Below are 230,686 nucleotides of genomic sequence, written 5' to 3'. Positions count from 1 at the left end.
CGCGAACTGGCTGCTGGCCGAGCTGCTATTATTCTTTATTCCCTCCGCTGTCGGTGTTATGAATTATTGGCCGATGCTGGAACACGATGGTATGAGTATTATGCTGGTAGTATTGCTTGGCACCTTTCTGGTGATGGCCTGCACGGGTATGGTCGCCAGTCTGCTTGGTAAACGAAAGGAGCACAAATCATCATGATCGGTCTTCTATGTATTGTATTGACACTCGCTATTTACTGGATGGCCAAACGTATGTATCGCACCCTGCCCAAGGTGTATATGTCTCCATTGCTTATTACACCCGTTGTTATCATTTTGATTTTGACGCTGACGGGCGTGAACTACCGTTCCTATAATTCGGGTGCGCACTTGCTGTCCACGCTGCTGCAACCAGCTACGATTGCATTTGCTGTTCCTTTGTACCGCAACTTTCCTGTATTGAAGAAGCATGCGTCCCAAATCGTATTTAGTGTGCTGTCAGGCTCCGTTGTAGCTGTATTGTCCTCCATGGCTCTTGCCAAATGGATGCATCTGGACTCGTCGCTGCTCAGCAGCCTGATTCCCCGCTCCATTACGACACCCATTGCCATGAATGTATCACAAACGATTGGCGGCAATCCAACCGTCACGGCTGTATTCGTTATTTTGACCGGCTTGAGTGGTCTCATTATTGGTCCGATGATCGTCAAGCTGTTCCGTATCGAAAATGAAGTCTCGCGCGGGGTACTGCTCGGTACCGGTGCTCATGGCACTGGCACCTCCAAAGCATTTGAATTCAGCTCGCTGACAGGTACAATCTCCAGCATCTCTATGGTGCTCGCCGCTCTCTTTACGTTGGCGGCTGCGCCGTTCCTGTTCCACCTGATGCTGTAAGCCAGTTCTATACAAAAAGCATCAATTCTCTTGTTATTGGAGAATTGATGCTTTTTATTTTCGGTCAAAGCCGTGCCTTCACAACGTCTGACTTCTCTTCTGCCTCTACAGGCGTCACTGCTTCATGCAGATAAGCATCCAGCTCAGCCGCATATTGGCGCTCTTGCGCAGGGCTCCAGCCTGCATGTTCAGACATCAGTGCAATGACGGGCTCCTTCCAGTGCTTCACCTCGCCAATCTGGAAGAACAGCGCTCCGGTTCGACGAATGAAGAAATCAGACGGGGTCACCGTCATTTCCTGCTCCATCGCATACAGGAGCGGGACACGCACTTCCAGAGGCAGCGCCGCTTCCGTCTCCGTTGCCTCCTTCATGCTGCGCGCCGCGATGGCAAACAGCCGCTCTGTATTGGAGCCGTATCGAGTGGCCCATGCTCTGGCCATTTGCGGCGATAGGCCGAGCACAGCACCCGCCGTGGCTTGCTTGCTCACGAAGGCATCCCAGCCTGCCGAGCCGCCTACGCTGCCGCCCGAAATCGGGATATGTCGGGTGCGGCACGCCCGGAAGCTCTGCCCATGCAAGCGCCCCAGCTCGCGTACTGCACGATCCACGACGAGCTCGGACATTTTCCGGTAGCCTGTCAGCTTGCCGCCCGCAATCGTGATCAAGCCTGAACGGGATTCCCAAATTTCATCCTTGCGTGAAATTTCCGAAGGGCTTTTACCATCTTCATAAATAAGCGGCCGTACCCCTGCCCAACTGGATTCCACATCCTGAACGCCCAGCTTCATATCCGGGAACATCCCGTTGATCGCTTGAAGCACATACGCCCGATCTTCGGCAGTCATTCGGGGATGAGCTGTATCCCCCTCATATACCGTGTCGGTCGTACCCGCATAGGTTTTGCCATCACGCGGGATCGCAAATACCATGCGTCCATCCGGTGTATCGAAGTACACAGCCTGTTTGAGCGGAAAACGCCTGGCATCAAATACCAGATGAACGCCTTTCGTCAGGCGAAGCATTTTACCCTCTTTGGAGCGATCCATCTCCCGCAGCGTATCCACCCATGGTCCGGCCGCGTTAATGACCAGCGATGCCCGAATTTCGTAAGGCTTCCCTGTGAGCCGATCCGTTACACTTGCGCCGCTAATTCGTCCGTCATCATACAGCAGCCTGTCAGCCTTGGCATAGTTCACCGCCAACGCCCCTCGCGCAACGGCCTCCTTCATAACCTCAATCGTCAGGCGAGCATCATCTGTACGATACTCTACATAGCTGCCGCTGCCCTTCAATCCTTCCCGCTTCAGCAAAGGCTCACGCTCCAGCGTAGCCTGGATGTCCAGCATTCGGCGGCGCTCACTGCGTTTCACTCCAGCAAGAAAGTCATATACCAGCAGACCAATCGAGGTGGTGAACGCATTAAACGTCCCCCCCTTGTGAAAAGGAAGCAGCATACGCTCCGGTATGGTCACATGCGGACCATTTTCGAATACGATTGCCCGCTCCTTCCCGACCTCGGCTACCATCTTAACCTCAAACTGCTTCAAATAACGAAGACCGCCATGCACCAGCTTGGTAGAGCGACTGGACGTGCCTGCTGCGAAATCCTGCATTTCCACCAGCGCCGTCTTCAAGCCGCGATCCGCGGCATCCAGTGCAATTCCGGCTCCTGTAATGCCGCCGCCAATAATTAATATATCAAAATGCTCCTGCCCCATACGTTCCAAAACAGCCGTTCTCTCCTGCGCAGCAAATCCCTGTTCTCCCATCATCTATCCCTCCTGCTTTGTATATGTTCACGATGCGATCTGCCAACCCAGTCATCAAAAGATGCAAAAAAAGACCACGAACATCGCTGCGGCGCATGCCGAGCGGTTCATGGTCTCTCCAAATCTCCTGACGAGTATTAACTTATCCATATCGTAGCACACACTGTACACGATGAAAAGGGAAATCTAACTACCTGCGAGAACTCCCGCCTGTGCTTGTATACCACTAATCCCTGCCGATCAAACAAAATGGGGTGCGAACTGGTTGATGGTGCCCATTTGATTCAATTACTTCTTATAATGCTCGAACAGCTGTTTATTGGATGTTGTCACTGCTGTAGCTCCTGCAGCGAGAGCCGCTTCTACATCCTCCGGGGTACGAATCAGTCCGCCCGCCAATATGGGAATACCCGTACGTTCACTGACCTCTTTAATCATGGGTGGAACAATGCCTGGCAGCACCTCAATGTAATCGGGCCATGTTTTTTCCAGCAGCGCATAGCTTTTTTCCAGCGCAATCGTATCCAGCAGGAACACCCGCTGAACCGCAAGAATTCCCTTCTTTTTAGCCGTGGCAATCACTCCGGACCGGGTCGAGATAATCCCAAACGGCTTAATCTCCTGACACAAATATTCCGTTGCATATTCATCATTTTTCAAGCCTTGCACCAGATCGGCATGCAAAAGCATCTGCTTGTTGCGACTCCCGGCTAGCTGGTACAGGCTGCGCAGCTGCGCTACATGCGTATCCAGAAAAACCGCATACTCATAGGAGCTGTCCAAAATGCCCTCCAGCTGCTTCATGTGCTTGGCAGCAGGCAAAATACGTTGTCCCTGAAATGGCATGGATATCCCCCCTTAGATCCATAAGCTAAAATATCAGTCAAATCTTTCAAATTTTATATTATCACTCTGTTTAACGAACGTGAAGCGGTTTCATAGCCTAGCGTTTTTTTCATAATGCCCATCAACTCTTTTAGGATATCATTAGGATTATATACGCAAAAATTACAAGGATATTTGGAAAATTAATTAGGTGGGTTTCGGAACTCAATGCGGATTGAGATTTAACGAACCTTTAGAATTTTATGTGGACGTTGAAACAGCTTTTATGGGCTTAGGGAAATACAATAGCGGAATTTCCTGTAAGCTGTTCAATTCGATCCAGGATTTAAGCTATTTCAAAAGCTCTCTTTTATGTAAGCAATGTATACTTAACCTAAAGGGGACCGTAGGTGTTACTTCCATTCCTGTTCCTGCTATTAAGGAGAAACCTGCGTATAAAGAATACAAAGTCCATCAGTCCACATTACAATTGCTTAAAAGTTGACGGGAACTCATGAGTGAACATCCAAAAGCCAAACAGAGCGAATATGCCGAATGGCTTGGCGTGTCACAAGGCCGAATATCTCAAATAAAAAAAATTATAGGTTGGAAGTTTATTCATCAAAAAGACACCATTTAACAGACTACTGCAAATTTTTTTTCCCACTACTTGTTACTATATGGATAAATATAGTATCATGAATTGGTGATTTACATATTGATACCATGGAGGGATTTATTTTGAAAAAGAAAATCGTATCCACTGTCTTATCTACTGCTCTTATTTTGACTGCTCTTCCTGCTTTCGCTAGCAGCAGCCCTATTAAAGAAAATTCTAGCGAAATTTCTAGCGTCTATTCTCAGGATAATACTGTTAAGGAAGTACCTAATATGAAGATCGTTGATGGATTGTATGATCCTGGCGAAATTACTCTGTTCTCTTTACTCCTTAATACCACTTATAATTTTTCTTCTGGTCAAGGAACTGGCAGTTTTGCGTATAAAGCAGGAAGCAGTAGAGAAAAAGTCCGCGTTCACGTGAGTAATAACAAAAATGTAGCTGTGAATTACCGTTTGACATCCCCAACAGGAACTGATTGGGTGTCCCTAACGGTTAAACCAGGTAGCTCTGTTACTACAGAACACTACTTTGACAAAAATCAAGCCGGCACTTGGATATTAAATTTTGACACTAATGACGGTTCGCCTGTTTCCGTCAATGTTTCCGTTCGGGACGGCTTACAATAATATTTTTTCTTCCTAGGATGAGAGCAGATATAAAAGTTTGTTAAAACAACAAACGAAGCAAGAAAAGCTTCAAGCCATTCGGTCTGAAGCTTTTCTTGCTTCGTTTGCAGTATATCCTATTGGATGTCCGCAGAACTTGATTTCATCTATAGTCAATAAATTAGAACAATTTTGTGCATATATCCGGGCTCCCAATCCTCAAATTCCACCGTTTTCGGCCTTCAGCGCCGATTAGCCTACCGTGGAACAACGTAAAAAAGCAGAGAATTGGCCATTCAGCCGATCTCCACTCTCCTCCCGATTACTCCGTTTTTCGCCCCTGTCCATTTCTGGAAAATGCTCCTTATTCGCCTGGATCAGCCACTTGCTGGCTGCTTTATCCCTCAAACCGCTGCGTTTTGTACCACTTGGTTTTTCTCCCCGTCACCTTGTCGACGATCATCGAATAGAAAGCGCGCAGGGAAATCAGCAGGAACAATTGGGCATAAGTGAAATAAGATATACAGGACAAAATAAAGTTTTGCATCGTGCTTTGTCCAATATCGGTCGCCAGCGCCAGATTGATCTGCAGCACGAAAAGGTAATACATTAATCCCCAGGCAATCATGAGGTAGACATACAAATTATTTACAAACTGAAACGGCATCGCCACATCCGGTTTGAACAACGCGATCACCCCGTAGATCAGATTGACGACGAAAATGACGTCCGATACGATAATGGCCAGCATAAACCAGAAGTAACTCGCCACGTAGTACAGCACATGCAGCTTTATGCGCCAGCTTGATCGGTTGAACAAATGATGGATGTTGTCGATCACGACAGAAAAATTTCCTTTGGCCCACCGCTCCCGCTGTTTCAAATAAACGCTGAGCTGCTCCGGCTCCTGCTGATAAGCTTCCGCCTGGGGCGCTAGCGCAATGAGCTGTCCTCTCGTCAGAATCTCGAACGAAATGGCCGTATCCTCTGTAATCGCCTGCGTATCCCATCCGCCGATCTCGCGGATCAAATCCGTTTTTACAATGAAATTCGTCCCCGGAATCGTCCCCAACTTGAACAGCTCCCACAATCCGGTATGATAAATCCGCTGGGACGTAACCAGTTCAAGATTGATGCATTTGGAGAGGAAATTTTGCCCGCGGTTTCTTGCCTTGTTCCGTCCAAAAACGGCCCCGTAAGCATCCGGCTCTTCCATAGCCTTTTCGATCAAAAAGTATAAAGCGTTCCGCTCGGGCGCCGCGTCGGCGTCAAAAATGCAAATCCACTCGTGTTTGGCATACTCCAGCGCATCATTAAGCGCTCCGGATTTACCACCCGATCCTGTCCGTTCAAAAATCATAAAATCCCGGTCCCGAAATGCCTCCTTGTTTTTCAGCTCTTTTAATCTCCCAGCGGTACCGTCACTGCAGTTGTCGGCAACAACGATGAGCTGCACTTTGTCCTTCGGGTAATTCAGCCGCAAAATATTTGCCCCAGTTGCTGCAATGACTAATTCTTCATTATGTGCGGGGACCATGACGGTAACGCTGGGGAAATGCTCCATTTCCTCTGGATCGGGAATGTTCCAATCCTTGCTGCTTTGCCTGAAAATAAACCGAACCGCGCCCCACATAATTAGAATCGACTGGAATACGGCCACCCAAATGCTTATAATCGATAACACTAACAGTAAATCAGCCACTGACTTTCCTCCGGTCATATTTTCGATTTACACGTACCCGGAAGACCAGCGTTGCAATAAACAGCCCCAAAACCGCAAGGACAAAAATGACGCTAACTATCTTGCATAACGGAATAAACCAGACGGTATAAGCCATCTTCTTCTCCTCCTACTGTAAATCATTCTCAATGAATTGCAATGAGTTCAAATGTATTCTCCGATCAAATCCGTCTCTGTATTACGTTCGAGCGCGGAAATGACCGCCTCTGCATTTTCATATTTGCTGAACTGTTCCTTCGTAAAAACCAGTGCCCCGGCACGGATCACCAACTTCAACTCCCGGCCTTTCCGGTCCTGGAAGGAAGTGTCCATCAGCGCGTTCTTGATCCGATCCGTCAGCGCCTTTAAATACTCATGGTTTGTCATGGGAAGCAAAACGATAAACCTTCCCTGATCAAGGCCAAACTTGTAATCCTCGTAGCGGATTTGCTTCTGAATTCCTTCCGATAAGGAAACGAGCAGCCGGGCATACCCTTGCGAACCGAGAGATTCCTGCACCATTGGCAAAAATTCAATTTTAAACATAGCCAGACAGAAGTTGTACGTATCTGAATAACGGTTGGCAAGGTTAGATTGTTTGACCAACGTTTCCGCAAAAGCTTCCTTATTCCCGAGCGAGGTATTCAAATCTACTTCGGGATTCCTGCGCTGCAGCTCCTCAAGCCGCTCCATAAGCCGCTTATTGCGGATCAGCCCGGCTTTGATAAACGCGGCTGCGATCATATTGGCCGGGGGCAGCCACAGCCAGGAAAACGACAACACATCCACCTCAGTGTAAGACGTAAACCAAACCAAATACGCAACCATATAAACAAAAATACATACGGCCGAGACCCCGGCCGGAACCAGAAAGCCCAGTAGCAGAGCCGCAAGGCATCCTGTACTGAAAACCAGCTCGAATATAGTAAAAGATTGATCTCTAAAGACGTTCACATAAACCAGCAGTACCTGGAGGATCGCGAAACCGATCAGCAGGATGTATCCCCAGACCATGCGCTGGATTAATCTTTTATTTCTCATGCCCACCTCTATAATGATTTATGACTTAAACTAGTTTGGATGTCCGACACGCTGCCCGACGCCTCCCCGCGGTCAAAGCGGGAGGCTTTTTACTCGTTTTCAAGGGCATACTCCCCTAGTAGAGGAAGCAGGTTATCGAAAATATGGGTATTGGCTTCAAACACATACCCTCCGGGATAACGGACATCATGTCCCTTGAGGGTTAGCATATGTTCGTACAGTTGTTCTGCCAAGGGCCTGTCCCCTTGTTGAAGAGCAAACATGATGGCGAGGCCGTAAACCGAAGGGGACTCATACTTCACCGCTGCCGTCCGGTCGGTACACATATACTGTCCGAACAATTTCCCCGTTTGGTCAAACTCCTGCTTCAGAAATTGATACAGATGCGCTTGATCCCTATCCGTTTCTCCGGCATGAATAGCTACAAGTAGTTGGTCAATTAAATTTACAGTTGCTTCATACTCATACTCCCCGGTAACCACGTTAAAGGACTTGGGGTAAAATACACCGTCATCCGGCATTTCCTGCAGCAGGGCATGATATCGCCGATACGTTCCCTCGTCCAGTACGCCTTCTTGCATGAGCCCTTTTAGCGTCGACAAATCCACATAGGCGAGGGCCAGCGTATCAGGAGCTCCTTGTTTGGAGAAATCGTAGAAATCCACTAGATATCCGTTTTTTTGCGAGCGGCTTAACAACGTTTTCGCTAAATCTATAGCCCTCGCCCTCCACACGGGATGGTCCTTCCACTTTCGGGACCCTTCCAGCAAAGCTCCAATAATCCGCAAGTCGTCGCCAAGCGCGTTCGTGCTAACTTCCGTCCCCCCTTCGGGGCTTAATTTCCATGCAATGTAGTCTCGATCCGTCACGAAGTAGCGGTTTAACGTTTCATAGCTCTTTTCAAAGGCGGCCTGGTCATCACTTGCTAATGCCGCCTGCATCCAAAGTCCGAGTGACTCGGAGAGCGCCTCTCGCCCTGCTGCCAACTCAGGATTGACCGATTTTGCCTCCTGCAAGTAGGTAGCCAGTGTACCGTTAGGGTTGGTCAAATTCTTCGCAATAAAGCGTTTTGTCGATTCTCCCCTATCGCTATGGGATAAGCATCCCCCGATCCCAATAGCTGCGCTTAACAGTAAGCCAAGCCAAGCCCACAATACTTTACGTCTGCTTCGCCATTCCAAACTATTGACCTCCATTTTGCTGAACCTCTGTATTCGTGGTGTTATAGCGATCTTCTTTAGAGGCCGATATATCGAAGCAAGCCTAATTTTACTATATGTTTCTTTTCTTTCTTAGACTCAGTCGTTAGCAACTCTACTACTTAATCATTTATACTATTAATTCGGCGTTTATAGCCCGAAAGTTTATATGAAAATTTTTGGATTCAATAGATTCCAGCCCGCATTGGCAAGGTGATCCAAGCATACTACAACCGATTCTTAATAGAATTTCCGAAATAAATTTATAACATATGGAAAAAATACTTTTTTCTCCTTACCTGGTTGGAGGGCACACTATACATATTTATTTTCCACAGATTCTTGAACCCGGCCCAAAATAAACTGCCTTGGATCTGGCACAAACAGAAAAGCCAATATTCGGCCTTTGGGCCAAACTCGGTTTTTTGGGGGTATGTAACTATTCAGCATATGAAAATCACCCTTTTACATTACAATGGATGCCGCCCGAGGACTTTAGTTGGCTCAGTAGAAGCGACTTGACTTTCATTTTATATTGTAACTATAATAGTTACATATCCAAGTTCGTGAATGAACAGGATGCACTTACGATTAAACGAATGAACCATCCACATTATATTTATAGGAGGCTTTCTATTATGAAAATTGCAGTTATTGGTGCAGGCGGCAAGGCAGGAAAAAACATTGTAAAAGAAGCATTGGATAGAGGACATGAAGTAACCGCGATCGTTCGCGACCCGGCTAAAGTAACAGAAAATCGTGCCACTGTGGTTCAAAAAGACGTTTTTGATCTGAAAACAGATGATCTGAAAGGTTATGACGTCGTCGTTAACGCTTTTGGCGCCCCAATGGGACAAGAGCATCTGCATGTAGACGCAGGTAACGTACTGATTGAGGCACTGCGTAATGTATCCGGTACACGCCTGATTGTGGTAGGTGGTGCAGGTAGCTTGTTTACTGATGAATCCCACACACTTCTAGTCAAAGATACGCCTAATTTCCCGGATTTCGTATATCCAACAGCAAATAATCAGGGAAAAAACCTGGAAATTCTGCGCGGCACCAGCGACCTGAACTGGACTTTCATTAGCCCTTCCGCTGAATTTGCTCTTGGCAGACGCACAGGCTCTTATCAAGTAGGCAAAGACACGCTGCTGGTCAATTCCAAAGGTGCAAGCTATGTCAGCTATGAAGATTATGCGGTAGCTGTTGTCGACGAAATTGAAAAGCCACAGCATCTGAACCAACGTTTCACGGTGGTATCCGAGTCCTGATTTCCTCATCTTAGCAGTGCATTTAACATAAAAAAGGCCCTTCCGCTCACTTTCTCATGCTGCATAGGAAGTCCGCTTTACTCCAAATCGGACTATCCATGCACGCAATGAGAAGTTGAACCCGAAGGGTCTTTTCGTTATGACTTGTCGATGTTTTCGTTATGATTTGTCAATGCTGACCTTCTTTTTTGGTTCGTGAGCGGAAGGCTTCTTATCGCTAAAACATAGCTTAAGGATCGGAGGCGCAGCCAAAGTCGTTAGAATGACGGCAATGATCACCGATGTAAAATATTGCTGTACCAACAGACCCGTTTGCAGACCAGTAGCTGCAATAATAAGCGCGACTTCACCACGCGATATCATCCCGGAGCCGATCGCAAGCGAAGAACGGTTATCAAAGCCCGTCAGCCGCGCCCCGATGCCTCCTCCGATTAGCTTCGTCACTAGTGCAATCAGTGTCAAAGCAACCACAAATCCGAGCTGCTGCCCCACTCCCTCAAAGGAAACATTTAATCCAATACTAACAAAAAACACAGGAACAAAAATGGAATAAGCAATGGGCTCTACCTTTTCTTCCACGACGTGCTTAAAGTCGGTTTGTGCGATGGCAATCCCGGCAGCAAAGGCTCCGATAATCCCTGCCATCCCCAGCATATCAGCAAAATACGCGAACCCGAAACAGATAATCAATGCAGTTGTGATGACCGATTCAGTCACTTTTAGTGGAGCAAGTATTTTCATCACCCACGGGACAACCAGCCATCCCCCCAGCACAGCTCCGACGAAGAAAATCAGCTTTTTACCGATGAGCAGTCCAAGCGACATTTCCTGCCCGCCCATACCGAACACACTCATCATCACTGCAAGCAACACCACGACGAGCACATCATCCAGCACAGCAGCACCCAAAATGGTCGAGCCTTCCCGGGTATTCAGCTTGTTCATATCCTTGAGCACCTGCACCGTAATGCTGACAGAAGTAGCGCTCAGCACAACTCCGAGAAACCATCCTTCATGCACCGAGAATCCAAAGGCTTCCCCTACACCAAAACCACAGACCAGCGGTAAAATAATACCTCCGACTGCCACCGCTACTGCCGGCTTCCAGTTCCGCCTGAGCTGATCCAGATCCGTCTCCAGTCCGGCAATGAACATCAGCAGCAGCACGCCGATCTCAGACATATCATGAATTAGCGTATCGTTCTGAACCCAGCCCAAGACGGCAGGACCCAGCACGATCCCCGCGATCAGCTTCCCCAGCACCGCTGGCTGCCCGAGCCTGACTGACAGATGACCCGCGACTTTTGTGAACAATAGAATCAGCAGAAGATATAGTATAAATTGCATAGAGTGTCAGCCTCCTTTTGTTTTAGCATTTGGACTCATTGCGTATAACCTAGAATTTAAAGATTTCTCATACTCATAAAATGCAGAATTAACGTGCAAAATATGTGTCTGACCTGGCACATGACCACTCTGACAAAATAAAAGGGGAAACCCGAAGTACAGCACAGGTTCCCCTCCAAAAGACAAAGAGGAGCCTTGGTGACAGGCTCCTCCGGTAATTCATGTTCATTTAATATTGTCGGTCATATTCGCGCAATGAGTAACTTTATTTGTCTATTATACCTCTTCTGCAAACCCGTGTAAATGTGGTTTATCAGCTCTCTGCTTTTTTCACATATCGGTCGCGGTATTCATGGTTCAGCATGCTCATCAGAATCGAATCGTGGTATTCATGATTGTAAAATAAAGCATCCCTTTGTACCCCTTCACGCTGAAAGCCCACCTTTTCATAACAACGAATGGCCCGTTCATTAAAATCAAATACATTCAGCTCAATCCGATGCAGATTGCAAATACCGAATCCGTAATCCAGCATCAGGACAAGCGCTTCGCTGCCGTAGCCTTTCCCTTGATCTCCCTGCTCAGTAATGGCGATACGAATGCCAGCGCTGCGATTCATGGTGTCCATATCCTGCAGGGCAATATCCCCAATGATACGATCATCCTCGCAAAGCGCGATCAGAAGCAGCAGGCTTGAGGTATCCTGACCCTTAGCCTCGATATAACGCGCAATTTGGTCCTTGGTAAAGCTGCGCTGCGTGCCTGTCAGCCTCCGCACATCCTGTTGGAACAACGTATTATAATACAGCTCCGTGTCCTCCACATGAATGGGACGCAGATACACCTGTGATCCTTCAAGCAATCGTGCTACAGGCGCGGCGGTTGTTGAAGTTCGTTGACTCATCATGATTCCTCCTATGCTAAAATTCCGAACTACAAAATTTAAAATAAACGACTATGCAAGGTCAACATGTTGTTCCGTCGTAAGGCTGGAATCAGCGAGGGGCTCGCGCCAGATCACGGATTGAAGCAGTAATCCCGCCAAACCCAGGAGGCCAACAGTCATCCCGATCCAGACAAAGGCAGTCCCTGGCCCGGCTATTCGGATTAATAATCCTCCAGCCAGGGGCGAAACGATCATAATCGCACCAATGACGGTACTTTGAATACCAAAGACCCGTCCCACCATATCAGCCGGGGTTTTGGCTTGTAAAATGTAGTTCTGGGTGATGATGTAGAGACCGTTGCCCACGCCCAGCATAGCCCCAATCATAAGCAGTGCGAGCAAGCCTGTCCCTGGCTGCGCCCAGCCCAAAGCAGCAATAGCTCCGCCAATCAGCACATAGCCTCCACCTAGCCCCCAGCCCGCGCTTATACGGTTCAAGCGATTAAGCACCAGCATGCAGCCGACGGCGCCAGCCCCTATGGCTGAAACCAGCCAGCCGAGCAGCGATTCGTTCCCCGGAGCGAGCACGCGCAGCAGCGTAGGGAACTGGTAGTCAATCATGAGAATGGCAATCAAGCCAAAAAGTCCGAATATGAGCGTATGCAAAAGCATTCGAGTACGCCAGAGGAACGCCCAGCCCTCACGCCATTGGCTGAGAAAACGGGGTGCGTGAGCAGGCTTCTCCTGCATCTTGGCATCATCATCCTCAGTCGCTGTACGCGGCGATTCCGGCTTTCCTGGCAGCTCGTCAGCAACCGCTTGCTGCTCTGTGCTGGCCAGTGCCGGACCGATTCCGCGCAGCGGCCACAGCAGCAGGCCGGAGCAGAGGCGCAGCAATGCATTCAAAATAATGCATGCCTGGGGGGACAGCACAGTCAAGGTCATGGCGCCCAGCAATGGTCCCGCCACTTTGGAGGCCTGATTGACCAGCCCGTTCAGCGAGGTCGCCCGAAACAGGTCGCCGCTGGCGACGACCGTGCGGGTCAAGCCTTGCTGTGACGGCATTTGGAATACGCCAGCCGCCGCGCGCAAGCCCAACAACGGCAGCAGCCACGCCGGGCCCGGGACGGCGAGAATCGCCAGCGTCAATAAGGCGATAGCTGCATCGCAGCCGATCATCAGCCGGGCCTTGTGTACCCGGTCGGCTAAAGTACCGGCGATGGAGCCCAGCAGCAAACCCGGCAGCGCCATCACGACCGGAATCAGCGCAATCAGCATGGGATCAGCTTCCCAGCGATAAGCAACAAGCACCTGAATGGCGATGGCATCAAACCAATCGCCAAAGGAAGCAGCCGTGTGCGCTGCGAACATTCGCGTAAAACGGCTATTGCGCCAAATACTGGGCGTGGATTGCAATTCTTTCTTCTCCTTCATTTCTACTCACCCTGTTCTCAAATTTCTGCTTCTGTAGCAATAAGAACATTCTAACGGGCCTATATCAGAAGAAAATCAGACAGCGAAAAATATCAGACCCCAGAAAGCGTCTGCTCCAGCCAGCGCCTCAGCGCCGAACGATGCAGTGTCAGGCCGTTGTTCCGATCAAGTCGTTCGTACCGAGCCGCATATTTCTCTTCCAACATGGGGGAGATGCCGCAAAGCTTCAAAAAACCGCGGATTTGGCAGACTGCTTTGATTTTTAGCAATTCCTGTTTACCCATATCAAGGGTATCCAGCCCTTCATCTATGAGCCGCTCGGCGTTGTCCACATCTCCAGTACGCAACAGCATTAGTCCGCGCATCATGCGATAACGGCCCAGCTCGCGCAAATATGGAGCTTTCGACAGCATGCCTTCCAGACGATCAGACAGTTCAGCAGCCTTTTCCATATGATTGGCAACCAGATGCATATACATCTCCATCAGTGCAACAGGCATCACAAATTTATCGAGATCATCCCGTTCCATGACCATCAAGGTCAGTGGCAGACCTTCCTGTGCGCGTTCAGGTTGGCCATTCTCCACATAAGCCTCCAGAATGTTGAGAATACGCAATTCCCGCTCCTGATCACTGGACAGCAGCCTGCTGGAAAGCGCACGCTCACACATACTAAGCCCCTCATCCGTCACCCCTGCTGTACCTGTATATAGCAATAACATCCAGTACAATCGATCTTTAAGAGCAAAGTCCTCCCGTTCCAAAAACCACAATATATCCGCCTGCACAAACCGGGTATACATTTGATAAAAAGGAGACAGCTCAAAACCCATCTGCTCCTGCTGGGCAGCCAGCGCTACGATGGAGTTCCCCTGCCCTAGCAGATGGTATTTTCGGAACAATTCATGGACAGCGTCCTGCACCTCCTGATCGTATAAGGACGGATGAATGGGTCGCTGCACGTCAGTCAGAGTCAAGCTGTAGCCATACCCTCTGACTGTATGAATACGGAGCGTATTCCATGACTTGAGTTTCTTGCGCAATCTGTAGATATGATCATCCACCGTACGCTCTACCGGATATTCCAACGGCCATACGTGATCCAACAGCTGTTCCCGGGTGAATACCTGGTTCCGGTTATCATATAGAAAACGCAGGAGCGCAAACTCTTTGGCCAACAGTATGACCTGCTCTGTACCACAGATGACACTGTAGCCCTCTGCATCAAATTGCAGCCTGATCATCCACCTCGCCCCCGACATATCGTTTCTTTGCTGCACCGAGTCCCGTAAACATAAGCACAACACTCAGGCACAAAAGCAGCAGCAGCGGAATCGTCCACCCTTGTGTCGCATCATGCAAATAGCCGAACAGCGTTGGCCCAGTCGCCGCCAGCAAATAACCAAAGGATTGCGCCATACCAGACAGCTCTGCCGCCTGCTGCGGAGTCCGCGTCCGCAAATTAAAAAACATCATCACCAATGGAAAAGCAAAACCGCCTGCTATACCGATACAAATGACCCAAACCACACTCCATTGTGTAGCCCCTAGCAGAAATCCGCCCAGACCGATAAAATACAGCGCAGCCATAATCAGAACCAATATCCGCTGATCCTTCAACCGCGCTGCCCAAATCGGCACAATAAAGGTAAACGGCATTTGTGAAAATTGCAGCACAGACAGCATCCAGCCCGCTGTCTCGGAATCCATTCCCTGTCCGCTCATCATCTCGGGAAACCAGGCGGCAGGGACATAAAACAGGGCAGATTGCAGTCCCATAAATAGCGTCACCTTCCAGGCCAAAGACGATTTATACACATTGACGGTTCGGGCGGATATGGCCGCCTTACTGACCGTTTTACGTGCTTTGAGAAGCTGGGGAATCCAAAGTAAAATACCAATCACACCCATAATGGACCATATTCCCAATGCACCACGCCAGCCCATACCTCCGTTCAAAGCGAGTGGTATACTCAGACCCGATGCTGTTGCAGCCACCACATTCATAGCTACTGAATATACGCCGGTCATGAGCCCACTGTTGCGAGGAAATTCCTCTTTAATCAGACTGGGCAGCAAAACATTGCACACGGCAATAGCCAAGCCCAGCATGGCTGTTCCGATAAATAATGCTGTCACTCCCAACGTGGAACGCACCACAATACCCGCGGTTAACAGCAGCAAGGCTGCAAAAATAACACGGGATGACCCGAAGCGGCGCGACAGATTAGCCACAAAAGGCGATAATAGGGCAAAAGCAAGCAGCGGTAATGTCGTTACTAACCCGCTCAGTGTATTTGAGATATGCAAAGAATCCTTAATCAAGCCGATAAGGGGCCCTACAGAAGTAATCGAAGCGCGCAAATTGGCACCAATCAGAATCACTCCTGCAGCAAGCACCCAAGGACCGGCATACCACAAAGATTTGTATACTAAAGCTCGTTGGTGTTGCTGTGAATTCATCTCTCTATTCTCCTATCCCTCTGTGTTATGCTCAAAGGCTCCAACCTGGTGTACGGCTGGAGCCTGAGCAATTTTTCTCTTATTAAATTATAAGGGCATTGATGCCATATGCATAGGACGGATCAGCATAGCACGCCAATTCTTCCAGTTCAGCATACAGCTCCAACTGAACAAACAAAGGCTGCCTGCAAGGATTTTTTCCTTTGGAGACAGCCTTCAGCTCATGACTCAGATGTGTTTTACGGTACTTTACGGCGCTTAACTTGCTTAACGCACCAGCCAGCCACCATCCACAGCAAGGATATGACCATTCATATAATCGGAACCCTTGCTGGCGAGGAATACGACAACCCCCATCAGGTCGGAAGGATCGCCCCAACGGCCCGCAGGAATACGCGACAAAATTTCCTGATTGCGGCTCTCGTCCGCACGGATTGGAGCTGTGTTCGCAGTCGCAATATAACCAGGAGCAATCGCATTAATCTGCACGTTATGAACTGCCAGCTCATTGGCAAATGCCTTGGTCAAGCCAGCCACTGCGTGCTTACTCGCTGTATACGGCGGAACGAACTTGCCACCCTGAAAAGCAAGCATAGAAGCGACATTGATAATCTTCCCGCTTTTTTGCTCTACCATCACCTTCGCTACTTCCTGACTCAGATGATATACAGCATTCAGGTTGATTTCCATGACAGCGTCCCAATCCTCAGCCTTGTACTCCAGCAAAGGAGCGCGACGAATCGTACCCGCATTGTTGACAAGGATATCAATCTTGCCGAATTCCTTGACGCATTCTTCTACAATTTTCTTAATCGATTCTTTTTTCGTCAGGTCAGCTTTATAAAAGACAACCTTCACACCTGTAGGTTCCAGCAGACGTCTGGTTTCTTCATACTCTTCAATGTTAGCCACAATGAACAAATCAGCGCCCGCTTTGGCTAAAGCTACGGAATAGCCCTGACCCAAACCCGTGTTGCCTCCTGTTACAATGGCTGTTTTGCCTTTCAGATTAAAAAAGTCCAATGAAAAATTGTCCAGGCCCATACTTACGCCTCCATCACAGTTTAGTATAAATCTATTTAGTTAAATAAATCTTCTTACACGTTACAGCGCTGCACGAATTTCTTTATATTTGGCCACATAACGCGCCGCATTTTCTGTAATCAGATCATAGCGGCCTTCCTTGGCCGGAGCCGTCAGATTGCCGCCAATCCCTACTGCGACACATCCGTTGCGCAGCCAGGTCTCCATATTATCCAGATCAACACCACCAGTTGGCATAATCTGCACATGAGGCATTGGCCCTTTGACTGCCTTGACAAAATCGGCTCCCATCGCACTGCCCGGGAACAGCTTTACTACATCACTGCCTAATTTCATGGCTTCCTTGATCTCATTCAGCGTCATACAGCCGGGCATATACGGGATCGCGTACAAATTGCACAGCTTGGCGGTTTCTTCCTCAAAAGAAGGACTCACAACAAACTCCGCTCCAGCCAAAATCGCGATTCTCGCCGTCAGTGACTCCAGTACAGTCCCCGCACCAATCACAGCCTGATCCTTAAATTCGTCTTTCAGTCTACGAATGACCTGGTCTGCATCCGGCGTAGTAAACGTAAGCTCAATATTGTCCAGGCCGCCTTCAATGCAGGCTTTGGACATTTGGTACGCTTCCTCCGCTGTGTTTCCCCGAATAACTGCGACAACACCAACCGAAGTGATATGCTCCAAAACTTTCCTTTTTGTCATGTTCCTGATCCTTTCCACGAATGGGATGACCATGTACCATCAGCCGCTTGCAGGTTTCCGTTTCAAAACGTCAAACGGTTAACGCAACTCGCTCATGGCTACCTGATCCATGTCTTTGTATGTTTTATTTTCACCGGCCATGCCCCAAATAAAGGTATAGCTGCCCGTAGCTGCACCGCAGTGGATCGACCAAGGCGGAGAAATAACCGCTTCATCATTCTTCATCACCAGGTGACGCGTTTCGTTCGGCTCGCCCATCATGTGGAACATTCTCGCGTTCTCTTCCAGTTCAAAGTAGAAATATACTTCCATACGGCGGTCATGCACATGTGTCGGCATGGAGTTCCACACACTGCCGTTTTCCAGCGTCGTCATGCCCATAACCAATTGGCAGCTTTGAATGCCTTCATCATGGATATAGCGGCGCAGCGTACGATTGTTGGCCGTTTCCTGTGAACCCAGACTTTCAGACGGCACATCGGCAAAAGATTGCTTCTTTGTCGGATACGTCGTATGAGCCAAGGCCGAAACGATATAAAATTTTGCAGGCTTTTCGCTGGAATCGCTTTCAAAGATCAACTCCTTGCCACCTTTGCCTACGTAGAGACAGTCTTTCGTGGCCAGCTCGTAGGTTTCACCGTCTACCTTGACCGTACCGCTGCCGCCGACATTGAAAACACCCAGTTCACGGCGCTCCAGGAAGGTGGCCGCTTTGATTTGATCGCTGCCTTCCAGCGCAACAGATTTATTCACGGGATAAATACCCCCGATAATGACACGATCCTCATGCGTATAGACCAACTTTACTTCCTCAGGCACAAACAGATCCTGAATCAGATAGTGCTGACGCAACTCTTCAGTCGTGAAATGCTTGGCATGCTCGGGATGAGTTGAATAACGCATTTCCATAAAAACATTCCTCCTGTTTAGATAAACTTTTTTATCAACGGAATTGTTATAAAAGCGGTTTCTAACTCTACTTCTTAGCTAGAATTGTAATTATTATCTAAGGGGGTGTCAACCCAAAACTTCACTAAACCTTGAAAACTCCTAATTATTCACGGATTTTTAAACGTTTTTTACCTTTTGATAAACAAATTCATATTTTTTTATCTACATTATCCAAAAAGTTTTTAACAAATATATCAACTTCATCATTGTGAAAAACCGATTTATGTGATAATTTCATTTTATTCAGGTGGTGCATACGCTTACAGATTTAGTTTACTAAACATAAGGAGGAATTCAAATGACCGCAACATTGGATGCTGTTACCTTCGGAGAACCGATGGCCATGTTTTATGCCAATGAAGCAGGCTCTCTGGATGAGGTTCGTTCATTCACCAAAGCGCTGGCCGGGGCGGAGACGAATGTTTCGGCCGGTTTGGCGCGTTTGGGACTACGAGCCGGGCTCGTGACCAAACTCGGCGAGGATACGTTCGGCAAGTTTATTGCCGATTCGCTGCGTCAGGAGAAGATTGACACCCAGAACGTCATGTTTACCAAAGATCACTCTACCGGAATGCTGATTAAATCCAAAGTCACCAGCGGTGACCCGGAGGTGGAGTATTTCCGCAAGCATTCCGCCGCTTCCACACTGAGCATCGCTGATTTTAACGAAGCCTACTTTGCCGGGGCTCGTCACCTGCACTTTACAGGGATTTCTGTCGCACTTTCCCCTGAATGCCGCGACTTCGCCCGACATGCGAAGCAGTTTATGAAAAAGGCAGGTAAAACAGTATCCTTCGATCCCAACCTCAGACCCAAGCTATGGCCTGACACACAAACGATGGTGGAAGCCATTAACGAAGCGTCTGAGGGCTGCGACTGGCTCCTGCCAGGCATTCATGAAGGTAAAATATTGACAGGCTACACCTCGCCTGAGGATATCGCCTCGTTCTACCTTGACCGCGGCACCTCGCTGGTCATCATCAAGCTGGGAACAGAAGGCGCATACTACAAATCCGCGGATGCAGAGGGATATGTCAAACGCTTCCGCGTAGATCATGTCGTGGATACCGTCGGAGCCGGTGACGGCTTTGCCGCAGGTGTCATCAGTGCGCTGCTGGAGGGCTTGCCTCTGGCCGAAGCGGTCAAGCGCGGTAATGCCCTTGGCGCGCTGGCTGTCATGTCAGCCGGAGACATGGACGGCTATCCGACGCGAGCCGAGCTGGAGTCCTTTTTGCTCAGCGCCAGCACGAATTAGACCGAGTTCATTCCCCGGATAATCTTCGCCGCTATTAGCGCAAGCTCAACAAGGCCGAATCAGCAAAAGCCGACCTTAACCTTCAATAGCCCGTATTCGCTTTTGTGTGGCCTGAGCAGCATATGCATGCTCAGGCCGTACAAAGGAATACGGGCTATTTTTATAGTGTATGACTTGATGCTCGTCTACAACGTCTTGACGGATTCTCCCCGATTGATATCCGGCACAAAACGGTAAATGATCGGCACCGATTCACCGCCCTCCTCAATGCTGGACAGCAGCGTCTTGGCCGCCTGCTTCCCCATATCCGCAATCGGCTGCGTAATAGTCGTAATCGGCGGATTGTAAATATGGGCAAACTCCGCATCATCAATTCCGATAATGGACAGCTCCGCCGGAATGCGTATACGGCGGGCATTCACATATTTCAGCGCTTCTGCCAGCACGATATCATTCCCGGCCAATAGCGCAGTTGGCGGCTCCGGCAGCTGAAACAGCTCTTCCAGCGTCTGCTGGATTCTTTCTCTTGGTACACTGTGCATATACTCCTCCCGGAAGGGCAAGCCAGCCTCCTCCAGCGCCTTTTTGTAACCGCTCAGCCGCTCTACTCGCGGCGTAATCCGGTTCACTCCAAGCGGCAGGGTAATCAGCGCAATCCGCTCATGCTTATGGGATACCAACTCCTGAATTGCCAGCTTGATCGCCATTTCGTTATCCAGCAGCAGGCTGCGCGTATTCACGCCGTCCACCAAGCGGTCCAGAAATACCAACGGATACTTTTCACGAATGAGCTGGTTGTAAATATCGGCATGCTTGCCTGTCGGGAAGATGATTAAGCCATCCACCTGACGGGCCTTGAGCATCTCAATATATTGGCTCTCCTTGTCTGGATTTTCGTCGGCGTTACAGATGATCACCTGAATGCCAAAGCGCTGCAATTCCTCCTCCATCGCGCGGATGGACTGAATCGACAGCGTATAATCAATGTTGGCTACAATAACACCTACCATAAACGTTCGATTTTGCTTCAAACTGCGGGCCAGCCCGTTAGGCTGATAATTCAGCTCCTGAATCACCTCGGCAATCCGGTCTCTGGTCTGGTCACTCATATATTTATATCGTTTGTTCAGAAATTGCGAGACCGTGCTTTTAGACACTCCCGCCTTCTGGGCAACATCTTCAATCGTCGGCTTCTTCATCGATACACTCCTTGTCCTTCATGTACTGCGTTAGTGCAACAAAAGTATATCTTTTTTTTAGTAAATTTACCATACTTCTATTTATGAATACATGATTATATACGCCGGCCTAAAACTTGCCCGTGGTGCCACTGCGCAGACGGATGGTGCTTCAGACAGCAAAAAGAGGCAGCTCAAGATGTTCTCTTGAACTGCCTCCACGTAATCATAAATGCTGCTAGGCATCAGTGTGCCGGAATCGGGGCTGCAGGCTGATCCGGTGTATCGTGCTCGACCAGCGCATGCTTTTCCCACAAACGGCTTCGCCAGCGGGCATACATAATGACGGCACGAGTCCATTCATCTGCGGCAATAGCCAGCCACACACCCGCGAGTCCCATTTCCAGCTTGAACACAAGCAGATAACCAAGCGGCAAGCTCATGCAGACCATGGAGATCAGTCCCATAAAGACCGGGAACTTGGCATCTCCAGCAGCACGCAACGAGTTAATAATGACGATATTCGTCGTCCGGCCGGTTTCCAGTAGCATGCTAAGTAAAATAACCTGTGCTCCCAAACGGATAATTTCAGGATTTTCGGTGAACAAACTGAGCAGAGGCACACGGAAAAATATAACTACTGCATCAATAATTATGGTCACGAGCAATGCCCATTTCACACTGCTTAATACCCGTTTATAGGCTGTATCCTTCTGTCTGGCTCCCACGAGCCTTCCTACCACGATCGCCGTACCCATACCGACAGCCATACTGAACAAATAAATATAGCTTGAAATATTATTCGCATATTGACGCGTAGCCATCGCCTCTGCACCCAGATAAGTTACATATAGCGTGAATATGAGCTGACACGACTGATACATAATGGACTCCAACGCGGATGGCACACCAATACGCAAAATTTTGGAGATAAATTTTCTGGACAACTGAACATAGTATTTCCACTCAACACGCACCTCGGTGACCCGGTACATGAGCCAGAAGAAGATCAGGAGACAAATAAAGCGGCTGCCTACCGTAGAAATAGCTGCCCCCTCTACGCCGAGCGCAGGCATTCCCCAATGTCCGAAAATCAAAACATAATTGCCGAGAACGTGAATCACGTTCATCAGCACCGATACATACATCGTTTCCCGGGTAAACCCATGTGTACGAATGGTTGCCGCCAGCGCGTTAATCAATGCCTGAAGGAAAATAGCACCCCCGACGATACTTATATAGGAATCTGCATAAGCCAGAATATCTCCCTGGACATTCAGCCATTGCAGCATATGAGTACCAAAGACGAGAAAAATGACGCTAAGCAATAGACCTACCATTAAATTCAACGTAATGGCCGTGCCCGTAACCTGGGCCGCTTCGACAAGTTTTTTAGAACCGATATATTGAGCTACGACGATAGCAGCGCCGTTGCCGATAACCTCCAGTACAAGGATGGCAATTGAAATAATTTGGTTGGACGCGCCCACACCCGACACTGCATTATCAGATACAGAGCTGAGCATGAATGTATCGACGCTTCCCATCAGCATAAACAGGAACAATTCAAGGAATATAGGCCATGTCAAACGGAACAAATTCAGTTCCTTGGCTTCGGACAATACCGAACCATTTTTTGGTATTCTGGTTGTCATTCATTCACCTTTCTTCATAGATTTATTTAACGATCAAAAGGTATGTTAGCACAGTCATTCTGAAAATACATCCCGTTTGCGTAAAATGATTTGCAAAACGTGTAAGAATTCATTTATCACTTTCTTAAACATTGATTATCGAACTTTATTGAAACACAACATGGCACGATTATTTCTGTAATCCCGGCTTTTCCGACAGAATCAGGACATAAGGGTATAATATAGGATAAACCTGTGAGTATTGCCGCTGACAGACTGCATAGATGGTTATAAACTAAATTTTTATAGTATGATTTATGAGGCATACTGAAAATTCGCTTTTCATAGACTCACATTGCAATAATAAAGGAGGCTTTTTACAAATGACTCAAACCTTTCAAGCCCTGGTCGTCGATCAGACGCAGGACGGTGAAGTTCAGGCAGAGGTACGTTCTTTAGAAGCTGGCAGTTTACCTGCTGGAGAAGTATTGATTCGTGTCGCTTATTCCAGCATCAATTATAAAGATGGGCTTGCCGCCCGCAAGGATGGCAATATCGTCAAAGCCTATCCGTTCGTACCCGGTATCGATTGCTCTGGAACGGTCGTATCCTCTGAGGATGACCGCTTTAGCGCAGGACAAGCAGTGCTCGTGACCGGATACGGGCTCGGTGTGTCTCAATTCGGAGGCTTCAGCGAATATGCTCGCGTACCTGCGGATTGGGTCGTTCCACTTCCGGACGGACTAACGCTGAAAGAGGCGATGATTTACGGAACAGCCGGATTCACGGCAGCCCTGTCGTTATATCGGCTGGAGCAAAACGGCGTTGCGCCGGATCAGGGCAAAGTACTCGTCACCGGAGCGACGGGTGGTGTAGGCGGTGCAGCCATTGCCCTGCTGAACAAGCGGGGCTACCATGTCGTAGCCAGCAGTGGCAAGGCTGATGCGCATGATTACCTCAAGGCGCTCGGAGCCGCCGAGGTCATTTCGCGCGAGGAGGTCTACGACGGCGCGGAGAGCATCCGGCCGCTGGGCAAGCAGCTTTGGCAAGCGGCCGTTGATCCTGTAGGCGGAAAGCCGCTCGCTTCGCTGCTCAGCCAGATCGCCTACAACGGCTCCGTTGCCGTGAGCGGCCTGACAGCAGGCACCAAGCTGCCTACGACGGTGCTGCCGTTTATTTTGCGCGGCGTAAGCCTGCTGGGCATAGACTCAGTCTTCTGCCCCTACGACACCCGCGTAGCGATCTGGCAGCGACTCGGCAGCGACTGGAAGCCTGAGCGGCTGGAGCAGCTTGTGGAGCGCGAAATCGGGTTGGCCGATCTGCCAACTGCACTGGAGGATATTCTTGCAGCCCGCTCGCAAGGAAGAACGATTGTGCGGTTGGCTGACTAAGCGGACGTAATGATTTCATTTAACAAAAGAACCTTCATTTCCACTTACATAGTGGTTTTGAAGGTTCTTTTGCATCATTTATGGGATTCGCTCACTTGAGTGTACCCTTTTGGGACAGCCCCGTCTTTTTTTCGTGTGAAGCGAAGGCCAGGTTAAAGTCTGTATTGAACTGCCCCTGAAACACATACTGGACGAGCGGCAGTGTATACTGCTCCAGGTTGCTGATCATAATGAGCGGCAGCAGAAAGTCATTATAGGTGGACAGACAAGTGAGAATGCCCACGGTAGCACTGATCAGCGCCATAAACGGATAATACGCCAGAATGTGCCCCATATCGCCGCACCGTCCACCGTGGCCGCCTCTTCCAATACCACCGGAATGGAGCGAATATAGCCGACATATACGAAGACATTAAACGCCAAGCCATACACCGTATGCAGCATAATAAGACCAAGCAGATTGGTCACATGGAGCCCCGAGGCCAGCTTGACAATCGGCAGCATGATGATCGTGAACGGGATAAACATGGCGCTCACAAAGTAAAAATATAATCCCTTGACGGATTGTCAAGCCAAGTGCGACAATTCCGCTGAAAAGGATTCGTGAGTAGTTTCCCACCCCAAGCATTTTCGTGGACTTTGATTGATTAAATCAAGTGAGTGGGCGAGGTCTTCATCTTCCACCTCAGCGAAAGACACGTTGCGAGAATTGATACAGCCCACTGCTCCAAACTTTCCCTTCATGTCCGCCCACATCCAGATACCACATGTGCGGGATATTCATGGTATTCAAGCTATTATGGAAATTTTGGCTGATCCCAAGCAGATTATCCGAAGATCCGCATGACAGCCACAGCAGTTTCAGTTGGCTGGCAACCTGAGACGGATTGGAGATGAGCTGCGATGCCGACTTCGTATTAGGAGCGGATGAGAACGCGCCAATCCAGGAGAATTTATCCAAATGGGTTAATCCGAAGTTCAGCGATTGTCCACCTCCCATCGACAAGCCGGCCAGCGCGCGATGCTGCCGATCTTTATACACCGGAAAATGGGAATCGATGTAAGGAATAAGGTCATTGATCAGATCAAACTCAAACTTTTCGAAGGCGGCTACCTTGTCCGGAGCAAAAATATCGCCTATTGGACGATCATCTTTCATTGCGCGGCCGTTCGGGAATACCACAATCATCGGCTCCAGTTTATTCTCGGAGTAGAGGTTGTCGAGAATATTCCTCGGATTCATTCCATTGAGCCATTCATTCTGGTCCCCGCCAATACCGTGCAGCAAGTAGAGGACGTTGTAGGTTTTCGAAGGTGTATAGCCCGGAGGCGTATACACCATCGCGTTCCTATACTTGCCTACTGTTGTGGAATAATAGGAAATCTGCTGCACGTTCCCGTGCGGGATATTTTGGCGGTAAGCATCATATCCCCGTGGAGCCGGAATCACGGATCCGCTGGCAGCTGCGACAGCAGAACTGCTCAGATCTTGATCTTGTGTTTCGGACGCAGCATAGGACATTGTCGGCACCAGCAACGTACTCACCAAAGCTACACCTAAAATACGAGTTAAGGCTTTCTTCATTTCACTTTTCCTCCTTGATTTGTGAATTCTATTGACCTTGCTAGTTTGGAGTGAACCCTGATTCACTCTGTTCTGTTACTCTCTCAGAAGCTATTCTCCTTGCTACTATCAATTTGTAAGCAATTTTAAAACTGAGTGTCCTTCCCCTCCCCCTACCTGCAGCACCCATGCTCAAGAATCAAAGCAATGCTCAGCTATTAATGTAAGCGCATCCAAATGTATGGTACCATAATTTTCATAATATGTAAATTGCGTTTTGTGGATTGAATAGCCAGGAAGATCCCCCTCATAATAGTTGTCCCGTTTTCTGTTGATTGGTCAGCAAAGTCAGAATGCGCCATCTGTTCGGGATTTTTAAGCGCAATGGCCACCGTCATATAAAGGGGAAACAGGATAAATATCGTCCCCAGCGCCACCAGAAGCAGTACAAGCCAGCTGGTATGTCTGCTCGCTCTCATCAGTCATCCATCTCCCTTCTCTGGAGGAATCGCAGCTGCAAGATGGAAATCATCGCGATCACAATAAAGTAAATGACAGCGTTAGCCGACTGATAAGCAAATTCTCCGCCTCTAAAACCTCCCGTGTAAATCAGGTGCGAAATGGACTGGGTTGCCCGGCCCGGACCACCGTTTGTCAAAGCCACGATCTGATCGAACACCATCAGGGAATTTTTCATCGCCAGTACCATATTGATGGTGAAAAACGGGGCAATTAACGGAAAGGTAATGCTCCAAAATTCACGCCATTTACCTGCGCCATCCAGATTGGACGCCTCATACAAACTTGTCGGAATGGTTTGCAGCCCGGCCAGATAGAGAATCGTATTAAAGGCAATCCCCTGCCATACGGCTACGATCACCACCCCCACCCAAGCCAACTGCTCATTGCCCAGGATGTTCGTCGATAGTGAAGTAATGCCCAGGTTTTGCCCCCAAATCGTAAACACGTTCGAGAACAAATAATTGAATATGTACCCCACAATTAGCACGCTCAAAATATTAGGCAAAAAATAAATGCCCCGAAAAAAGTTGCGGAACCGTATTTTAGCATTCAGCCCCATGGCAATCAGCAAGCTGAGGACGTTAATCGCAATCGTAACCACAATCGCAAACCTGAAAGTAAACCAGTAAGCGTTGCCCACGTTGTCGTCCTGAAACAAATTCACATAGTTTTTGAACCCGACAAAATGATACTGATGACCAAATCCGTTCCAATTGGTGAGTGAGTAATACAATCCCTGCAAGGCAGGCAAGGTTAAAAATATAAAAAACAGTAGCACCGCCGGCACGGTCATCCAATAAAAAGCCGTTAGTCGCTTATTCATGTCCAATCCTCCTCCCTATCGGCGGTTAGCTACCTTATCCCATTCACGGTCCAGCTTCGCCAGATAGGCGTTGATGTCCCCATTTTGCAGAAAAGCCTGCACAATGGAATTCAACTGCACAGCTTTGGGGATATAGTGATCAGCAAAATCAATGACACGCCCCGCTTTAAAATACGGCAGCAGCTCTGCCACACTCGGATCATCCTGCGTGACCCCCTTCACCGCCGAAAACAGCGTTTGCTCCGTAATGTACTGCTTGCTGTTCTCCGGCTTCAACAGGAAGGCAATAAACTCCTCGGCCTCCTTTTTATGCGGGGTGCTTTCCGAAACGGCCAGCAGTGTATCTATACCGGACACCAGCTTGACCGCCTGCTCGTCGTTTCCTGTTGGTAACGGGAAAAATCCCAGTTCTACCTTCGGGTTTGCCTTACGGATTTCAGATATCGCCCATGTGCCCTGGATGTACATCAATCCCTGTCCGTTAGCAAAAGCCCGGTTGCCATCGGCATAGTTTTTGCCAAAATTATCGCCATGTCCATACTTCAGCAGCTCCAGCTGCTTTTGTGCAACCTCGCGGTACTTATCCTGAAAGGTGACCTTGTTTTCACGCCGTTGCAGGAAGAAATCAATGCCCACCAGATTCGGCCCGAGTGCATTAAAGGGAAGATTTGTCTGCCAATCATCTTTATATGTAAAATAAAACGGGATTTTGCCAGCAGCCTTAATCTTTTGCGCCGTTGCAATCAGTTCGTCCCACGTTTTGGGAACGCTTAATCCCATTTCCCTAAACAGCGTTTTGTTGTACATCACACCATTCGCATTCGCAGCATAAGGGATTCCGTACACAGGGTCTATCCCGGTCACATCCTTGAGCATTTGAAGGTAAATCGGGTCGACGGTACTCGGCAGCTTGGTGTTAGCCAAATCCGTAAAAATACCGCTCTGTGCCAAAATGGAATAGGTATCGGTGGCTCCAAGTCCCACGATGTCAGGCACGTCGTTTTTGACGACTCGGGTCAATAGCACGGTCTCCGCCTCCGGCGGATTCACCTGTGTGACCTCAATGTCCGGATGCTCCTGATTAAATTGAGCAATCAGCTTATCAAAGGAGCCCTTGGCTTCCGGCTTGTTTTGAAAAAACTCCATTTTCACCTTACTTGAAGCATCATCCCTGTTGCATGCGCTTATAAAAACCGACAGCAGCAGGATCGCCGCCAGCACAGACAGCCTTTTCCCCCATTTCCACATGCTCATACCTCCTTTTCCCCTATGTCACTCTATGCGGGACTAGACAATTAATACCCGTCCCTTGCAGAAAAGAAATGATCACCCTATTTCAACATTACAGTCGGTGGAATACGTTTCCATTTCCAACATAAGATTAACTGGACTATAAAGAAGGAGGAGATTGATTCGTGAGAGATTGGCGTCTTTATGGCAAAAAGGCTTTCATCTTTACTATTATTTTTCTGCTTTGTTCCAGTGTAGGGTTATTGAATGCAGGTACATCATTTGCAGCCTCTGGTTTTTATGTAAGCGGAAACAATTTGAAGGATGCCAATGGGAACAACTTTGTGATGCGCGGGGTGAACAACCCTCATATCTGGTTTGACGCACAAGCCTATCAGGCATTGGATGCGATTGCTGCGACGAAGTCCAACACCGTCCGCATTGTGTGGCAAACCAATGGATCGGCGCAAAGACTCGGAGAGATCATCGAACGGGCCAAACAGCTCAAGCTGATTTCCGTGGTTGAGCTGCACGACGTGACTGGCAGCAATGATGCCAACCGTTTGAACGACATGGCCCGTTATTTCGCTGACCCAGCGGTGAAAAAAATACTGACCGATAACCAGAAGTACGTCCTCGTGAATATCGCCAATGAATGGGGCGACCACAACCTCTCGGATGCCGCATGGCGGGACGCTTACAAAACTGCAATTACCACCCTGCGCAACGCAGGTGTGCCAAATACAATTGTGATCGACGGCTCCGGCTGGGGACAATATGCTTCCCCGATCAAGGCCCACGGCGTAGAGCTGCTGCAGCACGATCCCAACCATAACATCTTATTTTCCGTCCATATGTATGCCAACTATAATGATTCCAGTAAAATCGGCTCTGAGCTGCAGGCCATCAAGGACAAGGGGCTGGCGGTCATCGTTGGTGAGTTTGGCTACAACTATAACAATGGCAACAACAACCTGGGCACCACCGTGAATCCTTACGAGGTCATGAAGCAGTCTCAAGCCAAAGGCATCGGCTATCTGGCCTGGTCCTGGACGGGCAACAACAGTGAAAACGCATGGCTTGATCTCGTGAACAGCAGTGACTGGAAAACGCCAACCGCATGGGGAAATACTGTGTTTAATGATGCCAACGGCATCAAAAACACTTCGAAGAAAGCTTCGGTTTACTAAGGCAGAGTTTTGGAAGGAAATTTGTGATAAAAAAAGATCCAGCCGACCCTTCAACGGTCGATTGGATCTTTTTTTACTTTTAAGATATTAGCGCAAAATCTCGTTTTTGCCACCGTGCACGGGGGGGGACCTCGGCAGCCAATTGACGAGATGTTTATCCGAGCCTATGAAGAATGGAAGGCTGATCGAATAACGGCAGCGGTGTATCGGGCCGGGACATCGGTGCTTTCTTTTCGGGAAGACAATTCAGCCAAAAGCGTTCTATAATGCACAGTCCATGCTTCGCTGGTGCTGTGCGAATAGCCCGATCGAGTCATATTCAGAAAAGAGCCGGTCAGTTATGATGATAAAAGAAATACTCAACTGCTGTTCGAGAAAAAAAGTCCTTTACCTGGACCTAAGTCGGGGAAAAATATAGTCTTCGGACGAGTTTATTAGTTCGCCTTCTCCCCTTATCTTTGAAATAAGAAAGTAATTAATACCAACTAGAAAAAAATCAGAGGAGAGAAGGAAATTGAAAAAAGTATGGCGTTTCATCGCGTATGTGTGCGTTTTCATTCTGGTTGTGGGAGGAACCGGCGCGATCGGTTTCATGAGCACGATGCAGGAGGCTATGTCGGTTTACGATAAGCCGGTTCCTGCTTCTTTACAAAGCATCCAAGCTCCTGCCTATGATTCGAAAAAGCCGACGGTGGCCGTTATTTTGGCGAATGAAGTGACCGAGGTGTTCGATTTTCTCGTACCATACGAAATGTTCTCCATGACGGGCTCGTACAATGTTGTTGCGGTAGCTCCCGACAAAAACATCAAATCATTGACGGGCGGCCTTGATGTCGCACCGCATTACACTTTTGACGAGTTGGACGAATTGACGGGGAAAGGTCCGGATATAATCGTGATCCCTTTCATGCCAATTTTGGATGAAGCGAAATACAAGCCTGTCCGCGATTGGATAAGGAAGCACTCCAGCAAGGAAACGACCTTGTTATCTATCTGCAATGGTGCGGAAAATTTGGCGGATACCGGCCTGTTGAACGGGAAATCTGCGGCAACGCATTGGGGAGATATCAGTAGATTGGAAAAGAAGTATACCGAGATTACTTGGAAAAGGGATCAGCGTTACGTGTCTGATGGCAACATAGTCTCCTCGGCCGGCCTGACTTCGGGGATTGATGCCACACTGTACGTCATATCCCGGCAAATGGGAGAGTCGGCAGCGGAGAAAGTGGCGAAAGAAATGAATTACCCTTCCTACGATTTTGTTCAGCATCCGCAAATGGAGCCTTTCACAGCCGGATTAAGCGATATCGTATATGTTTTGAACAACGCGTTTCAATGGAGCAAGAAAAAGAACGGTGTCCTGTTGTATAAGGGTGTCGACGAGTTGATGTTATCCTCGGCTTTTGACACGTACGGGGCTTCCGGTACGACGATAACATTAACGATATCAAGCAAACACGAGCCAATCGTTACCCGGCACGGTCTGAATCTGATCGCCCGATATCAAATAGCTGATGTCCCGAAACTCGACAAAATGATTTTTGTGGGGCCGGACGTTAAGACGCGTGCTGCGGGCGATATCCGAAACTGGAACGAGAACGGCGGGAAGGCTGAGCAGCTTTACCTGCACAGCGATGCGCTGGAGCGGTTCGCAATGGAGCCTGCGTTTGAAGACTTGGCGAAGCAGGAAGATATCTGGACAGCTAAATTCGCCGCCAAGCGGCTCGAGTATCGCGCCACAAACCAGTTTAAGCTTGAAGGAGCGCCGTTTCCATACGAAGCTTTCAGCATACCAATCGGTGTCGGCTTGTTGTCTCTGTTCATCGTTTATTGGATAGATAGACGTTTCGTAAGGAGAAAGACCATTTCCGCATAAAACGGAAAGCCAAAGAAGCATCGCAGACGGCCGGGTCTGAATGCTTCTTTTTCGTGTGCGCTTCGTGAGGCGGAATCTTCGCCAAAAGAACCAGATCCGCCACCTACTCCAGCTCGACCCACTCGCCGAGCAATGTGTCCAGCTCCGCTTGCAGCCCTTCCCGCGCGTCCCACAGCTCCGCCATGCGCGCCGTGTCGCTGCTTGTGCCGAGCAGCTCCAGCTCGGCATCCGTCGCCGCCAATTCCGCTTCCTTGGCGGCAATGGCCCGCTCCAGCCGCTCGCTGGATACGGCGGGCGTGCGGGACGGCTTCGCGGCTTTCGCTCCGCGCGCCCCCGATTCCGCTCCGGCGTCGGACGAGCCCCGGCGGCCTGCCGCCCCGGAGCGTGCGCCGCTCGCATCGGCTCCGGGGGCCGCTCCTGTACGCGCAGCCGTCCCCGCGCCATTGCTGGCTGCACCGGAATGTGCAGCCAGGCCCGAGCCTGAGCCGCCAGCAGCCGCGGCTCTACTTGCAGATGCCGCGCGTGCCCCGGCATCCCCCTCGCACTGCAAGCGGGCGCTTTCCAGCTCCCGCTTCTTCGCCCGGTATTCATCAAAGCTGCCCAGATAAAAGGTCAGCTTACCATTTTCCAGCTCCCACACACGCCCGGCCAGCTTATTCACAAAGTAGCGATCATGTGAAATCGCCAGCACCGTTCCCGTGTAGGTGTCGAGCGCTTCCTCCAGCGCCTCGCGTGAGTCGATGTCCAGATGGTTGGTCGGCTCATCCAGCACCAACAGATTCGGCTTTTTCATCACCAGCAGTGCCAGCCGCAAGCGGGACCACTCCCCACCGGACAGCATGCTCACAGGCTTAAACACATCGGCACCGTAAAATAAATACTTCGCCAGCAGCCCGCGCGCTTCGCCTTCCTCTACGCCAGCTTCTTCCTTGAAATAAGCAAGCACGGTCGCCCGGCTATCCCGTTCTCTCTCTTGCTGTGCCAGATATCCATATTCCACGCGCGCGCCCCATTGTACCGTCCCCGCATCCGCGCTTTCCTGACCAAGCAGCAGCTTGAGCAGTGTCGTTTTGCCTGAGCCGTTATCACCCAGCAGTGCCACCTTTTCACCAAACTCCAGATTGCCTGTGGCCCCTTTCAATATCTGCCGCTCTCCATAGGATTTGACGATTTCCTCAAATGCCAGCACCCTGCGACCCGAGCGATCCTCCAGCTTTAAGTGAAACTCGGCACCTTGAGGGTCCAGCACAGGCCGCTTCACCAGCTCCATACGCTCCAAGGCTTTACGGATCGAGGCCGCTTTTTTAAAAAACTTTTCGTTGTCGCCATTGCGGCCCCACTCTTCAAAACGCCGAATGGCCTCCTTCATCTTTTTGATCCGCTTTTGCTGCTCCTTATAATCCTCGAACTGCAGCAGCAGACGTTCTTCCTTTTCCTTGACGTAGCTGCTGTAATTCGTATAGTACGTAAACGCCTCGCCATCCTCCAGCTCAATCATCTTGACGGCGACCCGATCCAGAAAATAACGATCATGGGATACAACCACACACGCACCTGTATAGCCCTGCAAAAATTGCTCCAGCCATTCCAGCCCCTTCAAATCCAGATGGTTGGTCGGCTCATCCAGCAGCAATAAATCCGGCCGACCGATGAGCTGTGATGCCAGCGCTATTTTTGTTTTCTCTCCACCAGACAATGAGCCAAAGCTGCGCGTATACATAGCTTTGGGAATGCGCAGTCCATCTGCCACCTGATCTATATTGGCATCCATTTCATAGCCGCCGCTGCGCTCAAACCGCTCCTGCAAGGCAGCATACGATTGCAGCAGCTTTTCCAAACGATCCATATCCGCCGCCACAACCGGATCTGACATTTCCCGCTCCAGCCTGCTCATCTGGCTGCGGCAATCCTGCAGCTCACGATAGGCGTAAGCCAGCGTTTCGTATACAGTGAAGTTCTCAAACTCCGCCGGGATTTGCGGCAGGTAGCCGATTTTCGCATCCTTGGCGATGACAAGCTGGCCTTCATCCGGGCGGGACAAACGCGCAATCAGGCGTAGCAGGGTCGTTTTGCCGCTTCCGTTGCGGCCAATGAGACCGACCTTTTCCCCTGTATGGATTTCAAATGAGGCACCATCCAGAATCAGATTTGCAGCGTGATATTTCTTCAATTGTTGACCGTTTACAATATACATGTTCAGGCTCTCCTTTATTTAGGAAGACCCTTACCTGGGTACACAAAAAGAGCCGCAGGAGCAAGCCCCGCGACTCTTCGGAAGGTACAGCAATCCGTTCGAGTTAAGGTAGGCGTCTTCTCGCGATGTTTACAACCGTATGCTTAAAATTGGACAGACTTCTCCCGCTGTATGGAAAAGCATGAACAATGCCAGCCATAGCAATCGGCAGCTGGCTAATACGGTTGTTCAGCATCTCGTGATTCACCTACCTCACCCCCTTCTTCATAGTTGTGTGTAGTATAACATGGTTTATCGCATTATGAAAGAGGGGGATGGCCTATCGAACTATAAAACGGATTGGTGTTCGTGCCCTCTGACAGTATGCGATATTCCGGTTCTGGTAATTGAAAATACGCCGCATACAAAGGCAACCATCACAAACGCCCCGCCTACCCAGGCATTCGTAGCAACAGATTCGCTATGCTCAATCACTACCCCGCCCAAGGCCGAGCCAAGAGCGATCCCGACCTGAAGGGCAGAGAAATTAAAGCTTTGCTGAATGCTACCCGATTCGGGCGCATGTTCAATAAGATAGCTCTGCATCGGCGGCGACAAGGCCCAGCTCAGTATCCCCCAGATGATCAGGAGCGGTGCAAACACATAAATCGAATGAATGGAGAACGGCAGCAGGAACATTACAGCGATAAACACACCAACAACGATAAGAATACTTTTCGCTGTGCCGAACCGGTCAGCCAACGAGCCGCCAATAAAGCCGCCGCTCACTGCCGCCAGTCCAAAAACGAAATAGGCCACACTAACCCACGAGGCGTTTAAGCCCATAAGATTCTCCAAAAACGGAGTAAAATACGCATACAACGTGTAGTGTCCCGCCAGTGTCAGCGTCGTCACCAGATGGGCACTGATCACTTTGGCATTTTTCAAGGATTTTAATTGCTCGCGCATAGGCACAACATGCTCCGTCGGAATTCGCTCCATAAACAAGTTCATAACGACCATAGAGACTACCGTCAACAAGGCAATGATGAGGAACAGCACGCGCCAGCCCAATGCATTGCCAATCAGCACCCCGGCTGGAATGCCAAGCACGATGGACGAGCTGACCCCCATGGAGATGACACCGAGGACTCGGGCCTGATAAGCCTTGGACACGACTTTGACCGCAATGGTCAGTGATAACGTCACAATCAGCGATCCGCTTGCAGCGGTAACGATACGGGATACAAACAATACTGCATAATTCGGGCTCCAGAAGGCCAGCAGGCTTCCCAGAATAAAGATAAACATCGACCACAAATACAGCCGTTTTCGTTCAATTCTGGCGGTCAGCGCCAATAAAGTCGGCCCAGCGATTGCGTAGACGAGGGCATAGATCATAATAAGCTGACCTGCCGTGCTTACAGAGACATTCAAATCCTGTGCAATCTGAGGCAGCACGCCACCGATAATTAACTCCACCAGACCCACCGTAAAGGTCGCAAGCGTCAAAATAACTACTTTAAAGTTCATTACATTAGCTCCTTTGCTGTCATGTAAATCCCTCGTATGACGTAAAAAAATCCTGACCACAAGAAATGTACAGGACGTACACTTTTTGTAATCAGGATTTATCGGTTCCTGGTAGAGACCCTCAAACCATATTATTGAGGTTATACAAATGGGGCATTCATTTATTACGCGTTCACGAAGGTTATAGCTAACACTATAAAGGAGCCTGTGATTAAGTTCAACCCCTATAGCTGCAAAAATTCGCTCATGGCACGATCCGACAGATAGGGCAGGTACTCATGACCGTATTCGTGATACAGAAGCATTTCCTTATCGGATACGATTTTATTGTACACCGCAAATTGCGTAGAGGGTGGACAAACGATGTCTGACAGTCCCGTCACAAATAACACACGACCGCGAATACGATCTGCCAAATGTTGAATATCAATGTAGCCTAATCGGTGGAATAGCTCCTCCTCACGCACATGATTTGGATCAAACCAACGAAAATAATATACCAATTCCTCATATGCAGATGTCGTTGCATCCAGCGCCCACGCTCTTTTATAGTCCGACAGGAACGGATATACCGGGACCGCTACACGGACACGAGGCTCCAGCGCAGCACAGGCAACCGTTAATGCCCCTCCCTGGGAGCAGCCAAATGCGCCGATCCGTTCGGGGTCGACCTGCTCCATAGACATTAAGATACGCACCGTCTGTACGGTATCCAAGAATACGTTGCGGTAATACAACCGATCCGGGTCCGGGTCGTCAATTCCCCGAATCACATGCCCGCGAATCGTTGTTCCCTGAACCTGCAAATTGTCCTCCGACGGCCCGCCTTGTCCCCGGCAATCCATAGCCAGCACGATAAAACCGTGCGCGGCATAGCTCACCTTGTCGAACCAGTCGCCGCTGTCACAGGAGTACCCGTGAAACATAGCCAAAGCCGGGCCTTTCCCTGTAATCTTTTTGGGACGGGCAAGCTTGCCATGAACCTTCGCTCCGCCCACCCCTGTAAAATACAGGTGGTAGCACTCCACCAGTGGAGAACTGAAATCGGCCGGCTCCAGCGTGTAATCCAGCGGCTGCTGCTCCAGCTCCTGTAGTGCCCGCTCCCAGTATGCATCAAAATCCGAGGGCTTCGGGCTACTGCCCGTATACGATTGCAATTGCTGTAAAGACATATCCTCCGGCATTCAAATCTCCTCCTACATCCGGCCCAATTCATGGTCGTCGGCGACCACTTCATCTGTTGCGATGACATATTTCAGCATGTCAGACACTGTCGTATACGCGACACCTACATACGTATCGGCTGCCCCATAGTAAATCGCAATCCGTCCGGTGTCGGCATCATGCAGTGTAGCACACGGGAACACGACATTCGGCACAAAACCCCGTTCCTCATACCATTCCTCCGGGGTCAGCACGAAATTGGAGGAACGATATTTAACCTTGGATGGATCATCCAGGTCAAGAACGGTTACTCCCATACTGTAAACCAGCCCATTGCACGTGCCTGTCACCCCGTGGTAGAACATGAGCCAGCCCACGGTCGTCTCAATCGGAGCCGGTCCGCCGCCAATCTTCACTGATTGCCACCAGCCCTGCCCGCCCTTGCTCATCACATGACGGTGCTTGCCCCAATACACCAGATCCGGGCTTTCGCTGAGAAAAATATCGCCAAACGGCGTATGACCGCTGTCGCTCGGACGAGATAGCAACACATAGTTCCCGTTTAGCTTGCGGGGGAACAGCACACCGTTGCGATTAAACGGCAGGAACGGATTTTCCAATCGTACAAAGCTTTTAAAATCCTTCGTTTGCGCGATCCCCAACGCCGCGCCGTAAAAATCTGTACACCAGATGATATAATACGTATCCTCCACCCGCACCAGTCGCGGATCGTAAGCATAGTTGGGCTGGTAATCGTCCCCTTCCTCATCGACCAAATGCAAGCGTTCCGTTTCAATGTCCCAAGCCAATCCGTCGTCACTCCAGCCCAGATGCAAATGCGGGCGTCCATTAATCGTTTCGGCACGAAACACCCCCACAAACCGCCCCTCATACGGGGCTACTGCACTGTTGAAAATACGGGCAATGCCCGGCACCGGATTCCGGCCAATGACCGGATTCTCCGAATGCCGCCATACCGGAGCCTCACTGCCTTCAGGCTTATCTTGCCACGGCATTTCCGGCAGGCTGTCTCCTACAATTCGTACGTTATCTGTATCCAAATCCACACTCAATTTACTCATTCGTACCCTCTCCTCTCACCGAGACACTTGATTTTATTGATTTTCACTTAAACCATTGTTCTATTTCACTGAGCCCTGCGCGAATCCGTTATAGATATATTTTTGTAATGACAAAAATGCAATCAGCGTCGGAATAATAGCAATGATAATACCCGCGCTGATCACTTCCCATTGCGAGCCATACGGACCTTTAAACTTAAACAGCGCCGTCGATATGACCGGCAGGCTTGTTTTGGGCATATACAGGAACGGGGTGTAAAAGTCGTTGTAAATATTAACGCCCTTGATAATAATCACGGTCACAATGGCAGGCTTCAGCAGGGGCAAAATGATGCGCCAGTAGATCGTCAGATAGGACGCGCCATCCAGCATGGCCGATTCATCCAGCGCCACCGCGATCGAATCCAGAAATTGCAGAAAAATATACACCGCAATAATATCGGTTCCCAAATACAGTAAAATAGCTGCCCAAGGCGTGTTAAACAGCTCCAGCTTGTTGATAATCTGGAATGTCGACACCTGTGTCGTTACTCCCGGAATGAGGGTTGCGAGCAGAAACGCCCCGAGCATGAGACTTTTGCCTTTAAATTTAAAGCGATTCAGAATATACGCAATCATGGAGCCCGTCAGCGTGGCCCCGATGATCGAAACCAGCAAAATAAAGGCTGTATTCACAAATCCGGTTAGCATGTTGCCATTGACAAAGGCTTTGGTATAGTTCGCCCAATTCAGCCAGTTCACCGGGGGAGTCAGCGGACTGGTGGCCGCATATTCAGCCTTCGTCTTCAAGGAAGCGAACAAAATCACGACAATCGGCAGCAATGCGACGAACGCACCCAGCAAAAGCGCGGCATACTTGATGCTGCTGGCCAGCGTTCTTTTCAGCATATACATGATTAGTCCTCCCCCCGAATCAGCATACGTTGAAGCAGTGTAACCACGATCACAATCAGCAGCAAAATAACCGCCATCGCCGAGGCCAGACCGACCTTACTGTATTTGAACGCCACATCAATCGTTTGGATCACGAACGTTTTACTGCCATTGGAGCCGCTAGTCATAATATACGGAATATCGAATGCGCTGATTGCACCGCTAATTGCCAGGATCAGATTCAGCTGCAAAATCCGCTTGATGCTCGGCAAAATAATGTACCTGAACTGATGCCAGCGGTTGGCCCCGTCGATATCGGACGCTTCATACAGATCGCTTGATATGGAGGAAATCGCACCGAGAAACACAATAAAATTAAAGCCCATGTATCTCCAGATCGACGTGCCAGCCAGCGAAATGTTGATAATCTCCGGGTTGCCCAGCCACAGCTTGACATACGAACCCAGCCCCAGGGCCTGAAGCAGTGTATCCAGTGTGCCGTCCGGCTTGAAGAAAAACAGAAAAATAAAACCAATGGCCACCCCGTTCATTAGAGAAGGGAAAAATAAAATGCCTTTAAACACATTTTTAAACCAGGTTTGAAAGCTGAGAATGGTTGCAAAATAAAGAGCCAGACCCATCTGTACAAACGTGGCGACAAAATAATACAGACTGACCTTAAACACCGAGAAATACTCGGGATCGGTAAAGATTTGGATATAGTTTTCAAAGCCCACATATTCCAGACGCTTGCTATAGCCATTCCAGTCCGAAAAGCTGTATTTGAACATGTTGATCACCGGCAAGTACGCAAAAGTGATCAGCAGCGCCAGCGGAATAAATGAAAAGGCTGCAATAATCGCCAATCTTTGTTTGGAGTAGCTGAGATTCGAAAATTTGAACATGCTGCACCTCCTGGCTATCCGTCCGTCGACTGCTACGTCGATCCTTTCTAATCATCAGTTCAGATGACTATTTGGCTTCCTTCGCAGCCACTTCAGCTCGCGCCTTCACCCATGCGTCATTCAGATCCTTCATAATGGTGTCATACGATTCCGGGCGGTTGCCGACCGCTGCCTCAATAATGCGTTTCTTGAAATCCGGCTGCCACAAGCCGATTTCTCCCTTTTTGTCGATTTTATCAACAATCCCTTCCTGTCCTTTTGGTGAAGGAGTGAGCGTTTCAAAAACGGCCCCCTGTTCCCCGTATTGCTTCAAAATCTCAGGCAATTTCGCACCCTGTAGCGGACTAATACTGCCCGCCTGCTCTACGGCATAGTTGGACTTCTCGGTAAACCAGTCCACCCAGGCACGGGCTGCTGCCTTATTTTCACTGTTTACGTTAATACCGAGGTTGTAATCACCTGCCAGCGGAACAAGCACCTTGGAGGCATTGGTGGGAAAAGGCATAAACCCGATATCATCCTTGTTGGTCGCTGTGCTTTTGATCTGGTCAATGGCCCAGGAGCCGAGTACCATCGTACCGATTTTGCCTTGCGCCAAATCCGCCTTGGAGGTTTCCCAATCCGTGGTGGTCGGGTCTTTTTCGATCAGACCATTTTTAGCCGCATCGTACATGATCTTATACAGCTCATAGTGAGGCTGACCCTTCGTGAAATTGTCGTCTGTATTCGGCTGCGTAACATTCACATATTCCTTCGTACCCGCCACCGTAGCCAAATCAGCTTCCCACTGGGTCAGTGCCCATCCAGAGGCATAGTTCGTAAACAACGGCACCGCCTTGGTTTTATCCTTAATCTGCTGTAACGCTTTTAAAAATTGATCCGGGGTTTTGGGAAGCTGCGTGATCCCCGCATCCTTGAACACTTTTTTGTTATAAATCACGCCGGAGTACGTCATTGCTACCGGAATACCATAGACATTGCCCTCCACCATACGTTCTTCAATGCCGGTATACTTGCTTTTCATCTCCTCATAAGTGCCCAGCGGCTCGAAAAAGTCGGGTAGCTCTGCAATGGGAATACTGGTAGGAATAAGCAAGACATCTCCGTAATCCCTGGTCCCCATCCGGATTTTAATTTGACTCTCATAATCGGCTAACGCCTGAAAATTGATCTTCACGTTCGGATAAAGCTTGTTAAATTCCTTGGCGTAGTCCTGAAACACCGTATCCACAATGTCTGTTCGTTGCGTAATGACCGTGATTTCACCTTCCACATCCTTCGGATCAGAGCTGGCTGCCGGCGCATCTGAGCCTTTGGGGGCACAGCCTGCAAACAACCCCGCTAACAACAGCACTGATAGTAACGGCACCAAAACTTTGGACAATTTCATAAAACGACCCCTCCTGTTGTTATAAATAAGGTTATCGTTAAACTAACAAAATCATTCTATTATGATAACGCTTACTATGTCAATTTTATTATTTTTAAAATGCTTATCGATGGACAACCAGGGATTAAGTAATGCTATAACTTTCTCGCTGCGTATCGCTTAGCCTTTGGATAGCTGTTACTAATCAAGTGAGTTGACAGCTTTTAAATACATGATTATGATCTTTCCATAAAGTTAACGATAACCTAACAAAATTCAAAAAGGAGGATTGTGCCTCTTGGATACGTTTCTACATGAGATCAGACAGGAATGGAAGGATCATATACTCCCGTTCTGGCTAGGGTTGAAGGATGAAGCGCACGGTGGATTTTATGGTGAGGTGGATGTCGATCTGCACGTCCATAAGAAGGCCGACAAGGGCGGGATAGCCACTGCACGGTTGCTCTGGTCCTTCTCGGCAGCAGCCCGTGTGACTGGGGAAAACATCTATAAGGACGCCGCACGACACGCTTTCCTGTTCCTGCAAGAGCACCTGATAGATCCGGTATATGGAGGCATGTACTGGATGGTAGATCACACGGGCCGTCCAGCAGACACGTGCAAGCACGTCTATGCGCAGGCATTCGCCATTTATGCCTTATCCGAATATGCGCAGGCAACGGGCGACACGGATGCCCTGCCACTGGCTATGGAGCTGTTTCACCTGCTGGAGCAAAAAGGATATGATCGCACCCGCCAGGCATATGGTGAACAATTTGACCGGATGTGGAACACACAGCCTAATGAGCTGCTCAGCGAAAACGGGGTTACCGCGCACATCACGATGAATACGCACATTCATGTTCTGGAAGCGTATACCGGGCTGCTTCGCATACAGCCGGATGAGGAAGTAAGGAATGCACTGGCGAATGTACTGGACATTTTATACAGCCGTGTTTACGATGCTTCCGCCCGGCGGTTGGAGGTATTTTTCGACAGTGACTGGCGCTCTCTGCTCGACCTGACCTCGTACGGTCACGATATTGAAGCCAGTTGGCTGATCGAGGACGCTATGAACGTACTGGGTCACCATCCCCCGAAATATGTGGACATGGTGGTGGATATCGCCCATGCGGTAGCCGAACGTGCTATTCAGCCAGATGGTTCATTGATCAACGAACGGGAAGGCGATCGGGTAGACACCTCGCGTATATGGTGGGTACAGGCAGAAGGAATCGTCGGCTTTTACAATGCGTATCAACGCACACAAGACGAACGTTTCTTACAGATTGTACGGGATTTGTGGGCCTACACTCGGCAGTATATTGTAGATTCACGCCCCGGAGGTGAGTGGTTTTGGTCCGTTCAAGCGGATGGCAAGCCTGATCCGAGAGAGATTGCAGGACCTTGGAAATGCCCATATCACAACAGCCGATTTTGCATTGAAATGCTGGAAAGGATGGGAACGAAATGATTCATAACCAATACAATAAGCTGCTGGCACAGCAAGAGGAACTGATTACACGCCCGAATGAGATCAACACCACCTTTTACAATGGCATCTACGAGCGCTACCGCTATCCTGTACTCACACGTCATCACGTCCCGCTACATTGGCGATTTGATTTGAACGAACAGACCAACCCGTTTTTCATGGAGCGTCTGGGCGTGAATGCAGCGCTAAACCCGGGCGCGATCTATCATGAGGGCAAATACATCCTGGTTTCCCGCACCGAGGGGCTAGATCGGAAATCATTTTTCGCCCTGGCTGAGAGCGATAATGGCATCGACCAGTTCCGATTCATCGATGCCCCATTGATATGGGACGATATCGATCCGGACGAGACAAACATGTACGATATGCGGCTGGTGAAGCATGAGGACGGCTGGATCTACGGCATTTATTGCTCGGAAAAAAAGGACCCTGACGCACCACCCCACGATACCTCCAGCGCTGTCGCTCAGGCCGGACTCGTCCGCACCCGCGATCTTCGCACCTGGACCCGTCTACCGAACATTGCCACTCGTTCCCCGCAACAGCGCAACGTCGTCCTGCACCCCGAATTCGTGAACGGCCAATACGCCTTTTACACGCGTCCGCAGGACGGATTCATTTCCACCGGCTCGGGCGGTGGCATCGCCTTCGGTCTGTGCGAGGATATTACACAGCCCGTGATCGAGAATGAAACGGTGATTGACGAGCGTTGCTATCATACAGTGTACGAAGCCAAGAACGGGCAAGGACCCGCTCCGATCAAGACCAGCCGCGGCTGGATTCATATCGCTCACGGCGTGCGCAATACGGCCGCAGGATTGCGATATGTGCTGTACACCTTTGCCACCAGCCTGGAGGACCCTTCGCGGATCATCGCCAAGCCCGGCGGGCATTTTATAGCCCCCTATGACGAAGAGCGCGTCGGGGATGTCTCGAACGTTATTTTTTGCAACGGAGCAGTGGTTAACGAGCAAAATGAAGTCTTTATTTACTACGCCTCCAGTGACACCCGTATCCACGTAGCAACAACAACCCTCGCTCGCCTGGAGGACTACACGTTCAACACACCGTCTGACCCACTGCGTTCACTCGGCAGCGCCGCTGTCCGCCGTGAGCTGATTCAGCGCAATGAAGCACTGCTGCAAGCACAACCTCATTCTTCGCAGCGGACATAGGCCGCAAGCTTTATCCTGTCTGCGGAACCATGTATACTATCCAGAGAACAACCGTTATCCGCAGGCTAATCGTTGTTCTCTAGGCAGCTATGCTGCTATTCTTTATATCTACAGGACAGCTATGCTGCTGATGTTGATCTTTTTTAATTGGAAGGCGGAACAGGAAATGAAGAGCAACGTAACGATGCGGGATATTGCAGATAAGCTGGGGGTTAGCAGTGTCACCGTGTCGAAGGCGCTCAATGACAAAGAAGGAGTTAGCGATGAGCTAAAAGAGCGCATCAAGACGCTTGCGGGCGAAATGGGCTACCGTTTCAATACCGCTGCCAAGTCCATGAAGGAAGGACTCACCTATAACATTGGCGTTGTCATTCCCGAGCGTTTTACCGGCCCCGGCCAATCGTTTTATCTGCACATCTATCAGCAAATTGCACGGGAACTCGAACATTACGGCTACTACGGCATCCTCCACATCCTCCATCGCGAGGACGAGGAGCAGCTTCATCTGCCACGTATCTATTACGATCGCAAGGTGGATGGCTTCATTCTTCTGGGACAAGTAAGCAAGCCATATATCGAGCTGGTGCAATCCATGGACCTGCCCAAAATGTTTCTTGATTTTTATGATGAGCATGCCGATATCGATTCTGTAGTAACCGATAATTTTTACGGAGCCTACGAACTGACCAACTATTTGATTGCCCAGGGACACCGGGATATTGCATATGTGGGTAATCTTTATTCCACCAGTAGCATTCAGGATCGTTTCCTCGGCTACTATAAATCCTTGCTGGAGCACAGGCTGCCCCTGCGTAACGAGTGGGTGCTCAGCGACCGGGACGACGAAGGGGTGTACGTTGATATGGAGCTGCCCCAGCCGCTGCCGACCGCCTTCGTATGCAACTGTGACCAGGTGGCGTACAACCTGGTGCAAAAGCTGATTGCTCAGGGATACCGTGTGCCTGAAGATTGTTCTGTGGTTGGCTTCGACAACGATGTATATGCCACTCTTATTGTTCCACAGCTGACCACCGTTGGAGTGGACATTGAACAGATGGCACGTACTGCCATTGAATCGATGATGAAAAAAATAAGCCACCCCGGCAGTCGTTTTGGCCGAGTCCTTGTACAGGGTCACATTGTGTATCGTGATTCCGTGCAGCGTATGGAGAGGCTGTGATTCACGCAAGCCTGTCTTGGACAATCGGGTCCTATTCTCCTCATGGCTCCAACACCAAAAGCCGCTCAGCATGTGCTGGAGCGGCTTTTGATGTTCATAGATGTTGCAAATCCTGATTCAAGAGCGTTGGGCGACAAAGGTATTGCCCGCCTGATTGAGAATCGGCAGCATCCGCATTTCCTGCCCCATCGAGGCCTGGCAAAGTGGACACACCGGTTCGCTCAAAAAGGTAAAATCCGTTCGCATCCAGCCGTTACAGCCCTCGTTTGTACACGACCAAATGGCTGTATTTTCCTCTGGGATGATCTCCGGGGCCTGGCGTCTGTACATCTACATTCCCCCTCGGTTTTTATAGGGTAATCCCCTGTCAGCATTCTGTTCATTTTCGCCTGTGCGGGTATTAATATGCTCCAACCTCCGAAAAATATGCGTATTTTACCAAAATATTTATTTGCGGATTGCCTTGGTCCAGAAACCGCCATGAAATTGCTTCGGTTCTACCGTTATGACAAAGGCCTTGGGGTCCAGGTCCAAAATCGATTGGTACAGCTTATTCTGATTGTTCCGTTTAGCCAAAATTTCCATCACCAGACGTTCTCCGTCCCGCCCACTGCCCAGCCAGGCTGTAACGCCGTATCCTTTATCCCGCAGCGCGTTGGCGATTCCTCCATTGATCTCATTGCTGATAACCTTGACAGTGACGTAGCCGAGCGCTATTTTTTCCTCAATCCATGCCCCAATAAGAATACCCAACGCATAACCAATGGCGTATACTGCCAGACTCGCCACCTGATCCAGATACTTGAGCACCACATTCAAGCCAAGCACATAGACCGTAACCTCCACGGTGCTAATGAGCGCAGCGATATACCGCTGACCTTTCAGCGTCAAAATCATGCGTAGTGTATACGCCGACACATAAATCATTTGGATAACGAGAATAAATAGCAAAATTTTGAGCATACGCTCACTCCCCACTTCACGTTCTGATTTGGTCTGTACTCATCATTATGCCCCTGTATGTCATATACAGCCTCAGGTTTCGTATGACCCGCGCTTAGTGTCCAAAAAAACGGAATTAGGCTCTTGACTTAATACAAATATTGGATTACTATTCTCTTTTTTAATTAGTGAGGAGAGGGTGTTTAGATATGTATTGTATCGGTTTAATCGGGGATTACGATGTGAATGTTGTAGCACATGTGGCTATACCCCTAGCAATTCAGTTGGCGGCAGATGAACTGGGGATTCAATTCATTTTCGAATGGATTCCAACGCCTTCGTTGGATCAGGATTTCGAACAAAAATTATCTAAATATCATGCGATTTGGGTCGTCCCTGCCAGTCCTTACCGAAGCATGCAAGGCGCCCTCAACGGCATACGGTTTGCTCGTGAGCAGCAGATTCCCTTTTTAGGTACATGCGGTGGATTCCAACATATGATCATTGAGTTTGCAAGGAATGTAGTAGGACTTGCGGAAGCAGAGCATGCCGAGGAAAATCCCGATGCCTCGTTCATTTTAGTTGCTCCACTCTCTTGTTCGGTAAGCGAAAGAACGCATACGTTTAGGCTGGCCCCCGGTTCAAAAACGATAGATTTTTATGATTCTCCTGAAATTGTTGAACAGTATGGAATTTGTAATTATGGTTTGAATTCAGAGTATCGCTCCAGGTTAGAAAATGCGGGTTTAAACATTGTCGGAGTAGACCTTGATGGCGAAGTTCGTATTATGGAACTGGATCGACATCCTTTTTTTATTGGAACCTTATTTCAACCTGAGCGTTCGGCACTGAAAAGTATTACTCATCCATTAATAAAAGCATTTCTTCGCAAAGCAGCCTCCTCGAAATAAAAAAGTTCGTTACGCTAACGGAAAACTTTAGTTCAATGAAAACAGCGACAGTCTAGGACTTTATTTTCTTCTGACACTTAGGTAATGACACACTGTTTTATTAACAAGTCTCGTTGTCTTGTGCAGTGGGTTTGTTTTATTTTGGTTCGTTGCTTTTTAAAAAAAACATTTGTGTAAACAGGGCAACTTTTACGGTTACTGTTGCGTCTAAACAATATAAGCACAACCAACAGTTACTCTTCCAAATGTGTTGGATTTTGTAGGTATTAATGTTACTCTAGTCTATGAACCACGCTAATTCTTAAATAAAGGGGTAGACCAACGAATGAAATCATTGAAATCCATGAAGAAACCTGTCATCATCACTGCCGTGTCGGCCTTGGCCATCTCCGGGGCGCTGTTCAGCCAATCTACATATGCTGCACAAGTAACTAAGCCGATCCAAGCAGTTTTTAACAATATTAAAATTATCTACAACGGAACCGAGGTTCCTTCTGATGCCAAAACAGAACCATTCTTGCTGGATGGCGTGACGTATATCCCGCTGAAGCTGGCAGGTACAGCTCTGGATAAAAAAGTACAATGGGATGGCACCAACAAACGCGTAGTCATTACTGACAACGGTGTTCCTATTGATCAATCTACGGTTACAGCACTGAACAACCAGATTACAACACTGACTCAAGAGCTGAACACAGCAAAAGCAGCGAACACCACTAAAGACGCTACCATCGCTCAATTGCAAAAAGACAATCAGGCGCTAAAAGATGAAGCAAGCAAAAACAGTTCTGACACCTTGAAAGATCTTCAAAAGCAACTGAACAAGGATTACAGTGATTCCTACAACACGAACTCGGATATCACGCTGGACGGCAATAAAAGCGATATTACTGTGACCATCGAAATGACAAAAACCAGATGGGAAGACCTATCCAGTAGCAGACAGGAAAGCTATCTGGAGGACATCGTTGATGACATTTTGAAAGAATACAAAGATGCCGATGTAGAAGGCACAGTGAAAAACTCCAGTAACAGGGATAAACTGGCGACCTTTACATCCAACAGCAAAGGCGATGTTACGATTAAGAAAATAGCTTCATCCTTCGATGCAAACACGATCCAACGTGATTTATTCAACAGATACAGCAGCTACGCCGGAGTTGGCTTTGATTTCAGCGTAAGAGGCGACAGCAGTAGAGCTGACGTGGATGTGTATGTAGGTTTGGATGACTGGAATAAACTCTCAAGTTTGCAAAGAAGCAACCTGACAGATGGCGTTATTGATTTTCTTAAAGACAGAGAGTCCATTGATAGAGTCAATGGAACTATACGCAACAAGGACAACCGCAACCTAATTACTAACTTCTAAGGTTAAATTAAAAAACTAAGCGACAAAGGCTTCAGAGCCTTTGTCGCTTTTTGTTATTGATATACTTCTTCTCCCTCTTCTTTTCATAACTGCAATTTTTGAAAGTCTGAACAATTACTCAATCAATCTACCTACGGAAGTAATGTATTTTATATAATCATTATCCGCATTGGTCGCGTCTATATTTCTTGTATACACCAAATGACCGGGGCTGGTTATTTTGACTTTGTAAAACATACTGGGTCTAGAATAAGGATATACGCTATAGGTTCCTTTGCTATAAACAATCATAGGATTAAAGTCGATTTGCTTGAAGTCGGGTGATAAGCTGCTCTCGTACATAGCATAAATATCCAATATGCCTTTTTTTCGATCCCAATCAAAGGAAGTAAGATCAAACGCGTTCGCATCCATGACCTGAGCCAGGTCTTGTCCCTTAAAATTCATAAGAACTGGGCTTTCGGTAAAACTATCATGCTTTAGTGACAATAATTCACGCTTGGGATTCCACTCCATCTTCGCATCTGTATCTTTCAACAGAATGGATACCGGTAAAAACATCGCATTACTTTTCATGATGGGGACTGTATCCATTATCACTGGCTCGCCGTTAACCGATATTTCGGGTGATCCGATTGTGACCGTTACATTACGGCCCAACAGATCGACAGAAGCGGTTTTGCTCGCTGCATTGTAAGTTACTTTACCACCCAATATATCCTTGGCCGCTTGAAGTGGTATAAGCAGTCTGTTCTTATTGTCCACAAAGGGTGATGCGGGATAGGTATATAAGACGTAATGTTCATTGACCTTGAGGTGTATCGGCGTTTGGCCTTGAGCTTGAGCTGATGCCCAATTCAAGTTAGCATCAGCAAAACTTAATAAAACTATAAGGCAAATTAATAACCTGATTTTCATAATGCCCCCTCCTCGTTATTGTTCGTTACCAGTGTATCGTCACAAAAATATCATATCAACCATAATTTACAACATATATCCAAAAATACACATGACATTTTACATATACTGGTTTATAATGGATTTAACTGCAAAACAAAAAGAGAGCACAGAATTGCACTCTCTTTGAATAAAGCATATAAAAGCAAGAAATATTAATAAGCCAATGCAAAAAGTCCTTTAATGTGGGACAGGTAACGGATGTTACTGCCTTCTTTCATCAGCGTAGCTACAGCGCCTTTCAGTTGGGTGCCATTCGCGCCTACCGTACCGATCGCGTCTGTTCTGCCCAAGCTGCCCAGCGTACCGGAGAATACAGGTGTGAATTGTTCCATTTTTGCTCCGTTAAAGTAAGCAAACAGGTTGTAACCCACCGTCTCGCCCATTTGCCAAGCCAACTGTGCAGTTGGAGGGTATGGACGCTCGCCTTCACTCGGGAACACCACTGCGCTGTCACCAGCCAGGAAGATGTCTTCGTGGGAAGTCGATTGCAAGGCACCATTCACGGTTGCACGACCACGGTTCACTTCGATACCGGATGCGCCAACCAGTACGTTACCTTGTACGCCGCCTGTCCAGACCAATGTGCTCGTTTTGATCGAACGTCCGTCTTTGAGCAGAACCTCGTCGGCTTTCATTTCCGTAATTGGAACACCAGCTACGATTTGAACGCCACGTTTTTCAAGGCTTGTGACTGCACGATCAACCAGTGCTTGCGGGAAGCCTGCCAAAATAGATGGTCCAGCTTCTACACAGTAGAGGCTAATGTCTTCGTAGTTAATGCCTTTTTCACGGCAAATCACAGGCAGCTTGTCAGCATATTCGCCTACCAGCTCGACGCCTGTCAGGCCACCACCGCCGACAACGATTGTAGCATCTGCTTTGTTGCCGGATTGCTTGTAAGCATCCAGACGAGCTTCGACATGTGCACGAATGCGATTGGCTTCCGCCACTGATTTCAGTGTGAAGCTGTGCTCTTGCAGTCCTGGAATACCAAAGTAAGCCGTTTCACTGCCCAGGGAAATAACGAGAGCGTCATAGCTCAACGTAGCGCCACTGGCCAAGGTTACTTTTTTATCGTCCGGTTTGATTTCCGAAACGGTATCCACTTTCAGAATAATATCTTTGTTACGCAGCAGCTTCTCCAAAGGAAGTGCAACTGCTTTTTCGGCAATTGTACCTGCCGCCAAACGGTGCAGCTCCGTAATAATTTGGTGCGACGCAAAGCGGTTTACCACTGTAATGGTTGCTTGGCTAGCGTCCAGATGCTGGCGTGCTGTGAGAGCGGCCAGCAATCCGCCGTATCCGCCGCCCAAGATCAAAATTTGCTTCGACATGTCCATCCTCCGTTCTTGATCAGATAATTATTTGCTTTCGCGTTGGCGCTCATTCAGAATGTCCAGGAAAGCCTGGCTGAAACGCAGTGTTTTTTGCACATTTGGATCTTTAAGCATTTTGAGCAATCCAAACAGACCTACACTGCCGTCCGTAGTTTGCACGCGGTCGTTAGCTTCAATGGCAGCAGAAGCCAAACCTTTAGCCGACTCTGTAACAGGCTTCACAAACTCTCCCATGGAGTTTTTCATATCTCCGAGAAAGACAGGGTCAGTTGCCAAACTACGAGCTACATCATAAGCGTCGGTCATCAGAGTAACCATCTCAGTCAACTTGGGCAGATTCTCTACCAGCACGGTCAGCGATTGCTGAACCTCCGGTTTCATCAATTGGTCCAATACATCCCGAGACTCTTTGGCAGCTTCTTGTGTTACAGCCACCTCTTGTTGGTTTTCAGACATGCGTGAACGTCCTCCTTTACTGTGAAAATAGAAGTCCATCCCTTTCTCATAACCTGTATCTATAAACTCTAGCAATAAAACATTCTATGAACTCGCGCCCTTAAACATGCAAGAAGCACAGCTTAAACCGGCCTATACCCTAAAGGGCAAGACTGATTATCGCAGATGCCAATTGTATATTGCTCGGACGGTATTCTGTTGTTGTTACTGCTGCGGAATATCTCACGAAGCGCTTCTTCGTGACTATAACAGGCCGAAACGGAACCCTATACCTCTATATACCTCTATATTACACTTTTTACAACACAAACGTCGAAAAAATTTTAAATTTACACAAAATTCTGCAAATTTTTATTTGTTATTTTAGATAAAAATTAGAATAAACTCGTTTTCTGTCCAATTTTACCGCTCAAATGGGCACTACTATAGGCTGATACTCCCTCAGGAACACCCTACGTATGCAAGATGTCCTCAGAAGTATCTGAATCATCGGGAGCCTCGAAATCATCAGGAGACGGGAGCGGCACACCGGACTCGATGAACTCTTCTACATCACGGGCAGCTTTAATCTGATTGCACTCGTTGCAGGCACATACACAATTGACCGGCGTCGTATGCCCACCTTTAGCCCGAGGCAGTAAATGATCAATTGTATCACCATAGCCGCCGCAGAAAAAGCAGGTATAACGGTCACGCTTGAGCACGTATTGACGAAATTCCTTGTTACTGTAGAGCCTGCGAACGGTGTATGGGTTTACAATCACCGCCATGCGCTCTCTAACCAAAGTCATCGCCAAATCAAGTTCAATCTCCTGATGCCAGCGTCTCCCCTGATCGGATTTGCCTCTGAGCCGAATCATGCCGTTGCGATTGAGGCGCAGCGCACGGGTATCCGCAGGCTTTAGCCTGCCAAGCAGATTCCGCACCCGCTGCCGATGGCGCTCACGCGCCTTATCTGTGACCGGCTTTCTGCGGGGTAGGTAAGCTAACAGGTCAGGCTGTGCTGATATATCCAGACTTGGGACAACCTCACCTGTCCCCAGGTTATGCCGCGTAATGGAAGCGGCCAAGGACTTCATTTCCTCGCCGGAAGAAGGGGTAGACGGAGCCACACGCTCTTGTGCGGCTAACCCCCGGCAGGAACGGCAAGGACCACGACGGGAATACGGACCCGCCCGGCGACCGGTTCTGCGCTGAAACTCCGTTAGCGGCTTCAACTCCTGACAATACGTACATTTTTTCATCAGCGGCTCGCCCGCTTCATTTCTGTTTTGCTGCGGTTCCGTCATGTTCTTCCCTCCTTCCTCCGTCGCTCATGCTTCTTCATGGGTGACCTGAAATTTGTACCCCTGTTAAGTTAGATCCATTTTATCGTGTTCACGTTTCCTTTTCTAGCCATCGTTTAGCACCATATTAACCGTCTGACGTTTAGCCCCCCTCACTTGGTGGGTAACTTGTTATATATGGAGGAGGGACGCATATGAAAAGGAACCATACGATGATGCAGTTTTTCGAGTGGAATGTCGCAGCAGACGGTTCTCACTGGCAGAAACTTGCCCGCCTGGCACCGGAGCTGAAGGCTAAAGGAATTGACGCGATATGGATTCCACCTGTCACCAAGGGCCAATCGCCCGAGGATACGGGATACGGCGTCTATGACCTTTACGATCTGGGCGAGTTTAATCAAAAGGGTGCGGTACGCACCAAATACGGAACCAGGGAAGACCTTTTGGAGGCTGTTGCCGCCTGCGTTCGCCACGGCGTGACCGTCTATGTCGATCTGGTCATGAACCATAAGGCCGGTGCGGATGAAACCGAAGTGTTCAAGGTCGTCGAGGTTAACCCGGATAACCGCAATGAGGTTATTTCAGAGCCCTTTGATATCAAAGGGTGGACTAAATTTACATTTCCCGGCCGTCAAGGTCAGTATTCCACATTCCAATGGAATTTTGAACATTTTAACGGAACTGATTATGATGCAAGTCAGGGCCGGACAGGAATTTATCGTATTTTAGGCAAAAATAAAAGCTGGAGCAATCATGTAGATGATGAATTCGGCAATTATGATTATTTAATGTTTGCCAATATTGACTATAATCATCAGGATGTGCGCAGGGAAATGATTCGCTGGGGCCAATGGCTGGTGGATACCTTGCAATGCAGCGGATTTCGTCTGGATGCGATCAAGCATATCAATCATGAATTTGTACGGGAGTTTGCCACGGAAATGATCAAGAAGCGTGGACAGGATTTTTATATGGTGGGCGAGTTTTGGAAGCCGGATCTGAAATCGTGCCAGAAGTTCCTGGATACCATCGATTATAAAATCGACCTGTTCGACGTATCCCTCCACTACAAACTATATAGCGCTTCCTTGGGTGGCAAGGATTTCGATCTAAGCACCATTTTCGAGGACACGCTGGTTCTTACCCACCCCTTAAACTCGGTCACTTTTGTCGATAACCATGATTCCCAGCCCCATGAAGCGCTCGAATCCTGGGTAGAGGACTGGTTCAAGCCCAGCGCCTATGCGCTCATTTTGCTGCGCAAGGACGGTTACCCCTGCGTATTCTACGGGGATTACTACGGCATTCAGGGGAAAACACCCGTGAAAGGCAAGCAGGCTGAGTTAGATCCGCTCCTGTATGCCCGCTACCATAAAGCCTATGGAGAGCAAAAGGATTATTTGGATGATCCCCATACGATTGGATGGGTGCGTCTGGGTGTCCCTGAATTGGAAGGCTCCGGCTGCGCTGTAGTGGTCACCAATGCAGACAACGGAGAAAAGCGCATGTTCGTAGGGAAGCAGCGCGCAGGAGAGCAATGGACTGATTTGACGGGACATCACAATCACGCCGTAACGATCGGGCAGGACGGCTACGGCGTATTTCCGGTTCGCGCCGGCAGCGTATCGGTATGGGTACTTCCCACTGGAAAAGACAGCCGGGGAACAGAAGACGACGTGGAAGCTTAACTTTATTCAACACAAAGAGGACAGGATGCGAGGTAGCGTCCTGTCCTCTTTGGTATCTTCCATTTACTCCGTCACCTTGCTCTGATTGGCTACGGCCTGCTTTTTCGCCTCCACATGACTCGGATCACCCAAATAGAAGCGTCGGATAGGATCTATATGATCGTCCAGCTCATACACCAGCGGAATGCCTGTCGGAATATTTAAATCCAGCAATGCGGCCTCGTCCAGATTCTCCATATACTTGATCAATGCGCGTAACGTATTGCCATGTGCGGAAATGATAACTCGATCCTTTTTGAGGATCAACGGCACAATCCGCTGCTTCCAAAACTCCCCGACCCGGTGCACCGTATCCTCCAGACTTTCCCCCAGCGGCAGTTCCTCCGGCTTAATATGGCGATAACGCTCTTCCCTGCGCGGACTCCGTTCATCCTGCTCATCCAGCATGGGAGGCCGCACTGTCAGACTGCGCCGCCAGATATGAACCTGTTCCTCGCCATATTCTACAGCAGAATCCACCTTGCTAAGCCCTTGCAGCGCACCGTAATGGCGTTCATTCAGCTTCCATGACTTCTGCACGGGTATCCACAAATGATCCAGCTCATCCAGGATGTGATACAGCGTGCGGATCGAACGCTTTAGCACAGAGGAAAATGCCAAGTCAAACGTATACCCGGCCTCCTTGAGAATACGCCCCGCCTCGATGGCCTCATGCGTTCCCTGTTCAGTCAGGTCTACATCCGTCCAGCCTGTGAACAGGTTTTGTCGGTTATACACACTTTCTCCATGCCTCACCAACACCACTTGATACATACACCCACTCCTCTCCTGTCTGTCATGATGTTTATGTTTACCCATCTTCTATGTATTTAACGTAAAATGCAATTTTTAAACCATTTCTTCTTTGGTATCCGTTCTATCTTCCTTGGATCTACTTTCAAAACGGTTTTGATCTGAAGCATTTCAGCCTGGCGCTCCCCCTGGAGCTTTTTTCTTAGTAAGACTTGGAGAGTTCAAAACGAAAAAGGACGTCCCTTACTGCTCTCAGGACGTCCAAGATGAAGTGAATATTCTATTTAATTTGATCTTTCCTTACTTCGCCGGAAATAGGTACAATAATATCCGCTAATCCCGTAGTATTTTTAGGTAAAGCTTGCGTTACTGGCTTCTCGGTCCCCACTTTACCGTATGTGACACTATGATCCACACGTTCTTGTAAAAAATAATATTGTGTTTTGTCTTTCGGCGGCTGTTTTCCTTTTTCTACCGTTTCTTCCACAAATCTTCTTCTACACCTTCCCATACTAAATGTTTAACATCATCCTTAATTTCATAGTAAGTATATAAATTCCCAACAACATAATAATATCTCAATGCTTCTCCTTCAGGGAAAATATACTGATAATAAGCACCCTCCTTGGTATTATGAAGCGTATTTTCATCCTTAGAAGGAAGATTTACAGCGATTTTACGTGCCGCCACCAAATCCGTACCTTGATACAACTTCTTATATGTTTCTACTTGGTCAGCACTCCGGATAATGACAGTATTTTTGTCCGCTTTCCACTCCACCTCTGCTTTAAAGGCTTCGCTGATGAAGCGCAAAGGCACAACAACGCGATTCTTGTTCAATTGAGCAGGCACATCTAAAGTAAGCGTTTTTTCTCCATAAGAAGCTTCTTTTTGACCGATCGTAAGTACAAGCTTTTCTTTCACCCCAGGAGCATTGACAGTCACCGTCTTCTGGCCAGCATCCCAGACTAAATTGAGCTTTAGCGGCTTCAAAGAAGCTAAAGAAACCATAGTTCTCCCTGCGACAGAAACGGGTGGAGCATCTGAATTAACGACCTCACTATTGATAACCAATTGAATCGACGGTGCAGCAGAAAGATAAATTACCTCCTTATTTCAATAAGCATCCTTACATAAGACGTATCAATTAACCGAAAAGTTTCTAATCTATACCAAAAATTTCTCTAAATATATATTGCGTTACGTAACGCTATATTGTATAATATGGACAACGCTTCTTATTTCTTAGATTCGATATCAACTTTCTTACTAAAGGAGGTCCAAAATGAAAAAATTCTTCGTCGAAAATCCCCAATCTATAAGAGAATTTCAATTTATAAAATATATGGCAACCCTGATACATTTCAACTCGATGAACTATGGAAAAAAAATCCGCAGAAATTACGAAAGATTTCCAACAATTTTAGATCAGGCAGTTTCTTCAGAAGAACCTGACCAAACGTTATTAGACTTAGTCCCTTGCAGATATCAAGTCGAACAAATCCTTGATTTTGAACCATTAGAGGATCAAATTACAAACTCAAAATTGTTTGCCGGGTTTGAAATGCTAACAAGTCAAGAAAAAGTCATACTTAATTACTCCTACGTAAAAGAAATGAGTGACACAACCATTTCTACTATGCTTGGATTTTCCCAACAGTATGTATCAAAAGCACGTAAAAATGCACTGAGAAAATTAAGACTTTACTTAGAGCAAAAACAATAAGATTTGACCGCACTAGACCAATTTTTATGGTAAATAATTAGATAAAATAAAGGAGTGAACGACCTTGGAACAGTTAAAGAATTTAATTTTACAGGCTCAAAAAAATGATAAAAATGCCACTATGTCAATAATTGATATGTTCAATAACAAGCTGCAGAAGTCGTTATATCAAGTCCCCTTCCAAGAAAGAGAAGACTTATCTCAGGACCTCTATGTCAAAATGATTGAAGTTATAGGCAAATTTAAAGTAGGGAGTGAGTAGAATGATTTGGAGTATTATTTTTGTATCATTAATCAGCATTGTGTGTGTTCTTGTTGGACCATTAGTAGTGTTATCTGGTAAAGTGATGATTTCAGAGCTGACAAACCTGCGAATCATTTTTCTCAGCGCGGGTCTTTTTTTAGCTTTGGCTACAACAGATCTTTTACCCGAAGCCTTTGAAATTAATCCACATGCAGGTATTTATTTTGCGTTAGGCATCATGGCTCTCTTTCTAATAAACGGATCTCATAACCATTGCTATATTCATTCTGTTCATTCTGCTCCCATTAACAAAAACACATTTCGAACTTTCTTTGCCATTATACTGCTGCACTCTTTTTTCGATGGCTTTAGCGTGATTTCTTTATTCCATATAGAGACATACACCAGTATTGCCGTTTTAATAAGTATAATGCTTCATAAATTTCCGGAAGGTTTAGCAGTGGCTTCATTCCTATTCTTTATGCTTGGAAATAAAAGAAAAGTCTTGATTAGCCTCTCTATCATCATTTGCTCTAATATACTCGGTAGCGTGCTTAGTATATTTTTGATTCAGTCTGTAGAAATGTTTCAGTATAACATAAGCGTAATTCTATCAATTACAGCTGGATTTTTCATATTCATTTCTTGCGTAGAAATTCTACCTATGCTGGATAAAAGCCAAACAACAAAGAATAAATTTTATTTTGTTTTGGGGTTCGGTATCATTCTCATATTGCATGGATTACTCCATTAAATCTCATCAAATAATTCAATTATTGAACTTTCTTCCAAAAACATACCTCTCAAGTTCCTTTTATGGTAAAATAATCATCACCAATCAAATCCATATGGGGGGGGCTTAAACATGAGGAAATCCGTTTACCTTTTAATATCCGCAATATTGTTAACGACAGCAATAGGCTGTTCAAATCAAAATCCAGCTACCAATTCGAACAAGTCAGAACAGAATACAGACACTACGATTACTCAAGAAAATAAGAATGCTTCTGACATCCAAAATGTTACACAAATTGCTACGCAGTTTAAACAGACTGAATTTGAAGTAAGTGACTACCATAAAGAGATTACACCAGACTGGGTAGAGCAAAGAAAAAGTAAATTAGAACCGCTAACGACGACAAATTTTTTAAAAAAACAAACTGATAATCGCAGAATTGCTCTCCCCCTAGAAATTGCTTCTCTTGAAAAAACAACTTTATCACTTGAAGATCTCCAAATCCAAGAAAAAAACACAACAAAAGAATCTATAGAACTAACATATTCTGGAACACTTGTTTTGAAAGATAAAAATGAAAAAATTCCTTTAGAAGGTCAACTCACCTTCTTAAAAGAAAATGATACTTGGAAAGTTAATAACGATTTATATAATGTAGAAAAGCTTCAAGAAATCTTAGATAAACATAAGTAAAAATAAAGATGGTATTCCTTTACTTTTAGGGGTACCATCTTTATTTTTACTTATAGCTTTTTGTTACTATTTAACTATTAGCCTAAATCATCAATTATTTGTACATAAGCTTTCTTAATCTCAACTGAAATTTAAGACTTTGGTTGTTATTTTCACTACTCGCGCTTCTTTAATAAGTATAAGGGAAAATTACTTTAAAGGAAATTTCCTTATAAAAACAAACAATTAAAGGAGAGATTTTTATGTCAGAAGCAGTATGTCCTTATTTCGGTAGTTATCATCAAATGCGTCCTCAAGGTTTTGCCTTTTTAGCTGACCAAAACAACAAGCGCATTCTTTGGGAACAAACACCGGGGCTCTACAAATGTAAATGTGGCGAACGTTTCATCTCTGAAGGTTCGCCTGAAGCGGGTGGCGTTATTGGTAACTACGTCACAGAAGGTGGTATCATTAGAGCTGCCACTGTTGAAGGTGTCGGGGTACTGATAATTAACAAAAGCCTTATCCGTTACACAAGCAGTCGGACATTGCCTGGATTTCACTTCGTGTAATAAAGCAAACGTATGTTTAAAAAAAAGAGCCGATGTAAAGTTCGGCTCTTTTTTATTTCAAACCTTCTTTACCTACATATGTTATAATAAACATTTAATATAAAGGAGGTGTTTGATTATGGGTGTTCGAAATCCACCTAATCAGTATGACACTGAAGCACATAAAAGAAAACACGAAGAACAAGAGCAGAAATACTTATCAGGAAGATTCAGTTTTTTACGTAATGCAGTAAACTTGCTTATTGTAGTTGGTATTTTTGCGGTCATTATTTTAATCATCAAATTTTTCTAATCCAAGCAGTTCCCTTTCCTTACCAAACATCATACGCAACTCCTCTCTGATCTATTTTCAAATCTGTTAATCATAAAGCATGATGGTGGAGCTCAGCGCCAGCGAATCAGTTCATGATGTGTGTATGCCATCTTTGATTCAGCACACAGCTTACGCTCCGTGAGCTGCGCAATGCTAACGACAGGAACGTAGAGCGCCTTGGCTAGGGCGCTCTAGTTATCGGCGTGAGTAGCTAGCGGCCCAGCGGTGCGTACTGGCTCTTAGGTGGCCGCTCTTGTCTCCTTAGAGCCAGTAGCATGAGCCTGTTTCCCCTGCTCTTGTCCTGTTGTTCTTAAGCCTATCGACTTCCTGAAGCTCGGATCGGAAAACATAAATAAAGGACGTCCCTTATTGCTCAGGACGTCCAAGATGAAGTGAATAATCTATTTAATTTGATCTTTCCTTACTTCACCGGAAATAGGTACAATAATATCCGCTAATCCCGTAGTATTTTTAGGTAAAGCTTGCGTTACTGGCTTCTCGGTTCCCACTTTGCCATAGGTAACACTATGATCCACACGTTCTTGTAAAAAATAATATTGTGTTTTGTCTTCCGATGGACGCTTTCCTTTCTCTTTCATTTTCTTTCTCGAATCTTCTTCTACACCTTCCCATACTAAATGTTTAACATCATCCTTAATTTCATAGTAAGTATATAAATTCCCAACAACATAATAATATCTCAATGCTTCTCCTTCAGGAAAGATATACTGATAATAAACACCCTCCTCGGTATTATGAAGCGTATTTTCATCCTTAGAAGGAAGATTTACAGCGATTTTACGTGCCGCCACCAAATCCGTACCTTGATACAACTTCTTATATGTTTCTACTTGGTCAGCACTCCGGATAATGACAGTATTTTTGTCCGCTTTCCACTCCACCTCTGCTTTAAAGGCTTCGCTGATGAAGCGCAAAGGCACAACAACGCGATTCTTGTTCAATTGAGCAGGCACATCCAAAGTAAGCGTTCTTTCTCCATAAGAAGCTTCTTTTTGACCGATCGTAAGTACAAGCTTTTCTTTCACCCCAGGAGCATTGACAGTCACCGTCTTCTGGCCAGCATTCCAGACTAAATTGAGCTTTAGCGGCTTCAAAGAAGCTAAAGAAACCATAGTTCTCCCTGCGACAGAAACGGGTGGAGCATCTGAATTAACGACCTCACTATTGATAACCAATTGAATCGACGGTGCAGCAGAAAGCGGAATAACAAATGTTAAGAATATACCTAAAGTAAGCATAGATGTAAGAAAGATTTTCTTCATACCCTAACCAACCTCCAATAATTTGTAATTACACTAAATTATAAACGTTTTAAACAAGAAAAAGTTTTGTTTTTCAAAAAAAATTATATTGCGTAACGTTACGCTATATAATATAATAAAAACACGGTAAGCGTTTGTTGCAGAATGATTGATGAGTGCCGGGAAGCGCCCCATTCTGTTCCCCTCCAAACTCCTTAACCTATAAAATTTAAATTTTTGGAGGTATCATATCATGGCAAAAGAAAAATCTTATGAATATGCTAAATTCGCTAAAATTCACCCTACTACAGGAAGATACACCAATCTAGGTTTTCAGGCCGACGTAACCTTACCTTCGTCCAAATCACTCCCACAAGGGGGATCATACATTAATATCTATTGTGGTATGGCAGGATTTGAGTGTGGTATTTCGGTTAAATACCGTTCTGATTTTATGGATTCCAGAACTGGAACCTACCAATGGCACTGGTTCGCAAATGGTCCTGAAGGACAAATTGACGGTCCAATGTGCGAATACCGTGATGGCGAAAAGGTCCATATTAAGCTGGTGCGCCTGGAGGAAAATGACCACGTGCAATTTATTGTGGACGGCGATAAGAAATTTACTTCCGCGCATGCTTATGGCGAGAGCACCTACGCAACGGATGACACTTGCGCTCGTTTTATCATTGGATCTGAAATAACTCGCTATCCAACCCTGCCGTCCAGTCTTCCGCAATGGAATCTGTCCTTCTCTAGACTTCAAATTTCCGAAATGAGGTTCAAAAAGGCGACAGGTGCTTGGATTAACGTAAATTCAGGAAATGCGACAGCAAGATTGTCTCATACTCCAGTAGAAATCACCCCTCCTTCACCAGTAAATTTCAACGGTGTTAGCAATGACCTGGCAAATGGGCGATATGCTGTTTCCATGACTGTATAATAGATACAGCTTCAAAAAAATAGCGATTCGTTACCTAACAATCACTATTTTTGAAAGCAGGTGCTAATATGGAAAATCTGTCCCTTTGGGTTAACTTGATCAGTAATGTGGGCTTTCCTATCATCATAGCCATTCTCCTATTAAGAAATTTAATGAGCAGCATCCAAGAGCGCCTGGATGAATTGAACAAAACCATGAACGAGTTATTGGAAACCATAAAAAAACAGAATAAATAAAAGAAACGAAAATAACTCCATATTTATTTATGGAGTTATTTTCATAATAATTCATTTCAAAATTTGAAACCTTTGGAAAAAAAGATGCGTTTAATAGAGTATCAAAAAGCATTGAGCAAAAACATGTGTTCGTATATAATATAGTAAGATATAAAAGATACAAAAATCCCTAGACAATATTGCGTTATTACACGTAGCGTAATATAATCAAATAAAAGGAAATACGAGGGGGAAATCACTAACAATGGACTTTATTTCTCTCACTGAGAGCTTTTCTCCACTACAGGAATTGCCACCTTCTCCGTTATTGCTACATGTGCATGAAATCCTTAACTCCGAGGATACCGACACCAAGATTGCTATGAATATTGCTGACAAACCAGATTTTTTTAGTTTACTTCTAGTAACAACCAATACAAAAGAAAATTATTGGAATGCACACCTTTTCTATATGGATCAGGTAGAGAGAAATAACAAGCAGTATCGTTATCATACCTTCTCCATCACCGAGAGCCTACACCTACATAACTGCCTGTCCGAACTCTTCAAAGGATAATAAAAAGGCAGGACTCAATTTGAGTCCTGCTTTGCTCCTTTCACTCTTTGGTATTCCTCTTCAATAATTCTAGTTAATAGCTCTGTAGCGGTAATTCCCAGTTTTTTAGCCGTCTCTGCTAATTCCTTTTTGATATATGCAGGAACATCATAGTGAAATTTAACTTTATTTCCATAAGCCATTGGTTAGCCCTCCTATTTTAATTCAGTCATTATTCATCACTTCCTGATACTTCTGATCAATGAGGCGAATTAACAATTGAGTAGCTGAGGTATCCTGTAGATCGGCACACTCGATGAGCTTTTCTTTCACTTCCGGAGCAAACTCATAGGGCAGTTTAAGTTTCGGCTCGGACATCCTCCCCCCCATGCTTTTTTCAACTTGAATCGCTTTGTTTATCATCAGTTCGAGAGAATCCTTATCTACGTCATTAAACTCGGTATATTTTAAAAGAACTCTGGATAGGTAGGATTTTAAAGCCTTCTGATTATCCTGATTTAAAGCAATGGTTAGGGTATCATCTTGTATGTCCAACTCACAATCAAAGTTGTTCCCAAACAAATTGATATTATATTTCACGATTACACTCCTTTATCAAACATTAAATTTTTGTTACTTATAATATACTTTGTTTCGTTATGTTACGCAATATTTTTTAATAAAAATATAGTACAACAATTGGTATTTCAATATTAACTTACCATCCTTTTTGTCCTAAAAGCATCTATATTAAGCACCAAATCTGCGCAGGATCTGACCGAATTATCAGTTGGGCGTGGATCTTGCATTACTCTTTTTCTGAACGATAAAAGGTATCACCGTAAAAGGCTTTACAGACGATGTATTCTCTTTTGATTGAGATTGGATTAATTTTCCGACCTTTTTACTAGTTCAAACCCAAAATCAGTGGTTGACGTTGAGGAAAAGGAGAGTGGAAGGACACGGTTCTTCAAAACTGACTGGTCCAATTACAACCAGGCTAACGATTACTCGTTTAAGGCATCTAGCAGTCAGTTCGTAAACAATGAACAGGTTACCGGGTATATGAATGGTCAGCTTGTATGGGGGATTGAGCCGTAAGGAGGTAAGAAAAAGGGTTGGATCGGGGGCTATGCCCTGCTCCAACTCTTTTTGTTGTGTTAGGCAAGGCAAGGGCGCTAGTCGATTACATTCAATCAAAATGCCAGCTTGTAGCGCTCACGATTACGTGTGAAGTAGTGGCGGCGCTGGCAGATGTTGTTCCATTTTTATCCTCGCCCTAAGTTCGTTTGCATTTGTTAACCGCTAATTTTAGTTTTGAGCCTTTTTACTTTTTGTCTCTTGTCCACCTAGCAAAACGTCTATATTGACCAAATTATTACATGGGCATGTATTTTTATTTTTTTCTCAAATAATTCATTTTATAGAATAATTATGAGCATTATGTGGGATTGGGAAGAGGAATATTTTTGCATAAGGAAGGAGTGATTTCTGAGGTTTCTGACTGAACAAAGTGATGTTTATTCTGATACATACGATTGTACTGATTAATTAGTTCGTTCAAAAGCATAGCCTGCTCAAGTACGCAAGCATGTCCAAAACCATACTGTTTATAAAGATCATGCAATCGTTGTCTGGCACTTTCGATCTGTTGATTTAACGTTAAATTTTCATCATTGTTCATGTTCATTCCCCCCCTGATAAATCTCATTTTAGCAGGTAATGAACAAATGCATTATGATCATTTTTTAGCCAAAACAACAAAATAAACAAAAAAAGCCAGCCTAAGGGCTGGCAAAGGTAATAATTCTTATTGATTAAGCTGTGCCAATATGATCTTGCGGTTGGAATACTCCAAAGGTTGGATTTTGAACTGGTACTGGTACTACGAATACCAGTAAGAAACTAGCTGTTATTAAGGTTAAAAGCTATCTTTTTTGTCAGTTCTTTCCCACATATCATACCCAGCCAGTATTTCAAGAGTGGCATAGGCTTTGAAACGCTCAAACAAGCCAACACAATTGGCAATAAGTAGTCCATGGTTAATTGTAACAGCTTTTTCATAAGCGTTTATTAAACATTTGAAACCGTATGGATATCTACCTTTGTTCAAGCTGTATTTAGCCAGTTTGTACCAAAATCGCGCTTGCTGTTGCTGTAGAAACGGCTCAACAGGAGATGGTTCCTTATACGACGCAATTTTAGGTTCAAAGCGATGGATGATGTGATCCACATCAATATTGTATTTATTCGCTGCTTCAACTATATTCAAAAGTTCATTAAAAATGTGTTGTTCGCCGGATATATATTCTACGTAGTCCGATAGGACACTAACATCTCCAGTCATAAGTCTATTTACGTAAGTATTAATTTTGGCCCATTGCTGAAATTTACCTAACCAATGGAGTGTATCTGGATCATTTTCTTTAACCCAGCTTAGATCAGTATAGCCACGTATATGATCTAAAGCCTTTGCATGATCTCCATTCGCATCACAAGCATGTGCACACAACAGTTCAGCGTAGGCTATGTATACAAAAAGAGGCCTGCTAAGTTTCTTATCAAGTTTAATTTCCCGTTTGGAGTTATGAACCAAACCGTACTGAATTTGTCCTAATTTATACATTTGACGTGAAAATTTATAGACCTTATCCCACAAGCTCAATGATCTATACACGTTGGCCAAGTCCTTTAAGGCATCCAGTTGGTCAACTTCATCTAAACGATCGACAAAAGGTTCGAATCTAGCAGCCGCTTGAAGATTTTGAGTTTGATCTTCCCCGATCCGGATGCTAAATAGCCGATACTGGCATAAAGCAAGCCGTTCTGAATGCTGCTTTCTTTCACTCACAGCCACGTTTTCATAAAGGTAAGCTGCTGTGTCCCGATACCCTTTGTGGAACAAATCCTCAGCTAGTTCAAAGAGTGAATGAGTGTAGATCGGACTATCTAGAAACATACTTACAGCACGCTGTAAGCAATCCAGTCGTCCTAACTCAACACAACGATATACGAAAGGTTTTACTCTCCGCCAGTTAAGTGGAGATTCTTCAACACATTCTTCAACGAATCGCTCATAAAAATAATCCGGTGGTAAATTCATGCCCATCGTAATGCGATCCAGTTGATTAACAGATAAAGAACGATTGCCTGTGATGAAGCCGCTAACAGTACCTACATTCAAATTAGTGATACGGCCAAACTGGGTCATACTTAAGCCTTTCTGTTTGAGATATTTTTCAATTTCTGCCCGAATCGTAGGTGTTATTTCCATGAATAAATCACCCTTTCAGCGTGAACTTTGGAAGTCTGCAAATTTAAACAAAAAGAAGAATTGGAAAACTTATAATATAATGAAATATTTGTATGTTTTCAATATACCATCTATTGGTACAACAATAAATACCTCTTTTTGGAGAACATTGGATTTTATACACAAAAATCATAGGTGACCGTTCAGAGAATGAAGTGGGTTTCTATCATCTGATAAGGAGGATACCAATTGAAGAGAACAGGTATGACACGTCCCTTGGATACGTTAGGCCGGATTGTTATTCCGATGGAAATCCGAAACTCGATGGGGATTGAGATTGGCGAGCCTTTAGAATTTTATATGGACGTTGAACAAGGTTTTATGGGCATAGGAAAGTATAGTAGCGGGGTTTCGTGTAATTTGTGCAAATCATTTCTGGATCTAACCTATTTCAAAGGTTTACTTCTATGTAAGCAATGTATCCTCGACCTGAAGGGAAACGTAGGTGTTCGTCCCATTCCTGCCCCTATTGTTAAGGAGCCTATGCACAAAGAAAAAAAAGTAAAACGGCGGTCATCACAAGAACTGATTGAAAGCCTAAAAAGACTCATGCGGGAACATCCCACAGCCAAGCAGAATGAATATGCGGAATGGCTTGGCGTGTCACAAGGCCGTATTTCCCAGCTTAAAAAGTTATTATAGCGTGCGCTCCGTTATAGTGAAATGAATCTATCTTATGGAGGGTTAGTGATGGAGAATCGTTTTAAAACAGAGGAAGAAATTTATTTGTTGTCTGAACACGTGCATCCCCTAGATAAGGGGTTTGAATTGTTTCGGCTAAATTATAGACAAAATGATTGGGCAGAAGCGGATCACGTCACTGATCACATTTTAAATATGGCTGAACGCAGTTATAACAGTAGACAAAAATGGGTGACGTTGTTCCTCTAAATCAGATGCTAAAGCACCCACTTATCTTTTATTTTGGATACGGATACCTGGCTAAATCCATCGTTCTTCAGAAGCAAGGTCTTTTTGATCGAGCAAGAGAATATATAGCTCAATATGCTGACTTAGGATGGTACGAACATGCTACGGACGAAGATATACAGGAAATAGAACGTTTTAAAGGATTGGCAGTGGCCAATGGATACGCTGTAGACTTATTATCAGGGAATAAGGAAATATTGAAGGAGTACAATGAGTTTTTACAAGAAAACGATGAGGAAACATTGCCCGGATTAATCACAATTTTTGAGGCAGCAAACATAAATGAATGGAATATTGACGAGTATTATTCTTATATTCCCGATCGGCTAGAGACCTTTTCCAGCTTTGAAGACCTTGGAAATCGTGTGTATTATGTGAAATTACTTCATCAACTAGCTATCTATAACATAAATCAGCAGCGGTATGGTGTCGCCATAAATGATATTCTGAATTATTTGCAAACAGCAGTTATAATGGATCTATACAGGGAATTCATTACAACTATTGCCATGTTCGAAACCGTTCGTCCGTTTGCAACAACGAAACAGCTGACAAAGTATCAAAATATCTTACAGGGAGTGTATTCACATGAGAAAAATATCAGTAGTTACATTTATGCTGATGATATTTGCTCCTTTCAATCACGGTGTTAACGGGTAACAGCAAAGACCACTTGCATCAGCAGATAGCCCTCAGGCTGTCGGGACTTTCTCTAACAGCCTGAGGGCGATTCAGCCGTCCTCTTCTCCTTATCCTGCACCTAACTGCACATTAAAGTGAAACTATTCATGAATCGCAGACACTTAGTCCTCCTTGCTGAACTTGGACAACAGCTCCAGAATCCGCACATACAGCCATACCAGAGTCACGAGCAATCCAAATGCGCCGTACCATTCCATGTATTTGGGTGCTCCTTGCTCGGTCTGCTCCTCAATAAAATTAAAATCCAGCAGCAGATTCAAAGCTGCAATGATCACAACAAATAAACTGATGCCGATGCCAAGCCAGCCTGTCTCATGGATATACGGAACATTCATACCGAAAAAATTCAAGATAAAGTCTACCAGTGTAACCAGAGCAATGGCCAGCGTACACAAAACAACGAATGAGATAAAGCCCCGTGTCACCTTGATGATTCGCTGTGTGTACATAAAGAGCATCAGTAACAAGATACCCACCGTCAGCAAAATGGCATTGGCCACAATGCCGGGGTATTCATACTCCATATAAGCTGAAATACCACCCAAAGCAAAGCCACTGAAAATCGCATAGATTGGTGAAAGAAGTGGAGCTGTTTTTGGAAAAAAGAATATCGCAAGGGCCATGCCGGCCATGCCGAACAAGCCTGCGGTCATCATGGATAGTACCTCTATGATCCCTTGGTCATTCATATACCAGGTTATACTGCCAGAAACGATAAGCAAAACAATTAGAAGCAACGTTTTGTTTACCGTTCCTCCAATGGTCATGCGTTGTTCACTAGCTTCCCTTTCATCTTCTCGCAAAAAAATGTCATCACGTAAAACCGGATTGCTTAAGCTCATTCAGGGTGCTCCTTTTCAAATGTGTTAGTTTCTAAGTTTGATCTGTCGATTCTCTATGTCGTATATGTATATATCGGCACAACCCCAAAAAAGTTTCAGAAAGTTTCAAATAAACAAAAAAACTCTAGCTCACTTTGCAGCAAGCCAGAGTTAGAGGATCAGTCGTCACAGATTAAAAATCAGCTGTAGCAATTTGGATCGTGCCCGTTACAGCTCCGGCTGCGGTAGCTTGGAGAGCGGCTACCAGCAGCAGAGCAACTTCCAACGTAAGACTGTTGGCTGCCGGGATAACATACGTGATCACAGGTGCGTTAACACGGGTAACGACAAGATTAACCGGATTCGCACCCGTATTATTCACGGTAATTGTAGCATTACTGCCGCCATTCAAGTTTTCAAAAAAGGATTTACCCACACCCGCAGCGAGATTATAGATTTGCGAAGGTAAAAGGATCGCCATAGAACTCACCTCCCTTGCGTTCGATAGTGTATTCTATGCCTTCCAACCTATGAACGTAATTGTTAATTGACTCAGGAATAAGACACAATTTACGAGATTTATAGATTAACGCACCTTAAAATACACAAAAGAGGGGTTGCCCTCTCAGATTCTTGCAGAACCTGCGGACAACCCCTTTTAAATAATGGAAACTTACCTAGAGTATAAAGCCATTTGTATATTGCCTTTGTATCCTTATTTTACGATAATGCTCAATTCCTGCGGACTAAAACGGGAAGGGGCGGAAACCTTCACGCAAATATTGCCAGCCTCACCCTTCGTACGAATCCAGAACGCAATACGCCCGCCAATGAGCGCCAAGCTGGATGGGCCTATCAATTCACCCACTCCCTCGACCTCCACCGAAACGGGATCAGCATAGAACGGCAAGCCGTTGCCGTATTCGTCCAAAGCGTCCACCACCACTCTCGTCACGTCCCAATCACCCGCCTCCAGCACGGTATCGTCTGCGGACACCCGCAGCTCCGTCGGCACCGGATTACGAGAGTAGCGTCTGCGAATCACTTCTTGACCGTCCACATACCCGATGAGCACCGCATCTTCCCACTTCATGCCCCATTGGCCTGTCAGCTCGTCGATAACGACGGGAGGATGTGGAAGCGCCGGGTACTTCTCTCGGCTCGGACGATAAACTCCCTTGCGCTCATCACCGTAGATAAACTCCACCTCATCACAATTGGTGAACACGACCAGCGGCACGATGCCTCCTATATTTCGCTCACCACGGGACCAATACGTAACCGGCTCCATCACAATTTCCTGCTCGGCATGCTTCTGGCTGCGGTACACATTTGCTGCAAATTTAGGCAGACGAAACATATCCATGACACCGTGATAGCAAATTTTATCGCCAGAACCAAAGTCGGCATGTGTATTATAGTCAAAAGCACACCAGCCAATCGCTCCGGCAATGCCCTCATCGGCATAGGAGGCATTTTGCACTCGTGTATGGCGCAGTGCATGCTCCATCACCCGTTCCTCCTGATCAAAACGTTTGGTCGGATACATATGCCCGTTATATTCCGTTACCAGATAAGGGACCGGGTGATCCAGCTTTGTAACAAAAGACGGCTGGCGCAAGCCTGTCGTTTCACCATCTACGCCCTCTGTATCATCATACGTATCGAAATTGCGAATTTCCTTCGCCAAATATTTTTTATGCCCACCGTCATGAACAAAATCGTTCATCGTATATACATCTTCCAGCAGCTCGCTGCCTACAATATAACGCACACCGCCCGTAGCGCGGGTCGGGTCCAGCTTGCGTGCAAGCTCATTGGTACGGGCGTACAGATCATGGTCATCCTGCGATTCATTAATCCGTACACCCCAGATCACGATGGATGGATGATTGCGATCACGGATAATCATGTCCTCTACGTCCTTTACTGCCTGTTCCTTCCAGGCTTCACCGCCGATATGCTGCCAGCCCGGAATTTCCTCAAAAACGAGCAATCCAATCTCATCACAACGATCCAGAAAATGACGGGACTGCGGGTAATGCGACGTCCGCACCATGTTCAGACCCAGTTCTTCTTTGAGTATATCGGCATCACGTCGCTGCGCTCTTTTGGGCATCGCATAGCCGACATACGGGTAAGACTGATGGCGGTTCAAGCCGAGCAGCTTGAGCTTCCGCCCGTTCAGGTAAAATCCATCCGGCTGGAATTCGGCTTCGCGGAACCCGAAGCGCACGGTCAGCTGATCCAGCTCTTCCCCGTTACGCAGCAGCGTCAGCTCTGCTTCATACAGCTTGGGATCGTCCAGCTCCCACAGTTGTAGACCGTTCAGCTCTTTCAGCTCCAGTGCCATATCGCCCGCAGTCACTGCTGTCGGTCCGGTCTCCGCCTTCAAGCTGTCTCCATCCAGCAGCCGTAAGCCGACCGCTAGATCATCCTGCTGAGCATCCATTCCCTCCAGCTCGACGGTCACACGTACCGCTTTGCTCGCCGCGAGCGGCTCCGGCGTCTGGACGAATACCGCTCCGAAATGCACAGGCTCGACGATTCGCAGCTGCACCTCCCGGTAAATGCCGCCGTAGGTCAGATAGTCGATGACTGCCCCAAAGGGAGGAATGTCGTCCCGTTCCGTAGAATCGACGACAACCGTGAGCATATTGGAACCGCCATATTCAGCAAGCTCGGTCAATTCAATGCTGAATGGTGTATAGCCGCCTTTATGCTCACCCGCCTTTACTCCGTTCAAATATACCTGTGCATAGGACATAACCCCTTCAAAATCGACATACACCCGCTTACCCTTGGCATCTGCCGGAACATCCAGTTTTCTTTTGTATGTGGAAACAAACTGAAACGCCTTGTCGTCAAAATAATTATACGGCAGCTCCACATTGGTATGCGGCAGCAGAATGGGTTCATACCGACTCACATCAATCCCTGCATTTACTTCACTCTCGACATATTCAGGACGGTAAAACCACTGGTCATTCAACGGCAAAATGGTACGCATGGGCAGTCACCTCAACCTTTTATTTTTTACTCTTATATAGAGTAAAATATTCAAGTAAAAATAACGAGTAAAACTTAGTAAAATAAATATATTCCTAATGTAAGCATTTACAAAACAATTGTCAATTCTATTTTTGTATCTGCTCATAGTAAAAAAAAGCTCCGGTAAACTGGAGCTGTTCAAATCAACATCATTTTATTGGGTATAGGTATGCAGCGGCGCACTGCTGTTGCGAATCATCAGCTCGGTCGGAATGGTAACCTTCCGCCCCACCTCGTTCGGACCGTTACGCACCGTATGCAGCAAAAGCTGAACGCCTGTCTCTCCCATCAGCTCGGTATACGTTTTGACCGTTGTCAGGGAGGGAGTCAAATATTCGGCTGTCGGAATATCATTGAAGCCAACGATTGAGATACGTTCCGGGACAGCAATACGATGCTGTTCCAGCGCCTTCAATGCTCCAATAGCCACTGAATCGCTCGCAATGAAGAAAGCCGTAGGCAGATGCTCCGAGCCTGCGAGGATCGCAGCTTCCATCGCCCGAAAGCCATCTGCCGCCGTTCCGCCGCACTCATGAACGTCATCCGATGTACATAATCCGTGCTGCTCCTTGTACTGCAAAAAAGTCTCATAGCGGGCATCCAGCTCTGCCAGTCCAGCATCATGGGCTTGTTCATCCCGCCCCATGCCCACATATCCGATATGACGATGCCCCGCGTCCATCAAATAATCCAGTGCATCGGCTGCAGCGCGCGCGAGGTCAATGACTACATAGTCTGCGCCCATGCGCTCCACCGAGTGATCCAGAAAGACACAAGGAACGGGCAGCTCCAGCATGTGCTCTACCTCTTGGCTGCTAAAATGTCCCAGCACAATTAGCCCGTGCAGCCCTTCAGACAAAGTCTTCAGGGCGACCAAATCTTCCCGTCTGAAAATGCGCTCCAGCTGCGCCCCGCTTTGGCGGCACTCTTTTTCCACACCAAACCGGATGGACAGATAATAAGGGTCCTCCAATTCCTCGTATGCACTCATCCAGTGCACCATCCCCAGTCGGATCGGACCCTCCGCCTTTTTGCGGGGCTGACGGCCGATACCGCCATTTTTACGTTTAACAGTCGTATATTTCATCCGTTCGGCAACTTCAAAAATTTTACGCCGCGTTTCCTCTGACACCGACAAAGTTTCATCATAATTCAGTACTCGGGAGACCGTGGATATAGAAACCTCAGCCTCCTGAGCGATATCTTTTAACGTAGGCATTGCAGACTCCTTTAATGGTTTTACTTCATTTTTACGTCCTTTTACTGTTATCTTACCCGTCGTACCCGTGCAACACAACCCATCATCTGAAAAGCCCAACCCATTTTTTTCATATATAAGTCCAATCATGATAAAATATATATCATTAGAGTTTTGGAAAATTCCCATTATATCAGTAATGACGCCAAGGAGGATATACACATGAAACAGGAACTGATCGACCGCCTGACCACTTATGTTCAGGTAGATACCCAATCCGACGAAAGCAGCCACACCTGCCCCACCACACCAGGACAGCTCACATTGGGCAATCTCCTGGTAGATGAATTAAAAACCATCGGCATGACGGACGTAACCATTGATGATAACGGTTATGTGATGGCGACCCTTCCTTCCAATACGGATAAAGAGGTTCCCGTCATTGGCTTTCTCGCACACCTTGATACGGCAACCGAGCTGACTGGCGCAGGGGTAAAACCGCAACTGACAGACTCTTATGACGGAGGAGATATCACGCTGAATGCGTCGCTTGATGTGGTGCTTTCTCCACGTGAGTTTCCCGAGCTGGCGCAATATAAAGGCCACACCCTGATCACCACAGACGGTACCACCCTGCTTGGAGCAGACAACAAAGCCGGGATCGCAGAAATCATGACAGCCATACACTACCTGATAGATCACCCGGAAATCCAGCATGGCAAGATCCGCGTTGCCTTTACACCGGACGAGGAGATTGGAAGAGGACCGGAACGCTTTGACGTAGCTGCTTTTGGTGCTGAATATGCTTATACCGTGGATGGTGGACCGCTCGGAGAACTGGAGTATGAGAGTTTCAACGCGGCAGCCGCCCATATTACCATTCACGGGGTGAATGTCCATCCCGGCACAGCTAAAAACAAGATGATTCATGCCGCCAAAATTGCCATGGAACTGCATAGCCGTCTGCCTGTGGATGAAGCCCCGGAATATACGGACGGATACGATGGCTTCTATCATCTGCTGGAATCCACAGGCACGCCAGAGCATGCAAAGCTGTACTATATTATCCGTGATTTTGACCGTAAGAGCTTTGAAAACCGGAAGGCTTATTTAACGAACGTGGTCAAAGAGCTGCAAGCCGCTTACGGAGAAAATCGCATTACGCTGGAGCTGAGAGATCAGTATTACAACATGAAGGAGAAAATCGAGCCTGTCAAACATATCGTGGACATTGCGTATGAAGCGATGAAAAAGCTGAATATTGAGCCTATTATCAAGCCAATCCGCGGCGGTACAGACGGTTCACAACTGTCCTATATGGGACTGCCTACACCGAATATTTTTACGGGTGGAGAGAACTATCACGGTAAGTTTGAATATGTATCGGTGGACAACATGGTGCTTGCGGCCAAGGTAATTGTTGAAATCGTTCAATTGTTCGAACAGCGCGGCAAGTGAAACCATGCAGCAGCTAGCCAATAATCTGACGTCGTATATCGTAAAATAAATAATCGGCATAAAAAAGGGGAGCCCACTGAACGCAACATGCGTAAAAGTGTGCTCCCATTATTGTCAATGGCCCTGCCGGACCTCCTCATGATGGAAACTCAAAGCTCAACTACGATGAGAAAAGACACCATGATTTGAAGGATGCAGAGGGTTTAATCCTCCTGCTGCATCTGCTACCGGAAGAGTAATACTAAGAAACGCCAAGACCATAGTTACCGAGATTAATGCCTTTTTCATTATGAATCCCCCTTAATAAAATGGTTTGATATTGCTCTTGCTGTGACGGTGTTGCCAAATCTCGATAAGCCTCAAACAGAGTAACCAGCGTCCTGAAATCAGCATCTGCTTCCACACTAACTGAAAATTGCAGGGAGACAAGGACATAGTTCAAAGCAACGGCGTACTGCTGCTTTTTGAAATAATAAATAGCTAACTGGTTGACCAGCTTTATATAATATACGCGGTTCCCTCTATCTTCATAACTTTCAAATATCTCGATATCGTCAGCAAAATCGTTCAGCAGGTCGTCTATATCCCAATTATTCAAATTAGCCGCTTCGGCAATACCAATCAGTCCTGGAAGTATTTCCTCGTCATTATTGTGAAGAAATTGAACATATTCAGGCACAAGCTCCCTTTTGCCCGAAAGTAATTCAATGGTATATAAATTGGCTTTGGCGAGAAATCGGAATCTCTCCACTTCTTCTTGACCGCTCTGATCCAGCCCCATAAACCAACCCATTTCGCCATACTTCATAATATAATCTCTGGCTTCCTGATACTTGCCCTTATTTTGATAATAAATAGATTTAGCCAGATAGCTGTAAGCATAATAAAACACCAGCGGGTGTTTGGTGTCCAGTGTCTCGTATATGCCGTCCGCAGCGTTTCTCAGTTGGGCATGATACAGGCTTGCTGCCAACGTATGCATATAGTCTGCAACCTTGTTCGCTTCATCCCAATCATTATGCGTGTAGCTGAGTCTAAACAACTCACAAGCTTTATCGAGTTCGTGGCTGTCCGACAACAAATAAATGGCCTCCCTTTGGTTCAGGACCTCTTCCACTAAAACCCGCCTCCCTACTTGAAAATTACGGTTTCTCCTAGCCTATCACTATTCTTCAGGGGCACCTATGCTGCTAATTTCTATATTTTTGCATACCAGTATATTACAAATATAGTCAAAAACTTACTCGAAGTCAATTCAATAATAGGAAAATTATTTTTTTTGCAACCTGACAATGCTGTGTACGGTTAAACAGGCTGCGAATAGTTGGTTCCCACAGGCCCCTCCTCACAGGTGGTTTTAGAAAGCTACAGTATCGTCCGGGTAACTACGTTACGAATTAGTGCGTACTTTTCAAGCGGATATCGTGGCCTTACAATCAGACCTGTGCATGGAATCCAGAATAAGCAGCACTCAACAAAGCATGTACCCGTTGATCAAATACAAATTTACCAAAGGAGTGAAGTTAATAACATGGAACTTCAACTGGCTTTAGACTTAGTAGATATCCCGCAAGGTATTGCATTGGTAAAGGAAGTAGAGTCATATATTGATATCGTCGAAATCGGTACGCCGATTGTCATCAATGAAGGACTTCATGCGGTAAAAGCAATGAAGGAAGCATTCCCGAATCTGAAAGTGCTTGCTGACCTCAAAGTGATGGATGCAGGCGGTTATGAAGTGCTAAAAGCATCCGAAGCTGGTGCAGATATCGTTACGATTCTGGCTGTAGCTGAAGATGCAACGATCAAAGGCGCCGTAGAAGAGGCTAAAAAACAGGGCGGCAAAAAAATCCTGGTGGACATGATCGGCGTTAAAAACCTGGAGCAACGCGCCAAAGAAATCGACGCACTCGGCGTAGACTATATCTGTGTGCATACGGGCTACGATCTGCAAGCGGAAGGAGAAAGTCCGTTTGAAGCACTGCAAACGGTCAAAAAAGTCGTAAAAAACTCCAAAACAGCCGTAGCTGGCGGCATTAAGCTGAGTACATTGGCTGAGGTAGTGAAAGCTCAACCGGATTTGGTTATTGTTGGCGGTGGAATCACTGGCGAGGATGACAAAAAAGCTGTAGCTTCCCAAATGCAGCAGCTCATCAAGCAAGGTTAATTCCAATGGAAACCTCTCAATATTTATCCCAGGTACTCAAGGAGCTGCAGCTGGTTCCACAACTGATCAGTGATGCGGAATCGGAACAGCTGATTCACTCCATCACCGCTGCGAACAAGGTGTTCGTCGCCGGGGCGGGCCGTTCAGGATTCATGATCCGTTCGCTGGCGATGCGGCTGATGCATATGGGAATTCAAGCATACGTGGTTGGGGAAACCGTAACGCCCGGCTTGGGTGAAGGTGATCTGCTGATTATAGGCTCAGGCTCAGGCGAAACCAAAAGCCTGACCTCCATGGCGGAAAAAGCGAAGAAGCTCGGGGCCTCCCTGGCGCTTCTAACCACTTCTCCAGAGTCCACCATTGGCAAGCTGGCTGACATTATCGTCAAGCTGCCCGGCGCCCCCAAGGACCCGGCCAACAAGGATTACCAGACGATTCAACCCATGGGCTCATTGTTCGAGCAAACCCTGCTGCTGTACGGTGACGCCTTGGTGCTCAAAACGATGAAGCTGCGCAAGCTGACCTCGGAATCAATGTTTGGCCAACACGCCAATTTGGAATAGAACGATTATCCCTGCAATATCTAGACAGGCTGTCTCGTACATGTCAAAACATGTGAAGGACAGCCTGCTTTTGTTCTCTATTTTTCCGCAATTACCCTTTTATCAAGCCTATACCTTCGTAGATTACATGCCAATTAATGCTCCGGTGAAACCGCCATTGCGTTCGGGCGAGACCGCATAGCTTTGCTCACCCGTTTTCACCCAGTTATTTGTTACTTCCCGCTGACAGCGCCGGAACCTTGGACGGATCAACCAGCGCCCAATAGGCATATTTGGCCTTTAACCGTTCGTCGAACAGCAGCGGCTTATCCAGCCGGGCAATCGGGAAATTACTAAGCCACGTATTTCCGTCATCCGTACCCCAAATGGTCACATTGCTGATATGCTCCTGCTGTCTGGAGAACATATCGAACAACTCCCGATAGCGGTGAGCCTGCCGGATCAGCATGGATTCAGGTATCGTTTCGTAGCGATCCGTATCATTGGAATAGAGGCCCATATCAAGCTCCGTGATCTGGTTGTCCAGGCCGAGCGAAGCAAACTTTTCGATGGATTGCTCAATCTGGCTAATAGAAGGGAACTCCAGGCGAATATGCGATTGGTGACCTACACCATCGATCGGTACTCCTTTAGCGAGCAAATCACGCACCAAATTGTACAGGAAATCCCGTTTTTTCGGTTCATCCGTGTTGTAATCGTTGATGAACAGCCGGGCATTAGGGCCTACTACTTCCCTCGTGACACGGAACGCTTTTTCAATATAATCCGTACCGGTAATCTGATACCACATGCTGCGGCGCATACCGCCCGGCTGGTCAGGATCAATGACTTCATTCACCACATCCCAGTCGGTGATATCATTTTTATAACGGGCTGCAACTGTACGAATATGCGTCTCCAGTCGATCCAGCAAAAGCTTTTTATTCTCGGGAGTCGGTGTCATCGGCTGTCCATTCTTATCCTTAAACATCCAGTCCCCGGTCTGGTTATGCCATACCAAAGTATGGAAGCGAATCGCCAGTCCGTGCTGTTTGGCAAATTGTACAATCTTGTCCGCCTCTTCCCAATGGAACTGTCCCTCGGACGGCTGCAAGGAGGCGGGCTTCATCTCATTTCCTGCCACGATGCTGTTAAAATGCTTTTGTACCAGCTCACCGTAAGCCCCTTCGGTCTGAAATGCCATAATCGCTGTACCAATGTTGAATTGCCCCTGATATATTCCATGCAAAGAGGGGATATCCTTCTCAATAGCCAGCGGAGGCACAAGAGACAGCTCAAAATCATCCATATAAAAGGAGGATGTTCCTGCTGCCGTTTCCAAATACATAGAAACTGCATCTGCATCATGCGCAAGCGTATACGTTCCCGACAAATGCGCCCATCCCCCTGTCGTGATCGCCGTATCGCCTATCACCGTTTCATACGCGCTTTTACCCTGATAATCGCGCTGCACGCTAAGTCTCACTTTGGCAGGCTGCTCGCCGGGCGCCAGCTTCACCCAGGCACTGACCGTATATTGGCTGCCCTTTTGCAGCTTGGCTGTCACATCCAGCTTAGGCCCGGCATATGCCTGTTGTCTGCCTGTAGTTAGCAGGCTGTACGAGCCGGTTCGCGCATCGGCATTCGAAGCCTGCACCTTCTCGGACCCTAAACGGGATACCCAGCCCTGAGTTGTACCCTCTTCAAAACCGGCGGATACGATACCATCGGTCGGTTCCGTTGGAGATGGAGTGACTGGCGTTTCCGACACCTGTCTGATTTCCACCTCATCCACATAATATGCCTGTGCAGGATTCGAGTTTTCGATATACAGCTTCAATGCATCCATATTCCCGGTAAACTTATATCTCCCTTGAAGTTTGACCCACGCTGTATCTGCTGTCTCCGTTTGTGCTACTGTCTTCCATTCTGTAGACCCGCCTGTCGACTGCTGCTCCACCGTCAGCTTAATCACGCTTGGAACCGCAGCTTTGCCATCCAGCTTCACATATCCACTGATTTCATATTCTACGTCCGGCTGCAAAAGCGGCTTCACATCCAGCTCCGCTCCGTTCCAGTTAGCCGTGCGGGAAGTTGTCTTGAGACTGTGCGTGCCGCCGTATGCAGCCTCCGAGACGGATGCAATTTGGGTATTACCCCCTCGCGGCTTCCAGCCCTCGCTGTTTCCTTGCTCAAATCCATATGTCCCGATCGTTTTATTCACACCCGCCGTCGCCAGCATGGTCTTCGAAACCAGCGGGGAATGTTCCACAGACGGAGCCGCCTTCACTACGGCCCCTCCACTCCATGCGACAGGCAGCAACAGTGCCCCAGACAGCATCACACAAAAAGTTGTATACCTATATGACCGCAAAGCAATTCCTCCAATACTCAATTTTTTTGAATTCGTTTTTGTACCAGTGAATTTCAGTTGCTTTATCCTTTGACCCCTCCCAGAGTCATTCCCTTTACAAAATATTTTTGTAAAAATGGGTAGACCAAAATAATAGGCACAGAAGCGACAATCGTCATCGTGGCCCGAATGGAAGTAGGAGTAACCGCCTTCGCCATATTTTCCGAGCCTGCGAACTGGCTGGCATAGTCCTGAGCGTTCACGGACGTATTGGAATTTTGTAGGATTTTCATCAGCTCATACTGGAGGGTGCTCCATTGCTCATACGACGAATTGTACAAAAACACATCGAACCAGGAATTCCATTGCGAGACCGCCGTGAACAGGGACACCGTCGCCAGTACCGGTACACAGAGCGGCAACACAATGCGCACAAAAGTGGCAAACTCCCCGGCCCCGTCAATACGCGCCGACTCCAAAATCCCTTCCGGCAATCCTTCAATAAAGGATCGAATCACAATGACGTTAAACACTCCGATCAGCCCAGGCACGATATACACCCAGAAGGTGCCAAGCATCCCCAGCTCCCGTACCAGCAGAAAGTTCGGAATCAACCCACCGTTAAAATACATGGTCAAAATAAAAGCAATCGAGACAAATTTGCGCAGCACATACTCCGGCCGGCTGATCGTATACGCTACCATCGCGCAGCAGAACACCGAGGTTACCGTGCCCGCAACCGTACGCAGTACAGAAATCAATGTAGCATGGAAAATCGTCGCTTCCTTAAACACAAATTCATAATTGCTCCACGTGAATTCACGCGGCCACAAATAAATGCCTCCCCGAATCGAATCATTTGCTTCATTAAGCGAAACCGCCAGGGTATTCAAAAACGGATACAGCGTTACCACCATCAGACACAACATAAACACCATATTGCACGCATCAAAAATCCGATCCGAGGGCGCCCGAAATCGCCCATGCAAGGCCTTCCCTTTGCCCATGACTTCCTCCCCTTTCTAAAAAATAGCCTGGCCATCCGGCTGGGCACCCTAATTCAATTCATTTTTTTGAAGCTGGTTGGTGTTGTTATTTGGGAACTGTTATTTGAGTGGTTATATTAGTGGCAATTGGAGTGGACTATTGTGAATTATTAGTGTTATTAGAAGTTGTACATTAGCTCGTTTATAAGATCTTGATAAGGTCCGCGAATCGGCCTGTTAAAAATCCCCCCTTTACCTGTAGTATGCAAGAGCAAGCACCTTCTGCTATCGCCACCATTAGCTCACCCCTAAAAGAACAAGCGATAACGAAGCTGAGCCAGCCATCATGACGCAGTTGCCCCAAGGAAGCGCGAGCCACGCGCCTTCCCTTAAGCCCTTCCCTGCCCCAACCCTCAGTTCTATAAAAAAGTGACTTTATGGCGGGTAGCAGCGGAGCGGGCAGAATTGTTCTGGAGAAGCGGTAGCGTTCGGCTAAAAGCTTTCCAGAGGAAAGCTCGCATCGTAAGCATAAGCTATCCCCGGATTCCAACCTCTAATGTTTTATGATAAAAAGGAATCCGGGGATAACAGCGATCGGAAGAACAATCTGCACGCGAAGCGACCTTCTCCCCCCCGTAACTCACTCTTTTCTAGAACAATCTCTCCTCCCCTAACCGCTTCGCAATATGATTGGCGCTAAACAGCAAAATAAAGCTGACTACTGTTTTAAACATCCCGGCAGCAATCGAAAGCGAGAAATTGCCCATCTGGATACCATATTTCAGCACGAAGATGTCCAGATTTTCCGAATAGTCGACGTTCATGCCGTTACCCAATAAATATTGCGGCTCAAAGCCGGATTCCAGCAGATTGCCGATGTTCATAATGAGCAGAATGATGAATACAGGCTTTAACCCCGGCAATGTCACATGCCAAATCCGCTGAAAACGCCCTGCTCCGTCGATCTCAGCCGCCTCATACTGCGAGGGATCAATCATCGTCATCGCGGCCAAATAAATAATGGTGTTCCAGCCGACATTTTTCCATACCTCCGATGCGCCGAGAATTCCCCAAAAATAGCTTCCCTCTCCCAGCCACAGGATAGGCTCCTTGATCAGTCCAAGCCACATCAGCACCTCATTGACAATGCCGCCGTCCGCCGACAGCGCTGTACTGATAATGCTGGCCGCCACCACCCACGAAATAAAGTGCGGCAAGTAGCTGATCGTCTGCACCACTCGCTTGAACACAATCTGACGAAGCTCATTCAGCAAAATCGCCAATGTTATAGCGGTAACGAAGCCCAGCACAAGGTTAATGAAGCTCATCGCCAGCGTATTGCGCATCACCCGCAAAAAATGTTCATCCTGAAACAGAAAACGGAAATGCTTCAACCCGACCCATTGCTGATCAATCAGCTTACGGGCAGGCTTAAAATCCTGAAAGGCAATCGTCCAGCCCCAGATGGGTAAATACTTGAAGATAAATAGCCAGATTAAAAAAGGAACGGACATCCATACCAGTGCCCGCTGCTGATTCAGTCTGTGCATAAATCCCCTAAAGCCGGTTAGCCGTGAGGATGGCAAAGGGTCCGGGGAGGTCGTGGCAACTGTCGTGCGGCCCATAGATGCTTCCTCCTTTACTTTTTATCGGCAATATCTACTTTTTTTGTAACCTCCTTCGTGATCAGTTCCTCATACGCCTTCACATCCAGCTTGTTGAATTCAGTAGTATATTCATTCCAAATCGCGTCAAACTGCCCCGGTGCGGACAACACCAAACGCGGGAAATATTTGCGCTGCAGGTCGCCCTTCTTTTGCTGGAAGAGCTGCGCAGGTGAGCCTTGAGCAATCGGGATGCTCCAGGCCGGATACCATGGGCGCTTGTCAGGTGCGGAAAACATTTGCGAAAAGGACTCTACACCATAGACTTTTAGCAGCTTTTGATCTCCTTCAGTGTAGGACATACGCGCAACCTCAGGCTGCCGGCCCGGACTGACCGAGTTGCCGTCAGGCAGGGAGGAGCCGTTGCCGTATCGCGGCCAATTATATTCAAAATATTTGAACCCGAAGGACTCGCGGAACGCATCCAGCGTTGTCTGCCTGATTTGCTCCTTCGTCCGGTACATGCGCCCTTTTTCATCTATATCATAGGTTTCGCCCTTAACTCCCCAGTGGGATAACACTTGATTTTCGTCTGTCAGCAGGTTGTCAAAAAACTTGATCATACGCACCGGGTCCTTGGCGCTGACCGTAATTCCAATGCCCCGGTTATTAATGAATGATGGAGGATCAAGGTACTGATCCTTAATGTTTTGATCGTATACAACGGGCAACCCTAAATACTCCAAATCATCATTCCCCGACTGCTTGGAGGCTTCCTGAAGATTATTCAACGCCTGCCCTACCTGCCAGCGGTAGTCAAAAAAGCCCAGCACCTTGCCCGAGGTCAGCTTCGCTAAGTATTGGTCGTAATTGTCCACAAAGGATGATTTATCAAACAGGCCCTCCGCATTGAGCTGATTTAGCGCCTTCAGATACCGTTTCGTGATTTCCTCATCCCCATAATCCGTGGCCTGATGCGATTTCATATCAATGATTGTGCCGCCATCGTTCGGATAACCTGCCAGGTGCATGGGTGCGTTCGTAAAAGCAAAGAACTTATCCTGCGTGGTTAGCGACAAGTACCCGGTCAAGCCTTCGTCTGCATGCTTTTTCGCGTAATTGCGAATCAGAGCCAAATACTCGTCGAACGTTTTGATTTTTGGGTACCCTGCTTCCTTCAACACCCTGCGCTGCACCCAAAAGGCTCCCTGCTCCACGTTAGGCGCAGGCAAATAATCGCCTATCACCGCGCTGAGCGGCAAAAAATAAATATTCCCGTCCTCCGCCTTCATCAGGTTGTAATACGGTCCATATACGCGCTTGATATTCGGTCCATATTTATCGATCAAATCATTCAGGGGAATAAAGGCCCCGGCATCCAGCAGCTTATCAATCGTGCCCTCAGGCACAATGGCGTCCGGGTAATCGTTACTGGCAATAAACGTACCGATCTTCGTGTTGGCATCCCCCACCAAATGCTCCAGCTTCCAGTTTACGCCCGTCTGATCCTCCAGAATTTTGCCGATCCGCGTCTCATTCGTATTGATGTCCTTGCCGGCGTTGGCATTAAAATACGTGAACGTGACCTTCTCCTTGCTATCTCCCGACGCAGCCTCCTTGCCTGCACTTCCCGAGCAGGCAGTGATCATAGATACCATCATGATGAATACCAGACCCAACATTCCGAATCTTTTGCTTGCCATGCCAGACAATCCCCTTTCGGCCTCTTTGTTGGTTAATTGTGGACACCAAATTGTAAGCACTTTCATTTTATAAAATGCCATGAATTTCGATCACCTGACAATCTAAAGGTTTTGCTTAGGAAACTAAAGGTGGATTATTTACGGAAACTAATGCTTGAACATCCAGAAGCCAAGCAGAGCGAACATGCCGAATGGCTTGGCGTGTTACAAAGCCGAATATCTCAGTTAGAAAAATTATTATAGGTTGGTTCTGTCCAGGTCTTACGACATGACCTTGAGAAACAAAACAAAGAAGCTCCCGACCTTCATCGGACTGAGAACTCCTTTGTTTTGTTCAGATATTATCTTGTGTCCAAAGACAGGGAACCGGCTAATGCACAAGGTATTAACGGAGAAGAGTGTCGTATCCCTTCTTAAATTAAAATCTCGCATCTGTAGAGGACTCACTCACCATCCCAAATTTAGTAAAATTCTCACGACCTTGTGCAAGTGTCATAAGGTTAGGTGAACTACAGTTCAGAGGATCTGTGTTACCATATCTTCCTAAAAGCAAACTGGGCAGATATCGTATTCACCCTTTGTTGGAAGTGTCTTAAATTCACAACATGGATAAGTATTAAGTACTTCCGGCAACCCCTCAACCCCATGATTCGAATTCAGGATGTCAGAAATTCGTTTCGATAAAAGCTCGTTTTTGACTCGGTTTCCCTGCCGTTGATTACGGTCTTTGCCCCTGCCGCCACTACTCATTTGGCTTGGCGTAAGACCTGCATACTTGGCTAGCTTGTCAGCACTGGTAAATCGGCTAATGTCTCCGATTTCAGCCACGATAGCCGAAGCGGTTACGTTATCAATACCCGTAAAGGTGTTCAGCTTGAAGTCTAGCTTCTGCATGATGTCTCGGATGTGATTCTCCACATCGCTCATTTCACGATGAACGTCACGGATTTGATTCACATGGCTTCGGACAAGGAAATCCCGATGCTCCTGACCGTTCCGCTTCGTGTTCACGTCTGCTTGAACACCTTCAAGGATGAGGGCTGCTTTCTTGGTTGAACATACGTTATCGCTGTTCTTTCGAAGGAACTGCGTTCGGTACGGTCTCTTTGACCGTCTCCGGGCCACCCCAAATGTCGTAGGTGTAACTGTTCAGTTCCTTACCTGCACTATCACTCAAGCCTACCACATCACCGTGGCCATTTAGTTCGTAATTTTGAAACTACCCACTTTCCTTGTCCCACAGTTGGCCGGACGTCATATACAAATGCCTATTCACTTCGCTGGTATCAAGCAAACCGTTCGGTACATAAGCTGCGTCCCGAATCCGGGGAAATCGTAGCACCAAACTTCCTGCACAACTTGCTCTATAGAATGTTTGTCTCGACAACTCCATTCTAACTGAGGGCTTTGAATACGGCTCTCCCTTCATTTTCTGGAAGCCCTTTTTACACAATTATATGGTCTCAACTAAGCATGATCCTCAAGGTTAGCAGAATAATTTCTTAACCATTATTTAAACTCTCTAAAATCTCCCCAGCAATCCGATCTACCTCTTCCATTTTATCATCCAAACTGGGATGCATACTAAGTTCTTCTAGCTCTAATGCTATCTCTCCAATTACATTATTAGGAAGATATCTGCAAAAATCTTCGAGTATAAAGTACTTCCAATTACTATCATCAGATTTTAATATTTTTTTCAAGTCTGGAACTAAATCCATGTCAAACTGAAATAAAATATTTCTAATTTCCGATGAAATTGGCCAATTACTATCTTTTAACCAAGTAAAAAGTTCAGCTATTATGGGTCTAATTTGTTCTTTTTCTAAACGTTTCAACTGATTTATATTATTAAAATCAGATTTGTGCCTAGGAATAAAGTCTTGCGATCTCACCATATAACCCCTCTCAAATAATCAGTATTTTATTGATATACTTTTTAATATCTCAGTTAAATAATAAGGCGACTCGTTAGCTTTTTCTCTAGAAGCTATCCACATTTTATGCTCGTAAGGATCAATGGCACTAACCGAAACATGCCCCGTAGCGGGGTTATCTATTACTGCTTTGAGTACACCAGTTGCATTGACTGCTTCTACAGTAGTAAGAGTGCCTTTATCCCCCACCACTTTTAGAAAATAAGAAAGTCCAGATGTATCCACAGTTCTTGGCGTCAGATTTACATTCGTACCACTCCCACTTCTATAAATTGTTCTAGGTTTAAGAGTAGTATTTGTATCTACTTTTGTTTTACTAGCCTCTATTCCAATTGCTGCACTAATTCCTATAGCCTGAATTAGAGAACATTCAGCACTGGGTAGGTGAAAAGAAAAGACCAAGCAAGAATTATCTTGACTTGGTCTTCCAATTGAATCTTATAGTAACTGAGCAATCGAATGATAAGTGCCTTCCGTTATAAATATTCCAGTGATTCGTTCGTTAATAAATCTCGTCACGTCAAGTGCATCATAGTTTTTGTCTATTTCATCTTCCTTATAGACTAACTTGACATTTGCTAGCCCCTGTTCAACTAATTGCTTACCTATTTTAGTTTTTCCTTGTTGTAAATAGTGTTGCCCCAAATCAACAAAGTTTTTTACATGATGATTGCATATGCTAATAGATTCATTTAAGAGTTCAATAAACCTTTTTGAGTCAATAGACTTATAATGCCATGCAAGTAAATATAAGATAATCGCATTCGTTGAACTATCAGATTTCTTTTTTAATTCCAATAGGTTTCCTAATTGGTTTTCACTCATACCTCCTAGAAACCACTCAGAGAAAAATGATAACAAAATTGTGAATATGGGATTATCATGATGATTACTAAGTGCTAATTCCAATAATAATACTGCTCGTGCATAGTCCCCTAATGGAGTCAATGTTTCAAGTATAACCACCCTCGCCCAAGCATCAATATCTTCAGGCGTTTTCTTAAGATAATCCAAAAGTAACTCTTCAGCTTTTTCAAGTGTAAACTCGTTGGGTGATTTAACTAATTGCATAACAGTACCTTGAAGGGTCAAATCATTCATTTTATCACCCTTTTCTAATTAATAAGGTTGCCGATTACCCGTGTAGCTTTTCCCATAAATGCGTCAACATTAATTATTGTGCCATTCGCATCCGCATAAAATCTTATTGTTACATCGTAACCATTAATGTTTGAATACATTTGATTCGAACCCTGTTGGATTTTCTTAGGGTTAACAGAGCCAATTTTACCGGTCACACTATTAAAGATAGATTCTCTTTCCTTCCCTAATTTCATGATTCCACCCTTAATATGATCCAGAGAGAACATATGATCTTCATAACGCTTATATAAATTAGTTTTGAAGTTAATATTTGTAAAACATGGCCCAGTATTATGCACCCAAATCTCAAGGTCACTAACGAAATAGTTATGGAACTCATCAACAGTCATGTTGTAAACCGTGATGTGCTTGTGTTCCACTTTAATACTGTCTACCTTAAGTGTATTCCCGTCACTCTGAACAAGCAAGTCACCAATTTTAAGGTCTTTGACAAACGTCCATCCCTTGCCTTTCACATAGAAAGGATGATTGAAGGTCGATTCAATGACTTGGTTACCCACTTTAATTTGGTAAATTTCATCCGTCTCGTGATTAAACGTAGCCGTGACCTCTTTATAAGCTACCTCACCCGTTGCCTCATCTTTGGAAAGAACCCATTCCCCAACCTCAATGTCCTCAATCGGTTTCTCTCCTTCATCTGTTTGAACCTTAGTGCCTGCTGTAAAACAATTACATTTACTTATAATATCTTTTGCTGTTTTGCCCGTACTAGCACTTTTACCTTTAGTTATTTTTGCTATTGCAGGTCCTTCTACAAGGGAACCACTTACAAAACTTGCACACTGTACATCATAGTAGCAACCCATAACTGCATCAGATATACCTGATTTATCCCATTTAACACGAGCCGCGCCTTTAGGATACCATGTACCTTGTTTCACTCCGGCAGCGTAAATAGACCGACCAAAATTAATGGAAATGGAATCTGGAATATAGTCTGCATTTTTACCTGAGCCACTGCAATATCCAGGGTGAGAATAATATTTCCCCCTAACCGTTGCTGTGCACCAATTCCCGGTTGGATCACTGTTTGTCAATGGATTGTTATGCACATACGTATATCCATTCAAACTCAGCGGACTCGTAATCTCGCCCTGATACGTATCCTCGCCCATAAAACGGGCTGTGCCCGGATCATACCAGCGAGCACGCAAATACTGAAGCCCGGTTGTGTCGTCCCAATACTCACCAGCATAGCGCAACACGTTCGGTACGGTCTCTTTCACCGTCTCCGGGCCACCCCAGATGTCGTAGGTGTAACTATTCAGTTCCTTGCCCGAACTATCACTCAGGCCTACCACATCACCGTGACCGTTGAGCTGATAATATTGCAACTGCCCGCTAGCCCTGTCTTGTCTGGCCCACAATTGACCGGACAAGTCATACACATAGGCGTACATAATCTTCGCTGTTCCGCCTACGACCTCAGCTTCAGCCATCAGCTTCGCTTCTTCGTCGTAGTAGTACCGGGTTGTTTTACCGCCCTCTGTACGCTCGTACAGCAGCCCGTCTCCGTTATAGTAGACTCACTATGCCCAAGTTACATGCAATCGTTTCTTGGGAGGGGAACGCTTCATCGTTCTCACCTAGATGACAGGATATTAAGCAATACACCTCGTTCATTCACGCTCAGCCCGTAGCATTCTCGTATCATATGCGGATTGGGTATAATATTAGAAATATTAGAGTTTTCCATGTGCTTACACTTAAAATGGGGAAATCGTTATCGTGGGAACGACCATTAGTCTAATTGTAAGAACTGATTCAGTCCATTCGGCACTGGGTTGCGGTGGATATAAAAAAGGCCTTGAAGGAGTTTAATTCCTCAAGGTCTCTCTGATATCAGTTTTCCTTGTTCAACCTTGCCATCGCTTCATCAAGTGTCTCGTATTGAATGTTATCGTATTCCCATTTTAAATGTCTGTTAATAGCCTTTGCCACGTCATCCCAAGTGCGGCGGATACAATCTTCCAAAATTTTATTGATTTCCTTTTCCACTAGTGACAAATCAAATTCATTGACTATAAATGTCGCCCTCCCATCTAAAAACTTGTCTTCTTCTAAAACGGCAAGTAGTCTTGTTGGTGTCATTATTCGAAAGTGGAAATAGTCCACACCTTCACTATTTTCTTCTCCAATATAAGCTGTTGCACCTATAACAAAATCATTCGACGTGTCTGGGTTTCCTATACAGTCGATACTTTTAAGTACAGGTCTTATCATACGAATTCCTCCTTTTTTTATTTGACAACAATGTGATAGTTACTGACAGCATTTCCATTTTTCCAAATTTCTAAATTTAGTTCATATTGATTGTTACCTTGTTTATAGCCATATCTGGCGACATATTTCCCATCTTCACTGATATATCGTGTATATCCAAATTTATCAGTAACCTTAGAATAGTTTTTGCCCACATATTGGCTGATAGTCTCAAATGCTTTACTTTGTGTAATATAAGTATCCGTTAACTTCAGTTGCGGACAATATCAAATTAATTGATATAACCGCCCCTACTCTTCATGGTGGTTGTATCTATCTTAAAAGATGCGATTCATTACCTTCTCAGCCTCTCTATCGGGACGAGGCATTCTACAGTTACGAATATTTTCAAAAAACTGCGAGAAAGCGAAGATAACAAAAAACAGGTCAATTATGGTGGTATCTGACCATAATCGACTCGTTAGTTGTAACGCTAATGTGTTATTTGGGTGATAAAATTTAAACATTTCTGTGCGTACAGGCATGCTAGAGGAATATCATACGGGGGTGATGAGGGTTAAGTTCTTTCGGGACGTGCCGCCCGGTTCATTCGGCACTAGGTAGGGTAAAAAAAGACCTTAAAGGAAATTTCCCTTAAGGTCAAGTGAATATTAATCAAATTCTTCTTCCGATATCTTTTTACTCCACTTACCAATCCAGTCCTTTTCCTTTTTTAACCATTCCTTTGCATTTCCAATACTTTTTTCTGAGCTAAAAACTGCCGCATTTTTAACTTCTCCATCATCATCAGTTAAAATCAATGATGTTCTGGCTGTACCAAATCCAAAATGTGGGCAGATTTTTTTTTCTGCTTCATCATAACTAAGACAATGCACCCCAATATCTCCTGGAGTATACTTACAACAATGTGGTTTCAAAGACTTGTCAGTACTTTCGAATAAACAATACCCTTCAACAACTACATGCTTCCAACCCATGCAATCAACACCCTTATTTTAACTTATTGTAAGTGTGTGGAATTATTCCAGTCCACGTCATAACGTTATTTTTCAGTTCCCCTATTGCTCTATATTGGTCATTAATTCTTACAGAATATTTATTATCAAATCCCTTTAATTTTTCAAAGTTTAATCCTGGAAGGTCAGGATTTTCCTTAAATAATTTAAATTTCTCGCCAGCCTGCTTTTGTATCTCCTTCGAGAGTTTATCATATGATTTCCAGAATCCTTTTGTTGTTTTATTTTCAAAACCACATTTATTATGCGTCCAAATTCCAAGATTCGAGACAAAATACGTATGGAAGTCCTTTACTTTAAAGTTGTAGACAGTCCTGTGTTCCTTCTTAACCTCAATCTTTTGAATGGCTAATTCTTTACTATCGGAGGTTGTCAGAACATCACCCACCACAAGATTCTGTGCTTCCATCCAACCTTTGCCGATAATCCAAAACGGATGTTCGTCAGTAGTTGTTATGACTTCACCACCAACAGTAATATTATACGTTTCCTCAACGTCACGTTGGAAGAGCCATTCAACTTCCTTGTATCCCATCTCGCCCGTTTCATCGTCTTTGGCCAGGACTTTGTCACCAACCTCGATTTCCTCTATAGGCTTCTCCCCTTCGTCTGTTTGAACCTTCGTACTTGCTGTAAAGCAATTACATTTACTAATAATATCTTTTACTGTTTTGCCCGTACTGGCACTTTTACCTTTAGTTATTTTTGCTATTGCAGGTCCTTCTACAAGGGAACCACTTACAAAACTTGCACACTGTACATCATAGTAGCAACCCATAACTGCATCAGATATACCTGATTTATCCCATTTAACACGAGCCGCGCCTTTAGGATACCATGTACCTTGTTTCACTCCGGCAGCGTAAATAGACCGACCAAAATTAATGGAAATGGAATCTGGAATATAGTCTGCATTTTTACCTGAGCCACTGCAATATCCAGGGTGAGAATAATATTTCCCCCTAACCGTTGCTGTGCACCAATTCCCGGTTGGATCACTGTTTGTCAATGGATTGTTATGCACATACGTATATCCATTCAAACTCTGCGGCTCGTTTATCTCCCCCTGATACGTATCCTCGCCCATAAAACGGGCTGTGCCCGGATCGTACCAGCGAGCCCGCAAGTACTGGAGCCCGGTCGTGTCGTCCCAATACTCGCCAGCATAGCGCAGCACGTTCGGTACGGTCTCTTTCACCGTCTCCGGGCCACCCCAAATGTCGTAGGTGTAACTGTTCAGCTGCTTGCCTGTACTATCACTCAAGCCTACCACATCACCGTGGCCATTGAGCTGATAATATTGCAACTGCCCGCTTGCCTTATCTTGTCTGGCCCACAGTTGACCGGACAAGTCATACACGTAAGCGTACATAATCTTCGCTGTTCCGCCTACGACCTCAGCTTCTGCAATCAGCTTCGCTTCTTCGTCGTAGTAATACCGGGTTGTTTTGCCGCCCTCTGTACGCTCGTACAGCAGCCCGTCTCCGTTATAACTGTATTTGACCTCTGTGCCTTCACCGCTCACATTGGTTAGACGACTGACGGAATCATAGCCATAACTAGCGCTTTCCATACCGAACACTTTGCCGCTACCTTCGGCGCTTCGGTTTCCATTCGGATCGTAGCCGTAGGTCTTGTTCTTCTCACCTGCGGCTTCGCTGGCAATTCGGTTTGACGGGTCATATCCAAATTGGTCCGTTGTTCCGTTTTGGGTACGTCCGATGATGTTTTTATTCCCATCGCGATCATACCCAAATTGGTGTAATGCCGTACCACCTTGTTCCACCGTAACACCGGACAAGTCCAGTCCATTGTAGCTATAGCGAGTACTCAGCCCTCTGCTTGAAGCCTGACCTTTCAGCAGCCCGTTCGGAGCATAATCAAACGTCATGCTATCCAGTGAACCGCCCGAAGCAGCACTGGCTCCTGCCAGACTCTGTACGTTTGCTGTACTGGCTCCACTGCTAATGTCCATTTGAGTAACTCGGCCCAAGCTGTCCAGTTTGGACTGGACATGCATAGACGTCCCGGAAGCATCTGTCAGCACATAGCCTGTACGAGACTGCTTGTTATATTCATAGCTGATTTGGGTGCCGTCCGGGTACTTCAGCCCGGTCAACGATCCATCTGCTGGATCGTAGGCATAGGAGGTCGTTCCCTGCCCATCTGTCATGCTTTTTCTTCGTCCTGCATTGTCGTAGGTGTAATTGGTTTTAAAATCTGGTCCCGCTGCTTCGGTAACCAACCCGTCTGCATTATATTGAAAGGTGATCGCTTGCAATTTTCCTGTCAGCATACGGGTGATGTTTCCATCTGTATCGTAAATATTTAGCGTGGTTCCCCCACTTGCTTTTTCAAGTAACGTACGTCTGCCCAGCTCGTCATAGGAATACACATTCTTTTGCCCATCAGGATACTGAACGGTCTTCAAATTTCCGGCCAGATCATACATATAGCTGACCTGCTGTCCGGATGGATCTGTAACCGAGGTCATTTGTCCCAGAGCATCGTAATCATAGAGCATACGTTGGCCGTTACCGTCCGTCCGGCTGATGACCATGCCCGCATCGTTGTAAGCTAACGACTCCAGCGGCTGAAATGATCCATTTTTAGCTTCTTGTGTGGAAATCCCACGACCTAAAGCATCCGATACCTCACGTACACGGTAGCCAGAGGCATCCGTCTGAGTAACGGTACGATCCACTGCATTATACGCCACGGTATCTGTTGTTCCATCCGCATAGGTCGTCTTTACAGATCGTCCAAAAGCATCGTAGGCGTAGCGAGTGGTTGCTTGTTCGGCATCCGTGCTTTCTACCATATCTCCATTATCATCATACCCATACCCGTAGATTGCATCATCCACCTGCTCCAGAAGCATCTGTCCGAATGGATTATACAGTCTTTCCACGCTTACGCCATCGGGTCCGGTGACCGTAATATCGTTCGTATCATCCTTATATTCCACAACCGTCTGAGTCCCATCTGGATAAGTAACCTTCGTTACACGTCCCGATGCGTCGTACACATAGGACTTTGTTTTACGCTTGGCATCTGTTTGGGACTTGATTTCGCCGGTCGGATAGTAATCATACGTATACTCGACACCTTTGGGAAGCAACTGCCTTGTCGGGAGCTGTGAACCATAGGGGGATTTATAATCAATAGAAACATCCGTATAGTTTCTGTTATCGATGAGAACTTTCCTGCCGCTCACGTTCCCTTTTGCATTGTAAAAAGTATAGCTGTGCGATAAAAGCTTGCCTTGATCTGTTCCTTCATAGTTTTTTAACTCATACAATGTGCCCTCTGTTTTATAGGTTCTTACCGTCGTCAAGCTTTTTTCTTCACTTATTTTGGTAACCGTCTGAACGGGCTGCACCCAGAAAAAAGGCTCATTAGAGACTCTATACGTATGAACGGTCTCTGCTCCCGTACTTTGGGACATTTTCAAAGGAAGACCATATTCATTGTAGTCATAGGAGGTCGTTACAGGTTCTGATGAAGAACCGCTCTCCGTATAAGTCTCCCGCATCTGCACGGGCAAGTTCCAGCCCATAGCATCATTATACGTGTAGTCTATATGATAGCCGGTAGAATCACCCTCTTGATCATAGCGGTTTAGAACAAGCTTGTCGGGTGCGTTATCTCCTCTAAAGACTTTACCGAAATGGAAGGTTTCCGTTGTACGTGTTCCAGTAGCAACCACCGTCCATTCAGCATTTTTGCCATAGCTGGCTAGATCTTCTCCCGAGTAGGTGAAATCCATTTTATTTAAAGAACGATTGCCTGCGGTTGTACTGTACATATCTGCGCGTGAAACCACTTTAAACACGCCTTGTGTACCGTATACACCTATTTGCTTGTTATACGCTTCGTAACGAATGTCTGTGATGGATGAAGCAGGTCGTACAATTCGTGTAAGCAACGCTGTTGTATTTTGCTGTAAGGCTCCGGCTTTTCCTTCACCATCTGCGACCAAATTAAACGGAGCATCCATGAATGTATACGCATAGCTTGTGCTTCGTGACAGGGAATCCAGCACTTCTGACAGCACCTTGCTGCTTCCCTCGCCACTTTGACGATAGGTGTACTGATGGTCCGTGCCCTGTTCTTTGACAGCAAGCTGTCCGGCATTGTAAGTGAAGTCAAGCTCTCTACCATCATTATTTCGAATCGAACGAATGCGTTTTATACCATCTGAACTTGTATAATCAAATTCCACCCGATTCTTATACGCATCCTGGATTAAAATCAAATAACCGTCCTGATCCAGATAATAATCGTTTCCATTCAGCACTGCTATTTTGTATTTACTGCTTACTCCCTGCACGCTTGCGCTTTGATCTGAATTGATCTTCAGATCTTTGTATGCATATCCTTCAAGCTGCAAATCATTTTTCATTTCATAGGAGCCTGTTCCTGGCATATACAAATACCGTTTCCCGTCCTGTTTCTGCATATGGGGAAGATCCCATTTCCAGCCTCGTCCCAGACCAGAAGCTGCTTCCTCCTCGCGGATGGCACTTGTATTTGTATACACTCCATCGTTTTGCTGCACGCCAATCTGGTTATTTGCCAATGAACTGTTATACACACGAGTCAGTGCAAAGGGTAATGAACCCGGCAGCACCAAGTCCGTATTTTGAACGACAAGCTGTCCAGAAGCGGTGGACACACTGTTGTCACCGTAATCCAGCCCATAACGCGAAGTATCATCACTTAGCCTGCTTTGTGCAAGCGCCGTCTGATCCAAAGGAGCGTACACTGCCAATGTAGCAGACATCTGTAACAAACTTTGTTTGAGTAAATCCTGCCCGATCAGACCGTTTTCTCTTGGAATCGGTGTATACACAGAATCACTTACATTGGGGACCGACGGTACATCCACCTCAGTCGTGCTCGGCTTCGTCGATTCCCCCTCATTCTCAGCTTTCGGCTGCTGTTGAACCGTTTCTTCATCCTGAACGGCCTGAGCGAGCTTTTCACCTACCTTTAGGTCAGCCGACTCATCGGACGGTTCCGTCTTCGCTTTTGCGCTTAATTCAAGTCCATTTGGCTGCACCCACAAGCTCGGACTTTGTTCAGGTAGCGAATTTTCCCCGCCATCCTTTTGCCATGCTTTATAAATATCATATAAGGTATAGCCCTTGGATAACTGTGCATTGACCCAAGTCTGATCCTTGCCCGTTTGCTGCGCAAGCCACGCTCTGGTAATAATCTGCGGCGCGGAGGATGAAGAAGACTGAGAAGCTGTCTCCGTTCCCTTCCCCTCTGCCCCATATGCCCATGTGCTCCATGGACCCAGCAACATCAGTACACATAATAGACTACAAATATAACGTTTAAACACTCGCTCACCCCTATTTAATAATCACCTGAATCTAGCTATCTGTTTTGCTGTCGAAGGATAGGTTTCCTTTTATTCTGTAAATGGAAATACCTTTTTCAGTCGCAGACTGACGTTTCCGTTTAAATCATAATGCAGTTCGATTTGATCTCCGGTGGAAAAAATAACTTTATTCAGTCGGTTTCCTTTTCCGTATTCATATAAAGTATCCTTACCAAGCGCCATATGTGCTGCCTTAATTACGGTTTGTAATGCGCCACTATTGGTTTCTGTCAGCTTCACATAAACGGTTTGGCCTGCCTTCATCTCATACTCTAAGACCGTGTAATTCCAACCATATATTTGTGCTTGCTCTGTTGAAGAAACAAGTTGATTACTAAAATCAGGGTCCGTATACAAGGTTACAATCGGCTGCTGCGCAGCATAGTTGGATTTTTCCCACACCGCAAAACGGTAAATTCCGTCTTCTTTGGGCGTAAACCGATATTTCCCTTGCTGACCTACCGTAAAGTCAGCTTCCTTTTCTATAAGTTCAATTAGCTCGTCAAGCTTGCTGTCATCGTTATTTTTCATAGCAAATACACGATAAGGCGCGCCAAAGGTAACAACAGGCGTAGCTGATGCTACGGCAAGACGAATACTTGCTTTACCTGGCACTTGCTGTAGATTATCTATCGCCTCTTTATGTTCACGAATCACTTTTCCAGCCTGATCCGCAACGGTATACTGATACGTTCCACCAGCCGTCTTTGCATTCGTCAAGACAGGGGCCTCCTGACTTCCGCGATTGATCCATGTTCCCTGCTTACCGCCAGATAATGTTGTTTTTAATAATGCTGGTTCTGTGCCTGGCTCCGCTTTAATCTCATTGCTGTAATGAACGGTCACGGCTTGTGGCGAAGTGACAGTTATAATGAGTGTCTTCCCGGCTCCAAGCGAAATTTCAGGTAAAGAAGCCCCCATACCTGCTCCGTCTACCTTGGAATTCACACCGCTGTCTGTTCCATATACAACATAGTCATAGACCCGGCTTTCATGTGCAGCATCTGTTGTCAATGAGGAAGCCTGTGCACCAGTATTATGGAATACATAGCTTTCTCCCTGCTTGATGGTAACCTGACTGTCTGTTGGTGCCTGGGCATCCTCAACATCGAATATCCCTAAGACAGCTCCATAGGTCACTGGCATATCTGAGACTGTTGTGACAACGGCATACCCTCCTGCTTGTACTAACGGCAATTGAGTCGTATCACTTGCCTGACTGTACACCGTCCCATCTGACCGATAATTCATATAATTCCATTTCATCCCGCTAACCGAAATCACATCCAAAGCCTTATCCATTGTGCTTACATTTATGAATTTCCGGGTTTCTCCGCGTTTCAACGTAATTCGGTGGAAGGCAGCTTGTGCGTTGAGCATAGCCTCTATCTTACTGCTGTACCTAAAAGTGATTGACCGATCGGATACATTGGTGACAATCGCTTCACCACCCGCGACAATCTCCGGATCTACCGTATTGTTGAAATGATCTGATGTAAGCAAACGAAGTCCTCGATAGCTGGCAGAATCAAAGTGTGCATTACCACTGCTTTTGTCACGCCGCAATGTGTTCGATTGGCTATCATGATTCCAGAAAATATATGAATCTCCCGGCTCCAAAGTCGTTTGCTGAAGTGGGTCACCATCATCTCCTTGAGCACGGAAGCTCCGATATATACCACCAAAAGTGATCGGCGTATCACTTGTTACCGTAAGAAGAGCTTTCTTTCCAGCACCAACCTGAGGGGCTGTACTTGTATCGCTGCGCCTGGATTGCTCTGTACCATCCGCTTTATACAGGACCACATCAAATTTGCCATTAACGGTTCTGGCGGTGCTGTGCAGATTCCTTAAACGATCGCTAATATTCGTATAAGCATAACTTTCACCCTTCGACAGTGTTACGCGTAAAAATGCAGGTTCACTGCTCGGTTCCCAGGAAAAATCGTCCGTATAGTCGAAGATAATGGGACTCGGGCCAATCACAGTCACAATGGCATATCCCGAAGCCGGGATCAAAGGGCCTGCTTGACTGTTAAAACCGTAAGCATATACCGTTCCATCCGGCTTATAGATAACATAATCGAACAAATTCCCAGCCTTTCTGGAGTTATTGTAGATCGGATTCAGCAGCGTGCCGTTATTATGGAAAATGTAGCTCTTGCCTGCCTCAAACTCGACGCGGCTGATCGCATCCCCGCCCACAGGACGGGCAATGAAGTTACGATAAGGAGCGCCGTATGTAACCGGATTGGCAGTGACCTGAGTAATTACCGCGTATCTGTCCACACCAATCTGCGGCTTCGACGAGGTGCCACTACCGCGTGAAGACTCTGTTCCGTTTGCCAGATACACAACGTAATCAAGCTTATCCTTGGAAGTACCATCACTTTCCACCGTGTCCAATCGGGTTCCCACATTGATAAACTGGTAGCTTTCTCCTTGATTTAAGGTAACCCGTGCATAAGCCGGCTCGCCGGTGTTTTCTATACTGTATTTGCCATACGGAAATCCGAAGGTCACAGCGTTTGTAGTGGAACCTGTAATAATCAGTTCCTCACCATCCCCCAAAGTAGGGTGAGCAATACTGCTAAGACCGGATACAACCAAACCTCCATCTTCCTTATATTTTGCATAGTCAAAACGACGTTTGTCCGCGGTCGAAGCATTATGCAAAATGGAACGGCTGTCCACCCCCTCATTTACAATGCGATAACTCTCGTCCTTAAAGACAGTAACGCGCTCCAAAGCCGGATTTTCGGAGGTGCTGTAGTTAAATTGAGGCTTAACCGACACGACCAGGGGCCCTGCACCAGTAGCAGTTATAAAAGAAGAACCGCCTCCCGGAACCACAGTTGAAGTGGAAGTATGATCCAGATAGGCTACATTTATAGATCCATCTGCTTTATAAGTGACCAGGTCATAAGAAATGTCATTTTTTGTTGATGCATTACTGGTTATTGATCTGCCAGCAGTATCTATATTCTCAAATTCATAGGTCTCTCCGGGATTAATGACGAGCGTCGTGTTACTCACCACCGCCAAGCTCGTCATCAGTGCGTTATAAACGCTGTTTGTTGCAGAAGTCGGCAGGTTAAAAGGAATCTTCTCTTCAGAAAGTCCCATTTTCTCCTGTACCATATCCGCTTGCCCATGTTGTATACCGTCCCTTGCATCCTGTCCCTCTGCTCCTGCTACAACAGGCAGACACAGCAAGGTGTTCATCGCTAAAATTGCCGTCAGAAACCATACCATTACCTTTTTACAAAGCATCTAACTGTTAACCCTCCTCGTATAATCATTTTAGAAGCTCATCTTAAGCCAATTTCCAGTTGATCCGGACAGCTAGAATTGCATGTTCCGTTTCTTTGTCATGCGCTCTTTGACCATTTCATAGCCTACTGGTGTAGAAGTATTCATAGAATCAGTTACATCTGAATCCGCAAAGATCGCACTTGGTATGGCAACTGCCCCCACCAAACTAATAGATCCCATAGGTTGTACATTTTATACAAAAGAAGCAACGATATTACAGCTAATGTTTCTTCATGTTATTCCTCCTATCTAATAAAAATAGACTTACATGAGGATTTCGCAAAAATCCAATAAGCGACTTTCAATGAACAATATATAGATCGAAATGATCTAGTTCGTCTATATATTGCACTTTAGAGCGACTGGAATCGAATTATGCAAAATCCTGACATATCAATTTTTACATGAAATCCCCAAAAAGTTGTATACATATTTAGGCAAGTATGTGAGTGGATTTGAATATTTTCACCTGCGCGCACTACAGCGTTATCGTAACGGGTGTATGTTTCGCATACTCCTCCCGGGCGAAACGCTGATTGGTGCCCTACTTTTTCAGCCACCCAGCACCGCGAGCAACTTTGTGGTAAAGCGTGATGGTACCGGCTTTTTGAATAGAATAGATTTAGTAAATACACATTATTTACAATATTTAACTTGGTAAAATGTATATACATATCACCTAAGGCATTTTATAGCATAATTATGATCGTTATATGGAAAGAGTAGTAGTTTTGCATAAAAAGGATTGGGGGGCTGCCTGAACCTAGTGATGTAACTTCTTAGTTTGGTACATACGATTGTACTGATTAATGAGTTCGTCCAAAATCATAGATTGCTCAAGTACACATGCATGTCCGAGGCCATATTCTTCATAAAGATCATGCAATCGTTGTCTGGCACTTTCCATCTGTTTAGTTAAGGATTCATCTATGCTCATATCTCATTACCCCCCTATTTATTTTCATTTTAGGGGTAAATGAACAATTACATTATGGACGTTTTTTAGCCAAAAGAGTTAAACAAAAAGACCAGCCGAAGTGGCTGGCCCATGCTAATAATTTGATAATGACTAAAATGTCCCAACGCGTTCTTGAACTCGAATTGTGCTTGAGCTTGGAGTTTCGTTAGGACTGGTAGTGCAAATACTAGTAAAAAGCTAATCGCTACAAATAGAAAAGCCGTCTTTTCGATCATTTCTTTCCCACATGTTGTACCGAGCTAGTATTCCAGGTTCAGCATATGCTTTGAAACGCTCAAACAAACCAACACAATTAGCAATAAGAAGTGCATGTTTAAGAGTAATGGCTTGTTCAAAAGCATCTATTAAACATTTGAAACCATATGAATATCTGCCTCTATTCAGGTTGTACTTAGCTAACTTATACCAGAATCGTACATTTTCTTCGAGTATAACTTGCTGCTCTGTTAATGTATTTGTGTGCTCTGAATCTCGATAAGCTGCAATTTGGGGTTCAAAACGCTGAAGAATATGATCAATGTCGATGTCGTACCGATTAGCTACTTCTACGACGTTTAAAAGTTCAGCAAAAATATGTTTTTCGCCTAATATATGCTCAACGTAATCTGATAGAACACTAATATCTCCAGACATAAGCCTGTTTACGTAAGTATTAATTTTGGACCATTGCTGAAATTGACCTAGCCAATGGAGTGTATCTGAATCAGTTTCCTTAACCCAGCTTAGATCAGTATAGCCACGTATATGCTCGAAAGCCTGTTCATGATCTCCATTTGCATCACAAGCATGTGCACACATCAGTTCAGCGTAGGCTATGTATACAAAAAGAGGCCCGCTAAGTTTCTTTTCCAGTTTTATTTTTCGCTTGGAATTATGAACCAAATCGTACTGGATTTGTCCTAATTTATACATTTGACATGAAAATTTATAGACCTTATCCCACATACTTAATGATCTATACAAGTTGGCCAAGTCTTTCAAGGCATCCAGTTGGTCAATTTCATCTAAACGATCAACAAAAGGTTCAAACCTGACAGCCGTTTGGAGATTGTGAGCCTGATCTTTTCCGATCCGGAGGCTGAACAGACGATACTGGCATACAGCAAGTCGTTCTGAATGCTGCTTTCTTTCACTCTCAGCCACGCTTTCATAAAGGTAAGCCGCCGCGTCCGGGTATCCTTTGGGGAACAAGTCCTCAGCCATTTCAAAAAGTAAAGGGATGTAGACAGAAGTATCTAACAACAGACTCACAACCCGCTTGATGCAATCCAATCGACCAAGCTCCACACAACGATATAAAAAAGGGCTTATTTTCCGCCAATTCAGAGGTGATTCCATAATGCACTCTTCAATATAACATTCATAAAAATGGTCTGGTGTTAATCCCATCCCGGCAGTAATGCGATCCAACTGGTTAACAGATATAGAACGATTGCCTGATACGATGCCGCTAACTGTACCTACATTCAAATCAATGATGTGACCAAACTCGGTTAGAGTTATGCGATTCTGTTTTAGGTATTTTCCAATTTCGGTGCTAATCATAGGTGTGATTTCTTCCATGAGTAAAACCACCCTTCACGTAAAATTGTGCAAACTTAATCCAAAATAATATTTGTAAAAGATATTATATAATGGAATATTTGTATGTTTACAATATACCACCTTTCAGCGCAACAATAAATACTTTTTAAGGGGAACTTTGGAGATTTTAGGCATACAAGGAATATCGGAGAATTTAGGTCGGTTTCTTTCTATAATTCTGATTTAGGAGGATATCCATTGAAGAGAACAGGTATGACACGTTCCTTGGATTCGTTAGGCAGGATTGTTATCCCTATAGAAATCCGGGCCAATATGGGGATTGAAATTAACGAACTTTTAGTATTTTATGCGGATATTGAGACAGGTTTTATAGGCTTGGAAAAGTATAGTAACGGGAATTCCTGTAAACTGTGTAATGCGATCCAGGATTTAAGCTATTTCAAAGGCTCTCTATTATGTAAGCAATGTATACTCAACATGAAGGGAAACGTAGGTGTAACTTCCACTCCTGTTCCTGCTGTTAAGGAGAATCCTGTGTATAAAAAACACAAAGCCCATCGGCCTACATTACAATTGCTTAAAAGTCTACGGGAACTAATGCGTGAACATCCAGAAGCCAAACAGAGCGAATATGCCGAATGGCTTGGCGTGTCCCAAAGCCGAATATCTCAGATCAAAAAATTACTATAGGTTGGTTCTGTCTGGATCTTACGACATGACCTTGAGAAACAAAACAAAGAAGCTCCAGACCTTCATCGGACTGAGAGCTCCATTGTTTTGTTCAGCTATTATCTTGTGTCCGAAGACCGGGAACCAGCCGCGCCCCATATTTCCACATTAACTTTGTTTGAACCACCGCGGAACTGAATGGTATATCGTCCAGAACGCAAACCGGCCGAAAATCCTACATCATTACTTCTCCAAACCGTTTCACTGTTTTTTCTGACCGTCTGACCGTCAACATACACTTTACCAGAATCGTTGTGCTCTACAGTAAAATCAACTGGGGCATTAGCATAGTTCCTGATGCGAAGCTTAACATGTCCAAAACCCTTAGGAACCTCGAAGCTACCCGATGCAGTTGCACTTCCCCCTATAGTGAAGTTAAAAGAATTTCCCTTCTTCTGAGGAGTTATGACACGGTCACCCGTAGTTGTTGTACCAGCATTTTGGGTCACCATAGTGGAGGTATTTGCAGAATCAGTTCCTGACACACCCCATGCTGTGACATGCACAACGTCGCCGCCAGCTCTCCATTGTATTTCATAATTTCCTGAGCGTAGCCCTTGTGAAAAAGAATCTAAGCTACTCCAGGGCAACTCTTTACCAGCGCCCACTGTCTTAGTAATGTATTGTTTTCCACTATCTGTATGGACTAGGCTAAAAGTAATGGTTGAATTACCTCTGTTTTTCACAAAAATCTTAAGATGCCCGTATCCATGATCTAATACAAAGCGTGATAGCGGGTCCTTTCTATCGAACGTGTCATTAAAAACATCTCTTGATTTAGTTACATCTGAACTTGCAAAGATCGCACCCGGCACAGCAACAGCCCCCAGCAAACTAATAGATAAGGCAGATGCAAGAAATAATTCGTTCTTGTTCATAGATTATTCATCCTTTGCATTACATCAATCCGAATTACGCCAAAAATTCCGTATATTATATACTTTTGACATAGAAGTAAGCTTCAGACCAAATGGCCTGAAGCTTTCCTTTTTGCTCCGCTTGTCGCTTTTACTTAACAGTATAAGTACATGTTGCAGTGGCAGTGGCAGTAGCCGTTGTCCTTATCTCCTAAAATTAATTCCGAAGCTATCTGATATCTGCAGGCTGTGAACCGGCAATTCCATTGAATTCCGCATCAACGTTATAATCGCCACCACGGAATTGAAGGGTGTAGCTTCCCGAACGCAAACCATCTGTGTAACCTTCATCAGTACTTCTCCAAGTGATTGAACTTCCAGGTGAGATTCTTGTTCCAGAGATGTATTCTTTACCTGAATCATTGTGCGTTACACTTACCCTAACTGGATAACTAGAGTTATTTTTCAGAGTAAGTTTAACATGCCCATATCCTTTAGGAACCTCAAAGGCACTTTGGACAGTTGCACCTCCTTGTACTCTACTGCCGAAAGTATTTCCGATCTTTTGAGGAGTTACTACATGGTCACCAGTAGTTGTTGTACTGGCATCTTGGGTCACCGTAGTGGATGCATTCGCAGAATCATTTACATCTGAACTTGCAAAAATCGCACTTGGTATGGCAACTGCCCCTAGCAAACTAATAGATAAGGCTGATACAAAAAATAATTTGTTCTTTTTCATAGATTTATTCCTCCTTTGAATTATACTGCTACTGATTGTACCAATAGATTCCATAGTCTGTACATTTCCAACAAAAGAAGTAACAATATTACAGCTAATGTTTTTTCATATTATCCCCTCCTATCGAATAAAAAATATACTTACATATCAATATTTACACGAAATTCCCAAAAAAGTTGTATACATATTTAGGCAAGTATGTGAGTAGATTGCTCACTCCCAGTCTGCGGGAATCATGATACGAATCTCCGTCCCCTCCCCGGGTGCGCTGCGAATGGCAAGCTCAAAGCGGCTTCCGTAATAAAGCTTCAGACGGTATATGACATTCTGCAAGCCGATACGCTCGCCCATTTCCTCCTGACTTTGCATGTAGCTGTACAGCCGTTGTACCTGCTCCACCGACATGCCGACTCCATTATCGCGAACCGTTAGCAGCAGCCGCTCCTCCTGATGCTCAAAATGAATCTCAATGCATCCCCCGTGCTTTAGCGGTTCAATGCCGTGAATGCTTGCATTTTCAACCAGCGTCAGCACAACCATTTTGGGAAGCAGATAGTCCAGATCTTCGGGTCGTGCCTGCACTTCGTACCGTATCCGCTCACCAAAGCGGTATTGCTGAATTTCCAGAAAACAACGGGTCAGCTCCAGTTCCTCCCGCAATGTGACCCTATCCTTGTTCCACACCAGCGATTTGCGGAAAATCCGCGCCATGTTATGAATGATGCGAGCGGTCTCGTCCTCATGCTTCATCAGACTTCGCATACGAATCGTCTCCAGTGCATTGAACAGAAAATGCGGGTTGATCTGGCTGTGAAGTGCATTAAGCTGGGCATGTCTCCGCTGAATCTCCACATTTTTTCGCCGGATATCCGCTACATATACATCGTTAATCAGTCGCTTTATTTTGAGCGTCATCCGATTAAATTCACCTGTTAGCTGTCCGATTTCATCGCGCGATTCTGTACCGGGAATCAGCTCAAAATGCTGGTTTTTCACCTTTTTCATATACCTCAAAATACGATGAATTCGCACGTTCAGCGAACGTGTAATCCAGACGATGATCAAGGTAGGCAGCAGCATATTCATACAGGTTAGCAGCAGTACGAAATTGCGGGATTCCTGCATTCCATACAGCACTTCATCTCCCGATACCACAGCCACAATGCTCCAGCCATTGAGATTACTCGTCAGCACATAATGGGTCTTGAATTCTATGGTGTCCTTGGGCAATTGGAGCTCATTATAAGCCACAGCCTTAGCGTTTATATTAATCTTGGAATCGGTTGTATATTCGATGTCTCCCCGTTCGTTGAGCAGAAAGAGACTACCCTGCAAATTCAGATTATGGAAAATATCTCGGATGGACGACATCCGCAGCTCTATTTTCAGTATTTTCTCGCGGCCATTTTGGGAATAGAAATAATTCATCCGCCGAATCAGGCTAAAGGGATGCAGCTGTTCACCCGTACCGTCATCAGTGCGTACAAATATAGGCTTGGACTGCCGTCCGGGCGGGATTTTGCCATACCAGGGCAGGCTTTTGACCCGCTCATCTATAAAGCTGATTCCCCCGGAATTCAACAGCGTCGAGTTATCTGTGTAGATCGTAATTCCACCCACAGAATGGTATACAGGACTGTAAGTATTGTTCAGCATACGACGTAAATAAGAATCATAGGCAGCAATGTAATCAGCGGGGTGGGGATACGTTTGCTCCAACAGTTCATTAAGCTGATGATCGGTATAAAAGATAGACGAGATTTCCATCGCATCCTCAAACTCACGGTAAAATTCAACTTTGATCTGCTCCAGCGCACGGGAAATATCCTGCATACGCTGTTCCTTTACATTTTGCGAGGTGACGTGGTAAAAAATCAGATTGGTCAGCACTACGGGCGCAAACACACAGAGGAAATAAAGCAGCAGCATTTTATCCCGCAGCCGGACATGATCAAATGTTGTACGCAGCAGCTTCATTCGCTGGCCCTCTCTGACCCGTCTCCAACGTTCAGGCTGTTGCGGTATTCGCTTGGCGTGGCATGCACCCTCTTTTCAAACTGGGTGACAAAATAGTCGGAACTGCCAAAGCCCACACGCTCGGCAATTTCATAAATGCGCAAATCCGTCTGTCGCAGCAGCCGCTTCGCTTCCTGAATACGCAGCTTCAGCAGAAATTCGTTAAAGTACACGCCGTACGTTTTTCTGAATAGTTGGCCGAGATAAACCGGATTCATGTAAAAGCGGGCTGCAATACTCTTAAGGCTGATATTCTCGGCGGCATGCTGCTCAATGTAGGCACGGATGTGCTGAATGCCTCCCTGCTGACGCTCCTTGCGCAGAACTCCAATATATGTTCCACTTTCCTCGGCAAATGCCGTAAACAGCCGCTCTAGTTCACCCAGTGACAGGTTCATATCCTGCCAGTTCATCATCGGTTCCAGTGACTGAAGTGAGTGTTCATTTCCCTGCATGTTTTGAATGACTCGTACAATACTGAGCACGCATTGATGCAGACTCATTTTCATAGCCTCAGGGGCATAGCACTCCTCCCGAAAGCTGCTGAATAAATGCTCCACGGTCACACGCAGCTCTTCCAGCCGCATTTCCTCGACTTGCTCCGTCAAGCAATCCAGTACGTCCTTATGAATGGTCCGGTAGTGGAGTGAAGGCATTCCTCCCTCCTCATATACCACCATACCGCTAGGGTTATGAATATATTTATGGAGCACTGCTTCCTTCGCACAGGCATAGGACTGATGAATATCCTGCAGCCGGTTCACAGGACTTCCTGCGTAAATGAAGACCCGGCTGGCCACCTGATCCTTCAGTGACTTCATCCCCTCTATTTCCTGTTGTAGCGCTTTCATAAATATTCCTATCTTGGCTTCATAGCACTTTAAAATGAAGTCCGGTACGATGAGTCCAATCCGGTTACGATGCTCATGGACATAGAGTGGGTGCTTGCCGCCCATTAAACGATGAAGCGCCTGCTCTATTAGCTCCCTGAATTGGAAAAGCGACAACAGGATGCCATCGTCACCGGCACGCCATGGATGTTGATCATTCAGCTCGACGAGTACATAGTACATATGTGCCGCTTCTCCAAGCCGTAGCTGCTCTTCCCAACGGGTCACCACGCGATCATCCACGTTGTTCATCATCAATGTTTCTAACAGCCCGCCTGTGCGGTGGTTTTGATATAGCTGTGCATTCTGCTGCTCACGATGCAGCCTTTCACCCAGTTTGCGCAGCGTAGCCGAAAAATCACCCTCATCTATCGGCTTGAGCATAAAATCATGAACTCCATAGCGAAGCGCCTGCTGCGCATAAGCAAAATCACTGTAGCCAGTCAAGATAATAAACGCAGGGTGTTCTGTACTCCGTTCGAGTACAGTGTGAATCAGCTCTAATCCGTCCAGCACAGGCATACGAATGTCGGTAATAACCAGGTCCGGGTGGATATTTTCGATTAGCTCCAGCGCATCCTCACCGTTATCAGCTTCTCCCACGATTTCAAAGCCACAGGCTTCCCAGTCCATAATTTGAAGCAGCCCTTTGCGGGTGAATATCTCATCATCCACCACGATGGCTCGATGCAGCTTCATAACCTGCTTCCTCCTTTCGATATATCATCATTTTATTTTGGTTAACTATTCCAAATGTCTCTAGTAATATGGTAATGTGGAAACATCGAGAATTGGTAATTGCTGTTACACCTATCTTCTTCTCCTATCATTTTCCCAATTCATAGACTTCAATAACCTCTTAAGAAACACCTGCCTCCAGGCCTCCACAACACGATCAACCTCTGTTTAGTGAAAATTTTTAAAACTACTGTATTGACTCCTTCTATTATTTTTAAGTATATTGATAACGATAATCATTATCATTTAGGGGTGAATGGTGATGCACATCAGTGGGTCCTGCTGGATCTCTTTTTACTATACTAATCTATTTTTAGGAGGGAACGAGATTGTTGAAGGTTTGGAAAAATAAATGGATTGCAGGCTTTCTTATCGTCTTACTCATAAGCAACACCTTGCTTGCTGCAGGATCAGGATTTGCGGCTTCAGCGACAGATGAGAACAGCACTATGCTTTCACTGGATACCGCAAAACAGGAAGCGGATGCAGTAGCAGCTTCCAGCTCAGGCGAGCCTTCCTTTAAGGAAAAGCTGGAAACAGGAGCCTTAAAGCACAGCGGAATCGCCAGAAAATCCGTTGCAGAGGCAACCTATGAAGCATCAGGAGAAACCAACGTAACACAAGCCACCTACGAGCCCTCGGGTAAAGTAACCGTAATTGTGGAATTACAAGGAGCCCCGCTTATCTCCAATGCTTCCGCCAAAGCTTTCAGTAATCGACTGAATGCTCTGCAAAGCAGTGAGCGTACCCTCACAGCCCAGCATGAATCGGTAAAAAGCCAGATTCGCGCGCTCTCCACAAAAGATTCATCTTCCTTAAAAACTTTTGGATTAAGCAAGATGACCGCCCCCAAATTAGAAGTCATCTACGATTATTACATGGTTATGAATGCGATTTCGGTAAAGGTAGACTACCAGCAGTTGAAGGAAATTCGACAATTGCCTGGTGTTAAAAACGCCTGGGTAGCCAGTACCTACGAAAAGGTCGTGCCCAAGCAGTCCATGGAGCCTCTCATGGCGAACAGCTCGGGAATGATCGGTACTCCAGCGGCAGATGCGGCCGGCTATACAGGAAAAGGGATGACGGTAGCTGTTATTGATACCGGTCTGGATTGGAAGCATGAAGCCTTTTCTACGCATATGCCTCCCTCATTGACCCTAAAACATAGCCGCCAAAAGGTTAGTGACATCCTGAACAGTACCGATATGTCCGCTGGTAAAGTGAAGGTAGATGATGTCTACATGGATGACAAGGTGCCTTACGCCTATGACTATGCTGACAAAGACACCAATGTTATTCCCTCAACCAGCTCTGACAATGCCCACGGCACTCATGTAGCAGGCACTATAGCTGCCAATGGCGATAAATTAAAAGGGATTGCACCTGATGCCCAGTTGATGATCATGAAGGTGTTTGATGACATCAACGGATATACCAATGATGCTGACATCATTGCTGCACTGGATGATTCAGTCAAAATGGGAGCAGATGTTATCAATATGAGCCTTGGCTCCAATGCGGGCTTTTCTACAGCTGGAGAAGCAAGCAAGGATGCCATGTACAGCAGAATTGAAAATGCCGGGATCAACCTGGTGGTGGCTGCCGGCAACAGCTTCAGCTCCGCTTATCAAAACCAGTCCGGCTCCAATCTCCCGTTTGCCAATGAGCCCGACAGCTCCATCATAGCCGCTCCTTCCACCTATGAAGCTGCTTTATCCGTGGCAAGTATGGTGAATAGCGGTATTTCGGACGCCCCTTATATTCTCGCAGGTGATCGAAAAATTATTTTCAACGATACCTCCAGTGCCGCTGATCCCAAAATACAGGCGTTGAACCGTACATACGACTATGTATACGCTGGTTACGGAAGCACGGAGGATATCCAGAAGGCAGGCGATTTAAAAGGAAAAATCGCCTTGATATCCCGTGGCGGCCAAATAAGCTTCCAGGAAAAGGTCGGCGCTGCCTATGGGGCTGGCGCGGTAGCAGCTGTTATTTTCGACAATGAAACAGGCAAAGCCAACATGGATATCAGCTCCTATTACATTCCAGCCGTTTCCATTACAAAGGAAGACGGGGAATTCCTGCTGAACCTGGCTAATAAAAAGCTGACGGTGGACGAAAAATTCAGAACAAATGCGCCTAATCCAGATGGATACAAGATGTCGGAGTTTTCTTCATGGGGCGTGTCACCGGATTTGAAGCTGAAACCGGAAATCACTGCACCTGGAGAAAATATCTACTCTACCGTTCCCGGCAATCAATATGAGACGATGAGTGGTACATCTATGGCTTCTCCTCATATCGCCGGAGCCGAGGCTATAGTAAAACAATATGTCACCAACAAATTGAATATTGCAGATGCGACTGAACGGGAAAAGCTGGTGCATACCCTGCTGATGAACACTGCCCACCCTGCCAAGGATGCGGATCAGCAATATTACTCCCCGCGCAAGCAGGGCGCAGGCTTGGCCGATGTGAGCGGAGCAGTCACGACAGGAGCTTATGTAACGGTTAAGGACAATGAACGGCCCAAAGCCGAGCTGGGCTACAACAAAGCAGGAGCTTATTCCTTTACCTTTGATATTCACAGCATGTCGGATGAAGCGTTGACTTATGACCTGAATACAGCCGCTCTATCGGAAAAAATAGTGACGAAGGATGGCAAGAGCCTCTTTGCGCAGAAGTCTACAGACTATGCTGGTAAGGGCATCCAGGTACAATACGGCGGCGCAACGAACGGTAAAGTAACTGTACCTGCACATGGTACAGCGAGCGTTACTGTGAAAATCACATTGTCGGATGCGCTCAAAGCACAATTTGATCAAGCAACTAAAAACGGAACCTTTATTGACGGATTCGTGATGTTGAATGCAGAAAAGGGTGTGAACCTCTCCATTCCGTTCGTCGGCTTCTATGGGGATTGGGGACAACCTCGTATTTTCGATGGTACGGAGTATGGCAAGGAAGGCTACTCTATGCTAGGCAACACAGTTTATAACTTGTATCCCGGTGTGCAATATCTTCTGGGCCAAAACCAGGTTGCCATTGCCCTGGATCTCAACTGGGGAGTCATGCCTGAGAAATTCGTAATTTCCCCGAACAGCTTGGGGAACAGCTCAAAAATTGTGGGTATCTCAACAGGCATGCTGCGGAATGCAGAAAGCTTGAAGTATACCCTTACCGATCAGGCCGGAAATATTGTCAAAGATTTTAATTATTCGCACGTGCCCAAATCCATCTACTATCCAGCCTCTGGTGCAATCAGTTGGGCGGAGGCTCTTCTCGGCGACCAGCCTTTCTTTGACGGACTGGACCAAAATAATGACGAGGTACCGGAAGGAATATATACCTTTAAGATCTCCGGGGTAGTCGCAGGTACAAACGGACAGGGAACCGATTCCTGGACCTTTGATTTTGCCTATGACAAAACAGGCCCCAAGCTCGCTGATTACAGCATTTATAAAGAAAATGACAAAACGTATCTGAAGATGACCATCAAGGATAACCATTATACCAGCGGGCTGCAATTAACCACAGGCAATGGCGGCGCATTGTCCAATCTGGTGGCTATCAAGGATGCCGATGAAAAGCTGCCGGACGGAACCTCCGTCAATACAGTAACTATGGATATCACTGATCTGAAGGACAAGCTGACGAAAAACGGCCTTCCTACAGACAAAATCTCCGTAGATATGTTTGACTATGCGTTCAACTACAGCAGTGCAAATATAGTTCTTGAGCCTGTAGGAACAGAAGGCATTGCACTGGATAAGGAGGATCTCTCCTTAATCGTCGGTACAACCGAGGATTTGAAGGCAACCATTACGCCGGTGAATGCCACATACAAAGCGATTACCTGGACAAGCTCTGATCCGGCGGTGGCTACCGTCGATACAGAGGGAGCTGTTACGGGTGTGAGTGTCGGCACGACAACCATTACAGCCAGCTCCAATGGCAAGTCAGCTTCCAGCCAGGTTACGGTCACACCCATCGGCAGCCAGGGCATCGTGCTGAACCGTGTGGCGTTAAAGCTGACCGTTGGGTCAAGCAAGCCCTTGAAAGCCACTACCAGCTCTGAAGTTGCAGGCCCAATCAACTGGACAAGCTCTAATGAGTCGGTTGCCACTGTAGATCAGAACGGATTGGTACAAGCAAAAGCAGCCGGTACGGCAACAATTACGGCGACAGCCTCCGGAAAATCCGCCACCAGCCGAATCACGGTAGAGGGAGTCTCGAACACTGATTTCACGATTGTGAATGGAGTTCTGACGAGCTACAACGGCCCTGGCGGTCACATTGTCATTCCCGATAGTGTGACCGAAATCGGCGAGGAGGTATTTGCCTACCGCGAGGATATTTTGTCGGTGAAAATTCCGGCCTCGGTGAAAAAAATCGGCAGAGCAGCATTCAGCTATGCCAAGGAACTTAAAATTATCACTTTATCAGAGGGGCTGGAAGTGATCGGGGAAAGCAGCTTTTCCGATCTCGCCAAGCTTGCACAAATTACGCTGCCGAGCACAGTAAAGGAAATCGGCGATAATGCCTTTGCCCGTGACACAGCTCTCAAATCGTTGCACCTGCCGGATGGTTTAACCCGAATTAATGCAGGAGCCTTCCGGGAAACCCGTAATCTCGGTTCCATTAATATTCCGGAGAGTGTAACGGAAATTGGCGATCATGCATTCTACCTCACAACCAGCCTGAAAGAAATCAAGCTGCCAGACGGCCTGACTACCATTGGCCGTGGAGCCTTCACTTCCTCGGCGATCGGGTCCATCGAAATTCCAGGCTCTGTCACTTCCATCGGGGATGAAGCCTTCTGGGGAACCCAGATCGCTACCGTCAAACTGAACAGCGGGCTGCTCACCATTGGAGCAAGAGGCTTTGCAGAAACGCAAATCTCATCCGTTGTCATCCCGGACAGTGTAACCACCCTGGGGGACTTTGCATTTGCCGAAAATGCGAAGCTAGCCAATGTTTCCATCGGGAAGGGCGTAACTCAACTGGGACAGCTGGCATTTGACAGCACCGGAAGCTCAAGCTTAAAAAATATCGAAGTGTCTGCGGACAATACAGCTTTCTCAAGCCAGGACGGGGTGCTGTTCAACAAGGACAAAACGACCTTGATCCGCTATCCCGCCGGGCACGGTCGGGATGCCTATACGGTTCCTGACACCGTGACCAAAATCGAGGATTATGCCTTCCATGTTGCAGCCAACTTGAGCTCCATCACGCTTTCGGATGGCCTGCAAACGATTGGAGATCATGCTTTTGATTCCAGCATTAGCTTGCTTTCCCTGACGATTCCAGACAGCGTCAAAACCATCGGGAAGGCGGCGTTCATGCACTCCGACAAACTGGAAAAAGTGAAGCTGGGTGACGGAGTTGAAGAGCTGGGTGCGTATGCATTCGCCTATAATTTCAAGCTGACAAGCATCGATCTTGGCAAAAGCGTCACCAAAATTGGTGACTATGCCTTCCAATACAACAGCAGTCTGGTGGAAATCACGATTCCGGACCAAGTACAGTCCCTGGGCAGCTTTGTACTGTCCAACTCCGAGCGACTGTCCATTGTGAATATCGGGAAAGGTGTGACCTCCATTGGCGGTAATCCTTTTGCCAGCTCATTGATGATTAAGAGCGTTAATGTCGATCCAGACAATGCTTCTTATGCCAGTGAAGATGGGGTGCTGCTGGATAAAGCGAAAACCAATCTGATTTTATATCCTTCGGCCAAGCCGGAGCCTGTGTATGCAATTCCGGCGACCGTGACAAATATCAGTAATTACGCTTTCCAAAGGGCACAGTTCCTGACGGATATTCAATTCCCTGAGGGACTGCTTACCATCGGCACGTCTGCGTTTAACGGTACGAGAAATCTGAAATCCGTGAAACTGCCTGACAGCTTGACGGAAATCGGAAGCTTCGCCTTTTCTGATACAGGCATCGAAACACTTGTGTTGGGAAGTAACCTGACCAAAATTAACGACTGGGCCTTCGCTTTCTCCAATCATTTGAAGTCAGTCGCCATTTTGGACAGTAATACTACACTTGGAGGGTTTGCCTTTACCGGTTCTCCTAACCTCAGAACGGTCATTTTGGGTGAAGGTGTATCCGACATTGGCTGGGGAGTGTTTGGCGACACACAAGACCTTACCATTTACGGCTGGCCGGGTTCAGAGGCTGAAACATACGCGGAGAGCAATTCCATTCCGTTTAAGGTGTATACGCCATTATCCGTACAGTTAAGAGCCAAGCATGAAGCGGCAGAAGGCGTTATCTCCCTGAGCGCAGAGGCGACCGGCGGAATTGGCAACAAAGCCTACTCTTTCCGGGCGCTGAATGAAGACAGTCAGGAGACAGTAACGCTTGATACTTATTCAACCGGCGACACCTATCAGTGGGCAATTCCACAGGCCGGCAAGTATATCGTTTATGCAGATGCGAAGGATGAAACTGGAGTAATTAAAACCGGTGCCCGGCAAATCGAGGTGCTGGCGTCGGGTGAAGTGATCATTTCGGCCAGCCCGGCTACTATCAATCCAGCATCCCGCAACTTTGACCTTGGCCATCCAACAGACGTGACCACGGAAATTACCTGGAACGAAGCCCATAGTGTTACCCAAGTGGTCTATGGCGTGAATCAAGGCCCTAGCCGAAGTGTCACAGAAGCGGTCTATAACAGGAATGCGCTGGTCGAAGGCCACGATTATACTGTAAAAGGAAATACGCTGACATTGAAAAAAGGCTTCCTGTCCGGCCTAAACCTGAAAGAAGGCGATACCGTCAGCATTGAATTGCTCTTTGACTTAGGAGACAAGGCCGTATTCACGGTCCGAGCCATCCAAAGTCCTGTAGAGGCAGATGCGAGCATCAATCCGAAAACAGCCAGCTTTGACAAAAAAGCCAGCAATCAGACGGATATAGAGACGACTATTACTTGGAACGATGCTTCCTCCATTACCGATATCAAACAAGCGGGAGCATCCATCGGAGCAACGGCTTATACTGTTAACGGCGATGTTCTGACGATCAAAAAGGAGTATCTCGCAACTCAACCGAAGGGCAATCTCCCGTTAACCGTGCAATTTGATAAAGGCAACGATGCTGTATTGATGATTCAGATTTCCGACACAAGCAGCAACAAAGATGACGGTGACGACCAGGACGACAGTAGCGACAATAGTAGCGGTAGCAATGGCAATAATTCCAGTAGCAGCAGCAACGCCAGCGGAAGTTCCACAATCGCGACACCAAGCACAGCCTCGTCTGTCCGCGTGCTGGATGCCAAGGGCAAGCCCATTGAATCATTTAGCGCCAAGCTGAACAGCAGCACAGGACTGGCAACAATTACAATGGATTCCGAGTTCCTAGGCAACGCCTTCGCTGCATCCCAGGCGGATGGCAAAGGCATGAAAACGGTAGAGGTCACCGTGGAATCGAATCAGGCCAAATCCTATGAGCTGACGCTACCGACAAGCTTTGTAACCAGTGCGGATGCATCCCGTGCCATTCAAATTAAAACGGGGATGGCAGTCGTTACCCTCCCAGGCAACATGCTCGGGACTGCAGAAGCAGCAGGAGCGCAACATATTACGCTGGAATTAAGTTCAGGCAGCAACAGCAAGCTGGACGCACAAGCACGCGCTCATATCGGAACCCGTCCTGTGATTGAGCTGAATCTCAAAGCCAACGGCAAGCGATTGCCATGGAATAACAACCATGCGGCTGTAACCGTGGCTATTCCTTATGTGCCTACAGCAGCAGAACTGCAAAATACAGAGCATATTGTCATTCAGTATGTAGATGCAGCAGGTCACGCTACTCCGGTGACCTCAGGAAAATATGACGCATCCATTGGAGCCGTTCGCTTTACTACGCATCATTTTAGCCAATATGCCGTAGCCTATGTGGAAAAATCCTTCCACGATTTGGGCCAACACGCTTGGGCCAAGAAGCAAATTGAAGTCCTGTCCTCCAAAGGCGTCATCAACGGTACGACGGAAAATAAATTCTCGCCTGCGGCCAAAATCACCCGGGCGGAATACCTGACGCTGCTGGTGAAAACGCTGGGGCTGACCACAAGCTTTGACAGCAGCTTTGCCGATGTTAAGCAAGGAAGCTACTACTACGAAGCAGCAGGCATTGCCAAAAAGCTTGGCATCGCAGGCGGCTCCGGTGACAACAAATTTAACCCGAATGCACCTGTATCCAGGCAGGATATGATGGTCATGACCGACAAAGCCCTGCAAAAGGCAAACAAGCTGGCTGCCACAGCCTCGACGGCTGCACTGGATTCCTTCAGTGATCGTGCAGATATTGCTGGTTATGCTGCTGCAAGCTTGGCCGCACTGGTTCAGGAAGGCCTCATTACAGGATCAGACGGCAAAATAGCCCCTAAAGCACCAACCACTCGTGCCGAGGCTGCTGTATTCCTGTATAGAATCTATAACCAAAATTAAAATCTTCAAAAATAAATTCAGTCTGACATAGCAGTAAATTCAAAAAGGAGATGAATCCCTGGTTGGGGTTCCGTCTCCTTTTTTGCTATTTGCGTAACAAGCTTTATTATTCTCTTGTTCAGAACTCAGGCTATCGCTCAGCGATGATACTAACCGCTTGCAGGTGGTCGGCGTACTTTACAAACTGTCTGCGCATACCCATAACTCTTACCCGGGCAGCACGGTTTCGCATAAGGTTAAAGGCAATTTTGCCAAATCTCAACCAGCCCTCATCCTGAATAATACGTGGCAGATGCAGTAAGTGCATGGGAACCGTATAGATTTTAACAACCTTAAAGCCTTCCTCTTTCAGCAGCTGTTCCCATTCCGATACCGTCAACGGTGTCGCATTCACTCTCATGGCTACAGCCAAATCCTTGTAAATCTGCTTTCTGAGCTCAGGCTCAATATCATTTGCAGCTAAGCACATCTCATGAATAGCATACTTCCCGCCTGTTTTCAAAAGCCGCCTGGCTTCCGAAATAATCTGTGCTTTCTTGGCTCTTGGGTGCATCGTCAGCATGGCTTCCCCATATACCACCGTCGCAGAGGCATCCGGCAACGGAACCTGTTCAGCATCAGCAATAATCACTTCCCGATTTGCTCCGCTTGCATACGTTTTTACGATAGAAGCCGCCTTCTCATTCTGTTCAATCGCAATATAACGGCGGGGATTAAGCCGCAGTGTGATTTGGGCAGTTATACCCAATCCGGGAGCAAACTCAATAACCTCATCCTGTCCGGTTACGTCAAGTCCCTCTATCATCCAACGTGTCGTTTTTAACCCTCCGGGCCTAAGCACGCGCTTACCGAGACTTGCCAATATCCAGTGCCCTGGCACCTGTTTGTAATCTACTGTCTGCATCGGCCATCAACACCTCTTCTTAAAATTCGAGAATGATATTCATTATCAATATAAGCGTAAAAAAATTTAACATTTTTTATTTTTTGTTTTATATAGCGATGGTGATGTGCTCTCTTTTATATGTTTTGCGCATAGCTTTCACTTGGCGTTTTGGTCAACACCACATGCAGGCTGGAATTCGCCTCTGCACCACCACGATAGGAAAAGTGCTCATCTCCTGTAAGATGAATTATATCCCCTTGCACAACTGCCGTTTCTTCACCATTCACAGTTACCGTACCGTTGCCTTCAAGAACAAGCAAATATACATTCGCTCCTGGGTGATTATGTGTTGGCAGCTCGGCATTAGGAGTAAAGTTGAGAATAAAAATTACATTGTCGGCTTCCTTATGCACAATTCGTTTTGTAAACGCAGCTTCTTTATATTCCTGAAATTGAGTAAGGTTTGATATTTTCATCTAGGTTCACGCTCCTGTTTGAAAGTAGATTTGCTTGTGATGGATTGAGACGCCTGACATGCTGCTCTCAGGCTTTTCAATCGATATGACCTTATTGTATTGAAATATTCCGCTCGTCTTGTGATTGCAATCACTAAACTAAATTTAAGTCAAAAATACTTTTAAAAATTCAAAAATTTGATTTCAATCAACTTTTTCATCGTTACATCCAACTAGAATCGAATTGTGCTAGACAAACAAAAACGAGCAGGAGGTTGTTCCTATGAAACCAGGATTCCAACTGGCAAAGGATATTTATTGGGTAGGAAAAATTGATAATCGTGAGGTTCCCTTTCATCGTCTTTTACTATCAAAGGGTACAACATATAATGCATATCTTCTGAAAACTGGAAAACCAACCATTATAGATACCGTAGATATGGCGTTCGGCAGAGAATTTGCAGAGGCTGTAGCCGAATTAATCGATCCGCTGGACATTCAATATATTATCGTCAACCACACGGAACCGGATCACTCCGGCGGACTGGCTGCGCTTGCTTCCAAGGCAACAAACGCTACGATTGTCTGCACGGAGATCGCCGTTCCTGAAATTCAGCAAATGTACAAGCTTCAGCATCGCAACTTCCTCGTCATCAAGGATGGGGATCAACTGGATATTGGAGGCAAAACCCTGCTGTTCAAGGAAACACCTTACCTCCATACGGAAGAAACCATGATCACGTATTGCGTGGAAGACAAAATCTTGTTCCCGTGCGATATTTTCAGCACACACGTGGCTGTAGAGCATCTATTTGCCGATGAAGCTGGTTTTGATATCACCGATGACTTTATCGGATACTATCAGGCTATTATCCATCCGCACCGCAGATATGTACGTACATTAATCAACGCGGTTGCTGACCTGGATATTGAGATGATTGCCCCTTCCCACGGCTTCGCGATCCGGCACGATATTGCCAAATTCATTGATTTGTACGCATCTATGAGCACCGAAACCAAGGATGATAAAAAAGTAGCGATTGTTTATGCCACCTTAAAAAATAATACTAAAAAAATGGCAAACATCCTGAAAGACTGCTTTTTGGAGAACCAAATCAAGGTGGAGGTATGGGACGTAGATAAAGCGGATGAAACGGAGATTTTGAATAGTATTGCCTCAGCGGATGCTGTTTTCGTTGGTAGTTCTACCAAATATGCAGACATGACGGGCAAGCTGGAAGACCTGCTGCAAAAAATGCAAAAGATGAATCTGGAAGGCAAGCTGGCTGCTGCCTTTGGTTCCTACGGCTGGAGCGGAGAAGCCATTGAAGTTGTACAGGATTACTTGAACGGTACCAATATGGAGGTCCAAAGCACTTCCGGGGTAATCAAATCAACCGGTATGACGCATGTGGAATTCCCGGTACGCATTCGCTTCTCTCCTACAGAAGATGAAAAAGTGAAGAAAATTAAAAATGCCGCTGAATTTGTCTCAGATCTGCTGCTTAGTGTCATTTGAACAAAGACAGCTTATAGCGAATAGGAGAGATACTGCATGGAAAACAAACATTACGTTATTATCGGAGGGAGCGTTGCCGCCGTCAACGCGGCAAAAGCGATCAGGGATCATGATGAGCAGGCCGAAATTTCTATTTACGGAGAAGAAGCATCCCTGCCGTATAACCGAGTCAAGCTTTCCAAGGGACTATTCACTGACCTGCACAGCGATAAAATCCTGATCAAAAAGGAAAAATGGTTTGCCACTCAACGAATTCATGTGTATTCCGGTATAAAGGTCACCGCGATACACGCAGAGGACTGCACCATCGAAACAGCCAACGGGCAAACCGTTGCTTATGACAAGCTGCTGCTGTGTACAGGGGCTCACAACCGCAAGCTTTTGCTGGACGGAGCTTCTCTAAGGAACGTTCACAATATCCGGTTTCGACAAGATGCAGACAGGCTTAAAACGGAATTGCGACAGGGAGACCGGATATGTATCATCGGCGGTGGGATTCAAGGGGTAGAAACCGCCTGGTCCTTCCAGCAAGCCGGGTATGCTGTAACCATTCTGGAAGCCTCGCACCGGCTTATGCCCCGCCAGCTAGATGAGAAGGCTGCTTCTATTTTGAATCGTCGGATTACCGAACAAGGTACCGAGGTAAGGCTTGGACAAGGCGTAAAGCGTATTACAGGCACAGATCACGTAGAAGGTGTAGAACTACAGGACGGCTCTGTTATTCCCTGCGAGCATGTCGTATATTCTATCGGAATTGTACCTAATACTGAGCTTGCTCGCCAGATTGGCCTTGATATTGGACACGGCATTCTGGTGAATGCACAGATGGAAACCAGCTTCGCCAATATATATGCGGCAGGTGATGTAGCCGAGTTTCAGAATAGAGTGGATGGATTATGGGAAAGTGCTATAGAGCAAGGGAAAATAGCAGGAGCTAATATGACGGGTGCATCCGTCAGCTATCAGCGCCCCATCCCTGTAACTCTATCGAACAGCTATGAATCCCCTCTCTTTTCCATTGGCCTGGTAGATGAGCAAGTCTGCGACACCAGCCTGATTAGTGAAAATCAAGCTTCTTATACACGTATGTTCATACAAAACGGCTCTATCTGCGGCGTGATCGGCTTTGGGGATGCCCTCGCTTCACTTCCATACAAAACAGCCATCATTCAGGGACTCAAATCGGACGCGCCAGAGCTTACAAAAATTTTTGGTGACAAGGAGAACTGAAGATGAAAAAATATGTATGTCAACCCTGTGGATACATTTATGATCCTGCTATCGGCGACCCTGATGAAGACGTTATGCCAGGTACAGCGTTTGAGGACCTTCCGGAAGACTGGGTTTGTCCAGTCTGCGGTGAGGATCAAAGCCATTTTACCCCAATAGATGATACAGAATAACAAGAATGTGCTATACTTTTTAGTTTCCGGTTTATGAATGGAGTGAATGAATGTGAATGAGATGTCCTGTCCCTGCCAGTGCGAAAAAGAGCCCTGTGCCCGCAAAGTGCCTATCTTTTCCTCTTTGTCCTGCGAAGATTTGTGTAAGGTCAGCTCCATGATCCGACACCGAAAATATCAGAAAGGCGAGCCCTTGATTATCGAGGAACAAGCATCCGATACGCTGTACATTATTAAAAGCGGGCATGTCAAGCTTCTGAAGATGACGCCTCAGGGCAAGGAACAAATTCTGCACATTCTGACAACTGGCGATTTTTTTGGCGAGTTGAATATATTTAACAGCGATGAGCTGAGTAACTTTAGTGCGTATGCCTTAAAAGATACTGATATTTGTATGCTCACCAAGGATGATATGGAGCAGTTGATCCGCAACAATCCTGATATCTCTTTGAAGCTGCTCAAAACCATTACCAAACGCTTGGCCCATACCGAAAAGCTGGCTCAAAGCCTGGCTACCAAAGACCCGGAAATCCGTATCGCCTATATGATTCTTGAGCTTGGGCATAAATACGGCAAACGGGACGGCTCCTACATTAAAATAAATCTCCCCCTTTCACGCGAAGAAATGGCTAATTATGTGGGTGTCACACGCGAAACCATCAGTCGCAAATTCGCAAAATTTGAACAGCAGGGGATTATTCATACTAAGGGTACACGAGAGATTACCATCTGCGATATCCAGAAACTGAACGAATATATAGATTGAGGCTCATCAATAAAAAAACCGCTTCTTTGAGCGTATGGCTTGTGGCGACTTGACCACTTTCCATTTGCCAAAGAGCGGTTTCTTTTGTTCTGTACATTTTGTAATCGGCTATTTTTCCAGCGTTGTGTTCACACCTGGGGATGACGCTCCCCATGTTAATTGTCCCGATGGAAGCTCCGATGGAACCGGGTCATTGGAAGGAGATACCTCCATCGTGCTGGATTTGGAGCAATCCCACACAACTTTGACCAGATACACAAACAGCAGCACGTTCAACAACGAGGTCACACACAATATGATACCGTACTGATCCCGAGTATTGGAGCTATAGAAAATATCGAAGGTATTCAGGAAAATCGTAAGACTGAATCCACCCGCAAGCCACAAAAATCTTCGGTCCCGCAAATACAGATACGCCAGTACCGCCAACGCAGCGGCAGGGAACAAGTATCGTTCATGCATGCTGGAAGCAAAGGTAAATACACCTGCAATTAGCACCAGTGCAGCTGCAGCGGCAAATTGTGGTTTCCGACTGCGGATATACATCCACCACGTAAACAAAGTCACCAGTACAATGCAGATCATACCCCATGTATGGTAGCTGAACAGGAACAACGTCGTAGTATCCTGCGTATAATTGCCACCGATCAGTGCGAAGAAGTTGTACGCGTTCACGGAAGCATACGGATATTCGCCAACCGTTCCCTTGTATAAATCAAGCAGCCATAACGGCTCCTGCCCCCACGAAAAAGGCAATATGACCAGAATGGTCGTCACAACCGCTCCGCCGACGGCCAAGAGCCAAGGCTGTATTTTACGCTGTCTGAGCAGCTCGAAGAACAGAACCGGCCCATAAATAATCCCCTGCGGCTTCATCAATACCGCTATCGTAAACAACACAGTGGACCAGCCGATCCGGTTTTCCACCAGCAGCACAATCATGCCCACAATCAGCATAGTAAAGAAAGAATCTACCTGTCCCCAGAAGGTCGAATTGATAAATACAGCCGGGTTAAACACATAGAATATAGCCAGCCCAAGGCTAATTGCATAGCCGACCCGTTTGCTTGCCAGCCGGTACAGCATGTACGCTGTCACGATATCGGCTAATATATTTGGAAGCCGCAGCAGCACTGACATATAGGGACTGAAAGCATCTGTAGAGCCGATTTTACCGATCACATATAAAATATAAATATAGAACGGCGGATAATCACTTGATCCGTTCGTGTAAAAGCCCGATAAGCTATCCGCTGCTGTCATAGCCCAGTTCCGGAATAGCATTAAATCCATGTGACCCGAGATCCATGGGGCGATCGCCATTCTTAAAAAGAATCCCGCACCCAGCACGGTCCACAGCATCAGCCCCCGGTTGCTTTCCCCGAGCTTCCATTCACGGGCCCGAAAACGGTACGCAATGAACACAAACGCACCAAAGAATACAGCGGCAAAGATCGCTAGCGGAGTTGCATAAGCGGATGAAGAGTTTCCACTTCTTCCGCCAGGTCCGCCCATACCAGGTCCGTTGCCGGACATGCCACCCGGACCTCGATGCTGCCCGTCTCTAGCAGCACCGCTGCCTCCGGATGAAGATTTGTCATTTCCGGCCGTTGTACCGTTGTTGCCCGATGTCGATGTATTCTGGGTGGATGGGGTGGATGAATCGGTAGATTGACCTGTTGTACCTTGACTCTTAACGTCAGAGCTATTCGTGGTATCCGTCGATGTCGAATTTGAGCTGGTATCCTGCCCTACATCTCCTGCTCTACTATTTCCAATGGTCTGACCGTTGGAGGGACGTTGCCCCGGTCCTCCCATGCCCCCGCCAGGTCCGCCGCCTCCGAATCCGCCGGACGGGCCCTGCCTGAAAGCGACGGACTGGGACGCCGAGCTGCCCGAATAACTCCATAACGAAACGACACTCACGACAGCACACAATATGAGACTACATAGAAGGATATATTTCAGACCGTTCGCTTTCCAAACGTTCAAATCCGATGCACCTCTCTCTGTTTCTATTTTCCTCATATTGTATCTGCCTTAGCTTAGGACTTTGTGAGTTCTGGCTGAATGTTGGCTGAATATGGGATCATTGCGCTGTGTATTGTTGCTCCATATCCTTAATTGCCCTTTCCAGTTGAGTCTGCGGATGCTGCAGCATGTTGCCGTGCCCGACAGCCAATAAGGACGGCTTGAGATGCACGAGCTTTTTGGCGCTTTCCAGCGAGCGGTCCTTGTTCCAGGTGGCCAGTGCTGGAAATGGAAACAGCGGCTTGAGCCTTCCCGACACCGCCACACCACCCCGGACCTGGAAGGCATCACCTGCAATCAACGCACGGGTACGCGTGTCCAGAAATGCCATCGAGCCCGGCGTATGTCCCGGTGCGCTGATCGCCAGCAGCGAGCCTACATGGTCCCCATCCTCCAGCAAGACATCAGGCCGGGTAAGAATGCCTTTTGGCACACTGCCCCGAATGGGAGTATCCGGTTCACCCGCCTCCAACGACACATCACCCCGCAGCAGCCGCGCATCTCGTCTGGAGACAAATACCTGCGCATCAGGATGTCTTGTCTTCAACCGATCCAACGCACCCACATGATCCTCATGGGCATGGGTAAGTACAATTCGTATAATCGGCTTCCCCATCCGCGCAGCAGCCTGTTCAATACCTTTGGCACTGTAAGGCAATCCGGCATCGATCAGGGTGAACCCATCGTTCTCCTCCACCAAGTAACAGTTCACCGGGAACAGTCGGGGCATAAACGTCAATTGATACATATGTTGCACCTGAACGATACGCATTTATTTCATCTCCTTGTTTTATAAAACTAATCATATTAGTATTATAAATAATATCATTAGTTTTAATCAAATCTTTTCTTTCCTATTCATCTGGAGCTTGTATTTATCACATCGCGCTGAAGGAGAGGGTGATTCGCTGGCCCCCCTGCCTCTTCAAGGTTGGGTTCATCTTGGCGCTGAACTAATGATCTTTGGTTTAGCAACTGCTGCGCTATTTCGCAGCGAGCGGTATCTTTGGGCTATCATTCTGGCCGGTACATTCATCGTTAACCGTCTTCTCATGCAGTGGTGGGGGCAAAAATGGTTAAAAAGCAGCAAAAAAGCAGACCCGGAATCCTGACTCCGGGTCTGCCTCTCTGTCATGTAATACAAATGCCTTTCGATTCATCAACCCTGCCGAACGGCCTCAGCAATCGGCGTACTGCCTGACACCAAATCAATCGCTCGTTGATACGTCTGGGGTTCATCCAGTACAGCGACTACCGTCGCCGCCACATCCTCACGGGAAATAGAGTGGCTGCCAAGATTATTCCCGGTAGCGACTTTACCGCTCCCCGGCTCATCTGTCAGCCCACCCGGACGAAGGATGATGTAATCCAGATTGCTCGCTTCCAGCAGACGGTCTGCATAATGCTTCGCCACGTAATACGGCTTAATCGACTTGGGCCATTGCTCCCGATTCTCCGCATGCAGGGCGCTGACCATAATGAAGCGGCGGATACCCGCTTGCTCGGCAGCTTCCATCGCCTTGACCGCTCCATCGAGATCAATGAGCAGGGTTTTATCTGCTCCTGTTTTTCCGCCGGAGCCTGCCGTGAACACGATAGCATCGCTGCCTTTTACGGCTGCGGCAATTTCGCTAACCGTCCCTTCAAGGTCAGCTATCACCGTTTCCGCTCCCAAACGCTCAAGCTCCTCGGCCTGATCTGGATTGCGGATGAATGCCTTTACGCGATGTGATTCATTTTGTCCCAGTAGGCGAACAAGATGTCTGCCCACTTTTCCATTTGCACCGATTACCAGCACGTTCACACATATCCCTCCTGTATTCGCAGTCTCATCTCCATGATTATACAGCAGTATTTTACCCTTCGTATCAAAGAGACAATCATGCAGCTACCCCAGGCTAAATTCAGGATTTTTCTGAAAGCTCGGCATTTCGCTGCTGCTGCACGCGCAGGCCTGCTAAAAAGGTATCCATCATCACTGCAATACTCCGATCCACTTCCACAGGTAAACCGAAGCCTCCCTTCTGTTCAAGCGAGGCAAACCCATGCAGAAGACTACGGAACCCCCTTGCTGCATGAATGCAATCCTCTTCCTTGAAGCCGTAGCCACTGGACAGGACGGAAATGACAAGCTCTGCCACGCGATCCGCAGCGTCCCTCAATTCAGTATCCTTGCGGTCGGTAGCATACAGCATCGCTTCATATAATCCAGGGCGCTCGCGAGCATATCGCATGTATGCTTTCCCCATGGCAGCCAGTGCATCATCGCCCGCTCTGCCAACCGCCCCACTTGTCAAAGCCTCCTCTAATTGCTCTAGGCTATGCAGTGCCAGCACTTGACGCAGTCCGTTCAATCCGTCTACGTGGTTGTACAAGGATGGAGGACGAATGTGCAGCTTTTGCGCCAGCGTGGTGAGCGTGACCTCCCCCATCCCCCGTTCATTGGCAATATCCTCGGCAGCTTGTAAAATATCTTGCAGCTTTACTCCGTTCCTCGGTGACATCCCTATGTCTCCTTTTATCGAATTTCGAACCCTATTTCCATTTTAACTAATCCTGTTAGTCTATACAAAGACAATGCCGTTTGCAACAACTGGTATAATAAAAGAAATAAGCTCATAAAGCGGGTCTGACAACTTTTTTGATCCTCTATAAAGGAGAACACTATATCTATGGATTCCATACCACTTCCAGCGATTGAATTTAAGCACATCACCAAGTATTTTACCGGATCTGAGCGACAACGTGCTGTCCTGAACGGAATTACGGCAAAAGTCTCTCCTGGCAAAATCACCACGCTCGTCGGCCCGTCCGGGTCGGGCAAAAGCACTCTGCTTTCACTGTGCAACCTTTTACTGTCACCGGATGAAGGAGAAATCAGCGTATTTGGCAAACCTGTATCCGAGTGGGAAATCCCTGAACTGAGACGGAAAGTAGCATTGGTTTTTCAGGATGCTCCCATGCTTCAAGGAACCGTCCTGTACAATCTCCAAACTGCAGAACGGCTGCACGGTACGGTATTGCATGATCCGTCCGGTCTGTTGGAACGCGTAGGGCTCACCCGCGACCTGTTGGATCAGAAAGCGCAGGATCTGTCCGGTGGTCAAAGACAGCGCTTGGCCCTGGCCCGGACGCTCGCCAACCGCCCGGATATTTTACTGCTGGACGAGATTACCTCCGCACTGGACCCTGCCTCGGTTAAAGAGGTTGAGGATCTGCTGCTGCAAATGAACAAGGAAGAGGGAACGACCATGATCTGGATTACGCATCATATGGAACAAGCCCGCAGAGTGGGCAACGAAACATGGCTGATGATCGACGGGAAATTAGTGGAACAAGCGGATACTGAGACCTTTTTCCATGCGCCGCAGCATAGTGAAACCCGCAGGTTCATAGCAGGGGAATGGGTATGACGATTATTGCCTTGATTCTTTCCCTCGGTTTTGTATTTATTGCCATTGTCATGTCCAAATCCTTCAAGCTTGGCCTGGATCGGGATATTATCATCGCCACGATCAGAGCATCGGTCCAACTGCTGGCTATCGGTTATGTATTACATTTGATTTTCGGGATGCAGAGCTACGGATTTATCGTATTGTTCATTCTGCTCATGATCACCGTAGCCTCCCAAAATGTGGCACGCAAAGGACGATTTATTCCCGGTCTTATGTGGAAATCATTTCTAACACTGCTGTGTGTAGAAATCGTTACACAGGCATTCCTGATTAGCCTGCATATCATTCCGGCGACAGCCCGGTATATGATTACGATTAGCGGCATGATCATTGGCAGCTCCATGATTTTGTCCAGCCTGCTGGTGTCCCGGCTCAAGTCAGAGGTCCTGCTGCGCAAGCCTGAAATCATGCTCATCCTGGCACTAGGTGGCACACCGAGACAAGCCATTTTTCCCATACTCAAGGATTGCATACGTTCCAGTATGATTCCAACCATTGAGGGACAGAAAACGCTGGGGCTTGTCCAGCTACCCGGTATGATGACCGGGCAGATCATCGCAGGAGCCAATCCAATTGCCGCCGTCCGTTTGCAGCTGCTGATCGTATTTACCACCATGACCTCTGCGATTTTGACCAGCGTGCTGCTCAGCCTGTTTATTTATCCGGTATTATTTACCCGCCAGCAGCAGTTGCGCACAGAAGCATGGGAACGCTAATCCTTATCAGACTAGGGCACTTTTACAAAAGTCTATCTGCCAGATGATCGGTAGGTAGGCTTTTTGGTGTATATTCTGGTTCCTGCACGAAATAAGTATGCTGTGATTTATATCATCAGGCTTACAATATACATATATAGGTTAAATGCCTATTTTAAGAAGGAACACAGAAACAAGTCATCTAACAACACAAAAAGGAGCTAAAAGGATGAACCATCGTTTATTAATCAAAAACGGCTGTGTACTCACGCTCGATAAGACCCTGGGTGATTTTAAAAAAGCGGATATTCTTATCGAGGGAACCAAAATTGTCGCTGTTCAACCGGAGTTGGAAGCATCCGATTGTGAAGTTGTTGACGCTGCAAACATGATTGTGATGCCAGGATTCGTGGATACACATCGCCACACCTGGGAATCTGTCGTTCGTAATGTAGGTGCCGATTGGTCTCTCGAAAAGTACCTGGGGCGTATGTACTATGGGAATATTGGAGCTAAATTACGCCCGCAGGATGGATATGTAGCCAATCTGCTAGGTGCGCTGGAAGCGTTGGATGCAGGGGTTACCACACTACTGGATTGGTCGATGATTAACTCACCCGATCATACAGATGAGCTGATCCGGGGCTTGCAAGCATCGGGAACACGAGCGGTCTTTGCCCACGGAGCTCCTGGTGATGCCGAATATTGGTCCAGAGAAAGCCAGATACGACAATCCGATGACAGCAGACGGGTGAAAAAGCAGTACTTCTCATCAGATGACCAGTTGCTTACCATGGGGTTGGCCATAAGAGGACCAGAATTTAGCGCATGGGAAACAGCGGTCGATGAGATTCAATTCGCTCGGGAGCTCGATGTGCTGTGTACAATGCATTTGGGCTTCGGGACATGGGGTTCGGTGGATCGGTCGATTGAAAAATTGCATAAGGCCGGACTGCTCGGACCGGATCTTAACTTTGCCCATGCCAATACACTCAGCTATGAGGAGTATAAGCTAATCGCAGATTCGGGCGCCTCCATTTCCGTGACTCCGGAAATCGAAATGATGATGGGACATGGCTACCCGGCTACAGGGTTGTTTATGGAGAACGGAGGAAGACCTTCATTAGGAGTCGATGTCGTCGTGTCAACCGGTGGAGACATGTTTGCACAAATGAAGTTCGCCTTGCAGGCAGAACGTTCCAGAATCAATGAAAAAATGTTATCCAGAGGAGAAATGCCGATGGAATTCACTATTTCCGCACGGGACATTTTAGAATTTGCGACGATTGACGGTGCCCGGGCATTGGGACTGGATCATAAGATCGGTACGTTAACTCCGGGAAAAGAAGCCGATCTGATTATGATTCGAACCGACGATCTCAATATGTTTCCGGTAAATCATCCAATCGGTGCTGTTGTGCAATGTGCCAACACAAGCAACGTCGATTCGGTGTTTGTGGCTGGAAAAGCTGTCAAACGGCACGGAAAGATGCTGTATGCAGACATCCAACACCTGCGCACTTTAGCCAATGAGTCGAGAGATTATATTTTTTCTCAATACGGGATACCTGAAGAAGCATGGCCAATCTGATTTTTTGGTTTGGAGGTATGGCTACATGAAATCATTTCGCTTTTGGTTGGTCCTAATCTCAATTTTAGTAATTATTGTAAATGTTTTGGGCTACGATGACTATAATATACTATTGGCTATTATTAGCCCGCTGGTTTGGATTTACGAGTCATTTCAATTTGTGCGAAAAGCAGATATTCCAATAGCCGTTGTATACCTAACTACACTGGGTTTCTGGTATCTTATTGGATACGTTTTGGATCGTGTGATTAGAAAATTGAAATCTGTTGAAAAATGAGAACTGTTCTACTAACGGGCTCTGTTTTGAGGTGCAATACACATCGAATTGACATTGTGGGCACAATACGATGTAAATATAGAATAAACCGATCACTGTATCATACAGTTGTCGGTTTATTCTTAACCAGTATTTTTATTTTGCAATGTACTCTTACCACTTCCGTTATTTCCTGCGAATACAAACATAGTAGCAAACGGTTCACTCATGATGAATATCCTGTTCATTGATTCGTTCAACTTCACCATTACTGTACTCTTTAACAAACTGACCATCCGGCGTTTTATAGACGATATAGGTGCCATTTGCTTTAGCGTCCAGTTTAGCTCTATCTCCAGTTAGTTTGATTAACTTACCCAGGTCCTGTACACGATTCATTCAGTCATCACCATCCAATTCAAATCATATATCAAGAGTATATCATAAATCGAAAAGCGTTAGAGAGCTCATTCAAAAGCAACTCGACGCCAAGCAACACTATTCAAATTCTCCACCTCTCCGCCTATTTTCTTCTATAAGTCTCCCTAACCATTAAATATTATCCTCTAAACTATCGTCTACCTTCTTAGACTCGTACTCGACTGTTTTAAAGCGATAATCATCAGACAGTGAAAGCATTTTGTCGTAATCACGGCCTCATAGAAGCATTCATGTATTCTGAAATTTACTCAAGTTATTGCTTAGTAATGTTTACATATATAGTCTCATTTTTTGAGGTACTCTCTACAGTCGCACCTATCACCTCTGAAACAAATCTGAGCGGCACCATCACACGGTTTGGCGATACTGGCATAACAGGCGCACCAGGCATTATTTTTTCTTTATCATTTACATAAGCTACTCTACTTCCAATAGTCAGACGCACGATTTTACCATTTCGAGAACGGATTGTAACCTCCTGCTTCTCTCTACTCCAACTTACAGTTTCACCCAAATTCTCTGATACAAATCTAATAGGGACATACGTTGTACTGGTTGCTCGTTCGATATAAGGATTGGCATCAGATGTGACTTCAACATTGTTTACTTCAAGGACAAGATTGTACAAATATTGAGGGAGAGCAGCATTTGCCTGATCTACTGTTACAAAGAAAATCATAGTAAAGAGTATGGTATTAACTGCTTTTTTCAACATACTATATCATTCCTTATCTGGTATAAATAGATTAATTGAAACTCATTATGACTTAAAATCGAGATTCCGCATCAAGCTTCCTCCGCACAATTTATTACATTTTCTGACTTTCGAATGTATTTTTATTTCATATAAGGCATTTTATAGATATTATGATATAATCAGCTCCGTTACTCGTTAGGGGGATTAGTTTTGCATAAGGAGGACTGGAAGATGCGGTTGTACTGGTTAATGAGTTCGTCTAAAAGCATAGATTGCTCAAGTACAGAGGTATGTTCAATACCGTACTGGTTATGCAGATCATAAAGCTGTTGTCTGGCATTTTCTAATTGTTGATGTAACGTTTCGTACGTCTTCATTTAAATTCCCTCCTAATGAATCTCATTTTAGGATGGAATGGGTAAATATGAATTATCCATTTTTTCATTCAAAAAACGGCAATTTGAAACAAAAAGACCAGCACCTGAAGCTGGTCCGTTTAAAAAGTTGAAACTTGATTCAGGCTCCACCAATGTGTCCTTGAATTTGGATTCCACCATGGCTTGGGTATCCAGCTTGAATTGGTAGTGCGAATACCAGTAAAAAGCTAGTTACTGCCAAGAAGAAAGCCATCCTTTTGATCATTTCTTTCCCACACCTCCTGAGACATTTTTTCGTACTGAGCCAGTGTTCCAGGAGCGACATACGCTCTGAAACGATCAAATAAACCTGAGCAATTGGAAATAAGTAGTACATGGTTAATTGTAACAGCTTTTTCATAAGCGATTATTAAACATTTAAAACCATAAGGATATCTTCCTTTATTTAGGCTGTACTTAGCAAGCTTATACCAAAACCGAACATACTCTTCTGGTAAAACCTGCTGGGTAAACATATCTTCAGATGTGGGTTCTTGATAAGCTGCAATTTGAGGCTCAAAGCGCTGAAGGATATGATCCACATTGATATTGTAACGATTGGCTGCTTCTATTACGTTCAAAAGTTCGGCAAAAATGTGTTGTTCACCGGCCATATATTCTACGTAATCTGGCAGCACACTAACATCTCCAGACATGAGCTTGTTCACGTATGTATTAATCTTTGCCCAGCGTTGAAAGAGACCAATCCAATGAAGTGTATCCGGGTCTTGCTCCCTCACCCAGCTTAAATCAGTATAAGCACGGATATGTTCTAAGCCTTGTGCATAATTGCCTTTTGCATCACATGCATTTGCACACATCAGATCAGAATAGGCTATATATACAAAAAGTGGTCTACTTAGTTGCTTTAGTGGCTGTTGTTTTTTGTGTTTGGAGCTATGAGCCAGAGCATATTGTATTTGCCCTAACCGCCTCATTTCCTTAGCAAACTTGTATACCTTGTCCCACTGGCTCAATGCTCTGTACACATTCGCTAAATCTTTTAAGGCATCGAGTTGATCGATTTCGCCCAGACGATTGACAAAAGGCTCAAATTTATTTGCTGCTTCGAGATTAATCGCTTGATCCTTCCCAATCGTAAGCTTAAACAGGCGATACTGACACACCGCAAGTCGCTCAGAATGCTGATGTTTTTCACTCTCAGCAACATTTTTATAAAGGAACGCCGCTGCTGCATTGTGTCCGTCTTTGAAAATATCCTCGGCTACTTCAAAGAGCAACGGAGGATAGATAGGATTATCCAGCAGCAAAAAGACAACTCGCTGCAAGCAATCGAGCCGATCCAGTTCCACGCAGCGGTACAAAAAAGGGCTAATTCTTCGCCAGTTCAGCGGTTCTTCCTCAATACATTCTTTAACATAGCGATCATAAAAATGATCGGGTCGCAGTTCCATCGCTGAAGTAATACGATTCAGTTGGTTAACAGAGATGGATCGATTGCCTGTTACAATACCACTCACGGTACCCGGGTTTAATCCTGCGATATGTCCAAACTCGGTCTTGCTCATGTCTTTTCGCTTTAGATACTTTTCTAATTCTGCTCTGATCGTAGGTGTGATTTCCATGAAATAAACCACCCTTTCAATGTGGACTCTGGGGTCTAAGCCTAGTAAACAGAAGTTATGTAGTTCAAAAAATCATAATATTATGAAATGTTTTCCTGTTTACAATAGTACCATCTTTTGGAACAACAATGAATACTACTATTTTATTACTTATCAGCTTTTTAATAGGAGGTAGATTATGAAAAACACAGGTATGACGCGCTCGTTGGATACTTTGAATCGAATCGTTGTTCCCAAGGAAATACGGGTGACTATGAATATTGAATTTGGGGATTCGGTAGAATTTTTTGTGGATGAGGAAACAGGCTTTATGGCTTTAAAGAAGTATACAGGTGTCACCTGTAAGCTGTGTGGCACAGTTGAACACCTGACATATTACAGAGCTTCATTTTTATGCGTAGACTGCACCCAGAAATTAAAGGGGAATATCGATTGTTGCCCCATACCAGCTCCTTCTGTTCAAGAACATACACTTCCAAAAAGAACGAATCAATCGGCAGAAAAATTGCTCGGACGCCTTAGAGAGCTTATGCAGGAGCATCCCGATGCCAGACAATACGACTATGCAAAATGGCTTGGGGTCTCACAAGGGCGTGTATCTCAGCTTAAAAAGCTACTGTAAAACGCAGCATAGCTTCCTGTAAAATCCTATTCATTTAAATCCAAGGCCATCATTATAATATATTTTTATTTTAACGTTAATACCTACTGAATACCTTTGTTTACATATGTAATATCGCCTTCTCATCCTGTAAACTAAGTTCCACCAAGCGATAACCGCTGGATCATAGAGAGGATGAGGTATTCATGGATTTGGAAAGTAAAGTTTTTGCCACACAAGATGGTCTGGACGGACGTGTAAATGCAGTCCTGGATCAAACCCTTGCCGAGAAGCGCCTAATCGGCGCAGTGGTCATGATATATATGGATGGTTCACCCGTGTATGTCCGTGCGGCGGGGCTGGCTGATCGAGAAGAACATCGTCTTATGCATGAGAATGCTTTATTTCGGCTCTCTTCTGTGTCCAAGCCGATTGTATCTACTGCGGCCTTGGTTTTGGCCGCCCAAGGGTTGATTGAACTCGATGAATCTATAGAACGCTGGTTACCGGACTTTCGCCCCCGATTGATCAGCGGCGAGCAGCCATCCATTACAATACGCCAATTACTCACACATACTGCCGGGTTGACCTATGGCTTTTTAGAGGAGGAAGGGGGCGGGCCCTATCATCGTGCAGGCGTATCGGATGGCATGGATTTTTCAAATCTTACGCTGGAAGAGAACTTGCAACGTTTGGCCTCCGTGCCTCTGTTGTATACACCAGGTAAAGCATGGGGCTATTCGATTGCCACTGATGTACTCGGCGCTATCATTAGCCGTGTATGTGGCACAACCCTTGATGCAGCCGTCAAAAAGCTCGTTACAGAACCTCTGGGTATGCACGATACCAGTTTCTCGGTCGCTGATGCCGGACGGCTTGCCGCTCCTTATGTTAACGATACACCAGAACCCCGGCGAATGCGTGAGCTTGAGGTTGCACAGGTTTTTGAAGGCACAGCGGGGATTCGTTTTCAGCCTGCACGAGCCTTTGATCCCACGGCCTTTCATTCTGGTGGCTCAGGTATGATTGGCACCGCAAAAGACTTCATGCGACTGCTGGAAACACTGCGAAACGGCGGCAATCCTTTACTTCCAGAGGAGTGGGTTCGTGAAATGGGCACCATCCAGACCGGAAACCTCCCCTTGGCAAGCTGGCCAGGGCGGGGCTTTGGACTGGGATTCACCGTACTCCACAATCCCGACGAAAGTGGAACAGCAGAATCCCCCGGAACGTGGCGCCTCGGAGGAGCTTACGGTCATTCGTGGTTCGTTGATCCCGCGCAAAGACTCAGTGTAGTCGCTTTTACCAATACAGCATATGAAGGTATGTCGGGTCCGTTTACAACCGAGCTTTGCCAAGCCATTTACGGCAGCTCAAATAGGGTCTGATAAAACGGGAGTTATATGTTTGTGCTCTACAGGCGAGGACAGGACGATTAACGTGGTAGAGTGACCGTGCTTTCCGCACTCATCCCCGAATTGCTCCAGCTTAAGCATGGATTCGCTCATAACCTTAAGTAGATAATTTTGCTCGCCGCTGATTCGATGGCACTCAATGACTTCAGGTGCAGATTGGCAAAACTCAACAAATGAATTGCATTGATTCGTGTGCACGAGCACATGAGCCATAATCGGCTTTCCGACTTTCTCATGTGAAACCATGGCACGATACCCGGTGATGATCCCTTTATCCTCCATGCGCCGTACTCTTTCCGTTACGGCAGGCTGGGAAAGTCCAACCTCCTTACCCAGCTCGGTCATGGAGATACGCGCCTGGTTTTGTAGACACAACAAAATTTTATGGTCCACTTGGTCCATCAAATTCATCTCCTTAAATCCAAGGTGATATTGCATAAACACAATTATTATTATATAGATTCCGGATATTGGCTTACAATTTCATGATTTAATGAAATATTAGCATTTAAAATCAAGGACGTAAAGCAGGAAGACATAGAGAGGGAATGAAACTAATGAAATATAGAAAGCCCCTGCTTTTCATTGCGCTTGGCCTATTCGGCGTGTACACGATTGAGTTCGGTGTGGTTGGCATTTTGCCGGTCATCATTGAACGTTTTCATATTACGACAGCTCAGGCCGGGTTTCTTGTCAGTTCATTTGCATTGATCATCGCGCTGTTCGGTCCCTTCATGGTGTTATTGATGTCCAGGTTTAACCGCAAGCGAATCATGACAATGTCGTTGTTTGTTTTTGCCGTAACAAGCTTGCTGTCAGCCTATACATCCAACTTTTATCTGCTGGTAATTTTACGTATCATTCCGGCTCTGTTTCACCCGGTGTATTTCTCGCTGGCCTTTGTCGCCGCCACTGCGTTGTATCCCCCGGAAAAAGCAACACAAGCTTCCGCCAAAGCCTTTCTCGGCACGAGCATGGGAATGGTACTCGGTATTCCGATTACGGCCTATATCGCCAATCAATTTTCATACGAGGCCTCCTTCTGGTTTACTGCGGTAGCGAATGGGATTGCAGGGATCGGTATTTTATTCATGCTGCCGGATACACCACAAGCCGAAATGTTCTCCTACCGGAAGCAGCTTGGCATTTTGCGTAAAATACCGCTGTGGCTCAATATCGGGGCGGCTACTTTTATTTTTGCAGCCATGTTCTCGGTGTATAGCTATTCTGCCGAATACTTGGGGCAAAACACAGGTATGAGCAGAGATGTCATCAGCTTTCTACTTATTATTTTCGGTATCGGCGGAATGCTCGGCAATCTATTGGCTGGCAAGCTCATGGGCCTGCATAAGGTTCGCACCGCTCTTTTTCATCCAGTAGTCTTGGGGGGCACCTATTTGCTGTTGTACGGGATCAGTTCTTCATTTATCCCTACGCTCTTCATCATTATCGTGTGGGGGGCCGTTCATACCAGTGGGCTGATTGTCGCCCAGATTTGGGTGATTGATGAGGCCAAAGAAGCTCCCGCGTTTGCCAACAGTCTTTATATCTCGTTTATTAACCTAGGAGTTTCACTGGGCTCGCTGGCAGGGGGGTGGTTTATTGCCAGAGCGGGGATACAGGGGACGCTGTGGAGCGGCTTGTTTTTCGCCATGCTAGCGCTGGTATGCATCGGGTCTAAAGTGATTTATCCACGTATTTTTCGAAAATATAAAAATTTAGAAGTGCAGAACTAAAGAGTTGCAAGGGTTTAGGCAATGTTGTTCGGGGCTATCCAGTGACAAGACTGCGGATGGAGTAACGGAAGAACCAAACCTGTTATCATAAAAAAACCGGTCAACACTTTGTATGGTGTTGAACCGGTTTTTGTTTAAAGATTTATTCCTGCCCGTCGGATCAGATCAGAATGAAACATACACTTCTGTGCGCTTTAGATCAGCGTATAGCCACCATCCGGGAACAGCACGCTTCCAGTGGTGAACTTGTTCGTCATCAGGTACAACACGGTGTGTGCGATTTCCTCGTTATAGCCCACTCGACGGAGCAAGGTGACTTCCTTGTATTCCTCAAAAGCCTGCGCCCGCTGCTCGCCCTCGGGGCCGTCTCGCCAAATGGTGCCGGGAGATACGACATTGACCCGTATGGGAGCCAGCTCTACCGCCAACGCCTTGCCCAAGCTTTCGATGGCGCCGTTGGCCGCTCCATATGTAGCACCAAAGCCCATTGGCCGCTGGCTGAAAGCCCCGGACATGAGGACGATCGAGCCGTCCCTGGAAATATGCGGCACCGCATGCTTGGCAGCAAAATATTGCGGCCAGAATTTCCCCTCAAACGGAGTTTTCGCCTTTTCCGTATCTATGGTGATCGGACCACGTGTATAGCTCGCGCCCGGTGTGAACAAATGATCGAATGCTCCGACCTTTTCAAAAAACGCCTGCACTTCCTCCTCCTTCTGATTGTTCAGTTGGAAGGCTTCCACCGATTCGGCAGGGATGAGTTTCTTCGCCTGCTCCATTTTGTCCGCAGAACGCCCGGCGATCACGATACTCGCTCCCTGTTTTGCTGCTTCTATGGCTGTTGCCAGCCCTATACCTGAACTGCCGCCAATCACGACGACACGTTGAGATTGTAAATTCATATTAACCTCAGCTCCTTTATGAGGATTATATCATAACTATTTTATGAATATACATATCTTTATTCAGACGGGCTTTCCTGCATCGCGCTTTTGCGGTAGGAGGTCGGCGACTGACCCGACCAACGCTTGAATTGTCTGCTAAAATGCGCAATATCTCCGTAGCCTAGCATGTCAGCAATTTGCTGTACTGACCATTGCGGATCAGCCAACAGCAGCTTGGCTTCATGCAGGACAAGCCCGGACAGATATACACGGGGGGATACGCCGAAAACACTCCTAAATACACGGTTACAATGGGACACACTAATGCCCAGCTCCGATGAAATCCCCTCGATCCCGTCCTGTTTTTCCACTGAGCCGACTTGTCCAAAAGGCTGATTCACCCTGCCCTGAAGACGACTGGCAATCTGATGGGCAAGCTCTGTCTGCACGTATCCGCGTCCTGGCAGATGTGCCGCTTCGCTCGATACCGCTTCCCACAACGTGGCAAACAGCTCAAATACAGCCGACTGAATCCGCATACGCTTGGCCACCGAATCACCGCCTGCTCCCATGCCTTCTAGCGCAGAAAGATCGAGCAGCTTGCTCAGTGCCGGTCCCATTTGCCCCGCTACCGTGCCTTCGGCCGGGAACAGCACTTGCTCCAAACGGCTCAGCAGCGAAAGAAACAGCTTATCATCAATATCAAAATGCATGCAAAAATACGTAAAGCCCTCTCCACTGCTATGGCTGGAGTGGACGATTCCCGGCCGCAGCAGCACCAAATCACCCTCACGCTGCGTATAGCTACGACCATCCACGACCATGATCTGTTCTCCCGTAAGCACGACGTTAATTTCATACTGAGGATGCTCATGTGGCGGATAGCTCCAGTCTCTTCCGACACTTCGCGTATGGATGGCAAACAGATTGACCGTAGTCCGCACATCGGGAAAAAAGAATTCTTCCCCGGCAGCCGTAAGGTCTGGGTGATCTGGGCGCTTTGGTAAACGTGGTGATGACATATTTTCCCTCCTGACTGCATAGTAATTACCCCCAGTATATCGTGTTTGGCGCGATTTGGATAAATAGTTGAGCGATTTGACAATGGCTCTCTTACAAATGACATGCTAGGCTCTATGTGTGTTTAATGAAAGTCAAACTTCATTCTGAAAGGGGTTTCATTATATGACGAAAAACATATTTTATAACACACAACATGCACCTATAGGTGCCTTCTCCAGCTTTACGCTCGGGTTTAAGGGAAATCGCGGCGGACTCGGTCTGGAGCTGGGGAAGCCTGCGGATGAAAATGTATACATCGGGCTGCAATCCAGAGACGGCAGCGTATACGAGGCTCTTCCTTTTTTCGCATCTGCACAGGACGAAAGCACTCGCTATGATGTGGAGAAAAAGGATAAAAAAATAGAGCCGCTACTCGTTGCCTTTGCCGATCAGGACATTACCCGCGAGTTAAAAGCGGGAACGGATACATGGCAGGCTGGCGATCTGACGTTCCGGCTGTACTCTCCGGTTCGCTCGGTGCCCGAGCCGGGAACTGCGGATGAAAGCGAGCTGCGGGCAGCGCTGGTTCCGGCGGTATTTGCCGAGCTAACGGTCGATAACACGCAAGGGACTGCTGCACGGAGAGCTTTTTTCGGCTATCAAGGCAGTGATCCCTACAGCGGCATACGCATTGTAGGAGAGGACCCGCGCAGGGACGCTACCGATTCCACCCGCTCGGAGAGACTCACAGGCATCGGCCAAGGGCGCAGCACAGCCATTATGACCAACAGCAGCGAGGCGATACCTGCCAGTGGATTTGCACTGGAGAAGCTGCTCGGAGAGCCTATGGCCGAGAATTTATCCTTTGGCCTGGGCGTGACGGGTGCACTCCTCATGGATGTTCCAGCAGGCGAAAAGCGTACGTATTCCTTCGCTATATGCTTCTATCGTGGTGGCATCGTGACGACAGGCATCGAAGCGGCGTATTACTACACCCGGCTATTCAAGGATATTGAAGACGTGGGGAGCTATGCCTTGGAGCATTTTGCAGACCTGACCGCAGCCTGTATCCAGGCTAATCGCTGGATGGAATCGGCAAGCTTGAGCCCGGATCAGGAATTCATGCTCGCCCAGGCCATTCACAGCTACTACGGCAGCACCCAGTTGCTTAGTCAGCAAGCAGACGGAGAACCGATCTGGATTGTGAACGAAGGCGAGTATCGGATGATGAATACGCTCGATCTGACGGCGGATCAGCTCTATTATGAATTGATTTTGAACCCGTGGACGGTACGCAACGAGTTGGAGTGGTTCGTCCAAAGGTACAGCTACCGGGATGAGGTACGCTTTCCGGGAGAAAATCAAACCCATCCGGGCGGTATCACGTTTACGCACGATATGGGCGTGGCGAATGTGTTCTCCCGGCAGGGGTACTCCTGTTATGAGCTGGCAGGGATTGACGGCTGCTTCTCTTATATGAGCCACGAAGAGCTGGTGAACTGGCTATGCTGCGCCACGGTGTATATCGAGCAGACACAGGATCGGTCATTTACAACACGTATGCTGCCTACCTTGCGTGAGTGCTTCGATAGCATGCTGCAGCGGGATCATCCAGACCCGGCACAACGTAACGGCTTAATGGGACTAGACAGCTCCAGAACCCTAGGAGGTGCGGAAATTACGACCTACGATAGTCTGGACGTATCCCTGGGCCAGTCCCGCAACAACATTTATTTGGGCAGCAAATGCTGGGCGGTATATATTGCGCTGGAAAAGGTGTTTGCCTCCGAAGGGCTCGACTCGCTTGCACGGGAAGCTGGCTTACAGGCAGACAAATGTGCAGCAGCGATCACAGCACACATGACAGACAAGGGCTATATTCCGGCCGTCATTCAGGAAGGCAATGATTCACAGATTATCCCTGCGATTGAGGGGCTGATCTTCCCTTACTTTACAGGCTGTGAGGACGCGCTTAAGCCTGATGGACGGTTCGGCGGATATATCCAGGCACTGCGACGCCATTTGGAAACCGTACTGGTGCCAGGGGTTTGCCTGTTCGAAGACGGGGGCTGGAAGCTGTCCTCGACCAGTAACAACTCCTGGCTGAGTAAAATCTACCTGTCGCAGTTTATCGCCCGTGAGCTGCTGGAGCTGCCTTGGGAAGAAGCTGGGCATGCCGCAGATGCCGCCCATGTTTCATGGCTCCTTCACCCCGAGGAATCCTACTGGTGCTGGAGCGACCAAATGCTCTCAGGTATTGCCCACGGCAGCAAATATTACCCCCGCGGAGTTACCGCTATTTTATGGCTGTATGAAGGCAAGGGCAATCGTCTCGTTCTTCCCCGGCATATGAGTCAGGATCAAGAGCAGCATGTCTAAGACTAACCTTCACCTGCCCCAAAGGAGGCCCCGAATATGAGCAAGCGTATGGATATGCAAAAAGAGAGCGGCTATGACGCTTGGCTGCATTATCGCCGCAATCGTAAGGTGAAGAATTTGCCAGCTTGGTGCAAAGTCATCGTGGTTCAAGAGGCAGATGAAGTACTTCACACGGCTGCGAGTGAGCTTCAGCACGGATTGAGCTCCATGTTCGGACAGCAGCCGCGGATCAGTGCCGTTCCTGTGAGTGCGCCATTCATCGCTTTGGGTACATTCCAGGAGCATGCATGGGTCGCAGAACGATTTAGCCCAGAAGAACAGGCAGAAGTGAGCACAGAAGGCTACCGAATTCGCGGGATGGGGACTCCCAACCCGGCACATTCAACTTCGCATGACAACAAAGATATCAAGGGGACGCATGTCACGGTGGCCGGGCAGACCAGCAAAGGCGTATTATATGGGGTTTTTCATCTGCTGCGCTACCTGCAAGGTGGACTGGATGGCAAGCTGGATCCTACCAGCGAAGAATCGTTGCAGGCACCCATTCTGGATGTGCTGTCCAATCCGGCTAATTCCATCCGCATGATTAACCACTGGGATAACATGGACGGCAGTGTAGAGCGCGGGTATGCGGGGGCGTCCATTTTCTATGACAATCATGCCTTTACTACAAATATGGATCGCCTTCGAGACTATGCTCGTCTGCTTGCCTCTGTTGGCATTCAGGCGCTATCCATTAACAATGTGAATGTCCATCACGTAGAAACCGAGCTGATTACAGCTACATTTCTACCGGATGTGGCCAGAGTGGCCGCGGTGTTTCGCGCCTATGGCATCCAAATCTACCTGAGTATTAACTATGCCAGCCCTATTCAGCTCGGCGGATTAACCACAGCCGATCCGCTGGACCCCGGTGTAGCGGAATGGTGGCAGGCCAAGGCCCGGGAGGTTTACGCTGCCGTCCCCGATCTGGGCGGCTTCGTGGTCAAGGCCGATTCCGAGAATCGGCCCGGGCCGTTCAGCTATGGACGTCATCACGCCGATGGAGCCAATATGCTGGCAGATGCATTGCGGCCCTATGGCGGGCGTGTGATTTGGCGCTGCTTTGTCTACGACTGCAAGCAGGATTGGCGCGACCGCAAGACGGATCGTGCTCGCGCGGCCTTTGACCATTTTAAGCCACTGGATGGGCTGTTTCGGGATAATGTCATTTTACAGATTAAAAATGGCCCCATGGATTTTCAGGTGCGTGAGCCTGTCTCTCCCCTGTTTGGTGCGCTGAAAGCTACCCAGGTACTGCTGGAATTCCAGATTGCACAAGAGTACACGGGACAGCAACGACATCTTTGTTACCTTGTTCCGCAATGGAAGGAGGTACTGGATTTTGACACCTATGCACAGGGAAAAGGCTCCACCATCAAGCGTATTGTAAGCGGCGCTCTGCATAGCAAGAGCGATTCTGTCTCCAGCCGCAGGAAGGCTATTGTCCATGTCGGCAGCGGAAGCTTCCAAGAGGAACAAACGAGCCCTTCTCCCAAACGCGGCAACTATGGGATCGCCGCTGTATCCAATATTGGAGCCGACGCTAATTGGACCGGACATTTGCTCGCCCAATCCAATCTTTACGGCTACGGACGGTTGGCATGGGACCCGGAGCTGTCCGCAGATGAAATCGCAAATGAATGGGTTCGGCTGACGTTTAGCGGGCAAGGGACTGAGGATGCCAGTGCAGATTTGATTCCTGCCATTAAGCAAATGCTGCTCGATTCGTGGAATATCTACGAATCCTACACCGCTCCTCTCGGGGTCGGCTGGATGGTCAGTCCCGGCCACCATTACGGGCCAGATGTAGACGGCTATGAATATTCAATGTGGGGCACCTATCATTTTGCTGATTGCCGGGGGATCGGGGTAGATCGCACGACCGCAACCGGAACGGGCTATGCAGGACAATATTTTTCCCCTCATGCCGATATTTACGAATCTACTGACACCTGCCCGGATGAACTGCTATTATTTTTTCACCATGTTCCTTATACGCACACGCTCCACTCCGGCCAAACGGTCATTCAGCATATCTATGATACCCATTTTGAAGGTGCTGAACGTGCGGCCCAGCTTAAAGATACTTGGATCAGCCTGCGGGAGCAACTGAATGAAGGGATATATGAACAGGTGCTGGAGCGGCTGGAGCATCAGGCTGAGCACGCCAAGGAATGGCGGGATCGGATCAATACGTATTTTTACCGCAAAAGTGGCATTGCCGACCAAAAGAATCGCCCTATCTATTAAGGAAATAGGCTGGAATTTACTATCCGCACATCCCTAAAAGGCATGCGTCTGCTTCAGACCTATGCCTTTTTTTTGCTTGTACTCGAATGGAAGCACAAGAATGTCACTGCAAAATGGTCATATTTCTCCACCCCGAGTGTGCAATAAATTCTTCTTTTTGTGCAACCGCTTGCTTTATACTATTTTTGTAGACGTTTACAAAATGTTGTCGAAATAGACTATGCTTTGGGGAGGATGATCGGTTTGACCTTGTATCGAAGTCTATGGAACAAAGGGTGCCTGATTCTGCTAAGCCTTGTGCTGTCTCTAACCGCCTTCATTGGCTCACCCTCCAATACGGCGAGCGCCGCAGTTGCTGATGATTTTCAGGCTTCCGTTATGGGACCGCTGGCAAAAATCAATGACTGGGGCGCATTCAAAAAGCAACTGCAAACGCTGAAAAGCAACGGCGTGTATGCCATCACCACCGACGTCTGGTGGGGCTATGTGGAAAGCGCAGGAGATAACCAGTTCGATTGGAGCTATTACAAGACGTATGCCAACGCTGTGAAAGAGGTAGGCCTAAAATGGGTTCCTATTATCTCTACGCATAAGTGTGGGGGAAATGTCGGGGATGACTGCAACATCCCGCTGCCAAGCTGGCTGTCGAGCAAAGGCAGTGCAGATGAAATGCAGTTCAAGGATGAAAGCGGCTATGTCAATAACGAAGCCCTTTCGCCGCTATGGAGCGGGGCTGGCAAGCAATATGATGAACTGTATGCCTCGTTCGCTGAACATTTTGCCGGATACAAAAGCATGATCCCCAAAATCTATTTAAGCGGCGGCCCTTCCGGCGAATTGCGATACCCATCATACTATCCGGCGGCAGGATGGAGCTACCCGGCACGGGGCAAGTTCCAAGCCTATACTGAAACAGCCAAAAATGCGTTCCGCACGGCCATGAATGAAAAGTATGGATCATTGGACAAGATTAATGCGGCCTGGGGAACGAAGCTAAGCAGCCTTAGTCAAATCAACCCGCCGACTGACGGGGACGGATTTTACACGAACGGCGGGTATAATTCTACCTATGGGAAGGATTTTCTGTCGTGGTACCAAAGCGTGCTCGAAAACCATCTGGGCGCCATCGGAGCAGCTGCCCACAAGAACTTCGATTCCGTGTTCGGCGTCCGCATCGGAGCCAAGATTTCCGGCCTGCACTGGCAGATGAACAACCCTGCCATGCCTCACAGCACAGAGCATGCTGGCGGATATTATGATTACAATCGCCTCATTCAGAAATTCAAGGATGCCGATCTGGATTTGACCTTTACTGCACTGGAGATGAATGACAGTGGCACTGCACCGAATTATTCCCTGCCGTCCACACTGGTAGATACCATCTCCTCGATCGCGAATGCGAAGGGCGTTCGCCTGAATGGTGAAAATGCACTCCCAACAGGCGGCAGCGGATTCCAGAAGATTGAAGAAAAAATCACGAAATTCGGTTATCACGGCTTTACGCTATTGCGCATCAACAATCTCGTCAACAGCGACGGCTCGCCAACCGGTGAAATGAATGGATTCAAACAGTACATTATCAGCAAGGCCAAGCCTGACGATAACAGCGGTGGTACAGGCAACAAGGTAACCATATACTACAAAAAAGGCTTCAACTCGCCTTACATTCACTACCGACCGGCTGGCGGAAACTGGACGGCTGTGCCTGGCGTGAAAATGCAAGATGCCGAGATTAGCGGTTATGCCAAAATTACCGTCGATATCGGCTCTGCTTCCCAATTGGAAGCCGCCTTTAATGACGGCAACAACAACTGGGACAGCAACAACACTAAAAACTACTTCTTCAACACAGGCACTTCTACTTACACGCCAGGCAACAGCGGCAATGCGGGAACCATCACATCTGGCGCTCCATCGGGTACCAATCCCGGAGATGGTGGCGGTACAACCAACAAGGTAACTGTATACTACAAAAAAGGCTTCAACACACCTTACATTCACTACCGCCCGGCTGGGGGAAACTGGACTGCCGTGCCCGGTGTGAAAATGCAGGAGGCCGAGGTTAGCGGCTATGCTAAAATTACCGTCGATATCGGTTCTGCTTCCCAATTGGAAGCCGCCTTTAATGACGGCAATAACAACTGGGACAGCAACAACACCAAAAACTACTTCTTTAGCACAGGTACTTCTACCTACACACCCGGCTCTAACGGAGCCGCAGGAACTGTCCAAACGGGGTCGCCTTCGGGCGGCTCTACTCCCACTGAACCGAGTAATCCCTCCAATCCATCTCCCCTTGGCACCGACTGGAGCAAACAGAGCATTTACTTTATCATGACAGACCGATTCAGCAACGGGGATACATCAAACGATAATTACGGTGGCTTCAATTCCAACAACAGCGACATGCGCAAGTGGCATGGCGGCGATTTTCAAGGCATAATCAATCAGCTCGACTACATTCAGAATATGGGCTTTACCGCCATCTGGATTACTCCGGTTACGATGCAAAAGAGCGAATTCGCCTACCACGGCTATCATACGTATGATTTTTATGCAGTAGATGGGCATCTCGGAACCATGGACAAGTTCAAAGAGTTGGTCCGTAAAGCGCACGACAAAAAAATCGCCGTTATGCTGGACGTAGTTGTCAATCACACAGGCGATTTTCAACCAGCAAACGGCTTCGCTAAGGCCCCTTTTGACAAAGCAGACTGGTATCATCACAATGGCGACATCACAGGGGCAGACTACAGCTCCAACAACCAATGGAAAATCGAAAACGGTGATGTGGCCGGACTGGATGACCTGAATCAGGACAACCCCGATACCGCCAATGAGCTTAAAAACTGGATCAAATGGCTTCTGAACGAGACAGGTGTCGACGGACTGCGGGTGGACACTGCCAAGCATGTACCCAAAGGCTTCCTGAAGGATTTTGACCAAGCGGCCAATACCTTTACCATCGGTGAAATTTACAGCGGCGATCCCGCTTATGTAGGCGATTACACCCGATATCTCGATGCCGCACTGGATTTTCCCATGTATTATACGATCAAGGATGTTTTCGGGCGCGATCAGTCCATGACCAAAATCAAGGAACGCTACTCGGATGATCGTTACTATCGTGATGCCCAGACGAACGGCGTATTTATCGACAATCATGATGTGAAACGCTTCCTTAACGAGGCCTCCGGCAAGCCTGGTGCCAGCTCTGACAAATGGCCACAGCTCAAAGCCGCCTTGGGCTTTACTTTGACGTCGCGCGGGATTCCAATCATCTATCAAGGCACCGAGCAGGGCTTTAGCGGCGGAGATGATCCCGCCAACCGTGAAAACGTCGTGTTTAACGCCAATCATGAGCTGTACCAGTACATTGCCAAACTAAACCGTGTGCGCAACAGCCACCCTGCCCTGCAAAACGGCAGCCAAAAGGAAAAATGGGCAGACGACTCCTTTTACAGCTTCCAGCGCTCTAAAAATGGCGACGAGGCTATCGTACTTATCAACAACTCGTGGAGTAGCCAAACCCGCACGATTGGCAACTTTGACAATCTGTCCAACGGCACCCGTCTGACCAATCAGCTAAGCAACGACTCCATTCAGATCAACAACGGTTCGATCACCGTGACGCTCGCTCCGAAGGAGATTAAAGTTTTCACCAAGTAATAACCGCATTCAGTTACATTGATTATTCAAATGTGCTAAAATGAGCTATAGAAGGCTATACTAAAAAAGAGTAAGGATGCTGCTAACATCCCTACTCTTGGCAACAGCCGCTTTGAAGAGCGGTCGGCTGTTCAAAGGCGATCTACAGAAATAGACCGTTTTCCCCTTGAGCAGGGCGGTCTATTTCTTTTTGTTTTGGTTTAACGCAATAACAATCGTAACGATTAATCCGATCAACGCTACTAATAGCGTGCCGAACATCATCATTAATGTCAGAGCATCTTTAACCTCCACAGGCATCACCTCCCTTCCGGGAGACTTAGCCGACCGCCCACCTAAGCCATTCTGTTGTTACTGGAATTATAGCACGTAAATCCGTCGTTCTGCGACAACATTTTACAGTTCAATTCAACCAACCTCATACGGACACTCATCGTCCTTCTACTTACATATTCTATTTATTTCTCTATTTCGAAATAGCCTCTCAACATCTCGAACACTAATCCATACGAGTATCGATTGCAAGATTGCTTACATTTTAATGTCTGTCCTCTAAAACAAAACAGGCACCTGCAACGAAGCGTATACTTCGTCAGGTGCCTGTTTATATATAAACAACGTGGGATTACTTAGGCCTCAGTAGCCACGTTGATATTGTTCAGGTATGGAAGGCTTCTCGCCGCGCAGCGTGACCGCTGCATGCGTGCCCCAGTAAGGATTGCGCAGCAATCCGCGTCCTATAGCGACCAGATCGGCATCCTCGTTGCCGATAACAGACTGCGCCAAGGCCGGGTCATCCAGTGCGCCGACAGCGATCACGGGAACGTTCAACGCCTCGCGAATTTGGCGCGCGAACGGCACTTGGTAGCCCGGATAGTTGCCCGGCTTTCTTGCTCCGGCCGGGCCTTCCCCGCCCGAGCTGACATGAACGACATCTACGCCGGCAGCTTGATAAGCACGGCTCAGCTCAATGGCATGATCCACATCGTATCCGCCGTCCACGTACTCCACCGCGCTGATGCGGAAGATCAACGGCATGCCTGCAGGCATTTCCTTGCGTACAGCCTGAATGACTTCAACACCGAAACGGGATAAATCCTGTCCATATACGTCATCCCGCTTGTTCGTGAGCGGCGAATGGAATTGGTGAATCAAATAACCGTGCGCACCATGAAGCTCAATCGTGTCCACGCCCGCTTGAACCGCACGGCGGGCGGCATCTGCGAATTTTTGCACCATGCCCTGTACTTCTTCCGTGGTGAGTGCGCGTGGCTGTTTATAACCCGCATCCGGGTAGACAATGGCAGAAGGAGCCACTGGCACTGCCGCATCCTCAGCTTTACGGCCCGCGTGAGCAATTTGGATGCCTACCTTGGCCCCGTGCGCGTGCACGCCGTCCACGATCTTTTTAAAAGCAGGAATATGTTCATCTGACCAGAGTCCCAAATCATAGTCCGTGATTCGTCCATCTGGCTCTACGTCCGTCATTTCTATAATAATTAGACCCGTGCCTCCAATAGCCCGGCTCAAGTAGTGAACATGATGCCAATCATTCGGAATCCCGTCCTTGGCCGTCACCGAGTATTGGCACATTGGGGCCATGACTACACGATTTTTTAATTCCAAATCCTTGAGTTTATACGGTGTAAACAACGAATTCGTCAAAATGTTCATCCTCTCTTTTCTAATCTGTACTACCAAAATCGGCACAGCCCAAACGGAACAAAGAGATTCCCCAACCGGAGTATCCCTCGTATTTGCACCGTACAGTCATTATGTATATTGTATGTCGTAGATATATTGCACACAATCTATTATCCATAATCCAATAACTTTTTGCAAGTAAATATTTAAATATTATTAGATATTTTTTTGTCAACACTCCTTCAAAAGCCTCTCCATAGCACAAAAAGACGTCCTTGCGGACGTCTCTGTAAAATCAGCCTTATTGTGACGAGCCTAATTGTACCCAGGCCTTTTCAATCTCTGCAACCGCCTGATCCTTGTTCATGTTGCCGCTGATATAAGCCTGCATCAGCTCGCCAAACTTTTGGTGGAACGTATCCAGCGAGTAGTTGACAGACAGATCACCAGACTTCGATGTTTTCAAAATACTTTCCATTTCCTTAGGCATCTCCAGATCAGGAAGCGGCGCATCCTTAATTGGAGGAATCACTTTCGCTACTTGGGAGAACCAGTTCTTACCGTATTCTGAGGTGTATAGCCAGTTGAAAAATTCAATCGTTTCCTTGGCTACCTCGGAATCCTTGTTAATACGCAGCGCCTGATCCGCCCCGGTAATGATGACCGATTGCTCGGCTTTGTCACTTACCGGATATCCCATGATGCCAATCTTGAGATCAGGATTAATCTTCTTGATTGCTTCCTCATCCCACGCGCCTTTACCTGTCATAAACGCAGCTTTGCCAGATGCAAAATCACTCACTTCCGCATTGCTGTCCCGTTCCAGCGGCTTATCTGTGCCATGCTTCACCGTCAAATCAATGAAGCTGAAGAAGTTGTTGTACAGCACCGGGTAGTCCTTGATTTTGGCTTTGCCTGCGATAAAATCAGTAACGAGCTGCTTCGGCTCCACACCTGCGTCCTGCGCGGCGGCATCTACATAGTGCTGGAAGATGTGCTTCCATACCCACCACTCTTTATATGCGTTGGCAAATGGAGTAATGCCTTTTGCCTCAAGCTTGGTGACTGCATCCTGCATCTCCGCAATCGTCTTGGGCGGGGAGGTTACTCCGGCCTTGGCAAGCAAATCCTTGTTGTAAATCAGCGCAAACAAGTTTCCCTTCACGGGCAATCCCAGCACTTTACCGTCGCTGGAGCTCATATTCGCCCGAACAGCATCCGTCATGGCTGCCGCCAGCGGTTCATTGGTCAGATCGGCGCTATAATCAGCATACGTATCAATATCGCCTCCTGCCGTCGTTTGGAATACATCCGGTGTACTGCCTGAGGCAATTTTCGACTTGAGAATCGTGTTATAGTCTGCCTGCATGATTTCCAGATTGATCTTTACGTTAGGTTTGACCTTCTTATACTCCTCAATATACGCGTTAAAAGCATCCGTATACTCCGGTGAGGCTGTGAACATATTGATTGTAACCGGTTTCAATTCTTCGTTGCCGCCAGCCTTCTCTTTCGCCGCGTCTGAGTCACCGCTGCTTCCGCACCCGCTCAACAAACCGACCGTCAATAGCAAACTGCCGGACAACGCCATCATCTTCTTTAACATGGATACTCCCCCATTTGTTTGTGATCAACGTCCATGCGCTCATTCTAAAAAATATGGTCCGATTTAAAAAGGCAGATAAGTGAAGCGTTAAGGGTAAAAAAGTAGTTTATTGCAGGCTCACGCGATACTCGGACGGTGAAACCTGATAATAATTGCGAAAAGCCTTGCTGAAGTAGTTTTTATCCTTGTAGCCCAGCATATCGGAAATTTCCTGAATTTTCAGACTGGAATCGCTCAGCAGCTCCTTCGCCTTGTCCATGCGAACCTTCTGTACATATTCGTGAATGCCATAACCAAACTGCTGCTTGAACAGCTTCATCAGATACTCCCGGCTCAAGAAATAAGTCTCGGCAAAAAATGAAATTTTGATATCTTCAAAATAGTAACGGTCGATATGCTTTTTGATATCCGATATATCAAAGGGCTGATTCCCCGCCTGGGCATGCTGAGCCCCGGCAATATAAAGCTCCAGCATCCGGGTCAGCCTCTGTCCGTAGTCGGCAAAGCTTGTAAAATCAGCAGACAGCTCGCCTTCAGCCACCCGTTCCGCTTCCCCAAAAGCGCCCTTTTGACTAGACACTGACACAGATGCGCCTAATTCAACCGCTGCTTCTCTCAGCAAAAAATGAAACTCCCTGATCAGCCGATCCGCGTCCTGCAAGCGGAACACAGAGCCGGATGCCAATTGCTTCAGCAGATCGTTTAACAGTACCTTTGCCCGGTTCGCCTGGCCTGTCTGAGCGTCCTTTTGGATCAGCAGCAGCCGATCCGTCCACTGCACTTCCTCTGACTTTATCATCTGCCGCGGCGCCGTATGAAGGACGGATGCTCCTTCCAGCTTCAACACATCTGTGCTGTGAATAAGCGCCTTCGCATCCGCGTAAGCAGACGCCAGCTCCACTACATCTGCGCAAGGCTGGCCTACCCCGGCGGACACCACCATGCCGAACAGCCCATGCAGGTTCGTCACCGCCTTCTGTGTCACCTGTGCCAGCAGAAGAGCCATATGCTCTTCCTGTCCCGGAGCCAGGGTACAGACGGAGATGATTTCACGCTCCCGCCTTGGGTGAGGGAAGCTAAAGCAGCTCAATCGCTCGTCCGATGTCTGAGCCAGCACATTCGTTACGGCAAAGTCCATCAGTTCGGTATCGCCATGAAAACGTGTCCTGCGAACCTCATCCCTGTTCAGCAACCGCAGCACGCTCACTCCAAAGCGATTCCCCGGTTGATCTGCTCCGATCAAGGGGAGCAGCGTCGTATTCGCCTGTCTTTTGAAGCTGCCATCCAAAATGGACAAATACAGCTTCTCCTTCAGCTTGGGCAGCGACATATTCAGCGTAATGTTCTGGCTGATGAACTCGTTTTCGCTTTGCTTGCGGCTTGCCAGGATGTCCACGGCCTTGCGCAGCGCCTGGTTCAGATCCTGTCGGTGGATCGGCTTCAGTAAATAGTCCACGACCCGGGACTGTATCGCCTGTCGTGTATATTCGAAATCGTTGTAGCCGCTAATGACAATCGTCAGCAGATGGGGATACGCCTTTTCGATAGCACGAAGAAACTCGATACCGTTCAGCTCCGGCATTTTCATATCCACCATGACCACATCTATGTTATGCTGACTCAGCATCTCCAGCCCAAGCCTTCCGTTCGTTGCCTCATAGATATGCTCGATGCCGAGATGATCCCAATCCCCGACAATACGAATGGCCTCGCGCAATGGCTCCTCATCGTCAATGATCAGTACGTTATACATGACTATTTCCTCCCTGGGGAATGCGCATTTTGATTTCCGTTCCCGTTTCATCTGCAAGTATGAATAATCCGGCCTGATCTCCATACAAAAGCTTTAGCCGTGTATTTAGATTCTTCAAGCCGATGTGCTCGCTCTCCCGTTCTTCCCATTTTTCATGGAACGAATCCAGCACCTGTCTCAGCTTGTCCTCCGAGATCCCCGGCCCGTTATCCCTGACTGTAATGGTGGCATCTGTAGCACCGGATTCGGCTGAAATCACAATCAGGATATCGCTCGATACTTTTTCCAGTGCATGCTTGATGGAGTTTTCCACCAACGTCTGCACGGATAACCTCGGAATCTGCAGTTCCATCAGCGCTTCCTCCCACACCAGTTCCAACCGCAGCCTCGTCCCGAATCTTGCTTTTTGCAGGCCCATATATCGTTCAATATGCTTGAGCTCTTCGCGGGCAGCCACGATATCCTTGCCATTGATCGAATATCGCAGCGTTTGGGCCAAGGCATCGACCATATCGGCCATGTCGAGCATCTCCCGCTTTAATGCCTGTGTGGATATGGCTTGCAGGGCATTATACAGAAAATGAGGATTAATTTCAGCCTCCAGTGCCTTGAGTATGGCATTTTTTTCGACCAGTTTCATTCGATAGCGCTCATTAATTAATTCTTCGGTTCTTTGGACCATTTCGTTAAAATGCAGCGACAAATACGCGATCTCGTCATGTCCCTTCACAGGAGCCGCTGCCCCAAAATCCCCGGTACTAAACCGCTTCATCTGGGTAGACAGCTTGTGTAAAGGCCGGGTAATGGCGTTCGAGGTCAGCGTCACCAAAATAATAGACACGCCTAAAAATAAAGCCCCGATCACGTAGCTCCAATTGCGCGTCGTCGTAGCCGCCTCATAAATTTGGCGGTAAGGAATAGGCTTGATCAGCTGCCAGCCTTCCTTTTCGCCAGCATCATAAACAATCAGATACTCCTGGTTGCTGCTGCGATCTGACCACGTTACCCGTCCACTTCCCCCCTTGCCGATCTGTGCCAGCACCCCCGAATCCCGTATCCGCTCATACAGCGGAAAGCTATCCACATAAAAGGGAACCCGTTCGGGGTTTATCAGCAGCAGATGATCTCCTTTGCCCAGTGGAACGTTCTTCATGATATCGTCGACGGCGCTCGTATTGTAATAAAAGGACAACATCGCCTGCGGATGACGGGATGCAATCGACCTCAGCACTCGATGATATGCCATAAAGCTGGCCTGCGGCGCCACATAGCCCATATCGGAACGGGAGCCCACAAAGGATTGAAACGACTCGTTGGTCGTGCTCGCCATCGCCTCTTGATACCAGGAGAGCTTGGGAATATCCGTGTTAACTCCTTTGCGTACCGTAATGTTATACGTCTCCCGAGTAACCACATAGTATTGATGGCGGTCGGCCACGTACAGATAGATGGCCTCCAGATCATTGCGCGAATAAAACATGCTGCGCAAGTAATTTTCAATGACCATGCGCGAAGCATAGTCATTGTTCTCATTGGCAATCGCGTTCATGATATCGTTATAACGAAGCTGCGGAAGCGCCAACTGCTGCATCCCTTCCAGGTAATCCTCCAAATTTTGATTGACCAGCAGCAGATTATTGGTTGTGCTGGCGATGCTATGGTTGACTGACTCCTTTTCAATCATCTGATAGGAAATAATCGTGAGCGAGCCCACCACCAGAATGATCACCGAGGTAAAAAGCAGTATGAGCTTGTTCACTAATTTCTGCGTAATTCGCCTCCATATGGATCGAAGAAGCGCGCCTGCCCGTTCTAATATCATGATCACCGCCCCTTTTGAAAGCGTACACATTTTTACCCTCAACTGTTTTCTTAAATCCATTGGTCCGGCCGAGAGGCTATCCTATACTTTCATTATATCTCAAACGGCTTGGAGCGAAAGATCGGAAAATGTTGAGAAAAAGAGGTGCATTATGCTGAAAAAAAGGGGAACTCGGGGTGACAAGGGCAGTAAATTGGAATTCGGTTTATTCACACTGCCCGTAATCTTGTGCATTACGATTGCATTTTATATTCCGTTTTTGATGACGATACGCTATTCCCTGACCAAGTGGAACGGCATTGCCAAACATCCGAAATTTGTAGGTCTGGATAACTTCAAGCAAATTCTGCTCGGAGACGCCAACTTTGCACATGCAGCCTGGTTTACTGTCAAATATGCCATTCTGTACATTGTGCTGGTGAACGTGCTGGCCATTTTGCTGGCGCTCGTCCTTGACATGAAGCTGAAAAGCTCGGCCTGGCTGCGGGCGGCTTTCTTTATCCCTTACATCCTCAGCCTCGTGATCGTCGGATTTATATGGAAATTTATCTTCATGCAAGGCTTTGAATCACTGGGGCACAGTACGGGCTGGGGCATCTTCCAGCTAAGCTGGCTGGGTGAGGAAGGACTCGCGTTTGTTTCCATTTTGGCGGTATCCATTTGGCAATCGATTGGCTTTTACATGGTGATTTACATTGCAGGCCTGCAATCCGTACCGGATGATTTGAAGGAAGCTGCCATTGTAGACGGAGCAGGGCCGATTCGCAGGTTTTTCAGTATTATTTTGCCGTTGCTCGCACCTTCCATTACCATCTCGGTCTTCATGGCATTGACCAATTCGATCAAGGTGTTCGACGTCATTTTATCCCTGACTGGCGGTGGACCGGGAGGTACGACCTACAGTATTGCCTATGATATTTATCGGGACACGTTCCAGAACAATCTATACGGCTACGGGACAGCCAAAGCTTTGATTTTATTTGTCGCCGTACTGATCATTACAATCATTCAATTGACTATTTTCAAACGCAGGGAGGTTGAAGCCTGATGCAACGCAGCCGTACGGGACGTATTTTGCTGGAAGCGGGCATGATTGTACTATCGCTGTTATTTCTGTACCCGCTGTTTCTCGCCATTAACAATTCGTTCAAAAGCTTCGCTGAGGTCATGACCGACGTCATTGCGCTGCCCAAGCAGTTTTCGCTGGATAACTACGTATATGTATGGCAGTTTATTAACTACCCACGCTTGTTTCTGAACAACACAATCATTACGGTGGTTGGGCTGGCAGGTATTGTGCTGATATCCTCCATCGCCGCCTACAAGCTGGCACGAACCAAAAGCAAATGGAGCTCCGTGATATACATGCTGTGCATTATGCCGATGCTGATTCCGTTTCAGTCCATCATGCTAACCGTCCTGCGGCTGGCAAAAGACCTGAATTTGGCGGACAGCACTTGGGGGCTTGGCCTATTGTACTGGGGTTTTGGCGCACCGCTGGCCGTATTTATTTATCACGGCTTCGTGAAAGGCATTCCCGCCGAGATTGACGAAAGCGCCAAGATCGACGGAGCCTCGGGCTTCCGGCTTTTCTTTTCCGTGATTTTCCCTTTGCTGAAATCAGTCACTGCCACCATCGTTATTATCGACGTGATGTGGATTTGGAATGATTTCCTGCTGCCCCTCCTCATGGTTAACGGCTCACCCAGCACCAAAACGCTTACGCTGGCGGCTTATACCTTCGTTGGGCAGTATACATCAGACTGGCAATATGCCATGACTGCCATGGTAATGGCTGTGCTGCCTTCCATTATTGTATTTATCTTTCTGCAAAAATACATTGTCAAAGGCGTTGTTGCCGGAGCTGTAAAGGGCTGAGACAGCTATATGAATATAAAGGTGAAAAAAGAGGACTTGCGTGTGATTAACGCAAGTCCTCTTGGCCTTATCATAATCGAGCCTGTGCATCTGCACAGCACGGCACTAAGCCTTAAACCGCCCCAATGCCTTGAGCATCTCTTTTGTCGTCAGCTACCTCTCCCTTTCCTTGACATTTTCTCTCATTAATGATTTACTGTTTTTATTATTCGTAATTATTACTATTAAGTAATTCGAAAAAGAAAAGTACTGCAACATATTCAGCATTTCATAAACACTTTCGAAAGGATGAGTGATTACGTTGGCAAACACGATGGAATCGGAAAAGAAAATACCGGTTACGGTACTAAGCGGGTACCTCGGCGCCGGCAAAACCACGCTGCTCAACCATGTACTGAACAACCGCGAAGGCTTGCGGGTAGCTGTCATTGTCAATGATATGAGTGAGGTAAATATCGATGCCGATCTCGTTCGTGACGGTGGAGGATTATCGCGTGTAGATGAGAAGCTGGTGGAAATGTCCAACGGCTGCATCTGCTGCACCTTACGGGAGGATTTATTAAAGGAAGTGGAGCGACTGGCGCTCGACAAAAAGTTTGACTACATCCTTATTGAATCCACGGGTATAGGCGAGCCGATCCCGGTTGCCCAGACGTTCAGCTATGTAGATGAAGAAAATGGCATAGATCTGACCAAGCTGACGCGACTGGATACTATGGTTACCGTCGTGAATGCGCCGGAATTTTGGAAGGACTTCTATTCGAGAGACTCGCTTAAGGATCGTGGGCAGGAAGTGGCGATGGAGGATGCACGCGGCATCGTTGATCTGCTGATAGAGCAGGTGGAATTCTGTGACGTGCTGATCATTAACAAATGTGATCTGGTATCCCCGGAGGAGCTGGAACGACTGGAAAAAGCACTGCGCGGCATTCAACCGAACGCCAAAATCCTTCGTTCCGAATACGGTAAAGTTGATCCAAAGGAAATTTTGAACACGCATCGCTTCAATTTTGAAGCAGCCAGTCAAGCGGCAGGCTGGATACAGGAAATGAACAAAGATGAGCACATACCGGAGACAGAGGAATACGGCATTGCTTCGTTTGTGTACAAGCGCAAGATTCCATTTCATCCCGAACGCTTGCTGAAATGGCTGGCACAATGGCCTGCTGAGGTTGTCCGTTCCAAGGGGCTGGTGTGGTTCGCCACGCAGAACCGTACTGCTTTTACATTCAGTCAGGCGGGCAGCTCCAAGCAATTCGCACGCGCAGGGCTATGGGTATCTGCCTTGACCGAAGAAGAACGACAATACTATCTCGGCGAGGATTTTGAAAAGACACCTGACTGGGATGAACAATATGGCGACCGGGTTACCAAGCTTGTATTCATCGGTATCGATATGGACCGGGAAGAGATCGAACGTACATTGGATGAGGCGCTGCTGACTCCTGAAGAGATGGAACAGGACTGGCGGAAGCTGCCTGACCCTTTTACGAAAAAAATATAATATATAAGCTGAACTAGAAAATATGCAGTGGCATGATAGGTAGCTTTTAAGTTCAACCTATATTTATTTGTGCTTGACCCACTGCATACTGTCCAGCGGCCAAAATATCACATCCGCACGTCCAACAATATCTTTAATGGAGACAAAGCCAATGGCACGACTGTCCCTGCTGTTATTGCGGTGATCACCCATGACAAATATATAACCCTCGGGAACCTTGGAATCCGTTATGGTCCCGTTTGGAAAGTCCACATTATTATATAGCTCTCCCTTGGCATGCGCCTTCTGGATGGCCCCTTGAATGTAGGACTCCTCTACTTTCTTGCCATTTACGTACAGATTGTCGCCTTGGTATTGGATCTGATCCCCCGCAACACCAATGACACGCTTAATAAAATCCTCACCTTCTTTTCTGACATGAAATACAATAACCTCACCGGGCTTGGGATCACGCAAACTATAGATGATCTTGTTCACGACAACTCGTTCATCTGTCTTGAAGTTCGGTTCCATGGATGCCCCCTCAACGATAAATGGCGCAAATAGCAGCCAACGTATAATGAACACGAGCACAATGGCTACAATAATCGCTTTAAGCCAATCTATCATCTCGCTTTTAGCTAGCGGCTGCTTTTCCAGCAATTCTTTAGACGTTGGATTCGTCAAATCATTCCCGTTCTCCATGCGTTAAACCCGCCTTTTCTCACAGATTTCATTCCTATTATATGTATAATGTTTAAGTATAATCAAATTTTCCCAATCTGGCAAAGCTGCATTTTTAGTTGAAACAAATGTGTGAACTTTTTTTCACAATCTCAAAAAAACAGCAAAAAACTGTTGATGCAAACGTTAACATATATTACACTGTGCATATGCATCTTAGAGCGTTTTGGACATAGGGTAGGAGAATCTGTCACCCAGGAGGTGTCCTGTTTTTACTCGAAAGACAGCATGGACCGCTTGTAAATATGCTATCTATTTCAAAATAAGAACTCAAATAAGGAGGAATTTACATGTTTAAACGCAATGACCGTCCAAAACACGGCTTTAACGCTCTAAGCCTCGGTGTTTCTTTTGTTTTCGCTTCTTCATGCCTTATTGGAACCGCTTACGCAGATACGTCATCCAGCATTTCTTCCTCTGCCCTCTCTACAGAGATTTCCAGCACAGTTGATTCATCTGCTGTTGCCACAACCTTGGCTGCGGGCGACTTGTACGTAGCACCAAATGGTAACGTGTCCAATCCGGGCACCATATCCAGTCCTACCACTCTTGAAGCAGCACTAACACAAATTGCACCAGGTAAAACGATTTACCTGCGCGGCGGCAACTACGCCTACTCCTCAACGATCACCGTTCAGCATGGGAATAACGGAAGCAAGGGCTCACTCAAGGGGCTTGTTGCTTACGGCAGCGAAAAGCCGGTGCTTGATTTTTCAGCTCAAGCCTTTGGTTCAAGCAACCGGGGACTTCAGCTTAACGGAGACTATTGGCTGGTAAAAGGGCTTGAAGTCAAAGGTGCCGGGGATAACGGTATCTATATTGGCGGCAGCAATAACCGGATTGAAAATGTGGAAACCCACCACAACCGGGATACTGGACTCCAGCTTGGACGTTACTCCACTACCGCCTCCAACAGTGAGTGGCCTTCAAACAATCTGATTTTGAATTCCTACTCTCACGATAACGCTGATCCTGATAATGGTGAGGATGCCGACGGCTTTGCTGCCAAGCTGACTGTAGGACCAGGCAATGTATTTGATAACTGCTTGGCTGCGTACAACGTAGACGATGGCTGGGATTTGTATAGCAAAACCGAAACGGGCCCTATCGGTGAAGTAACGATTTTGAACAGTGTTGCCCACCACAACGGGCAGACCTCAGATGGAACGTCTACCAAGAACAGTGACGGCAACGGCTTTAAGCTGGGTGGAGACAAAATCAAGGTCAACCATATCGTGAAAAACAGTATTGCTTTCCAGAACAAGAAACATGGCTTCACCTACAATAGCAACCCTGGCAGCATTACGTTGACCAATAATACCTCATGGGACAATGGACAAAGTAATTTTGCTTTTGACAAGGGTGATCACGTGTTCATCAATAATCTTTCCTTTGAGGGAAGCTCCAGTGACAAAACAAGCGGTACAGATCAAGACAATTCCAGTGTTTGGTGGAAAAACAAAAAATCAACGAATGCCAAAGGTCTGGTAGTCAGTGCAGACGATTTTGTCAGTCTCACGCCTTCCATCACACGAGGTGCAGACGGTTCCATCCAGTTGGGCAATTTCCTTAAGCTGGCCAAGGGAAGCGATCTGATCGGCTCGGGAACACCGAGCGGTACCAATATAGGGGCGCGCTAAAAGCCCCTTCTAATCAGGACGCCCTGGCCCATCTACCAACTTAGACAATTCTGCATTATATAGTGACCGGTGATTGTCCTCATAACCATAGAAAATATGAGGTGAACAGACCATGGAACGAAAAATCACACTGAAACACACTCTCGCCTATGGAAGCGGTAACATGCTGGGAAGCGGCGCACTTGCCGTTAGCGGCGCATGGCTTATGTACTTCTATACGACCTTTTGCGGACTGTCTCCAGTTCAGGCCGCAGCCATTTTCTCCGTTGCCAGCATTATAGATGCAGTCAGCAATCCGATCATGGGCTTCATCAGCGACAACTTTCACCGAACCCGCTTGGGCCGTAAATTCGGCAGACGCCGTTTTTTCATCATGCTGGGTATCCCGCTGATGCTCGTGTATCCGTTGCTTTGGGTAGATGGGTTGGGCTTCTGGTATTACTTGAGTACCTACGTGCTGTTTGAGCTGATATATACCTCTGTTATGGTGCCGTATGAAGCACTTGCCGCAGAGATGACCCGGGATTTCGGCGCTCGCTCCAGACTGACTGGATGGAAAGCAATGTTCGGTAAAATGGCCAACTTTGCTGCTGCCTTCATCCCTGGTCGCTTTATCGCCGCTTACGGTAAAGATTCTCCATTGCCCTTTTTGTACACCGGGCTTGTGTTTGCAGCGATTCTGCTGATTGCTATGGCATTTTTGTACAAAAACTCCTGGGAGCGTCCCGACGAGGAGCTGCAGAAGGAATTGGAAGGCGAGGCTCCTCTCTCTTTTATTGATTCCATGAAAAAGCTCTTCGTCGATATTTCATCGACCTTCCGGGTGAAAACATTCCGTCATCATCTCGGTATGTATTTAGGGGGCTTTTCAGCCGAGTGGCTGTTCACATCTGCCTTCACGTACTTTATTGTCTTCTCCTTGTTCCAAAGCTCGGAGATGGTATCCAATCTCAACAGCTTTAACTCTGTAATTCAACTGATTTCCACCTATTTGTTCATTCAATTTTGCGTGCGCAAAGGCTTCCGTATGCCTTTCATCGCCGCACTCGTCATCGTTTGCTTCAGCGTATTGGGCTACGGCGTGCTCTACTTGACAGGTGCCTCCAATATGATGATGTGGTTGTACGTGGTCACACTCTTCATGGGACTTGGTACAGGCGGTGTCTACTACATTCCCTGGAACCAATATACGTTCCTTGCCGATGTAGATGAAGCACTGACTGGTCGTCGCCGCGAGGGCATTTACGCGGGTATGATGACGTTTGCTGGCAAAATGGTGCGGGCCGTTGTCGTCTTCATTCTCGGCTGGGTGTTACAGCACTATGGCTTCGTATCCGGAGCCGATACCCAACCGCTTGCTGCTCAGCACGCCATCTTTTATGTACTCGTCGTCGGCACGATCGCTCTGGCGATCATCGGTATGATTGCTTCCGTCATCATGAAGCTGGACATTGACAGCCACAAGAAGCTCATCGCTGAAATTGATCGTCTCAAAAACGGGGGCTCCATGAAATCAGCCAAGCCGGAAGCACGTAAGGTGTTCGAACAGCTGACAGGGTTTAATTACGATCGGTGCTGGGGCAACAACAATGTAGGCTTCAAGAACAAACCCGTTGACCCTAAGACACATACTCCGTCCATGTAAACCAGAACAACGATCATCGATCGAACATTTTCCAAAGAGGTGACTGTATCATGGCAAATCCGATATCACAACCAACGACCAATCCGACAAAAACAGATTCCTGGGCTGTACGCATGAGCGACTCTGTACTGGCACGTAGTCCTGAATTTTTTGAAAAATGGGAATATGACCACGGTGTCATTTATAAAGGCCTGGAATGGGTTGGCGAGCTAACAGGTAATCCCAAGTATATGGAATATGTAAAGAAACAAATGGATCATTTTGTTGACGAAAATGGCGTCATTCAGCGCTATAAAGTAGATGAGTTCAACATTGACCACGTAAACAACGGTAAGCTGCTCTTCACTCTGTATCGTGCCACAGGGGATGAACGTTATAAAAAGGCAGCTTACCAATTACGCAGTCAGCTGGAAAAACATCCGCGCACCAGCGAGGGCGCATTTTGGCATAAGCAAATCTATCCATACCAAATTTGGCTGGATGGCCTGTACATGGGTGCACCGTTCTACGCTGAATTTATCCGCGAATTCGGAGATCCATCAGAGTTTGACGATGTGACCCTGCAATTCAAGCTATGCTACAAGCATACGCGTGACCCAGAAACAGGTCTGCTCTACCACGCTTGGGATGAGAAGCATGAGCAGCCTTGGTGCAACCCGGAGACAGGCTGTTCCAAAAACTTCTGGGGCCGCTCGATGGGCTGGTTTGTCATGGCACTCGTTGACGTACTGGACTATATTCCGGAGGATCATGCAGATTTTCCTGCCTTGATCAATATGCTGACAGAAACACTGGAAGCTCTGCTGAAGGTCCAAGATGAAGCTAGCGGCGTCTTTTATCAGGTGCTCAATCTGGGCCACGTGAAAGGTAATTATCTGGAAGCATCCGCTTCCTGCATGATTCTGTATGCGATCGCCAAAGGCGTGCGCAAAGGCTATCTGCCAGAGCATTATCGTCAAGAAGCGGAAATCATCCGCAAGGGAATTATCGATGAATTTATTACGATTACCGAAGAAGGACTTGTGAATCTGAACAAAACGGTGCAAGTAAGCGGCCTGGGCGGTAAAGATCGTCGGGACGGTACATTCGCCTACTATATCAGCGAGCCTATTGTAACCAACGATCCTAAAGGGATCGGTGCTTTTATTCAGGCGATGGGTGAAGCAGAGCGGATCTAAAGCAGAGAGCAACTCCATATGCTGCAATACAAAGGACGAGGGCTAATGACCCTCGTCCTTTTGCGATCCATCATTTATTTTTTAAAGCCAAAATCTCTGACTCAGACAGCCCAGAGGCTCTTACTATAATGGAAATTTCAACTCCCAAAGCAAGAAGTTCTTTGACCATTTCAACCGCCTTCTTCCGTTTACCTAGAGCCTCACCACGAGCCTCGCCTTCAGCTAGCGCTCCTTCAATCATAGAAGCTTCATCATGCAAGTATTTCTGTCTATCCTCATATAATCGGCGAGCTTCTGTATCCTGACTAAGAAATTCTAACGTATCCATTGCTTTCTTTAATACAGGCTCATTCATCTTCAGCACCTCCCAATTGGATTTATCGGCGCCCTTTAAAAATAGTAACCAGTTGACCAATCCACCATTTTCAACGGGAACCGCGTGATCGTCCAGTTTTGGCAACTCCAGAAAATGTAGCTCAATATCGATTATCTACTTCATGATCTTAAATTCATAGCCCTGTTTTTTGAGATATTCTATAATTTGCGGCAAAGCTTTTGCAGTTTCTTCCTTGCCATAGGTATCATGCATTAAGATTATGGCCTTTTCCCGACCTTTTACTGACTTTATGAATTGGTTTATTAATGCGGCTGCTTTCTTGGGCTTACCCTCTGCATCTTTGTTTAACACGTTCCAATCTACTTGATGGTAATCCTTTTGTAGCAGCACTTTATCCAATGCAGCCATCCCCTGCGGATCTCTTCTCTCCCATGTCATATGGCCTCCCGGAAATCGGACCATTCTTGTAGAGAAGCTCGGCCCCAGAATGCTCTTTAAGACCTGATTATTCCTTTCAATATCCTGCATAACACGCTCAGTATTTACTTTCCTGTAAGGATACAAATACTTATAATTATGTGAATACGTATGATTTCCGACCGCATGGCCTTCTTTAACGATTCTTTTGACGATGCTCCTTGTATGTTCGTTTTCATTGGCTTCCTTGCCTACGATAAAAAAGGTTGCCTTTACTTTCTGTTTTTTCAGAATATCCAGTATTTGAGGTGTTACCGTCACAGATGGTCCGTCATCGAAAGATAGGTAGGCTACCTTTTTTCCATTAGCTCCATCCGGCTTTTGTCCGAGCATTTGCTGGTTTAAATATTTCTCAACAAAAGCGCCATCTTCAACGCCGGTCTCGTCTTTTGGTAAAGTTGCTTTACCCTTGGAATCCGTATTTGCTTTTACTTTAGATGGATCATGCGCTACGGAATCTGTCTTTTTAGCAAGCTCCTGTGTTTGCACTGGTGGTTTGCTGTCTGAAAACATAATCGTAATCAAAGTAATACAACCCACTATAAATAATAAAATAGCAGCCAACACGAGTCTTCTTCTGTTCCTCTTTGAGCGGTACTCGCTTGCCCTACTATGTGAATAGCCCTTTTCCATAAGCTTATGTACCTCCACACCACATTTAATATTTCTCTCAATATAGACATATTTACATAGGTTACTTTACCACAAAGTGCGCTTCCCTTCGGATACTAAATAAGAAAAACCACCGGATCAGGGGATAGCCTACTCCCGGTGGTTTTTCACTTACATTGCTTAAAGAAATGTATGAAGTATGATTGCCAATCATGAAGATTGCTTCGTTAGGGCCTGAGCCAGCAAAGACGCATAGGCTTTAGCGCCCTTGGGTTTCAAATGGACTCCGTCATGTTCGAAGTATGAGTTTTTACCAGAGCTGGCTCCGTACCAATCGATCATCGTAATTCGTGAGTCCTGGGAGGCCGCTTCGGCAAGATGCTTGTTCACAATGCTCTCCCACGGTCGTGGTACACGGGTATTCACAAGTATAATACGCTTCGCATCCTTCAGACTGGCCAGCAGATTGGATAGCTGGTCCTTGGTAAAAGCACCGTTCGTGCCCAGCTCAATAATAACCGTCTTCCCCAGCTGCCCATTCTGCCTCAGCTGCTCCAGCACGGCAGGCGCTTCCGCCATCTGACGGCCGATCCTCCCATCTACAACAGCGCCTGGGAAGGATTCCTCAATGTACGACTGCACATCCAGCATGACCGAGTCCCCAATCGCAGTCACACTTGAGCCATCAACTGTCGCAGGCGCAGCTTGTTGGGTTGAAGTATCCGACGGTGTCGTAAGGTTATCGGTAGTCCCAGCCTTGACCGCCGTATTTTGGGGCGTTTGGGGCCCGGTCGACGCTGGAGTCTGCTCCTTGCTGCCTTGGGATGCTTGCGGCGGCTTGACTTGGGACTCTCTGGAAGCCACGGATACCGTTCCATGAAGCGGAGGTATCGCCTTTGACTTCGCAATAGGCTTCTCATCGCTTGATGCTGCCTGTATCGTTGCGTCAGGAGACGCCACGTACAGGTGAACAGCACCTGCAAGCACGCCTACAACAAGCATAGATGCTGCAGTTGCAGGTATCCATCTCCACCGTGCCTGTCTGCGAACCGCTGAACGGATTCCCGCAAGCCAGCTACGGAATCCCCTGTGGCGGATCGGCTCCTCGATATATTTATACGAGAGTGACGCCAGAAGTATGGTAGCTAACAGTTGTACAATAATTCGCGTGACATGCACACCATCGGTATCCACCTGAGGTGTCGTCAGTGTGATCACCGGAACATGCCACAGATACAGCCCGTAGGAACGGGCGCCAATCCAGCGCAAGGGCTTGAGTCCCAGCAGTCGGCCGAGATGGCTCACCGGATGTGCCAATGCTGCGACTACAATAGCAGTGACCAGCGCGATGCCTAACAAACCACCCCGGTACAGAGACGGGTCATATTCATTCGAGGCCCACGCCCAGTGACAAAGCAGCAGCAAGCTAATGGCGCCGATGCTATCCAAAAGCAACCGCGCCTTGGCTGAGGTCTGCTCTTTCAGCTTGCCGCTCGGCCATACCAGGGCCAGCGCTGCACCGATGAGCAGTGCGAACCCGCGCGTATCCGTGCCATAATACACCCGGCTCGGATCGCTTCCCGGTACGTAAATCACGGCCATCAGAAGCGCAGAGATTAACGCCAGACTTGCCACCCAGCCGGCGAGTGCACTGCGCCTTGGCATGCATTTAAGCCCCAGCGCCAGCAGCAGCGGCCACAAAATATAGAATTGCTCCTCCACCGCCAGCGACCACAGATGTCCGAGTGGAGAAGGTGGCCCAAAGCTTTCAAAGTACGAAACCTGATGAAAAATAAACCACCAGTTGCTCATATACACTAAAGCGGCAGGTACATCTCCGCGCAAGGCTGTAAGCCGTGACGGATCGAAAAGCAGCGAGCACAGAACAATGACAGCCACAACCGTCAACATGGCAGGCAGCAGCCTTCTGGCACGACGCAGCCAGAAATCTTTCATTTTAAAGCTATGATATGTATCCCACTGACTGACCAAAATATCGGTAATCAAATACCCTGACAAAGTAAAAAACACGCCTACACCCAACAAACCACCCGGCAACCAGCCCGGATTCAGATGATACACAATAACTGCGATGACCGCCAGCGCTCTTAATCCATCCAAGCCTGGCATATAACGACGTTGTGATGGCAACCGATTCAATTTCATTTCAGCCGCCGTCCTTCTTGCAAACTCAAGCTCCCTGTCTGTTCCAATCTCTTCTGCCCTTTCCCTCTCCTGCACATCGTCTGTGCGATGCCCTGTAGCCTTTTTGTTCATTATATAGAACTTCATAATCGTAATGATTTCATTGAAGTTAAAATTAATGACAATGTTTTTATTATATCACCCCTTTCCACAGTTAGGTAAGCACTGATAGATATACAAAAAAAGGTATCTCTTCCCTTGGGAAGAAAATACCTTTTTGTTGGTTTTGCTTAAAATTTGATAATTCCTGAGGTGTGCAGGAAGACCAGCAGCATCAGGATCGGTGCAACATACCGAAGACCGAACAACCATACGCGGAACCAGAAGGGTTTGAGATTCGCATGCTCACCCGCAGTCTTCCAGTAGTAACCTGTGAATATAACAATCAGCAAGCCGCCTAACGGCAAGAAGATGTTGGAAGCTGTGAAGTCAACGAAATCAAAGAAGGATTTGTCGCCGACTTTTAATTCCGGAACCAGTCCCATGGACAATGCAGAAGGGACACCCAGCATCAGGCACAGGACAGATACGATGATAACCGAGCGAACCCGGCTCCAACGGAACCGTTCCATAACATAGGCTACGGGTACTTCCAGCAAGGATACCATAGAACCTAATGCAGCAACCGCCAGCAGTACGAAGAACAACCCGCCAAAGAAAGCACCGAAAGGCATGGCAGAGAACGCAGCCGGTAAAGCAATAAAGACCAGAGACGGCCCTTGAGCTGGGTTAATTCCAAAGGAAAAGGTTGTAGGGAAAATAATCATACCTGCGATAAATGCATAGATTAAATCCCCGCCACCAACTGCCAGCATGGCTCCACCCAGCGATTGTCGACGATCCACATAAGCACCGTACGTGACCATAATCCCCATCCCCAGTGAGAGCGAGAAGAAGGCATGTCCCAAAGCAACCAATGCAGACTCTATGCTAAGTTTAGAGAAGTCAGGATTCAGGAAGAAGGATACGCCCCCACTCGCACCTGGCAGCATAAGTGCATTTATCATTAACACGAGCAACAGGATAACCTTGGCGGGAATCAAAATTTTATTAAACTTTTCAATCCCGTTCGATACCCCAAGCGTAACCACGACTGCTGTAAATGCAAAAACAATCAACAGCCAAACCAACGGAGCGTAGCCCGAGGAAAAGGAGGCGAACTGTCCAGCAAAATCATTATTTGAAAACAGACTTCCACTGAATGCCTCTACGGCATAGTGCAGTGTCCAGCCTCCTACAATGGCATAAAACGACAAAATAACAAATGGCACGATAACAAACATAATGCTCATCTTGCCCCAAATCGGATGACCACCCACTTTGACCATGGCAGAAGCAGCACTTCCTCGACCCGCACGTCCAAGCGCAAGCTCCGCTAAAAGGACTGGCAAGCCTACAAGCAACAGGCAGACGATAAACAACAAGAAAAATGCAGCTCCGCCATATTGTCCAGTAATATACGGAAATTTCCAAATGTTACCCAGTCCTGCCGCACTCCCGATCGCTGCCAAGATAAATCCGGCCGACGAGAAGCGTTCATTTTTATCAGACAGGCTATTCTGCCCCTTGCTCAAACTCATTATATCCCCCTCATTCATCTCTACTTCCGCATAAACATAAGCATGCGTACATAAATAATTTTTACTCATTATAGCGTAAGTAGGATGTAAGGTCATACAAAATTTTTCACTATTTATCGAATTTATTTTCATATTGTCGAATATCTACAGAATTCTACAAAAAACTACATTTTTTCTTCGACATCCTGCTTTATAATGGCCTCTCCCATGCTATTGGATACTTTTTGATAAATATACGAAATCGCCAGCAATACCACACCGAAGGAGAAGTAGGCTACGATGGTGCTTCCTGTTGTTAACAGGTGCAGATCATATAAAAGCAGCTTGCCTGTCGATAGCAGGGTCAGTCCCAGACCGAATCTACGAATGTAGACCAACCGCTTGAGAAAGCCGTATACGATATACAGAATCGCCAGCAGTAAATATACCAGACTGAATACGAGACCTGCATCCCCCAGACGGAACTGAACCCCAAGAAAGGCAGTAATAATGCCCAGCAAATATACCCCCATAATGACCGGATACAACTCTATGCTTCGATAATGACGTGTCATCAGTGCATTCAGGAAATCCCTGCTGCTGAAGAAGACCAGCACATTAAAAGCTGTGAGTACCGTCAACGCTACATAATCAGCAGCCGTATTTTGCGCATAATTTTCATGCAAGGTCGGAACCGCTACGGTAACCAACAGTCCCAACGTATAGCCTATGACGTACAATGCCAGGCTGTAGTATTTAATCACCCGATCGTACAACAGCTTCACCTTAGGCAGGAAATAAGCCAACACCAGCGATACGCACGTGTACAGCAACACCTTGTACAAGGTGTAATGGGCAAATCCGTCCGATACGACGATATTGTACCAGTGCCCGGCTTCATACAAGAGGTAGCAATACACGTTCACCAAAGCTGCATATTTAAACCCTTGCATGACACGCATTTCATATAAACGATTGTTTTTGAACGCATCCGGACGGCTGAATTGAATGGCATAAAAGAAAGTAACAACCAACATCCCGAGCGTAATGAGTGTGTATTTGAGCCCGAAATAATCCGTTTCAAAGCCTGACAGCAGGTATATAGGGAAATCGACGAAAAAGAATGCGCCCAGACATAGTCCTAAAATGCCCCAGCCCGCTCGCTCCAATTCCTTCAACCGGTAACGGTACCCACACAAAGTCAGGAGCACGGCCTCGATCAACCAGCCCATGGATAACCATCTCACTCCAAACTGGAACGGAATCATGAGGATGGCAAAGGTCAGTGAAGTCGCATAAAATAATATTTTCGTTTGTTTCTCCGCTGGAATATATCGACTAACCCATCGTCCCAGACCCCCATACACCAAGCAAAAGACAAATGCCAGCAGACCTTTGTAATCATCCAGACCCGCATCGCCAAAGAGAGAGTACAGAACGCTGCAGCTCACGACGGTGTTCAGAGCCAGCAGGGAGAAATCCAGCCATGACAGCTTTGCCTTCAAACGGAAAGGCACCCACAGCGTCATAGCGAGATACATCGCAAATGTACTAACTGCATACAGCATGCTCGCTGCGGTGCTTTCTGATAGCCATGCCAGCACAACCATCAAAGGTGTATTGAGCATAAAACTGATATATTGCACAATGACCCACCGCTTGCGCAAGGATACAAGCAGAATGAGCAGGTTCAACAGAAACAGATAACCCATGGCGATATAAACCGCATTCCCTTCCAGCCCGTTCGCTGCCATATAGGAAAACAGCGGAAGATATCCTCCTACTAAACCAAAAGAGCATATCGTTCGCGATTCATACCTTAATGACAATAGCACAGCGGTCACCGTAACCAGTACGGACAAGCCGATGCCTGTATACATTCCTATGATCTCCAGCAAAAAGTAGCTGTAGAAAATCGATCCATACAGCACGGAAATCCCGCCGCCCAAAATACCGAGCGCAAAGGTCTGCTTCTGCTTGCGGTACAGCCATTCGCCGCCGACCAGCATCAACGCTCCCAGCAGAAAGAAGGCTACACCCTTCATATTTCCTGTAAACCAGTTTGAATAGGAATATTTAAAGGCGGCTCCTACACCCAAAATAATGAGCAAAATCCCCAGCTTGTTGATCCAGTTCAAGCCTAGCTTCATTTCGAACTGATTCTGCTTCATGCGCTTCTGCATCGTTTCTTCGCTGATCTCTTCTTCTCCGAGCTGCTGGAACTCGCTTGCTGTCTGATGAAGCAATTTGCGCTCGGCCTCCTGAAACCGCTGGCGCTGCTCCATGATCCGGTCACGAATCTCCTCCGAGAACAGCCGCAATCTGGCGACGATTTCGTCCTGATCCTCTTTAAGCTCATGTGTGGCTTGCTGAATAAGCTGATCCACCCGGTTCTTGGCCCCATATTCAAAGGCTGTCAGCCGATTCTGCCCCTCTGTTGTTTTGGATGCAAAATAGATCTCCAGCTTTTCACGGGAAATGCGAATCATATTCGCCTTTTCACTCAGCATTTGCTCCGTTAGCGAAGTGCGCAGCCTTCCATTTTCCTGCTCCATATGTCGTACCCGCTCTTCCAACTGAATGCAACGAGCCTGATATTCCTCAAATCTCTGTCGCAGCACCTCATTCTCCAGAATGATATCCGAGGCTTCATAGTCTGCAATTAATGTCTGATACTCCTTGAGCAGCTTGTTCTGTTCCTGGCGAATCGTATGTAAACGATCTTTAAAATCCTCCATGTTCTCCTCCCTCGCTGTTCATTTTGGTAATCATTACATTTTACATGAAATTAATAAGGCATTATAGAGACCTTTTTTCCTTCATAAATATGAAATATGGATAATACCGTAAAATACATTATAATGTTGTAAATACCATCTACTTTTGCAATATTTCTATTACACTTAGTAAGGGAGAAATATACATGTATTCAGTGAGCGGCACCATGGCTTTGATAGCAAGCATGTCCATGTTTTGGCTTCTATACTATTTAAGAGTCACCCATTCCTCAGGGTTTAATGATGCTTTTTACTTATTTCCACTGATCTTAATTACGCTGTGTATTTATTTTTATTGGAAGGATCATGATGAAAAAAGTAAGTAAGCCTATGCACAGCACTCATACCCTTGATTGCCCTGCCGAAAATCCGTATACTTAAAAAAAAGCAAACGACATTGTGCCTGTGAAGAGCATCCAACTCGGAGGCGTTTACGCCAAGGATCATACGTTAGCGTAGGTTATGGCAATATGTGTTCCTAAGTAAACCGGACCCGCCCGTTACAGCGGAGCAAAGTGGATTGGAGAGTCATGACATCTGTCATGCTGTCCGGTCAATTTGGGTGGCACCGCGAGATATAAGCGCTCCTCGTCCCATGTGGATGAGGGCGCTTTTTGTATTTTTATCCGAAAGGGAGTGCGGTGTCATGTTGGACATCAAATGGATCAGAGAGCATCGGGAACAGGTACAAACAGCAGCAGACAACAAAGGAATGCAGGTATCAGTGGCAGAGCTGCTGACCCTGGATGATCGGAGAAAAGAGCTGCTGCAGGAAGTGGAACAGCTGCGTCAGACGCGTAATCAGTGTAGTCAGGATATCGGGGCGCTGCTTCATGCCGGAAAGAATGAACAGGCAGAGGCTGCCAAGCGGCAGGTCAAAGAAATTAACGGACAATTAGACCGTCTGGAAGTCCCGCAGCAGGAAGTGGAGGAGCAGTTTCAACAGCTCTTGCTTCTGATGCCTAATATCGTATCGCCAGATACGCCACGGGGCAGATCGGATGAAGATAACATAGAACTGGAACGGGTCGGAATGATACCCGATTTCGGATTTGAACCGAAGGATCATATGGCACTCGGCCAGTTGCACAGCCTATTCGACGTTCCTCGCGGTGTCAAAACAGCCGGAACCCGTAACTATTACCTGACAGGAGCGGGGGTGGCGTTGCACCGGGCCGTACAGCAGCTTGCAGTCGATCTGCTGACTGAGCGGGGATTCCAGCTACTGGACGTTCCGCTAATGGTACGCTCTGAGGCGATGCGCAGCACTGGCTTTTTCCCGCTTGGGCTGGACCAGACCTACCGCATCGCAGGGGAGGATCAATGGCTCGTAGGCACCTCGGAGGTTCCGCTGGTCGCATATTACAGCGGTGAAATCGTAGATGTCACCGCTCCGATCCGGCTGGCGGCTGTATCGGTATGCTTCCGCAATGAGGTAGGCTCAGCTGGAAGAGATGTGCACGGACTATATCGTGTGCACCAGTTCGCCAAGGTGGAGCAGGTCGTGCTCTGCGAAGCCAGTCTGGACGCTTCGGAGCAGATGTTTCAGGAGATTACGCGCAATGCGGAAGACCTGCTTCAGCTGCTGGAGCTGCCCTACCGCAAAATGGCTGTCTGTACAGGCGACATGGCGCAAAAAACCTACAAGCAGGTGGATATTGAGACATGGATGCCCAGCCGACAGGCTTATGGCGAGACACATTCGTCGTCCCAGTTGCTTGATTTTCAGGCGCGCCGTTCCAACATCCGGTACCGCAATGCGGACGGCAAGCTGCAATATTGCTACACTCTCAACAATACAGCGGTCGCTTCGCCCCGGATTTTGATTCCGTTGCTGGAGCATCATCAGCAGGAGGACGGCTCGATCCGTATTCCAGAGGCTTTACGTCAGTATATGCCGCAGCATATGGAATTTTTGCGCCCGCCCATTTTATGAAAACACGAGCACACTAAGAAGAATTAGTAACCAATGAGTAGTACCCAATAAGTACGATTTCCTATTGTAATCATCGCAAAAAAGACGAAGGACAGCTATCCTTCGTCTTTTTGTGATGCTCACTGCGCTTCTGCTTCCCACACACTTGCAGGGCCAAAAAACTCATAGTGGATATCCGAAACGGGGATATTCCACTCCTTCAACAGGCCATACACCGATTGCATGAACGCCTCAGGACCGCAAAAGTAATATTGGGCGTTACGTTCCGGCACCACGGATTGCAGCCAAGGCAGGTCCAGACGGCCTTCCTTGTGAAAAGCCTGCGTCATCCGATCCTGCTCTGTTGGTCTGCTGTAACACCACCGAACTGCGGCCTGTGCATGTGCGGCGATCAACTTTTCCACCTCATTACGCAGAGCATGGTTATCCCCATTGACTGCTGCATGGACAAAGGTGACAGGGCGATCCGGGGCAGACTTCACCAAGGAAGCCAGCATGCTGACCATCGGGGTTAGCCCGACGCCACCGCTGATCAGCACGACAGGTCTGTGATCTGCCTGGTTCAGCGTGAAATCACCAGCCGGTGCAGATACCTGCAGCACATCGCCCTCCTGTACCTGCTCATGCAGATACACGGATACTTTACCCGCCGGACGGGCCCCTACGGCATCCTCGCGCTTTACGGATATCCGGTAGTGAGGTTGTCCTGGGGCATCCGAAAGGCTGTATTGACGGATGTGGGTATTATGTTCACCCGGAATCTGCATCTTGAGGCTGATATATTGCCCAGACTCGAATGCAGGCAGCACCTGTCCATCCTGCGGCACCAGGTAAAAGGACGTAATTTGGTCGCTTTCCTTGACCTTTTTTTGCACAACAAAGCTCTTAAAGTCAGACCAGCCTCCCTGCTGCTGTTCCGCCTCGTTGTACATTTCAGCTTCCACGTCTATAAATCCCTTAGCGATCACACCATAGGCCTCGGCCCAAGCGTTAATGACCTCGTCTGTAGCCGCATCCCCCAACACGTCCTTGATCGCAGCAAGCAGATATTTTCCGACGATAGGATAATGCTCAGGCCGGATTCCCAAACTGCGATGCTTATGTGCAATCTGACGCACCACTGGAAGGATTTCCTCCAGACGATCAATGTGCTGTGCAGCCGCATATACAGCATTGGCCAGTGCCCCTTGCTGACGTCCCTGCTTCTGGTTAGCGTGATTGAATATATTCAGCAGCTCGGGATGAGCCTCGAACATCATCTGGTAAAAACGCTTGGTGATCGTAGTTCCGTGCACCTCCAAGACAGGTACAGTCGATTTAATCGTTGCAATGGTTTGCTCACTCAGCATCTTTATATCCCTCTTCTCTCCAAAATAAGATGAACAAAGGGTGTTTCAACATATGCACCCCATTGTTAACCCTCCATTTACAGCCCAGTATACCCACATAAAGTAACCGTTAATGTGATTGCAGTCACTTTAAATTTGAAATATTTGAACATGTCAATGACAAATCGCACATTCATGAACATTTTCCGGTGTAGGTAATGACCTTTCCGCAAGTAGGCAAAAAGGGGGACACCCATAGGCCTGAGCCGACGGACGTTCCCCTTTTCATTCACTTACAAAATATTGACTATAGCCACTTCAGCAAGTCTTCAAGTGTACTAAATACATAATTAGGTACAATGTCGCTCCTAAGCAAGCCCTCGCTCTCTGTGACTCCAGTAAGAACTAGCGCTGTGTGGACAGCGCTGTTGACACCCATCATCATATCTGTTTCCAAGCGATCTCCGATCATCAGGCAGCGACCTGCATCCAGACCTGATAATTGCAATGCCCTATCTATATAATAAGTGGAGGGTTTGCCTGTCATCACTTGAATATCAAGCGTGCTCGCCGCCTCAATTGCTTTGGCGATAGGCCATGAATCGGGTATGATTCCGCCAGGTACGGGACAGAACGGATCAGGGTTGGCCACAATGAACTTGGCCCCGTTCCTGACCGCATTCATACCTGCCGTCATTTTGGCATACGAGAACTCCCGATCCAGTCCAACAACCAAATGCGTAGCTTCCATTGGATTATCCGTCAGGATAATATCCAGCACATCCAGTTCTTGCTCAAGCGCCCGCTCTCCAATAACGAACGCCCGTACATCCTCTTGCTGCTCCTTCAGATACATCCCTGATACATAGCCTGCTGTCAAAATGTCGTCTATCGAAGGCTCCAAGCCCATAGCCTTAAGCCTGTCACGACACTCCTTGCGGGTGTATACCGTTGTGTTGGTCAAATACATGACCTTCTTGCCCAACTGAATCAGACGAGAAATCACCTCATTCACTCCCGGTAATAACTCGCTGCCTGTATAGATTGTTCCGTCAAGATCAAAAAAGTAGGCTTCATACCGGGACGGGTCCATCTCCCCAATCGTCCCCTGCCCTTGTGATATGGCGTTTAAGTTCAAAGGATTATAGTGCAAGATGCTGCCGAAGCAGTTGCTTTCCTTTCACTAAATGGTTAAGAGCTGTTCCAGGAGAATATTCCAAAATCAGTTGACAAGGAGTATCCACTTCTTGTAATGCATTATATATAGGCTGCCAATGAATGGAGCCTTCACCGATGGGCAGATGCTCATCACCAACACCGGAGTTATCATGAATATGAACAGAAAACAGACGTTCCTTCACACTGCGAATCATTTGCGGAATATCCCAGCCATTCAAGTGGGCATGTCCCGTATCAATCAAATAACCTGCCGTATGATCCAACTGATCCAGACAGCTCAGATACTCTTGTTCGGAATAAATGGAAGCGCCGTTATAGCCTACATTTTCAACTGCCAACTTGACTCCAAGAGGCCCTGCTACCTGACAAAGCTGGTGCAGATACTCCTGTGCACGCTGTTGAGCTACAACCTTATCAAAGGCTGGAGAGAAGCAAAAGCCCGGATGGATGACTACATGCTCTGCTTCAATCTCATGCGCAAATTCAATCGCTTTTTTGTACTCCTCATAAGAAGCTGTACGGATCGCCTGATTCTCGCTCGTCAGATTCGTATCCCACGCTGGAGGATGGACGGAAAAGGTACAATGGTGAAGCCGCAAAGCCTTGCCTATCTTCTTGATCTGCTCATCCATGCAATTCCACTGGATGCCGTCCATAAGCAGTTCAATTTTATCCGCGCCATGGTTCACCAGTTGTTCCACGTTCTCCTCCACTGAGCAGGTCAATAATGGAAGATCAGAGTAGCTGATTTGTGTGTTCATGCTGACGTTCCTCCTCAATGCTGTATGTTTTCTACGTATAAATAAGCTTGTGATGCTGAAGCTGAAGCTGCACCTGATCCCCTTCGTTTAGATGAATATCGTTGGGAACGTCCAGCAGCAGCTTATGCCCATTTGCATCCGCTATGACTCTATAGCGCTCCCCGAGGAAGATGCTCTCCCGGATACGAACCTGGAAACCCTGACCCGTTGACGTTTCAACCTCAATATCTTCAGGCCTGAGGAATGCCTCCACTTCCTCTCCCTCAATAAAATCCCGACTGCCGTGATACGGTGTGAGGGCAAATCCGAACTGCACCGACCAGCCTTCCTTTGTATGAACGGCCTGTCCCTTCAATCGGTTGACCTGTCCGACAAATTGTGCCACAAAAGAAGACTTTGGCTGATGATACACTTCCTTGGGCGTACCGATCTGCCGAACCACTCCTTTATCCATCACCGCAATCCGGTCGGCAATCGCCATAGCCTCCACCTGATCATGCGTAACATAGATAGTCGTGATGTTCAGCTTCCGAAAGAGCTGGGCCAGTTCAATTCTCAAGTACTCCTTAAGCTTGGCATCCAGTGCTGTCAGCGGCTCGTCCATCAGCAGAATTTTGGGTTCTGTAGCCAACGCCCGCGCTACCGCCACCCTTTGTTGTTGTCCGCCGGACAGTTGAGAAGGCCTGCGATCCTTCAGTTCTTGCAGATTCATCAGCTCCAGCATCTCTTGCACTTTAACCGCAATCTCCTGCTTGCTCTTCTTGCGGAGCTTCATGCCAAAAGCAATGTTCTGCGCAACAGTCATCGTCGGGAACAAAGCATACTGCTGGAACACCAGCCCAATATCCCGCTTTTCCGGCAGCAGATGGTTGATCTCCACTCCATTGACGTTAATGGAGCCGCCGCTTGACTTCTCCAGACCAGCCATAATGCGCAGCAGGGTACTTTTGCCGCAGCCTGAAGGCCCGAGCAGGACCAGAACCTCACCATGCTGAACGTCCAGATTGATCGGTTCAAGTGCCGCCGTTCCGTCCGGATACGTCTTATGCACCCCACGAATGCGAATATAGGTTTCTCCCATGTTTAGACCCCTCCTCTGGTATACGTCGAAGACTGATTCAGCTTGTGCAGAATGAACATCAATGGAACTGCAATGACCAGAAATACCACCGTGTACGCGCTCCCGATCTCGATCCGCAGTGAAGAGTAAGCTTCATACAGTCCTACAGGCAGGGTCACTTTAAGCGGTGTATACAGGAAAAATGTCATATTGAATTCTCCGAGCGACAGCAGGAATACCAGCATAGCTCCCGACAATACCGCTGATTTGATACTTGGCAGAATAACATAAAAAAAACGGTAAAAAGGGCCTGCTCCCAGCGTAGCCGCGCTTTCATCAAGTGCCTTGAAGTTCTTGGTTCTGAGCGTCCCCAGCACAGTTCTGAAAATTAGAGGGAACGTCACAATGACATGCCCTAGCAAAATCAGCCACCCCGCTTCCCGAAGCGGCGCATAAGTCTGGATTAGCGCCAGCGCAATCGCGACACCCGGCACTGCAATCGGCAAAGTCAAAATTTCCTCCATGATCATCATCCAGCGGCTGTTTGTTTTGGAAAACTGGTAAGCCGTCATCGTGCCCAGCAGCACATTGATAATTACGGTTGAGACAGCAATCACCAGTGTGAAGAGAATGGTGGCACCGTAATAGTGAAACACTTCCCGGTACCATTTTAAGGTCCAGCCCGAAGCAAACAGGCTTGACCCCCAGTAATTGGCGAACGAACCGATCACGGTGAACAAAAGGGGGATCATCATGAACAGGCTGACGATCACAATCAGAGCATACATGATGCCTTTGCCCAACTTTTGCATATTAGCGCATCCCCCTCTCCATAATGATGCGATTCGTTAGATTCATCAGCACACAAATCATTCCGATCACAACGGCTATCGCGCTCGCCACCTCAATCTTGAAGCTTAAAGTAAACTCGTTATACATCAGGATCGGCAATATGTCGAAGTCATTAGTCAGCGTAAACGCAGTACCAAACGCACTCATCGATGTAGAGAAAGCCAGCGCACCAGAAGCTATAAAAATCGGGAATACGGTCGGTAGCACCACATAACGGATCGCCTGCCAGGGTGACGCTCCCAGCGTTCTGGCCGCCTCCTCCAAAGTTCGGTCAAAATGCTGGATCGCGCCATATAGCGATAGAATGACCCTCGGGATTTCAAAGTACAAGTAAGCCAGCAAAATGCCTGTGATCGTATAGGCAAATGCCATGGAAGGCGTACCTGTCAACCATTTGCTCAACATCGGCATTACACCCGTAGTGCCAAACAAAATAATGACCATAAAGCCAACAACTACACCCGGAAGCGACATTGGAAATGTCAGCAAGGTAAAATACAGCGTTTTGCCCTTGAATTCGTTCCGTGCCAGAAAAAAGGCTAGAAGTCCTGCCAGAACCAGAGAGGATACGGTTGCGGCAAGGGAGAGCAGCAAACTGTTGACGAGTGCTTTAGAATAGTAGGGGTCAGTAAGTATTTGTGTGTAGTTGTGGAGAGTCATCGCTCCGTCTCCCTCACTCCTCAGGCTCGTTAACACGAGAATAACCAGTGGATAGAGAAAAAAGAAACTGAAGATGATCATGATCGGCGTTAGAAAAAAGATTTTGTGCCTTACCATACCCATACTTCTCTCCTCTTTATCATTATCATTTGCCAGCGGTTACTTCGTTTTTCCAACGTTCATTCACTTCTGTCTGCACCTTGTTCATTTGTTCATAATTTACACTTTGTACACGCGCATAGTCGCTTTCCGGCAAGAATTTGTCCTTTGTTTCACGGGGAATATCTACGGCGCGGATGGGACGTACATAACCTTGAGCGAATAACTGTTGACCCTCATCCGACAGCATAAAGTCTATATATTTCTTGCCGTTGTCTTGATTAGGACCATTTTTGACGAGGGACACGATATAAGGAACCTTCAGGGAGCCTTCCTTCGGAATCACGACTTCAATAGGAGCTTGATCGTTGTATTTCATCATATATCCGTTGAAATCAGCATCAATAAGGATTGGAATCTCACCTTTCATAACTTTGGCGGTTGCCGTCTGTTTCGGATGGATCGTACCATTCTGCTCCAGTTGCTTTAGATATTGGATGCCTGGGTCCCAATTATCGAGCGTTCCACCCATAGCAATATTGGCTGCTGTTACCACGCTATATCCTACTGCTGCGGAAGTCGGGTCCAAGAAACCAACTTTATCTTTATACTCTGGCTTGAGCAGATCAGCCCATGAACGAGGCACAGGTACATTCCCGAGCGCATCCTTATTCACAATGAAAGCAATTGCTCCGTAATGGACAGCCATCCATTTGCCGTCAGGGTCTTTAAGGCCTGCAGGAATTTCGTCAAAATGCTCAGGTTTGTAGGCTTCAGCCACTCCTTCTTTAACCGCCTGCGGTCCAAAGGTAATGCCCAAATAGGCCACATCTGCCACTGGCTTGTTCTTCTCTGCGATCATTGCGGTCATGGCTTGTCCGCTGTTTTTATTATCTGCCGGGACACGGATGCCTGTATTTTCCATAAATTTGGCTTGGACAGCTTCCCAATTGGCCCACAATGGCGGGTTATTGTATGCAATGGCTACCTTGCTTGTGCTACTGCCATCTTGACCAGCCAGTCCAGCTCCACTCGTACCTGTCCCTGTAGAACATGCTGCCAGAGTTAATGCCATTACCGCACTGACTGTACCCCATACCCATTTTTTCTTCATCATTTCTTAATCACCTGTTCCTTGAGATTTTTTGTACTGCTTGAACGATTGAATGCAAAAGAGAACACAAAAAAACACATAGGTATCCCCTTATCACATTCAGTAAAGGATAGCTATGGGTTCTCATGGTCTCCACCCAAGATATCGTATGAAATTCACGGACCTACAGATTCCATAATTCTGATCGGCTTAGCGATACGGCATCTGCACCTGCCTTCATTGCTTCTTCCACCTGTTCCGGTGTCGATATCAGTCCCGCAGCAATGATAGGCAAGCCTGTCTGTTCCTGAAAAGCCGGAATAATAGATGGCGCGATCCCCGGCATGATTTCAATTGCGTCAGGTTCATTCTCTTTGATACTGCGAATTGCGGTTTGGAACGATCCTGTGTCAATCAGGAAAACACGCTGAATGGTCAGCAACCCTTCTTTTTTGGCTGCACGAATTGTAGCACTTTTGGTGCTTACGATGCCCGCAGGCTGTACATGCCCGGCCAGAAACGCTGCAGCCTCTTTATCATTGGAAAGCCCTTTGACCAGATCAGTATGTATAAAAACCGGCTTTTGCTTCCTCAGCTCCTGAAATTCCGTCTCCAGCAGACTTGTAATCTTGCCATGCATCAGCAGCACCGCACACGCTTTAGAGCGAACAGCCAGCGCCACATGATCATGCTCTGCTGCTGCAATGATAGGGTGAGTCTGGAGCATTTCTCTGATGTTCATATGGCTTCCTTCTTCCTTCATAGTCGCGTCAAGCATCGTTAGCCAAATGATAAACAGCAATGGATCATAATAGCACATGCTCATCTGCTTTCGCTTATGTTCAACAATAATCAACATTTGTCATCGCAGTATCAAATCTGTTTTAAATTATAATTTCATTAGTCTTACAATTTAATCATCAAAGACTTCAATTTATTCCACTTGTAAACGCTTCCAATTAAGATAAAATCGAAGATGAGGCACGGGACAAGCCATTCCGGCCCATCCTATCCGTATTAAGGGAGGCAGATGATATCGTGAAGTGGATCAACAGCAGCAAATGGTTAGGCGCATGGATTTGTATTTTGCTTGCAGTGGCCGGTACAGGTCTTCAGCCCGATGCAGCACATGCCAATACGACAGGCGTGACTCATGCAACCTATGGGACCGAGGCGATTCAGGCACTGAATGGTTTGGACGCTACCCATGCAAAATTATCCCTGAACGCAACAGCAAGCACAGCCATTACCAACGGAACGGATTGGAAAGACACTGCTGGCAACCCGATACAGGCGAACAGCGGCAATATTCTAAAAGTAGGTTCCACTTATTATTGGTACGGCGAGCATGCCGAGAACTGGAAATTTGAAAAAGTGAACGTATATACCTCAACCGATCTGAAAAATTGGTCCTTCCGCAGCACCATTCTCACCAAAAATTCCGCCCCTGAGTTAAATTCCAGCAAAATCGAACGACCCAAGGTTATTTACAACAAAACCACCGGAAAATATGTACTATGGGCGCATTATGAAAATGGTACAGACTATTCGCTCGGTCGTGTAGCTGTTGCTACCAGCGATACACCCGACGGGAATTTTGTCTACCAAGGCAGCTTCCGTCCGCTGAATTACGAGTCCCGTGATATGACAGTGTTCACGGATACCGACGGTAGCGGCTACCTCATTACAGCTTCCCGTAAAAATGGCGGTGCCAACGATACGATGGCAATCTTCAAGCTGACAGCCGACTATACGGGAGTACAGTCATTTGTTGGCTGGATCTTCGAGAATGGCTACCGCGAAGCCCCTGCTGTTGTGAAAAAAAACAACACCTACTACCTGTTCACCTCGCAGGCATCCGGCTGGTATCCGAATCAGGGAGCCTACGCCACCGCCAGCTCCATGACTGGAAGCTGGTCTGCGCTGTCGCCCTTCGGTGACCCGGCAGCTTATGGCTCGCAAATTCACTCCATCGCCACGATTACAGGCAGCGCAGGAACCAGCTACATCTATATGGGCGACCGATGGAATCCACTCAACCTGAGCGACCACAAATTCATCTGGTTGCCGCTGACGCTGAATGACTCCAATAAAACAGCAACCCTGAACTGGTACAGTAGTTGGGATCTGGATGCGGCAACAGGCTCGGTCATCTTGCCGTCCCTTGTGAATCACGCGCAAGGCAAAACCGCAACTGCCAGCTCTGCTGCATCCGCTTCTCCGGCTTCACTGGCGAACGACGGCAACGCCCAAACCTCGTGGAAGGCTGCATCTGCATCCTGGCCTGCTTGGTGGCAGGTCGATTTGGGCAGTACCAAGACCATCAGCGAAGTGGATATTTCATGGTTTATGTACAAAGGCTCTGAAGCGTATTACAAATATAAAATTGAATACAGCACGGATGGAATTCATTATTCCACCATTGACCGCACGACCAATACTGCGTATGGCTTTACCAGTGACAAAGTCAATTTCCAAGCCCGCTACGTGCGAATCAATCTCGTAAATGCGGTATTATTTAATAATCCAAACAACTGGTATACCCCAACGGTGCATGAAGTCAGACTGCTGGGCAACTAATTCGTTTCATGAAAAAGAACATGGCAGGGAAGCACCTGCATAGAGGAGGCTCCTTCTGCCATGTTTTCTTTTTACCCATTACCATCCCGCTTCGTACACGCCGCTCAACGCATCCGGTTCACTGTGGTAAACACAAATTTGTCGTACCGATGCCGCGAGAATGAGTACTCAAATGGTATCCCCGTATCCAAATAACCCACCTGTTCAATTTCCAAGATTGGATCATCCGCTGCACAGTCCAAATGCTCCCGATCCAGCTCAGTCGACTTGGATGCGCGGATTGTACGATGTGAACCGACAATATTAAGGCCCAACTCCTCCTTAATATGTTGATACACCGAGCCGTACAGCACCTGCTCGGTAATACCGCTGATCAGCTTCGTAGGCATGTACGTGCGCTCGATAACATACGGCTCACCCTCCACAACACGCAGACGGATCACATGATATACAGGAGAATTGGCATCAATAAATAGATGAGCCGCTACTTCCGCGGATGGAAATTGAACGTCAAAGGCGACAATCTTATTTTTGATTTCTTTCCCGCGCAGTACGTTGGTTAACCCCAGCATTTCATTGACCACGACGTTAACAGGACCATTATGAACCGATTTGACGATAAAGGTGCCATGTCCTCTTTTACGATTCAGCAGCCCTTCCATCACCAACGTATCCAATGCCCTCTTAATCGTCATCCGACTTACCTGAAACTCACTTGCCAGTGAAATCTCATCGGGAATCGGATCATCACCGCTATAGGTCTTATTCATAATACGCTGTTTGACCTCTTGTGCAATCCGCTCGTATTTGTTCATCTGTCTACCACCTGTACTAAAAATTGTTTTATGTCAGCATTTTACCAAAACCACCGGTAGCGCTGGTTCTTATGTCTCTGCAGGCGGGACGTTAAGGTATTACGGTATAAGTAGTATACCGAACATTATACTTTCTCACCAGCGGTATACAGCATAGCTCATTTCCAGCGATGAAGAAAAAAAGGCGGTCCAGAGGACCACCTATCACCTTAGAATCCGTTATTTTCGATCACCTGTTTAAACCAGTGCCCACTCTGTTTAACGGATCTTTTGCCTTCGTTCTGAAGATCGACAGACACGAAGCCATAGCGATTTTTATAAGCGTTCGTCCAGGACCAATTATCCATAAACGTCCATAAGTGATAGCCCTTCACATTGGAGCCTTCCGTGATGGCCCGTTGAACCCATTTGAGATGCTCACGGATAAAGTCAATGCGATACTCATCATGGATCATGCCCTGTGCATCCCTGAATTTTTCCTCACCTTGAACGCCCATTCCGTTTTCTGAAATGAAGCATTCAATGTTGCCGTAATTTTGTCTGACATTGGTCAGAATATCGTAAATCCCCTTCTCGTAGATTTCCCAGCCCCGCATCTCATTCATCTTGCGACCAGGCATGGCATAATAGTCAAAGAAACGTTCTGGCACAAAAGGCGCATCCGGGTTCGGAAGACTTTCACGGGCCTTGACTCTGCGCGGCTGATAATAGTTAATGCCCAGCAGATCCACAGTACCCTGGCGTATAATCTCCCGATCTCCTTCTTCAATCGAAGGTAGAAATCCCTCTTGGCGTAACAGCTCTACGAGCAAAGGATTAAATTCTCCCGTCACAGATGGGTCCAAAAAGGAACGGTTAAAGAACGCATCGCATATTTCAGCAGCCTTCACGTCTGCCGGGTGCTGACTACGCGGATAGGTCGGCGTCAGGTTCAAAATAATACCGATTTTACCTTTATAGCCTCCCTCTTTGTAAGCCTTAATGGCACTTGCGCTCGATAACAGGGTATGATATCCCACCTGTACAGCTTTGCCGAAATCCACTTCATTCGGATAGTGAAAATCGTACAGATAGCCGCCTTCCACCGGGACAATCGGCTCGTTATGCGTAAACCATTTGGCTACACGATCCCCGAACAGCTCAAAGCAAGTGTTAGCGTAATCCACGTAAGCTTCGACCGTCTCCCGGTTCACCCAGCCTCCTTTTTCCTGTAAAGCCATCGGTAAATCAAAATGATATAGGTTCACAAACGGCTCAATATCCGCCTGCCGCAATTCTTCAATGACGGCATTATAGAACTGAACCGCCTGCTGGTTCATTGCACCTCTTCCCGCCGGAAACAGACGTGACCAGGAAATGGAGAACCGGAAAGAGTTGTGACCAAGCTCTTTCATGAGTGCAATATCCTCTTTGTAACGGGTATAGAAACGGGATGTATCGGCAGGGCCGACTCCGTCATAGAAACGGTTCGGCTCCTGCTCAAACCAATAATCCCAAATGTTCGGTCCTTTGCCGTCCCCCTCCACGGTTCCTTCTGTCTGGGTAGCCGAAGCTGATGAACCCCACCAGAAGTCGGATGGAAAACGGTACTGAATCGCTTGCTTCTCTATATCTTTCATTTCGGTATGATTCACAGCTCTACTCCTCTCTCTTTTGCAATGAACAAGCTGCTATTTCAGCAGCCCATTCACGTTACATTCCAACAGTTTGATCCTTACCTGCAAGGGTTGCTTGGCTAAGCTCCTCTTCCTGCTCTTTACGAACGTTCATCCGGTCAATAATTTTCAGGAACGGGAACCAGATGACAAAGACGACAGCCATATTAAACAGTTGCAGCACGCCGCCCATCAGGGAGCCCGTACCCATCATTCCACTAAAGAACAACGGCATCGTCCAAGGAACCTGTATCCCGTTGGGCGGTGGTACAATACCCGTGGACATGGCAAAGTAAGTAATCAGCGTAACAATCATGGGAGAAATGACCCATGGAACGAAAATAAGCGGATTCATCACAATCGGCAGACCGAATATGACGGGTTCGTTGACATTAAACAGGCCCGGTCCAAGGGCCAGCTTACTGACCTGCTTCAACTGCTTGCTCTTCAGGAAGATCAGAATCGTGAGCACGACAGCCAGTGTCATACCTGTACCACCGATACCTACTGTATAAATATCCACAAACTGCTTCGTGATAATATGCGGCAGTTCCAAACCTTTGGAGTACGCTTCATAGTTTTCAAGTGCCAGCGTATTCCAGATCGGGTCCATAACCGAGTTGATAATGATTTGACCATGAAGCCCAAAGAACCATAAGAGCTGAACAAAGAAAATAGCAATCAATGTAGGTATAATTCCACTGCCCAAATGCACCAGCGGCGCCTGAACGGCATGATAAATCAAATCATGCAGGTTATTGTGAAGGGTCAGGGTAACTATAACGTTGATGATCAAAAATATGCCCAATGTGATACACGCCGGAAGCAAAGCGGCAAACGATTTGGCAACTGCCGGCGGAACGCCTGGAGGCATTTTAATGACAAAATTTCGCTGCGTCACCTTTCGGTAAATCTCAGCCGCGATAAAAGCAACGATCATACCAAGGAACATGCCTTTGGCCCCGATCCGATCAACCGGAATGACCCCGGCAATCGTTGCACCGCTTTCTTGTGTCAGCACGAACGGGGTCAGCATCAAAAAGCTGGCCAACGCGATCATGCCGCCGAATATGGGTTCGACCTTATAACTTCGAGATAGGTAATAACCAATCCCGACGACCACGAATAGGGTCATGATGTTCAGTGTGGCATTAGGCGCAATATTCAGCAGATTTTGAAAAGTCGTCAGATTGCCCTCGCCCATCCATCCTTTTAAGAACGGCAGATTGATAATAACAACGATAATGGAGCCAAAAACCGTCAATGGGAATGACAGCATAAATGCATCACGCAGTACAGTAAGATAGCGGTTGTTGTTCAGTTTACCGGCAATAGGTATCAGTATCCGGCTTAATTTTTCAAACAAAGCCTATTCCTCCCCGCGAAGTGACTTGCACCAAATGGTTGCAAGCATTTCATGTCACAAATTTCACAAATTTCACAAACTTTCAGGTCCAGCTATAGATCTCTGGATTTGAACAGCTCCAGCAGCTCTTGAACCAAATCCTTCATGGTAGCCGTGGACATCAGATGATCCTCGGCATGCATCAGAAGGAGTGAGAAAGGAGTCTGGGTTCCTCCCGCTTCCTTCTGGACCATTTGAAAATGGATATCATGCGCTGCACGCAAATCCTGCTTCGCCTGCTTGAGCAATTCGTCCGCACCTTCCGCATTCTCATTGCGGTATTCGCTCAGCGCCTGAATCACTTTACTGCGAGCGCTTCCACTATGGAGAATAAGCTGGAAGCTAATTTGTTCTTCCGTCAGTTCAGCTATGTTGACTTTATCCATTTTTACGTTCCACCAGCTTCACAGCCTGCTCATAGGCTTTCTTACCGTCAACCATTCCGTAGGCCATCATGTCAATCACTTCTACATGAATACCATATTGGGCTGCTTCCTTTTCCAGCTGCCCCTTGAGAAAACTCATTTGCGGGCCAATCAATACCGCATCAGCCTTAGCCATGTCTTCTGATGCCTGATCTTGACCTACTGCCCAAATTTCAGCCTCGTCCCCAATGGACTTGGCATAATCCTGCATCTTGGTAACCAGCAAACTTGTAGACATACCTGAGCTACACGCCAGTAAAATTTTCTTCATGATTGTTCCTTCCCTTCAAGGTCTGATTTGGATGCTAACGACTAGAAAACGTTTACCAGAAAACGGTTGCACAGTAATTATAAATCCGCTTTTTCGATTTGTCTATACATTTAATTTATATGTATAGACTTTTTTCGCAATGACACTTATTTTCTTTTCTTCGAAAAAAAATTAACGAGTACCTATTTGTCCCTCAAAGTGCACACCGGGTGTCATATAGACGAGGCATGCCACTTAGCTACATTACACGATACGGAGGTTTCGCCATGAGTATGCCCGATGATGACAATAACACTGATTTATGGCTGCGATATGCGCCTTACCTGATGTTTGATGCGCGCAATAAATAACCACGATCGTCTTTGTCTTCCAATCCCAGCGGCTCAGGCCATTCAATGCGGGAATGGGTTAGACAAAAGCGATCGCGGCTTTTTTTATACCACAGATGTTGTGGGGTTTGCTTGTTTTAAAACACGCTGATTAATACAGTACACCAGCCTCTCCTGGTCCGTAGGAATCATTTCAACAAATATAAGCCCGTATGTAATAAAAGGCTGGCTAATATGCGCCTCTTTTCGGATTAAGTGTGCCTGCAAGACAAACGGCTCTTTGTTTAGCTCGAATTCAATCTGGATGAGGACCGTTTTTTTTAAAGGTAGATCATAATCGCAAATCAGCTTTAGCCCCTTTACACTAATGTCTTGTATTTTACCGATCCCTTTTCTATGGGTAAGCCCTGCCAGAGCCTCGTCGCCAAAATGTAAAAACTCAAACGCACACCCCTCGTCCGGAACACCCAAACGAAAGGCTTCCCGCCGATTCAACTTGCTGTTGGCTTCCTCCAGTGACTTCTTAAGCTCCTTCTTCTCCAGCTCTTTCATACCCAATTGTTTTTTTAGATCCATAAAATGAACAATTCCGTTGACCAGACACACAACGATAATTAAAATGATAAATCCTATGATAATGGATGTCATGGAGCATGCCTCCCTCTGAGTTATTGTTCAAGGGCACTCGACAGATCCTCAAGCAGATGCAAAAACCGTTCTACATATAGCAAATCAAATTGTGTTCCAATGTGGCGCCAAAGCTCCTCCTTGGCCTCTTGCATGGACATGCCCCGGCGATACGGTCGATCCGAAATCATACTGTCAAAAGCATCAATAATGGAACACATCCGGGCCATAGACGGGATTTTGTCGCCACTTATGCCAAACGGATAACCCTGTCCATCCCAGCGTTCATGGTGAAATCGGACGATGTCCACAACATCCTGATCCAGTATCCCCTCTCTCAAAATAAGCTTGGTCCCCAGGAGAGGATGGATCTTCATCATTTTCCACTCCTCCTTATTCAAGGGGGCTGACTTGTCCAATATGCCATCCGGCAGCAATATTTTCCCAACATCGTGAATACAACAACCTATGACGAATTTCCGTGTCTGCTGCTCATCGAAATTTAGGTAAGAAGCCATCCGTTTAGCCATATTTCCAACCCTCAGGGAGTGTTCATACACTTGTTTATTTTTGGATAAAAGGCGAGTCAGACAGTTCACTAAAATTTCTTCCACAAATATTCCTCCTGTTTGGCGCGCGATCAGTAGTTTGCCTTAATATTGAGAATGAATATCGCACAATATTCATTGTGCGAACGAACAGGAGGAATTTCTATGTATATGTCCAAAATGATATCTTCTCAGCTACATGCCCATTCCATACACAACCCTGAGACGTACACGGATGACCAAATCATTGGGTTATTCTTAAGTACTTGCGGCAGCTCACCGTATACCCTGCGAAACTACAAGAGAGCCATTGAGCAGTTCCGGAATTTCACATCAGGCAAACCATTGCGGACAGTGACATGGCAGGATATTGAGGTCTATAAAATCGGCTTATTAGAAGGGTTTTGCAGTTCTACCAAGCAAACACCCGCACCAGCAACCATTGCCAGCCTTTTGGCACCATTAAGGTCACTGTACAAGTGGGGAAGCGATCCAAGCATTCATATTTTCCAGCACAATCCCACGACAAGTGTACGGACTCCCAAAATCCCGGTGAACAGTAAAAACCATTTTTTGACCAAAAATGAGCTGCGCCAGCTTCTAACCTATTTAAAAACGCAGGGGGAACGAAATTATCTTATCGCTCTCACGCTGGTATTATTGGGACTTCGGGTGTCTGAGATGGTAGCTATACAGTGGGATCATTTCCATTACGATCCGACAGAGACATTCATTTGGCTGACCGTATTTAACGGAAAAGGAGGCAAACAGCGGGAGGTGAAAGTGCCACCAAGGCTTTGGAATATGTACAAGCAGTTCAAGGGTATCCTTCCGCTGGATGAGCCATTAGATATGCCTGAAAGACTGTTCCCATTGTCTGTAAGACAAGTAGAAACGATCATTAAGCGGGCCAGGGAAGAAGTCGGTATCACGAAAAAGATAACGCCCCACTGGTTTCGCCATACGAACGCTACATTGGCCCTGATTCAGGGGGCATCGTTACAGCAGGTGCAGGAAAATCTGGGCCACTCCCACATCAATACGACGCAACGCTACCTTCATACGGTTAGCCAAATGCAAAAAGCAGCTCCCGACTACGTGGAAGACTGCTTAAAGGATATACTATAGGTATATAGTTATAAAAAAGGAGTTGAAAAAATAGTCTTAAATGACTAAAATAAAATGCAAGAGGTCCTTTTTTTAGCTCATTTTACATATCGCACAATGAATATTGTACGCTATTCATTTCTAACATTTTACAATTTAAAGAGTGTCCAGATAGTTCTTGAGATATAAAATTTCTCTTTATAATTATGCCCTTTGAGCAGAACATTAGTCGATAACATAATCATACTGAACTGTCACTTATATATCCGTGATAACAATAATCCACAAGAGGGAAGCTGCGAATAGCAGCTTCCCTCTTCCATTTGATCTATACACCGATGATAATGCACCTCCCCTATCTTCGTGTCGAAAATTAGAAAAATTTTGAATTACAAGAAACATTCCTACATTTTTTCCGTCTATATTATGGTAAATCAACTTGCAAAGGAGCCTATGCATGTTAAAAAAGTTCGGATTAGCTATATTGATTCTATGTACCAGCGTTGCCGTTTCCGGGATGGGTTCGGCTGCTTCCAGCAGTGCAACAGCTATTGAGGTTTCCAAAACACTGCTGGATTACAACCTTGCTCGGCCCCTAAGCGACGGTGCTTTTCATGATGGTCTATTAGCCGCTGAAACATCTGCTGGGAATCTTGTGTTTTATAATACCAGAGGGGAAAAAGCGTTCTCCCTACCCTCCGAGTTTGAGCCTGTTGGTGATTTTCATGAGCAACGGGCCATTGTGAAAAACACAAAAACCAATCTCTATGGGTACATTAACACCAAAGGAACACTGGTCATTCCTTGCCAATATACCGAAGCTCATTGGTTTAGCGAAGGAAAGGCCAAGATCACCCTAGCCTCCACCAAAGAAAATGCCTTTATTGATCGTACAGGAAAGGTCCTTACTCATTTTAAAGAAAACGTTGATTCGGAATATCTGTTAACAGACGGTCTGGCGCTTGCCTACGCCCCCAACACAGGGAAGATCGGTTTTGTTAATGCTTCCGGTCAATTAGCGATCCCCTATAAATACAAATATAGTCGAAGCTTCTCCGATGGCTTGGCTATTGTTCAGAATAGCAAAGGGCTGTACGGATATATAAACACCACAGGAAAGGAAGTTATTCCTCTTCAATATAAATCTGGAGGAGACTTTTCGGAGGGGCTGTCCCCTGTACAAAATGCCAAAGGAAAATGGGGCTTCATCAATAAACAGGGAAAAGTCGTTATTCCCTTTACATTTACCGATGCCCAGGATTTCAGTGAAGGCTTGGCGAGTGTAAAAAATGCGAAAAACGAGGTCGGATTTATTGATAAAAACGGAGCCCTGGTCATTAAATATCAACAAAAATATGATGTCACATTCCCATTCAAGGAAGGCTTGGCTTTAGTAGGCAAACAAGCACATTCATCCGTCTCAGACGGAAAATTCGGTTACATCAATCGTCAAGGCCAGTTGCTGACCAAGCTTGAGTATAGGGTGGAATCCTCCTCCTTCTCCAACGGCTATGCTGTTGCCTTTATCAAGCCGGGTAAAGCTTTCATTATATCCAAACATTCCGTTTCAAAATAAAAAAACGACCCCGGAGGCAGATTGAATGGATCTGCTTCCGGGGGCCGATTCGTTATTGCCTTGGAGTCATCAGTCATGCGTGTAAAATTTTACTCCAGGCAAATCTGCTGCCACCCACGAATAGTTAATAGTATTACTGTTATAATTTTTGGTCCCCGCCTGAGCAATTTGTACCTCTTTTAAAATCGTAATTGACGAACCCTTCGGTCTGACAACGACGACATGACCATGCCCTTCCGCTTTTCTGATCCCGACGGTAGGATATCCGAGATTTGCCCTTTTTTGAGCATCCTGAAAGGTTACGGAGTACCACCCTGGCGTCTTGTTACCCAATAAAGCATCCGCCATTTGATTGGCTAAGCCACTTGGTAGGTCAGCCGACATAGCGGACATCACATTCTGCGCAAAAATGTTACACTTGGTTCCTCCTACCGATGAATACTTTCTGTTCGTTTCTACCTTAAAACCGTCAATTACAGACTCGTAGGTGCTTGCACTTCTAGCCATTTTGAATTTCCCCCTGAATATAAGTTGTGGAGGAAATGATGTTGGCCTCAATTCCCTCTCAACATTTTAGGTGAATTCCGGCTTTCTTTAACAACGTAATACGCGAAGAACTGGTAAATATAAAACGCCTTGCCGGGAAAGAAGTTCCCCGACAAAGCGCATGAATTACTCGAACCTGATCTGACTCGGCTGTTGATCGTATCCCAAAATGATCGTGGCTTCCTTTATTTGAATTTCAAAAACCTCCAATGTCTCACGGAGACCCAAGAGAATTTCATCATACCCCGGAACCTTGGCCAAAAATAGCTCCTTCACCTCGTCTATGGAATACTTACTCTTCTCAACCATAGCATGGTGGGAACGAACATGAGGAATGCCTTCTGTCGGGATCGTTGTAAAAGCTACTTTATTATTTTTTCCAAACTCGACAACCTTCTGATTTCTCCGATCTGACGTGAAATAAATAATTCCCGGCCTGTTGGTGTCATAAGCAAAATTGACATTTCTGACATTGGGAATGTTGTCGACCGATGTTGCCAAAGCGATCCTGTTCGTCTCTTCCAAAATCTCGTAATACCCTTGCATGTTGCTCATATGATCAGCCTCCTCAATTGCTTTACGACATGATTCTATCACCGACCATTGACAGCTCTATGGCAACAATTCAGAATGAAAATAAAAAGGCTGATGCTATATGAAAATTGACCGACTAATTTCTATTATTATGGTTCTGCTTGAACGTAAAAGAATGAGCGCAAAGTCTCTTTCTGACATGTTTGAGGTTTCACTTAGAACCATCTATAGAGATATTGAGACCATCAACATGGCGGGTATACCTATCGTATCGGCTCCTGGCGTGAACGGCGGATTCCGTATCATGGACGAATATAAAGTGGATAAAAAAGTGTTCACACCTGCCGATATTACAACACTCCTGATGGGGCTTGGAAGCATTTCACCCATGCTGACCCGCGAACAGATGTTAGGTACACTTGCCAAAGTCAAAAGCCTCATGCCAACAGAGCAGGCTCACGAAATAGAACTGAAATCAAGTCAAATCATGATCGACCTCAAGCCTTGGATGGGCAATGTAAATTTGCAGGTGTTTTTAGAAATGATTAAAACTGCTCTTCAAAAACACTCTCTTCTATCCTTCCAATATTCCGACCGCAAAGGCCGAACGAGTATCCGCAGGATTGAACCATACAAGCTCGCTTTAAAGGAAAATCATTGGTATGTTCAAGGTTTTTGCCTTCATAAGCAGGACTTTCGTTTATTCAAATTATCCCGCATATCCCAGCTGGAAGTTCTGGATGAGACCTTTATACGTAGGGAATTACCTGAGTCGATCTCCGAATTTACCAGTATCATGTCTCAAAAGCAAAGACCCATCCAGTTGCTGATTCACGAATCCCTTAGAGATCGGATGCTGGATTATTGCAGCAGCGAACATATCACGCCCCATGGAGATAATCACTTCATGGTTCATTTTCCATTTATCGCTGATGATTTCGGCTACAATCTTCTACTCAGTTTCGGTGACCAATGCGAATGCCTGGAGCCGCCGGACGTAAGAGAAGAAATGATCCGTAGAATTGAAAGAATGTCCCAACGATATAAGCGGAGGCAAGAGCAATCCCGATAAATAGCATGATCCAATGACTGAACCGGTATTCATGCTGGGAAGCATACGTCCATACCTCCAGCTCTTCACCGGGCTCCTTCCAGACGAGCATGGAAAAGTGACCTTCCTCCTCATTGGCAACCATCCTAATACGATCAGCAGCCACTTAAGTTCAGCGTCAAAGAAAATCCCGATCATCTCAATTGGCTTCATGCGATGATCTCTTTGGTTTAACAACATAAAATTCAATTCCACTAGGAATCTTTCGTTCTTTTTTCATAACTCGCTATTTTTACACTAGAACCAACAATAGTGAATTAGAATAATGACATAATACTTGCTAGGACAGTAAGTAAACCTATAACAATGACAAATACATTGCTTATTTTCCCTCTGTATTTAGCTAGTACTGGTACTTTACGGATCGCATACATTGGTAATAGACATAAGATAGCAGCAACTAACGGACCGCTAAGGGAATCAATGATTCCAAGAATGCTTGGATTTGCATAAGCAACATACCAGCATGATAATACGACAAAAGCAAGGATCATTGTCTTAACTGTTTTTTCTTCTACATTTTTTCCGCGTGTTTTATTGAACTTGATAATCACGTCACGCATTACCTCATATGCTCCTATATAATGGCCAAGGAAGGACTTTGTTATGGCCATAAAAGCAATGATAGGAGCTGCAATAGTGATTAGAGGCGAATTAAGTCGATTAGCAAGATATGATAGAATTGACAAGTTCTGTTGTTTTGCCATTATAAGATCATTTGGAGTCAAACTCATGACACTGCTCCAAACAAAGAACATAACAACAGCGAATGTCATGATATAACAAACTTTTTGTATTTGAGCACATTTGGCATCAGAAGCTAATGTTCCATAGGTAGCTCTCTGTTTCGTAACAAATGACGAAATAATAGGAGAATGATTAAACGAGAATACGATGATTGGTAGTATCATCAATATCGTTCCAAAATATCCCGATCCTGTTGAAGCAGTAGAAACATTTGAAAAACTAAGCATTGACGTATTCCACTGTGGAATCAAAGATATTGCGATAAAAAGTAGAGAAACGATAAAAGGATATACTAGCATGCTCATTATTTTTACAGTAATATCTTGACCAAAATTTAGTATAGCTATAAGACCGAGTACTAATACAAGCGATAAAATAGCCCTTGGAGGCTCCGCCATGTGTAATTGATGCACGATAAAACTACTTGCCGTATTTGTAAGTGCAACCGAATACATCAGCACAATAGTATAAATTGAGCAGAAATATACTATGTTAAAAATTATACTTGCCTTATTTCCGAAATACTCTCTTATTGTACCTGTAATCCCATCATTTCCAGAATTGGAGGCGTTTATCATTTTAGCAAGCGCCCTATGTGAAAAATACATTACAGGAAATGCAAGTATGGTAATTAACAGTAATGATAATAAACCACCTGAACCTGCATTAATAGGTAAAAAGAGTACTCCTGCTCCAATTGCTGTTCCAAAAAGGCTCAATGCCCAGGTAGTATCCTGTTTATGCCACTTTTTGGGTTCTGGATATTTCTCATTTTCTACTGCAGTATCTTCAGCTTGAAATTCTATTTTTTTTGCAGTATTCCCATTCATATAATAATTCCTCCTTGTTAGTCATCAACCTGATGAATTTGTTAGCGTTTACAAAACATTTTAATTGTACAGTAGTATATTTTAGTGATAATGGCCCTTATTATAAAGACATTTTTAGGAGAACAATAGAGAATAGAATTGTTAACTATTTCGCAATATTCCCAATAACTATTTATTGTTTTAATTGGATCTCTCCAAAAATTTTACTTTTAATGGTAATCCCTGTAGGTGTGGCCGCAATTCCGCCTAAACCTGTCTCTCTTAATTCGCGAGGCATCTGTCTTCCAACTTTATACATCGCTTCAATAGCTTCGTCAGCATTGATGATATTGTCTACACCGGCTAATGCGATGTCCGCTGCTACTAAAGCATTTGCCGTTCCAATGGCGTTTCTCTTTACACAAGGAATTTCTACCAAACCAGCGACCGGATCACAAACTAAACCGAGTAAATTTTGTAATGCGGTTGAGAAAGCTTCAGAAGATTGCTGTGCCGTTCCTCCGGCAGCTTCTACCGCTGCTGCAGCCGCCATTGCTGAGGCACTGCCTACTTCAGCTTGACATCCTCCGTACGCTCCGGAAATACAAGCTTTATTTGCGACTATCATTCCAAATAAAGCTGAAGTGAATAGAAAATGGACCATATCTTCATGACTTAACTGCAATGTATCTTTAATACTAAATAGGACTCCCGGGATCGTCCCACTCGCACCTGCTGTTGGAGTTGCACAAATAACCCCTAATGAAGCATTTACTTCATTAACACCGATCGCATTTTGAACCCCTAACACCATCAAATCTCCAGAAAGAGTTTTTCCATTTTCTCGATATTTTTTTATTTTAACAGCATCACCTCCGGTTAAACCGGTCGGAGAAAATACCCCGTCACCCTCAATACTTTTATTTATGGAATTTTCCATAGTCGCTAAATTCTTTTCCATTTTATTCCGAATTTCTTCATAAGATTTTTTAGTTTGTTCGATCTCCTGTTCAATTGCTAATTCATAAATTGGCTTTTGCCTTTTATTAGCTGCATCTACAATTTCTTTTATGGTCATATACATATTTTCTCAACCCCTAATGTAACTAAAGAATAATGATATTAGCTATGCTGCTTAAACTTCCTAATTCCTTCTGAACATCATCAGGCAATAGCGAATCCAAAGCGAATGCATATAAATATTTTCCGTTTTCTTCTAAAATATGATAGTTGTTAATTTCCACATCATATTGTTTAAAGATCCTGCGTAAAACAAATTCAAAGTCAGCTCTTTCGGAAATCGCAATAATAACTGGCAATGGCCCCTGCAGATCTAAGCTAAATCCGTCAATTTCAACATGTTTGACTTCAATTAATCCTCCGCCGACCGAAATACCCATCGTTCTAATACTTCGACTTTCATTCTCTAAATATATATCTGCCGTATTTGGATAACCAGCAGGACTATCACCTGCTTTTTCAATAAAGGTAATGTCAATTCCTTTAGATTCTGCTATTTTAATAGCATCTGGCACTTTGCTGTCATCGGCAGCAAATCCTAATATCCCAGCAATAATTGCAAAGTCAGTTCCGTGTCCTTTATGGGTTTCAGCAAATGACTCATAATACCTTACCACGATTTTTTTTGGAAGACCCTGAAATAATTTGCTGGCAACTGTTCCAATAGCTAAAGCACCTGCAGTATGTGAACTTGAAGGACCTATCATTATCGGACCAATCACATCAAAACAACTTTTGTATTTAACAACCTTTTTTTCTTCAATAGATATTACATTCATGTTCATATAAGCCCCCCCATAATTTATTATTTCTCAACTTTCTCACCCCAAAAAAACCTTGTAATCACTTACCAGAGTCAAAGCTTCTTACGTTTTATTTGATAGTTCGTTTAGATTTCCAGTAACCATCTTGAAGGTTCTGGAATCCTGCCGGCATTTTCTTCTCGATATACTTTACCAGGAACGCCACTAGATACCTGGCGCCCTTGCCGGTGCCGCATGCCCATTCCGGCGCATGCGGCACCGGCAAGGGCGCCCATAGCCTTCATGTATACGTTTTCTTGTTGTTGATTAGAAAATTAGTCTTCCCCTTGATTGTTGTTATAATTTCTTAAATGCAAGTAAACCGTGTGCTTTGAGATCTTAAGCGCATTGGAAACGATAGCCACGGAATCGCGCATTTGAAAGACGCCGCGTTCTAAGAGCAGCCTGATAATTTCTTTATTCCGATTATGATGGGGGATCTCTTGGGAAGCGTCGACCTCGTGAATCGTCGTTTCTATGGTGTTCTTCAGCAAATCCTCCACTGAGTTAGCGAAATTCTCTTTCACATTGTTTTCAGGGGATAAGAGTTGATTCGGCGAAAAGGTGTTAAGAAAGTTTGATAGGGAACCGTCAAGATTCATGTTGATGCACAACAAGGCGATAATTTTATTATCCTTACCCCGAATAGCGATGGTGCTGGACTTCATTAGCTGGCCGTTCTTGCCGCGGGTGAAGTAGCTTTTGGATTGTTTAGCGCCTGAATTCTCAAGCTCCTTAAGCATACGCAAGGCCAAGTCGGTAATAGGAGCGCCTACCTTTCTTCCGGAGTGGTGACCGTTGGCGATTACGACTGCGGACTGATTATAATCGTGCAAGCTATGTAGAACGACTTCGCATTCCGATCCTAAGTAGTCCGCAATGCCATAAACCAGAGCTTCATAAGACTTTATAATCAGGTGATCCTCGTCTGTAAAAGATAAGTATGACATCGTATAAGGATTACCTCCCTCCTTGGATAATAACCTGAAAGTTGAGTTAATCAAATTTAGTTAACTCAATCAACTCGTCGTAATTGTATACAAAAAAGTTGATTCCTGCAAGAGGCTTCACAACACTGTCAATATCTTTTTATCCTGCAAAAAGCCTTGGGAACTCCTAGGCTTATAAATCCTTTAATGTAAAAAAAACAAGACATACAGCTCATGCTGTATGCCCTGTTCTCAGCCACTTGATGCGGCTGCTGTTACATGGATCTTTGCGGGTTTAGCGCGCATCTCTTATGATATCCTCCATTCTCTCTGTACAGATAAATTCTATTCTCGTCAATTAGCATAGCGCAGTAGAAAGATGTGTTACGGGAAAGCATGTTGGCGGACTTTTGATCACGCTTGCATCAGCCTTCAAACATTTTAGCAACCAAGGATCAGAAGGATGAAATAACCTAATAGGTAATTTCTTTTGCTTCCTCGCTGTAGTGGATGCCTGTTCATTCTTCACTCCGCCCGTTCAGCCACTTGAACCAATGGAGCAAATGACTGAACCGGTACTCATGCTGGGAAGCATACGTCCATACCTCCGGCTCTTCACCGGGCTCCTTCCAGACGAGCATGGAAAAGTGACCTTCCTCCTCATTCGCAACCGACAGCAGCGAAAGACGGTCATCCCCGAATCGGTAGGGAGCCGATTCTACCCAGTAATTCCGCATATCGCTGATCCAGCCGCGGAATTGCTCTGTACGTGCGATCCGTAGAACTTCATCAGGCAGGAGCAGATGCTCGTCGATCTCCTTCCAATCCCCCACATATCGGTACCGCGCTGCCAGCAGTGGACTGAGTGGCCGGGTTTTACCGGGGGCTAACGTAGGCATGCACTCGACGGGAACGACCGGACCGATGCTCTGGATTGCATAGGAGCGGGCCTCCACCTCACTCATTCCACAGGACATAGCCTCCGTGATAAATTCGTTCCGTCGTATACCAAACTGATGCCGATACTGTGACATTTCATCCTGCAACTCCAATACCATTCCTTGTAATGCATCTGTTCCGATCATTCTCAAGCACCTCTCATTCCAAAATATAGTCTTGCAGCTCCTGCTGCGCTCGATACTTAGCCCAATTGAACGCAGGCCACGCCGTTTCTTCCCTTGTCATGCTCATCAGACGCCCTTGCAGGTACTCATCCATCGTTCCGTGTTCCTTGCGGCTAAATTCAATCAGTAACGGAATGGCATCCGCTGATAACCCACTCAAATATTCCTTATCTATCACCGATGTCGTGCGATACCGCTCAAGATTATTTTCGGCAATACGTACATCAATCCCCACATAATTCACGACGACATAAGCCACCAGCGCGAGTACAATATAATATTTGGCTAGCGGCAGCTGGCGGATATGAATACGCACGGCTGCAATGAGCAACAGCAAGCCCAGAAAAATCATAAACGCGTGTACCAGATAGCGGGTGTACGTATAGCCGTATGCCTCTTCATACATGACCAGCCGGGTATATCCCGAATAGAGCATCACACCCGAGCAGCCAACGAGTATATAGAGCAGACCGCTGTTGATTTTTTGCAATATGCTTGAGCTGAATTCAGTCCACTTCAACACACTGATCATCAACACAAAATTGATACCTGTTACCATGACCAGCTCCCCGAATCCCCTTCTTGCATATTCTGCATACGAGGTTCCTGCGGGTAAAGCGCCTTCCCATGCACCAAACAAATACCCAAACTGCAGCACTACAAACACTACATACACCAGATTCATGACGATCAGCACGGTAGCCGTGATCACCGGATCAAACTTAATTGCTACCGGCTCGTAGTCAGGGATTCTTGGTCTGTCGATAATCACTGAAGAATGACCATCGTACTCAGTGGTTTGACCATTCGCACCCTCGTTCAGGCCGTGCCACGATTGAACTTCTCTCACTGTATCACGCGGGGCAGGGTGCACGAACCCCCACAAATAACAGAAGAAACAGAAGGTAAAAAAGCAAGTCCAGATCAGCCGCAGCATCCCGCTCCCAAAGGACCACGTGCCAATCCATGCAGGTATGCCGGATAACAGTTCCTCAAACATCCCGTCTGCCGAAGCCAGCAAGGATACAATGATGAACAGCAACGGCAAGGCGATGAGCAAACCAATCAGCACTTTGCCCAATACACGCTTACGCTCATCCTTCACATTCCGAAAGGCTGCCCTCTTGAACATGCGAAATGGAGTCGCGATATGGCGCATATTTTGGTAAAACCAATGGCTTAACGCCTGACCGATCATGCCGGGTTCCGACCAGTCATGCCTCTTCTCTCCGAACAGCAGCACCATATGTACGCTAATCAGAGCGGGTATAGCCAGCGCATTTAACACATATAGAACCGGGTTATTGAACAGTGCATACGTCAATGCCAGCATGATAATGGTGACAGACAACAGACGCCCTATCCATGAACCGGGCTGGATGCGATCTCGATTGAAGACACACATATAGGCGTAAAACACAATGACAAAAACAGGCATAGACACGCCCAGCCCATGTCCGTAAAACAGATATTGATGAACCAGCGCGAGCACAATCGCGCCAGCAAAGGCAGACAAAAACGACGCTTCCGGCAGAGCTGTTCCACTCATCTTGTCATCCATGGTAAATACCTCCACAAATATGCTTTATAACCCTTATTGTAGATGATAAAATAAGAAGATAAAGAGAAAATAATTGAAACAAAATTTCCTATTTTATATAAGCGGCTGCGCTTTAATCATGTATAGAAGAAACGGAGCGACTATGAATGAAACTTCATGCCCAATTTTTGCAGCTTCACTCCCACACCGCTGACGACAAAGACGAGGATCATACCGTAGAGACTACGCTGGATGAGCTGGCGGCTATTTTTGACTGCACCCACCGCAATGCCTTGATGATCGTTCAGAAAATGGAGCAGCATGACTGGATTCAATGGACTCCCCGCCGCGGCCGGGGCCGTCGCTCCAGCCTGCGCTTTCTGATTCAGCCGGAAGACATTGCTGTACAGTCCATGATGCAGGCCATTGACCGCCATGACATCAAGCGTGCGCTGGATGAAATCCGGGCTCATTCGCGCTCCTCCACGATGCAGGAGCATTTGCAGGGCTGGCTGCTGAATTACTTCGGCCATCACGCAGAGGTCCGCAGCGATCAGCAGCAGATCGACACGCTGCGTCTGCCTATTCGCCAGCAGCTCTATACGCTGGACCCGCTGTATTTGAACTGGCTTGCCGAGTCCTTCGTATCTAGCCACGTCTTTGATGGGCTGGCCCGGCGGGCGAACGAAAGCGGCGAGATTTTGCCGGGGCTGGCGCACGCTTGGGAGGTCGATGCCACCCGAACGCAGTGGACCTTTTTCCTGCGCAAGGAAGTGCTGTTCCATAACGGCAAAATATTAACCGCCGATGACGTTGTCTATACCTTCGAGCGGCTGCGTCGCGCACCGGGAAGGAGACTGTACCATTTTATCGTCCGGCAAATTCGGCACGTGCAGGCACTAAGTCCAACCATGGTACGCTTCGAGCTGAAAGAGCCGAACGAGCTGTTTCTATCCTTCCTGTGTACCAGCCGCGCAGCAATTGTGCCGCGTGAGCTGAATCAGGCGGGTGAAGCCGCCTTTGGCATTCGCCCTGTCGGTACAGGGGCGTTCAAGGTCACAGAAATGAATGAAAGCCTCTGTACACTAGAGGCTTTTGCACCTTATTTTCAAGGCAGGGCCCATCTGGATCGGGTAGAGATTGTACAGCTCCCGTGGGCGACCAAGCTGGAATCGTCGGATACGGAGGATAACGCTTCTTCTTTTCACATCATCCATAATCCGATATCCGCGGGAGGTACAGATGCCGCATGGAGCCAAATTCACTCGGCGGCTTCGGTATGCAAGTTTATTACATGCAACACTTACAAGGATGGGCCGCTGCGCAACCCGGACGTGCGCGCCCGGATCGTAGCATGCCTGGAGCAGCGTAATCTTCCTCCCGAAGAGGTGGGGGCGTCCGACAATTTATATGAACCACTGGCGGCGCTGCAAATTGCCACCATTCCAGAGTATAGACCGGATGCAGACCGGGTCGCGGCTCAGCTCGAAGCCTGGGGGTATACCTGTAATATCGTAGCCGCATCCATGAATGAGTTCAAAAGCTCATCGATTCGCATGGAGTCGGATTTGATCATTTTCTCTCTATTTCGTGACCGTGATGAGCAACTGCGCCTGTTTGATCTGTATCTCAATGTATCTGGACATGTGGAGCCGCATAGCCGCGTGGATATCGAAAGACTGCTGCGTGAAATTACACGCGAATCCGATCATACCGTCAGAGCGCGTCAATTTGAAGAGATTGAAACACGGCTCATTCAGGAGCACCAGCTGCATATTTTATATGAAAAGCCCGTTCAGACAGCCTATCTCCCCTCTGTGCGTGGCGTATCCTTTAATAGTCAGGGCTGGGTGGATCTGCGTCATGTCTGGTTTCCACCCGCTTTATCTCCATCATCCACCCTTTCATAGACAAACAGTTCATCCGAGTGTAATGAGACAAACCAAAAAAGGTATCCTCTTTTTTACAAGAGAATACCTTTTTTGGTTACCACCAATCCAGACCTTTTCAAGCAGATGTATCGATGGATGAATATGTCCATCCCCCCATCCCGTGACTGCGAGCGTCGCAAGGATCTTCGAAAGGAGGAGCAACGAGTGAAAAATTTATGAAGATAAAAGCATTAAATGCGAGCAGAGTAAAAACGATCTTTTTTATCATGGATGTATTCTACCTCTCCAAGTAAGTTTTTATATTCCTCTTTGTCCTCAGAAGAGGCAGTATGCCGATACTTTTCGAATAATCCTACACATCTGATGGTGACAGGATTACCATTCAGCATTACGGAATAAGAAAGGCTCTCCAGCAAGAATTTCATACCTTTGGTATAGCGATCTTTATTGAGATCATAACAAGCCATCTCTGCCAAAAATCGTGCATAGAGATCTGCTGACATTTGCTCTGTATAGGTGCCTACCTTGGTATGCTGATCTGCTAATGCCTCAATTTGTTTTTCAAAACGCTGCAGTACATGATCGACATTAAAATCATAACGGTTGGCCGCCACCAGAATTTTATGCAACCCTACCAGAATTTCGCCTTCGTTTTTCTCCAGATAGTCTACATATAGTGGAATCACGTCCAGGCTGCCGGACATCAACTGATAGAGATACCCGTTGGCCTCAGCCCAGTTGCTACAGAGGGCCTTCAAACGGCGCGCTTCTTCTGTGTCCTCTTTTACCCAGCTCAAATCAGAATACAGGGATACATATTCCAGTGCCTTCTGATAGTCCCCGCGTTCATCCCACACCCCGGCGCGCATCACATAAGAATATACAATGTACATAAACAAAGGACCCTTGGGTTCCTTGCCACGCTCTGATCTTCTGGTATTTCCGTATTTTTGCTCGTATTGCACCTTGGCTTTTTGGCCCATTTTTTCAGCTAACCATTCTACTTTATCCCAACGTCGCAAGGAAGCATAGGTATTAGCCAAATCTTTTAAGGCCTCCAGCTGGTCTGCTTCACCCAGTCGATCCACAAAGCTCTCAAAGTGTGTAGCCGCCCATAAATTTTCATCCTGATCATCACCAATGGCAATCGTAAATAACCGATACTGGCAAAGAGCCAGACGTTCGGAATGCTGGTATTTCTCACTATCCGAGACATTCTTATAGATAATGGCCGCAGCCTCATGCTTGCCTTTTCCGAATAGCTCTTCTGCCGTCTCAAATAAAGCCGGGGCGTAAATGAGATAGTCCATCATAAACTCCACGACCTGCTTAATGCAATCCAGTTTGTCCAACTCTGCACAGCGGTGCAAAAATGGCCGAACCCGTCGCCAATTTGGTGCTGTATTCCGTATAAACTCATCAATGTATAACTCATAGAGGCTTCCTTCTTCAAGCCCCATGCCTGCCCCAATCCGATCCAACAGGAGCATCGCGATCGGCCGATTGCCGTTAATAATGGCACTGATCGTTCCTGCATTAATACCTGTGTTCTCCCCAAACTTGCTAATCGTAATTCCTTCTCGTCTAATATACTGTTCCAGCTCTGCGCGAATTGTGGTTGTTTCCTTCAAATCAGGCACCCCCAGGGATTACTTGCATGATTTCAATACAAAAAAAGAGAATTCCCGTTAACATTCCCTTAATTATACAAAATAAAGCCCACTTCGCCAACTGCCTGGGTGAATTTATTTCAAAAATTTCAATAATTCTCCGAATTACCGTATACTACAGGGAGGTAAGCTGAATGGCTACACTCAATCGGTATGCAGGAAAGGATACAAAAAAATGGACAATTCCCCTACAACAGAACAACAAATTGCACAATGGATGGTCGCGCAGATCCGTGAAGTGGGCACCCTGAAACAGGAAGATGCGATTGCATATGTACGCTCTACGTATGGAGAGCAGTATGTGTTTATAAGCGAGCACGGTCATGTATCTCTGGAAAAAGAAATCAAAAAAGCATTTCGCAAGCTTCATGGCGGCAGAATAGCCTGGGATCGTGATGGATTCCTCTGGGCCTGGACTTAACAAGCAAAGGCATCTGCCCCTGGGCAGGTGTTTTTCTAAATTCATGCATATAGCTTGTGGAGCTGGCTGATTTGTTCCTTCACAAACTGTCGGAGTGCCGTAGGCTCCATAATTTCACCCCGGCCGATCCAATCCATAGCATCTCGACAGGCCGCTTCATAGCTGTACATATTGACCGTCAGATGCAAATGGCTTCCTTCCTGCACGGACTGGATGATTTCCAGCCTGTTCGCTATAATTCCAGCTTGCGTCTTATTCGTTCGGATCACTACGGGATAGTACTCTTCCTTTTTGCAAAGCTGCTTAAACCTGGTTTCTTGCATCATCCAATGCTGCTCCAGCGAAAAATCCACAGGAACCTCGAAGACCTCCGCAGACGGCTGAACCTCCGTGATACGCTCGCACTTGAAGGTCCGAATCTCCTGCCCGATCTCACAGAAGGCAATGAGATACCAGTCACCCTTTTTCACCACAAGTCCATAGGGATGTACATGGCGAGAAGAACAGACTCCATCGGCTTTCCGATATTGAATGGTTATTTTTTTAGACCCCCACACCGCAGCTCTCACGCTCTCCAGACAGGGAATGGCTACACGTTCCGTCCACCAGGGCGTATCATCAAAATAAAACCGTGCTTTGGCTTTCCGAATATCCGATTGATAAGGGTCTGGCATGGTCTGTTCCAGCTTGAGCAGCGCATTTTTTAATTTTAAGCCCGATTCGGTGGGCCCGCCCGTATATATGCCCATGCCTGTTAAATAAAGCTGAATCACATCTCCTCCGTTCAACTGTTTAAGGTTGGCTGTATAGCCCTCCATCAAATAAATTCCACCCTTCGGGCCGGATGCGGTAACAATCGGAACCCCGGCTTCAGCCAAAAGGTCGATATCCCTGTAAATCGAGCGTACCGAGGTTTCCAGTGCCAACGCCAATTCCTTGGCCTTCATTCTCCCTCTAGATTCGATACATAATAAAATCGCGATTAAACGATGCAGTCTCACAATCATACCTCCACAGTAGATGGTTACCCAAGTTGAAAAGTCGATGCAAAGATTGTTGACACCCTGTTGGCAATAATAGGTGTGTATCATAGAAGTAAAGGGGTGTAATGGATGATGAATATTGGAATTTTGGGGACGGGATTCGGCGCGTATCATGCGACGCTTTTAAACAACCATCCCAAGGTGAACAGAATCGTTGTATTCGGAAGGAACGAAACCAAGCTGCAAAAGCTGAGAGAGGACCTGAACGTTGAAGTCACACAAAATATAGAGGATATTCTGCTGGATTCAGACATGGATGTCGTCGATCTATGCCTACCCTCTCATCTGCATAGGTCATATGCCATGGATGCGCTAAAGCACGGAAAGCATGTGTTTTGTGAAACGCCGGTTTGCTTTGATCTTGAAGACGCTCTTCTTATGCAACAAGCTGAAAAGCAATATGGTAAAAAGATTCTGGTCAACCAGTTCATTAAGTTTGATCCTGCCTATACCTATCTGTACGAGGCTCACCGTCAGCAAAAGTACGGGAAGCTTGTTTCTTTGTCCTTGAAAAGGGAAACGCCTCCCCTGTGGGGAGATCTTGGACCAAGCTCCATCCCTGCTCAGTTCATGATTCATGAACTGGATTTACTCGCATGGCTGCTGGGCCCCTGTGACCCATGCACAGTCTGGGGTACAGAGGTTGCCCATCCTGAACAGGCACAGGTGCGGGCTTATTTTCAGCATCAGAATACGTTCACAGAAGTCATCGCCTCTTCCCATATGCCGACAAGCTATCCATTCACGGTAGCCTATGAAGCTTATTTTGAAAAGGCCAAACTGATATACCACGAAAGCGACAAAAATGATCTTGTACCTACCGCATTATATGAGTATACCGCATCAGGGCAGCAAAAAATCAACCTCGAATCCGCCAATCCGTACGAAAAAAGTCTGGATCATGCCCTTGCATGCTTTGACGGACTTTCGGAATGCCTGATTCCACTGGAACAAGCCATCCAATCGCTGGAAATAGCTATTAAGATTAAACATAGACTGGAGAAATATTAGCGTTAACGCGATGTCTCCGGCAGTTATGGCGGCCAACCTCCCTTACAGGGAGGTTGCGTCCGCAGGCAAGGAAACCTCGTCCACATAGTTCGTTGCCATAATCCTGGCTACCCCGGCCGGGTCGGTGGTCTGGCCCAACGCCCACATCATTTTTGTTACAAGTGCTTCCGTTGTCATGTCATACCCCGGAATCACACCCTTTTCCAGTACCTTCTGGCCTACCTCGTAAATCGTCAGATCCCCGCCCTCATAGGGGCATTGGGTGGTTACGACAATACTCATACCGTCCTTCATCAATTCCTCGATTTTGCTGATCAGGCTTCTTTCCTTGAAAGGCACACCGCCCATACCAAAGCCCTCTATGACGATGCCTTTATAGCCCAAGCTTCGAATGGCATCAAAAATCGCCGGATTCGTCCCCGGAATCAGCCTCAGCAAAAATACCTCCGATGCATACCCGTCATTATACGGGTGGCGAACGGTACCGCGATCTGCAAATACGCCCTCCGTATAGACCACCTTGCCGTTCTCCACCAGGCCGATGTATGGATAGTTGATACTCTCAAAAGCGTTATAGCTGCGGGTTCTGATTTTGGAGCTGCGGCTGCCGTTGATAATTTTGCCGTTAAATACAACAAAAACCCCTGCCACCTCGCCACATGCGGTCAGGAATGAGTCAATTACATTCTTTTTGGAATCACTGTGTTCGGCCAAAATGGACACCTGTGAGCCTGTCACAACGACGGGCTTGTCTACAGTTCCCAGCATGAAGCTCAAGGCCGAAGCCGTATAGGCCATCGTATCCGTACCATGTGCAATGACGATGCCATCGTATTGATTGAGAGAACGGTGTACCATCCGGGCGATGGAAGCCCAATCCTCCGGTTGTGTATTGGTGCTATCAATGCTCATCAGATTGTGGGCATCAATATCGCAAATTTCCTTGAGCTCCGGAATTTCCGCTAAAATATTCTCAGCCGATTGGGTCGGAGTCAGGCCGTTTTCCTGATAGGAGGAAGAAATCGTCCCGCCTGTGTTGATAAACAAAACCTTTTTCATGTGCCAATGTTCCTTCCCGATTACATCTTCACTTTATTGTTCTTAGAATTTATCATGAATAAGTGTGATAATCTACATTGCTATAGAAAAGATTTAATGAAGGATGGTGCATTCATGAAGCTGGAGCAGCTAGCAACCGTTATCCCACTGCTGGAGCATATCGAATACGGTAACACCTCTCAAACCCTGCATCCTGGCTCCGACAGCCATCTCCTGATTGTTGCGCTGCACGGACATGTCACTCTCTCAGCTCAAGACCAAGAGCCGATTATTTTCACGCAGGGCTTTGCCTTTCATAATCAATATGGCGCTTGCAGCATTCAGGTCCCCAAAACCCGGGAAGCCGAATATGTCGTGATTACGTACCGTGTTCTGCAAGGCGAATCCACGGATTGGACGCTGCATGGTCCCTTGCGTACCTTGAGTGAATATAAAATCAAATATATGCTGGACGAGTGAGCGAAGGACATTACACGGTGTTGTTCAAAAAAGCCACTGGCGTGACCATGACCCAGTATTTGCGTCATCTCCGTATCCAAAAAGCGAAGCAAATGTTCCAGCAGACCCGACTTCCAGCCAAGGAAGTAGCCCAACGGGTCGGATTTACGGATTATTTTCATTTTAGCCGTATTTTTAAAAAAGAAGTCGGCTGCTCCCCCACCCAGTTTCAAAGAATCTAATAATATAACATGTGACGTCTACAAATCAGACATGGTATAAAAGAGAGGTTGCCGCCTGCGTGATATCGGCCCGGCTCTGGTGGATACGCACAGCCGTTTTCATTTTATCGTATACGAGGTTCGCTTACCGCGGACGTTGGTTGGACTGCTGGCAGGCATGGGACTAGCTGTGGCAGGAGCTATTCTGCAAAGTCTGCTCCGCAATCCGCTGGCCAGCCCTGACGTGATCGGCATTTCCAAAGGAGCTGGATTTGCAGCGGCGGCTGTGGATTTTCCTGTTCCCCCAGTCTCCAGCCTATACCCTGCCCTTGGCGGCGTTTGGCGGGGCCGTGGGAACATTCCTGATTCTGCTGCTGCTCAGCCGCAGACTTACGCTGGCTCCAGCAGCTCTAGCCCTGGTCGGGGTCGCTATGGGGGCCATTCTTATGGCAGCCACGCAGTATCTTATCGTAACGCATCCGACCAATGTGAACACGGCTTTGCTCTGGATGTCAGGCAGCCTGTGGGGTCGGAGCTGGCGGGAGGTCATCTCGCTGCTGCCCTGGATCATCGTCTTGCTGCCCTTGGTCTGGGCCAGCTACCAAAAGCTGAATATTTACCAGCTTGGCGATGAAACCATCGCTTCCCTCGGGGTACAATATGACTCGCCAGCGCCTGCTGCTCCTATTGCTTGCCGTTACACTGGCGGGAATTTCAGTCTCGGCGGTCGGCGCCATCGGCTTCATCGGACTGATGGCACCCCACATGGCTCGAAGACTTGTCGGCAGCCACAATCAGTGGCTGATTCCGCTGGCTGCCCTGCTGGGAGCGAACCTGATGCTGCTGGGCGACATTTTGGGCAGAATGCTCATTGTTCCACGTGAAATACCCGTCGGGATCATGACGGCACTTGTGGGCGCTCCTTATTTTGTGTATTTACTGCGGAGGGAACGCAGCAGAAGATCATTCTAATCCCCCGATACCCAAGGGAAAAAGCCCCTTCATCGTATCTGGGGATACATCTAGGTACATCCGGCAGCAGTCTGATGTATCTAGATGTAGCACGCCAAAAAGCACGTCAGACCATCACAGGTATTCCTTCCTCCTGCGATGGGTCTGGCGTGCTCTTTACTCTAAGGACAACGACTTTACGGTGTTTCGCCTTCATATGAGACCGGGCCGGGTAATCCTGTCTACCCCATTCCACGTCATTTTATGGAGCTACCGGTTGCTCCTGTAACGTTCTTTGCCCCAACGCTTTGCCCAGGAATTGCCGTGTCCGCTCTTCCTTCGGATTGGTGAAAAATTGCTCCACAGGGCCCTGCTCCACGATGACGCCATCCTCCATCAGCACGACCCGATCCGCTACATCCCTCGCAAAACCAAGCTCATGCGTCACAACAAGCATCGTATTGCCTTCACTTGCCACTTTTTGAATGACTGACAGCACTTCATCCACCAGCTCAGGATCGAGTGAGGAAGTCGGTTCGTCGAACAACAGCACCTGCGGATTCAGCGCCAAAGCCCGGGCTATGGCAACCCGCTGCTGCTGTCCACCCGAAAGCTGGGCAGGATAATAGTTCATGCGATCCTTTAACCCGACCTTTTCCAAAATCCCTTCACTGATCTCCCTCGCCTGCTTGCGATCCAGCTTTTTTACACTGGTCAGACCGATCATCACATTGTGGAGTGCATTCAAATTTTTAAACAGCTGATATTGCTGGAATACCATCGCTGTTGCCATACGCAGTTCGAGGATATCCTTTTTTCCCGCCTTGGTCGCATCTACCTTTACACCGTCAATTTCAATGATACCGCTGGTCGGCTGCTCCAGAAAATTAATGCTGCGCAGCAGCGTGGACTTTCCCGATCCGCTCGGGCCCAGGATGACTACAACTTCTCCCTTGCCTACAGTTAGGTCTATGCCCTTCAACACGTGATGCTGTCCAAAATGCTTATGGATTTGATGAAGTTGAATCATACACTTACTCACTTCTTTCGTAAATTCGAATACGCTTCTCCAACACGACAAGCCCGCGTTCAATAATGATGCACACCAGCCAGTAGATCAGAGACACCGCAACATACACCTCAAAAAAAGCCAGCGCCCGCGCGCCCATAATTTTAGCCTGTCCCATCATATCGACAACACCGATCATAAAAATAAAAGACGTATCCTTCACCGTACTGATCAGCGTGTTCCCCAGATTGGGCAAAGCCACCGTCAACGCCTGTGGCAGTACAATTTTGAGCATAATCTGTGTCTGACTCATCCCGATGGAATTGGCAGCCTCAAATTGTCCCCGGTCGACTGAATTAATCGCCGCCCGGAACGTCTCCGACAGATACCCCCCAAGGTTCAACGAAAATGACAACAGTGCGAAAATCTCGGGTGGAATCACGTAGATATTTAATTGCTGCAGGAAACCATATTCGCTCTGAAAAAAATATAAAAACTTGGGTATTCCATAATATACGAGAAATAACTGCACAATCAGCGGCGTTCCCCGAATGTACGAGACATACAGCGTAGACAATTGCGCCAAAACAGGCACCTTGTATATCCGGATTAAGGCCGTCGCCAATCCGATGATCGAACCCAGCAGCATGGATAATAGCGCAATCCATAGCGTAACAGGTAGATACTCCACGATCCGGGGAAGGCTTTTCAGCATATAATCAAGGTCAAACAGCTTTTCCATAGGAACCTCACTTTACCCATTGCATTGTTGTTACTGAGGGATATATTCCCCACCTGTCCATTGTTCAGACAGTTTTTTCAGCGTTCCGTCCGCTTTCAGTTCTTTAATAATGGGGTCAATTTTCGCTTTCAGTTCTTCGCCCTGCTTATCCTTATTGAACACCAGATTGATATCATCCGTTTTCACAGGATCACCTATCGCTTCGACCTGCAAGCCTTCCTTCTTGATCGTAGCAGCCGTCATGACTGGATCATTGACATAAGCGTCTACCCGGCCATTTTGCACGTCCTGAAGGTTGTCAGACGAAGTGCCTGTGTCATTGTATTTCAAAATAATTTTATTTCCGTTCTTTGCATTGTACTGTTCCAGTAATTGAGTGTAGGAATCCCCTACGGAAGCAGCTACCTTCTTGCCTTCCAAATCCTTGAGAGAGTGTATATCCGTTCTGCCTTTTTTCACAACAATGACGGATTGAGCCTGGAAGTAAGATTCATCAGAGAACAAGTATTTTTGCTCACGCTCGGGATTCTTGGCGATTTCATCCGCTACGACCTGAATTTTGTTCGCTTCCAGCGCCAGGAAAATTCCGTCCCAGCCCGAAGGAACAAACTCAAACTTGTAGCCGTCCAGCTTCTTGTCAATTTCCTTGATGACATCCACATCGTATCCGGTCAGTTCATTTTTATCATTCGTAAAAGCAAACGGCGGGTAGTCATTTTGTGTGCCGACATAAATCACCTTATCCCCTGACGCCGCTTCCTTTGAGGAGCATCCACTCAAGGCACCCGTTAATAACACAAGAGATAGGCCAATCGCTGCAACGAAAGCAGATTTTTTCATATGTAATACCCCTTTTTATCCCAAGTAATTTACTATGATTTTATATTATAGCGGGTTATTCAAATAATACAACAGATAAATTTGATTTCAATTGCTTATCCATATGCTGCACAAAAAAAGGACCCTTGCGGGTCAACTGTCATTCATGAAGTGGAAGACGATCTGCTGGATGTTCCGGCAAAATAGATGAGATCAACCGTTGCACAGCCGGATGGGCGGATTCAAAAATCCGATCCTTGTCATCACAGCGCTCGATCAATTTCCCCTGCTCCATCACGGCGATGCCATCACAGACGGCGGAAGCTGCCCGAATATCATGCGTGATGAACAGATATGACAACCCGAACGAGGATTTCAGCTCTCCTAGCAGGGATAAAATATGCATCTGGTGAACCATATCCAGGCTGCTGACGGACTCATCCAGCACGATGAGCTTGGGCTTGAGGGCAATGGCTCGGGCAATGTTGATCCGCTGCAATTGTCCGCCGCTAAACTGATGCGGAAGTTTATTCCGATCCTCCGGCTTGAGACCGACCCGCTCCAGCAGGTTCTCCACCGTTCTCTTTTGCTCCTGTACCGATAGCCGTTCGTAATTGTCCAGCGGCTCCCCGATAATCTGCCCGGCGGTCATCCGGGGATTTACAGCGGAATAGCAGTCCTGAAATACGACCTGCATATCCCGTCGCAGCTCCCTGCGGACCTGTGTGCTTCCATTATAAATGTCCTGTCCCTGAAACAGCACCTGGCCCTCCTGCGGCTTCTCCAGCCCCAGAATGACCTTGCCCAGCGTGCTTTTACCCGCTCCGCTGGTTCCAAGCAAGCCCAGGCAAAATCCGCTCTCTATCGTAAGCGAAACGCCGGACAGCACGGGGGGACGTAGTTCGGAGCGGCCCAGCCATTTGCGCCTTCCATAGCTATGAGTTACTTCCTTCACTTGCAGCACGCGCATTCGCTCCCCTATTGAATGTGTAACCGTCCACAGGCGACTAACCGCCTACCTGGTTCATGTCCCGCAGGGACAACTTGGGCCTGGCATGCAGCAGTATTTTCGTATATTCATGCTGCGGCTGATTGAACAGCCGATGAACCTCCGCCTGCTCGACAATACGTCCCTGCTGCATGACAGCTACTTCATCTGCCATTTGGGAAATCACTCCCAGATCGTGCGAGATCAGCAAAATGGAGGTGCCGTATTCTGTGCGCAAGCGGTCCAGCTCTCTCAGCACCTGTAGCTGATTCACGACATCGAGCGCTGTTGTCGGTTCATCCGCGATCACCACCGCAGGACGCAGGCACATGGAAATGGCAATCATGACGCGTTGTAGCATCCCCCCGCTGAGCTGAAAGGGATACCGCTTCAACAGCTTGGCCGGTTCGGGCAAATTCATCTTTTCCAAAGCTGTTATAGCAAGATTACGGGCCTGTCGTGTGGTCAATTGGGTATGAGTGCGGATGGTTTCCATAAACTGAGCCCCGATCGTATACACGGGCGTAAAAGCATTCATCGGATTTTGCATAATCAACGCGATGTCCTTGCCAAGAATACGCCGCATCTCCTCGGCCGCCATTCCGTTCAGCTCACGCCCATTCAGACGGACACTGCCTTTTACGTCCATCGTCTGGCGATCCAGCAACTGGAGCAGGGCGTTACAGGTCACCGTTTTGCCGCTTCCACTTTCGCCAACAAGACCCAGTACCTGCCCTTTTTTCAGTTCAAAATCAATTGGCTCCAGCAGAGGCACTGTCCCTGTACCCGTTTGGAGCTTCACCTGCAAGCCGCGGACCTCCAGCACCTTCGACTTCGCCCCGTCATCCATCGTTGTTCTCACTCCTGTTTTACTGACGTTTGGAAATTCCGTACCGGTCTGACAGCGCCTCTCCCAATATATTGAAGGCCATGACCACTACCAGAATCATGACGCCCGGATAGATCATTAATTCCGGATGACTGCGGATGTAGCCTGTTCCCTCATGAATCATCGCTCCCCACTCGGGAGTCGGTGGCTGGATACCCAGACCGAGGAAAGACAACGCGGAAATATCCATGATCGCCCAGCCCATCTCCAGCGTACCCATAACCACAATCGGACGCAGCACATTGGGAATGATATGCCTCCGGATAATGGCTCCTGAGGAGGAGCCGCTAATCCTTGCGGCCGCTATAAAATTCCGCTCTTTCAGACTAACGACCATATTGCGGCACATTCGGGCATAATACACCCACTGCACCATCATCAAGGCAAGCAGCACCTGCATCAGACCCGGCCCAAAAATACCGACAATACCCAGTACGAGCACCAGATTCGGGAACGCCATAATCCCTTCGCAAAACCGCATTAGCACACTATCGACCCAGCCGCCCACATAACCTGCAACCGATCCAATCACGACACCAATGCCAAGCGAGGACAGGAAAATCAATGTCGCAAAGCCGAGCGAAATACGCGCTCCATACAGCAGCCGGGACAGATTGTCCCGACCCAAATGATCAGTTCCCAGCCAGTATTCCTTCGAAGGTCCTTCCAGCTTGTGCAATAAATTGACTTTAACCGGATCATGGGGGGCCAGCCACGGGGCTATCGCCATAATGATGAAAAGAGCCGCCAGCACGACAGAGCAGGCCACGATTACTTTTTGACCCTTGAACATTGTACGCAACCTTATCATCACCGCTCTGCTCGTCCCTTCGCTGAAATTCGGGGGTCCATATACAAATGCACCAGATCAACGAGCAAATTGCATACGATGAACAGGCATGCCGCCAAAAACACATAGCATTGTATGACGGGAATATCCCGGTTAAAAATCGCTTCCACAAAATATCGGCCAAAACCGGGCCATGAAAACACCTGCTCCACAATAATCGTTCCGGTCAGCAGCTTGCCCAGATTCATGCCCATACCCGTAATCAGCGGAGCAATGGCAATTTTGAGCACATGCTTGAGCATAATTATACGTTCACGAATCCCTCTGGTTCTGGCATACTGCACATACGTTTCCTGAAGCTGCTCCAATACACTGGAGCGCAGCAGGCGCGTATATAGAGCAATCAGAACGAACGACAGGGTCAACGTGGGGAGCACCAAATGCTGCCATGTTCCCCGCCCCTCTACAGGCAGCAAGTCCAACCGGACAGAGAAAAAGAAAATCAACAGATATCCCAGCCAGAACTGTGGAATAGACGCTCCAACATATGAAACCCCTCGACTAAGCATGTCGATCCAGCCATTTTTACGTATCGCCGCCAGTACGCCCAGCGGAATACTCACCACAATGGATAGCAGCATGCTGCTCAAGGCCAGCTCGGCAGTGGCCGGCAGCCGAACCTTCACCTCATCCCACACCGGCTTGTTTGTCAGGTACGAAGTACCAAAATCCAGCCGGCTGATTCTTTGCAGCGTCTGCATATACTGTGTCAGCAAAGGCTGATCCAGCCCGAATTCATGCCGCTTCTGCTCCAGAATTTCCGGAGTCGGATAGATGTGAGCTGCTGTCAAATAGGCCTCGGCCGGATCAACCGGTGAAATATGAATGAGTGCAAAGGTAACGAGAGTGGCAAAGAGAACAATAGGAATGACCGCTATCATTCGTTTCCCAATATAGCTGATCACAAGTTGTCCTCCTCTTCTGTAAACGAACGTTACCCTTTCATTTCAACTACTTTCCGATTTCAATTCCATCAAATGGATTTTCATCCCGGTTGGCCGGGAATACAAAATTCGTAATTTTTTTCTGGTATACGGCAGTTTTCTTAATATATGAAATAGGCACAATGGCAGATTGCTCCTGAAGCGTCTTCAGAATCGAAGCATACAGCTCTTGACGCTTGGTTTCATCTGTCGATGAGAGTGCTTCGTGTACTTGCTGATCCAGATTCTTCTTCATTGGAAGGGCGCTTAGCACCTCGGAAATCCCGAAGCTCTTCTTGGCAATGACGTTAATAAAAGAATGAGGATCATAAGGCGCACCATAGTTGTACCAGAAGTACAGATCAAACTGGTTGGATCTAAGGCGCTTGATTTGAACCGTCAGCTCCAGCCCGGTCAGGTTCACTTTAACACCCAACTCTCCCCATTCCGCCTGAATGGTTTCAGCCATCGCCTTTTGGATCGGATCGGTTTTATCAAAAATCAGCTCAAAATCGAGTTGCTGTCCATCCTTCTCCCGCACCGTACCGCCAGCTGGCAGCTTCCAGCCGGCCTCATCCAGCAGCGCTTTGGATTTTTCCACATCATAGCCCACGGGCTGTAAGTCCACATTCGTATACGGATAGTTTTTGGACAAAACGGTATCCGCTTTTTCCTCCAGCCCTGAGGTCACACCTTCCACCATCGCCTGCTTGTTAAAGCCATGCTGGAGGGCCAAGCGTACGCGGAGGTCTGACAGCTTGGGATTGGACGAATTGAGCAGCAGGCTTCTTGTGCCGACAGGATCGGACAGCTTGGTAACATACTTATCTGTGTCGCGAAGCTGCTTGAAGGCATCCAGACTAATGACACCTTCTCCGTAAATCAGATCCAAATCGCCTTTCTCAAAGGCCATTACACGCGTTTCGCTATCGGGAATGATTTTTACGATAATTTTATCCACCTTCGGTGCAGTTCCCCAATAATTTGGATTGCGCTTAAAGGTTGCATATTCATCCTGCTTGTATTCATCCAGCATCCAAGGTCCTGTACCTACAGGTTTCTTGATGCCTTTGGAGGTGTCCCCATCATCCGGGAACCCGGCCTCACCCAAAAAGCGGAACGGACGAACGACGGACAAATCCTGAAGCACCGGGTAGTACGGCTCCTTGAGCGTCAATCGGAAGGTGCTGTCATCCACGACCTCCGTTTTGTCGAGAACACCTACCACACCAAGCCAGCTGTGCGTCTTATCATTTTTCATGATTGCGTCAAAGTTCTTTTTGACAATAGCTGCGTTGAACGGTGTTCCATCTGAAAATTTCACACCTTTGCGAAGCTTGAACGTATATGTTTTGCCGTCCTTGGATATCGTCCAGGATTCAGCCAAAGCAGGCTCCAGCTTGCCTCCTTGCTTGTAGCTGACTAACGGCTCATAAATCATGGATTGTGCAAAAAGCTGGGAAGGGTTGTATACGTGAGGATTCATTGTACCAATGTCACGCGGCCACGATAGCGTGATCGACTTTTCATTGGCAGCTCCGTTCATTGAGGTGGATGCAGGTGTATCCTCCTGCTTCGCGCAACCTAAAATAACGGATAATAGGAGGATTGCCACCAACATAAGGGTGGTAGTCTTGCGGTGTCGAACGGACATCAATGTTTTTCCCCTTTTCTATATATGTGATAATGATTATCATAATCATATTAAGAATAGGTAGCACATCTTATTTTGTCAACAATATTCGACAAGGAAAGATCAAATTTATTTTAAATTTGTATAATTTGAGATAGATGGATCATTCCACCAACGTTTGAAACAAGGTGTGAGTGTACTCATGCTGTAACAGGCTTTCATCCCAATCCTTGAATACTTCCACGATCTCCCCCTGATACATAACGGCAATCCGATCACAAAACGGACGGGTGGATTGAAGATCATGAGTGATGAAAAGGTAGGATAACTGACGTTCTATCTGGACTTTCTTGAGCAAGTCGAGTACGGAGGACTGTGTTGCTGCGTCGAGATTGGCGACGGATTCGTCAAACAGGATGATTTCCGGCTCCACCGCCAGCGCACGAGCGATGCATACCCGCTGCTTTTGTCCGCCGCTTAGCTGTGATGGGTATTTCTCCAGACTGTCAGCCTCCAAGCCTACCGATTCCAGCAGGGACAGACAGATATCCAGCGCTTGCGCTTTTCGCTCAGGAAAATAATTGCGGATCGGCTCCAGCAAAATATCGCGAATGGTCATACGGGGATGCAGTGAGGAAGACGAGTCCTGAGCGACCAACTGGACTCGCTTGTACAGATGAACATCCTTCACCTTTCCACTGTGAATGGGCTGACGATCCAGCCAAACCTCCCCCGAGGTCAACGGTTCCAGCCTCATGATACATTGTGCCAGCGTACTTTTGCCGCTTCCGCTTTCCCCAACCAGTCCGAGGCATTCTCCCCGCTGTAATTCAAGACTTACCTGCTTCACGGCGGCCTGCTCGCTATCTTGCTTGCTAAACCAGCCTTTTTTCCGTCTGCGGACAGGATAAGTTTTGGTCACTTGCTTCAATTCCAGTATCATTCGTGCATCCTTCCTTCCGGCCTCATCTCCAATACGCGATCCGCTATACGGCCTATGCCCTGACGGTCATGAGAAATCAACAAAATGGTGAGATCGAAGTCCTCTCTCAGCTGCTGGAGCAATGCCAAAACCTTGTCCCGGTTGATGACATCCAGCGCCGTAGTTGGCTCGTCGGCAATAAAGAGGCGCGGCCCGGAGCTTAACATGGCAGCCAGCAGCACTCTTTGGCACATGCCTCCACTTAGCTCAAACGGATACGACGACAAAATGCGCTCCGGGTCCGCAAATCCGACCTTGCGGAGCAGAGCGTGTAGATAAGCCTCCTGCGATTGCGTAGCGCGGCCCCCAGCTAGCTCCGTGGCACGGCTTATCATCCGTCTCATCCAGGGTAGCGCACCCTGTAGAACGGCTTGCTGCGGTGCAGCGAAGGACGGGGCAGTATGAGCACCAGCATGCCCCGGCTCCTTCTGTTCGTGCGGCAAATGACGCCGCCCGTGCAGCCTTAACGTATCCGTCAACTGTGCGCGGACGGTACGGATCGGGTTCAGCCCGCTCAGCGATTGCTGAATGAGCAGCGCAATATCCTCGCGGCGCAGCCTTTGCCAGCGCCGTTCATGGAACGGGACGATGTCCTCCCCGTTATAGTAAATATGCCCTTGCGTAACAGCGATCCCCGGCTCCAGCATGCCTGCGATTGCATGTGCAGTCAGGCTCTTGCCGCACCCGCTCGGTCCGGTCAGAGCCACAATTTCGCCCGGATATACGGAAAAGCTCACATCTCGCAGCAGCGGTTGATGGCCACCGTTCCGCATTATTTCCCCGTTCGCTTCCGATTTTCTACCTGCATCCGAGCCTGTTCCCGTCTCATTAGCTATTCCCGCGCCTATACGGCCTATCCCCAAATGTTCCACGTGTAACAGCGGCTTGCGCCCGTCCACTCGCTCTATCATATCCTTTCGACCAATGTCTGTCCGATGCTCCACTATTTCGCCGCCTCCTTTTCAGAAAAACGGTCACCCAGCAGCTGGCACGCAAGCACAAACAGCATAATCGCCAAGCCTGGAAAAATCATGACATGCGGAGCCACCTGAAAATACGAGGTTGCATCATGCAGCATCACGCCCCACTCTGGCTTGGGCGGCTGTACGCCCAGTCCAAGAAAGGAGAGCCCGGCAATCATCAGCACCACGCGCCCGATATCCCATACCGCATAAACAACCAACTGCGGCAACACTTGTGGCAATACGTAACGTCTTAGTATGCGTATGTGTGAATTGCCGGATAAACGGGCATATCGCACATAGTCCTCCTGACAGGCTTTTTGAACCAGACTGCGGATATAACGGACATAGCCCGCCCACCGTACCGCAATAATAGCCAAGGTCATGTTAACAAAACCCGGGCCCAAAATCCCCACAATCGCCACCGTCAAAATAATATCGGGAAAAGCTAGCACGCCATCAATTCCCCGCATGATCAGCTGATCCACACGCCCACGTACATAGCCAATGAGCAAGCCTATCGGTAGACTGACACTCAGCGTAGCCACAGTAATCGCGCACGCGATTAACACACTCGTTCGAATCCCGTAAATCAGCCGTGACAGTACATCCCGCCCCAGGTGGTCTGTACCAAAGGGGTATTCCTGGCTAGGTGGGGCCAGACGGTTCAGAAGGTCCACATTCAGAGGATCATGAGGAGCAACCCATGGAGCCAGCACCCCGAGCAGCACGATCAGGCCAAACAGCACACTGCCAGTCAGCAGGCTTCCTTTGAAGGAAAGCCGTATCCTTTTCATTTCCAGCTTCCTCCCCTAACGCAAACGCAGCCTTGGATCTATCGCCGTCTGGACCACATCTACCAAACACTGAACGCCTACAATTAAAAATGCAGCAAAAATAACATACCCTTGAATCACGGGGTAATCTCGCTGCGTAATCGCATCTATAAAATACTTGCCCAAGCCCGGCCATGAAAAAATCGTCTCCACGATGACATTACCTGCAAGCATAAATGACAGATTCGTACCTAACAGCGTAATAATAGGCAGAATGGCATGCTTAAATACTTCAAAAAACAGAATATGCGTACGGGAGAAGCCTCTGGCCTTCGCCGCTTTCACAAAATTCCGATCACTCAGCTCCAGCATTTGCGCACGCAGCACACGAGCTTGTACGGCCCCCAAACCTGCGCCAAGGGTCAGGGCTGGCAGCACCAGATGCGTCCAGTCCTCCCTGCCCATGGATGGGAGCCAGCCCAGACAAACAGAAAACAAATAGATCAACAGAAAGCCAAGCCAAAAGGAGGGAATGGACGAGCCCAACAGGGCCAAAAGTCTGCTCAGACGATCCAGCGGGCCGCTGGATTTGACCGAGGCGGCCAGTCCCATCCCCAGAGTCAGCACGGTCATCACGGCAAATCCGGCCAAAGCCAGCTCTACAGTAGCAGGCAGTCTGCTCCACAGCTCGGCCAGCACCGACTCCTTGGATACATACGAAGTGCCCCAATGCCCTGTGAACACATCCCGCAGCCAGTTCACATACTGAATATGAAGCGGCTCATTCAAGCCCAGCTCATTCCGCAGTGCCGTCAACGCCTCCTCAGAGGCAGGTACATTATGTGCAGTAAGCAAAATGGTAGCAGGGTCCCCCGGAGCTAGTCTCATCAGCACAAAAGTCACCGTAGAGACAGCAAATACAATGATGACCAGCTGCGCCGCACGTTCCAGAATAAAACGAATCATAAGATACGTAGCCCGCTATTTCGCAATATCGGATTGCGCTGTAATGTAGTAATACTCAATCGGATGGGGCGTAAAGCCCTCTACCCCTTTTTTCACACCAAATACATTGTCAGGATGCACAATGAACGACTGCGGTAAATTCGTATTAATGATATCTAATGCTTGCAGTGTCAACCCATTGCGCTCTGCAGTATCTTTTGCCAACTTCAACCGGCCAAGAATGTCCTCCAGCGGTTTGGAGACATAACGGCTCACGTTAGCTTCGCTTTTCGAAGAATAAAAGGTATCCATAAAATATTGCGGCTCCCCTGTATGGGCCGTCAGCATACTGTACATGGCAAAATCCCAATCGTTTTTGGTCAACGCCTCATCAATATTTTCCACCTTGCGAATCTTGACCTGAATCCCCTCTTTCAGTAATTGGCTCTGGATGACCTCAGCCATTACGGATAGCTCCGGGCGCTGAGGGAAGGTCAGCAGCGTAACCTCGAACGGCTTGCCTTGCTTGGTCCATGTACCTTGGGCGTCCTTTCGCCAGCCATCCTTTGTTAGCAGCTGCTCCGGCGTTCCGTCCAGTGCTTTACGCTCGACCTTCCCGAAGGGAAGAATACTCGGGAATGGACTGCTTGCCTCCGTACCAAAGCCTCTCATGACCGCACTCACAATGGATGCGCGTGGAATCAGACTGTCCACAACCTTGCGGTTCGCTGCGTCTTTGAACACAGGCGACTCCATATTGTACACGATCATATGGGTACGCAAGGAAGGAGCCGACAGCACCTGCAGCTTGTCGTTCTTTTTCAACACCTCCGCGTTATCCACCGGAATATCCGTCGCTACGTCCACCTCACCGGATTGCAGCGCCATCAGGCGCGAATTGCCATCCGTAATGAACTTCATCGTCGCTTCAGCCAGATGAGCCTTCTCTCCCCAATATCCGTCATAGCGTTCTACAACCAAGGATTGATCCTTGTTGAACGCTTTGATTTTAAAAGCACCTGTCATCGCAGGATAGCTCTGCTCATCTTTCATAGACGCTACATCCAGCACAATCGTCGATGGATCAGCCAGATTGGACACCAGCGCCGCGTTCGGCTGGTTTGTCGTGATTTTCAACGCCAGCGGACCGCTTACATCAATGGACTTCACATCCAGCAAATCCTTCGCCAGATGGCTTTTTTGAATAGAACGGAGCAGCGAAGCCTTGACGCTGGCTGCATCCATACTTTTTCCATCATGAAAAGTAACCTTATCCTGCAAGCTGAACGTCCAGACGGTAGGACTATCCTGCTTCCACCCTTTCGCCAGCCAAGCTACAGGCTCCAGCTGTTCATTCAAACGGACAAGTGTCTCACCTGCACCGGACCGCATAACATCCCAGCTATTATCTCCGTGCGGGTCAACGCCTGACGGTTTCCAAGTGTATGCCATCACCAGCTTTTTATCCGCTGCGTTCTGCTTAGTGGGTGTGTTTTCACCCTTGCCGGAGTTGTCCGCCATCTTATTGGTTGTGGCACATCCCGAAAGAGCCATAACTACCATCAGCAGCAGCAATCCCGTACATATGAGCCATGAACGCCTATTACGATTGCTCATCATTCCATAAATCCCCCTCTATCTTGTAAAATCATATAACCTAACGTGAAAAAAGCATCCCCGACCGCATGATCAGCAGTCAGAAATGCTTCCATTATAAAATGCCAAAGCTCACCCTCTGCACCCTCTAAAAAAGGGGATCGGTCGGTTTCAGACATTCCGTATGCAGCACGCCTAACCACCTCCCCAGCATCCCGTGGGTCCGACAGTGATGTTAAAACAGGCAGGTCTCCTGACTTCAGGCGTACCTTTCAGGCCTTCCCGGTTCTTCACAGTTCCAGTGGCTGTTCTGAAAACTCCAGCAGTCTTCTGCTGATGCCTGTATACAGTGGCGGGTCCGTGTCGGAATGTACCGAACTTCCCTTTTAAGTGAACACATAGCCCACCACTACAAGGCTTCAATAAACCCTGTATGTGGAAAGTTCGGCTCACACCTGTTTTCTTCCTTTATTCCTTTATATTACGATTTAGGACTATCTTATTTTGTTGCTACTGACTTGTCAACAAATGTTGCGAAATAATTTAAATTTGAACGATATGGTGAGAATCAGAGCTATGGCTTTCCGTTGCATGCACGCAATTCACGTGCTAAAATTAGGTATATAGATACCCACCGTGTCCGTATACTAAAAAAGAGTCTTCGCCGCTCCAACGGCAAAGACTCTAGGACTTGAAAGGCTGTGGATCACCACCACGGCGCGCTGCATAACTGAATGTTAATGCAAACGAAACCCACCGTTAGGCGCCTAACCTAATTACGCGGTGGGTTTTCGCTTGTTCCGAAATTTGTACACCACGCCTCTTCCTACCACTCTAGCAAATTCTTCTAATATATAAACCAACTAAGAGTTAACTTTAGCACCACTGCGCAGTAAAAATATTAGTAAATCCCTCATCTTAGAAAGGATGTATCCTTTTGAAAATAAACAGCTTTCGCTTCTTTATACTTTCCTTGCTCGTTCCAGCTCTGTTATCTTCCTGCTCTCCATCTTCTACTCCAGCAACAGAATCAATTCCATCGAAACAAATCCAATCAGGCGAAAAGACAGCTCCAGTCGGACAAGGCCAATATCTATCCATGACCTATACAGAATATGTGAATGGGAAAAATACAGATAAAGGTATGGTTATGCGGGTCATGACGTATGACTTAAGCAGTAAAAAAATGGCCAAGATGGCTGATGTACCTTATACTTCTCAATACCCACTTTCTGTAGTGTCCTTACCTGATCACAAAATTTATTATTCTGCTGATGTTGATGATAAGGGAGACCAATTATTTTCGTACGATTTAAATTCAAAAAAAATCGAACAATTATCCGATAATTTGTTTGCGATTAATCGTATAGTACCAACTACTCCAGAAGGTCCACTCGTTCTAGCCGCCGTCAAAAAAGGGGAACGTACACTTAAAACCGTTTTCTACAATAAATCAACTCATACAATGCAGTTCTTGCATGATGAAAATCAGGATATGAATACTTGGTCTGTATCTTACAACCCTAGCAAAAGCGCAACTTACATTTCCCAATTTTCTGAAAATGGACGAGATAAACAAAGAGACATCGCAACCAAGAAACAGGCCACTATGATCCCTCCGGACTACAGGGTTACAGAATTCAATAACATCACCAAACAAGAGAGACCTGTCATCACACTAAAGAACGAACAAATCCTATCAATGTCCAGCAGTAATGATCAATTGCTCCTGGTAACTGCTCGTTTCATTAATCATGGTAACCCCGAGTATAGTCTTGTGGATATTGCTACTGGCAAACGCACCAAGCTTGAACTCCCCATTTCGTCCCGCAGCTTTATCTATATGTCCCCGGACGGCAAGGGCATCTATTATTTGGGCAGTGCCTCCCAGAAAAATCAGGAGGAAGGGCGCGGCGTATATTATTATGATTTCACATCAAAAATCCAAACCCCAATCTTCATACAGGAAGAGGGTTTTATCAATAACTTCATGCTGCTGAACAAATAATCCGTTCTGAATAATCCTATGCCAAAAAGCCGGAAAAAGAGGCTTACGTCCTCTCTCCGGCTCTCTTTATATATTCCTAATCATCCAACCTTCTGCGGAACCTCCGACACATTCACGCCTTTGACCGAATCCCCCTGTTTTCTCGTCAAAACGATGTTCAACACAATCGCGGTAATCGAGCCGGATACGATGCCATTTTGCAGCAGCATTTTGGCAAAGCTCGGCAGTTGGTCGAACATTTGTGGTAGAACGGCAGAGCCGAGGCCCACGGCAATGCTGCATGCCGCGATGAGCAGATTGCTTTCCTTCCGTAGGTCCACTTCTGACAAAATGGACATGCCGGATGCAGCGACCGAGCCAAACATGACGATCATCGCCCCGCCCAGTACGGCATTCGGAATGACGGTCGTCAAGGCTGCCAGCTTGGGCAACAAACCGAGAACAACCATGATTCCCCCTGCTGCAAAAATAACGTTACGCGATTTGACGCGAGTCAGCGAGATCAGACCAACATTTTGCGAGAAGGCCGTGTAAGGGAACGCATTAAAAATCCCCCCCAGCATAATCGCAAGTCCTTCGGAACGAAGTCCATTGACGATTTGCTTCTGCTCCACCTTCTGATCAATCGCCTTGCCTACTGCCAGATAAACCCCCGTAGACTCGACCATGCTGACAATATTGACGATAATCATCGTACATACCGCCATAATGCTAAACTCCGGCTTGCCAAAATAAAACGGCTGCGCAACACTCACCCATGAGGCATCCGCCACGGGAGCAAAATGTACCATTCCCATCGCATAAGCGACCACAGTACCTGCAAACAAACCGATAAGCACGGAAATCGAACGCAAAAAGCCCTTGGCTACTCTATTTACTAGCAGAATAACCAGCAGTGTAACCAACGCCAGCAGTAAATTACGCGGCTGTCCAAAATCTGCGCTGCCCTGTCCACCTGCTACATTGTTCATCGCCACCGGGATGAGGGACAGACCGATAATGGTAACGACCGAACCAGTAACCACCGTCGGGAAAAAGCGTAGCAGCTTGCCATACAGCGGTGCCGCAAGCACCACGAATATCCCGGATAAAATAATGGCCCCGTACGCGGTCGCCAGGTTCGAGGTCGAGGCAATCGCGATCAGCGGTCCTACCGCCGTAAACGTACAACCCAGAATGACCGGTAGTCTGCTGCCGAAAAAACGTGTACCCATAATCTGCAGCAACGTGGCAATCCCACAGGTGAACAGATCGGCGGCTACCAGATAGGCCATTTGGGCTGGCGTCAGGTGCAGCGCTCCTCCTACGATCAGAGGAACGGCAATCGCTCCGGCGTACATCGCCATGACATGCTGGAAACCCAGCGCAAATAACTTTTGTTTGCTTAACATCCCACATTCTCCTTAACGGGAGGAATCACCGCATCAGCTTCCTCTATAAAATGAACCTCGCCCGGTGCCATAGAAGCGATACGCGCAAGAGAACGTACAGCAATGCCTCTTTGCTCCAATAGTCCGCGTCCTTCCTGAAAGCTCTTTTCGATGACGCAGCCAACCCCGGCCAGCTCCGCTCCCGCTTCCTTCACAATATCCGTAAGCCCAACCAAGGCTGCGCCAGTAGCCAGAAAATCATCCACGATCAGCACATGGTCGCTGGCATCCAGATATTTTTGGGAAATGCTCACTTGATAGGTTTCCTGCCGTGTGAACGAATGAACCTCAGCGAAGTATACCTGCTCATTCAGCGTGATTGCCTTCTTCTTCTTTGCATAAATAAACGGGACACCCAGAGCAATGGCTGTAGCCATCGCAAACTGAATACCGCTGGCTTCAATTGTAAGCACCTTGGTAATCGGGGCACTGCCGAACAAGCGTGCGAATTCCTTGCCAATTTCCAATGCCAACGCTGTATCCACCTGATGATTCAAAAATGAATCTACCTTTAATACGGTGTCCGATAAAATCTGTCCTTCTTGACGAATACGTTCCTCCAAAGCTTTCATTACGCCGATATCGCTCCTTTTGTACCTAAAAATAGAATAAAATCTGCCAAAACCAAAAAAGGACCGGCTCCCTTGAGTTGTTTCTCAAGTGAAGCCTGTCCTTGGGGTTATCGTCCCTTGACGGATTGGGGCACAAATAAATGTCCGCATTCATCCGAAGCGCTATCACTCATAGTCGGACGATTGCAGTGGTCATCCGGTAGAAACTTTTGGGCCATATCCCCAATATTATACGAGTCATATGAAATTGATATCTTGTATACTACACCCTCTGGCTGGTGGTTTCAAGACTATTTTTCATACAAATAGCGGCACCTGAAGAACCTTCCACAATTTGAAAATCGGTAAAGCACATCACCTTCTGTTCAAACTCAAATCCACACAAAACAACATTCAATTTTATATATAATTTTAAAAACAAAAATAAAACCAAAAAATATACTTCCGTTTCTGTTGACTGCACAGATAAACGGAAGTAGTATGGAATTAGTTAAGAAACAAAAGGCAGACTTTCAGCACTGCCGGGATTTTATCCATGCAAGGAGATTGGATATGAATAATTATCTTGCTGTTGATATTGGAGCTTCAAGCGGAAGACTCGTGAGTGCAACTCTGGAAGGTGACCAGCTTCACTTGGAAGAGCTTCATCGGTTCAACAACTCCTTTACCGAAAGGGACGGACATGATTACTGGAATATCGACCATCTATTAGAAGAAATTATTCAAGGCTTGCAAAAAGCTAAACAGAACGGGATTCATTCCTGTACGCTCGGCATTGATACATGGGCTGTAGATTACGTGCTGCTTGATAAGGAAGGCAACCGCATTCATGAGGTATACGCTTACCGTGATGCACGCACCCTTCATGCACCCGACAGGCTGCACCAGCTCATCAGTAGAGAAGATGTATATGAGAAAACAGGCATTCAGGAGCTCAACTTTAATACGCTGTATCAACTGTTCGTCCATGATCGGGAACAGCTTGCCCAGGCGGATAAAATATTGATGGTGCCTGATTATCTGTACTACCGCCTTACTGGCATTATGGTCAATGAAATGACAAATGCATCCACGATGCAGCTTCTCAACGTGAACACCCGGGAGTTTGATGAAGACCTGCTGTCCCTGCTCCAGCTTCGGCGCGATCAATTTTCGGAGCTTGCTGAGCCTGGACGGGTTCTGGGTTCTCTTTTGCCGGAGCTTGTTCAAAAGTACGATCTTCCAGACTGTCAGATCATTCTTGTGCCTACGCACGATACCGCATCAGCTGTTGCAGGAGTTCCATCACAACGTGAGGAATCCTGGGCTTATATTAGCAGCGGAACGTGGTCACTACTGGGAATGGAACGATCCGAAGCCTTAAATACAAAGGCGGCCATGCAGGCGAACTACACCAATGAGTGGGGCGCTTACGGTACGTACCGTTTTCTGAAAAATATTATGGGCTTGTGGATGATTCAGGAGGTGAGAAGAGAGGGTGGTTCCGCACACAGCTTTGCCGAATTGGTCCAACTGGCTTCGGCAGAGACACCGTTTGCCAGTCTCGTCCTCTGCAACCAGTCCTCATTCTTGAATCCGGATAGCATGATCCTTGAGATTCAGCGATTTTGCGAAGACACGGGGCAGCCCATCCCCCGAACGCCGGGTGCGCTCGCCCGCTGCATTTTTGACAGTCTGGCCTTAAGCTACCGGGATGCCTTACATGAGCTGCAACGTTTAACGGACGAAACGGTTGCCAAATTGCACATTGTCGGCGGAGGCGCCAACAACGAACTACTATGCCAGCTAACAGCCGATCTTTTGGAAATTGAGGTTCAGGCAGGTCCTTCTGAATCTACAGCTATCGGTAATATTGTCGTGCAATTAATCAGCTCCGGTGCCCTTGAAGACCTCAAGGCTGCTGGCAGAGTTATTGCCCAATCCTTCCCGACTCGCCTCTATAAGCCGCAATTGCTGGAAGGCTCGAAAGAGCTGCTGGATCGCTGGGAACACCTTAAAAGACAAACCATGTCCACTACTCAGATATCTTAATAAAGGAGTATAAAGCCATGAACGAAGCCATTGAAGCCAGTTATAACGAAGCGAAAAAGCTGTATGCCCGCCACGGTATTCAGGTGGATGACGTTTTACGCAAGCTTTCAGAAATCAAAATATCACTCCACTGCTGGCAGGGAGACGATGTGCAGGGATTCCTGTTTAAAGATAAACAGCTGAGCGGGGGGATTGCGGTAACGGGCAGCTACCCGGGCAGAGCAGGAACGCCAGCTGAGCTGCGTCAGGATTTGGAAAAGGCCCTATCGCTCATTCCAGGTCAGCATAAGGTCAATCTGCACGCTATTTATGCGGATACGACAGAGCAGGTGGATTTGGATCAACTGGAGCCACGCCATTTTCAGAACTGGGTGGATTGGGCCAAACAGCAAGGGCTTGGGCTTGATTTTAATCCAACCCTGTTCTCCCATCCCAAAGCGGAGGACGGTTTCACATTGAGCCATAAGGACCCGGAAATTCGTGATTTCTGGATCACGCACTGCAAAAAATCGCGCAGGATTGCCGAGTATTTTGGCAAGGAACTCGGTCAGCCCTGTGTTACAAATCACTGGATGCCGGATGGCTATAAGGATGCCCCGGTTGACCGCCTGGCTCCAAGAGAACGTCTGCGCGATGCGCTGGACGAAATTTTCAGCGAGGAAATCAGCGAAGAATACAACATTGATGCGGTTGAAAGCAAGCTGTTCGGCATCGGCTCGGAAAGCTATGTCGTCGGCTCACATGAATTTTATATGGGCTACGCCCTGACACGCGGCAAATCCATCTGTCTCGATGCCGGTCATTTCCATCCAACGGAGGTCATCTCGAACAAACTGTCGTCCGTGCTCATGTTTACCGATCAATTATTGCTCCACGTCAGCAGACCGGTTCGTTGGGACAGCGACCATGTCGTGACCATGGACGACGAACTGCTCGACATTGCCCGCGAGCTGGTTCGTGGGGATTTGCTTTCCCGAACACATATCGGCCTTGATTTCTTTGATGGCAGCATCAACCATGTGGCGGCATGGGTCATCGGCACACGCAACACCATCAAAGCACTGCTTCGCGCCATGCTGGAACCGATTGAGGAGCTAAAAAAGGCAGAGGAGGAAAGAGACTTCACGACTCGCCTTGCCCTGGTTGAGGAATTTAAATCGTATCCGTTCGGTGCCGTATGGGATTACTATTGTGCTCAAAACGGTGTTCCTGTTCGTGAAGAATGGCTGACCGAAGCGAAAGATTATGAACAACAAGTACTGTTGAAACGATAACTCTGAAACGGCAACTACTGCATTGATAAGCTTGTATTTTATATTATACAAAGGGAGAGATCATACATGACTACTGTGCTGGAAAATCAAAAAGAACAAAAGTCGGGGCTCGATATTCCATTCGTTCGCGAGATGGCGGAGATTACACAAAACATGTGGAAATTCGGATGGGATGAACGCAACGGAGGGAATGTAAGCTATATTCTGGATGAAGCTGAGGTTGCCAAATATCTTGATATTCATCAAGTCATTCGGACGATCAAGCCTGCTTTTCCAGTGAATGAGCTGGCTGGAAAATATTTTATCGTCACCGGATCAGGCAAATATTTCAAGAACGTCATTGCCGATCCTGAAGCCAATCTGGGTGTCCTTCGTGTCTCCCAGGATGGAGAACAGCTGGAACTCTTGTGGGGCCTCAAGGATAATGCGGTGCCTACCAGCGAATTGCCTTCGCATTTTATGAGTCACATTGAGCGCTTGAAGGTTGATCCTAACCACCGTGTCGTAATCCATAATCATGCCACTCATGTCATTGCGATGACGTTCATTCATAGCCTGGATGAAAACCAGTTCACCAAAACCCTGTGGGAAATGTGCACCGAATGCATCGTCGTCTTTCCGGATGGTATCGGCGTGATCCCTTGGATGGTGCCGGGTTCCAGTGAAATTGGCCGCGAAACGGCAAAGAAAATGAAGGATCATCACGCTGTATTATGGCCTCATCACGGTATTTTCGGAACAGGCAGCTCGATTGATGAAGCGTTTGGCCTGATTGAAACGATTGAAAAAGCAGCGCAAATTTATATGCTCATTGCACACCATGATATTCAGCAACGGATTACGGATCAGGAATTGGCCGATCTGGCCAAAGCCTTTAACGTTACTCCAAGAAAAGGAATTCTAAACGTATAAGCATAATCAAGCTTATCGGTTCAACTAAAAAGGCTCCACGGCTTGTCTCACGCAGGCCATGGGGCCTTTGTCATTCCTATTCCTATTCCTATCGGACCATCACCTTTTATGCTGATATCGCATAAAGAGCTCTGTTCTATCTTGATAACCCTAAATTCCTATGAATTAACTTGTAATTATTCTTTCCTTTATATACAATAAACTCAAAATCCCCTTATCTCCACCAAAGGAGAGGTGACGTATGATGAAAAAAGTAAAGAATGAAGATCACTTCGACATCGTGGAAGACCATTACTTCACAGCTACCGAACTGGAAAAATCCAGTGCCATATGGCCAGTCCGACTCGGGATGGATATTTCGAAAACCAGCTGTCATGTGGGCCCTAAGGCTGTGCCCTATTTTTATTTCATTTTTGTGCTTGAAGGTCAGGCAGAGTTTATTTACCAGCACAAAAGTCAGCGTGTCCAAAAGTCCGATTTATTCTGTTTCTTTCCGCATCATGCACATGAATATTACACGGATCAGGCGAACCCGCTGCAAAAGGTATGGATTGCCTTTGAGGGACCCGAGTCTCTTGCGCTGCTAGAGCGAATTGGGATTAAGCCATCCGCGCCTTTTATTGCTAACGCAGTGAACGGGAAGATTTTTGAGCTTATCTCCAACCTGTTCTCGATTGTCAATGACAGCAACAGACAGGGCAGCGATCTAGCCCGCCTGATTACACTCCATCAGATTTTCGAGGAGCTGTCCCGGAACACGTCTGACGCGCTTCGCAGCCTTGCAGGCTCTGATTATTGGCTCCAGCAGGGGAAGGATTACATTGATATGCATTACTGTGATCGTATTACCATTGAACAAATTGCCGAGCATGTAGGGGTGGACCGTGCGCATTTTTCACGCAAATTTCATTCTACCTTCCTCATCTCTCCCGCCAAGTATTTGCAAAACCTCAAGATTAACGAAGCCAAAAGATTACTGGACCAGACGACTTACAACTTGTCGATTATTGCCCAATCCATCGGTTACACCGATTTATCCACCTTCTCCAAGGCATTCAAGAAAACAGCAGGAATCCCGCCACGTGAGTATCGCTTCCGGCACCAGTCCCGGCAAGAGATCCGTACCGCTAATGCTTAATGACCTGATCCTAATTCGCACTTGGTTCTCAGCCCTTTCAACGCTATAATAGGCATCAAACCAACAGGAAAGGTACGTGAATTTCATGCTGCGATTCAATGCGATACGTACGGGCTATCTGCTGGGCATCTCACTGGTACTGGCCGCGATCATTTATTTCTTTGCCTCTAATTGGGGTGGATTGGATCGGACGGTCAAAATTGTGCTGGCTGCTGCGCTTATTGTTCTGTTCTACGGCTTATCCTTTGTATTTGCACGTATACGCGCCGTTCCCGGTCAACAGGCTTTTCTGTCCAATATATTTCTGGTGGCCGGCTGTATAGCCTTTGGCGTTTCCGTGGCGTTGCTCGGTCAAATTTACAATTCCCATGCGGACAGCTACGGGTTGTTTTTGATTTGGTCCGTTCCGGCTCTGCTGCTTAGCTGGATTACCCGTTACAATCCTTTTTACGTGCTGTCCTATGTACTGATCCACCTCGGCTTATGGCTTTATTTTTATCCGACGATGCAAAGCGCGTCTTATAGCGAGCTGGAATCACTGTCCATAGCCGGGGTATTCGCACTGGTCAATCTGGGGTTGTTTCTATTCACGTTCCTGCGCCGTCTAAGCTCTATACCGCTAAAATATATAAGCTTTATCGTCTTCCATATAGCCTTGCTGACGATGACTAACTCTTTTGCATTGGATGAATATGGTCTTGTCATGAACATACCGTGCATCGCTGTGATTGCTATTGGATTTTATGTATTCATTAAGATTCGACTGAGCAAAACGTTGCTGACCTTGAATGCATTGGCGGCCTCTGCTTTTGCTGTCTTTAAATTTATCGAACTGGCAGAGGCGTACTCCTCTTCTCTGTTTTTTGTATTTGGTTTGATTTTTGTGGCGCTGCTGCTGACAGGTAATGTATGGTTTTTCCGTTATTTAAACCGCTTGGGCGAATCGTCACCGGAGGACGGAGAAATAACCGACGAGCAAAAACGGGACGCTGCGAAGCCTGGTGTAGAAACACCAGACATGAGTACACCGGCGGCTAAAACAGCCGTTCCCGAGGAACGCGGCAGTGAATGGATCAGCAAAGCCGTATCCCGCATGATCAAGGTGGTCGGAGTGCTGATCGGCAGCATATCTCTGATCGGACTGATTACCATTACCGCAAATGTAAACCACACCGAATATGTACTGTTGGGTGTGTCCTTGCTGCTTATGCTTTTGATGATTGTTATTCCAGAATCCAGGCTGGATTCTGTCATACGTTATACCCTGCTGACGATCAGCTATATTACAGGCTTGGCTGCCATTCTATGGTCAGATCAGACGTTGCTTTCGGTGCTGTTTCTGTTCGTTTCTATCGCAGGATGGTTTCGCTCCAGGGGGAAACGGCAGCTCTTTTTCGCCTACGTCTTTGTGAACCTGAATCTGGCGACCATTTTATTTCAGCAGTTTCAGGAGTGGGAACGGTGGAGCTGGACCTATGAGTTTATTATCTTTGCTCTCTTCTTCGTCAATGCCGTGTTATATGGGATAAGCTACTTTGTATTCAAAGCAGGTTTACGAGAGCATCTCCGGGATAGCTCATTATTTTTCAGTTTGTTGTTCCTGTTTTGGGCGACGTTTTTCGAGGATGTCTTTCCACACTCTTATATGCTGATTAATGTTTTTTATTTTGTGGTTGTTACAGGAATGGTCTTTGCCTTTATCCGTCTAAAACAAAAATCGGCCGCCATAACGAGCATCGTGTTCTGGTTTATTTTTATCGGCTTCAAATACTATGACTTATTGTGGACGCTATTGTACAAATCGTTTACGCTGGCGCTGCTGGGCGTCCTTGCACTCGGCATTACCTGGTGGCTGGATCGCCGGACGCCTCATAGTGGCAAGGCAGCGTCCGAGGCTGATCATCGCAGCTTTAGCTTTATGCGTCTAAGCCCGCTGCTCATCGCCATCGTTATCGTGCTGCAACTGGGCATGATCGGCTATCAAACCGCCAGAAGTGAGACCTTACTCGCCACAGGTGCTTCCGTTAAGCTCAAGCTGGCTCCTGTAGACCCGCGTTCCGTGCTGCAAGGCGATTACGTTGTACTGAACTACGATATTTCTACCCCGCCTCCTTCTTCAATGAACCCTCTTCAGGAGGAAGATTGGAATCGAGGCAAGGTTAAAGTTGTTCTCACGCCGGGCGACCAAGGAGTATACATCGCTAATCGCCTGTACCAGGAGGGTGAAAAGCTTGCCAAGCATGAGATTGTCTTGAACGGACAGTGGGATGGTTCCCGCATTCAGTACGGTATTGAGAATTATTTCATTCCCG

General features: G+C 47.1%; 199 protein-coding genes, 6 pseudogenes and 3 riboswitches (2 of these 208 only partly in view). Of the genes and pseudogenes, 72 read left to right on the top strand and 133 right to left on the bottom strand.

Annotation, left to right across the window (positions count from 1 at the left end; all coding sequences use genetic code 11):
- Together B4V02_RS01250 and B4V02_RS01245 are read left to right on the top strand one after the other, a co-directional pair.
- Positions 1–196, top strand: the 3' portion of a protein-coding gene (locus B4V02_RS01250) for a CidA/LrgA family protein (RefSeq protein WP_007432907.1). It extends 176 nt beyond the left edge of the window; the window shows 196 of its 372 coding nt (coding positions 177–372); its start codon lies beyond the left edge, outside the window; the stop codon is at positions 194–196.
- Entirely contained in the window at positions 193–870 is a 678-nt protein-coding gene (locus B4V02_RS01245) for a CidB/LrgB family autolysis modulator (RefSeq protein ID WP_007432908.1), read from the top strand. The genes B4V02_RS01250 and B4V02_RS01245 overlap by 4 nt, the downstream gene beginning before the upstream one ends.
- Positions 871–934: 64 nt before the next feature.
- Here the strand turns inward: B4V02_RS01245 and B4V02_RS01240 are convergent, their stop codons facing one another.
- Positions 935–2,641: a glycerol-3-phosphate dehydrogenase/oxidase gene (locus tag B4V02_RS01240; RefSeq protein ID WP_094153485.1), complete on the bottom strand. Its 1,707-nt coding sequence runs from the start codon at positions 2,639–2,641 to the stop codon at positions 935–937.
- Between the two features lie 288 nt (positions 2,642–2,929).
- Positions 2,930–3,487, bottom strand: coding sequence for a glycerol-3-phosphate responsive antiterminator (locus B4V02_RS01235; RefSeq protein WP_094153484.1), 558 nt, complete (start codon positions 3,485–3,487; stop codon positions 2,930–2,932).
- Positions 3,488–4,207: 720 nt separating this feature from the next.
- On the opposite strand from B4V02_RS01235, the gene B4V02_RS01225 reads away from it, so the two are divergent.
- Entirely contained in the window at positions 4,208–4,714 is a 507-nt protein-coding gene (locus B4V02_RS01225; RefSeq protein ID WP_094153483.1) for a hypothetical protein, read from the top strand.
- A gap of 376 nt (positions 4,715–5,090) precedes the next feature.
- Here B4V02_RS01225 and B4V02_RS01215 read toward each other — a convergent pair whose 3' ends face one another.
- The 4 genes from B4V02_RS01215 to B4V02_RS01205 all read right to left on the bottom strand — a co-directional run bounded on the left by B4V02_RS01215 (position 5,091) and on the right by B4V02_RS01205 (position 8,635).
- Positions 5,091–6,395: a glycosyltransferase family 2 protein gene (locus tag B4V02_RS01215; RefSeq protein WP_094153481.1), complete on the bottom strand. Its 1,305-nt coding sequence runs from the start codon at positions 6,393–6,395 to the stop codon at positions 5,091–5,093.
- Positions 6,388–6,531, bottom strand: coding sequence for a hypothetical protein (locus tag B4V02_RS26045; RefSeq protein WP_167383734.1), 144 nt, complete (start codon positions 6,529–6,531; stop codon positions 6,388–6,390). The genes B4V02_RS01215 and B4V02_RS26045 overlap by 8 nt, the downstream gene beginning before the upstream one ends.
- Positions 6,532–6,578: 47 nt before the next feature.
- Positions 6,579–7,454 carry a GGDEF domain-containing protein gene (locus B4V02_RS01210; protein WP_094153480.1) on the bottom strand — a complete coding sequence of 292 codons (876 nt, stop codon included), beginning with the start codon at positions 7,452–7,454 and terminating at the stop codon, positions 6,579–6,581.
- Between the two features lie 89 nt (positions 7,455–7,543).
- Complete coding sequence (locus B4V02_RS01205) at positions 7,544–8,635, bottom strand: glycosyl hydrolase (RefSeq protein WP_244188431.1); 1,092 nt, start codon at positions 8,633–8,635, stop codon at positions 7,544–7,546.
- Between the two features lie 656 nt (positions 8,636–9,291).
- Between B4V02_RS01205 and B4V02_RS01200 the strand changes: the two genes are divergently transcribed.
- Positions 9,292–9,927 (top strand): NAD(P)-dependent oxidoreductase, encoded by a 636-nt coding sequence (locus B4V02_RS01200; RefSeq protein ID WP_094153478.1) that lies wholly within the window; start codon positions 9,292–9,294, stop codon positions 9,925–9,927.
- Between the two features lie 159 nt (positions 9,928–10,086).
- Here B4V02_RS01200 and B4V02_RS01195 read toward each other — a convergent pair whose 3' ends face one another.
- From B4V02_RS01195 to kduI, 8 genes are all read right to left on the bottom strand, one after another.
- Positions 10,087–11,274 carry a cation:proton antiporter gene (locus B4V02_RS01195; protein WP_094153477.1) on the bottom strand — a complete coding sequence of 396 codons (1,188 nt, stop codon included), beginning with the start codon at positions 11,272–11,274 and terminating at the stop codon, positions 10,087–10,089.
- Between the two features lie 313 nt (positions 11,275–11,587).
- Complete coding sequence (locus B4V02_RS01190) at positions 11,588–12,178, bottom strand: GNAT family N-acetyltransferase (protein ID WP_179030938.1); 591 nt, start codon at positions 12,176–12,178, stop codon at positions 11,588–11,590.
- A gap of 51 nt (positions 12,179–12,229) precedes the next feature.
- The gene (locus B4V02_RS01185) at positions 12,230–13,594 is read right to left on the bottom strand and encodes an MFS transporter (protein WP_094153475.1); all 1,365 of its coding nucleotides are present in this window, start codon (positions 13,592–13,594) and stop codon (positions 12,230–12,232) included.
- 92 nt (positions 13,595–13,686) lie between these two features.
- Positions 13,687–14,838: a winged helix-turn-helix domain-containing protein gene (locus B4V02_RS01180; protein ID WP_094153474.1), complete on the bottom strand. Its 1,152-nt coding sequence runs from the start codon at positions 14,836–14,838 to the stop codon at positions 13,687–13,689.
- A complete protein-coding gene (locus B4V02_RS01175; protein ID WP_094153473.1) occupies positions 14,819–16,057 on the bottom strand; it encodes a CynX/NimT family MFS transporter in 1,239 nt (412 codons plus the stop codon). The genes B4V02_RS01180 and B4V02_RS01175 overlap by 20 nt, the downstream gene beginning before the upstream one ends.
- Positions 16,058–16,324: 267 nt before the next feature.
- On the bottom strand, positions 16,325–17,101 hold the full coding sequence (kduD, locus tag B4V02_RS01170; RefSeq protein ID WP_007432923.1) for a 2-dehydro-3-deoxy-D-gluconate 5-dehydrogenase KduD: 777 nt from the start codon (positions 17,099–17,101) through the stop codon (positions 16,325–16,327).
- A 60-nt stretch (positions 17,102–17,161) separates the two neighbouring features.
- Positions 17,162–17,806, bottom strand: a complete 645-nt coding sequence (locus tag B4V02_RS01165) for a bifunctional 2-keto-4-hydroxyglutarate aldolase/2-keto-3-deoxy-6-phosphogluconate aldolase (protein WP_094153472.1) — start codon at positions 17,804–17,806, stop codon at positions 17,162–17,164.
- 78 nt (positions 17,807–17,884) lie between these two features.
- The gene (gene kduI, locus B4V02_RS01160) at positions 17,885–18,715 is read right to left on the bottom strand and encodes a 5-dehydro-4-deoxy-D-glucuronate isomerase (protein ID WP_007432925.1); all 831 of its coding nucleotides are present in this window, start codon (positions 18,713–18,715) and stop codon (positions 17,885–17,887) included.
- 340 nt (positions 18,716–19,055) lie between these two features.
- Between kduI and B4V02_RS01155 the strand changes: the two genes are divergently transcribed.
- Entirely contained in the window at positions 19,056–20,012 is a 957-nt protein-coding gene (locus B4V02_RS01155; RefSeq protein WP_007432926.1) for a sugar kinase, read from the top strand.
- A gap of 185 nt (positions 20,013–20,197) precedes the next feature.
- On the opposite strand, the gene B4V02_RS01150 is transcribed toward B4V02_RS01155, so the two are convergent.
- Positions 20,198–21,211, bottom strand: a complete 1,014-nt coding sequence (locus tag B4V02_RS01150) for a LacI family DNA-binding transcriptional regulator (RefSeq protein ID WP_007432927.1) — start codon at positions 21,209–21,211, stop codon at positions 20,198–20,200.
- Positions 21,212–21,435: 224 nt separating this feature from the next.
- Positions 21,436–22,845 carry an MATE family efflux transporter gene (locus tag B4V02_RS01145; RefSeq protein WP_094153471.1) on the bottom strand — a complete coding sequence of 470 codons (1,410 nt, stop codon included), beginning with the start codon at positions 22,843–22,845 and terminating at the stop codon, positions 21,436–21,438.
- A 362-nt stretch (positions 22,846–23,207) separates the two neighbouring features.
- Here B4V02_RS01145 and B4V02_RS01140 point away from each other — a divergent pair, with 362 nt between their 5' ends.
- Positions 23,208–24,215: an acrylyl-CoA reductase family protein gene (locus B4V02_RS01140; protein WP_094153470.1), complete on the top strand. Its 1,008-nt coding sequence runs from the start codon at positions 23,208–23,210 to the stop codon at positions 24,213–24,215.
- 133 nt (positions 24,216–24,348) lie between these two features.
- Here B4V02_RS01140 and B4V02_RS01135 read toward each other — a convergent pair.
- The 6 genes and pseudogenes from B4V02_RS01135 to B4V02_RS01115 all read right to left on the bottom strand — a co-directional run.
- Positions 24,349–24,773 (bottom strand): annotated as a pseudogene (locus B4V02_RS01135) (carbohydrate ABC transporter permease); the annotation flags it as partial.
- A 9-nt stretch (positions 24,774–24,782) separates the two neighbouring features.
- Positions 24,783–24,908, bottom strand: a pseudogene (locus B4V02_RS27160) (IS30 family transposase); the annotation flags it as partial.
- Entirely contained in the window at positions 24,901–25,800 is a 900-nt protein-coding gene (locus B4V02_RS01130) for an alpha/beta hydrolase (protein ID WP_094153469.1), read from the bottom strand. The gene B4V02_RS01130 and the pseudogene B4V02_RS27160, both read right to left, overlap by 8 nt.
- Before the next feature lie 320 nt (positions 25,801–26,120).
- A pseudogene (locus B4V02_RS27065) lies at positions 26,121–26,258 on the bottom strand (carbohydrate ABC transporter permease); the annotation flags it as partial.
- Positions 26,258–27,124, bottom strand: a complete 867-nt coding sequence (locus B4V02_RS01120; RefSeq protein ID WP_094153467.1) for a carbohydrate ABC transporter permease — start codon at positions 27,122–27,124, stop codon at positions 26,258–26,260. The pseudogene B4V02_RS27065 and the gene B4V02_RS01120, both read right to left, overlap by 1 nt.
- A gap of 15 nt (positions 27,125–27,139) precedes the next feature.
- The gene (locus B4V02_RS01115; RefSeq protein WP_094153466.1) at positions 27,140–28,372 is read right to left on the bottom strand and encodes an ABC transporter substrate-binding protein; all 1,233 of its coding nucleotides are present in this window, start codon (positions 28,370–28,372) and stop codon (positions 27,140–27,142) included.
- Between the two features lie 167 nt (positions 28,373–28,539).
- On the opposite strand from B4V02_RS01115, the gene B4V02_RS01110 reads away from it, so the two are divergent.
- Positions 28,540–29,544 carry a cellulase family glycosylhydrolase gene (locus B4V02_RS01110; RefSeq protein WP_094153465.1) on the top strand — a complete coding sequence of 335 codons (1,005 nt, stop codon included), beginning with the start codon at positions 28,540–28,542 and terminating at the stop codon, positions 29,542–29,544.
- A gap of 514 nt (positions 29,545–30,058) precedes the next feature.
- A complete protein-coding gene (locus B4V02_RS01105; protein WP_094153464.1) occupies positions 30,059–31,420 on the top strand; it encodes a DJ-1/PfpI family protein in 1,362 nt (453 codons plus the stop codon).
- 103 nt (positions 31,421–31,523) lie between these two features.
- Here the strand turns inward: B4V02_RS01105 and abc-f are convergent, their stop codons facing one another.
- From abc-f to B4V02_RS01070, 8 genes are all read right to left on the bottom strand, one after another.
- Positions 31,524–33,614, bottom strand: coding sequence for a ribosomal protection-like ABC-F family protein (gene abc-f / locus B4V02_RS01100; RefSeq protein ID WP_094153463.1), 2,091 nt, complete (start codon positions 33,612–33,614; stop codon positions 31,524–31,526).
- A 103-nt stretch (positions 33,615–33,717) separates the two neighbouring features.
- Positions 33,718–33,861 carry a hypothetical protein gene (locus B4V02_RS26040; RefSeq protein WP_167383733.1) on the bottom strand — a complete coding sequence of 48 codons (144 nt, stop codon included), beginning with the start codon at positions 33,859–33,861 and terminating at the stop codon, positions 33,718–33,720.
- An 80-nt stretch (positions 33,862–33,941) separates the two neighbouring features.
- Positions 33,942–35,126 carry an MFS transporter gene (locus B4V02_RS01095; RefSeq protein WP_094153462.1) on the bottom strand — a complete coding sequence of 395 codons (1,185 nt, stop codon included), beginning with the start codon at positions 35,124–35,126 and terminating at the stop codon, positions 33,942–33,944.
- Positions 35,127–35,194: 68 nt separating this feature from the next.
- Positions 35,195–35,294, bottom strand: a riboswitch (purine riboswitch).
- Positions 35,295–35,350: 56 nt separating this feature from the next.
- Positions 35,351–36,310, bottom strand: a complete 960-nt coding sequence (locus B4V02_RS01090; RefSeq protein ID WP_094153461.1) for an acetylxylan esterase — start codon at positions 36,308–36,310, stop codon at positions 35,351–35,353.
- A gap of 12 nt (positions 36,311–36,322) precedes the next feature.
- Positions 36,323–37,372, bottom strand: a complete 1,050-nt coding sequence (locus B4V02_RS01085; protein WP_094153460.1) for a glycoside hydrolase family 130 protein — start codon at positions 37,370–37,372, stop codon at positions 36,323–36,325.
- 60 nt (positions 37,373–37,432) lie between these two features.
- The gene (locus tag B4V02_RS01080) at positions 37,433–38,266 is read right to left on the bottom strand and encodes a carbohydrate ABC transporter permease (RefSeq protein ID WP_094153459.1); all 834 of its coding nucleotides are present in this window, start codon (positions 38,264–38,266) and stop codon (positions 37,433–37,435) included.
- 2 nt (positions 38,267–38,268) lie between these two features.
- Entirely contained in the window at positions 38,269–39,150 is an 882-nt protein-coding gene (locus B4V02_RS01075) for a carbohydrate ABC transporter permease (RefSeq protein WP_094153458.1), read from the bottom strand.
- Between the two features lie 67 nt (positions 39,151–39,217).
- Positions 39,218–40,540, bottom strand: a complete 1,323-nt coding sequence (locus tag B4V02_RS01070; RefSeq protein WP_094153457.1) for an ABC transporter substrate-binding protein — start codon at positions 40,538–40,540, stop codon at positions 39,218–39,220.
- Between the two features lie 277 nt (positions 40,541–40,817).
- Here B4V02_RS01070 and B4V02_RS01065 point away from each other — a divergent pair, with 277 nt between their 5' ends.
- The 3 genes from B4V02_RS01065 to B4V02_RS01055 all read left to right on the top strand — a co-directional run bounded on the left by B4V02_RS01065 (position 40,818) and on the right by B4V02_RS01055 (position 44,369).
- Complete coding sequence (locus B4V02_RS01065; protein ID WP_094153456.1) at positions 40,818–41,993, top strand: AGE family epimerase/isomerase; 1,176 nt, start codon at positions 40,818–40,820, stop codon at positions 41,991–41,993.
- Positions 41,990–43,189, top strand: coding sequence for a glycoside hydrolase family 130 protein (locus B4V02_RS01060; protein ID WP_094153455.1), 1,200 nt, complete (start codon positions 41,990–41,992; stop codon positions 43,187–43,189). The genes B4V02_RS01065 and B4V02_RS01060 overlap by 4 nt, the downstream gene beginning before the upstream one ends.
- Positions 43,190–43,355: 166 nt before the next feature.
- Positions 43,356–44,369 carry a substrate-binding domain-containing protein gene (locus B4V02_RS01055; RefSeq protein ID WP_094156918.1) on the top strand — a complete coding sequence of 338 codons (1,014 nt, stop codon included), beginning with the start codon at positions 43,356–43,358 and terminating at the stop codon, positions 44,367–44,369.
- 117 nt (positions 44,370–44,486) lie between these two features.
- On the opposite strand, the gene B4V02_RS01050 is transcribed toward B4V02_RS01055, so the two are convergent.
- Both B4V02_RS01050 and B4V02_RS01045 read right to left on the bottom strand, forming a co-directional pair.
- Positions 44,487–44,699, bottom strand: a complete 213-nt coding sequence (locus tag B4V02_RS01050) for a cold-shock protein (RefSeq protein WP_007432947.1) — start codon at positions 44,697–44,699, stop codon at positions 44,487–44,489.
- A gap of 117 nt (positions 44,700–44,816) precedes the next feature.
- Positions 44,817–45,332 (bottom strand): DUF2179 domain-containing protein, encoded by a 516-nt coding sequence (locus B4V02_RS01045; RefSeq protein WP_007432948.1) that lies wholly within the window; start codon positions 45,330–45,332, stop codon positions 44,817–44,819.
- Positions 45,333–45,520: 188 nt separating this feature from the next.
- On the opposite strand from B4V02_RS01045, the gene B4V02_RS01040 reads away from it, so the two are divergent.
- Complete coding sequence (locus B4V02_RS01040) at positions 45,521–46,222, top strand: CTP synthase C-terminal region-related (seleno)protein (protein ID WP_094153454.1); 702 nt, start codon at positions 45,521–45,523, stop codon at positions 46,220–46,222.
- A 325-nt stretch (positions 46,223–46,547) separates the two neighbouring features.
- Positions 46,548–47,591: a stalk domain-containing protein gene (locus B4V02_RS01035; protein ID WP_094153453.1), complete on the top strand. Its 1,044-nt coding sequence runs from the start codon at positions 46,548–46,550 to the stop codon at positions 47,589–47,591.
- Positions 47,592–47,705: 114 nt separating this feature from the next.
- On the opposite strand, the gene B4V02_RS01030 is transcribed toward B4V02_RS01035, so the two are convergent.
- The 4 genes from B4V02_RS01030 to B4V02_RS01015 form a co-directional block, all read right to left on the bottom strand.
- Positions 47,706–48,509, bottom strand: a complete 804-nt coding sequence (locus tag B4V02_RS01030; protein ID WP_094153452.1) for a copper amine oxidase N-terminal domain-containing protein — start codon at positions 48,507–48,509, stop codon at positions 47,706–47,708.
- A gap of 194 nt (positions 48,510–48,703) precedes the next feature.
- On the bottom strand, positions 48,704–49,885 hold the full coding sequence (locus tag B4V02_RS01025; RefSeq protein ID WP_094153451.1) for an NAD(P)/FAD-dependent oxidoreductase: 1,182 nt from the start codon (positions 49,883–49,885) through the stop codon (positions 48,704–48,706).
- A 27-nt stretch (positions 49,886–49,912) separates the two neighbouring features.
- A complete protein-coding gene (locus B4V02_RS01020) occupies positions 49,913–50,344 on the bottom strand; it encodes a DUF1641 domain-containing protein (RefSeq protein ID WP_007432952.1) in 432 nt (143 codons plus the stop codon).
- 452 nt (positions 50,345–50,796) lie between these two features.
- Positions 50,797–51,633 carry an HNH endonuclease gene (locus tag B4V02_RS01015; RefSeq protein ID WP_094153450.1) on the bottom strand — a complete coding sequence of 279 codons (837 nt, stop codon included), beginning with the start codon at positions 51,631–51,633 and terminating at the stop codon, positions 50,797–50,799.
- A gap of 191 nt (positions 51,634–51,824) precedes the next feature.
- Between B4V02_RS01015 and B4V02_RS01010 the strand changes: the two genes are divergently transcribed.
- Entirely contained in the window at positions 51,825–53,318 is a 1,494-nt protein-coding gene (locus tag B4V02_RS01010; RefSeq protein WP_094153449.1) for an alpha-amylase, read from the top strand.
- Between the two features lie 63 nt (positions 53,319–53,381).
- Here B4V02_RS01010 and gpmA read toward each other — a convergent pair whose 3' ends face one another.
- The 3 genes from gpmA to B4V02_RS01000 all read right to left on the bottom strand — a co-directional run bounded on the left by gpmA (position 53,382) and on the right by B4V02_RS01000 (position 55,121).
- Positions 53,382–54,131 (bottom strand): 2,3-diphosphoglycerate-dependent phosphoglycerate mutase, encoded by a 750-nt coding sequence (gene gpmA / locus B4V02_RS01005; RefSeq protein ID WP_094153448.1) that lies wholly within the window; start codon positions 54,129–54,131, stop codon positions 53,382–53,384.
- Between the two features lie 259 nt (positions 54,132–54,390).
- On the bottom strand, positions 54,391–54,597 hold the full coding sequence (locus tag B4V02_RS26410; protein ID WP_244188430.1) for a hypothetical protein: 207 nt from the start codon (positions 54,595–54,597) through the stop codon (positions 54,391–54,393).
- On the bottom strand, positions 54,582–55,121 hold the full coding sequence (locus tag B4V02_RS01000; RefSeq protein WP_244188429.1) for a copper amine oxidase N-terminal domain-containing protein: 540 nt from the start codon (positions 55,119–55,121) through the stop codon (positions 54,582–54,584). Before B4V02_RS01000 ends, B4V02_RS26410 begins: the two co-directional genes overlap by 16 nt.
- A 274-nt stretch (positions 55,122–55,395) precedes the next feature.
- Between B4V02_RS01000 and B4V02_RS00995 the strand changes: the two genes are divergently transcribed.
- The 6 genes from B4V02_RS00995 to B4V02_RS25750 all read left to right on the top strand — a co-directional run bounded on the left by B4V02_RS00995 (position 55,396) and on the right by B4V02_RS25750 (position 58,352).
- On the top strand, positions 55,396–55,836 hold the full coding sequence (locus tag B4V02_RS00995; RefSeq protein WP_094153447.1) for a sigma factor-like helix-turn-helix DNA-binding protein: 441 nt from the start codon (positions 55,396–55,398) through the stop codon (positions 55,834–55,836).
- A gap of 64 nt (positions 55,837–55,900) precedes the next feature.
- Positions 55,901–56,098, top strand: coding sequence for a helix-turn-helix domain-containing protein (locus B4V02_RS00990; protein WP_094153446.1), 198 nt, complete (start codon positions 55,901–55,903; stop codon positions 56,096–56,098).
- A 1-nt stretch (position 56,099) separates the two neighbouring features.
- A complete protein-coding gene (locus B4V02_RS00985) occupies positions 56,100–56,834 on the top strand; it encodes a ZIP family metal transporter (RefSeq protein WP_094153445.1) in 735 nt (244 codons plus the stop codon).
- Positions 56,835–56,945: 111 nt separating this feature from the next.
- The gene (locus B4V02_RS00980) at positions 56,946–57,509 is read left to right on the top strand and encodes a hypothetical protein (protein ID WP_208618700.1); all 564 of its coding nucleotides are present in this window, start codon (positions 56,946–56,948) and stop codon (positions 57,507–57,509) included.
- 242 nt (positions 57,510–57,751) lie between these two features.
- The gene (locus B4V02_RS00975) at positions 57,752–58,060 is read left to right on the top strand and encodes a hypothetical protein (protein WP_094153444.1); all 309 of its coding nucleotides are present in this window, start codon (positions 57,752–57,754) and stop codon (positions 58,058–58,060) included.
- Between the two features lie 118 nt (positions 58,061–58,178).
- Complete coding sequence (locus B4V02_RS25750) at positions 58,179–58,352, top strand: hypothetical protein (protein WP_157739692.1); 174 nt, start codon at positions 58,179–58,181, stop codon at positions 58,350–58,352.
- A 422-nt stretch (positions 58,353–58,774) separates the two neighbouring features.
- Here B4V02_RS25750 and B4V02_RS00970 read toward each other — a convergent pair whose 3' ends face one another.
- Positions 58,775–59,656, bottom strand: coding sequence for a copper amine oxidase N-terminal domain-containing protein (locus B4V02_RS00970; protein WP_094153443.1), 882 nt, complete (start codon positions 59,654–59,656; stop codon positions 58,775–58,777).
- Between the two features lie 232 nt (positions 59,657–59,888).
- Between B4V02_RS00970 and B4V02_RS00965 the strand changes: the two genes are divergently transcribed.
- Together B4V02_RS00965 and B4V02_RS00960 are read left to right on the top strand one after the other, a co-directional pair.
- Positions 59,889–60,578 carry a hypothetical protein gene (locus tag B4V02_RS00965; RefSeq protein WP_094153442.1) on the top strand — a complete coding sequence of 230 codons (690 nt, stop codon included), beginning with the start codon at positions 59,889–59,891 and terminating at the stop codon, positions 60,576–60,578.
- 480 nt (positions 60,579–61,058) lie between these two features.
- Positions 61,059–61,370, top strand: coding sequence for a hypothetical protein (locus tag B4V02_RS00960; RefSeq protein ID WP_094153441.1), 312 nt, complete (start codon positions 61,059–61,061; stop codon positions 61,368–61,370).
- Positions 61,371–61,384: 14 nt separating this feature from the next.
- Here B4V02_RS00960 and B4V02_RS26035 read toward each other — a convergent pair whose 3' ends face one another.
- The gene (locus B4V02_RS26035) at positions 61,385–61,552 is read right to left on the bottom strand and encodes a hypothetical protein (protein WP_014280161.1); all 168 of its coding nucleotides are present in this window, start codon (positions 61,550–61,552) and stop codon (positions 61,385–61,387) included.
- A 22-nt stretch (positions 61,553–61,574) separates the two neighbouring features.
- Positions 61,575–61,949 (bottom strand): hypothetical protein, encoded by a 375-nt coding sequence (locus B4V02_RS00955; protein WP_094153440.1) that lies wholly within the window; start codon positions 61,947–61,949, stop codon positions 61,575–61,577.
- A gap of 518 nt (positions 61,950–62,467) precedes the next feature.
- On the opposite strand from B4V02_RS00955, the gene B4V02_RS25745 reads away from it, so the two are divergent.
- Positions 62,468–62,632 carry a hypothetical protein gene (locus B4V02_RS25745; protein WP_157739691.1) on the top strand — a complete coding sequence of 55 codons (165 nt, stop codon included), beginning with the start codon at positions 62,468–62,470 and terminating at the stop codon, positions 62,630–62,632.
- Positions 62,633–62,790: 158 nt separating this feature from the next.
- On the opposite strand, the gene B4V02_RS00950 is transcribed toward B4V02_RS25745, so the two are convergent.
- Positions 62,791–63,033, bottom strand: coding sequence for an aspartyl-phosphate phosphatase Spo0E family protein (locus tag B4V02_RS00950; protein WP_094153439.1), 243 nt, complete (start codon positions 63,031–63,033; stop codon positions 62,791–62,793).
- A gap of 237 nt (positions 63,034–63,270) precedes the next feature.
- On the bottom strand, positions 63,271–64,623 hold the full coding sequence (locus B4V02_RS00945; protein WP_094153438.1) for a helix-turn-helix domain-containing protein: 1,353 nt from the start codon (positions 64,621–64,623) through the stop codon (positions 63,271–63,273).
- Positions 64,624–64,851: 228 nt separating this feature from the next.
- On the opposite strand from B4V02_RS00945, the gene B4V02_RS00940 reads away from it, so the two are divergent.
- From B4V02_RS00940 to B4V02_RS00935, 3 genes are read left to right on the top strand one after another with little or no spacing between them, the layout of a single operon-like run.
- Positions 64,852–65,304, top strand: a complete 453-nt coding sequence (locus B4V02_RS00940) for an AbrB/MazE/SpoVT family DNA-binding domain-containing protein (protein WP_094153437.1) — start codon at positions 64,852–64,854, stop codon at positions 65,302–65,304.
- Between the two features lie 48 nt (positions 65,305–65,352).
- Positions 65,353–65,553 (top strand): hypothetical protein, encoded by a 201-nt coding sequence (locus B4V02_RS26405; protein ID WP_244188428.1) that lies wholly within the window; start codon positions 65,353–65,355, stop codon positions 65,551–65,553.
- Positions 65,532–66,245 (top strand): DNA-binding protein, encoded by a 714-nt coding sequence (locus B4V02_RS00935; protein WP_244188427.1) that lies wholly within the window; start codon positions 65,532–65,534, stop codon positions 66,243–66,245. The genes B4V02_RS26405 and B4V02_RS00935 overlap by 22 nt, the downstream gene beginning before the upstream one ends.
- A 150-nt stretch (positions 66,246–66,395) precedes the next feature.
- Here B4V02_RS00935 and B4V02_RS00930 read toward each other — a convergent pair whose 3' ends face one another.
- From B4V02_RS00930 to B4V02_RS00915, 4 genes are all read right to left on the bottom strand, one after another.
- The gene (locus B4V02_RS00930) at positions 66,396–67,136 is read right to left on the bottom strand and encodes a Bax inhibitor-1/YccA family protein (RefSeq protein ID WP_094153436.1); all 741 of its coding nucleotides are present in this window, start codon (positions 67,134–67,136) and stop codon (positions 66,396–66,398) included.
- 172 nt (positions 67,137–67,308) lie between these two features.
- Positions 67,309–67,596, bottom strand: coding sequence for a hypothetical protein (locus tag B4V02_RS00925; protein WP_007432964.1), 288 nt, complete (start codon positions 67,594–67,596; stop codon positions 67,309–67,311).
- Between the two features lie 234 nt (positions 67,597–67,830).
- Complete coding sequence (locus B4V02_RS00920) at positions 67,831–70,125, bottom strand: glycoside hydrolase family 2 protein (protein ID WP_094153435.1); 2,295 nt, start codon at positions 70,123–70,125, stop codon at positions 67,831–67,833.
- Positions 70,126–70,320: 195 nt separating this feature from the next.
- Positions 70,321–71,385, bottom strand: a complete 1,065-nt coding sequence (locus B4V02_RS00915) for a LacI family DNA-binding transcriptional regulator (protein ID WP_094153434.1) — start codon at positions 71,383–71,385, stop codon at positions 70,321–70,323.
- Positions 71,386–71,586: 201 nt separating this feature from the next.
- Here B4V02_RS00915 and pepT point away from each other — a divergent pair, with 201 nt between their 5' ends.
- Positions 71,587–72,822 carry a peptidase T gene (gene pepT, locus B4V02_RS00910; RefSeq protein WP_094153433.1) on the top strand — a complete coding sequence of 412 codons (1,236 nt, stop codon included), beginning with the start codon at positions 71,587–71,589 and terminating at the stop codon, positions 72,820–72,822.
- Between the two features lie 241 nt (positions 72,823–73,063).
- Here the strand turns inward: pepT and B4V02_RS00905 are convergent, their stop codons facing one another.
- Positions 73,064–73,939, bottom strand: a complete 876-nt coding sequence (locus B4V02_RS00905) for a DNA-binding protein (protein WP_094153432.1) — start codon at positions 73,937–73,939, stop codon at positions 73,064–73,066.
- Between the two features lie 414 nt (positions 73,940–74,353).
- Between B4V02_RS00905 and hxlA the strand changes: the two genes are divergently transcribed.
- The 3 genes from hxlA to B4V02_RS25740 are packed head-to-tail and all read left to right on the top strand — an operon-like array spanning position 74,354 to position 75,733.
- Positions 74,354–74,989: a 3-hexulose-6-phosphate synthase gene (gene hxlA, locus B4V02_RS00900; RefSeq protein ID WP_007432969.1), complete on the top strand. Its 636-nt coding sequence runs from the start codon at positions 74,354–74,356 to the stop codon at positions 74,987–74,989.
- A 5-nt stretch (positions 74,990–74,994) separates the two neighbouring features.
- Entirely contained in the window at positions 74,995–75,552 is a 558-nt protein-coding gene (gene hxlB / locus B4V02_RS00895) for a 6-phospho-3-hexuloisomerase (protein WP_094153431.1), read from the top strand.
- Between the two features lie 40 nt (positions 75,553–75,592).
- Positions 75,593–75,733 carry a hypothetical protein gene (locus B4V02_RS25740; protein WP_157739690.1) on the top strand — a complete coding sequence of 47 codons (141 nt, stop codon included), beginning with the start codon at positions 75,593–75,595 and terminating at the stop codon, positions 75,731–75,733.
- A 24-nt stretch (positions 75,734–75,757) separates the two neighbouring features.
- Here the strand turns inward: B4V02_RS25740 and B4V02_RS00890 are convergent, their stop codons facing one another.
- The 15 genes from B4V02_RS00890 to B4V02_RS00815 form a co-directional block, all read right to left on the bottom strand.
- Positions 75,758–77,905, bottom strand: a complete 2,148-nt coding sequence (locus B4V02_RS00890) for an endo-1,4-beta-xylanase (RefSeq protein ID WP_094153430.1) — start codon at positions 77,903–77,905, stop codon at positions 75,758–75,760.
- 62 nt (positions 77,906–77,967) lie between these two features.
- A complete protein-coding gene (locus tag B4V02_RS00885) occupies positions 77,968–78,891 on the bottom strand; it encodes a carbohydrate ABC transporter permease (RefSeq protein ID WP_094153429.1) in 924 nt (307 codons plus the stop codon).
- 629 nt (positions 78,892–79,520) lie between these two features.
- Complete coding sequence (locus tag B4V02_RS00880; RefSeq protein ID WP_007432973.1) at positions 79,521–80,495, bottom strand: ABC transporter permease; 975 nt, start codon at positions 80,493–80,495, stop codon at positions 79,521–79,523.
- 14 nt (positions 80,496–80,509) lie between these two features.
- Positions 80,510–82,177, bottom strand: a complete 1,668-nt coding sequence (locus B4V02_RS00875) for an ABC transporter substrate-binding protein (RefSeq protein WP_094156917.1) — start codon at positions 82,175–82,177, stop codon at positions 80,510–80,512.
- A 543-nt stretch (positions 82,178–82,720) separates the two neighbouring features.
- Positions 82,721–83,188, bottom strand: a complete 468-nt coding sequence (locus tag B4V02_RS27155) for a transposase (RefSeq protein WP_425270780.1) — start codon at positions 83,186–83,188, stop codon at positions 82,721–82,723.
- 491 nt (positions 83,189–83,679) lie between these two features.
- Complete coding sequence (locus B4V02_RS00860) at positions 83,680–84,075, bottom strand: DUF5071 domain-containing protein (protein ID WP_094153428.1); 396 nt, start codon at positions 84,073–84,075, stop codon at positions 83,680–83,682.
- An 18-nt stretch (positions 84,076–84,093) separates the two neighbouring features.
- Complete coding sequence (locus B4V02_RS26250; protein WP_208618699.1) at positions 84,094–84,516, bottom strand: hypothetical protein; 423 nt, start codon at positions 84,514–84,516, stop codon at positions 84,094–84,096.
- Between the two features lie 36 nt (positions 84,517–84,552).
- A complete protein-coding gene (locus B4V02_RS00850) occupies positions 84,553–85,215 on the bottom strand; it encodes a hypothetical protein (RefSeq protein ID WP_094153427.1) in 663 nt (220 codons plus the stop codon).
- Positions 85,216–85,229: 14 nt separating this feature from the next.
- Complete coding sequence (locus B4V02_RS00845; protein ID WP_341865688.1) at positions 85,230–86,717, bottom strand: polymorphic toxin-type HINT domain-containing protein; 1,488 nt, start codon at positions 86,715–86,717, stop codon at positions 85,230–85,232.
- Between the two features lie 403 nt (positions 86,718–87,120).
- Positions 87,121–87,501 (bottom strand): Imm8 family immunity protein, encoded by a 381-nt coding sequence (locus B4V02_RS00840; RefSeq protein ID WP_094153426.1) that lies wholly within the window; start codon positions 87,499–87,501, stop codon positions 87,121–87,123.
- Between the two features lie 650 nt (positions 87,502–88,151).
- A complete protein-coding gene (locus B4V02_RS00835; protein ID WP_157739689.1) occupies positions 88,152–88,478 on the bottom strand; it encodes a hypothetical protein in 327 nt (108 codons plus the stop codon).
- A gap of 13 nt (positions 88,479–88,491) precedes the next feature.
- On the bottom strand, positions 88,492–93,870 hold the full coding sequence (locus B4V02_RS00830; protein ID WP_244188426.1) for a polymorphic toxin-type HINT domain-containing protein: 5,379 nt from the start codon (positions 93,868–93,870) through the stop codon (positions 88,492–88,494).
- Between the two features lie 69 nt (positions 93,871–93,939).
- Positions 93,940–97,182 (bottom strand): hypothetical protein, encoded by a 3,243-nt coding sequence (locus B4V02_RS00825; protein WP_094153424.1) that lies wholly within the window; start codon positions 97,180–97,182, stop codon positions 93,940–93,942.
- Positions 97,183–97,987: 805 nt separating this feature from the next.
- Positions 97,988–98,161, bottom strand: a complete 174-nt coding sequence (locus B4V02_RS00820; RefSeq protein WP_094153423.1) for an aspartyl-phosphate phosphatase Spo0E family protein — start codon at positions 98,159–98,161, stop codon at positions 97,988–97,990.
- A gap of 219 nt (positions 98,162–98,380) precedes the next feature.
- Positions 98,381–99,766 (bottom strand): helix-turn-helix transcriptional regulator, encoded by a 1,386-nt coding sequence (locus B4V02_RS00815; RefSeq protein WP_094153422.1) that lies wholly within the window; start codon positions 99,764–99,766, stop codon positions 98,381–98,383.
- 219 nt (positions 99,767–99,985) lie between these two features.
- Here B4V02_RS00815 and B4V02_RS00810 point away from each other — a divergent pair, with 219 nt between their 5' ends.
- Positions 99,986–100,438, top strand: coding sequence for an AbrB/MazE/SpoVT family DNA-binding domain-containing protein (locus B4V02_RS00810; RefSeq protein WP_094153421.1), 453 nt, complete (start codon positions 99,986–99,988; stop codon positions 100,436–100,438).
- A 98-nt stretch (positions 100,439–100,536) separates the two neighbouring features.
- Here the strand turns inward: B4V02_RS00810 and B4V02_RS00805 are convergent, their stop codons facing one another.
- The 4 genes from B4V02_RS00805 to B4V02_RS00790 all read right to left on the bottom strand — a co-directional run bounded on the left by B4V02_RS00805 (position 100,537) and on the right by B4V02_RS00790 (position 105,681).
- Positions 100,537–101,355, bottom strand: a complete 819-nt coding sequence (locus B4V02_RS00805) for a hypothetical protein (RefSeq protein ID WP_094153420.1) — start codon at positions 101,353–101,355, stop codon at positions 100,537–100,539.
- A gap of 208 nt (positions 101,356–101,563) precedes the next feature.
- Positions 101,564–102,076 carry a hypothetical protein gene (locus B4V02_RS00800; RefSeq protein WP_094153419.1) on the bottom strand — a complete coding sequence of 171 codons (513 nt, stop codon included), beginning with the start codon at positions 102,074–102,076 and terminating at the stop codon, positions 101,564–101,566.
- A 213-nt stretch (positions 102,077–102,289) separates the two neighbouring features.
- Complete coding sequence (locus B4V02_RS00795; RefSeq protein WP_094153418.1) at positions 102,290–104,053, bottom strand: sensor histidine kinase; 1,764 nt, start codon at positions 104,051–104,053, stop codon at positions 102,290–102,292.
- Positions 104,050–105,681, bottom strand: a complete 1,632-nt coding sequence (locus B4V02_RS00790; protein ID WP_094153417.1) for a response regulator transcription factor — start codon at positions 105,679–105,681, stop codon at positions 104,050–104,052. The genes B4V02_RS00795 and B4V02_RS00790 overlap by 4 nt, the downstream gene beginning before the upstream one ends.
- A gap of 368 nt (positions 105,682–106,049) precedes the next feature.
- Between B4V02_RS00790 and B4V02_RS00785 the strand changes: the two genes are divergently transcribed.
- Positions 106,050–114,185 (top strand): leucine-rich repeat protein, encoded by an 8,136-nt coding sequence (locus B4V02_RS00785; RefSeq protein WP_094153416.1) that lies wholly within the window; start codon positions 106,050–106,052, stop codon positions 114,183–114,185.
- A gap of 130 nt (positions 114,186–114,315) precedes the next feature.
- Here B4V02_RS00785 and B4V02_RS00780 read toward each other — a convergent pair whose 3' ends face one another.
- Positions 114,316–115,089 (bottom strand): class I SAM-dependent methyltransferase, encoded by a 774-nt coding sequence (locus tag B4V02_RS00780; protein ID WP_094153415.1) that lies wholly within the window; start codon positions 115,087–115,089, stop codon positions 114,316–114,318.
- A gap of 116 nt (positions 115,090–115,205) precedes the next feature.
- Positions 115,206–115,547, bottom strand: a complete 342-nt coding sequence (locus B4V02_RS00775; RefSeq protein WP_010347043.1) for a cupin domain-containing protein — start codon at positions 115,545–115,547, stop codon at positions 115,206–115,208.
- A gap of 262 nt (positions 115,548–115,809) precedes the next feature.
- On the opposite strand from B4V02_RS00775, the gene B4V02_RS00770 reads away from it, so the two are divergent.
- From B4V02_RS00770 to B4V02_RS00755, 4 genes are all read left to right on the top strand, one after another.
- Entirely contained in the window at positions 115,810–117,045 is a 1,236-nt protein-coding gene (locus B4V02_RS00770) for an FprA family A-type flavoprotein (RefSeq protein ID WP_094153414.1), read from the top strand.
- A gap of 36 nt (positions 117,046–117,081) precedes the next feature.
- On the top strand, positions 117,082–118,275 hold the full coding sequence (locus B4V02_RS00765) for an NAD(P)/FAD-dependent oxidoreductase (RefSeq protein ID WP_094153413.1): 1,194 nt from the start codon (positions 117,082–117,084) through the stop codon (positions 118,273–118,275).
- A 2-nt stretch (positions 118,276–118,277) separates the two neighbouring features.
- The gene (rd, locus tag B4V02_RS00760) at positions 118,278–118,448 is read left to right on the top strand and encodes a rubredoxin (RefSeq protein ID WP_094153412.1); all 171 of its coding nucleotides are present in this window, start codon (positions 118,278–118,280) and stop codon (positions 118,446–118,448) included.
- Between the two features lie 61 nt (positions 118,449–118,509).
- A complete protein-coding gene (locus B4V02_RS00755; RefSeq protein ID WP_094156915.1) occupies positions 118,510–119,214 on the top strand; it encodes a Crp/Fnr family transcriptional regulator in 705 nt (234 codons plus the stop codon).
- 108 nt (positions 119,215–119,322) lie between these two features.
- Here B4V02_RS00755 and B4V02_RS00750 read toward each other — a convergent pair whose 3' ends face one another.
- Positions 119,323–121,032: a glycosyltransferase 87 family protein gene (locus B4V02_RS00750; RefSeq protein ID WP_094156914.1), complete on the bottom strand. Its 1,710-nt coding sequence runs from the start codon at positions 121,030–121,032 to the stop codon at positions 119,323–119,325.
- A gap of 271 nt (positions 121,033–121,303) precedes the next feature.
- Positions 121,304–122,017: an MBL fold metallo-hydrolase gene (locus B4V02_RS00745; protein WP_094153411.1), complete on the bottom strand. Its 714-nt coding sequence runs from the start codon at positions 122,015–122,017 to the stop codon at positions 121,304–121,306.
- A 13-nt stretch (positions 122,018–122,030) separates the two neighbouring features.
- Between B4V02_RS00745 and B4V02_RS27060 the strand changes: the two genes are divergently transcribed.
- Positions 122,031–122,357 (top strand): DUF2568 domain-containing protein, encoded by a 327-nt coding sequence (locus B4V02_RS27060; protein ID WP_157739688.1) that lies wholly within the window; start codon positions 122,031–122,033, stop codon positions 122,355–122,357.
- A gap of 47 nt (positions 122,358–122,404) precedes the next feature.
- On the opposite strand, the gene B4V02_RS00735 is transcribed toward B4V02_RS27060, so the two are convergent.
- Together B4V02_RS00735 and B4V02_RS00730 are read right to left on the bottom strand one after the other, a co-directional pair.
- Complete coding sequence (locus B4V02_RS00735; protein WP_094153409.1) at positions 122,405–123,049, bottom strand: SDR family oxidoreductase; 645 nt, start codon at positions 123,047–123,049, stop codon at positions 122,405–122,407.
- A 100-nt stretch (positions 123,050–123,149) separates the two neighbouring features.
- Positions 123,150–123,749, bottom strand: a complete 600-nt coding sequence (locus B4V02_RS00730; protein WP_094153408.1) for a TetR/AcrR family transcriptional regulator — start codon at positions 123,747–123,749, stop codon at positions 123,150–123,152.
- A gap of 168 nt (positions 123,750–123,917) precedes the next feature.
- On the opposite strand from B4V02_RS00730, the gene B4V02_RS00725 reads away from it, so the two are divergent.
- The 4 genes from B4V02_RS00725 to B4V02_RS00710 all read left to right on the top strand — a co-directional run bounded on the left by B4V02_RS00725 (position 123,918) and on the right by B4V02_RS00710 (position 127,263).
- Complete coding sequence (locus tag B4V02_RS00725) at positions 123,918–124,658, top strand: ABC transporter ATP-binding protein (RefSeq protein ID WP_094153407.1); 741 nt, start codon at positions 123,918–123,920, stop codon at positions 124,656–124,658.
- Positions 124,655–125,416, top strand: a complete 762-nt coding sequence (locus tag B4V02_RS00720) for an ABC transporter permease (protein WP_007432992.1) — start codon at positions 124,655–124,657, stop codon at positions 125,414–125,416. Before B4V02_RS00725 ends, B4V02_RS00720 begins: the two co-directional genes overlap by 4 nt.
- Before the next feature lie 208 nt (positions 125,417–125,624).
- The gene (locus B4V02_RS00715; RefSeq protein ID WP_094153406.1) at positions 125,625–126,986 is read left to right on the top strand and encodes an amidohydrolase family protein; all 1,362 of its coding nucleotides are present in this window, start codon (positions 125,625–125,627) and stop codon (positions 126,984–126,986) included.
- A 25-nt stretch (positions 126,987–127,011) separates the two neighbouring features.
- On the top strand, positions 127,012–127,263 hold the full coding sequence (locus B4V02_RS00710; protein ID WP_094153405.1) for a hypothetical protein: 252 nt from the start codon (positions 127,012–127,014) through the stop codon (positions 127,261–127,263).
- 201 nt (positions 127,264–127,464) lie between these two features.
- Here the strand turns inward: B4V02_RS00710 and B4V02_RS26030 are convergent, their stop codons facing one another.
- The 4 genes from B4V02_RS26030 to B4V02_RS00695 form a co-directional block, all read right to left on the bottom strand.
- Positions 127,465–127,641, bottom strand: a complete 177-nt coding sequence (locus tag B4V02_RS26030; protein WP_167383732.1) for a hypothetical protein — start codon at positions 127,639–127,641, stop codon at positions 127,465–127,467.
- 295 nt (positions 127,642–127,936) lie between these two features.
- Positions 127,937–128,398 (bottom strand): copper amine oxidase N-terminal domain-containing protein, encoded by a 462-nt coding sequence (locus B4V02_RS00705; protein ID WP_094153404.1) that lies wholly within the window; start codon positions 128,396–128,398, stop codon positions 127,937–127,939.
- A gap of 170 nt (positions 128,399–128,568) precedes the next feature.
- Positions 128,569–128,757, bottom strand: coding sequence for an aspartyl-phosphate phosphatase Spo0E family protein (locus B4V02_RS00700; protein WP_094153403.1), 189 nt, complete (start codon positions 128,755–128,757; stop codon positions 128,569–128,571).
- 227 nt (positions 128,758–128,984) lie between these two features.
- Positions 128,985–130,382: a helix-turn-helix domain-containing protein gene (locus B4V02_RS00695; protein WP_094153402.1), complete on the bottom strand. Its 1,398-nt coding sequence runs from the start codon at positions 130,380–130,382 to the stop codon at positions 128,985–128,987.
- Positions 130,383–130,560: 178 nt separating this feature from the next.
- Here B4V02_RS00695 and B4V02_RS00690 point away from each other — a divergent pair, with 178 nt between their 5' ends.
- Positions 130,561–131,004: an AbrB/MazE/SpoVT family DNA-binding domain-containing protein gene (locus B4V02_RS00690; RefSeq protein ID WP_094153401.1), complete on the top strand. Its 444-nt coding sequence runs from the start codon at positions 130,561–130,563 to the stop codon at positions 131,002–131,004.
- Between the two features lie 185 nt (positions 131,005–131,189).
- Positions 131,190–132,371 carry a serine hydrolase domain-containing protein gene (locus B4V02_RS00685; RefSeq protein WP_094153400.1) on the top strand — a complete coding sequence of 394 codons (1,182 nt, stop codon included), beginning with the start codon at positions 131,190–131,192 and terminating at the stop codon, positions 132,369–132,371.
- Here the strand turns inward: B4V02_RS00685 and B4V02_RS00680 are convergent.
- On the bottom strand, positions 132,357–132,800 hold the full coding sequence (locus B4V02_RS00680) for an Lrp/AsnC family transcriptional regulator (protein WP_094153399.1): 444 nt from the start codon (positions 132,798–132,800) through the stop codon (positions 132,357–132,359). The genes B4V02_RS00685 and B4V02_RS00680 overlap by 15 nt on opposite strands.
- A gap of 155 nt (positions 132,801–132,955) precedes the next feature.
- On the opposite strand from B4V02_RS00680, the gene B4V02_RS00675 reads away from it, so the two are divergent.
- Positions 132,956–134,134 carry an MFS transporter gene (locus tag B4V02_RS00675; protein WP_094153398.1) on the top strand — a complete coding sequence of 393 codons (1,179 nt, stop codon included), beginning with the start codon at positions 132,956–132,958 and terminating at the stop codon, positions 134,132–134,134.
- A 194-nt stretch (positions 134,135–134,328) separates the two neighbouring features.
- Here the strand turns inward: B4V02_RS00675 and B4V02_RS00670 are convergent, their stop codons facing one another.
- Together B4V02_RS00670 and B4V02_RS00665 are read right to left on the bottom strand one after the other, a co-directional pair.
- A complete protein-coding gene (locus B4V02_RS00670; RefSeq protein ID WP_094153397.1) occupies positions 134,329–135,036 on the bottom strand; it encodes an SDR family oxidoreductase in 708 nt (235 codons plus the stop codon).
- Between the two features lie 59 nt (positions 135,037–135,095).
- Positions 135,096–136,040 carry a helix-turn-helix domain-containing protein gene (locus tag B4V02_RS00665; RefSeq protein ID WP_094153396.1) on the bottom strand — a complete coding sequence of 315 codons (945 nt, stop codon included), beginning with the start codon at positions 136,038–136,040 and terminating at the stop codon, positions 135,096–135,098.
- A 163-nt stretch (positions 136,041–136,203) separates the two neighbouring features.
- Here B4V02_RS00665 and B4V02_RS00660 point away from each other — a divergent pair, with 163 nt between their 5' ends.
- The 3 genes from B4V02_RS00660 (at position 136,204) to B4V02_RS00650 (ending at position 144,360) form a co-directional block, all read left to right on the top strand.
- Positions 136,204–138,399, top strand: coding sequence for a glycoside hydrolase family 52 protein (locus B4V02_RS00660; protein ID WP_094153395.1), 2,196 nt, complete (start codon positions 136,204–136,206; stop codon positions 138,397–138,399).
- A gap of 36 nt (positions 138,400–138,435) precedes the next feature.
- Complete coding sequence (locus tag B4V02_RS00655) at positions 138,436–140,691, top strand: alpha-glucuronidase family glycosyl hydrolase (RefSeq protein ID WP_094153394.1); 2,256 nt, start codon at positions 138,436–138,438, stop codon at positions 140,689–140,691.
- 243 nt (positions 140,692–140,934) lie between these two features.
- Positions 140,935–144,360 carry a family 14 glycosylhydrolase gene (locus tag B4V02_RS00650; protein ID WP_208618698.1) on the top strand — a complete coding sequence of 1,142 codons (3,426 nt, stop codon included), beginning with the start codon at positions 140,935–140,937 and terminating at the stop codon, positions 144,358–144,360.
- A gap of 180 nt (positions 144,361–144,540) precedes the next feature.
- Here the strand turns inward: B4V02_RS00650 and B4V02_RS26380 are convergent, their stop codons facing one another.
- From B4V02_RS26380 to B4V02_RS00630, 5 genes are all read right to left on the bottom strand, one after another.
- Entirely contained in the window at positions 144,541–144,654 is a 114-nt protein-coding gene (locus B4V02_RS26380) for a putative holin-like toxin (RefSeq protein WP_010347020.1), read from the bottom strand.
- 342 nt (positions 144,655–144,996) lie between these two features.
- Entirely contained in the window at positions 144,997–146,025 is a 1,029-nt protein-coding gene (locus tag B4V02_RS00645; RefSeq protein ID WP_208618697.1) for an NADH:flavin oxidoreductase/NADH oxidase, read from the bottom strand.
- 280 nt (positions 146,026–146,305) lie between these two features.
- Positions 146,306–147,610, bottom strand: coding sequence for an ABC transporter substrate-binding protein (locus B4V02_RS00640; RefSeq protein WP_094153391.1), 1,305 nt, complete (start codon positions 147,608–147,610; stop codon positions 146,306–146,308).
- 106 nt (positions 147,611–147,716) lie between these two features.
- Positions 147,717–149,363, bottom strand: a complete 1,647-nt coding sequence (locus tag B4V02_RS00635; protein WP_094153390.1) for a response regulator — start codon at positions 149,361–149,363, stop codon at positions 147,717–147,719.
- Positions 149,356–151,215: a sensor histidine kinase gene (locus tag B4V02_RS00630; protein WP_094153389.1), complete on the bottom strand. Its 1,860-nt coding sequence runs from the start codon at positions 151,213–151,215 to the stop codon at positions 149,356–149,358. The genes B4V02_RS00635 and B4V02_RS00630 overlap by 8 nt, the downstream gene beginning before the upstream one ends.
- Before the next feature lie 121 nt (positions 151,216–151,336).
- Here B4V02_RS00630 and B4V02_RS00625 point away from each other — a divergent pair, with 121 nt between their 5' ends.
- From B4V02_RS00625 to B4V02_RS00615, 3 genes are all read left to right on the top strand, one after another.
- The gene (locus tag B4V02_RS00625) at positions 151,337–152,233 is read left to right on the top strand and encodes a carbohydrate ABC transporter permease (protein ID WP_094153388.1); all 897 of its coding nucleotides are present in this window, start codon (positions 151,337–151,339) and stop codon (positions 152,231–152,233) included.
- Positions 152,233–153,063, top strand: a complete 831-nt coding sequence (locus B4V02_RS00620) for a carbohydrate ABC transporter permease (protein ID WP_007433022.1) — start codon at positions 152,233–152,235, stop codon at positions 153,061–153,063. The genes B4V02_RS00625 and B4V02_RS00620 overlap by 1 nt, the downstream gene beginning before the upstream one ends.
- A gap of 301 nt (positions 153,064–153,364) precedes the next feature.
- Positions 153,365–154,567 carry a GTP-binding protein gene (locus tag B4V02_RS00615; RefSeq protein ID WP_094153387.1) on the top strand — a complete coding sequence of 401 codons (1,203 nt, stop codon included), beginning with the start codon at positions 153,365–153,367 and terminating at the stop codon, positions 154,565–154,567.
- A gap of 63 nt (positions 154,568–154,630) precedes the next feature.
- Here B4V02_RS00615 and lepB read toward each other — a convergent pair whose 3' ends face one another.
- Positions 154,631–155,251: a signal peptidase I gene (lepB, locus tag B4V02_RS00610; RefSeq protein WP_007433024.1), complete on the bottom strand. Its 621-nt coding sequence runs from the start codon at positions 155,249–155,251 to the stop codon at positions 154,631–154,633.
- A gap of 329 nt (positions 155,252–155,580) precedes the next feature.
- Between lepB and B4V02_RS00605 the strand changes: the two genes are divergently transcribed.
- The 3 genes from B4V02_RS00605 (at position 155,581) to B4V02_RS00595 (ending at position 159,753) form a co-directional block, all read left to right on the top strand.
- Complete coding sequence (locus tag B4V02_RS00605) at positions 155,581–156,930, top strand: right-handed parallel beta-helix repeat-containing protein (RefSeq protein WP_007433025.1); 1,350 nt, start codon at positions 155,581–155,583, stop codon at positions 156,928–156,930.
- A 112-nt stretch (positions 156,931–157,042) separates the two neighbouring features.
- Positions 157,043–158,575, top strand: a complete 1,533-nt coding sequence (locus tag B4V02_RS00600; RefSeq protein ID WP_094153386.1) for an MFS transporter — start codon at positions 157,043–157,045, stop codon at positions 158,573–158,575.
- A gap of 50 nt (positions 158,576–158,625) precedes the next feature.
- Entirely contained in the window at positions 158,626–159,753 is a 1,128-nt protein-coding gene (locus tag B4V02_RS00595) for a glycoside hydrolase family 88/105 protein (protein ID WP_094153385.1), read from the top strand.
- A 70-nt stretch (positions 159,754–159,823) separates the two neighbouring features.
- Here B4V02_RS00595 and B4V02_RS00590 read toward each other — a convergent pair.
- The 5 genes and pseudogenes from B4V02_RS00590 to B4V02_RS00570 all read right to left on the bottom strand — a co-directional run.
- Positions 159,824–160,237 (bottom strand): annotated as a pseudogene (locus B4V02_RS00590) (Rpn family recombination-promoting nuclease/putative transposase); the annotation flags it as partial.
- Between the two features lie 6 nt (positions 160,238–160,243).
- Positions 160,244–161,200 carry a polysaccharide deacetylase family protein gene (locus B4V02_RS00585; protein WP_094153384.1) on the bottom strand — a complete coding sequence of 319 codons (957 nt, stop codon included), beginning with the start codon at positions 161,198–161,200 and terminating at the stop codon, positions 160,244–160,246.
- A gap of 189 nt (positions 161,201–161,389) precedes the next feature.
- The gene (locus B4V02_RS00580; RefSeq protein ID WP_094156913.1) at positions 161,390–163,345 is read right to left on the bottom strand and encodes an acyltransferase family protein; all 1,956 of its coding nucleotides are present in this window, start codon (positions 163,343–163,345) and stop codon (positions 161,390–161,392) included.
- A gap of 269 nt (positions 163,346–163,614) precedes the next feature.
- Positions 163,615–164,964, bottom strand: a complete 1,350-nt coding sequence (locus tag B4V02_RS00575; protein WP_094153383.1) for a sodium-dependent transporter — start codon at positions 164,962–164,964, stop codon at positions 163,615–163,617.
- A 164-nt stretch (positions 164,965–165,128) separates the two neighbouring features.
- On the bottom strand, positions 165,129–167,681 hold the full coding sequence (locus B4V02_RS00570; protein WP_094153382.1) for a DUF2339 domain-containing protein: 2,553 nt from the start codon (positions 167,679–167,681) through the stop codon (positions 165,129–165,131).
- Positions 167,682–168,366: 685 nt separating this feature from the next.
- Between B4V02_RS00570 and serS the strand changes: the two genes are divergently transcribed.
- Complete coding sequence (gene serS, locus B4V02_RS00560; RefSeq protein ID WP_094153381.1) at positions 168,367–169,656, top strand: serine--tRNA ligase; 1,290 nt, start codon at positions 168,367–168,369, stop codon at positions 169,654–169,656.
- Positions 169,657–169,775: 119 nt separating this feature from the next.
- Here the strand turns inward: serS and hmpA are convergent, their stop codons facing one another.
- The 8 genes from hmpA to B4V02_RS00520 form a co-directional block, all read right to left on the bottom strand.
- A complete protein-coding gene (gene hmpA, locus B4V02_RS00555) occupies positions 169,776–171,005 on the bottom strand; it encodes an NO-inducible flavohemoprotein (protein ID WP_094153380.1) in 1,230 nt (409 codons plus the stop codon).
- Between the two features lie 286 nt (positions 171,006–171,291).
- Complete coding sequence (locus B4V02_RS00550) at positions 171,292–172,077, bottom strand: HAD-IIA family hydrolase (RefSeq protein WP_094153379.1); 786 nt, start codon at positions 172,075–172,077, stop codon at positions 171,292–171,294.
- A 49-nt stretch (positions 172,078–172,126) separates the two neighbouring features.
- Positions 172,127–172,924 (bottom strand): sugar phosphate isomerase/epimerase family protein, encoded by a 798-nt coding sequence (locus B4V02_RS00545; RefSeq protein WP_094153378.1) that lies wholly within the window; start codon positions 172,922–172,924, stop codon positions 172,127–172,129.
- A 31-nt stretch (positions 172,925–172,955) separates the two neighbouring features.
- Positions 172,956–174,005, bottom strand: coding sequence for an ABC transporter ATP-binding protein (locus B4V02_RS00540; RefSeq protein WP_094153377.1), 1,050 nt, complete (start codon positions 174,003–174,005; stop codon positions 172,956–172,958).
- Positions 174,006–174,007: 2 nt separating this feature from the next.
- Positions 174,008–174,796, bottom strand: a complete 789-nt coding sequence (locus tag B4V02_RS00535; RefSeq protein ID WP_010346988.1) for an ABC transporter permease — start codon at positions 174,794–174,796, stop codon at positions 174,008–174,010.
- Between the two features lies 1 nt (position 174,797).
- On the bottom strand, positions 174,798–175,613 hold the full coding sequence (locus B4V02_RS00530) for an ABC transporter permease (RefSeq protein ID WP_244188424.1): 816 nt from the start codon (positions 175,611–175,613) through the stop codon (positions 174,798–174,800).
- A 28-nt stretch (positions 175,614–175,641) separates the two neighbouring features.
- Positions 175,642–176,712, bottom strand: a complete 1,071-nt coding sequence (locus B4V02_RS00525) for an extracellular solute-binding protein (RefSeq protein WP_244188423.1) — start codon at positions 176,710–176,712, stop codon at positions 175,642–175,644.
- Between the two features lie 160 nt (positions 176,713–176,872).
- A complete protein-coding gene (locus B4V02_RS00520; RefSeq protein ID WP_167383731.1) occupies positions 176,873–177,430 on the bottom strand; it encodes a glycerol-3-phosphate responsive antiterminator in 558 nt (185 codons plus the stop codon).
- 296 nt (positions 177,431–177,726) lie between these two features.
- Between B4V02_RS00520 and B4V02_RS00515 the strand changes: the two genes are divergently transcribed.
- Positions 177,727–179,268: a family 43 glycosylhydrolase gene (locus tag B4V02_RS00515; protein WP_094153374.1), complete on the top strand. Its 1,542-nt coding sequence runs from the start codon at positions 177,727–177,729 to the stop codon at positions 179,266–179,268.
- Between the two features lie 104 nt (positions 179,269–179,372).
- On the opposite strand, the gene B4V02_RS00510 is transcribed toward B4V02_RS00515, so the two are convergent.
- From B4V02_RS00510 to B4V02_RS00480, 7 genes are all read right to left on the bottom strand, one after another.
- Complete coding sequence (locus tag B4V02_RS00510) at positions 179,373–180,083, bottom strand: GntR family transcriptional regulator (protein WP_094153373.1); 711 nt, start codon at positions 180,081–180,083, stop codon at positions 179,373–179,375.
- 209 nt (positions 180,084–180,292) lie between these two features.
- Positions 180,293–181,702: a glycoside hydrolase family 1 protein gene (locus tag B4V02_RS00505; RefSeq protein ID WP_094156911.1), complete on the bottom strand. Its 1,410-nt coding sequence runs from the start codon at positions 181,700–181,702 to the stop codon at positions 180,293–180,295.
- A 73-nt stretch (positions 181,703–181,775) separates the two neighbouring features.
- Positions 181,776–183,104 (bottom strand): PTS cellobiose transporter subunit IIC, encoded by a 1,329-nt coding sequence (celB, locus tag B4V02_RS00500; protein WP_094153372.1) that lies wholly within the window; start codon positions 183,102–183,104, stop codon positions 181,776–181,778.
- A gap of 92 nt (positions 183,105–183,196) precedes the next feature.
- The gene (locus tag B4V02_RS00495) at positions 183,197–183,529 is read right to left on the bottom strand and encodes a PTS sugar transporter subunit IIA (RefSeq protein WP_007433039.1); all 333 of its coding nucleotides are present in this window, start codon (positions 183,527–183,529) and stop codon (positions 183,197–183,199) included.
- Positions 183,522–183,839 carry a PTS sugar transporter subunit IIB gene (locus B4V02_RS00490; RefSeq protein WP_007433040.1) on the bottom strand — a complete coding sequence of 106 codons (318 nt, stop codon included), beginning with the start codon at positions 183,837–183,839 and terminating at the stop codon, positions 183,522–183,524. The genes B4V02_RS00495 and B4V02_RS00490 overlap by 8 nt, the downstream gene beginning before the upstream one ends.
- A 434-nt stretch (positions 183,840–184,273) precedes the next feature.
- The gene (locus B4V02_RS00485; protein ID WP_094153371.1) at positions 184,274–184,816 is read right to left on the bottom strand and encodes a PilZ domain-containing protein; all 543 of its coding nucleotides are present in this window, start codon (positions 184,814–184,816) and stop codon (positions 184,274–184,276) included.
- A 20-nt stretch (positions 184,817–184,836) separates the two neighbouring features.
- Positions 184,837–185,409, bottom strand: a complete 573-nt coding sequence (locus B4V02_RS00480) for an HD-GYP domain-containing protein (RefSeq protein WP_094153370.1) — start codon at positions 185,407–185,409, stop codon at positions 184,837–184,839.
- A gap of 99 nt (positions 185,410–185,508) precedes the next feature.
- Here B4V02_RS00480 and B4V02_RS00475 point away from each other — a divergent pair, with 99 nt between their 5' ends.
- Entirely contained in the window at positions 185,509–186,471 is a 963-nt protein-coding gene (locus B4V02_RS00475; RefSeq protein WP_094153369.1) for a tyrosine-type recombinase/integrase, read from the top strand.
- Between the two features lie 436 nt (positions 186,472–186,907).
- A complete protein-coding gene (locus tag B4V02_RS00470; RefSeq protein WP_094153368.1) occupies positions 186,908–188,026 on the top strand; it encodes a WG repeat-containing protein in 1,119 nt (372 codons plus the stop codon).
- Positions 188,027–188,095: 69 nt separating this feature from the next.
- Here the strand turns inward: B4V02_RS00470 and B4V02_RS00465 are convergent, their stop codons facing one another.
- A complete protein-coding gene (locus B4V02_RS00465) occupies positions 188,096–188,533 on the bottom strand; it encodes a hypothetical protein (RefSeq protein ID WP_094153367.1) in 438 nt (145 codons plus the stop codon).
- Between the two features lie 165 nt (positions 188,534–188,698).
- On the bottom strand, positions 188,699–189,127 hold the full coding sequence (locus tag B4V02_RS00460) for a pyridoxamine 5'-phosphate oxidase family protein (protein ID WP_094153366.1): 429 nt from the start codon (positions 189,125–189,127) through the stop codon (positions 188,699–188,701).
- A gap of 100 nt (positions 189,128–189,227) precedes the next feature.
- Here B4V02_RS00460 and B4V02_RS00455 point away from each other — a divergent pair, with 100 nt between their 5' ends.
- Positions 189,228–190,178, top strand: a complete 951-nt coding sequence (locus B4V02_RS00455; protein ID WP_094153365.1) for a helix-turn-helix transcriptional regulator — start codon at positions 189,228–189,230, stop codon at positions 190,176–190,178.
- Between the two features lie 296 nt (positions 190,179–190,474).
- Here the strand turns inward: B4V02_RS00455 and B4V02_RS00450 are convergent, their stop codons facing one another.
- The 6 genes from B4V02_RS00450 to B4V02_RS00425 all read right to left on the bottom strand — a co-directional run bounded on the left by B4V02_RS00450 (position 190,475) and on the right by B4V02_RS00425 (position 197,210).
- Positions 190,475–191,794 (bottom strand): amino acid permease, encoded by a 1,320-nt coding sequence (locus tag B4V02_RS00450; protein ID WP_094153364.1) that lies wholly within the window; start codon positions 191,792–191,794, stop codon positions 190,475–190,477.
- A 172-nt stretch (positions 191,795–191,966) separates the two neighbouring features.
- Positions 191,967–192,857: an L-serine ammonia-lyase, iron-sulfur-dependent, subunit alpha gene (gene sdaAA, locus B4V02_RS00445; RefSeq protein ID WP_094153363.1), complete on the bottom strand. Its 891-nt coding sequence runs from the start codon at positions 192,855–192,857 to the stop codon at positions 191,967–191,969.
- 22 nt (positions 192,858–192,879) lie between these two features.
- The gene (locus B4V02_RS00440) at positions 192,880–193,578 is read right to left on the bottom strand and encodes a serine dehydratase beta chain (protein WP_043891400.1); all 699 of its coding nucleotides are present in this window, start codon (positions 193,576–193,578) and stop codon (positions 192,880–192,882) included.
- 293 nt (positions 193,579–193,871) lie between these two features.
- Entirely contained in the window at positions 193,872–194,546 is a 675-nt protein-coding gene (locus B4V02_RS00435) for a helix-turn-helix transcriptional regulator (RefSeq protein WP_007433053.1), read from the bottom strand.
- A 497-nt stretch (positions 194,547–195,043) separates the two neighbouring features.
- Positions 195,044–195,610: a hypothetical protein gene (locus B4V02_RS00430; RefSeq protein WP_094153362.1), complete on the bottom strand. Its 567-nt coding sequence runs from the start codon at positions 195,608–195,610 to the stop codon at positions 195,044–195,046.
- Between the two features lie 13 nt (positions 195,611–195,623).
- A complete protein-coding gene (locus B4V02_RS00425; protein WP_094153361.1) occupies positions 195,624–197,210 on the bottom strand; it encodes a DUF4153 domain-containing protein in 1,587 nt (528 codons plus the stop codon).
- 146 nt (positions 197,211–197,356) lie between these two features.
- Here B4V02_RS00425 and B4V02_RS00420 point away from each other — a divergent pair, with 146 nt between their 5' ends.
- Positions 197,357–199,099: an ABC transporter substrate-binding protein gene (locus tag B4V02_RS00420; protein ID WP_094153360.1), complete on the top strand. Its 1,743-nt coding sequence runs from the start codon at positions 197,357–197,359 to the stop codon at positions 199,097–199,099.
- A gap of 212 nt (positions 199,100–199,311) precedes the next feature.
- On the opposite strand, the gene B4V02_RS00415 is transcribed toward B4V02_RS00420, so the two are convergent.
- On the bottom strand, positions 199,312–200,712 hold the full coding sequence (locus tag B4V02_RS00415) for a transcriptional regulator (RefSeq protein WP_094153359.1): 1,401 nt from the start codon (positions 200,710–200,712) through the stop codon (positions 199,312–199,314).
- 214 nt (positions 200,713–200,926) lie between these two features.
- Between B4V02_RS00415 and B4V02_RS00410 the strand changes: the two genes are divergently transcribed.
- Positions 200,927–201,172, top strand: a complete 246-nt coding sequence (locus B4V02_RS00410) for a DUF6953 family protein (RefSeq protein WP_007433059.1) — start codon at positions 200,927–200,929, stop codon at positions 201,170–201,172.
- Between the two features lie 41 nt (positions 201,173–201,213).
- Here B4V02_RS00410 and B4V02_RS00405 read toward each other — a convergent pair whose 3' ends face one another.
- Positions 201,214–202,179 carry a helix-turn-helix transcriptional regulator gene (locus B4V02_RS00405; protein WP_482811888.1) on the bottom strand — a complete coding sequence of 322 codons (966 nt, stop codon included), beginning with the start codon at positions 202,177–202,179 and terminating at the stop codon, positions 201,214–201,216.
- 105 nt (positions 202,180–202,284) lie between these two features.
- Here B4V02_RS00405 and B4V02_RS00400 point away from each other — a divergent pair, with 105 nt between their 5' ends.
- Positions 202,285–203,226 carry a Gfo/Idh/MocA family protein gene (locus B4V02_RS00400; RefSeq protein WP_094153357.1) on the top strand — a complete coding sequence of 314 codons (942 nt, stop codon included), beginning with the start codon at positions 202,285–202,287 and terminating at the stop codon, positions 203,224–203,226.
- A gap of 42 nt (positions 203,227–203,268) precedes the next feature.
- Here the strand turns inward: B4V02_RS00400 and B4V02_RS00395 are convergent, their stop codons facing one another.
- Complete coding sequence (locus tag B4V02_RS00395) at positions 203,269–204,285, bottom strand: asparaginase (RefSeq protein WP_094153356.1); 1,017 nt, start codon at positions 204,283–204,285, stop codon at positions 203,269–203,271.
- Positions 204,286–204,399: 114 nt separating this feature from the next.
- On the opposite strand from B4V02_RS00395, the gene B4V02_RS26375 reads away from it, so the two are divergent.
- The 5 genes and pseudogenes from B4V02_RS26375 to B4V02_RS26355 all read left to right on the top strand — a co-directional run bounded on the left by B4V02_RS26375 (position 204,400) and on the right by B4V02_RS26355 (position 205,916).
- On the top strand, positions 204,400–204,744 hold the full coding sequence (locus B4V02_RS26375; protein WP_244188421.1) for a hypothetical protein: 345 nt from the start codon (positions 204,400–204,402) through the stop codon (positions 204,742–204,744).
- A 17-nt stretch (positions 204,745–204,761) separates the two neighbouring features.
- Entirely contained in the window at positions 204,762–204,965 is a 204-nt protein-coding gene (locus B4V02_RS26370) for a helix-turn-helix domain-containing protein (protein WP_244188420.1), read from the top strand.
- Positions 204,966–205,044: 79 nt separating this feature from the next.
- Positions 205,045–205,185 (top strand): annotated as a pseudogene (locus B4V02_RS26365) (iron chelate uptake ABC transporter family permease subunit); the annotation flags it as partial.
- A gap of 109 nt (positions 205,186–205,294) precedes the next feature.
- Positions 205,295–205,546: pseudogene (locus B4V02_RS26360) on the top strand (iron chelate uptake ABC transporter family permease subunit); the annotation flags it as partial.
- 58 nt (positions 205,547–205,604) lie between these two features.
- A complete protein-coding gene (locus tag B4V02_RS26355) occupies positions 205,605–205,916 on the top strand; it encodes an iron chelate uptake ABC transporter family permease subunit (RefSeq protein WP_244188419.1) in 312 nt (103 codons plus the stop codon).
- Positions 205,917–206,157: 241 nt separating this feature from the next.
- Here the strand turns inward: B4V02_RS26355 and B4V02_RS00380 are convergent, their stop codons facing one another.
- The 13 genes from B4V02_RS00380 to B4V02_RS00320 all read right to left on the bottom strand — a co-directional run bounded on the left by B4V02_RS00380 (position 206,158) and on the right by B4V02_RS00320 (position 219,033).
- Complete coding sequence (locus tag B4V02_RS00380) at positions 206,158–206,925, bottom strand: amino acid ABC transporter ATP-binding protein (RefSeq protein ID WP_094153355.1); 768 nt, start codon at positions 206,923–206,925, stop codon at positions 206,158–206,160.
- 4 nt (positions 206,926–206,929) lie between these two features.
- Positions 206,930–207,646: an amino acid ABC transporter permease gene (locus B4V02_RS00375; RefSeq protein ID WP_007433069.1), complete on the bottom strand. Its 717-nt coding sequence runs from the start codon at positions 207,644–207,646 to the stop codon at positions 206,930–206,932.
- A 30-nt stretch (positions 207,647–207,676) separates the two neighbouring features.
- Complete coding sequence (locus B4V02_RS00370; protein ID WP_007433070.1) at positions 207,677–208,486, bottom strand: transporter substrate-binding domain-containing protein; 810 nt, start codon at positions 208,484–208,486, stop codon at positions 207,677–207,679.
- Positions 208,487–208,625: 139 nt separating this feature from the next.
- Positions 208,626–209,435, bottom strand: coding sequence for a nickel import ATP-binding protein NikE (gene nikE / locus B4V02_RS00365; RefSeq protein WP_094153354.1), 810 nt, complete (start codon positions 209,433–209,435; stop codon positions 208,626–208,628).
- Between the two features lie 37 nt (positions 209,436–209,472).
- The gene (gene nikD / locus B4V02_RS00360; protein WP_094153353.1) at positions 209,473–210,303 is read right to left on the bottom strand and encodes a nickel import ATP-binding protein NikD; all 831 of its coding nucleotides are present in this window, start codon (positions 210,301–210,303) and stop codon (positions 209,473–209,475) included.
- Positions 210,304–210,322: 19 nt separating this feature from the next.
- On the bottom strand, positions 210,323–211,153 hold the full coding sequence (nikC, locus tag B4V02_RS00355; protein WP_094153352.1) for a nickel ABC transporter permease subunit NikC: 831 nt from the start codon (positions 211,151–211,153) through the stop codon (positions 210,323–210,325).
- Positions 211,153–212,097: a nickel ABC transporter permease subunit NikB gene (gene nikB, locus B4V02_RS00350; protein ID WP_094153351.1), complete on the bottom strand. Its 945-nt coding sequence runs from the start codon at positions 212,095–212,097 to the stop codon at positions 211,153–211,155. Before nikB (B4V02_RS00350) ends, nikC (B4V02_RS00355) begins: the two co-directional genes overlap by 1 nt.
- A 46-nt stretch (positions 212,098–212,143) precedes the next feature.
- Positions 212,144–213,769 (bottom strand): nickel ABC transporter substrate-binding protein, encoded by a 1,626-nt coding sequence (gene nikA / locus B4V02_RS00345; protein ID WP_094153350.1) that lies wholly within the window; start codon positions 213,767–213,769, stop codon positions 212,144–212,146.
- A 142-nt stretch (positions 213,770–213,911) separates the two neighbouring features.
- Entirely contained in the window at positions 213,912–214,691 is a 780-nt protein-coding gene (locus tag B4V02_RS00340) for an ABC transporter ATP-binding protein (protein ID WP_094153349.1), read from the bottom strand.
- Positions 214,688–215,674, bottom strand: a complete 987-nt coding sequence (locus tag B4V02_RS00335; RefSeq protein ID WP_244188418.1) for an ATP-binding cassette domain-containing protein — start codon at positions 215,672–215,674, stop codon at positions 214,688–214,690. The genes B4V02_RS00340 and B4V02_RS00335 overlap by 4 nt, the downstream gene beginning before the upstream one ends.
- Complete coding sequence (nikC, locus tag B4V02_RS00330) at positions 215,674–216,489, bottom strand: nickel transporter permease (RefSeq protein ID WP_094153348.1); 816 nt, start codon at positions 216,487–216,489, stop codon at positions 215,674–215,676. Before nikC (B4V02_RS00330) ends, B4V02_RS00335 begins: the two co-directional genes overlap by 1 nt.
- A gap of 15 nt (positions 216,490–216,504) precedes the next feature.
- Entirely contained in the window at positions 216,505–217,434 is a 930-nt protein-coding gene (nikB, locus tag B4V02_RS00325; protein WP_094153347.1) for a nickel ABC transporter permease, read from the bottom strand.
- Positions 217,435–217,449: 15 nt separating this feature from the next.
- Positions 217,450–219,033 carry an ABC transporter substrate-binding protein gene (locus B4V02_RS00320; protein ID WP_094153346.1) on the bottom strand — a complete coding sequence of 528 codons (1,584 nt, stop codon included), beginning with the start codon at positions 219,031–219,033 and terminating at the stop codon, positions 217,450–217,452.
- 202 nt (positions 219,034–219,235) lie between these two features.
- Positions 219,236–219,431, bottom strand: a riboswitch (cobalamin riboswitch).
- Between the two features lie 515 nt (positions 219,432–219,946).
- Between B4V02_RS00320 and B4V02_RS00315 the strand changes: the two genes are divergently transcribed.
- A complete protein-coding gene (locus tag B4V02_RS00315) occupies positions 219,947–221,017 on the top strand; it encodes a hypothetical protein (protein WP_244188417.1) in 1,071 nt (356 codons plus the stop codon).
- Positions 221,018–221,097: 80 nt separating this feature from the next.
- On the opposite strand, the gene B4V02_RS00310 is transcribed toward B4V02_RS00315, so the two are convergent.
- A complete protein-coding gene (locus B4V02_RS00310) occupies positions 221,098–222,408 on the bottom strand; it encodes a nucleobase:cation symporter-2 family protein (RefSeq protein ID WP_094153345.1) in 1,311 nt (436 codons plus the stop codon).
- Positions 222,402–223,019 (bottom strand): xanthine phosphoribosyltransferase, encoded by a 618-nt coding sequence (locus B4V02_RS00305; RefSeq protein ID WP_094153344.1) that lies wholly within the window; start codon positions 223,017–223,019, stop codon positions 222,402–222,404. Before B4V02_RS00305 ends, B4V02_RS00310 begins: the two co-directional genes overlap by 7 nt.
- A gap of 152 nt (positions 223,020–223,171) precedes the next feature.
- A riboswitch (purine riboswitch) is annotated at positions 223,172–223,275 on the bottom strand.
- 296 nt (positions 223,276–223,571) lie between these two features.
- On the opposite strand from B4V02_RS00305, the gene rhaB reads away from it, so the two are divergent.
- The 5 genes from rhaB to B4V02_RS00280 all read left to right on the top strand — a co-directional run.
- A complete protein-coding gene (gene rhaB, locus B4V02_RS00300) occupies positions 223,572–225,050 on the top strand; it encodes a rhamnulokinase (RefSeq protein WP_094153343.1) in 1,479 nt (492 codons plus the stop codon).
- 17 nt (positions 225,051–225,067) lie between these two features.
- Positions 225,068–226,324 carry an L-rhamnose isomerase gene (rhaA, locus tag B4V02_RS00295; protein ID WP_007433087.1) on the top strand — a complete coding sequence of 419 codons (1,257 nt, stop codon included), beginning with the start codon at positions 225,068–225,070 and terminating at the stop codon, positions 226,322–226,324.
- A 66-nt stretch (positions 226,325–226,390) separates the two neighbouring features.
- A complete protein-coding gene (gene rhaD / locus B4V02_RS00290; protein ID WP_094153342.1) occupies positions 226,391–227,236 on the top strand; it encodes a rhamnulose-1-phosphate aldolase in 846 nt (281 codons plus the stop codon).
- A 241-nt stretch (positions 227,237–227,477) separates the two neighbouring features.
- Positions 227,478–228,374: an AraC family transcriptional regulator gene (locus tag B4V02_RS00285; RefSeq protein WP_094153341.1), complete on the top strand. Its 897-nt coding sequence runs from the start codon at positions 227,478–227,480 to the stop codon at positions 228,372–228,374.
- Positions 228,375–228,459: 85 nt separating this feature from the next.
- On the top strand, positions 228,460–230,686 hold the 5' portion of the coding sequence (locus tag B4V02_RS00280) for a GDYXXLXY domain-containing protein (RefSeq protein WP_208618718.1). 98 nt of this gene lie beyond the right edge of the window; only the first 2,227 of its 2,325 coding nucleotides appear in the window; the start codon lies at positions 228,460–228,462; its stop codon lies off the right edge, out of view.

Source organism: Paenibacillus kribbensis (assembly GCF_002240415.1).
Lineage (GTDB): Bacteria > Bacillota > Bacilli > Paenibacillales > Paenibacillaceae > Paenibacillus > Paenibacillus kribbensis.
Note: the sequence above shows the minus strand (reverse complement) of the source record. Positions and strands in the feature narration are given on the sequence as shown.

Coding starts and splice junctions, on each gene's coding strand:
- B4V02_RS00775 (WP_010347043.1), bottom strand. CDS start 115,547: ATGAAAATATCAAACCTTACTCAATTTCAGGAATATAAAGAAGCTGCG.
- B4V02_RS00820 (WP_094153423.1), bottom strand. CDS start 98,161: ATGAGCATAGATGAATCCTTAACTAAACAGATGGAAAGTGCCAGACAA.
- B4V02_RS01155 (WP_007432926.1), top strand. CDS start 19,056: ATGACCGCAACATTGGATGCTGTTACCTTCGGAGAACCGATGGCCATG.
- B4V02_RS00995 (WP_094153447.1), top strand. CDS start 55,396: ATGAAAAAATTCTTCGTCGAAAATCCCCAATCTATAAGAGAATTTCAA.
- nikD (WP_094153353.1), bottom strand. CDS start 210,303: ATGGATGACGGGGCGAAGTCGAAGGTGCTGGAGGTCCGCGGCTTGCAG.
- B4V02_RS01020 (WP_007432952.1), bottom strand. CDS start 50,344: ATGTCTGAAAACCAACAAGAGGTGGCTGTAACACAAGAAGCTGCCAAA.
- B4V02_RS00885 (WP_094153429.1), bottom strand. CDS start 78,891: ATGGGCAAAGGGAAGGCCTTGCATGGGCGATTTCGGGCGCCCTCGGAT.
- B4V02_RS26355 (WP_244188419.1), top strand. CDS start 205,605: ATGACTCGCCAGCGCCTGCTGCTCCTATTGCTTGCCGTTACACTGGCG.
- B4V02_RS00750 (WP_094156914.1), bottom strand. CDS start 121,032: ATGGGAGGACCGGGGCAACGTCCCTCCAACGGTCAGACCATTGGAAAT.
- B4V02_RS00455 (WP_094153365.1), top strand. CDS start 189,228: ATGAAAATTGACCGACTAATTTCTATTATTATGGTTCTGCTTGAACGT.
- B4V02_RS00585 (WP_094153384.1), bottom strand. CDS start 161,200: ATGGAAAAGGGCTATTCACATAGTAGGGCAAGCGAGTACCGCTCAAAG.
- B4V02_RS00575 (WP_094153383.1), bottom strand. CDS start 164,964: ATGAGTTTGAGCAAGGGGCAGAATAGCCTGTCTGATAAAAATGAACGC.
- rd (WP_094153412.1), top strand. CDS start 118,278: ATGAAAAAATATGTATGTCAACCCTGTGGATACATTTATGATCCTGCT.
- B4V02_RS00850 (WP_094153427.1), bottom strand. CDS start 85,215: ATGAATGATTTGACCCTTCAAGGTACTGTTATGCAATTAGTTAAATCA.
- B4V02_RS01210 (WP_094153480.1), bottom strand. CDS start 7,454: ATGAGAAATAAAAGATTAATCCAGCGCATGGTCTGGGGATACATCCTG.
- B4V02_RS00620 (WP_007433022.1), top strand. CDS start 152,233: ATGCAACGCAGCCGTACGGGACGTATTTTGCTGGAAGCGGGCATGATT.
- B4V02_RS00715 (WP_094153406.1), top strand. CDS start 125,625: ATGAACCATCGTTTATTAATCAAAAACGGCTGTGTACTCACGCTCGAT.
- B4V02_RS00395 (WP_094153356.1), bottom strand. CDS start 204,285: ATGAAAAAGGTTTTGTTTATCAACACAGGCGGGACGATTTCTTCCTCC.
- hxlB (WP_094153431.1), top strand. CDS start 74,995: ATGGAAACCTCTCAATATTTATCCCAGGTACTCAAGGAGCTGCAGCTG.
- B4V02_RS01085 (WP_094153460.1), bottom strand. CDS start 37,372: ATGAGTAAATTGAGTGTGGATTTGGATACAGATAACGTACGAATTGTA.
- B4V02_RS00310 (WP_094153345.1), bottom strand. CDS start 222,408: ATGTTAAGCAAACAAAAGTTATTTGCGCTGGGTTTCCAGCATGTCATG.
- hxlA (WP_007432969.1), top strand. CDS start 74,354: ATGGAACTTCAACTGGCTTTAGACTTAGTAGATATCCCGCAAGGTATT.
- nikB (WP_094153347.1), bottom strand. CDS start 217,434: ATGATTCGTTTTATTCTGGAACGTGCGGCGCAGCTGGTCATCATTGTA.
- B4V02_RS01050 (WP_007432947.1), bottom strand. CDS start 44,699: ATGTACAGACGCCAGGCCCCGGAGATCATCCCAGAGGAAAATACAGCC.
- B4V02_RS01060 (WP_094153455.1), top strand. CDS start 41,990: ATGATTCATAACCAATACAATAAGCTGCTGGCACAGCAAGAGGAACTG.
- kduD (WP_007432923.1), bottom strand. CDS start 17,101: ATGGGCCTGGACAATTTTTCATTGGACTTTTTTAATCTGAAAGGCAAA.
- B4V02_RS00795 (WP_094153418.1), bottom strand. CDS start 104,053: ATGAAGCTGCTGCGTACAACATTTGATCATGTCCGGCTGCGGGATAAA.
- B4V02_RS00680 (WP_094153399.1), bottom strand. CDS start 132,800: ATGGACCAAGTGGACCATAAAATTTTGTTGTGTCTACAAAACCAGGCG.
- B4V02_RS00840 (WP_094153426.1), bottom strand. CDS start 87,501: ATGATAAGACCTGTACTTAAAAGTATCGACTGTATAGGAAACCCAGAC.
- B4V02_RS01090 (WP_094153461.1), bottom strand. CDS start 36,310: ATGCCGGAGGATATGTCTTTACAGCAATTGCAATCGTATACGGGCAGT.
- B4V02_RS01185 (WP_094153475.1), bottom strand. CDS start 13,594: ATGAAGGAGAAGAAAGAATTGCAATCCACGCCCAGTATTTGGCGCAAT.
- B4V02_RS00425 (WP_094153361.1), bottom strand. CDS start 197,210: ATGGATGACAAGATGAGTGGAACAGCTCTGCCGGAAGCGTCGTTTTTG.
- B4V02_RS00825 (WP_094153424.1), bottom strand. CDS start 97,182: ATGCTTTGTAAAAAGGTAATGGTATGGTTTCTGACGGCAATTTTAGCG.
- B4V02_RS00935 (WP_244188427.1), top strand. CDS start 65,532: ATGGGTGACGTTGTTCCTCTAAATCAGATGCTAAAGCACCCACTTATC.
- lepB (WP_007433024.1), bottom strand. CDS start 155,251: ATGGAGAACGGGAATGATTTGACGAATCCAACGTCTAAAGAATTGCTG.
- B4V02_RS26405 (WP_244188428.1), top strand. CDS start 65,353: ATGGAGAATCGTTTTAAAACAGAGGAAGAAATTTATTTGTTGTCTGAA.
- B4V02_RS00510 (WP_094153373.1), bottom strand. CDS start 180,083: ATGAACAAATACGAGCGGATTGCACAAGAGGTCAAACAGCGTATTATG.
- nikA (WP_094153350.1), bottom strand. CDS start 213,769: ATGTCCGTTCGACACCGCAAGACTACCACCCTTATGTTGGTGGCAATC.
- B4V02_RS00530 (WP_244188424.1), bottom strand. CDS start 175,613: ATGGTAAGGCACAAAATCTTTTTTCTAACGCCGATCATGATCATCTTC.
- B4V02_RS00730 (WP_094153408.1), bottom strand. CDS start 123,749: ATGTCACCGAGGAACGGAGTAAAGCTGCAAGATATTTTACAAGCTGCC.
- B4V02_RS00655 (WP_094153394.1), top strand. CDS start 138,436: ATGAGCAAGCGTATGGATATGCAAAAAGAGAGCGGCTATGACGCTTGG.
- B4V02_RS01115 (WP_094153466.1), bottom strand. CDS start 28,372: ATGTGGAAATGGGGGAAAAGGCTGTCTGTGCTGGCGGCGATCCTGCTG.
- B4V02_RS01175 (WP_094153473.1), bottom strand. CDS start 16,057: ATGAATTCACAGCAACACCAACGAGCTTTAGTATACAAATCTTTGTGG.
- B4V02_RS00925 (WP_007432964.1), bottom strand. CDS start 67,596: ATGGCGATCCTTTTACCTTCGCAAATCTATAATCTCGCTGCGGGTGTG.
- B4V02_RS00410 (WP_007433059.1), top strand. CDS start 200,927: ATGGACAATTCCCCTACAACAGAACAACAAATTGCACAATGGATGGTC.
- B4V02_RS00535 (WP_010346988.1), bottom strand. CDS start 174,796: ATGCAAAAGTTGGGCAAAGGCATCATGTATGCTCTGATTGTGATCGTC.
- B4V02_RS00435 (WP_007433053.1), bottom strand. CDS start 194,546: ATGTCATACTTATCTTTTACAGACGAGGATCACCTGATTATAAAGTCT.
- B4V02_RS00485 (WP_094153371.1), bottom strand. CDS start 184,816: ATGACATCCATTATCATAGGATTTATCATTTTAATTATCGTTGTGTGT.
- B4V02_RS01195 (WP_094153477.1), bottom strand. CDS start 11,274: ATGCAATTTATACTATATCTTCTGCTGATTCTATTGTTCACAAAAGTC.
- B4V02_RS26375 (WP_244188421.1), top strand. CDS start 204,400: ATGAAGCTGGAGCAGCTAGCAACCGTTATCCCACTGCTGGAGCATATC.
- B4V02_RS00700 (WP_094153403.1), bottom strand. CDS start 128,757: ATGAAGACGTACGAAACGTTACATCAACAATTAGAAAATGCCAGACAA.
- B4V02_RS00540 (WP_094153377.1), bottom strand. CDS start 174,005: ATGGGAGAAACCTATATTCGCATTCGTGGGGTGCATAAGACGTATCCG.
- B4V02_RS00695 (WP_094153402.1), bottom strand. CDS start 130,382: ATGGAAATCACACCTACGATCAGAGCAGAATTAGAAAAGTATCTAAAG.
- B4V02_RS01075 (WP_094153458.1), bottom strand. CDS start 39,150: ATGTTCAAATTTTCGAATCTCAGCTACTCCAAACAAAGATTGGCGATT.
- B4V02_RS01000 (WP_244188429.1), bottom strand. CDS start 55,121: ATGGTTTCTTTAGCTTCTTTGAAGCCGCTAAAGCTCAATTTAGTCTGG.
- B4V02_RS01145 (WP_094153471.1), bottom strand. CDS start 22,845: ATGACAACCAGAATACCAAAAAATGGTTCGGTATTGTCCGAAGCCAAG.
- B4V02_RS00670 (WP_094153397.1), bottom strand. CDS start 135,036: ATGAATTTACAATCTCAACGTGTCGTCGTGATTGGCGGCAGTTCAGGT.
- B4V02_RS00595 (WP_094153385.1), top strand. CDS start 158,626: ATGGCAAATCCGATATCACAACCAACGACCAATCCGACAAAAACAGAT.
- B4V02_RS00880 (WP_007432973.1), bottom strand. CDS start 80,495: ATGGGCCGCACGACAGTTGCCACGACCTCCCCGGACCCTTTGCCATCC.
- B4V02_RS00690 (WP_094153401.1), top strand. CDS start 130,561: ATGAAAAACACAGGTATGACGCGCTCGTTGGATACTTTGAATCGAATC.
- B4V02_RS01180 (WP_094153474.1), bottom strand. CDS start 14,838: ATGATCAGGCTGCAATTTGATGCAGAGGGCTACAGTGTCATCTGTGGT.
- B4V02_RS01035 (WP_094153453.1), top strand. CDS start 46,548: ATGAAATCATTGAAATCCATGAAGAAACCTGTCATCATCACTGCCGTG.
- abc-f (WP_094153463.1), bottom strand. CDS start 33,614: ATGTATATTGTAAACGGTCAACAATTGAAGAAATATCACGCTGCAAAT.
- B4V02_RS00570 (WP_094153382.1), bottom strand. CDS start 167,681: ATGGAGGATTTTAAAGATCGTTTACATACGATTCGCCAGGAACAGAAC.
- B4V02_RS00915 (WP_094153434.1), bottom strand. CDS start 71,385: ATGCCTACGTTAAAAGATATCGCTCAGGAGGCTGAGGTTTCTATATCC.
- B4V02_RS01045 (WP_007432948.1), bottom strand. CDS start 45,332: ATGCTCAAAATTTTGCTATTTATTCTCGTTATCCAAATGATTTATGTG.
- B4V02_RS26030 (WP_167383732.1), bottom strand. CDS start 127,641: ATGAATCGTGTACAGGACCTGGGTAAGTTAATCAAACTAACTGGAGAT.
- B4V02_RS01025 (WP_094153451.1), bottom strand. CDS start 49,885: ATGTCGAAGCAAATTTTGATCTTGGGCGGCGGATACGGCGGATTGCTG.
- B4V02_RS00965 (WP_094153442.1), top strand. CDS start 59,889: ATGGCAAAAGAAAAATCTTATGAATATGCTAAATTCGCTAAAATTCAC.
- B4V02_RS00460 (WP_094153366.1), bottom strand. CDS start 189,127: ATGAGCAACATGCAAGGGTATTACGAGATTTTGGAAGAGACGAACAGG.
- B4V02_RS00685 (WP_094153400.1), top strand. CDS start 131,190: ATGGATTTGGAAAGTAAAGTTTTTGCCACACAAGATGGTCTGGACGGA.
- rhaB (WP_094153343.1), top strand. CDS start 223,572: ATGAATAATTATCTTGCTGTTGATATTGGAGCTTCAAGCGGAAGACTC.
- B4V02_RS01015 (WP_094153450.1), bottom strand. CDS start 51,633: ATGACGGAACCGCAGCAAAACAGAAATGAAGCGGGCGAGCCGCTGATG.
- gpmA (WP_094153448.1), bottom strand. CDS start 54,131: ATGTATCAAGTGGTGTTGGTGAGGCATGGAGAAAGTGTGTATAACCGA.
- B4V02_RS00305 (WP_094153344.1), bottom strand. CDS start 223,019: ATGAAAGCTTTGGAGGAACGTATTCGTCAAGAAGGACAGATTTTATCG.
- B4V02_RS00635 (WP_094153390.1), bottom strand. CDS start 149,363: ATGTATAACGTACTGATCATTGACGATGAGGAGCCATTGCGCGAGGCC.
- B4V02_RS01120 (WP_094153467.1), bottom strand. CDS start 27,124: ATGAATAAGCGACTAACGGCTTTTTATTGGATGACCGTGCCGGCGGTG.
- B4V02_RS26035 (WP_014280161.1), bottom strand. CDS start 61,552: ATGGCTTATGGAAATAAAGTTAAATTTCACTATGATGTTCCTGCATAT.
- B4V02_RS00285 (WP_094153341.1), top strand. CDS start 227,478: ATGATGAAAAAAGTAAAGAATGAAGATCACTTCGACATCGTGGAAGAC.
- B4V02_RS00600 (WP_094153386.1), top strand. CDS start 157,043: ATGGAACGAAAAATCACACTGAAACACACTCTCGCCTATGGAAGCGGT.
- B4V02_RS00860 (WP_094153428.1), bottom strand. CDS start 84,075: ATGGTGAGATCGCAAGACTTTATTCCTAGGCACAAATCTGATTTTAAT.
- B4V02_RS01095 (WP_094153462.1), bottom strand. CDS start 35,126: ATGAACTTTAAAGTAGTTATTTTGACGCTTGCGACCTTTACGGTGGGT.
- B4V02_RS25750 (WP_157739692.1), top strand. CDS start 58,179: ATGGGTGTTCGAAATCCACCTAATCAGTATGACACTGAAGCACATAAA.
- B4V02_RS00665 (WP_094153396.1), bottom strand. CDS start 136,040: ATGTCATCACCACGTTTACCAAAGCGCCCAGATCACCCAGACCTTACG.
- B4V02_RS26045 (WP_167383734.1), bottom strand. CDS start 6,531: ATGGCTTATACCGTCTGGTTTATTCCGTTATGCAAGATAGTTAGCGTC.
- B4V02_RS00440 (WP_043891400.1), bottom strand. CDS start 193,578: ATGAACATGAATGTAATATCTATTGAAGAAAAAAAGGTTGTTAAATAC.
- B4V02_RS25740 (WP_157739690.1), top strand. CDS start 75,593: ATGTCAAAACATGTGAAGGACAGCCTGCTTTTGTTCTCTATTTTTCCG.
- B4V02_RS01010 (WP_094153449.1), top strand. CDS start 51,825: ATGAAAAGGAACCATACGATGATGCAGTTTTTCGAGTGGAATGTCGCA.
- B4V02_RS00405 (WP_482811888.1), bottom strand. CDS start 202,179: ATGATTGTGAGACTGCATCGTTTAATCGCGATTTTATTATGTATCGAA.
- B4V02_RS00980 (WP_208618700.1), top strand. CDS start 56,946: ATGAGGAAATCCGTTTACCTTTTAATATCCGCAATATTGTTAACGACA.
- B4V02_RS00380 (WP_094153355.1), bottom strand. CDS start 206,925: ATGATTCAACTTCATCAAATCCATAAGCATTTTGGACAGCATCACGTG.
- B4V02_RS00320 (WP_094153346.1), bottom strand. CDS start 219,033: ATGATGAGCAATCGTAATAGGCGTTCATGGCTCATATGTACGGGATTG.
- nikE (WP_094153354.1), bottom strand. CDS start 209,435: ATGCGCGTGCTGCAAGTGAAGGAAGTAACTCATAGCTATGGAAGGCGC.
- B4V02_RS00545 (WP_094153378.1), bottom strand. CDS start 172,924: ATGAACACACAAATCAGCTACTCTGATCTTCCATTATTGACCTGCTCA.
- B4V02_RS01240 (WP_094153485.1), bottom strand. CDS start 2,641: ATGGGAGAACAGGGATTTGCTGCGCAGGAGAGAACGGCTGTTTTGGAA.
- serS (WP_094153381.1), top strand. CDS start 168,367: ATGTTGGACATCAAATGGATCAGAGAGCATCGGGAACAGGTACAAACA.
- B4V02_RS00970 (WP_094153443.1), bottom strand. CDS start 59,656: ATGAAGAAAATCTTTCTTACATCTATGCTTACTTTAGGTATATTCTTA.
- B4V02_RS00490 (WP_007433040.1), bottom strand. CDS start 183,839: ATGAAGAAAATTTTACTGGCGTGTAGCTCAGGTATGTCTACAAGTTTG.
- B4V02_RS01055 (WP_094156918.1), top strand. CDS start 43,356: ATGAAGAGCAACGTAACGATGCGGGATATTGCAGATAAGCTGGGGGTT.
- B4V02_RS00400 (WP_094153357.1), top strand. CDS start 202,285: ATGATGAATATTGGAATTTTGGGGACGGGATTCGGCGCGTATCATGCG.
- B4V02_RS00805 (WP_094153420.1), bottom strand. CDS start 101,355: ATGAACAAGAACGAATTATTTCTTGCATCTGCCTTATCTATTAGTTTG.
- B4V02_RS00470 (WP_094153368.1), top strand. CDS start 186,908: ATGTTAAAAAAGTTCGGATTAGCTATATTGATTCTATGTACCAGCGTT.
- B4V02_RS00710 (WP_094153405.1), top strand. CDS start 127,012: ATGAAATCATTTCGCTTTTGGTTGGTCCTAATCTCAATTTTAGTAATT.
- B4V02_RS00985 (WP_094153445.1), top strand. CDS start 56,100: ATGATTTGGAGTATTATTTTTGTATCATTAATCAGCATTGTGTGTGTT.
- B4V02_RS00765 (WP_094153413.1), top strand. CDS start 117,082: ATGGAAAACAAACATTACGTTATTATCGGAGGGAGCGTTGCCGCCGTC.
- B4V02_RS00950 (WP_094153439.1), bottom strand. CDS start 63,033: ATGAACAATGATGAAAATTTAACGTTAAATCAACAGATCGAAAGTGCC.
- B4V02_RS00875 (WP_094156917.1), bottom strand. CDS start 82,177: ATGGCAAGCAAAAGATTCGGAATGTTGGGTCTGGTATTCATCATGATG.
- B4V02_RS00975 (WP_094153444.1), top strand. CDS start 57,752: ATGTCAGAAGCAGTATGTCCTTATTTCGGTAGTTATCATCAAATGCGT.
- B4V02_RS00580 (WP_094156913.1), bottom strand. CDS start 163,345: ATGAAATTGAATCGGTTGCCATCACAACGTCGTTATATGCCAGGCTTG.
- B4V02_RS00920 (WP_094153435.1), bottom strand. CDS start 70,125: ATGCGTACCATTTTGCCGTTGAATGACCAGTGGTTTTACCGTCCTGAA.
- B4V02_RS00495 (WP_007433039.1), bottom strand. CDS start 183,529: ATGGATAAAGTCAACATAGCTGAACTGACGGAAGAACAAATTAGCTTC.
- B4V02_RS01190 (WP_179030938.1), bottom strand. CDS start 12,178: ATGAGTCAACGAACTTCAACAACCGCCGCGCCTGTAGCACGATTGCTT.
- B4V02_RS00430 (WP_094153362.1), bottom strand. CDS start 195,610: ATGATCGGAACAGATGCATTACAAGGAATGGTATTGGAGTTGCAGGAT.
- B4V02_RS00755 (WP_094156915.1), top strand. CDS start 118,510: ATGTCCTGTCCCTGCCAGTGCGAAAAAGAGCCCTGTGCCCGCAAAGTG.
- sdaAA (WP_094153363.1), bottom strand. CDS start 192,857: ATGTATATGACCATAAAAGAAATTGTAGATGCAGCTAATAAAAGGCAA.
- hmpA (WP_094153380.1), bottom strand. CDS start 171,005: ATGCTGAGTGAGCAAACCATTGCAACGATTAAATCGACTGTACCTGTC.
- B4V02_RS00770 (WP_094153414.1), top strand. CDS start 115,810: ATGAAACCAGGATTCCAACTGGCAAAGGATATTTATTGGGTAGGAAAA.
- B4V02_RS00745 (WP_094153411.1), bottom strand. CDS start 122,017: ATGCGTATCGTTCAGGTGCAACATATGTATCAATTGACGTTTATGCCC.
- B4V02_RS00725 (WP_094153407.1), top strand. CDS start 123,918: ATGGATTCCATACCACTTCCAGCGATTGAATTTAAGCACATCACCAAG.
- pepT (WP_094153433.1), top strand. CDS start 71,587: ATGAAACAGGAACTGATCGACCGCCTGACCACTTATGTTCAGGTAGAT.
- B4V02_RS00800 (WP_094153419.1), bottom strand. CDS start 102,076: ATGAAAAAGAACAAATTATTTTTTGTATCAGCCTTATCTATTAGTTTG.
- B4V02_RS01080 (WP_094153459.1), bottom strand. CDS start 38,266: ATGTATATGCTGAAAAGAACGCTGGCCAGCAGCATCAAGTATGCCGCG.
- B4V02_RS01040 (WP_094153454.1), top strand. CDS start 45,521: ATGTATTGTATCGGTTTAATCGGGGATTACGATGTGAATGTTGTAGCA.
- B4V02_RS00835 (WP_157739689.1), bottom strand. CDS start 88,478: ATGGGTTGGAAGCATGTAGTTGTTGAAGGGTATTGTTTATTCGAAAGT.
- B4V02_RS00930 (WP_094153436.1), bottom strand. CDS start 67,136: ATGAGCTTAAGCAATCCGGTTTTACGTGATGACATTTTTTTGCGAGAA.
- B4V02_RS00960 (WP_094153441.1), top strand. CDS start 61,059: ATGGACTTTATTTCTCTCACTGAGAGCTTTTCTCCACTACAGGAATTG.
- B4V02_RS01165 (WP_094153472.1), bottom strand. CDS start 17,806: ATGACAAAAAGGAAAGTTTTGGAGCATATCACTTCGGTTGGTGTTGTC.
- B4V02_RS00790 (WP_094153417.1), bottom strand. CDS start 105,681: ATGAAGCTGCATCGAGCCATCGTGGTGGATGATGAGATATTCACCCGC.
- B4V02_RS00720 (WP_007432992.1), top strand. CDS start 124,655: ATGACGATTATTGCCTTGATTCTTTCCCTCGGTTTTGTATTTATTGCC.
- B4V02_RS00520 (WP_167383731.1), bottom strand. CDS start 177,430: ATGAACATCAGAGAAATGCTCCAGACTCACCCTATCATTGCAGCAGCA.
- B4V02_RS00465 (WP_094153367.1), bottom strand. CDS start 188,533: ATGGCTAGAAGTGCAAGCACCTACGAGTCTGTAATTGACGGTTTTAAG.
- B4V02_RS00370 (WP_007433070.1), bottom strand. CDS start 208,486: ATGAAAAAATCTGCTTTCGTTGCAGCGATTGGCCTATCTCTTGTGTTA.
- B4V02_RS00630 (WP_094153389.1), bottom strand. CDS start 151,215: ATGTGTACGCTTTCAAAAGGGGCGGTGATCATGATATTAGAACGGGCA.
- B4V02_RS00845 (WP_341865688.1), bottom strand. CDS start 86,717: ATGGCTGAAGCTGAGGTCGTAGGCGGAACAGCGAAGATTATGTACGCC.
- nikC (WP_094153352.1), bottom strand. CDS start 211,153: ATGATAAGGTTGCGTACAATGTTCAAGGGTCAAAAAGTAATCGTGGCC.
- B4V02_RS00605 (WP_007433025.1), top strand. CDS start 155,581: ATGTTTAAACGCAATGACCGTCCAAAACACGGCTTTAACGCTCTAAGC.
- rhaA (WP_007433087.1), top strand. CDS start 225,068: ATGAACGAAGCCATTGAAGCCAGTTATAACGAAGCGAAAAAGCTGTAT.
- B4V02_RS00450 (WP_094153364.1), bottom strand. CDS start 191,794: ATGAATGGGAATACTGCAAAAAAAATAGAATTTCAAGCTGAAGATACT.
- B4V02_RS01030 (WP_094153452.1), bottom strand. CDS start 48,509: ATGAAAATCAGGTTATTAATTTGCCTTATAGTTTTATTAAGTTTTGCT.
- B4V02_RS00375 (WP_007433069.1), bottom strand. CDS start 207,646: ATGGAAAAGCTGTTTGACCTTGATTATATGCTGAAAAGCCTTCCCCGG.
- B4V02_RS00550 (WP_094153379.1), bottom strand. CDS start 172,077: ATGGACCCGTCCCGGTATGAAGCCTACTTTTTTGATCTTGACGGAACA.
- B4V02_RS01200 (WP_094153478.1), top strand. CDS start 9,292: ATGAAAATTGCAGTTATTGGTGCAGGCGGCAAGGCAGGAAAAAACATT.
- B4V02_RS00660 (WP_094153395.1), top strand. CDS start 136,204: ATGACGAAAAACATATTTTATAACACACAACATGCACCTATAGGTGCC.
- B4V02_RS01150 (WP_007432927.1), bottom strand. CDS start 21,211: ATGAAGAAGCCGACGATTGAAGATGTTGCCCAGAAGGCGGGAGTGTCT.
- B4V02_RS00640 (WP_094153391.1), bottom strand. CDS start 147,610: ATGTTAAAGAAGATGATGGCGTTGTCCGGCAGTTTGCTATTGACGGTC.
- B4V02_RS00525 (WP_244188423.1), bottom strand. CDS start 176,712: ATGATGAAGAAAAAATGGGTATGGGGTACAGTCAGTGCGGTAATGGCA.
- B4V02_RS00815 (WP_094153422.1), bottom strand. CDS start 99,766: ATGGAAGAAATCACACCTATGATTAGCACCGAAATTGGAAAATACCTA.
- B4V02_RS00705 (WP_094153404.1), bottom strand. CDS start 128,398: ATGTTGAAAAAAGCAGTTAATACCATACTCTTTACTATGATTTTCTTT.
- B4V02_RS00675 (WP_094153398.1), top strand. CDS start 132,956: ATGAAATATAGAAAGCCCCTGCTTTTCATTGCGCTTGGCCTATTCGGC.
- B4V02_RS01130 (WP_094153469.1), bottom strand. CDS start 25,800: ATGAAGAAAGCCTTAACTCGTATTTTAGGTGTAGCTTTGGTGAGTACG.
- B4V02_RS00475 (WP_094153369.1), top strand. CDS start 185,509: ATGTATATGTCCAAAATGATATCTTCTCAGCTACATGCCCATTCCATA.
- B4V02_RS01235 (WP_094153484.1), bottom strand. CDS start 3,487: ATGCCATTTCAGGGACAACGTATTTTGCCTGCTGCCAAGCACATGAAG.
- B4V02_RS00340 (WP_094153349.1), bottom strand. CDS start 214,691: ATGATACTGGAATTGAAGCAAGTGACCAAAACTTATCCTGTCCGCAGA.
- B4V02_RS01070 (WP_094153457.1), bottom strand. CDS start 40,540: ATGAAATTGTCCAAAGTTTTGGTGCCGTTACTATCAGTGCTGTTGTTA.
- rhaD (WP_094153342.1), top strand. CDS start 226,391: ATGACTACTGTGCTGGAAAATCAAAAAGAACAAAAGTCGGGGCTCGAT.
- B4V02_RS01140 (WP_094153470.1), top strand. CDS start 23,208: ATGACTCAAACCTTTCAAGCCCTGGTCGTCGATCAGACGCAGGACGGT.
- B4V02_RS00945 (WP_094153438.1), bottom strand. CDS start 64,623: ATGGAAATAACACCTACGATTCGGGCAGAAATTGAAAAATATCTCAAA.
- B4V02_RS00505 (WP_094156911.1), bottom strand. CDS start 181,702: ATGAAAGATATAGAGAAGCAAGCGATTCAGTACCGTTTTCCATCCGAC.
- B4V02_RS00420 (WP_094153360.1), top strand. CDS start 197,357: ATGAAACTTCATGCCCAATTTTTGCAGCTTCACTCCCACACCGCTGAC.
- B4V02_RS00625 (WP_094153388.1), top strand. CDS start 151,337: ATGCTGAAAAAAAGGGGAACTCGGGGTGACAAGGGCAGTAAATTGGAA.
- nikC (WP_094153348.1), bottom strand. CDS start 216,489: ATGAAAAGGATACGGCTTTCCTTCAAAGGAAGCCTGCTGACTGGCAGT.
- B4V02_RS00780 (WP_094153415.1), bottom strand. CDS start 115,089: ATGCAGACAGTAGATTACAAACAGGTGCCAGGGCACTGGATATTGGCA.
- kduI (WP_007432925.1), bottom strand. CDS start 18,715: ATGGAAATGCGTTATTCAACTCATCCCGAGCATGCCAAGCATTTCACG.
- B4V02_RS01245 (WP_007432908.1), top strand. CDS start 193: ATGATCGGTCTTCTATGTATTGTATTGACACTCGCTATTTACTGGATG.